This is a genomic window from Cupriavidus sp. U2 (assembly GCF_009663685.2).
Lineage (GTDB): Bacteria > Pseudomonadota > Gammaproteobacteria > Burkholderiales > Burkholderiaceae > Cupriavidus > Cupriavidus necator_C.
Map to the genome: position 1 here is coordinate 454,614 of NZ_RCOG02000027.1, position 190,567 is coordinate 645,180.

Annotated in this window: 175 protein-coding genes and 7 pseudogenes (1 of these 182 running past the window's edge); 89 read left to right on the forward strand and 93 right to left on the reverse strand. The window is 65.2% G+C overall.

Features of this window, described 5'->3' with window-relative positions; genetic code table 11:
• The 3 genes in view from D9X30_RS21660 to D9X30_RS21670 are tightly spaced (at most 59 nt apart) and all read right to left on the reverse strand, a layout consistent with a single transcriptional unit that may run on beyond the window.
• Positions 1-367, reverse strand: partial view of a long-chain-fatty-acid--CoA ligase gene (locus D9X30_RS21660; RefSeq protein ID WP_153946086.1) — the 5' end (the start) only. It extends 1,283 nt beyond the left edge of the window; 367 of the gene's 1,650 nt are visible here — the first part of the coding sequence; the start codon lies at positions 365-367; its stop codon lies beyond the left edge, outside the window.
• A 59-nt stretch (positions 368-426) separates the two neighbouring features.
• Positions 427-1,275 (reverse strand): TauD/TfdA dioxygenase family protein, encoded by an 849-nt coding sequence (locus D9X30_RS21665; protein WP_153945833.1) that lies wholly within the window; start codon positions 1,273-1,275, stop codon positions 427-429.
• A gap of 19 nt (positions 1,276-1,294) precedes the next feature.
• Complete coding sequence (locus D9X30_RS21670; protein WP_153945832.1) at positions 1,295-2,275, reverse strand: quinone oxidoreductase family protein; 981 nt, start codon at positions 2,273-2,275, stop codon at positions 1,295-1,297.
• 192 nt (positions 2,276-2,467) lie between these two features.
• On the opposite strand from D9X30_RS21670, the gene D9X30_RS21675 reads away from it, so the two are divergent.
• Together D9X30_RS21675 and D9X30_RS21680 are read left to right on the forward strand one after the other, a co-directional pair.
• Positions 2,468-3,469, forward strand: a complete 1,002-nt coding sequence (locus D9X30_RS21675; protein ID WP_249641043.1) for an AraC family transcriptional regulator — start codon at positions 2,468-2,470, stop codon at positions 3,467-3,469.
• A gap of 151 nt (positions 3,470-3,620) precedes the next feature.
• Positions 3,621-3,986, forward strand: a complete 366-nt coding sequence (locus D9X30_RS21680; RefSeq protein ID WP_228770747.1) for a hypothetical protein — start codon at positions 3,621-3,623, stop codon at positions 3,984-3,986.
• Between the two features lie 28 nt (positions 3,987-4,014).
• Here the strand turns inward: D9X30_RS21680 and D9X30_RS21685 are convergent, their stop codons facing one another.
• The 6 genes from D9X30_RS21685 to D9X30_RS21710 are packed head-to-tail and all read right to left on the reverse strand — an operon-like array spanning position 4,015 to position 9,673.
• On the reverse strand, positions 4,015-4,464 hold the full coding sequence (locus D9X30_RS21685) for an ion channel (RefSeq protein WP_153945831.1): 450 nt from the start codon (positions 4,462-4,464) through the stop codon (positions 4,015-4,017).
• Between the two features lie 16 nt (positions 4,465-4,480).
• Complete coding sequence (locus tag D9X30_RS21690; RefSeq protein ID WP_153945830.1) at positions 4,481-5,515, reverse strand: DUF2955 domain-containing protein; 1,035 nt, start codon at positions 5,513-5,515, stop codon at positions 4,481-4,483.
• The gene (locus tag D9X30_RS21695; RefSeq protein ID WP_153945829.1) at positions 5,505-6,665 is read right to left on the reverse strand and encodes an HlyD family secretion protein; all 1,161 of its coding nucleotides are present in this window, start codon (positions 6,663-6,665) and stop codon (positions 5,505-5,507) included. Before D9X30_RS21695 ends, D9X30_RS21690 begins: the two co-directional genes overlap by 11 nt.
• Entirely contained in the window at positions 6,662-8,203 is a 1,542-nt protein-coding gene (locus D9X30_RS21700) for an efflux transporter outer membrane subunit (RefSeq protein ID WP_249641044.1), read from the reverse strand. The genes D9X30_RS21695 and D9X30_RS21700 overlap by 4 nt, the downstream gene beginning before the upstream one ends.
• A 3-nt stretch (positions 8,204-8,206) precedes the next feature.
• Entirely contained in the window at positions 8,207-9,349 is a 1,143-nt protein-coding gene (locus D9X30_RS21705) for an AI-2E family transporter (protein WP_153945828.1), read from the reverse strand.
• Between the two features lie 51 nt (positions 9,350-9,400).
• Positions 9,401-9,673 (reverse strand): hypothetical protein, encoded by a 273-nt coding sequence (locus tag D9X30_RS21710; RefSeq protein WP_228770746.1) that lies wholly within the window; start codon positions 9,671-9,673, stop codon positions 9,401-9,403.
• A 163-nt stretch (positions 9,674-9,836) separates the two neighbouring features.
• Here D9X30_RS21710 and ppk2 point away from each other — a divergent pair, with 163 nt between their 5' ends.
• Positions 9,837-10,655: a polyphosphate kinase 2 gene (gene ppk2, locus D9X30_RS21715; RefSeq protein WP_153945827.1), complete on the forward strand. Its 819-nt coding sequence runs from the start codon at positions 9,837-9,839 to the stop codon at positions 10,653-10,655.
• Between the two features lie 48 nt (positions 10,656-10,703).
• Here the strand turns inward: ppk2 and D9X30_RS21720 are convergent, their stop codons facing one another.
• The 13 genes from D9X30_RS21720 to D9X30_RS21780 all read right to left on the reverse strand — a co-directional run bounded on the left by D9X30_RS21720 (position 10,704) and on the right by D9X30_RS21780 (position 24,170).
• A complete protein-coding gene (locus D9X30_RS21720) occupies positions 10,704-11,099 on the reverse strand; it encodes a hypothetical protein (protein ID WP_153945826.1) in 396 nt (131 codons plus the stop codon).
• A 46-nt stretch (positions 11,100-11,145) separates the two neighbouring features.
• Entirely contained in the window at positions 11,146-11,733 is a 588-nt protein-coding gene (locus tag D9X30_RS21725) for a hypothetical protein (protein WP_153945825.1), read from the reverse strand.
• A gap of 16 nt (positions 11,734-11,749) precedes the next feature.
• Positions 11,750-12,187, reverse strand: a complete 438-nt coding sequence (locus D9X30_RS21730; protein ID WP_502799667.1) for a glycine zipper domain-containing protein — start codon at positions 12,185-12,187, stop codon at positions 11,750-11,752.
• Between the two features lie 48 nt (positions 12,188-12,235).
• Positions 12,236-13,702 (reverse strand): efflux transporter outer membrane subunit, encoded by a 1,467-nt coding sequence (locus D9X30_RS21735; protein ID WP_228770745.1) that lies wholly within the window; start codon positions 13,700-13,702, stop codon positions 12,236-12,238.
• The gene (locus D9X30_RS21740; protein WP_153945823.1) at positions 13,699-16,872 is read right to left on the reverse strand and encodes an efflux RND transporter permease subunit; all 3,174 of its coding nucleotides are present in this window, start codon (positions 16,870-16,872) and stop codon (positions 13,699-13,701) included. The genes D9X30_RS21735 and D9X30_RS21740 overlap by 4 nt, the downstream gene beginning before the upstream one ends.
• Positions 16,869-18,119: an efflux RND transporter periplasmic adaptor subunit gene (locus D9X30_RS21745; RefSeq protein ID WP_153945822.1), complete on the reverse strand. Its 1,251-nt coding sequence runs from the start codon at positions 18,117-18,119 to the stop codon at positions 16,869-16,871. Before D9X30_RS21745 ends, D9X30_RS21740 begins: the two co-directional genes overlap by 4 nt.
• Before the next feature lie 50 nt (positions 18,120-18,169).
• A complete protein-coding gene (locus D9X30_RS21750) occupies positions 18,170-18,424 on the reverse strand; it encodes an RNA recognition motif domain-containing protein (RefSeq protein ID WP_153945821.1) in 255 nt (84 codons plus the stop codon).
• 122 nt (positions 18,425-18,546) lie between these two features.
• Entirely contained in the window at positions 18,547-18,918 is a 372-nt protein-coding gene (locus D9X30_RS21755) for a response regulator transcription factor (protein WP_153945820.1), read from the reverse strand.
• A gap of 129 nt (positions 18,919-19,047) precedes the next feature.
• Complete coding sequence (locus D9X30_RS21760; protein WP_153945819.1) at positions 19,048-19,671, reverse strand: response regulator transcription factor; 624 nt, start codon at positions 19,669-19,671, stop codon at positions 19,048-19,050.
• 6 nt (positions 19,672-19,677) lie between these two features.
• Positions 19,678-20,574, reverse strand: coding sequence for a sensor histidine kinase (locus D9X30_RS21765; protein WP_153945818.1), 897 nt, complete (start codon positions 20,572-20,574; stop codon positions 19,678-19,680).
• Positions 20,575-20,590: 16 nt separating this feature from the next.
• Positions 20,591-21,157: a BPSL1445 family SYLF domain-containing lipoprotein gene (locus D9X30_RS21770; protein ID WP_153945817.1), complete on the reverse strand. Its 567-nt coding sequence runs from the start codon at positions 21,155-21,157 to the stop codon at positions 20,591-20,593.
• 533 nt (positions 21,158-21,690) lie between these two features.
• Positions 21,691-22,638, reverse strand: coding sequence for a DUF2950 domain-containing protein (locus tag D9X30_RS21775; RefSeq protein ID WP_153945816.1), 948 nt, complete (start codon positions 22,636-22,638; stop codon positions 21,691-21,693).
• A 35-nt stretch (positions 22,639-22,673) separates the two neighbouring features.
• Positions 22,674-24,170, reverse strand: coding sequence for a DUF3300 domain-containing protein (locus tag D9X30_RS21780; RefSeq protein ID WP_153945815.1), 1,497 nt, complete (start codon positions 24,168-24,170; stop codon positions 22,674-22,676).
• A 258-nt stretch (positions 24,171-24,428) separates the two neighbouring features.
• On the opposite strand from D9X30_RS21780, the gene D9X30_RS21785 reads away from it, so the two are divergent.
• From D9X30_RS21785 to D9X30_RS21805, 5 genes and pseudogenes are all read left to right on the forward strand, one after another.
• Positions 24,429-25,427 (forward strand): hypothetical protein, encoded by a 999-nt coding sequence (locus D9X30_RS21785; RefSeq protein ID WP_228770744.1) that lies wholly within the window; start codon positions 24,429-24,431, stop codon positions 25,425-25,427.
• 368 nt (positions 25,428-25,795) lie between these two features.
• Entirely contained in the window at positions 25,796-28,033 is a 2,238-nt protein-coding gene (locus D9X30_RS21790; protein ID WP_249641045.1) for a TonB-dependent receptor, read from the forward strand.
• A 69-nt stretch (positions 28,034-28,102) separates the two neighbouring features.
• A complete protein-coding gene (locus D9X30_RS21795; protein WP_153945813.1) occupies positions 28,103-28,789 on the forward strand; it encodes a Fe2+-dependent dioxygenase in 687 nt (228 codons plus the stop codon).
• A 2-nt stretch (positions 28,790-28,791) separates the two neighbouring features.
• The gene (locus tag D9X30_RS21800) at positions 28,792-29,868 is read left to right on the forward strand and encodes an alpha-hydroxy acid oxidase (protein WP_153945812.1); all 1,077 of its coding nucleotides are present in this window, start codon (positions 28,792-28,794) and stop codon (positions 29,866-29,868) included.
• Between the two features lie 24 nt (positions 29,869-29,892).
• Positions 29,893-29,979 (forward strand): annotated as a pseudogene (locus tag D9X30_RS21805) (VOC family protein); the annotation flags it as partial.
• Between the two features lie 99 nt (positions 29,980-30,078).
• Here D9X30_RS21805 and D9X30_RS21810 read toward each other — a convergent pair.
• Positions 30,079-30,960: a sensor histidine kinase gene (locus D9X30_RS21810; RefSeq protein WP_153945811.1), complete on the reverse strand. Its 882-nt coding sequence runs from the start codon at positions 30,958-30,960 to the stop codon at positions 30,079-30,081.
• Between the two features lie 236 nt (positions 30,961-31,196).
• Positions 31,197-32,111, reverse strand: a complete 915-nt coding sequence (locus D9X30_RS21815; protein ID WP_153945810.1) for an AraC family transcriptional regulator — start codon at positions 32,109-32,111, stop codon at positions 31,197-31,199.
• A 241-nt stretch (positions 32,112-32,352) separates the two neighbouring features.
• Between D9X30_RS21815 and mnmH the strand changes: the two genes are divergently transcribed.
• Positions 32,353-33,414: a tRNA 2-selenouridine(34) synthase MnmH gene (gene mnmH / locus D9X30_RS21820; protein WP_153946080.1), complete on the forward strand. Its 1,062-nt coding sequence runs from the start codon at positions 32,353-32,355 to the stop codon at positions 33,412-33,414.
• Positions 33,415-33,426: 12 nt separating this feature from the next.
• On the opposite strand, the gene D9X30_RS21825 is transcribed toward mnmH, so the two are convergent.
• The gene (locus tag D9X30_RS21825; RefSeq protein WP_153945809.1) at positions 33,427-33,801 is read right to left on the reverse strand and encodes a hypothetical protein; all 375 of its coding nucleotides are present in this window, start codon (positions 33,799-33,801) and stop codon (positions 33,427-33,429) included.
• A gap of 149 nt (positions 33,802-33,950) precedes the next feature.
• On the opposite strand from D9X30_RS21825, the gene D9X30_RS21830 reads away from it, so the two are divergent.
• Genes D9X30_RS21830 through D9X30_RS21840 form a run of 3 tightly spaced genes read left to right on the forward strand, consistent with a single transcriptional unit; the run spans position 33,951 to position 36,306 of the window.
• Positions 33,951-35,024 carry an acyl-CoA dehydrogenase family protein gene (locus tag D9X30_RS21830; protein ID WP_194946442.1) on the forward strand — a complete coding sequence of 358 codons (1,074 nt, stop codon included), beginning with the start codon at positions 33,951-33,953 and terminating at the stop codon, positions 35,022-35,024.
• Positions 35,021-35,623, forward strand: coding sequence for an SAM-dependent methyltransferase (locus tag D9X30_RS21835; protein WP_153945808.1), 603 nt, complete (start codon positions 35,021-35,023; stop codon positions 35,621-35,623). Before D9X30_RS21830 ends, D9X30_RS21835 begins: the two co-directional genes overlap by 4 nt.
• Positions 35,620-36,306, forward strand: a complete 687-nt coding sequence (locus tag D9X30_RS21840) for a glycosyltransferase family 2 protein (RefSeq protein ID WP_153945807.1) — start codon at positions 35,620-35,622, stop codon at positions 36,304-36,306. Before D9X30_RS21835 ends, D9X30_RS21840 begins: the two co-directional genes overlap by 4 nt.
• Here the strand turns inward: D9X30_RS21840 and D9X30_RS21845 are convergent.
• The 8 genes from D9X30_RS21845 to D9X30_RS21880 form a co-directional block, all read right to left on the reverse strand.
• Entirely contained in the window at positions 36,296-37,243 is a 948-nt protein-coding gene (locus D9X30_RS21845) for a glycosyltransferase (protein ID WP_153945806.1), read from the reverse strand. The two genes, D9X30_RS21840 and D9X30_RS21845, sit on opposite strands and share 11 nt — an antisense overlap.
• On the reverse strand, positions 37,236-38,291 hold the full coding sequence (locus D9X30_RS21850; protein WP_153945805.1) for a glycosyltransferase family 9 protein: 1,056 nt from the start codon (positions 38,289-38,291) through the stop codon (positions 37,236-37,238). Before D9X30_RS21850 ends, D9X30_RS21845 begins: the two co-directional genes overlap by 8 nt.
• The gene (locus D9X30_RS21855) at positions 38,291-39,277 is read right to left on the reverse strand and encodes a glycosyltransferase family 2 protein (protein WP_153945804.1); all 987 of its coding nucleotides are present in this window, start codon (positions 39,275-39,277) and stop codon (positions 38,291-38,293) included. Before D9X30_RS21855 ends, D9X30_RS21850 begins: the two co-directional genes overlap by 1 nt.
• Positions 39,264-41,051: a carbamoyltransferase family protein gene (locus D9X30_RS21860; RefSeq protein ID WP_153945803.1), complete on the reverse strand. Its 1,788-nt coding sequence runs from the start codon at positions 41,049-41,051 to the stop codon at positions 39,264-39,266. The genes D9X30_RS21855 and D9X30_RS21860 overlap by 14 nt, the downstream gene beginning before the upstream one ends.
• Positions 41,032-42,252: a glycosyltransferase family 9 protein gene (locus tag D9X30_RS21865; protein ID WP_153945802.1), complete on the reverse strand. Its 1,221-nt coding sequence runs from the start codon at positions 42,250-42,252 to the stop codon at positions 41,032-41,034. Before D9X30_RS21865 ends, D9X30_RS21860 begins: the two co-directional genes overlap by 20 nt.
• Positions 42,246-42,860: a D-glycero-alpha-D-manno-heptose-1,7-bisphosphate 7-phosphatase gene (locus tag D9X30_RS21870; RefSeq protein WP_153945801.1), complete on the reverse strand. Its 615-nt coding sequence runs from the start codon at positions 42,858-42,860 to the stop codon at positions 42,246-42,248. Before D9X30_RS21870 ends, D9X30_RS21865 begins: the two co-directional genes overlap by 7 nt.
• The gene (locus D9X30_RS21875; RefSeq protein WP_153945800.1) at positions 42,851-43,600 is read right to left on the reverse strand and encodes an SDR family oxidoreductase; all 750 of its coding nucleotides are present in this window, start codon (positions 43,598-43,600) and stop codon (positions 42,851-42,853) included. Before D9X30_RS21875 ends, D9X30_RS21870 begins: the two co-directional genes overlap by 10 nt.
• A 75-nt stretch (positions 43,601-43,675) precedes the next feature.
• A complete protein-coding gene (locus tag D9X30_RS21880) occupies positions 43,676-44,164 on the reverse strand; it encodes a hypothetical protein (RefSeq protein WP_153945799.1) in 489 nt (162 codons plus the stop codon).
• A 317-nt stretch (positions 44,165-44,481) separates the two neighbouring features.
• On the opposite strand from D9X30_RS21880, the gene D9X30_RS21885 reads away from it, so the two are divergent.
• The 4 genes from D9X30_RS21885 to D9X30_RS21900 are packed head-to-tail and all read left to right on the forward strand — an operon-like array spanning position 44,482 to position 48,493.
• The gene (locus D9X30_RS21885) at positions 44,482-45,741 is read left to right on the forward strand and encodes a glycosyltransferase family 4 protein (protein ID WP_153945798.1); all 1,260 of its coding nucleotides are present in this window, start codon (positions 44,482-44,484) and stop codon (positions 45,739-45,741) included.
• A gap of 10 nt (positions 45,742-45,751) precedes the next feature.
• Positions 45,752-46,801, forward strand: coding sequence for a UDP-glucuronic acid decarboxylase family protein (locus D9X30_RS21890; RefSeq protein ID WP_153945797.1), 1,050 nt, complete (start codon positions 45,752-45,754; stop codon positions 46,799-46,801).
• Positions 46,802-46,825: 24 nt separating this feature from the next.
• Complete coding sequence (locus D9X30_RS21895) at positions 46,826-47,566, forward strand: PIG-L deacetylase family protein (RefSeq protein ID WP_153945796.1); 741 nt, start codon at positions 46,826-46,828, stop codon at positions 47,564-47,566.
• A gap of 42 nt (positions 47,567-47,608) precedes the next feature.
• Positions 47,609-48,493: a glycosyltransferase family 2 protein gene (locus tag D9X30_RS21900; RefSeq protein ID WP_153945795.1), complete on the forward strand. Its 885-nt coding sequence runs from the start codon at positions 47,609-47,611 to the stop codon at positions 48,491-48,493.
• 11 nt (positions 48,494-48,504) lie between these two features.
• Here D9X30_RS21900 and D9X30_RS29880 read toward each other — a convergent pair whose 3' ends face one another.
• The 4 genes and pseudogenes from D9X30_RS29880 to D9X30_RS21910 all read right to left on the reverse strand — a co-directional run bounded on the left by D9X30_RS29880 (position 48,505) and on the right by D9X30_RS21910 (position 52,192).
• Positions 48,505-49,509 (reverse strand): response regulator, encoded by a 1,005-nt coding sequence (locus D9X30_RS29880; protein ID WP_502799668.1) that lies wholly within the window; start codon positions 49,507-49,509, stop codon positions 48,505-48,507.
• Positions 49,492-49,689 (reverse strand): annotated as a pseudogene (locus D9X30_RS29885) (hypothetical protein); the annotation flags it as partial. The pseudogene D9X30_RS29885 and the gene D9X30_RS29880, both read right to left, overlap by 18 nt.
• Before the next feature lie 75 nt (positions 49,690-49,764).
• Positions 49,765-51,297, reverse strand: a pseudogene (locus D9X30_RS29890) (ABC transporter transmembrane domain-containing protein); the annotation flags it as partial.
• A gap of 157 nt (positions 51,298-51,454) precedes the next feature.
• Positions 51,455-52,192, reverse strand: a complete 738-nt coding sequence (locus D9X30_RS21910) for a recombinase family protein (RefSeq protein WP_153945793.1) — start codon at positions 52,190-52,192, stop codon at positions 51,455-51,457.
• Between D9X30_RS21910 and D9X30_RS21915 the strand changes: the two genes are divergently transcribed.
• Together D9X30_RS21915 and D9X30_RS21920 are read left to right on the forward strand one after the other, a co-directional pair.
• A complete protein-coding gene (locus D9X30_RS21915; protein WP_153945792.1) occupies positions 52,191-52,454 on the forward strand; it encodes a DUF6566 family protein in 264 nt (87 codons plus the stop codon). The genes D9X30_RS21910 and D9X30_RS21915 overlap by 2 nt on opposite strands.
• On the forward strand, positions 52,447-52,752 hold the full coding sequence (locus tag D9X30_RS21920) for a hypothetical protein (protein WP_153945791.1): 306 nt from the start codon (positions 52,447-52,449) through the stop codon (positions 52,750-52,752). Before D9X30_RS21915 ends, D9X30_RS21920 begins: the two co-directional genes overlap by 8 nt.
• On the opposite strand, the gene D9X30_RS21925 is transcribed toward D9X30_RS21920, so the two are convergent.
• Positions 52,730-56,791 carry a CheR family methyltransferase gene (locus D9X30_RS21925; RefSeq protein ID WP_153945790.1) on the reverse strand — a complete coding sequence of 1,354 codons (4,062 nt, stop codon included), beginning with the start codon at positions 56,789-56,791 and terminating at the stop codon, positions 52,730-52,732. The two genes, D9X30_RS21920 and D9X30_RS21925, sit on opposite strands and share 23 nt — an antisense overlap.
• Positions 56,792-57,118: 327 nt before the next feature.
• Between D9X30_RS21925 and D9X30_RS21930 the strand changes: the two genes are divergently transcribed.
• Positions 57,119-57,328 (forward strand): hypothetical protein, encoded by a 210-nt coding sequence (locus tag D9X30_RS21930; RefSeq protein ID WP_153945789.1) that lies wholly within the window; start codon positions 57,119-57,121, stop codon positions 57,326-57,328.
• 50 nt (positions 57,329-57,378) lie between these two features.
• Here D9X30_RS21930 and D9X30_RS21935 read toward each other — a convergent pair whose 3' ends face one another.
• Together D9X30_RS21935 and D9X30_RS21940 are read right to left on the reverse strand one after the other, a co-directional pair.
• A complete protein-coding gene (locus D9X30_RS21935; protein WP_153945788.1) occupies positions 57,379-57,912 on the reverse strand; it encodes a cytochrome P460 family protein in 534 nt (177 codons plus the stop codon).
• 178 nt (positions 57,913-58,090) lie between these two features.
• Positions 58,091-58,474 (reverse strand): EF-hand domain-containing protein, encoded by a 384-nt coding sequence (locus tag D9X30_RS21940; RefSeq protein WP_153945787.1) that lies wholly within the window; start codon positions 58,472-58,474, stop codon positions 58,091-58,093.
• 335 nt (positions 58,475-58,809) lie between these two features.
• On the opposite strand from D9X30_RS21940, the gene D9X30_RS21945 reads away from it, so the two are divergent.
• The 6 genes from D9X30_RS21945 to D9X30_RS21970 all read left to right on the forward strand — a co-directional run bounded on the left by D9X30_RS21945 (position 58,810) and on the right by D9X30_RS21970 (position 62,937).
• Positions 58,810-59,295 (forward strand): hypothetical protein, encoded by a 486-nt coding sequence (locus tag D9X30_RS21945; RefSeq protein ID WP_153945786.1) that lies wholly within the window; start codon positions 58,810-58,812, stop codon positions 59,293-59,295.
• A 197-nt stretch (positions 59,296-59,492) separates the two neighbouring features.
• Positions 59,493-59,591: a LysR family transcriptional regulator gene (locus D9X30_RS21950; RefSeq protein ID WP_249641054.1), complete on the forward strand. Its 99-nt coding sequence runs from the start codon at positions 59,493-59,495 to the stop codon at positions 59,589-59,591.
• Positions 59,592-59,925: 334 nt separating this feature from the next.
• On the forward strand, positions 59,926-61,107 hold the full coding sequence (locus tag D9X30_RS21955) for a porin (protein WP_153945785.1): 1,182 nt from the start codon (positions 59,926-59,928) through the stop codon (positions 61,105-61,107).
• Between the two features lie 103 nt (positions 61,108-61,210).
• A complete protein-coding gene (locus D9X30_RS21960; RefSeq protein WP_194946441.1) occupies positions 61,211-61,591 on the forward strand; it encodes a hypothetical protein in 381 nt (126 codons plus the stop codon).
• Positions 61,592-61,600: 9 nt separating this feature from the next.
• Positions 61,601-61,831 (forward strand): YMGG-like glycine zipper-containing protein, encoded by a 231-nt coding sequence (locus D9X30_RS21965; RefSeq protein WP_153945784.1) that lies wholly within the window; start codon positions 61,601-61,603, stop codon positions 61,829-61,831.
• Between the two features lie 224 nt (positions 61,832-62,055).
• Positions 62,056-62,937 (forward strand): hypothetical protein, encoded by an 882-nt coding sequence (locus D9X30_RS21970; protein WP_153945783.1) that lies wholly within the window; start codon positions 62,056-62,058, stop codon positions 62,935-62,937.
• Between the two features lie 29 nt (positions 62,938-62,966).
• On the opposite strand, the gene D9X30_RS21975 is transcribed toward D9X30_RS21970, so the two are convergent.
• The gene (locus tag D9X30_RS21975; protein ID WP_153945782.1) at positions 62,967-64,472 is read right to left on the reverse strand and encodes an aminotransferase class V-fold PLP-dependent enzyme; all 1,506 of its coding nucleotides are present in this window, start codon (positions 64,470-64,472) and stop codon (positions 62,967-62,969) included.
• 379 nt (positions 64,473-64,851) lie between these two features.
• Between D9X30_RS21975 and D9X30_RS21980 the strand changes: the two genes are divergently transcribed.
• The 3 genes from D9X30_RS21980 to D9X30_RS21990 all read left to right on the forward strand — a co-directional run bounded on the left by D9X30_RS21980 (position 64,852) and on the right by D9X30_RS21990 (position 67,467).
• Positions 64,852-65,517 carry a response regulator transcription factor gene (locus D9X30_RS21980; RefSeq protein WP_153945781.1) on the forward strand — a complete coding sequence of 222 codons (666 nt, stop codon included), beginning with the start codon at positions 64,852-64,854 and terminating at the stop codon, positions 65,515-65,517.
• A 129-nt stretch (positions 65,518-65,646) separates the two neighbouring features.
• The gene (locus D9X30_RS21985) at positions 65,647-66,030 is read left to right on the forward strand and encodes a hypothetical protein (RefSeq protein ID WP_153945780.1); all 384 of its coding nucleotides are present in this window, start codon (positions 65,647-65,649) and stop codon (positions 66,028-66,030) included.
• Between the two features lie 180 nt (positions 66,031-66,210).
• Positions 66,211-67,467, forward strand: coding sequence for an acyl-CoA dehydrogenase family protein (locus tag D9X30_RS21990; RefSeq protein WP_153945779.1), 1,257 nt, complete (start codon positions 66,211-66,213; stop codon positions 67,465-67,467).
• Between the two features lie 38 nt (positions 67,468-67,505).
• Here D9X30_RS21990 and D9X30_RS21995 read toward each other — a convergent pair whose 3' ends face one another.
• The 4 genes and pseudogenes from D9X30_RS21995 to D9X30_RS22010 all read right to left on the reverse strand — a co-directional run bounded on the left by D9X30_RS21995 (position 67,506) and on the right by D9X30_RS22010 (position 71,245).
• Positions 67,506-68,150 carry a methionine ABC transporter permease gene (locus D9X30_RS21995; RefSeq protein ID WP_153946078.1) on the reverse strand — a complete coding sequence of 215 codons (645 nt, stop codon included), beginning with the start codon at positions 68,148-68,150 and terminating at the stop codon, positions 67,506-67,508.
• Positions 68,151-68,181: 31 nt separating this feature from the next.
• Positions 68,182-68,967: pseudogene (locus D9X30_RS22000) on the reverse strand (methionine ABC transporter ATP-binding protein); the annotation flags it as partial.
• Between the two features lie 25 nt (positions 68,968-68,992).
• Positions 68,993-69,817: a MetQ/NlpA family ABC transporter substrate-binding protein gene (locus tag D9X30_RS22005; protein ID WP_153945777.1), complete on the reverse strand. Its 825-nt coding sequence runs from the start codon at positions 69,815-69,817 to the stop codon at positions 68,993-68,995.
• 87 nt (positions 69,818-69,904) lie between these two features.
• A complete protein-coding gene (locus D9X30_RS22010; protein WP_153945776.1) occupies positions 69,905-71,245 on the reverse strand; it encodes an LLM class flavin-dependent oxidoreductase in 1,341 nt (446 codons plus the stop codon).
• A 216-nt stretch (positions 71,246-71,461) separates the two neighbouring features.
• Here D9X30_RS22010 and tauA point away from each other — a divergent pair, with 216 nt between their 5' ends.
• The 15 genes from tauA to D9X30_RS22085 all read left to right on the forward strand — a co-directional run bounded on the left by tauA (position 71,462) and on the right by D9X30_RS22085 (position 85,824).
• Complete coding sequence (gene tauA, locus D9X30_RS22015) at positions 71,462-72,457, forward strand: taurine ABC transporter substrate-binding protein (protein WP_153945775.1); 996 nt, start codon at positions 71,462-71,464, stop codon at positions 72,455-72,457.
• Entirely contained in the window at positions 72,433-73,260 is an 828-nt protein-coding gene (locus tag D9X30_RS22020) for a taurine ABC transporter ATP-binding protein (protein WP_153945774.1), read from the forward strand. The genes tauA and D9X30_RS22020 overlap by 25 nt, the downstream gene beginning before the upstream one ends.
• Positions 73,257-74,141, forward strand: coding sequence for an ABC transporter permease subunit (locus D9X30_RS22025; RefSeq protein WP_153945773.1), 885 nt, complete (start codon positions 73,257-73,259; stop codon positions 74,139-74,141). The genes D9X30_RS22020 and D9X30_RS22025 overlap by 4 nt, the downstream gene beginning before the upstream one ends.
• A 100-nt stretch (positions 74,142-74,241) precedes the next feature.
• Positions 74,242-75,075 carry a class II aldolase/adducin family protein gene (locus tag D9X30_RS22030; RefSeq protein WP_153945772.1) on the forward strand — a complete coding sequence of 278 codons (834 nt, stop codon included), beginning with the start codon at positions 74,242-74,244 and terminating at the stop codon, positions 75,073-75,075.
• 319 nt (positions 75,076-75,394) lie between these two features.
• A complete protein-coding gene (locus D9X30_RS22035) occupies positions 75,395-76,120 on the forward strand; it encodes a GntR family transcriptional regulator (protein ID WP_153945771.1) in 726 nt (241 codons plus the stop codon).
• A complete protein-coding gene (locus D9X30_RS22040) occupies positions 76,117-76,857 on the forward strand; it encodes an ABC transporter ATP-binding protein (RefSeq protein WP_153945770.1) in 741 nt (246 codons plus the stop codon). Before D9X30_RS22035 ends, D9X30_RS22040 begins: the two co-directional genes overlap by 4 nt.
• A gap of 11 nt (positions 76,858-76,868) precedes the next feature.
• Positions 76,869-77,678, forward strand: coding sequence for an ABC transporter permease (locus D9X30_RS22045; protein WP_249641046.1), 810 nt, complete (start codon positions 76,869-76,871; stop codon positions 77,676-77,678).
• A 10-nt stretch (positions 77,679-77,688) separates the two neighbouring features.
• A complete protein-coding gene (locus D9X30_RS22050) occupies positions 77,689-78,708 on the forward strand; it encodes an ABC transporter substrate-binding protein (protein WP_249641047.1) in 1,020 nt (339 codons plus the stop codon).
• Positions 78,709-78,780: 72 nt separating this feature from the next.
• Positions 78,781-79,788 carry a zinc-binding dehydrogenase gene (locus D9X30_RS22055; protein ID WP_153946076.1) on the forward strand — a complete coding sequence of 336 codons (1,008 nt, stop codon included), beginning with the start codon at positions 78,781-78,783 and terminating at the stop codon, positions 79,786-79,788.
• A gap of 65 nt (positions 79,789-79,853) precedes the next feature.
• Positions 79,854-80,276 carry a PaaI family thioesterase gene (locus D9X30_RS22060; RefSeq protein ID WP_153945768.1) on the forward strand — a complete coding sequence of 141 codons (423 nt, stop codon included), beginning with the start codon at positions 79,854-79,856 and terminating at the stop codon, positions 80,274-80,276.
• Between the two features lie 6 nt (positions 80,277-80,282).
• Positions 80,283-81,821 (forward strand): class I adenylate-forming enzyme family protein, encoded by a 1,539-nt coding sequence (locus D9X30_RS22065; protein ID WP_153945767.1) that lies wholly within the window; start codon positions 80,283-80,285, stop codon positions 81,819-81,821.
• A gap of 44 nt (positions 81,822-81,865) precedes the next feature.
• Complete coding sequence (locus tag D9X30_RS22070) at positions 81,866-82,954, forward strand: ABC transporter substrate-binding protein (RefSeq protein WP_153945766.1); 1,089 nt, start codon at positions 81,866-81,868, stop codon at positions 82,952-82,954.
• 8 nt (positions 82,955-82,962) lie between these two features.
• Complete coding sequence (locus tag D9X30_RS22075) at positions 82,963-84,294, forward strand: acyl-CoA thioester hydrolase/BAAT C-terminal domain-containing protein (RefSeq protein WP_228770742.1); 1,332 nt, start codon at positions 82,963-82,965, stop codon at positions 84,292-84,294.
• On the forward strand, positions 84,291-85,049 hold the full coding sequence (locus D9X30_RS22080; protein ID WP_153945764.1) for an ABC transporter ATP-binding protein: 759 nt from the start codon (positions 84,291-84,293) through the stop codon (positions 85,047-85,049). Before D9X30_RS22075 ends, D9X30_RS22080 begins: the two co-directional genes overlap by 4 nt.
• Positions 85,039-85,824: an ABC transporter permease gene (locus D9X30_RS22085; RefSeq protein ID WP_153945763.1), complete on the forward strand. Its 786-nt coding sequence runs from the start codon at positions 85,039-85,041 to the stop codon at positions 85,822-85,824. Before D9X30_RS22080 ends, D9X30_RS22085 begins: the two co-directional genes overlap by 11 nt.
• A 37-nt stretch (positions 85,825-85,861) precedes the next feature.
• On the opposite strand, the gene D9X30_RS22090 is transcribed toward D9X30_RS22085, so the two are convergent.
• Together D9X30_RS22090 and D9X30_RS22095 are read right to left on the reverse strand one after the other, a co-directional pair.
• Positions 85,862-86,653, reverse strand: a complete 792-nt coding sequence (locus D9X30_RS22090) for a phosphate/phosphite/phosphonate ABC transporter substrate-binding protein (protein ID WP_153945762.1) — start codon at positions 86,651-86,653, stop codon at positions 85,862-85,864.
• 22 nt (positions 86,654-86,675) lie between these two features.
• Positions 86,676-87,665 (reverse strand): fatty acid desaturase, encoded by a 990-nt coding sequence (locus D9X30_RS22095; protein WP_153945761.1) that lies wholly within the window; start codon positions 87,663-87,665, stop codon positions 86,676-86,678.
• Positions 87,666-87,889: 224 nt separating this feature from the next.
• On the opposite strand from D9X30_RS22095, the gene D9X30_RS29730 reads away from it, so the two are divergent.
• The 10 genes from D9X30_RS29730 (at position 87,890) to D9X30_RS22140 (ending at position 97,256) form a co-directional block, all read left to right on the forward strand.
• Positions 87,890-88,015 carry a hypothetical protein gene (locus D9X30_RS29730; protein ID WP_283780866.1) on the forward strand — a complete coding sequence of 42 codons (126 nt, stop codon included), beginning with the start codon at positions 87,890-87,892 and terminating at the stop codon, positions 88,013-88,015.
• Between the two features lie 147 nt (positions 88,016-88,162).
• Positions 88,163-89,158 carry a tripartite tricarboxylate transporter substrate binding protein gene (locus D9X30_RS22100; RefSeq protein ID WP_153945760.1) on the forward strand — a complete coding sequence of 332 codons (996 nt, stop codon included), beginning with the start codon at positions 88,163-88,165 and terminating at the stop codon, positions 89,156-89,158.
• Positions 89,159-89,261: 103 nt separating this feature from the next.
• Positions 89,262-90,086, forward strand: coding sequence for a transporter substrate-binding domain-containing protein (locus tag D9X30_RS22105; protein ID WP_153945759.1), 825 nt, complete (start codon positions 89,262-89,264; stop codon positions 90,084-90,086).
• A gap of 13 nt (positions 90,087-90,099) precedes the next feature.
• Positions 90,100-90,978, forward strand: coding sequence for a transporter substrate-binding domain-containing protein (locus D9X30_RS22110; protein WP_153945758.1), 879 nt, complete (start codon positions 90,100-90,102; stop codon positions 90,976-90,978).
• On the forward strand, positions 90,975-92,213 hold the full coding sequence (locus tag D9X30_RS22115) for an aminotransferase class I/II-fold pyridoxal phosphate-dependent enzyme (RefSeq protein WP_153945757.1): 1,239 nt from the start codon (positions 90,975-90,977) through the stop codon (positions 92,211-92,213). The genes D9X30_RS22110 and D9X30_RS22115 overlap by 4 nt, the downstream gene beginning before the upstream one ends.
• On the forward strand, positions 92,210-92,956 hold the full coding sequence (locus tag D9X30_RS22120; protein ID WP_153945756.1) for an amino acid ABC transporter permease: 747 nt from the start codon (positions 92,210-92,212) through the stop codon (positions 92,954-92,956). Before D9X30_RS22115 ends, D9X30_RS22120 begins: the two co-directional genes overlap by 4 nt.
• Positions 92,946-93,758 (forward strand): amino acid ABC transporter permease, encoded by an 813-nt coding sequence (locus D9X30_RS22125; protein ID WP_153945755.1) that lies wholly within the window; start codon positions 92,946-92,948, stop codon positions 93,756-93,758. The genes D9X30_RS22120 and D9X30_RS22125 overlap by 11 nt, the downstream gene beginning before the upstream one ends.
• Complete coding sequence (locus tag D9X30_RS22130) at positions 93,745-94,611, forward strand: amino acid ABC transporter ATP-binding protein (RefSeq protein ID WP_153945754.1); 867 nt, start codon at positions 93,745-93,747, stop codon at positions 94,609-94,611. Before D9X30_RS22125 ends, D9X30_RS22130 begins: the two co-directional genes overlap by 14 nt.
• A gap of 13 nt (positions 94,612-94,624) precedes the next feature.
• The gene (metC, locus tag D9X30_RS22135) at positions 94,625-95,830 is read left to right on the forward strand and encodes a cystathionine beta-lyase (RefSeq protein ID WP_153945753.1); all 1,206 of its coding nucleotides are present in this window, start codon (positions 94,625-94,627) and stop codon (positions 95,828-95,830) included.
• A 1-nt stretch (position 95,831) separates the two neighbouring features.
• Positions 95,832-97,256, forward strand: coding sequence for an FAD-dependent oxidoreductase (locus D9X30_RS22140; protein ID WP_153945752.1), 1,425 nt, complete (start codon positions 95,832-95,834; stop codon positions 97,254-97,256).
• A gap of 55 nt (positions 97,257-97,311) precedes the next feature.
• On the opposite strand, the gene D9X30_RS22145 is transcribed toward D9X30_RS22140, so the two are convergent.
• Complete coding sequence (locus tag D9X30_RS22145; protein WP_153945751.1) at positions 97,312-99,549, reverse strand: rhodanese-like domain-containing protein; 2,238 nt, start codon at positions 99,547-99,549, stop codon at positions 97,312-97,314.
• A gap of 214 nt (positions 99,550-99,763) precedes the next feature.
• On the reverse strand, positions 99,764-101,542 hold the full coding sequence (locus D9X30_RS22150) for a tannase/feruloyl esterase family alpha/beta hydrolase (RefSeq protein ID WP_153945750.1): 1,779 nt from the start codon (positions 101,540-101,542) through the stop codon (positions 99,764-99,766).
• 343 nt (positions 101,543-101,885) lie between these two features.
• Between D9X30_RS22150 and D9X30_RS22155 the strand changes: the two genes are divergently transcribed.
• A complete protein-coding gene (locus D9X30_RS22155; protein WP_153945749.1) occupies positions 101,886-102,398 on the forward strand; it encodes a MarR family winged helix-turn-helix transcriptional regulator in 513 nt (170 codons plus the stop codon).
• A gap of 152 nt (positions 102,399-102,550) precedes the next feature.
• Here the strand turns inward: D9X30_RS22155 and D9X30_RS22160 are convergent, their stop codons facing one another.
• Entirely contained in the window at positions 102,551-102,775 is a 225-nt protein-coding gene (locus tag D9X30_RS22160) for a DUF2188 domain-containing protein (protein WP_153945748.1), read from the reverse strand.
• Between the two features lie 1,085 nt (positions 102,776-103,860).
• Here D9X30_RS22160 and wecB point away from each other — a divergent pair.
• The 8 genes from wecB (at position 103,861) to D9X30_RS22200 (ending at position 112,933) form a co-directional block, all read left to right on the forward strand.
• Complete coding sequence (gene wecB, locus D9X30_RS22165; RefSeq protein WP_228770741.1) at positions 103,861-105,168, forward strand: non-hydrolyzing UDP-N-acetylglucosamine 2-epimerase; 1,308 nt, start codon at positions 103,861-103,863, stop codon at positions 105,166-105,168.
• On the forward strand, positions 105,165-105,509 hold the full coding sequence (locus D9X30_RS22170) for a hypothetical protein (protein WP_153945747.1): 345 nt from the start codon (positions 105,165-105,167) through the stop codon (positions 105,507-105,509). The genes wecB and D9X30_RS22170 overlap by 4 nt, the downstream gene beginning before the upstream one ends.
• A gap of 165 nt (positions 105,510-105,674) precedes the next feature.
• Positions 105,675-107,450, forward strand: a complete 1,776-nt coding sequence (locus tag D9X30_RS22175) for a polysaccharide deacetylase family protein (protein WP_194946440.1) — start codon at positions 105,675-105,677, stop codon at positions 107,448-107,450.
• 453 nt (positions 107,451-107,903) lie between these two features.
• On the forward strand, positions 107,904-109,133 hold the full coding sequence (locus tag D9X30_RS22180; RefSeq protein WP_502799669.1) for a glycosyltransferase family 2 protein: 1,230 nt from the start codon (positions 107,904-107,906) through the stop codon (positions 109,131-109,133).
• 2 nt (positions 109,134-109,135) lie between these two features.
• Complete coding sequence (locus D9X30_RS22185) at positions 109,136-110,233, forward strand: bactofilin family protein (protein ID WP_153945745.1); 1,098 nt, start codon at positions 109,136-109,138, stop codon at positions 110,231-110,233.
• Positions 110,234-110,248: 15 nt separating this feature from the next.
• A complete protein-coding gene (locus D9X30_RS22190) occupies positions 110,249-111,253 on the forward strand; it encodes a hypothetical protein (RefSeq protein ID WP_228770740.1) in 1,005 nt (334 codons plus the stop codon).
• A 21-nt stretch (positions 111,254-111,274) separates the two neighbouring features.
• Positions 111,275-112,123 (forward strand): YaiO family outer membrane beta-barrel protein, encoded by an 849-nt coding sequence (locus D9X30_RS22195; RefSeq protein ID WP_153945744.1) that lies wholly within the window; start codon positions 111,275-111,277, stop codon positions 112,121-112,123.
• 3 nt (positions 112,124-112,126) lie between these two features.
• Complete coding sequence (locus D9X30_RS22200) at positions 112,127-112,933, forward strand: hypothetical protein (protein ID WP_153945743.1); 807 nt, start codon at positions 112,127-112,129, stop codon at positions 112,931-112,933.
• 20 nt (positions 112,934-112,953) lie between these two features.
• Here D9X30_RS22200 and D9X30_RS22205 read toward each other — a convergent pair whose 3' ends face one another.
• From D9X30_RS22205 to D9X30_RS22215, 3 genes are read right to left on the reverse strand one after another with little or no spacing between them, the layout of a single operon-like run.
• Positions 112,954-114,309 (reverse strand): TolC family outer membrane protein, encoded by a 1,356-nt coding sequence (locus tag D9X30_RS22205; RefSeq protein ID WP_228770739.1) that lies wholly within the window; start codon positions 114,307-114,309, stop codon positions 112,954-112,956.
• A gap of 29 nt (positions 114,310-114,338) precedes the next feature.
• Positions 114,339-117,392 carry an efflux RND transporter permease subunit gene (locus D9X30_RS22210; protein WP_283780868.1) on the reverse strand — a complete coding sequence of 1,018 codons (3,054 nt, stop codon included), beginning with the start codon at positions 117,390-117,392 and terminating at the stop codon, positions 114,339-114,341.
• Positions 117,389-118,486, reverse strand: coding sequence for an efflux RND transporter periplasmic adaptor subunit (locus D9X30_RS22215; RefSeq protein ID WP_228770738.1), 1,098 nt, complete (start codon positions 118,484-118,486; stop codon positions 117,389-117,391). The genes D9X30_RS22210 and D9X30_RS22215 overlap by 4 nt, the downstream gene beginning before the upstream one ends.
• Before the next feature lie 304 nt (positions 118,487-118,790).
• Between D9X30_RS22215 and D9X30_RS22220 the strand changes: the two genes are divergently transcribed.
• A complete protein-coding gene (locus D9X30_RS22220; protein ID WP_153945740.1) occupies positions 118,791-119,519 on the forward strand; it encodes a TetR/AcrR family transcriptional regulator in 729 nt (242 codons plus the stop codon).
• Here the strand turns inward: D9X30_RS22220 and D9X30_RS22225 are convergent.
• A complete protein-coding gene (locus D9X30_RS22225; RefSeq protein ID WP_249641048.1) occupies positions 119,516-120,286 on the reverse strand; it encodes a TetR/AcrR family transcriptional regulator in 771 nt (256 codons plus the stop codon). The genes D9X30_RS22220 and D9X30_RS22225 overlap by 4 nt on opposite strands.
• Positions 120,287-120,357: 71 nt before the next feature.
• Between D9X30_RS22225 and D9X30_RS22230 the strand changes: the two genes are divergently transcribed.
• Genes D9X30_RS22230 through D9X30_RS22245 form a run of 4 tightly spaced genes read left to right on the forward strand, consistent with a single transcriptional unit; the run spans position 120,358 to position 123,965 of the window.
• Positions 120,358-121,074: a paraquat-inducible protein A gene (locus D9X30_RS22230; protein WP_153945739.1), complete on the forward strand. Its 717-nt coding sequence runs from the start codon at positions 120,358-120,360 to the stop codon at positions 121,072-121,074.
• The gene (locus D9X30_RS22235; protein ID WP_153945738.1) at positions 121,071-121,745 is read left to right on the forward strand and encodes a paraquat-inducible protein A; all 675 of its coding nucleotides are present in this window, start codon (positions 121,071-121,073) and stop codon (positions 121,743-121,745) included. The genes D9X30_RS22230 and D9X30_RS22235 overlap by 4 nt, the downstream gene beginning before the upstream one ends.
• Complete coding sequence (locus D9X30_RS22240; protein ID WP_153945737.1) at positions 121,729-123,363, forward strand: PqiB family protein; 1,635 nt, start codon at positions 121,729-121,731, stop codon at positions 123,361-123,363. Before D9X30_RS22235 ends, D9X30_RS22240 begins: the two co-directional genes overlap by 17 nt.
• Entirely contained in the window at positions 123,360-123,965 is a 606-nt protein-coding gene (locus D9X30_RS22245; protein WP_153945736.1) for a PqiC family protein, read from the forward strand. The genes D9X30_RS22240 and D9X30_RS22245 overlap by 4 nt, the downstream gene beginning before the upstream one ends.
• A 204-nt stretch (positions 123,966-124,169) precedes the next feature.
• On the opposite strand, the gene D9X30_RS22250 is transcribed toward D9X30_RS22245, so the two are convergent.
• Both D9X30_RS22250 and D9X30_RS22255 read right to left on the reverse strand, forming a co-directional pair.
• Complete coding sequence (locus D9X30_RS22250; RefSeq protein ID WP_153945735.1) at positions 124,170-126,086, reverse strand: hybrid sensor histidine kinase/response regulator; 1,917 nt, start codon at positions 126,084-126,086, stop codon at positions 124,170-124,172.
• Positions 126,087-126,590: 504 nt separating this feature from the next.
• On the reverse strand, positions 126,591-126,875 hold the full coding sequence (locus tag D9X30_RS22255) for a hypothetical protein (RefSeq protein ID WP_153945734.1): 285 nt from the start codon (positions 126,873-126,875) through the stop codon (positions 126,591-126,593).
• A gap of 402 nt (positions 126,876-127,277) precedes the next feature.
• Here D9X30_RS22255 and D9X30_RS22260 point away from each other — a divergent pair, with 402 nt between their 5' ends.
• Positions 127,278-127,661 (forward strand): VOC family protein, encoded by a 384-nt coding sequence (locus D9X30_RS22260; protein ID WP_153945733.1) that lies wholly within the window; start codon positions 127,278-127,280, stop codon positions 127,659-127,661.
• Between the two features lie 143 nt (positions 127,662-127,804).
• On the opposite strand, the gene D9X30_RS22265 is transcribed toward D9X30_RS22260, so the two are convergent.
• Positions 127,805-129,505, reverse strand: coding sequence for an arylsulfatase (locus D9X30_RS22265; RefSeq protein WP_153945732.1), 1,701 nt, complete (start codon positions 129,503-129,505; stop codon positions 127,805-127,807).
• Between the two features lie 449 nt (positions 129,506-129,954).
• A complete protein-coding gene (locus D9X30_RS22270; protein ID WP_153945731.1) occupies positions 129,955-130,248 on the reverse strand; it encodes a 3-phosphoglycerate dehydrogenase in 294 nt (97 codons plus the stop codon).
• Between the two features lie 886 nt (positions 130,249-131,134).
• On the opposite strand from D9X30_RS22270, the gene D9X30_RS22280 reads away from it, so the two are divergent.
• Complete coding sequence (locus D9X30_RS22280) at positions 131,135-132,805, forward strand: MASE1 domain-containing protein (RefSeq protein ID WP_153945730.1); 1,671 nt, start codon at positions 131,135-131,137, stop codon at positions 132,803-132,805.
• Positions 132,806-132,833: 28 nt separating this feature from the next.
• On the forward strand, positions 132,834-133,451 hold the full coding sequence (locus tag D9X30_RS22285) for a response regulator (RefSeq protein WP_249641049.1): 618 nt from the start codon (positions 132,834-132,836) through the stop codon (positions 133,449-133,451).
• Here the strand turns inward: D9X30_RS22285 and D9X30_RS22290 are convergent.
• The gene (locus D9X30_RS22290) at positions 133,430-134,446 is read right to left on the reverse strand and encodes an NAD-dependent epimerase/dehydratase family protein (protein WP_153945728.1); all 1,017 of its coding nucleotides are present in this window, start codon (positions 134,444-134,446) and stop codon (positions 133,430-133,432) included. The genes D9X30_RS22285 and D9X30_RS22290 overlap by 22 nt on opposite strands.
• A gap of 92 nt (positions 134,447-134,538) precedes the next feature.
• Here D9X30_RS22290 and D9X30_RS22295 point away from each other — a divergent pair, with 92 nt between their 5' ends.
• On the forward strand, positions 134,539-135,423 hold the full coding sequence (locus tag D9X30_RS22295) for a LysR family transcriptional regulator (RefSeq protein ID WP_153946071.1): 885 nt from the start codon (positions 134,539-134,541) through the stop codon (positions 135,421-135,423).
• A 51-nt stretch (positions 135,424-135,474) separates the two neighbouring features.
• On the opposite strand, the gene D9X30_RS22300 is transcribed toward D9X30_RS22295, so the two are convergent.
• The gene (locus D9X30_RS22300) at positions 135,475-136,401 is read right to left on the reverse strand and encodes a LysR family transcriptional regulator (RefSeq protein ID WP_153945727.1); all 927 of its coding nucleotides are present in this window, start codon (positions 136,399-136,401) and stop codon (positions 135,475-135,477) included.
• Between the two features lie 117 nt (positions 136,402-136,518).
• Here D9X30_RS22300 and D9X30_RS22305 point away from each other — a divergent pair, with 117 nt between their 5' ends.
• Positions 136,519-137,187 (forward strand): HAD family hydrolase, encoded by a 669-nt coding sequence (locus tag D9X30_RS22305; RefSeq protein WP_153945726.1) that lies wholly within the window; start codon positions 136,519-136,521, stop codon positions 137,185-137,187.
• Between the two features lie 122 nt (positions 137,188-137,309).
• Positions 137,310-138,455 (forward strand): DSD1 family PLP-dependent enzyme, encoded by a 1,146-nt coding sequence (locus tag D9X30_RS22310; protein WP_153946070.1) that lies wholly within the window; start codon positions 137,310-137,312, stop codon positions 138,453-138,455.
• Between the two features lie 50 nt (positions 138,456-138,505).
• Here D9X30_RS22310 and D9X30_RS22315 read toward each other — a convergent pair whose 3' ends face one another.
• The 4 genes and pseudogenes from D9X30_RS22315 to D9X30_RS22330 form a co-directional block, all read right to left on the reverse strand.
• Complete coding sequence (locus D9X30_RS22315; RefSeq protein ID WP_153945725.1) at positions 138,506-139,477, reverse strand: tripartite tricarboxylate transporter substrate binding protein; 972 nt, start codon at positions 139,475-139,477, stop codon at positions 138,506-138,508.
• A gap of 54 nt (positions 139,478-139,531) precedes the next feature.
• Positions 139,532-140,557: pseudogene (locus tag D9X30_RS22320) on the reverse strand (CaiB/BaiF CoA transferase family protein); the annotation flags it as partial.
• A 28-nt stretch (positions 140,558-140,585) separates the two neighbouring features.
• Positions 140,586-141,164 (reverse strand): annotated as a pseudogene (locus tag D9X30_RS22325) (CaiB/BaiF CoA transferase family protein); the annotation flags it as partial.
• Between the two features lie 20 nt (positions 141,165-141,184).
• Positions 141,185-142,156, reverse strand: a complete 972-nt coding sequence (locus D9X30_RS22330) for a hydroxymethylglutaryl-CoA lyase (RefSeq protein ID WP_153950110.1) — start codon at positions 142,154-142,156, stop codon at positions 141,185-141,187.
• A gap of 129 nt (positions 142,157-142,285) precedes the next feature.
• Here D9X30_RS22330 and D9X30_RS22335 point away from each other — a divergent pair, with 129 nt between their 5' ends.
• Positions 142,286-143,218, forward strand: a complete 933-nt coding sequence (locus D9X30_RS22335) for a LysR family transcriptional regulator (protein ID WP_153950109.1) — start codon at positions 142,286-142,288, stop codon at positions 143,216-143,218.
• Positions 143,219-143,413: 195 nt separating this feature from the next.
• Here the strand turns inward: D9X30_RS22335 and mqo are convergent, their stop codons facing one another.
• From mqo to flgB, 12 genes are all read right to left on the reverse strand, one after another.
• Positions 143,414-145,129 (reverse strand): malate dehydrogenase (quinone), encoded by a 1,716-nt coding sequence (gene mqo, locus D9X30_RS22340; RefSeq protein ID WP_153950108.1) that lies wholly within the window; start codon positions 145,127-145,129, stop codon positions 143,414-143,416.
• Between the two features lie 432 nt (positions 145,130-145,561).
• Positions 145,562-146,794 (reverse strand): flagellar hook-associated protein FlgL, encoded by a 1,233-nt coding sequence (flgL, locus tag D9X30_RS22345; protein WP_153950107.1) that lies wholly within the window; start codon positions 146,792-146,794, stop codon positions 145,562-145,564.
• A 43-nt stretch (positions 146,795-146,837) separates the two neighbouring features.
• A complete protein-coding gene (gene flgK, locus D9X30_RS22350) occupies positions 146,838-148,748 on the reverse strand; it encodes a flagellar hook-associated protein FlgK (RefSeq protein WP_153950106.1) in 1,911 nt (636 codons plus the stop codon).
• 243 nt (positions 148,749-148,991) lie between these two features.
• Entirely contained in the window at positions 148,992-150,014 is a 1,023-nt protein-coding gene (gene flgJ, locus D9X30_RS22355; protein WP_153950105.1) for a flagellar assembly peptidoglycan hydrolase FlgJ, read from the reverse strand.
• Positions 150,014-151,198, reverse strand: a complete 1,185-nt coding sequence (locus tag D9X30_RS22360; RefSeq protein WP_153950104.1) for a flagellar basal body P-ring protein FlgI — start codon at positions 151,196-151,198, stop codon at positions 150,014-150,016. The genes flgJ and D9X30_RS22360 overlap by 1 nt, the downstream gene beginning before the upstream one ends.
• 7 nt (positions 151,199-151,205) lie before the next feature.
• Positions 151,206-151,910: a flagellar basal body L-ring protein FlgH gene (gene flgH / locus D9X30_RS22365; protein WP_153950103.1), complete on the reverse strand. Its 705-nt coding sequence runs from the start codon at positions 151,908-151,910 to the stop codon at positions 151,206-151,208.
• A 9-nt stretch (positions 151,911-151,919) separates the two neighbouring features.
• Positions 151,920-152,705 carry a flagellar basal-body rod protein FlgG gene (flgG, locus tag D9X30_RS22370; RefSeq protein WP_092598974.1) on the reverse strand — a complete coding sequence of 262 codons (786 nt, stop codon included), beginning with the start codon at positions 152,703-152,705 and terminating at the stop codon, positions 151,920-151,922.
• 55 nt (positions 152,706-152,760) lie between these two features.
• The gene (gene flgF, locus D9X30_RS22375) at positions 152,761-153,504 is read right to left on the reverse strand and encodes a flagellar basal-body rod protein FlgF (RefSeq protein ID WP_153950102.1); all 744 of its coding nucleotides are present in this window, start codon (positions 153,502-153,504) and stop codon (positions 152,761-152,763) included.
• 26 nt (positions 153,505-153,530) lie between these two features.
• Positions 153,531-154,778, reverse strand: a complete 1,248-nt coding sequence (flgE, locus tag D9X30_RS22380) for a flagellar hook protein FlgE (RefSeq protein ID WP_153950101.1) — start codon at positions 154,776-154,778, stop codon at positions 153,531-153,533.
• Positions 154,779-154,847: 69 nt separating this feature from the next.
• A complete protein-coding gene (locus D9X30_RS22385) occupies positions 154,848-155,516 on the reverse strand; it encodes a flagellar hook assembly protein FlgD (RefSeq protein WP_153950100.1) in 669 nt (222 codons plus the stop codon).
• A gap of 48 nt (positions 155,517-155,564) precedes the next feature.
• Complete coding sequence (gene flgC, locus D9X30_RS22390) at positions 155,565-155,972, reverse strand: flagellar basal body rod protein FlgC (protein WP_092598962.1); 408 nt, start codon at positions 155,970-155,972, stop codon at positions 155,565-155,567.
• 13 nt (positions 155,973-155,985) lie between these two features.
• Positions 155,986-156,402: a flagellar basal body rod protein FlgB gene (gene flgB / locus D9X30_RS22395; protein ID WP_066742590.1), complete on the reverse strand. Its 417-nt coding sequence runs from the start codon at positions 156,400-156,402 to the stop codon at positions 155,986-155,988.
• A 408-nt stretch (positions 156,403-156,810) separates the two neighbouring features.
• Between flgB and flgA the strand changes: the two genes are divergently transcribed.
• From flgA to D9X30_RS22430, 7 genes are all read left to right on the forward strand, one after another.
• The gene (flgA, locus tag D9X30_RS22400; protein WP_153950098.1) at positions 156,811-157,566 is read left to right on the forward strand and encodes a flagellar basal body P-ring formation chaperone FlgA; all 756 of its coding nucleotides are present in this window, start codon (positions 156,811-156,813) and stop codon (positions 157,564-157,566) included.
• Between the two features lie 248 nt (positions 157,567-157,814).
• On the forward strand, positions 157,815-158,132 hold the full coding sequence (gene flgM / locus D9X30_RS22405) for a flagellar biosynthesis anti-sigma factor FlgM (protein WP_180862899.1): 318 nt from the start codon (positions 157,815-157,817) through the stop codon (positions 158,130-158,132).
• Positions 158,133-158,139: 7 nt separating this feature from the next.
• A complete protein-coding gene (locus D9X30_RS22410) occupies positions 158,140-158,604 on the forward strand; it encodes a flagellar protein FlgN (protein WP_153950096.1) in 465 nt (154 codons plus the stop codon).
• Positions 158,605-158,775: 171 nt separating this feature from the next.
• Positions 158,776-158,946, forward strand: coding sequence for a hypothetical protein (locus D9X30_RS22415; RefSeq protein ID WP_194946611.1), 171 nt, complete (start codon positions 158,776-158,778; stop codon positions 158,944-158,946).
• 150 nt (positions 158,947-159,096) lie between these two features.
• Entirely contained in the window at positions 159,097-160,125 is a 1,029-nt protein-coding gene (locus tag D9X30_RS22420; RefSeq protein ID WP_153950095.1) for an FUSC family protein, read from the forward strand.
• A 101-nt stretch (positions 160,126-160,226) separates the two neighbouring features.
• The gene (locus tag D9X30_RS22425) at positions 160,227-161,126 is read left to right on the forward strand and encodes a YihY/virulence factor BrkB family protein (protein ID WP_153950094.1); all 900 of its coding nucleotides are present in this window, start codon (positions 160,227-160,229) and stop codon (positions 161,124-161,126) included.
• 318 nt (positions 161,127-161,444) lie between these two features.
• Positions 161,445-163,688, forward strand: a complete 2,244-nt coding sequence (locus D9X30_RS22430; RefSeq protein WP_153950093.1) for an NADP-dependent isocitrate dehydrogenase — start codon at positions 161,445-161,447, stop codon at positions 163,686-163,688.
• A 129-nt stretch (positions 163,689-163,817) separates the two neighbouring features.
• Here the strand turns inward: D9X30_RS22430 and D9X30_RS22435 are convergent, their stop codons facing one another.
• A complete protein-coding gene (locus tag D9X30_RS22435) occupies positions 163,818-164,390 on the reverse strand; it encodes a GNAT family N-acetyltransferase (protein WP_153950092.1) in 573 nt (190 codons plus the stop codon).
• A gap of 153 nt (positions 164,391-164,543) precedes the next feature.
• On the opposite strand from D9X30_RS22435, the gene D9X30_RS22440 reads away from it, so the two are divergent.
• The 3 genes from D9X30_RS22440 to D9X30_RS22450 all read left to right on the forward strand — a co-directional run bounded on the left by D9X30_RS22440 (position 164,544) and on the right by D9X30_RS22450 (position 166,991).
• Entirely contained in the window at positions 164,544-164,852 is a 309-nt protein-coding gene (locus D9X30_RS22440; protein WP_153950091.1) for a DUF1272 domain-containing protein, read from the forward strand.
• A 221-nt stretch (positions 164,853-165,073) separates the two neighbouring features.
• Complete coding sequence (locus tag D9X30_RS22445) at positions 165,074-166,054, forward strand: Bug family tripartite tricarboxylate transporter substrate binding protein (protein WP_228771116.1); 981 nt, start codon at positions 165,074-165,076, stop codon at positions 166,052-166,054.
• Between the two features lie 7 nt (positions 166,055-166,061).
• Entirely contained in the window at positions 166,062-166,991 is a 930-nt protein-coding gene (locus D9X30_RS22450; RefSeq protein ID WP_153950090.1) for an SMP-30/gluconolactonase/LRE family protein, read from the forward strand.
• A 51-nt stretch (positions 166,992-167,042) separates the two neighbouring features.
• Here the strand turns inward: D9X30_RS22450 and D9X30_RS29735 are convergent, their stop codons facing one another.
• The 4 genes from D9X30_RS29735 to D9X30_RS22470 all read right to left on the reverse strand — a co-directional run bounded on the left by D9X30_RS29735 (position 167,043) and on the right by D9X30_RS22470 (position 170,000).
• Complete coding sequence (locus D9X30_RS29735) at positions 167,043-167,465, reverse strand: rubredoxin (RefSeq protein WP_153950089.1); 423 nt, start codon at positions 167,463-167,465, stop codon at positions 167,043-167,045.
• A 103-nt stretch (positions 167,466-167,568) separates the two neighbouring features.
• Positions 167,569-167,991 (reverse strand): VOC family protein, encoded by a 423-nt coding sequence (locus D9X30_RS22460; RefSeq protein ID WP_153950088.1) that lies wholly within the window; start codon positions 167,989-167,991, stop codon positions 167,569-167,571.
• Positions 167,988-168,950 (reverse strand): isopenicillin N synthase family dioxygenase, encoded by a 963-nt coding sequence (locus D9X30_RS22465; RefSeq protein WP_153950086.1) that lies wholly within the window; start codon positions 168,948-168,950, stop codon positions 167,988-167,990. Before D9X30_RS22465 ends, D9X30_RS22460 begins: the two co-directional genes overlap by 4 nt.
• 12 nt (positions 168,951-168,962) lie before the next feature.
• A complete protein-coding gene (locus D9X30_RS22470) occupies positions 168,963-170,000 on the reverse strand; it encodes an ABC transporter substrate-binding protein (protein WP_153950085.1) in 1,038 nt (345 codons plus the stop codon).
• A 229-nt stretch (positions 170,001-170,229) separates the two neighbouring features.
• On the opposite strand from D9X30_RS22470, the gene D9X30_RS22475 reads away from it, so the two are divergent.
• The 5 genes from D9X30_RS22475 to D9X30_RS22495 all read left to right on the forward strand — a co-directional run bounded on the left by D9X30_RS22475 (position 170,230) and on the right by D9X30_RS22495 (position 174,967).
• Complete coding sequence (locus D9X30_RS22475) at positions 170,230-171,465, forward strand: NAD(P)/FAD-dependent oxidoreductase (protein ID WP_153950084.1); 1,236 nt, start codon at positions 170,230-170,232, stop codon at positions 171,463-171,465.
• 64 nt (positions 171,466-171,529) lie between these two features.
• Positions 171,530-172,789 carry a flavin-dependent oxidoreductase gene (locus D9X30_RS22480; protein ID WP_153950083.1) on the forward strand — a complete coding sequence of 420 codons (1,260 nt, stop codon included), beginning with the start codon at positions 171,530-171,532 and terminating at the stop codon, positions 172,787-172,789.
• A gap of 35 nt (positions 172,790-172,824) precedes the next feature.
• Positions 172,825-173,976 carry an ABC transporter substrate-binding protein gene (locus D9X30_RS22485; protein ID WP_228771115.1) on the forward strand — a complete coding sequence of 384 codons (1,152 nt, stop codon included), beginning with the start codon at positions 172,825-172,827 and terminating at the stop codon, positions 173,974-173,976.
• The gene (locus tag D9X30_RS22490) at positions 173,973-174,467 is read left to right on the forward strand and encodes a DUF3237 domain-containing protein (protein ID WP_153950082.1); all 495 of its coding nucleotides are present in this window, start codon (positions 173,973-173,975) and stop codon (positions 174,465-174,467) included. The genes D9X30_RS22485 and D9X30_RS22490 overlap by 4 nt, the downstream gene beginning before the upstream one ends.
• A gap of 2 nt (positions 174,468-174,469) precedes the next feature.
• Positions 174,470-174,967: a MarR family winged helix-turn-helix transcriptional regulator gene (locus D9X30_RS22495; protein ID WP_153950081.1), complete on the forward strand. Its 498-nt coding sequence runs from the start codon at positions 174,470-174,472 to the stop codon at positions 174,965-174,967.
• A 19-nt stretch (positions 174,968-174,986) separates the two neighbouring features.
• Here D9X30_RS22495 and paoC read toward each other — a convergent pair whose 3' ends face one another.
• From paoC to D9X30_RS22555, 12 genes and pseudogenes are all read right to left on the reverse strand, one after another.
• Complete coding sequence (gene paoC, locus D9X30_RS22500) at positions 174,987-177,179, reverse strand: aldehyde oxidoreductase molybdenum-binding subunit PaoC (RefSeq protein WP_153950079.1); 2,193 nt, start codon at positions 177,177-177,179, stop codon at positions 174,987-174,989.
• Positions 177,176-178,135, reverse strand: coding sequence for an FAD binding domain-containing protein (locus D9X30_RS22505; RefSeq protein WP_153950078.1), 960 nt, complete (start codon positions 178,133-178,135; stop codon positions 177,176-177,178). The genes paoC and D9X30_RS22505 overlap by 4 nt, the downstream gene beginning before the upstream one ends.
• Complete coding sequence (gene paoA / locus D9X30_RS22510; protein ID WP_153950077.1) at positions 178,132-178,782, reverse strand: aldehyde dehydrogenase iron-sulfur subunit PaoA; 651 nt, start codon at positions 178,780-178,782, stop codon at positions 178,132-178,134. Before paoA ends, D9X30_RS22505 begins: the two co-directional genes overlap by 4 nt.
• A gap of 257 nt (positions 178,783-179,039) precedes the next feature.
• Entirely contained in the window at positions 179,040-179,498 is a 459-nt protein-coding gene (locus D9X30_RS22515) for a flagellar protein FlhE (protein ID WP_153950075.1), read from the reverse strand.
• Positions 179,498-180,214: an RNA polymerase sigma factor FliA gene (locus D9X30_RS22520; RefSeq protein ID WP_092598868.1), complete on the reverse strand. Its 717-nt coding sequence runs from the start codon at positions 180,212-180,214 to the stop codon at positions 179,498-179,500. The genes D9X30_RS22515 and D9X30_RS22520 overlap by 1 nt, the downstream gene beginning before the upstream one ends.
• Before the next feature lie 110 nt (positions 180,215-180,324).
• Positions 180,325-181,134, reverse strand: coding sequence for a MinD/ParA family ATP-binding protein (locus tag D9X30_RS22525; RefSeq protein ID WP_153950074.1), 810 nt, complete (start codon positions 181,132-181,134; stop codon positions 180,325-180,327).
• A 12-nt stretch (positions 181,135-181,146) separates the two neighbouring features.
• The gene (gene flhF / locus D9X30_RS22530) at positions 181,147-183,720 is read right to left on the reverse strand and encodes a flagellar biosynthesis GTPase FlhF (protein WP_153950072.1); all 2,574 of its coding nucleotides are present in this window, start codon (positions 183,718-183,720) and stop codon (positions 181,147-181,149) included.
• A gap of 10 nt (positions 183,721-183,730) precedes the next feature.
• Positions 183,731-185,818, reverse strand: a complete 2,088-nt coding sequence (flhA, locus tag D9X30_RS22535) for a flagellar biosynthesis protein FlhA (protein ID WP_153950071.1) — start codon at positions 185,816-185,818, stop codon at positions 183,731-183,733.
• Positions 185,815-186,960 (reverse strand): flagellar biosynthesis protein FlhB, encoded by a 1,146-nt coding sequence (gene flhB, locus D9X30_RS22540; RefSeq protein WP_153950070.1) that lies wholly within the window; start codon positions 186,958-186,960, stop codon positions 185,815-185,817. Before flhB ends, flhA begins: the two co-directional genes overlap by 4 nt.
• A gap of 400 nt (positions 186,961-187,360) precedes the next feature.
• Positions 187,361-188,557 (reverse strand): hypothetical protein, encoded by a 1,197-nt coding sequence (locus D9X30_RS22545; protein ID WP_153950068.1) that lies wholly within the window; start codon positions 188,555-188,557, stop codon positions 187,361-187,363.
• A 131-nt stretch (positions 188,558-188,688) separates the two neighbouring features.
• A pseudogene (locus tag D9X30_RS22550) lies at positions 188,689-188,967 on the reverse strand (IS3 family transposase); the annotation flags it as partial.
• Between the two features lie 30 nt (positions 188,968-188,997).
• Positions 188,998-190,527 carry an IS3 family transposase gene (locus D9X30_RS22555; RefSeq protein WP_153950436.1) on the reverse strand — a complete coding sequence of 510 codons (1,530 nt, stop codon included), beginning with the start codon at positions 190,525-190,527 and terminating at the stop codon, positions 188,998-189,000.
• Positions 190,528-190,567 lie beyond the last annotated feature (40 nt).

Genomic DNA, 190,567 nt, shown 5'->3' on the forward strand with positions numbered 1-190,567 from the left:
CCGGATGCACCAGCACCACGTCGGCGCCGGCATCGTTCAGCGTGTAGAGAATCTGCTGCGGCGACAGGCGCACGTTCACCGTGAACAGCGTGGCGCCCATCATCGGCACACCAAAGTAGCACTCCAGGTAGCGATGGCTGTCCCAGTCCATCACGGCCACGGTGCTGCCGTGACGCACGCCCAGGGCCCCCAGCGCGTTGGCGAGCTTGCCCAGACGCTGGTGGAAATCCCGATACGTGTAGCGCATCTCGCCGCGATAGCTGATTTCCTGATCGCCATACAGGCTCATCGCGTTGGTCAGCAGCTGCTTGACCAGCAGCGGGTAGGCGTATGCCGAGGGGGTGGTAACGACGAGGTTGTCCTTCATGCCTGCTCTGTCCTTCATGTCCATCATGTCTTGCGGGTTCTGCCCGATCCGCATGCGGATCAGTACGGCACGCTGCCGACGATGCCGGCGCGTTCCATCTTGCGGTGGCACGGCGCGTAGTCCATGACCGCGTAGTGCTGGGTGGCCGTGTTGTCCCAGATCGCCACGCTGTTCGGCTCCCAGCGCCAGCGCACCTGGAATTCCGGGATGTACGCCTGCGACACCAGATAGCGCAGCAGGTCGGCGGCGCCCGGGTTGGCATCCTGGCCGTAGCGCACGCGCGCCGGGGTGTGGAAGTTGGTGAAGTGCGTGGTGAAGCCGTTCACGTACAGCACCTTCTCGCCGGTATCGGGATGCGTGCGCACCACCGGATGCTCCGCGTCGGGGAACTGGGCCTTGAGCGCCAGCCGCTTTTCGATCGGCATGGCCGCGCCGAAGCTGGCCTCGATGCTGTGGCGGGCGCGCAGGTCGGCAATCTGTGCCTTGACCGTGTCGGGCAGTCGCTCATAGGCCAGCGCCATGTTGGCCCACATCGTGTCGCCGCCCACGGGCGGGCATTCGATGCAGCGCAGCACCGCGCCGAACTGCGGCGCCTCGCGCCAGGTGGTGTCCGAGTGCCAGCAGTTCTCGTAGCGGTCGTTGGGCTGGTCCGGGCGCTTGTAGATGCGCACCAGGCCCGGATGCTCCGGATCGCTGCCCGCCACCGGGTGGTCTTCCAGCGCGCCGAAGCGGCTGGCAAAGGCCACGTGCTCGGCCCGGCTGAACTGCTGGTTGCGCAGGAACAGCACGCGATGCTTCAGCAGTTGCGCACGGATCTCGCCAAACAGGTCGTCGTTGCGCACGGCTTCGCCCAGATCCACGCCCACCAGCTCGGCGCCCAGCGCACAGCTCAGTTGTTGTACTTTCATGACTGTCTCCTCAAGCGCTTCAAACGACGAAGATCGACGAACCCGTGGTCTTGCGCGACTCCAGGTCGCGATGGGCCTGCACCGCGTCTTCCAGCGCATAACGCTGGTTGATCTCGATGCGGATACGGCCCGACCCCACGTGGTCGAACAGCTCGCCTGCCAGTTCGGCCTTCTCGGCCGGGTCGGCAATGTAGTCGGCCAGCGCCGGGCGCGTCACGTAGACCGAGCCCTTCATCGCCAGCAGCACCGGATCGAACGGCGGGATCGGGCCCGAGGCCGTCCCCACGCACACCAGCAGGCCACGGCGCTTGAGCGAATCCAGCGATGCCATGAAGGTGCTCTTGCCCACGCTGTCGAACACCACGTTGGCGCCCACGCCGTCGGTCAGTTCGCGTACGCGCGCCGCCACGTCCTCATGGCTGTAGTTGATGATGTGCTGGCAGCCATGGGCCCGCGCGATCTCGCCCTTCTCCTCGGTCGATACCGTGCCGATCACGTTCAGCCCCAGCAGGCGGGCCCACTGCGAGACGATCAGCCCCACGCCGCCGGCCGCCGCATGCAACAGGATCGTGTCGCCCTTGCGGAAGGTGTGGATGCGGCGCATCAGGTAGGCCGACGTCAGGCCGCGCATGGTCATGGCGGCGGCCGTCTCGAAGCCGATGCTTTCCGGCAGGCGGATCAGCGGCGCGGCCGGCACCAGGCGCTCGGTGCTGTAGGCACCCAGCGTGTTCACGAAGCCGGTGTACGTCACGCGGTCGCCCACGGCCACATTGGCCACGCCGGCACCCACGGCCTGCACCACGCCCGACGCTTCCACGCCCATGCCCGCGGGCAGCGGCACCGGGTAGGTGCCATTGCGGAAGTACGTGTCGGCATAGTTGAGGCCCACCGCCACGTGGCGGATGCGGACCTGACCCGGACCCGGGTCGCCCACCTCGGCGTCTTCGTAGCGAAGCACCTCGGGTCCGCCGGTTTCATACATACGCACTGCCTTGGCCATGGAAATCGTCTCCTGATTGGGGGCGGCACCACTTGCGCCGCCATGACCTCAATGTAGGAGCCGCAGGCCTGCGCTGCTTTGCAGCGCAATCCGGACACTTTGCATTTCATGCCATCGCCGCCTATCATCGCGCCAACGACGCGTCATGGCCCCATGCATGTGACGCGCGAAAAACAACATCGGGAGACTCGCGTGAAAACCCTGGTACGCGCTGCGGTGATGACCAACTTCTTCGACGTCGCGAATGGCCTGGGCGCCAATCCGCTGCCCCTGCTGCGCACGGCTCGCCTGAGCCAGGCGCTGCTGGCCGATCCCGAGCAGCGCATTCCGGTCCAGGCCTGCGCCACGCTGCTCGAAGCCGCTGCGCAAGCCACCGGCTGCCCCACGTTCGGCCTGCGCATGGCGGAGTCTCGGCAGCTGTCTGACTTCGGGCTGATGAGCCTGCTGATCAGCCAGCAACCCACCTTGCGCGACGCGCTGGAAACCATCATCCGCTACCGGCATCTGGTCAACGAATCGGTGGCCATCCTGCTGGAAGCGTCCGACAAGATCGTGCTGATCCGGCAGGAAGTGGTGCTTGATACGCCCTCGCGCCAGGCCACGGAACTGGCGCTGGGCGTGGTGTTCCGGTTGTGCCGCGCACTGCTGGGACCGCAATGGCATCCGCAAAGCGTGAATTTCACGCACGCGGCGCCGCCGGACCTCGACGTGCATCGGCGCCTGTTCGGCTGCCGGCTGGAGTTCGGCAGCGAGTTCAACGGCATCGTCTGCCTGGCCGCTGACCTGGACACGCCGAACCCGACCGGCAATCCCGCCATGGCGCGCCACGCCGAGCGGGTGGTGGAAGCGCTGCCGCGCGTGAATGACGCGTCGGTCGGGCGCGAGGTACGCAATGCCGTCTACCTGATGTTGCCGATGGGACGCGCCACCAGCGAGGCCGTGGCGCAGGGGCTGGGCATGAGTCTGCGCACCATGCAACGCCAGCTTGACGCCTCCGGCGAGACCTTCTCGGACATCGTCAATGGCGTGCGGCGCGACCTGGCGCAACGATACGTCGCCAATCCCGACTATTCCCTGCTGCGGGTGTCGGAACTGCTGGGCTACGGGTCGGCCGCAGCGTTCACGCGCTGGTTCTCCGCACAGTTCGGCGAGGCGCCGATCGTCTGGCGGCGACGGCACACCAGCCCGCGCTGACCGGCCCGCAAGGTCGCTCCGGCTGCCCTTGCGGCACGGGACGGCTGCGTCTAGTCTAGGAAAACGTATTACGCGTCACTACGCATCCCGACGCGCCCCGACGCATCAGCTACGTTTGCCACACCACCCTGAACCCGAACGCGGAGCCCGCATGCCGAACGCCATGAAGCCGTTGCAGTGCCTGATCGTCGCCACCGGCGCGCTGAGCCTCTGTCTGGGCGCGATGCCCGCGCAGGCGCAGCAAATGCCGAGTTCGGGTGCCGCGGCCATCTCCGATGCGGTCCGTGAAGGCGGCAACCCCTACCGCGCCCCTTCGGCACCGTCCGCAAGCCCGGCCGACGCCAAACGCGAACGCTGCGACGCGCTGTTGCAGGAGCTGAGCGGTACGTCGAAGCAGCGCGCCTACACGTCGCCCGGCACCGCCACGCAAAGTGCGCAGGGCCGTGCCGTTCCCAAGCTGGAGCGCGACAATTCGCGCAAGCAGCTGGAAGAGACCTACCGCGCCAACTGCACCTGACCACAGACCACGGGTGATGGTCCGTGCGTCATGACGGCCCGGCCTCCCGCAGCCGGGCCATCTGGCTCTTGACCACGTCAAGGACCGCAGCCGTCATCAGCGCCGTGGACAGGCCGAACATCAGGATGCCCAGCGCCGATTCGATCGGCCCGAGCATGCGCCAGCGGGGCGACATCACGATATCGCCGTAGCCCAGCGTGGCGAAGTTCACCGCCGAGTGATACAGCGCCGCGCCAAGCGTGTCGAATTCGCCCAGCACCATGAACAGCCCCGCCCACACCACCATCTGCGCGAAGTTGCAGAACAGCGTCAGCAGCATCACGGACGTCAGCAGCACGGCGTCCATCCACAGCGGTTCAAGCCCCTGCCACTTGTTCTGGAACCGCGCATAGCGCCGCAGGCACAGCGCCACGGCCCCGCATTGCAGCAGCAGGCACAGCAGCATCACGGGGGCGGCAACCAGCAGGTGCAATTGCATGACGGTCTCCCTCAACTTACGCCGCCACCGGCGCGGCACGCCGGTCCAGCAGCGCCATCATCAGCCACGCGTACAGCGACACGCCGACAAACAGCCCCATGCGCACCATGAACGCCTGGTAAACGTCCTTGCCCGCCGCGCTGTCCGCCACGGACTGCCCCAGCAGGATGATCATCGTCACGAGGCTGTTCAGCCAGAACCCGGGCGACATGCGTCCCGGCCGCAGCCGGAATAGCCGGCGCGCCACCCAGAGCCCGAACAGCAGCATCCAGAGGAAGAACATCCAGATGTGGACGAACAGCCCCAGCGCCAGCCAGCACAGGATGGCCAGCACCCCGCCCATCAGCGTGGAGCCCACCAGTTCCAGCGCCGCACCCCGCGCCGTCGTGCTGCAGCTCTGCCGCCCCAGGCTGACCGCCTTCATGATGATGGGCAGGTACGCGGCCGGGTCCGCCATTGCCAGCAGGAACGGCGGCATCACCACCAGCGTGGCGCGCAGCGCCATGACATCCGCATCGCCAGGGGCGGCGCTGGGCTTCTGCGGCATGCGCAGGCCGCCCGGTTCGGGAATCAGCTGGTAGCAGATGCCCAGCATCAGCACCGCGCACAGCAGCCCGCGCACCAGCGCGCCAATCACGGTCAGCGCCAGCGCGCTGTTGGCGGTGCCCGCCGCCGAAATCAGCGTGACACCCGCTACCAGGAACGTCGACACGAGGTTGTTGCCGCCGCGCAGCCCATGGCGGAACGCCAGAAACAGGCACAGGCCCGCCATCAGCACGCCGGTCAGCGGCGCATGGCGCAGGAACGGCACCAGCAGCATGCCGCTGCCGGTCGTCAGCATGACTACCAACGCCAGGCCCACGCCCGCCTTGAACGGCAACGGCCGGTCCAACGTCGCAAACAGGAAGACGGCCAGCACCGGCGCCATCACGGGCACCGCCCACTGCATGCCGAAACTCAGGGCCAGGCAGGCCGCCGTGCCCAGCGCCAGCCGCAAGGCACGGCGCGCCAGCATCGCGCGCATGGCCAACGCGGCGGCGTCAGTAGACATACGACACCCAGCTCATGACGCGCAGGAACGCGCGGCCCAGCAGGTTCAGCGGGTTGCCTTCGGTCGGAAATGCCATCACCTCGGCCTGCCCGCCCACACGCACGCCCCGCAACGTGGGCAGCTGCCCCGGGTCGATGTCAACGATCACCGGGAATCGCTGCGCGGGACGCAGCCAGTCGCGGCTGTTCTGGATCGTCGGCAGCGTGCCGGGCGGCGTACTCTGGCCCGCGCTGACGCCATAGCCGATGCTGCGCACCTTGCCCGTTAGCACGGTGCCCGGCAAGGCGTCCAGCACGATCCGCACCGGCGAGCCGGGCACCAGATGGCCAAGGTTGTTCTCGGTCATGTCGGCGCTGATCCAGACATCGTGGATGGCAATCAACGTCATCAATGGTGCGCCCGCCGCCGCGTACTGGCCCGTTTCGGTGCGCAGGTCCGTAATCAGGCCGGCCGTACGCGCCCGTACCTGCGCGTTGGCCAGGTCCAGCTCGGCCTTGTCCACGGCAGCGGCGGCACTGCGCAGCTTGGCATTGTCGTCGTCGCTGCCGCCCTGTTGCTCGCGCGCACGCTCCACCTCGGCCCGCGCCGCGGCTACCTGGCTGATGGCCTGCGTGTGCGTGGCCCGTGCCACCTCCAGGCGGCGGACCGACACGGTGCCCGGGTCCTCGCGATACAGCCGCTCCAGCCGCTCGCTGTCCTGCTGCGCCTTCAGTTCATTGGCCTGCGCGGCCCGCAGCGACGCCCGGGCCGAATCGATACCGGCGGTGTTGGCGCCGATGCCGCGCCGCGTGGTTTCCAGATCGGCCCGTGCGCGGTCCAGCGCGATCCTGTAGTGCTGCGGATCGACATCGAACAGCACGGTACCGGCCGTCACGTTCTGGTTGTTATGCACGTAGACGCGCGTCACGCGGCCCGGCACCTCGGAGGCCACCGGAATCACGAACGCCTGCACGCGTGCCTGCTGCGTGTAAGGCGTGAACCGGTCGGCCAGCAGATACCACGCCAGGCTCAGCACGATGAGCAGCACCACCCAGCGCAGCGCCTTGTGCGACGGATCGGCCGCGGCCTCCTTGCCGGACGGCGCGGGGGTGCCGCCGCCCGTGGCCGGCTTGTCGTCGATGGCGGCGTCGCCAGTACGCGTATCGTTCATGGGCGTGTGCTCCCCGTCTGGGCCGGAAGGCTGGCCGCCGGCGGCGGCGACACTTCGTCGATCAGCCCGCCCCAGTTGGTGCGCTGCTGCATCTGGGTCCGCGTGCCGGCGTCGAGCAGCGGCGCCGTGGTATCCCAGCCGCCCCCAAGTGCCTTGTACAGCCCGATCAGGTAGTTCACGGCGTTGCCTCGATTGACCAGATACGCATCCTGCTGCGCGAACAGCGCCCGCTGTGCGTCAAGCACACGCTGGAAATCCGAATACCCTTCGCGGAATACCGTGTTCGCCAGCGACAGCGACCGCTCCGCCGACTGGGCCGCCTGGCCCAGGATGCGCTCGCGCTGCAGCGCCTTGTCCAGCCCGCTGGCCGCATCGTCGGCTTCGCGCGCGGCCTGCCGCACGGCCGCCTGGTAGTCGACGATCAGCTGCTGCAGCCGCGCGTCCTGCACGCGCACGTTGTTGACGATGCGCCCGTAGTCAAAGATGTTCCAGCGCACGCTGGGCCCGCCAACCAGCAGCAGGCCGTTCTGGGTGCCGGGCAGCGATGCCGCCGTCCAGCCGATGCTGCCCATCAGCGTGACGGCCGGATACAGGTCGGCCTTGGCCACGCCGATCAGCGCGGACTGGGCCGCGATGCGGAATTCGGCCGCACGGATGTCGGCGCGGCGCAACAGCAGGTTGGCCGGTACATCCTGCAGCACGGCGCGATCGATCAATGGCAGCACGCCCTCGCGGTCGGCAGCGTCCGCCAGTTCAGGCAGCGGACCCGGCGGCCGGCCCAGCAGCACCAGCAGCGCGTTGCGCGCCTGCCCGATCTGGTTTTCCAGTTCCGGAATGCTGCTCAACGTGCCAAGGTACTGGGTACGCGCCTGCTGGAAGTCGAGTTCGTCGCTTTCTCCGCCCTTGAACAGCCGTTCCGTGATCTCGAAGCTGCGCTTCTGCAGCCGTGCATTGTCGCGCGCGATGCGCAGCCGGGCCTCGGCCGTGCGTACGGCGAAGTAAGTCGTGGCCAGCTGGGCATGCAGCAGCACCAGCACAGACTCGCGATTGGCCTGGGCGGCAAAGTAAGCGGCATCGGCCGATTCGATGGCGCGCGCAAAGCGACCCCAGAAATCAAGCTCCCAGCCGACGTCCACGCCCGCGCTGTATTCCCAGAGACGCGCGCTCTGCGCGGTAGGACCGGACTGGCGGCTATGGACATACATGGCCGAGGCGCTGGCCTGCTGCATCTGCGGATAGCGGCCCGCGAGCGCAATGCCCAGCTGGGCGCGCGCTTCCATCACGCGCAAGCCGGCAATCCGCACGTCGGCATTGCCGGCGTCGGCTGCCGTCATCAGCGCTTCGAGCACCGGGTCGCCAAACACCTGCCACCATTGGCGCAGGTCTGGCGTCGCCTGCTGGACGCTGGCCTGCTCGACGGCATCGCTGCGCCACGTGCCGGTCCACGGCTCGGGCTGCGGCTGGAAATCGGGCCCCACCCGTGCGCATCCGCCAAGCACGGCGGCCAGGGCCAGCCAGGCGCGGGCGGATGCGGCCACGGTTTATCCCCTGGTGATGTCTGCCCCGGTGATGTCGGGCACACCGTGCGGCGCTTCGGTTTCCACCTCGATACGCGGCGGCGGATCTTCCACCCATTGCCAGAACAGCTGATAGCCCACCGCCAGCACGATCGGGCCGATGAACAGGCCGATCACGCCCCCGGTGACCATGCCGCCCAGCGCGCCGATCAGGATGACCGGCATGGGCACGTCCACGCCGCGCCCGAGCAGCAGCGGCTTGAGCACATTGTCCGACAGGCCCGCGATGAACACGTAGATCGCAAACACGACGTTGGCGCCGGAAGCGCCCTCGGCCGCGAACACCAGCACGATCACCGGCACCGTGATCAGCGTGGCAGGCAGCTGCATGATGCCCAGCAGCAGCACCGCCAGCGCCAGCAGCCCCGCACCCGGCACGCCCTTGATGATGAAGGCGACGCCGATCAGCAGCATCTGGATGAAGGCGATGCCCACCACGCCCTGGGCCACCGCGCGCACGGTCGCCGTGCACAGCGCCGTGATACGCGGCCCGCGTTCCGGGCTGGTGAGACGCGACGCAATCCGCTCCGCGCTGCGCGTGCCCAGTTCGCCATAGGCCATGATGATGCCGGCGATGATCAGCGCACCGACGAAGACCAGCAGCCCGACACCCACGCCACCGATTGCTCCCAGCAAGCCAAGGCTGGCCGTCTTGATCTGCGGGCCTAGCTTCTGGATCAGGCCGCCGGCATCGGTGGAGGCCATCAGCCAGGCGTCATGGAGCCGCCGTCCGATGACAGGCCAGCCGGCCACCGCCTCGGGCGGCGGCGGGATCGTGAATTCGCCGGTCTTGGCAATCGCCATGGCATGCTCGACCGATTCGATCAGCGCAATGCCCAGCAGGTAGGTCGGAACCATCACCACGGCAATCACCACCACGATGATCAGCGTGGCGGTGCGGCCTTCGCCGTCAAAGACCTTGCCACGCAGCCACACCTGCAGCGGATACATCGTGATGGCCAGGATCACCGACCACAGCAGCAGGTTCATGAACGGCTTGAAGATCTGGAAACAGAAGACCGACAGCAGCGCGATCAGGCCGAAGCGGATCAGCGAATCGATCAGCGTGCGCGACGCGGTCGCGCTGGAATACGGGGCTTGCAGCATGGGATGACCTCCCTTGTGCGGCGGATTGCGCGCGGGGCAGCGGGCACGCCATCAGGCGACCTGGCGCCGGCGCGCGATGAGGAACACGACGGCGCCGGCGGCGAACAGCACCACGCAACCGATCAGCCAGTCGCGGGCGAGCACATTTACCAGATAGCGCGGCGGGTCGCTGCCGGTCCGGAACATCTGCACCTCCAGGCCGCGCAGTGCCAGCCTGAACAGGTTCAGCTTGTCCGGCATCTGCCCGCTAGGATCGCTGAAGAAGATGCCCAGCACGGCCAGCCACAGCGCCCCCGCCATCATCACGACACCGCATTTATGCATGATGGCAAACTCGAACAGGTTCTCCAGTTAGAGTCAGCCAAGCCCAGGCGCAAAGCAATTGGTCCTTGGGCCAAGCATTGGACCAAGGTCCATTGCCAAAGCCCGACCCAGTGTCCAGATTGATACTCGGGGAAAGTGTCCCATCCACACTCTGGGAGCTGACATGGCAAAACAGGCACGGCGCGCCGAAAGCGAGGCGGAGGCCGGCACCGCATTGGGCCGCAAGGACTATGAGGAGGCGCTGGCCGGGCTGCATGTGCAACTGGTGCACATGCAGAACTGGATCAAGGCCAGCGGCACCAAGGTGTGCATCGTCTTCGAGGGGCGGGACGGCGCCGGCAAGGGCGGCACCATCAAGGCCATCACCGAACGGGTCAGCCCGCGCGTGTTCCGTGTGGTGGCGTTGCCCGCACCCACCGAGCGCGAGAAGAGCCAGATGTACATGCAACGGTACATCCCCCATCTGCCCGCCGCGGGCGAAGTGGTGATCTTCGACCGCAGCTGGTACAACCGGGCCGGCGTGGAACGCGTGATGGGCTTTGCCAGCGAAGAGCAGGTGGACGTGTTCCTGCGTGCCGTGCCGCTGATGGAACGCGCCATCGTCGGGTCCAACGTGCTGCTGCTGAAATACTGGCTCGAAGTCACGCCGGAAGAGCAGACGCGCCGGCTGCAGTCGCGCATCGAGGACGGACGCAAGACCTGGAAGCTGACGGACATGGACCTGAAGTCGTACAGCCGCTGGTACGACTACTCGCGCGCCCGCGACGCGATGTTCGAAGCCTCGGATACCGACTTTGCCCCGTGGCACGTGGTGCGCTCCGACAACAAGCGGCGCGCCCGGCTGAACATCATCAGCCACCTGCTCGACTCCGTGCCGTACGAACGCATCAAGAGCAAGAAGGTCACGTTGCCGGCGCGCCAGAAGGCGGGCAACTACAAGGCGCCCGACTATCCGTACCGCTACATCCCCGAGAAGTTCTGAATCCGCCGCCCGGCGGCCGCGGCAAGGCGCCCCGCCGCCGGGCGCCGGTCAGTCCTTGATCATCGTCTTCTTCCAGTCGCCGTCCGATTGCTGGCAATACCAGCCTGTCCAGCGTTCCGGCTGCCGGCCCGGCTGACGCAGTTCGCTGCGCACCTTGCGGCAACGCTGGCCACTTTCCGTGCGCGTCTTGAGCGGCGTGAACGTGCCATCCGTGGCCTTGCTCTTGGCGTTGCTGGTGCTGGCGTCCAGGTGGAACGGCACGCTGGCACCGTCATCGGCGTCCGTCAGCGTCTTCCCGAATGCGGTGCGCAGCGCCGCCACCTGGTCCTTGTCCAGCGTGCCGATGATGGTGCCGCTGAGGAAGTGATCGTAATACGCATGCGCTGGCCAGGCCAGGCCCAGCAGCGCGGCCGCGCACAGGCCATGCCATTTTGCACTGAACATCAAGGCTGCCTCCTTCTCTCCTGGCCAGACTGGATCGGGAACGCCGTTACTTCGCCGTACCCGGTGTGACAGACACCGCGACCGCTTCAGTATAGACAGCCTGCACGCGGTCACCCTTCTTCACGGCCTTCATCTGCTCGGGGTCCTCCACCAGCAGGTCCACCGTGCGGCCACGCGGGCCCTTGACCGTGACGATGTTCTTTTCCTTGTCGACCTTGACGACCTGTGCCACCACGGTCACCTCGCGCCCCAGCCGTCCACCCGGCTTGGCGCCCGGTTCGGAACGCTCGGAAATCTCGCGTTCCTGCATGGTCGCTGCCCCGCTGCCCTTCTTCAGGCTCACGGTCAGGGCCTCCGTGTACTCGACGGCAACCTTGTCACCCACGCGCAGCTGGTCGAAGTTGCGCGCCTCTTCGCCCACCGTCATGTCCACGACCTTGCCGGCCTGGGTCTTGAGCGTGACCTTGCGCGACGCGGGGTCGATGGCGGTGATGGTGGCGTTGACCTTGGCCGTGCCGGTGGCCGTGGTCTGCCCGGGCGACCGTTGCACGTCCGTCTTCACGTCCGGCTGGGCGTATGACGCTGCCGACAGGCTCAGCAGCACTGCAGCGGTAATGGCGACTCGCTTGAACATATGACGTCCTCCCTGGTTACTGGATCGTGTAGCCGCGCCCCTGCATGCAGGCCGAATACGCGCGGTAATAGGTATTCATGGCGCCGGACTGCTGCGATTGCGCGTTGGCCTGCGCATTGCGCTGGTTCTGCCGTGCCCGATGGCCACCCGCCATCGTGCCCACGGCCGCGCCGGCTGCGGCGCCCTTGCCGGCATCGCCCGCAATGGCGCCAACGACCGCACCGCCCGCCGCGCCGCGCGCCGCACCGCCAACCCGCTCGCCGCCGCCCACGGCCGGCCCGCTGGGCGCCGGCGGCGGCGCGGCGGCAACCTGCGCCGGATCGATGCCGGTGTTCGACTTGGCCCACGAGTAGCAGTAGCCGTCATCCTCCTGCTGCGTGGCCTGGCTTTGTCCCTTGGCCGGATAGGCGATGGGTTTCGACTGCGCGAGGGCGCCGGCGCTCAGGCCAACCATAACGGTGGCGGCGAGCAACGCGGCCGGAATGCTGGATCTGGACATGAATCACTCCTTGGCGGGGCTGGCCGGCTGGTTCACGCTGGCCTGAGGTGCGCTGTCGACGGGCCACCCGCCGCCCAGCGCCTTGTAGAGCTGGACCAACTGGCCAAACTCCGTGCCACGCAACGTCGACTGTTCGAGTTGCGCGGAAAACAGTGAACGTTCGGAATCCAGCACCTCCAGGTAGCTGGTGTAGCCGCCTTCGTATCGGTCGCGCGCCAGCAGCGCGTAGCGCGACAGCGCATCCACCTGGTCGTTCTTGGCCAGCAGCTGGCTGCGCGTGTACTGCACGCCGGCCAGCGCGTCGGCCACCTCGCGGAACGCGGTCTGCACCGCCTGCTGGTAGCCGTAGAGCGCCTGCTTCTGGCGTGCCTCGGCCTGCTTCACGTCACCGGCGATCGCACCGGCAGTGAAGATCGGCACGCTGATCAGGCCACCGTACGACCACGCCCTGGACGAACCCACCCACAGTCCGGACAGCGCGGTGCTGGCTGCGCCGAACATGCCGGTCAGCGAAATCGTCGGGAAATACTGCGCGCGGGCGGCGCCGATCTGCGCGTTGGCCGCCACCAGCGATTGTTCGGCCTGCAGCAGGTCCGGGCGCTGCTCCAGCAGCGAGGACGGCAGGCCGACCGGCACCACCGGGAGAATCAGTTCGTCGATCGACTTGCCACGCGGCATGGCGCGCGGGTTGTCGCCAACCAGCACGGCCAGCAGGTCTTCCTGCTGCGCCACCAGTTGCCGGAACTGCTCGACCGACGCCTGGGCCGACGCATACTCGGAGCGCGACTGCGCATACTCGACCTCCGACACCACACCGCCCTGGAACCGTTCGCGGAACACCTGCAGCGCGCCCTCGCGGCTGGTCAGCGTGTCCTGCGCGATGCGCAGGCGGTTGTCGAGGTCGCGCAGCGTGATGTAGCCGCTGGCCACCGCCGCCACCACGCTGATCTCCGTGCTGCGGCGCGCCTGTTCGGAAGCCGCCCATTCCGCCCGGGCCGCTTCGGTCATGCGCCGGATGCGCCCGAACAGGTCGAGCTCCCACGACGCGTAGACGTCGGCCTTGACCGAGTTGAACGGGTTGTCGATGGGCAGCAAGGTGCCGCTGCTGGTGCTGATGCGTTGCCGGCTGCCGCCTGCCTCTGCTCCCACCTGCGGGAACAGCCCGGCCCGCGTGGTCATCACGCGTCCGTAGTACTCCTCCACGCGCGCCGTGGCAATCAGCACATCGAAGTTGTGTGCGCGCGCCGCGGCGATCAGGTCGTCGAGCACCGGATCACCGATCTGCGACCACCAGTATTGCGTGGTGACCACGTCGGCCGCCTGCGGCGTTTCGGGTGCGAAGCGGTAGGTCTCCGGCACCGCCACTTCCGGCCGCACGTAGTCCGGTCCCACCGTGCAGCCGCCGGCCAGCAGCGTCATCGCCGCCAGCCCCGGCATCAGGGCTCGGGCCCGCAAGCCGCGCTGGCTCATAGCGTGCCTCCGGAGGGTGCCGCGGGATCGGTGCCAGGCCCGGCATCCTTCCCGGCCTGCCTGGCGAGCTTCTTCTTGCTCTCGCGCTCCAGCCCCCAGAAGAACATCGGGATAAAGAAGATGGCGATCACCGTGGCGCCAAGCATTCCGCCGATCACGCCCGTGCCCAGCGACTGGCGGCTGGCCGCCGACGCGCCGCTTGCGATGGCCAGCGGGATACAGCCGAGGATGAACGCCAGTGACGTCATGATGATCGGGCGCAGCCGCAACTTGGACGCCTTGACCGCCGCGTCATACGGGCTCAGCCCCTCCTTGACGCGCATCTCCACCGCGAATTCGAAGATCAGGATGGCATTCTTGGCGGCCAGGGCGATCAGCACCGTCAGCCCGATCTGGAAGTACACGTCATTCTCCATGCCCCGCACCAGGATGCCCACCAGCGCACCGAACAGCGCGAACGGCACGGCCAGCAGCACCCCGATCGGCAGCGACCATTTCTCGTACTGCGCCGCCAGGATCAGGAACACCATCAGCAAGGCGAACGCGAACACCATTGCCGCCGTGGACCCGGCCTTCTTTTCCTCATAGGCCTGCCCGCTCCACGCATAGCTGTAGCCCGGGCCCAGTACCTCGGCCGCCACTTCCTCCATGGCCTGCAGCGCCTGGCCCGAGCTGTACCCCGGCGCGGCGTCGCCGGTGATCTTGGCCGCCGGGAAGTTGTTGAAACGCGTCACCAGATCGGCGCCGGCCACATAACGCGCCGTGGTCACGGCCTTGATCGGCACCATCTCGTTGCGCGAATTGCGCACGTAAACCTTGTCGATATCCTCGGGCTTCGACCGGTACTCCGGCTCGGCCTGCAGGATCACCTGGAACAGCCGGCTGTTCTTCGGGAACTGGCTCACGTACAACGACCCGAACATCGTCTGCAGCGCCGAGTACACCTGCTCCACGGGTACGCCCTGCGTCTCGGCCCGCTCGCGGTCGAGGTCAACCAGCAGCTGCCGCGACCGCGTGTTGATCGTCGTGCTCACGCCGCGCAGCTCCGGGCGTTGCCGGGCCTTGGCGATGAACGCGCGCGTGCGTTCCTCCAGCTGCTGGTAGGTGCCGTCGCCGGTGCTCTGCAGCCAGAATTCGAAGCCGCCCGTGGTGCCCAGCCCCGGGATCGACGGCGGATTCACCGGAATCACCAGACCTTCGCGATAGGTCGAGAACTCCTTGTTGGCCTGCGCGATCAGGTCGGCCGCGCTTTCGCCCTTGCCGCGCTCGTGGAAGCCCTTCAGCGTGATGAACAGCGTGCCGGCGTTCGACTTGTTCTGCGAATCGATCAGGCTGTAGCCGTCCGGCACCGCCACCGATTTCACGGCCGGCTGCTTCTCGAACCATTCGGCGGCCCGTTTCGATACCGCGCCGGTGCGGTCCAGGCTGGCCGCGTCGGGCATGATGACCGCGCCCAGCAGATAGCCCTGGTCCTCCACCGGCAGGAACGATGACGGAATGCGCATGAACATCAGCACGGCGGCCACGATCAGCGCGATGACGATGCCCACCGAGATCGCCGTGCGCCGGATCACGGCCTGCACCGTCGAGCCATAGCCTTCCACCAGCCGGTCGAAACTGCGGTTGAACCAGCGGAAGAAGCGGTTCTTCTCGTGGCTGCCCGGCTTGAGCAGGATGGCCGCCAGCGCCGGCGACAGCGTCAGAGCCACCACCCCGGACAGCAGCACCGATACCGCCAGCGTGATGGCGAACTGCTTGTATAGCTGGCCCGTGATGCCCGACAGGAACGCCACCGGGATGAACACCGCCAGCAGCACCAGCACGATGGCGATCACCGGGCCGCCCACTTCGTCCATGGCGGCCTTGGCGGCCTCCTTGGGCGGCATGTGGAACTCCATCATGTTGCGCTCGACGTTCTCGATCACCACGATGGCGTCGTCCACCACGATGCCGATGGCCAGCACCATCCCGAACAGCGTAAGCATGTTCACCGAGAAGCCGAACGCGGCCATGGCGGTGAACGTGCCGATGATCGACACCGGCACCGCCAGGATCGGCACCAGCGTGGCGCGGAAGCTCTGCAGGAACAGGTACACCACCAGAATCACCAGGATCACCGCGTCGCGCAAGGTGTGGACCACCTCGTTGATCGACTCATGCACGAACTCGGTGGTGTCGAGCGCGATTTCGTATTCCAGGCCCGGCGGGAACGTCTTCTTGGCTTCCTCCAGCGCCTTGCGCACCTGGCCGGCCACGGCCAGCGCATTGGCGCCGGGCTGCTGGTACACGGCCAGCAGCGTGGCCGTCTTGCCCTTGTAGCGGCTGCGCAGCGAGTAGTCCTTCGAACCCAGTTCGGCGCGGCCGATATCCTTGAGCCGCACCAGCGCGGCGTCGCCCGATGCCGCACGCAGGATGATGTTCTCGAACTCGGCCGGCTCGGTCATGCGGCCCTTGGTGGTCACCGGGAACGTCTGCTTGACCGGCTCCGACGTGGGCGAACTGCCGATGCGCCCCGCCGAGAACTGCTCGTTCTGGTTGGCCACCGCGTTCTTGACGTCCTCGGCCGTGATGCCGAGCTGCGCCATGCGGTCCGGCTTGAGCCAGATGCGCATGGCGTAGTCCGGCGTGCCGAAGATGGACGACTGGTTGGCACCCGGGATGCGCTTGAGCGAATCGAGGATGTAGATGCTGGTGTAGTTGTCGACGAAGGTCTGCGGGTAGCTGTTATCGGGCGAATAGACGGCAATCACCATCATGAACGCCTGCGACCGCTTTTCGACGGTCACGCCCTGCTTGGTCACGGCGTCGGGCAGGGTCGGCAGGGCCAGGTTGACGCGGTTCTGTACATCGACCTGCGCCAGTGCCGGGTCGGTGCCGATCTCGAAGTACGTGGTCAGCGTGATATTGCCCGTGGACGAACTGGTGGACGACATGTACAGCATGTTGTCCGCACCGTTCACCTGCTGCTCGATCGGGGCCGCCACGTTCTGCGCCACCACTTCCGAGCTGGCGCCCGGATACGTGGTCGACACCGTGATGCTGGGCGGCGTGATGTCCGGAAACTGGGCGATCGGCAGGTTGAACAGCGCCACCATCCCACCCACCACGATGATGATCGACAGCACCGACGCAAAGATCGGGCGGTCGATGAAGAAGTGGGACAGTTTCATGACGCCGCACCCTTGCCGGCTTCTGCCGCACCGGGGGCGCCCGGCGGCGCTGGCCGCGCGGGCGGCGCCGACGGCGGCACGGGCGATGGCCCGTCGCTGGCCTGGCGCGGCGCCGCCGCCACCGGCTTGACCGGCGCGCCCGGCGCGAGGCGAATCGCACCATCGACGATCACGGTATCGCCCTCACGCAGGCCCGAACGCACCACCCAGTTGCCCTGCGACCATTCGCCCACGTCGATCACGCGCGACTCGGCCTTGTTCTCCTTGCCCACCAGCCAGACGGACTGGCCGCGCTGGCCCTGCACCACGGCTTCCTGCGGCACGGTGATGGCCTTGGTACGCACCGCGCCGATCAGCCGCACGCGCACGAACTGGCCGGGGCGCAGCATGCCCTTGTTGTTCGGCATTTCGGCGCGGATCAGGTAGGTGCCGGTCTCGGAGTTGAACGACGCATCGGCGAAGGCGATACGCCCGCGCTGCGGATACGTGGTGCCGTCGGCCAGTACGATCTCCACCTCCATCGCGCCGCGCTCGGGCATGCGGATCGTGCCGGACGCGGTCTGCGACTGGTATTGCAGCACCTCGTTCTCGGACAGGCTGAAGTTGATCCAGATGGGATCGAGCTTGGCCACATAGGTGAGCAGGCTGTTGGTGGCGTCGATATATGACCCCACCTGCTTCTTGGCGTAGCTGGACAGGCCATCCACCGGCGACGTGATCGTCGTGTAGCCGAGATTCAGCTTTGCGTTGGTGACGTTAGCCCTGGCCGCTTCCACGGCGGCGGCGGCGCCCTGTTCCTGGCCGGTGGCTTCATCGAGGTCCTTCTGGCTCAATGCGTTCTTGGCCGCCAGCGGCTTGACGCGTGCCAGATTGGATCGCGCGGTGGTCAACCGGGCCTGCTGCTGGGCCAGTTCGGCCTGCGCGGCATCGAGCGCGGCCTGGAACGGCTTCTGGTCCATGCGGAACATGACCTGGCCGGCCTTGACCATCGCGCCTTCGGTGTAGAGGCGCTGCTCCAGGAAGCCGCTCACGCGGGCCCGGATCTCCACCTGCTGGGAACTCTGCGTTTCGCCCACGAACTCGTAGGTCAGCGGCACGTCGTGCAGCGTCACCTTGACCACACCCACTTCGGCCACCGGGGGTGCGGCCGGCGCCTTGGCCTCCTGCTTGTGGCAGCCGGTCACCGCCAGTGCGGCCAGGACCGGCAATGCCCACCGACCGCGCTTGGATACCAGACCGCTTGCCATCGTCGTATCTCCTGCCCGCGCCGGCCGAGGGCCACGCGAGACTTGTGCGATTACCTGAAGTGTTCGCGCAGGATCAGCGCATTGATCTTGTGGCCATTCCAGAACACGCCGTGGACGCGCGGGACAAGCTGCTGCAGCGCGCCGATGTCCACCGACCGGAACGTCAGCGTCATCGACGGCCGCGTGCCGTCGCCCTCCTGCCGCTCGATCTCGTCGGGCGCCGGAAAACCGTAGCGGCCAAGGAATTCCCTGACCTGCTCCTCCGTGGTGTCCGGGTGGAGGTTGGAAATCATCAGTAGCGACATTTGCCGGTCCTCCTGTTCGACCCGCGATACACGCGTATGGCAGGGTGACTGCCGCGCGCCTTGATAAGAGTGTGCCTGCTGCGGCCTGAATGACAATTGGACCAAGGACCAAAGGCATGGGGCTAAGGCATCACGCTACGTACCAGATCCACCAGCTGTGCAGCGTCGAAAGGCTTGCGCAGATAGCCGACGGCGCCCGCCGCCAAGGCCTTGTCGCGTGCCTCGGGCACCTCGTGGGCGGTGATGAAGATCAGCGGCAAGGCCAGGCCGGCCAGTCGCTGCTGCACTTCCAGCCCGTCGATCCCCGGCATGCAGACATCGAGAATCACGCAGAACGGCCGATAGACCGGCCTGCCGTGGATGCGGGAAAGGAAATCGGCGCCGCTGGTAAAGGTGTCGACCGTGATGCCCGCGGCACGCAATAGCCGCGACGTGGAGCGCGCCACTGACGCGTCGTCGTCGACAACCACCACGAAGTTTCCCGTAGCACCCATTTGCACGTTGCGCAGCCGATCGTAAGCACGTACTGATTAGGCTACGAGACAGGCGCGGCGGGCGATATTGGCCCATGGTCCAGCGGGCGCGCGGGATCTTGCGCCAAACTGGCGCGGAAAGGGCCGCGCTCAGGCCGCCGGATCGGCCACCATGCCCATGCGGTCGGCAATGCGGACGAGTGCCGGCAGGGAATCCACTTCGAGCTTCTGCATCACGTGGGCGCGATGCACCTTGATGGTTTTCTCCACCGTGCCCAGCCGGTTGGCCACCTGCTTGTTCCGGAATCCCGTCACGATCCACGCCAGCACCTCGCGCTCGCGCGGCGTCAGGCGGTCGATCTTCTTTTTCAGGTCGCGCAATTCGCTGGCCTGCGCAAACAGGCGCGCGGCGCAGTCGCAGCCCTTGCTGACCGCAGCCAGCAGTTGCACGTCGGATACCGGCTTTTGCAGGAAGTCGATGGCGCCCGCCTGCATCGTCAGCACCGCGCTGGCCACGTCGGCATGCCCGGTCAGGATGATGACCGGAATCCGGCTGCACAGCGCCTGCTGGAGGTCGATGCCGCTGATGTCGGGCAATTGCAGGTCCAGCAACATGCAGCCGGGTGCGTTGTCCAGATCGGCCTCTTCCAGGAACTGGCTGGCTGACGCAAACCCGGCGCTCAGGTAACCATGCGCGCCCAGCACACGGCCCAGCGCGCGCCGTACGCTATCGTCATCGTCAACGATGTAGATGGTGGTCCTGGTTGCGAGCATGGCGTCCTACCTCCGGGAAAATGCGGTCCTGAACCGGGCCGCAACGACCGCATGTCCGCGACGATGCGCCGTGGCCGAGGCGGGAAGCTCCGTGCGCAACAGGCATTCGAACGTCATGCCCCTGTCGCTGTTCCGGATGGCGCGCAACCGGCCGCCATTGCGTTCCATGAGCGCGCGGCTGAACGACAGGCCCAGCCCCATGCCCTTGGGCTTCGAGGAAAAGAACGGGCGGAAGATCTTGTCGAGATCGCCCTCGGCCACGCCGCAGCCGTTGTCGCGCACGGTCAGCTTCAGCACGCCGTCCTGCGCGCACGCGCCGACCGATACCTTGCGCGCACCACGTGCGTGCGCTGCCTCCACGGCATCGAGCGCATTGACCAGCAGGTTCAACAGCACCAGCTGGATTTCCATCGGGTCGCCCACGGCGCGCGGCAACGCTCGATCCGCCGTGCCGTCCACGGTCACCTCGCGCGTGCGCGCTTCGTCGCGCACCAGGTCCAGCGCACGCGCGATCACGTCGCCAATCTGGAACGGCACCAGGTGAGGGGCCTCGCCACGGATCAGCGCCCGCACGCCCTTGACGATGTCGCTGGCGCGCGAGGCGTCGCTGACGATGTCGTCGAGGATGTCCCGGATCTCGCCCTGATCTGGCGTGCCCGACATCAGGTACTCGCGCGCGGCCTGGGCGTTGCTGGTGATGGCAGTCAGCGGCTGATTCAGTTCATGCGCCAGCGAGCCGGCCAGTTCGACCATGCCGGGGCGGCTGGCGATGTCTGAGAAGGGACTGGTATCGATCACGCGCAGGGTATCGCCCCGCCGCCGCGGTGCGGCGCGCGGTCGCGGCAGCACGCCCGTCGCCAGCGCGACGGACGCCCCCAGCAGCAAGATCGTGACCCATCTCATGGTCGGACACGCACGCTCAGATATCGAGCTTGCTGATCTTGGTGCCTTCCAGCGACAGATTGGCCATCAGCCCCGCGTTGGTCAGCACGAATCCGACGATGGGCGCCCGGGCCGTGTTGGTGTCGACCTGCCCGTTTGCGCCGATGGTCGCCAGCGCCACCGATCCGTCCACGCCGGCCGTCCAGCCCTTGCTGGCCTGGAACGCCTGCAGCGCGTCGTCGGTCATGAACATCAGGATGAGCGCCTTGGACTGTGCGCCGGCCAGGAAGCCGAACGATGCGGTCGTGGTGCGGTAATAGCCCACCGGCGCATTGTTCACCCGCAGCGACCCTTCGCCATACTCGGCACCAACGATGAACCCCGCGGCCAGGATCTTGGGAAAGACGAGTATGCCCTTGGCCTGCTGCGACAGCGCCTGCGCCGAACTGGCAGACGAGAACAGCTTGCTCATGGTGCCGTCCACCCCAGCATCGATCTCGCGCCGCTTGGCCGCCGCATCGCTGCCGGACATGTTGGTGGTACAGGCAAACAAAGCCGGCGCCAATGCCAGTGAAGGCAGGCTCATGAACAACCGTCGATTCATTGTGGTCTCCCAAACAGAACGGGGAGCAAGCCAGGGCGAGCGGGCCCTACGACGGGCAGCGGCCAACTGCGGACCGCTGCGCCCAGATCCATGGAACGTCCCTGTGCGTGACTACCCCACGCCAAACACGATTGATGCTTATTGCTTTTTCTGGATATTCCGTTAGTGCCCTATCAAAGTAGGTCGATGGCTTCACGATTGCAATCTTTACTTCTCTTGATCCGTAAAGATGAAACACGGCCGAAAAAAATATCAGCACACGCCGTAGCTGACATTAATCTGGCGTTCATGTTGAAGCGCCCGCTGCGGTACCCGATACTGCCCGGCAGGACGCTCACTCCATACTTTTCGCGGCATCTCGCCCGAATTTAAAAGCCTGCTTAGCATCCGCCTGCACGCCAAAGAAAACGGGCACGCCCCGATGCGCGCCAATAGCCAAATAAGGAAAGCCGAAGAAAAAATGCCCTGGCCCGGTGTTCCCGCCGGCCAGGGCATTGTGCGGTTCGGACGCGTAGCCGGCGCGGGCCGCCTGCCTAGTCCGCGTTGCCCGTTGTCACGGGCTGCAGCAGTTCGGGCGCCACCTTGCTCCATCCCGAGCCGGGATCGAAAGTATCGATGGCGGCAGCCCGCTTGCCGGTGTCACGTCCAAGGTCGCGCTCGTAGACCTGGCCGTCGTGGCTGACCATGAAGCTCTTGATGCCGGTATCGCCATAGCGGGCGGGCCATGCCAGCACCGCAAACCCGCCGAACAGCTTGCCGTTGACCAGATACGTGTACTTGCCGCCGGGGGCGGTCGGGCCCTGCCCGTTGAGCAGCTTGAAGCGATAGCCGTTATAGCCGTCCGATGCACTGCGATGGCTCGACACGGCATCGATGAACGCCGGCCCCAGCGGGCTCTCCGGTTCGCCCGCGCGGGTGGGCCAGTAGAGCCCGTCCTTCTTGCCGGGCGAACTGACCAGCTTGCGCGCATAGACCGTCAGGCCATTGCCCTCATGGTTGCCCAGCGCGTAGTCGTGCTGGGCGTCGTAGATCGCCAGCATGGTCTGGATGGTAGACAGTTCATTCCGACCGATGCGCCGCAGGCGGATCTCGTCGATGCCCTGCTTCGCATCGAAATGCCAGCGCCCGTTGGCGGCCTTGACCAGCGGTATCGGCAGCGTCCAGCCATTGTTGCCCACCACCACGCGCGCAGTGCCGTCTTCGCCACCCTCGATGCGGTGCGACTGGCTCCACGCCGACAGGAAGCGATATCGCTGCTCCGCGCCCACCGGCGGGATCAGGCGGCGGGACGCCGGGCCCAGCAGCGCCGTCATGGCCGCGTCATTGCTCGTGGCCACGGCGTCACCAAACGCATTCATGGCGGCCTCGGGCGTATCGAACGGTTTCTGGGCCTGCGCAGCCGACATCAGCGCCGCGCCCAGCACCAGCGGCAGGACGTTACGCGCGATGCGCGACGGCAGGATTGCTTTCATTGCACGCATGCCTGACACCTCGTGGTTGTCATCGCCATTTCCGGCTACCGACGGCCGCCGCCGCGCCCACCGCCGCCGCCAAATCCGCCGCCTCCACCGCCCCGGCCGCCTCCGCCACCCTGGAAGCCACCGCCACCACCACGGCTGGCACCGCCGCCCTGGAAGCCGCCACCTCCGGCACTGCGCTGGGCTGCACCCTGTCCGCCGCCGTAGCCACCGCCCGAGCTGGCACGTCCGCGATCGAAGTCGCGCTGCGATGTTGCGCCGCTGCCGCCCACGCCCTGGAACGCGCTGTCCCGGCCGCCGCCACTGTAGCTGGTGCGATTCGCGCCAGCGCCGCCGCGATCGCCGGCGCCCCCGCGATCGGTGGACATCCTGTCGCCAGTACTGGCGCGGTCGCCGCCCACACCCTGACCCCGGTCGCCCGCGCGGTCGCCGCCACGGTTGCCGCCCCGGTCAGCCGAGCGGTCGCCGGCCCGGTCACCAGCGCGATCGCCCGCGCGATCCGCACTGCGGTCGCCGGCCCGGTTGCCGGAGCGATCTCCAGCGCGATCGCCGCCACGGTCTCCCTCGCGGCCCCGGAAGTCGTTGCGCCGGTCCGCGCCCCCGACGTTGTTGCCGAATTTCTCGCGCGTGGCGTTGTCGCGATAGGCCACGCCCTTGCGGTGGCTGGCATCGTGCTTCCACTTGCCGCCTTCGACACTGTTGCGGTTGAAGTTGCGGTCGATGTTGGTGGCACGGTTCACGTTGATGTTCACGTCGCCACCGCCCCAGTTGCAGTTGCCGAAGATCGCGCCGGCGGCCGCCAGGCCCACGCCCCAGGCAAACCCGGTGGCCAGCGCGGCGCCCGGATAGTAGGCGGGGTACGGCGGCCAGTAGTAGGGCGGATAACTCGGATAGCCCCAGCTGCCGTAGGCCGTCGCCGGGTTGTACGCCGGCACGTAGATGACCTGCGGATTGGCGGGCTCGATGACGATCGTCTGCTGCGAGCCGCTGCTTTGCGTGGCCGGCTGGACCGTCACGTTCTGCTGCTCGTTCGACTTCAGGTTGCCGGACTGCTGGGCCTTGTTGCGCAGCCGCTGCACGGCCGCAAGCACGTCCCTTTCCTGGGCCAGGAAGGCATCGCCAAGCTTCTGCGTCCAGTCGAGCTTGTCGTTCATCGGCTCCAGCACCTGCGGAAACGCCACCAGCGACTTCACGCTGACGTCCCACGGCTGGTCCTGCACGGCCTTCACGGCGGCGTCGCCCTTCAGGCTCGAGTTCGATTTCTGCCAGCGCGCGGCCTGCACGATTTCCAGCGGATAGGTCGAAGCCATCAGCACCTGCGACAGCACCGAATCCGGGTATAGCGCGATGGGCGCCACCAGGGCCTCGATTTCCTCGGGCTTGAAGGTCTGCTGCCCCGCCGTCGCCTGCGCGCCCTGCGCGGGCGCCTGTGCCGGCGCCGGCTGCTGCCCGGGCGCTGGCTGCGCCAGGGCGCTGCCCGTGGAGACCAACAGGCCGGCAAGCATCCAGTGGCCGATGCATCGCATGCGCCGCATTTGTTGCCCGCTGCCACCCCTCATGGCATCCCTCCGCAAAATGGTGCCGACGTCCCCTTCCCCGGCTGTCAGCACAACATATAGATGGCCGCCAGACGCGCCGCAATGGAACCTTGGGCCAATAGGCCGCTTGCCGGACCCGGTATCGCGTTGTCCATACGGCTTTGGTCCAATTCGCAAGGCGCCCCGCGCTGGCGTACGCTTTGCAGCATTGCCGAACGCCGCCGGGCCTATCCGGCCGACCCCCCAATGGGCCGCATGACGCTTCCAGGATCCGGTTTCGTCCGTCGGCGCTGCCTGACTGCGCTGGTGGTCGTCGTGCTCGCCGTGCTGCTGTGGGGCGGCGCGGGGCCCGCGTATGCGCAGCAATCTCCCGACTTCCAGGTGGTGTTCGGCCCGGCCGTGCAGCGGCAGGCCAACGCGGTGCTGACCCTGATGAGCTTTTCGGTGGTGCCCGACCTGGCGTCGAGCTCGCTGTCGATCTCCAACGGGCAGACCGCCAACCCCGGCATCATCATGTCGCAGCTGGGCGGCGGCTTCACCCTCAGCAAGTCCACGCCGATCTATATGGAAGGGTCGATCGCCTACAGCCGCTACGACCCCACGTTCGTGGCCTCGAACGGCACGGAGTCGCGCGAACTGCCCACCCGGTGGAACACGGTAGCCGGCACCGTCGGTATCGGCTGGGACTTCCCGTTGACCGAGAGCAAGGAACTGGTGTTCCGTCCGATCTTCAATGCCTCCCTGGGCAATGTGTCCAGCGACCTGCGGCTGGCGCAAGGCTTCGTGAACCGCAAGACCGATCGCACCATCAACTTCCTCGACGGCGGATCGCTCAATGCCTATGGGCTGGGCGGCTCGGTGATGATCGACTGGGAACACTACCGGCCCGAGCACGACATTGACGTGGAACTGCGCTACACCAATATCCACCTGAAGAGCTTCGGCGGCTCGTCCGATGCGGTGCAAGGCTCGGCCATTGCCCAGACCGCCAACCTGTACGCGCGCTGGCGCGCCCCGACCGGCTATTTCGCAATGGATCGGCCCGTGCGCTACGTGATGGAGCTGTCGCACTCCCACTACCTCGGCGCGCAGGCCGGGGCGCTGGGATTCAACTACCTGACCACGCTCGGCCTGGGCCTGGAACTGGACACCACGGCGCACGAAGTCTTCGTCACGCGCGTGCGGGCCGTGGTGCGCTACGTGTTTGGCAACAACGTGTCCGGGGTGTCGCTGGGCCTGGCCGCCAGCTTCTGAGCCCTCCCACCGCTCACGTCGCCCGACACCGTCTGACAGGCTCGGAAACCTCCGAGTCAGTCATTCTTTGTGAGATTTTCGAAGTTCTCCGAAATATCTCCTCCCGCCCGATCTTCGGTTGACCCACCGTAGCCGAATGGCTTACGTTGGCGCCCGTTGTTGAAGAAACACAGGCGCCGGGTCGGGTCATGTCGATGCCGAACACGCATCCGCCCGCCCATAGCCAGCCATCGCCCCCAGCGACCAGCAAGCCTCCGCGTCACACCTACTCCGCCCCCCTTCGACCGCGCCCGCGCGCCTGTCGCCTGACAGGTGCAATGGATGCCCGCATCCGCCCCGATTGTTGTCGTCAACGCTGGAGTTCAGTTGTGCAGCAGAAAATCCTTTCGTCTTCGATCCGCGTACTGGTGTCCGGCGCGGCAAGCACCGGCACTGTCCTTACGATCACGGCGCTCCCACAGATCGCCCATGCCCAGCCCGCCGCGGTGCTGCCGGCTGTCACCGTGACCGGCAAGGGTATCGAGAACACCAACGAAGCGCCCACCGGCATCGCGCGGCTGCCCGATACCGTGAAGGAAACGCCCAAGACCATCTTTGTCCTCCCGCGCGACGTGCTGGAGCAGCAGCAGGTCACCTCGCTGGAACAGGCGCTGAAGAACGTGCCCGGCATCACGGTTTCCACCGGCGAAGGCAACGGCGGCCAGAATGGCGACCAGTTCCGCATTCGCGGCCTGTCGGCCAAGGGCGATGTCTATATCGACGGCCTGCGCGACTTTGGCGCCTACCGGCGCGACATCTTCAACACCGAAAGCGTCGAAGTCATCAAGGGCCCTGCGGGCGAGAGCTTCGGCGTGGGCAATCTGGGCGGCCTGATCAACCAGACCTCGAAGAAGGCCGGCAAGGGCACGCGCACCAGCATCGACCAGAACTTCGGCTCCGGCCCCACGTACCGCACCATGCTGGATGGCAACTACCAGCTCGGCACGACCACGGCCGTGCGCGTCAACGCCATGTTCCAGGACGGCAGGACACCTGACCGCGACCATGTGGACGACGACCGGCGCGGCCTGGCCGTGGACTTCGGCACCGGCCTGGGCACGCCAACCGAATGGCACCTGAACTACGCCTATCTGCACCGCAGCGGACCGCCCGACTACGGCGTGCCGATGGCACAGGGCACCGACGGCGTGTACCGGCCGATCACCGAGTACGACGTGCCGGGCCTGTCGCGGTCCACTTCGTACGTGCGCAATACCGATCGTGACACCAGCGATGCCCATGTGGTGACTTCCCTCTTGCAGACGACATTCGGAAACGGCATCACGCTGAACAACGACACGCGCTTCAGCTACTACGACCGCGACTTCTCGGGCACCAACCCCGCCGGGGTCAACCAGGCCACCCTGCAGAAGCTGCTGGCTGGCGGCAACGCGCGGCTGCGGTACGGTGCACGCGGCGGCATGACCTACATGCAGCGCGGCTGGGGCCTGCAGAACGTGCTGAGCGCCAAGGGCGAGTTCCATACCGGCAGCATCCGCCACCGCGCCATGGCCGGGCTCGACGCGAATTACCAGCGCGATCATCGCGACATCGGCAGCTGGACCGGCCGCCTGAACAACCAGACCATCGTCGATCCGGTCTTCGACGCCAGCAAGAATGCCAGCGTCAACTACGTGGCCACGCGCGACGCCAATTCCACCAACGTCGGCGTGTTCGTGAACGACCGCGTCTGGCTGACGGAGCAGGTCTCGCTGCTCGGCAGTCTGCGCTGGGACTACTTCCGCAGCGAATACGAGACCAGCGCCTCGGCGGCGGGTGGCACGGCGGATTCGAAAAAGCTCAGTCCGGCCATCAGCGCGATCTGGGAACCGACGAAGAACGCCATGTTCTACGCGATGTTTTCGCGCTCGTACCGGCCGGTGGGCACCGACATCGCACTGGCCGTGGGAGGCGTGCAGACCGAGGTGCCCAAAGCCGGCGTGGCCAGCGAACCGGAGCGGTCCGACACCGTGGAAGTGGGGACCAAGCTTGACTTCCTCGACAAGCGCCTGGGCGTGACGGGGTCGCTGTTCCAGATCCGCAAGTCCAACGCCTACACGGTGGACCCGGTGACGGGCGCAGTCGCCAACGGCTTCTCCGACAGCGGCGAAGGCCGCCGCATACGCGGCGCGGAGGTGGGGCTGACCGGCAGGATCACCACGAACTGGTCGGCCAACTTCGCCTATGCCTATCTGGATGGCGAGGTGACATCGGCCTCCCGGCCGGCGCTGGTCGGCAACGTAGCACCCGGCGTGCCGCACCACAACCTGACGCTGTGGACGGCGTATGACATTCCGCACGCACTCGTGCCATTGCCGGGCAAGCTGACGGTCGGCGGTGGGGTGCAATACGCGTCCGGCTACTGGGCGGATTCGGAAAATACGGGCCGCGTGCCCGACACCTTCTCGCTCGACGCCATGCTGGCCTACCGGCAGGGCAAGTTCCGGGCATCGCTCAACGGCTACAACCTGACCAACACCCTGAACTATGCGTCGGCATTCAACGCGACGCGGGCCGTGCCGGCTTCCGGCCGTACCGTGCTGCTCAACGTGGGCGTGACATTCTGATCCCGCCGACACCGGGCCGGCTCCTTCACTGTTGGTGGGGCCGGCCGTCCTCCCTGAGGAATCGCCACCATGCTGATCCGTATCCCCGATGTCCTGACCCCTGACGAAGTGCGCACGCTCAGGCGACGCCTGGAGGCGTCGTCGTGGGTAGATGGCCGCGTCACGGCCGGCGACCTGGCCGCGCAGTCCAAGGCCACCCTGCAGCTGCCAACGCACACCGCCGAAGCCCCGGAACTGGCCGACTTCGTCCTGCAGGCGCTGGGCCGCAGCGCGGCCTACCATTCGGCCGCGCTGCCGCTGCGCGTGCTGCCGCCGATGTTCAACCGCTACGAAGCCGGCATGACGTTCGGCACGCACGTCGACAACGCCATCCGCACCATGCCAGGTACCGGCGGCCTGCGCATGCGCGCCGACGTGTCCAGCACGCTTTTCCTGTCCGATCCCGACGAGTACGACGGCGGCGAACTGGTCATCGAAGACCTGTTCGGCACCCATGCCGTCAAGCTGCCGGCCGGACATATGGTGGTGTATCCTGCCTCGTCGCTGCATCGCGTCACGCCCGTCACGCGCGGATGCCGCTGGGCCTCGTTCTTCTGGGCCCAGTCGATGGTCAAGGACGACGGCATGCGCACGACGCTGCACGAACTCGACATGACGATCATCGGCATCCGCACGCGGCTGGGCGACGGCGACGACGCGGTGCTGTCACTGGTGAACCACTACCACAACCTGCTGCGGCGCTGGGCCGAGCTTTGACGATGATTCCTGCCGATACCGTTTCCGCGCGCGACTATGAACGCCGCTTCCACGAACGCGTGCATCCGGCCATTGCCGCGTATATCGCCGGTTACTCGGCCGACGGTATCACCCAGCGCGACAACCTGGCAGCCTTCGAGCGCATCCGCCTGATGCCGCGCGCCCTGGTCGACATGTCCCAGGCGTCGGCGCGCTCGGAACTGTTCGGCCGGCCGCTCGACTATCCGGTGCTGATCGCCCCCACCGCCTATCACAAGCTCGCGCATCCCGATGGCGAGCTGGCCACGGTGCATGCTGCGTCGCTGACGCGCACCTGGATGACGGTCAGCACGCAGGCCAGCGTCACGCTCGAAGACATCGCCCGCACCGCCACCACCACGTTGTGGTTCCAGCTTTACCTGCAGCCGCGCCGGGAAGACACGCTGACGCTGGTGCGCCGCGCCGAACAGGCCGGCTACCAGGCCATCGTGCTGACCATCGATGCGGTGGTCAATGGCATCCGCAATGTCGAGCAGCGCGCGGGGTTCCGCCTGCCCGACGGCATCGGCGCAGTCAACCTGGCTGACTTTCCGCCGCAGGAGGCCCACGATGCCAGCCACGGGAGCCCCGTGTTCCGCAGCATGCTGCGCCATGCGCCGACCTGGCAGGACGTGGCATGGCTGTGCCGCCAGACGACGCTGCCCGTCCTGGTCAAGGGACTGCTCAATCCGGCCGATGTCGGGCCCGCCCTCGATGCCGGCGTCGCAGGCATCATCGTCTCGAACCATGGCGGCCGCACGCTGGACACGGTGCCGGCCACCATCGACGCGCTGCCGGCCGTGGCGCAGGCCGTGAACGGTGCGGTGCCGATCCTGCTCGACGGCGGCATCCGGCGCGGCACCGATATCGCCAAGGCGCTCGCGTTGGGCGCCAGGGCCGTGCTGGTCGGCCAGCCCATGCTGCATGCGCTGGCCGTGGGCGGCATGCCCGGCGTGGCACACCTGCTGACAATGCTGCAGACCGAGCTGGAAGTGGCGATGGCGCAGTTGGGCTGTCCGCGCCTGGAGGCGCTGGACGGTGCCGCCATTCAGCCGCGATAGATCAGGTTGCCACCCCCCAATCTCTTCTGCCGCGCACCGCGTGGCGTGATGTTCGAGCTTAATACGCGCCGGGACGCCGCCCCCGAGTATCGGGGGACGTTCGACGACTGAGCCGGATGCGCCCCGAGACACCGCAGCCAGCCGACGACACGGCAGCCGCCGGCGCGGCCTTAGCGGTGTGAAAGCGCCCCGGCCGGCCCAGGCGGCGGCCTAGGCGGTAGCGTATAGCGGCAGGGCGACCGTCACCGTGGTCTGTCCATCGCCCGAGGCAGCGGCAATGGTGCCGCCGTGCAGTTCCACGATCGAGCGGCAGATGGCCAGCCCGATGCCCATGCCGTCGTCCTTCGTGCTGAAGAACGGTTCGAAGATCCGGGCCAGTTGCTCCGGCTCGATGCCGCGGCCATTGTCGATGACCTCGACCACGGCCATGCCGGCGGCACCGTGCCGCGTGCGCAGCGTCACCCGGGCAGTGCCCGGCGAGCCATCGCGCCTGGCCTCCACCGCATTGAGCAACAGATTGAGCATGACCTGCTGGATCTGCACGCGGTCGCCATGTACCGGCGGCAAGGTCGTATCGAGTTCGAGCCGCAGATCGACGCAGGCGACGCTGATCCGGCAATCGGCCAGCGGCAGCACCTCGCGCAGCGCATCGTCCAGCCGGAAGGGCTGGGGCGGCAACGGTTCGCGGCGCATCAACGCGCGCAGGCTGCGGATCACGCGCTCGGCACGTTCGGATTGCTCCTGGATGCGGCGGATTCCTTCGCTCACTTCCCCAGCCATCGGGGCGTCACGCTTCATCCAGCGTTCGATGGTGCCGGCTTCGATGCGGATGGCGGTCAGCGGCTGGCGGATTTCGTGCGCGATGGACGCCGCCAGCGTGCCCAGCGTGGCCACGCGCGACAGATGCACCATCTGCTCCTGCAGGCACTGGATGATGGCCGTGTCGCTGCGGCATGTACCCGCGTCCGCGCCGGCACCGCTCAGGTTTTCCTGGATACGCCGCTCGATGGCCTGTGCGACGTCACGGACCATGCGGATGGCGTCCAACTGGAATGCGGCGGCCTCCGAGGGCGGGTCGCTTTGCGGTGTCACGGCGGCATCTCCAGTTGGCAACAATCCAGCGCCGGCGGCGGCCGGGGCAGAAAGCTCGTGGCTTCTGGCGGCTCGCCATGCGGCAGTCAGACGCAATCTACGACACGCCTCAGGAATTGACTTGTCGATTTGTGCCGCGCCTTGTACGTCTGTGCCGCATTGCCGCGCTATACGCGGCTGACATGCCACCGAGGCGACCCCGCTGCTTCGGCGCCCCTGGGCGGCCCCGGCTTCTGTCAGCCGAGATAGCGGCGACGCCAGAGGCCGGGCGCCATGCCCGTGTGCCGCGTAAAGACGCGCGTGAAATGGCTCTGGTCGGAAAAGCCGCAGGCCACGGCGACCTCGGCCAGTGGCACGGCGGCGTCCCGCAGCAGCGCGCAAGCGTGTTCCAGCCGCTGGGACTGCAGCCACTGATAAGGCGTCTGCCCGGTGGTATCGCGAAAGGCGCGCGTGAAATGGCTGCGTGACAGCTGGCAGGCGTCGGCCACCTCGGCAATCGACAGGTCGCCGTCGAGCTTGGCGGCCAGCAGTTCCTTGGCGCGGGCCACGCTGCGCGGCGACAGCAGTCGGTTGACCCTGCGCGATGCCACCGGCTCGTCGCCATACTGGCTGACCAGATGCACGCCGATGGTCAGGCTCAACTGGTCGATGAACAGCCGGCAGGCATGTTCGGGATGGCTCAGCGCAGGCACCATCGCCTGGGCAAGGTGCGCCAGCACGGGGTCGGGCTGACCGGCGGTCTCGCGCAGGGCGCGTTGACGCACACGACCCATCTCGCTGCTGGTGCGCTCGATGAAGCTGCGCGGCAGCTCCATCAGGATGAAGTCGAAACGGGTCTGGTAATCGGCCTTGTAGTCCTCGGACAGGCTGCGGACGTAGATGTCGCCGGCCGCGAAATCGTGCGTGCGCGCGTGGCGCCCGGCAATGATGCGGCGGCGGTGGCCGGCCGCGAGGGCGATGCCCGCCACAAAGCCGCGCTCGGCCGCCGGCATGGCGATCTGGCCCGACTGCAGGCGCGCGCTCTTGCGATAGAACTGGATGTCGCCGCCCGCAAGGGCCTGGTCGGCGCCGAGCTTGTCCGCGGAGCAGCCGAACGTATCGACCGGACCCGGCGGGACCATCGGGACGGAGGTGGTTTGGGTTGTCGACATGGCGAAAGTCCGCGATGAATCACGATGATGCCGCCTGATTCTTACCAGATCCTTGCAGAAGCAGGCCGGCGCAGCATAGCACGCAGGCTGCGGCCACTGCCTGGCGCCCCCGCCGGATACCGCACCATTCCGGGGCGGCGCCCGGCAGCCAGATCTTCTGATCTTCTGTCATCCCGGGCGGCCCCGGTTGGAGTAGGCTTCATGCTTGAGCCATTTCCCCAGCCCGCTCTGCCCGTCCTTCATGAAGCCCTTTGTGCGCGTGGAAGACCGCCACGCCTTCGACACCATCATCGACGCGCGCTCGCCGGCCGAATTCGAGATCGACCATATGCCGGGCGCGATCAACTGCCCCGTGCTCGACAACGAGGAGCGGCGCATCGTCGGTACGCTGTACAAGCAGGCCGGCGCCTTCGAGGCCCGCCGGCTGGGCGGCGCCCTGGTGGCCGCCAACCTGGCCCGCCACCTGCGCGGCCAGTTTGCCGAGCGCCCGCCTGACTGGCGGCCGCTGGTCTACTGCTGGCGCGGCGGGCTACGCAGCGGTGCGATGACCACCTGGATGCGCATGGTCGGCTGGGACGCCCAGCAGCTCGGCGGCGGTTACAAGTCGTGGCGGCGGCATGTCATCGCCACCCTGGACACCCTGGCGCCGCAACTGCCGCTGGTGGTGATCTGTGGCGCCACGGGAAGCGGCAAGACCCGCGTGTTACAGGCCCTCGCGGCCCACGGCCAACAAGTGGTCGATATCGAAGGGCTGGCGCGGCACAAGGGATCGCTGCTGGGCGCGCTGCCGGGCGTGCCGCAGCCCTCGCAGACCCGTTTCGAGACGACACTGGCCGACGCCATCGAACACATTGACCTGTCCCGTCCGCTGTTTGTGGAAGGCGAAGGCGCGCGCATCGGCCAGCTCAACCTGCCTGTGCCGCTGGTGGCGCGCATGCGCGACAGCCTGTGCCTGGAGATCGACGTGCCGTTGCCCGCCCGGCTGGCCTTCCTGCTGCGTGACTACGCCTACCTGGGCGACCGTCCCGAATGGCTGGCCGGGCAGCTCGGACGGCTCAAGGCGCTGCACGGCAAGACCACCGTCGATGCCTGGCAGGCCATGGCGCGGGCCGGCAATCTCCCGGATCTGTTCGCCGAACTGGCCACCCGGCACTACGACCCGTCGTACGCGCGTTCGCAGCGCAGGCACTTTCATCGCTGGGACGATCGCATGACCATCGCGGCGGACACCCTGTCGGCCGACGGCATCGACGCGCTGGCGGCCGGCATTGCCGAGCAGGTCGGCGCGCGCTGGCCGGGGTAGATACCTACTGCATCACACCGCGCCGCCGCCCGCGCCCGGAACGAAAGATGCGAGACCTCGCGCATACGGATCAACCGGAAGGCTGCAATGGATCGCATGCGGTATAGCGATGACGACCTGGAGGCGCAACGGCAACAGGCCCTGATCGAACGAGACATATTCCCGGTGGACCACCGGATACAACGCCTGCGCCGCGAGATTCGCGCACGGCTGCGACATTTGCGCATCCTGAAGCGGAAAGGGTATCCGGTGGCGCATTCCGAGCGGCTGCTTGGACTGATGTGCCGGACGCTGGCCGTTGACCGCGCCTATCGGCGCGCGATGTTGAAGGCGATCCGGGGCCGCCTCCGATAATTCACGGTCGCCCCGGCCACGCGGCGCTTCCATGTAAGGCCTACAATCGACCGGCAAATATGGGGGCCGGCGCCACGCCGGCCCGGCGGGCTGCCTGCCCGGTCGCCTCTGCGAATCCCGTGCCAAGACGGCTGGCAGAGCCCCCGGGTGCTTTGGCAGGAATCTTGCGGCGCGCCGTGCATGTGAACGCACCGCCCGCCGCCATGGTCCCCGACGACACGCTCGGATCGCTGATCGCCCGTTATGACACGCCAGACGGCATGCCGCCGCCCGGCCACGGACAGACGCTTGCCCGCTGGCGATGCTTTTCGGACGTTGCCGCCACGCACGGCGCCGTCGCCATCAAGCTGTTCGAGGCACATGCCGATGCGCTGGCCATTCTGCTGGAGGTCGCGCAAGCGCGCCCCCCACGCGATACGCGCTGGGCGGTGTGGGCCGCCGAGCCCCCCGATGCCCGCGTGCACGCGCGGGCCGCCATGGACACCGACATCCGCCCGCTGGCGGCGCGTACCGGCCTGGCTGGTGGCAGGCCGCTCCGGCTCGATGGCCGCAAGGCATGGTGCTCCGGCGCGCAAGCCGTATCGCATGCACTGGTCACCTGCCACGACGGCAACGGCGGTGCGCTGATGGCGGCCATCGACCTGCACGGCGCCGGGGTGCGCATCACCAGCGAAGGCTGGCATGCCGTGGGCATGCGCGACACAGGCAGTGGCGACGTCATGCTGGATAACTGCCCCGCGCTGCAAATCGGCCCGGCAGGCGCCTATCTGGACCGCCCCGGCTTCTGGCATGGCGGCGCGGGCATTGCCGCCTGCTGGTACGGCGCCGTGCTGCCGTTCGAGCAGGCCGTGCGGCGCGCGGTATGCCGCCATGGCGACCCCCATGCTGCCGCCCACCTGGGCGCCATCGACAGCGACCTGCGTGCGACAGCCGCGTTGCTGCGCGAAACCGCTGGCTGGATCGACGCACACCCCAAGGACGACGCCTACGTGCCGGCCATGCGTGTGCGCGCCACGGTCGAGGCCACCGTCCAGCGCGTGATGCAGCGCGCCGGCAACGTGCTGGGCGCAGGCCCACTGTGTCGCGACGCGCGGCTGGCCGCCCTGTTCGCGGACCTGCCCGTACTGCTGCGGCAAAGCCACGCGGAACGCGATCTGGCGTTGCTGGGAGACAGGCTGAGTCAGCGCACAGGCGGCGGCAAAGGCGGCGATGCCAGCGGCGCCACCGATGCCGGCGAGCGGGGCCACCGGCTATGACGCCCCCGGACGCCACCACCGACTTCCATGCCATCTTCGAGCAGGACGACCCCTGGGGTCTGGCTTCGCTCTGGTACGAGGCGCGCAAGCGCGATCTGCTGATGGCTGCGCTGCCTGAGCCGCGCTATGCCCGGGCGCTGGAAGCGGGCTGCGCCACGGGCCTGCTGACCGAGCGGCTGGCCGCGCGCTGCGACGCGCTGCTTGCCATCGACATGATGCCACGCGCCATCGAACGAACCCGTGCGCGCGTGGCAGGCCTGCCGCAGGTCGAGACGCGCGTGGCAGCCCTGCCCGGTGGGTGGCCGGCCGGCCGCTTCGACCTGATCGTGCTGAGCGAGCTTGGCTACTACTTCGATCGCGAGCCGTGGCTGCAGACGGTGGCGCACGCCGCCCAGGCACTCACGCCTGCCGGCACCATCGTGGCCTGCCACTGGCTGCGCCCGTTCGCGGAGCGCGTCCAATCCACCCGTCACGTGCACGCCGCGATTGCGCGCCGGCCGGGCCTGCATCGGCATGTTCGGCATATCGAGCCGGACTTCCTGCTTGATGTCTGGTCGCGCAACCCCGAGCCGCTGCGCAGCCGGGAGCCCATGCGATGATCGGCGTCGTAGTGCCCGTCCACAACGAGGAAGCCAGTCTGGAGGCGTGCCTGCTCGCGCTGCGCGCCGCCGCGGTGCACCCTGGCCTTGAGGGCGAACCGGTGATGCTGGTCGTGGTACTGGACGACTGCAGCGACCGTTCGCTTGCCATCGCCAGCCGCCATGGGCCGGCCCACGTTACCTGCCTGACCATCGCCGCGCGCAATGTCGGCATCGCGCGCCACACCGGCGCCGAACTGCTGCTGGCGCTGGGCGCCCGCTGGCTGGCCTTCACCGATGCCGACAGCCGCGTGGCACCGGACTGGCTGGTGGCACAACTGGCGCTCGCCGCCGATGCCGTTTGCGGGCTGGTCGCCGTCGATGACTGGAGCGAGCATCCCCCGCATGTCCCCGTGCGGTTTTCCAAACGGTACCAGCGCGCCGACGATCATCGCCATGTTCACGGCGCCAATCTGGGCGTCTGCTCGCGGGCCTACCGCCGTGCGGGCGGATTTCCGCCCCATGCCAGCAGCGAGGATGTCGCGCTGGTGCAGCGCCTGATCGCGCTGAACGCGCAGATCGCCTGGAGCGCGCTGCCGCGCGTGGTGACGAGCGCCCGGATCAAGGGCCGCGCACCGGGCGGATTCGCCCATCACCTGGCGATGCTGGCCGGCCTTTGCAACGACACCACCCCTAGCGCGTGACGTCGCGAAGGGCGGCCTGCCAGTCGGCCACAAAGCGTTCGATGCCAAAACGCTCGCGCGCCGTCCGGGCGGCCGCCTCGCCCCAGCGCGCCGCCATCCCGGGGTCTTCCAGCAATGCGCGCATGACATCGACCAGCCCTTCGACGCGCGTATCGACATGGCCGTTGACGCCGTTGCGGATCACCGTCGCCAGTTCGGTCGTGGCCAGGCCGACCACGGGCATGCCGATGGTCATGGCTTCCACCAACGCGAGCCCCAGGCTCGTATAGCGGATCGGGTGAAAGAAGAAGCGATAGCGCGCCATGAAGCCGGCAAGCTCGGTGTTGGCAACTTCGCCGATGCCGCCCGCCGCCTGTGCGTCCATCCCCACCAGGTCCACCGGCACGCGCCGGCTGACGTCGGCAAAGATATCCGCGCCCAGCCGCCGGCCGCGCCTGGCCAGGTGATTGACCACGCTGATGCCGCGCGCGCGATGGCCGGTGTAGCGTACCGCGGGATCGACCACCACGCCGTGGTCGATGACACGCGTCGGCGTGATACCACTGTCCCACATCAGCGCATTGAACGGCGTGACATGCACCAGCAGCATCTTCGGGTCCTGCACCGGGTGCCGCGTGTTGGTGGGATGCGCCTGCGGCGGGTCGTGCTCGAGATAGATGGCCGGCAGCCCACGCTGGGTGGCGGTCAGCAGGGTTTCCCTGTCGTGGGCGTAGTGGTCGCTGTGCTGGTAGAGCACGCAGTCGAACGCCGTGCGTGGCACCGCGTCATACGGCACTTCGCTCACGTTCCCGCCCCATGGCAGCTGACCGCCCACGCCAGCGTAGCCGGGTGGGTAGCCGGGCCGGGTCACCAGCAGGAAGTCGTGCGGCACCTGCGACAGGTAGTACAGGTAGTTGCCATGGACGTGCCACGTCAGGATGCGCAATCGCCTAGACATATACGGTCTCCCGATCCGCGAGGCGCCGTGCCGCGGCGGCCACGCTGTCCACGTCGATGTGCAACGCACATTCATGCCCATACGGGCACGCCTGCCAGGCGCAGGGGCGGCATGGCGGATAGTCGGCCAGCACGTGGTGCAGCGTGCGGTCCAGCGGCGCCCATCGCTCGCTGTCACTGCCGCACGACACCACCACGCTGGGCGTGTCCATGGCCGCGGCGATATGCGATGCCCCGGTGTCATTGCAGACCAGCAACCTGGCGTGGGCGATCAACGCTGCCATCGCGCCCAACGACGTCTGGCCGCACAGGTTCACCACCGGCACCCCGGTCAAGGTGCAAAGCCGGGCAGCCAGTGCGCGCTCGTCGGGCGCACCCGTTACCACGATCCGCCATGGATTGCCCAGGCGTTGCGCCACCTCGGCAAAGCGTTCCACCGGCCAGCGCCGCGACAGCATGCGCGCGCCGGGGTGAATGCAGACATAGCCGCCCGGCTCCAGCCCATGGGCATCGGCCAGCTTGCGCCAGTCGCGCAGGTCGTCCGCGTGGAGCGGAAAGGAAAGATGCGTGTCCACGTGCGGATAGCCCAGTGCATGCATCAGGCCGAGCAGTCGTTCGATCTCGTTGCCGTCAGGCCAGGCGATCCAGAACTCGCCCGGCGCGGCGGGCCGTGCGCCGTCGGAGCCTTCGCAAAACCCGGCCACGCGTCGCGCGCCAAGCTGGCGGACCAGCGGATTGGTGATCGCCCCGCTTCCATGCAGCTGAATGGCGAGATCGAATCGCCGGCGCCGCGCGTCGGCGAGGAAGCGATCCAGCGCCTGCGCATCGGCGCCCTGCTCGGGCATGCCTGGCGCGCCCGGGAAGGCCATGAAGTCGTCGATCAGTGCGCAGTATCGCGCGGCGAAATCGCGTGCCCACGGCAAGCCGACAAGCGTGATGTGCGCGTCGGGCTCCGCCGCGCGCAATGCCCTGAGCGCGGGCACGGCGCAGAGCATGTCGCCCAGTTGCAGCGCGCGAAAGACGGCGACCTTGCGCGTGTCGGCCGGCATCACAGGAAACCCGTACGGAATGCCAGCGCCCCGCGCAGGCGCCAATAGAGCGACAGTGGCGGGATGACGATCGACGTCACCACCATCTCGCAGACATGGCGCGGCCGCCACGACGCACCGCGCAGCCGGCGCGCACAGAATGCCGCCGTCAGCAACACCCAGCCGGCTGCCGCGACCGCTGCCACCTGCGCGGCGCCGGCAAGCGCGCCGGCCAGCGCCACACCGGCACACGCCACGATCACGTAGTAGTCCCAGGGCGGCACACGCCGGATACGCTGGCGATACAGCCGCGGATGCTTCTTGTACAGCAGGGCATCAAAGAAGACCTTGGCCTGTGCCCGCGCGCTGGCACCCCATTCGGCGGGACGCACGGGATGCTCGACCACCGCATCGGTCGCGCGGCCCACCGGGCCGACCTGTCCTTCCAGACGGAACTGCAGGTCGGAGTCTTCCCGCCATGCGCGCGTGAAGCGTTCGTCAAAGCCACCGACCCGTTCGAATGCCGTGCGTCGCACAAAACAATTGGCGGTAACGAATTCCGCGCTGGCCAGCCCGGCCGTATCGCGCTCGTGGTCGGTTGGCCGTGCCGGCGTGGGCACCACGACCCGGCCCGCCGCCGCGCACCATCCGGGCGTGCCGGCCAGGGCCAGATAGCCGTTGCAGACCCAGTCCGGGGACGGGATCGTATCGTCGTCGGTGAAGGCCAGGATCTCCCCCCGCGCCAGACGCGCGCCAGCATTGCGGGCCCCGGCCGGCCCCTGCGTGGCCGGCACCGCCGTGTAACGGAACGTCACGGCACGATACCGGGCCGCCAGCGCCGCCACCAATGCCGCGATGGCCGGCTCGCAACCATCATCGGCCACGATGATCTCGAACGCGCGCGTATCCATCTGCTGATGGCACAGCGCCAGCAGACAGCGTTTGAGCAGCGCCTCGCGCCGATAGGTGGCAATGACAACCGAGACCAGCGGTTCAGACGCTTGCATCGGCGGTCTCCTTGTGGCCGGCCTTCATCGCCGGCGCGGCGCCTGGCTTCTCCACCAGGAACGAACCGATCACCAGCGCGTCCAGCGGAGACGTCCAGAAGCACTCCACGGCATCGCGCGGCGTGCAGACAATCGGCTCGCCACGCGTGTTGAACGACGTGTTGACCAGCACCGGCACGCCGGTCAGCCGCTCGAAGGCCGCCAGCACATCGTAGTAGATGGCGTTCTGGTCGCGACGGATCGTCTGCACCCGTGCCGTGCCGTCCACGTGCGTCACCGCCGGAATGCGCTTCGCCTGCTCGGGAATCACGTCATAGACGAACAGCATGAACGGGGCGGCACCGTCGCCAGGCTTCTTCGCGCGGAACCATTCACCCAGACGCTCCTGCATCACGACCGGCGCCACCGGCCGGAAGTCCTCCCGATCCTTGATGTCGTTAAGCCGCTGCTGCATGCCCGGATCGATCGGCGACGCCAGAATCGAACGCGCTCCGAGCGCACGCGGGCCGAATTCCATGCGTCCCTGGAACCAGCCGATGATGCGGTTCTGCGCCAGCAGCTCTGCGGCGCGTCCCGCCACGTCATCGAGCCGGCGATAGGGCAGCTTGGCCCAGTCCAGGAACGCCGCGATCTCGTCGTCGCCGAACGCCGGCCCCAGGTAGGCGTGCTCCATCGTCCAGTGCCGCGATGGCCGCCCGCGTTCCGTGAAGTCCACCCACAAGGCCGCCCCCAGCGCCGTGCCGGCGTCGCCGGCGGCCGGCTGCACCCATACCGCGTCGAACGGCGCCTGGTCGCGCACCCGCGCATTCATCACGCAGTTGAGCGCGACACCGCCGGCCATCGCCAGATTGGCTTCGCCGGTGGTTTCCGCGAGCCAGGCCGCCATGCCGACCACGGTCTCTTCGAGCACCTGCTGCAGGGAGCGCGCGATATCGAAGTGCCGCGCGTCGAAGGTATCGCCGCGCAGGCGCGCGGGGCCCAGCACCGTTTCGAGATCGACATCGGCCACGCGGTAGCCGCCTTCGCCATCGCTGGTCACCATCCGGCGGAACACATCGAGATGGGTTGGCTTGCCGAACGACGCCAGCGCCATGACCTTGTACTCGTCCGACGAATGCAGGAAGCCCAGATGACGGGTGACCTTCTCGTACAGCAGCCCCAGCGAATCGGGCAGGTCGATCTGCTTGATCCGCCGGTACTCGCGCCCATCGAACATGCCGTAGCTGGTGGTGGCCGATTCGCCGCGGCCGTCCATCGTCAGTACGGCGCATCGCTCGAACGGCGCCGCCAGGAACGCGCTGGCCTCATGCGCCATATGGTGCTCGATGAAATGCCAGCGAAACGGCCCGTCGTGACTGATCTCGCGGAAGCGGGCCGACAGGTGATGCGGGGCGCCCGAAGCCAGCTGCCGCGGCGCATTGACCACGTACGACAGGAACAGCGGGTCCCATGGCGATGTGCGAGCATCGGGCTGCCGGTCGCGCGACGGCTCCAGCGGCAGCACCACCGATTCCTGGCCATGCAGCGCGCCAAGCAGCAGCGCCGGATCATAGGAATACGCCACATGGTCGACGTCCGCCAGCGTGATACCGGCTTCGCGCAGGCAGTATTCGATGGCATGCCACGGCAGTTCCCACGCGCTGAACGGCACCGGCCGCTTGCCGTGCTTGATATGCGTAAAGCGTTCGTCTTCCGCGGCCGCCACCACCACCCCGTCATGCACCAGACAAGCGGCGGAGTCGTGATAGGCGGCGTTAATGCCGAGCGTGTACATGGACATCCTCCTTGGCGATGGCTTGCACGGGCATGTCCTGCCCGATGGAAACGTGCTGCGGCATCGGCGCGTGCCGGGCGTGGCAAGCCCACGGCATCGTCGTCCGTGCGCCGGCCTCGCCGCCGAGCAGCGCCATGGACGCCTCCACCACCTGCAGCACCGACACTTCGCGCAAGCAGCGATGATGGCCTTGCGGGCACGCACTCTTGTAGCAATAGCGGCACGGCACGTCCTGGAACAGCACACGGTGCGGCACCATCCATGGCGTGTGCTGCGGATTGGTCAGCGCGTACAGATCCACGACCGGCGTACCGAGCGCGGCCGCCATATGCACCGGGCCGCTGTTGTTCGACACCAGCAGATCGCTCGCCGACAGCAGTGCACCCATTTCGCCGATGGACAACCGGTCGGCCATCGGCACCACCGACGGATGGCCTGCCAGCTTGCAGACTTCCTCCACCAGGCAGCTTTCGCCACCATTGCCCGTGACGACGACAAGCGCGCCGACACCGACGGCCAGTTCCCGCGCCACATCGGCGAAGCGTTCCGCGGGCCAGCGCCGGGATGCGGCCGTGGCACCGGGATGCACTACCACGCGCACGGCGGCGCGATGCATGCCAGCCAGGTCTGTCAGCAGACCGTCCGCCATCGCGCGGTCCGCATCGGTCAGCGCAAAGCGCAGGCGCGGGTCGCCAGTGACGGCGCCTACGTGCGCCACAAGATCCAGCTGGCGCTGCGCTTCATGCCTTGGCGGCGCATCGCTCTTCGTGTCGGGCTCGGTGTCGGGCACCCAGTCGGTCAGCAAGGCATAAGGGTTCTCGAGGCAATGGGCCAGCCGCAGCGGAATGCCCGCCATGCCGCAGAGCATGGCCGCTGGCAGCGCGCTCTGGCTGTAAACGGTGAAGATCACCGCCGCGTCGAAAGACTGCGCCCCCAGCTGCGCGACCCCGTCGCCGATGGCGGCAGCCATGCCGCCGGCATCGTGCGCATGCCGGACCCACGGCGCATCCCATGCAATCACGTCGTCGATCATCGGAAGATGCGGCGCCAGCATGGCCGACGCGCGCGACGTCAGCAGCGTCAGGCTGCGCCCCGGTACGCTTTCCGCAAGCGCCTGCATCGCCGGCGTGGTCATCAGCACATCGCCCATGTTGTCCAGCCGGACGCACAGCACGCGCCGCGCTTGCTGCCATGTCAGCATGGCCGCTCCGTCATCATCGGGGGCGATGGTGAAATCGGCAGGCCGGCCGCAATGACCTGGGCCGCGCGGTCGAGCGTCGGGACGATAAAGTCCGGCGTACGCAGGGCACCGCCAATCCATTCGGTTTCGTTGCCGCAATCGACAAGCACCGTGCCGCAGCCGGCACGGCGTCCAGCTTCCACGTCGTCGAGGATGTCGCCCACCATCCATGATTTGCCCGGATCGCAGCCCAGCGCCGTGCAGGCCTGCCGCAGCAGGCCGGGCGCGGGCTTGCGGCACAGGCAATGCACGGCGTAGGGCCTGACCTGGCCGTCCGGATGATGCGGGCAATAGAAGAAGCCCGAGAGCCTGGCGCCATGCAGGGCAAACAGATCGCTCAGGCGCTGGCGGACGGCGTCGAGCGCTTCCTCGTCGAAGCGGCCCAGCGCGATGCCCGGCTGGTTGCTGACCACGGCAAGCGGCAACCCCAGCCGCGAGAGCCGGCGCAGCGCGTCGCCAACCGTATCGGCCAGGCGAATTTTCGCGGGGTCCACGTTGTAGGGCACGTTCTCGAGCAGCGTGCCGTCCTTGTCCAGCAGCACCGCGCCGCCACGCTCGACTATGGCCATGAGGTCTCCTTCATCGGCAGCACCATGACTTCCGGGATCACGGTTTCTTCGGGCTGCGTCAGCACGAAGCGGACGGCGCGCGCCACGTTTGCGGGGTCCTGCAGGTTCGAGGTGTCGATATCGGGAAACCTGTCGAGCAGGAAGGGGGTGCGCATGCCGCCTGCCACCACGGCCGATACCTTGACGCGATGCGCGCGCAGTTCGGCGTGCAGCGCATGCGACAGGCCCAGCAGGCCCCACTTTGTCGCGTGGTACGCCGACGCGTTCGGCCAGGCCCGCTTGGACGCCGTGGAGGCGATGTTGACGATATGCCCGCCGCCCTGGGCCTTCATCAGCGGCACGGCGGCATGCGTCAGCAGATACGGACCATACAGGTTGACCATCAGCACGCGCCGCCACTGCTCGGTATCCACTTCTTCGACGGGCAGCGTGATGTCGATGGCCGCGTTGTTGATCAGCCCGTCAAGCCGCCCCCCGCCATCCGCAATGTCGGCGAACAGCCGCTGTACGGCGGCCGGATCGGAGACATCGGCGCAACACACCGTGGCGTGGGCGCCCGCCTCGCGCAATGATGCCGCGCACCGTTCGCCAAGCGCCTCGTTGACATCGGCAACGATCACATGCGCGCCGGCTTGTGCGAGCATGCGGCAAATCTCGGCGCCCAGACCGCCCCCTCCGCCAGTCACCAGATACCGTTTGCCTTCCAGCAACGGATGCCTGTCTTGCTCGAAGTCCCGCATGTTGTCCTCCCCCTCGCGTCGTCAATGAATGGAGCCCTCCAGCGAATTGCATGCCATGCCCGTCGTTGCCGGGTATCAGCCCTGCATGTTGCCGTGCAGCCGTTCTCGCACCACGGCACGCAGCAGGCTGGCAATACAGCGCGAAAATGCCTCGTCATACCATCCGTTTGCACCGCTTGCGGCCACGACGATGCCGTCCAGCGCGATGGCGCCGGCCAGCACCGTATCGCCCGTGCAAAGCAGGTGTGGCGCGCGATCCATCAGCTGGCCGCTGTCGATGGCCGTGCGCCACGTGATGCGCGCCTTCTCGCGGGCGTAATACGCATAGTCGGCATCCCAGCGGTCGCGCGACGGCAGCGAGTGCTCGTACAGGATCGCCTGCTCGAACGCGCAGGCACCGTAGGGCTTGCCCGGATCCATGATGACGATGTGCAGGCAGTGGCTCTCGCCGACGCCCTTGTCGTCGAGACTGGCCTCGAGCATGGGCAACGCGAGCGCGATGGCGCGGCGCGCGGCCTCTGTATCGGCCAGCGGCAGGCGGCCGGCTTCGGTATGGGCTGACATGGGGTTTCCCGACAGGTATGGGTGCGTCTGCCATGCAAGCTTTGCGCCGAGCCGTGCCCCCGCCGCCGCCGCAGCCATGTCCGTGGCAATCGCCTTCCGTACACCGGCTGCGGACCAACGCTTCTACACGGCGGCAGTAGAAACGGCTCTCGCGAACTGCAAATGCGGCGCGCCCGCCCCCCGGCTTGCCGGGCGGCACGGCGTGACGCGGAGAACCGTTATAACGGTTCTCCGTACGGGCGACGTCTCCTTTCCACCAATTGGCATGCAAGCTGCAGACGGCCGGTCTGAACAACGACCACAACGCGGAGTCCGCCATGCGAAGAATTGCCCTCATCAGCGAACATGCCTCGCCGCTTGCCAGCATCGGCAGCGTCGACAGCGGTGGACAGAACGTCTATGTGGCTCACCTGGCCCGGCAGCTCGGCAAGAGCGGCTATCCGGTGGACGTCTTTACGCGGCGTGACAAGGCGCTGCTGCCGGACGTCGTGGCCTTCGCGCCGAACGTACGGGTGATCCATGTGCCGGCGGGGCCCGCCGTCCAGGTGCCTAAGGAATCGCTGCTGCCACATATGCCGGCGTTTGGCGACTACATGGTGGAGTTCATGCGCCATGACGCCATCGGCTACGACATCCTGCACGCCAACTTCTTCATGTCGGGCGTGGCGGCGCTACGCGCCCGGCAGGCGCTGGGCATCCCGCTGGTCATGACGTTCCACGCGCTGGGCAAGGTACGGCGGCTGCACCAGGGCAGCGCGGACGGCTTTCCTGACGCGCGCTTCGATATCGAGGACACGCTGGCACGCGAGTCCGATTGCGTGATCGCCGAATGCCCGCAGGATGCCGAAGACCTCGTTACCCTGTGCGGGGCGCAGCGGTCACGCATCGAAACAGTACCGTGCGGCTTCGACGACGAGGAGTTCGCGCCGGTGGAACGCGCGCAGGCCCGCGCCGCGCTGGGGTGGGACGGCAGCGAGTTCACGGTGTTGCAGCTGGGCCGCCTGGTGCCGCGCAAGGGCATCGACAACGTGATTCGGGCCATCGGGTATCTGCGCCACACGCTGGGCATACGTGCCCGGCTGTACGTGGTCGGCGGCAACGCGGAATCGCCGAGTGTCGCGGCCACACCCGAGATCGGACACCTGCAACAGGTGGCCGACGCGGCCGGCGTGGCCGACAGCGTCACCTTCGTCGGCCGGCGGGGCCGGGAACAGTTGCGCCAGTTCTATGGCGCATCGGACGTCTTCGTCACCACGCCGTGGTACGAGCCATTCGGCATCACGCCGGTGGAAGCCATGGCCTGCGGGGTGCCGGTGGTGGGCGCCAACGTCGGCGGTATCCGCTCGACGGTGCTCGACGGCGAAACGGGCTTTCTGGTGCCGCCCAATGCACCGGAACCGCTTGCCGAGCGGCTTGCGCAGCTTTGCGCCGACCCGGCCCTGATGCAACGCATGGGCGAGGCCGGCCGGCAGCGGGCCCAGGCGCTGTTCACGTGGGCGGGCGTGGCGCGGCAGATGGAACAGGTCTACGCCCGGCTGGCGCATGGCGCCGCTGGCGCCGGCCGCGTGGCGGCATAGGGGACACACCATGAAGGATCCTCATCAGAAGCGCATCCTGGTAACGGGCGGCGCCGGCTTCCTCGGCTCGCACCTGTGCGACCGCCTGGTCGAAGCGGGCCATGATGTACTTTGCGTCGATAACTTCTACACGGGCGGCAAGGAAAATATCGCTCACCTGCTGCCACGGCCCAATTTCGAATTGCTGCGTCACGACGTGACGTTCCCGCTCTACGTGGAGGTCGACGAGATCTACAACCTGGCCTGCCCGGCGTCGCCCGTGCATTACCAGAGCGATCCGGTGCAGACGACCAAGACCAGCGTGCATGGCGCCATCAACCTGCTGGGCCTGGCCAAGCGTGTCAAGGCGCGCATCCTGCAGGCTTCCACCAGCGAAGTCTACGGCGACCCCGACCACCATCCGCAACAGGAAAGCTACTGGGGGCACGTGAATCCAGTCGGAAGGCGGGCGTGCTACGACGAAGGCAAGCGGTGCGCGGAAACGCTGTTCATGGACTACCACCGCCAGCACGGCGTGGACGTGCGGATCGCCCGGATTTTCAATACCTACGGGCCTCGCATGCATCCGGCCGACGGCCGCGTGGTGTCCAATTTCATCTCCCAGGCGCTGGCCGGCGAGCCGCTTACGCTCTATGGCGACGGGTCGCAGACGCGTTCGTTCTGCTACGTGGACGATCTGGTCGAAGGGCTGATCCGCCTGATGGCATCGGATGCGGCCGGCACGCCGGTCAATCTGGGCAACCCGTGCGAAACCACGATGCGCGACATCGCCACCGAGATCCTCCACGCCACCGGCTCGGCCTCGACGCTCGAGCATCGGCCGCTGCCGGAGGACGATCCGCGCCAGCGGTGCCCCGACATCACGCTGGCCCGCACGCTGCTGCAGTGGCAGCCGGCCGTGCCGCTGGCACAGGGATTGCGATTGACCGTGGCTGCGTTCGTATCCCGCCGGGCGGCGCAGCAACGCGCGCGCGCCTGCGCGACACTGTGGCAGCCGCCCGTGGGCGAGGCACGCGACGAGGCGCCCGCGCCCGACTGGCACCCGACCGACTTCCGCTGACTCCGCTGACTTCCGCAGATATCGATGCCTTTTCTTGAGATTCCCAAGCCGCTGACCGTCATCTCTCCCCACCTGGACGACGCCGTCTTCAGTTGCGGCGCGCTGCTTGCCGCCGCGCAGGATGCCGTGGTCGTCACCGTGCTCGCCGGTGTGCCCGACGCCCGCACCGAGGTGCCGGACTGGGATCGGGCCGCAGGCTTCGGCAGCGTGACGCAGGCCGTTTCGCAACGGCGCCGCGAGGACGCACGCGGCCTGAACATGCTCGGCGCGCGACCCGAGTGGCTCGGCTTTCTCGATGGGCAATACGGCCGGCAGTACAGCGCGGAAGACATCATGGCCGGGTTGGCCGCTTCGCCGTCGATACAGCGCGGTGGCACCGTGATTGCGCCAATGGGGCTGTTCCATAGCGATCACATCCTGGTCAGCCGCGCCTGCATGCTGCTGCGTGCCACGGTATCGAGCATGCAGACCGCCGATACGGCGGAAGGCGGCACGCCAACGCCGCCGGTGCAATGGCTGTTCTATGAAGACGCGATCTACCGGCGGCTGCCCGGCATGGTGCAATGCCGCCTGATGGGCTGGTGGCAGGCCGGGCTGATCGCCGCGCCGGTGCATTTTCCCCTCACACCCTGGCAAAACATGAAGATGGCAGCCGTGGAGGCCTACGAGAGTCAGCTGCCGCTGTTCAACGCGGGCCAGCTCGCGGACCTTGGCGCGCCGGAGCGGTACTGGGCGCTCGACATCGTGCCGGCAGAAGGCACGTAATCCGGCGCACGAGCCGGCACACTGACGGTCGCGCAAACGACAATGGATGCTATCCCCTGGCACGCCGGCATCAGCGTGGTCGTGCTGACCTACAACCGCCGCGACACCCTGTGCTGGACGCTGCGCCATCTGCAGGGCTTGCCCGAACGGCCCCGTATCGCAGTGGTGGACAATGGGTCCACCGACGGCACCGCGGCCATGGTGCGCGATGTCTTTCCGCAGGTCGTCTGCCTGCGTAGCGACACCAACCTGGGCGCGGCGGGCCGGAATCTTGGGGCGCAATGGGCGGCCCAGGTGGCCGGCACCCCGTACGTGGCGTTCTGCGATGACGACTGCTGGTGGCAGCCCGGATCGCTCGCCCGGGCCTGCGCACTGCTCGACGCGTATCCCGCCGTGGCCTCGTTGACTGCGCGCATCCTGGTAGGTGCTTCCGGCAAGGAAGACCCCACCAGCACGCTGATGTCGCGCAGCCCCCTGCCCTCGGCGGACCTGCCGGGTCGCGCCATTCTGGGCTTCATGGCTGGCGCGACGGCATTCCGCGCGGAGGCCTTCCTGGCCGCCGGCGGTTACGACGAACGGTTTTTCATCGGTGGAGAAGAAACCGTGCTCGCCTGGAAGCTCGCCGCGCACGGCTGGCGGATGGTCTACGCCCCCGAACTGGTGGTTCATCATCATCCCAGCCCGTTGCGCGACAGCCGCGCCCGCCGCGCGCTGCTGGCACGCAACGCCGTGTGGGCGGCGTGGCTGCACCTGCCAGCCACCATGGCGATTGGCGATACCGTGCGCGCCATGCCGTCCCTCGCCATGCATCTTGGCGTGGCGGGGTGGCGCGAACTGGCGCACGGGATGCAGTGGGTGCTGCGTGAGCGGGCCGTGGTGGGCGACCATGTGGTGGCGGCGCTGCGGCTCACGCGCCGGCAACGCTGACGCCCGTCCAGTCAGGACGACTCATTGCGCGAGCCACGCAGCACGCCGGAAGACCCTGCCGAAAGCGGGTCGCCCGATGGGGCCGACGGTCCGGCCGCGGCATGCCGGTAGTGGGCCGATATCGCCGCGATCAGCTCCGCCATCTGCACTGGCTTCGACAGATGCAGCTGGAAGCCCGCCATCATCGCGCGGATGCGGTCCTGCGGCTGCGCGTGACCGGACAGCGCAATGGCGGTGACGCGGCGCACCAGCGACACTTCGCGCTCGGATTCCAGCCGCCGCACGTCGCGCAGTACGGTGTAGCCATCCTCTTCGTCCAGCGCGATATCGCAGAGCAGCACCTGGGGCCACTGGGCCGGCGCAGTTTCCGACAGGTGCTGCAACAGGTCGCGCCCGTGCGCGAATGCCAGCGCCTCGGCACCCAGGTCTTCAAGCGCATCGACCAGCACGTCGCGCGTGGGCGCATCGTCGTCCAGCACCAGCACGCAGCAGCCGCGCAGCGTCTGCGGACCGAGCGCAAGCGGCGGCGCGTCTGTCAGCGACAACTGGGGCGTCGCCAGCGGCTCGCCCAACGGGCGCATCGGCATGCGCAGCTGCCACATCTGCTGGGCCGTATCGGCCTTAAACGTGATGCCCGCCTCGGCCAGCTCCGCCTGCAGCCGCTGGATCTCGGCGGCCGACACCGGATGCCCCTGCGCCGACGCCGTGGCCGACAGGGTCAGCGCCGCGTCGCCGTTGCTGCGCTCCAGGCGCAGCTCGATGCGGCCACCCGCTTCCACCGCCTCGACGATGCGCTCGCAAAGCTCCCATATCACCTTCTGCAGCAACCCCGGATCGCCGGTCACGCGCAGCTCGGCCTCGCCCACGACCGTGAACAGGTGGATATGGCGGGACGCGATGCGCTCGCGCAGGCCGTCCACCACGCCGGCGACAATCGTTTCGAGCCGGATGGGCTGCAGCGCCAGCCGCTCTTCGGTGCGCTCCAGTTCGCGCTGCTGCTGCTGCAGCCGCCACATCTGCGCGTAGACGCCGCCGCGCGCCAGCAGCGCCTGGTGCGTGCCGGCTTCCACTACCCGGCCATGTTCCATGACCAGGATATGGTCCGCATCGGTAATGGTCGACAGCCGGTGCGCGATGATGAATGCGGTACGGCCCTTTGCCACACGCGTCAGTTCCAGCTGGATGGCGCGCTCGGTACGGGTGTCGAGCGCCGACGTGGCTTCGTCGAACACCACGATCGGCGGCCGCTTGAGCATGGCGCGCGCGATGGCCACGCGCTGGCGCTCGCCGCCGGACAGGCGCACCCCGCGCTCGCCGACCATGGTCTCGTAGCCGTCCGGCAGGCGATCGACGAACGTATCGAGCTGGGCTGCGCGCGCGGCTTCCACCACATCGGACCGCGACGCACCCTCCAGGCCATAGGCGATGTTGTAGGCGATCGTGTCGTTAAAGAGAATGGTGTCCTGCGGCACGATACCCACCGCCTCGCGCAGGCTGCGCTGGGTGACCAGCCGCAGGTCCTGCCCGTCGATCAGCACGCGACCCGAGTCCGGTTGATAAAGCCGGAACAGCAGGCGCGCCAGTGTCGACTTGCCGGAGCCGCTGCCGCCCACCACCGCCACGGTCTGTCCCGCACCCACGCGGAAGCTCACGTCCCACAGGGTCTGGCGGCTGGGGTCGTAGCTGAAATTCACGTGCTCGAACGCAATCTCGCCCTGCCCGACCACCAGCGGCCGCGCGCCGGGCGCATCGTCGTCCTCGCCGGCGCGGCCCTTCGCGTCTAGCAGCGCGAACAGGCGTTCCACATTGGTCATTGCGTCGTTCGACTCGCGAAATATGAAACCGAGCGTATTCAGCGGCAACACCACCTGGATGATGTACGCGTTGATCAGCACGAGGTCCCCGACCGTCAGCGTGCCCTGCGCCACGCGCTGCACGCCCAGCAGCATGACGCTGGCCACCCCGATGGCAATGCACCCGCTCTGCGCGATATGCAGCGCCGACAGCGCGTGCTGGTTTTCCACGCTGGCCTCGACCCAGCGGTCCAGCAGGCGGCCAAGGCGGCGCGCCTCGAACGATTCGCGGGCGAAGTACTTGACGGTGTCGTAGTTCAGCAGGCTGTCCACCACCTTGCTGTTGGTCTGCGCCTCCACGGCGTTGACGCGGCGCTGCACCCGCACGCGGCGGCGGGTCAGCAGCGCCGTACAGGCCGAATAGAGCACGAAGACGACCAGAATGATCGCCGCGAACTGCCCGCCGTAGCCCGCCACCATGATCACCAGCACGGCCGTGATCTCCAGCAGCGTGGGCACGATGGTGAAGACGGCAACACCAAGCAGAAAGCCGATGGCGGCCGTGCCCTTGTCCATGTCACGAATGATGCCGCCGGTCTCGCGCTGCGAATGGAATCGCGCACCCAGGCCGTGCAGGTGCGAAAACGCGCGGGCCGTGAAGGTGGCCACGGTGCTCTGCGCCACTTGCGCGAACACCACGTCACGCAGTTCGTTGAACGCGTTGCCGAGCAGCCGCAGGACGGCGTAGGCCAGCACCAGGAAGACCGGGATCGTGACGATCAGGCGCACCAGCGGCCCCATGCTGGCGGCGCCGGCGGGGTTGGCCAGCGTCTGCGCGGACGCCGCCTCGTCCACGATCAGCTTCAGGATCAGCGGAACCGATACCGTGGCGGCCTTGGCCAGGAGCAGCAGGACGATGGCCACCACGACACGGACGCGATGGCGCCAGATGGCCGTCCAGAGTTCGCCGGCAATGCGCCGGCGCGATACTGGCATCGCAGTTTGTGGCATGCGCTTGGCCTCCGCAACCGAGAAAGTTCGGGAACGGTATCGCCAGGCGCAAGGAGTATGCCCATCGCCACGTCAGCGTTCGCGCACGGTCAGCGGCGGCGCGCGGGCAAGAATTGCATCGCGCCACGCCGATCGTACATGGTGCGGGGGCGCCGCGTCACTCCGGGTGGACGTCCCGGATCCGCATGATGGTCTGCCGTGACACCTTGAAAGTGCGGGCCAGTTCGCTGACCGACGTGCCCCGGCGCAGCGCCGCCCGGATTTCATCATGCATGTTGGTGGCCAGCGCTGGGCGCCTGCCCAGGCGGCTGCCGCGCTCGACGGCCTGCTCGGCGCTGGCCTTCATCCGGGCGCTGCGCGTGTCGCGTTCCAGGCCCTCCACTGCCTGCAGTGTCCGGAATGCCGTGGATGCGGCGTCGGTCAGCATCCCTTCGCCGGTTTCGAGGCAGTGAAGTTTCACGCCAAGCGCCCGGAACCGCTCCACCGTGGCGACCACGTCGCGCACGGAACTGCCAAGACTGCACAGGCGCAGCGTGGCCACCACATCCCCGGCGCGCAGACGCCGCAGAAGTTGCTGCATGCGCGGGCGCTCGAGCGCAGCGATTGACGTCGGGGTGCATTCCCACCAGGCCTGTCCGAAATCCACGACATAACCGGCGGCGTCAAAGCTGACGCATTCCTTTTCGAACTCGCGAAGGGTGGAAGCCTGATTGGTGTAGACGTGGATCGAGGGCATGGGGCGGTGCGTGACCGATAGTGAGTGCAAGCATATCAGGATGTCCTGAACCTGGACATTCCGGACAAGGCTGCCATGTATCGCCGCGGGGGTGACCTTCTTACAATTTTTCCACAGGCAATCGATATGCCTGGTATCTGGAAGCAAGGAGACCGCCATGGCAATGCAACAGTATTATGGGCATACCGTCGAAGGCGCCGCGCTGTTTCTGGGCGAAAACAACTGGCAGGCATCGGGGCGCGTGGCACAAGGCGGCGCGGTCCTGGTGCAGTCGTGCGACATTGGCGTTTTCCGGACATGCGAACGGGCCATGGCCGAAGGGCTGGCCTGGGCCAAGGACTGGATCGACCGCAACCAGTGTCCTGGCTACGTCCAGCCGCTGCCTCCTGCGGCGGGAAATCCCGAGCCGCTCCATGCATGATCCGTCCCGTACCGGGCAGCGTCGGTGCTTCGACCCTGCAGCGGCGCTGGCCCAGGTAGACCGACACATCGCCGAAGGCCGGACGATTATCCGCGGCCAGATTGCCGTGCTGCGCCAGATGCAGCAGGACGGCCTGCCCACCCGCAATGGGCTGGAACTGCTGGCCGCGCTGCGCGCTACCGTCGAGGCATTACGCCGGCATCGCCGCTTCGTGCTCGAAGCCATGCCGCCCGGGCCGGCGGACCATGCGCCGCGCCCGGATTGTTCGCCGGCTGTCAGGCAAGCCGAAGGCGCATGAGCGTGGAAAGCAGGTCATCCAGCATGACCGGCTTGGGCAGATGCGCATCGAATCCCGCCTGCAGCGCCGCGTCGACGTCACTGTGGCGGCCATAGCCGCTGAGCGCGATAGCGGGCACTTCCTTCAGCGCGTCCTGCCCGCGTACCCGGTGGACCAGCTGATAGCCGTCCATGCCGGGCATCCCGATATCCGACAGTAGCAGGTCGGGCTTGCGCAACTGCATGGAAGCCAGCGCCGACTCGCCATCGCTGGCCACGTCGACCAGGGCGCCCTCGGCCTCGAGCAGCATGCGGAAGGTTTCCACGGTCTGCTGATCATCGTCGACCAGCATCACATGCATACCGCGCAGCAACGATGCCGGCAGCACACCGGCGTCGTCTTCGGCCATCGCCGGCGTGCCGACCGGCAGCGTCACGGTGAAGGTACTGCCCTGACCGGGGCCGGCCGATGCGGCCTCCGCGGTGCCGCCGTGCAGTGTCGTGATTTCCTTGACCAGATTCAGCCCGATGCCCAGGCCGCGCGAGCGCGCCCGCATGGCGCCGCCCTGTCGGAACATGTCGAAGATATGGGGCAGCGTCTGCGCATCGATGCCCATGCCGGTATCTTCCACGGTCAATCGCGCAACGCTGGCATCGCTTTCCAGCACCACCTTGATGCGGTCGCCTGACTCCGTGAATTTCAGCGCATTGCTGAGCAGGTTCCAGATCACCTGCTCGATGCGCGTCACGTCGGCATGAATCCACACGGGCTGGTCCGGCAATGCCGCCTCGAGCGTCGTCCCCCGCTGGCCCGCCTCTTCGCGCACCGCATCGCTGACGTGCCGCACAACCTCTGCGAAATCGATCGTGGTGCGCGCGACCGACAGCTTGCCGGTGCGCACGCGGGACATGTCCAGCAGGTCGTCGATGATCTGTGCCTGGCCAAGCACCGTGCGCCGGATCGTTTCCGTGGCACGGGCGATCATGGGATTGCGGCGCGCCTCCGCGGAACGCGCGATCAGTTCGCTGCTGGCACTGATCAGGTTCAGCGGATGCTTCAGTTCGTGCGACGCCACGGCCAGGAACTCGTCACGATGATCCTGGACGGGCGTGGCGCGGAACCCGCCATCAAGACGCAGCGCGCCTGCCGGCACCGCCTCGTTCATGTCGCGGCAGATCTTGGCATAGCCGCTGACGCCGGACTGTTCCAGCCGGGACAGCACGCCCGTGGAGCGGAAGCGCGTGCCGTCCTTGCGCAGGTGCCAGCGGTCTTCCTCCACCCGCCCGAACTTGCGTGCCTGCGCTCTTTCCTCCGCCGGCACACCGCGGTCGCGGTCCTGCGGCAGATAAAGCACATCGGCCGGCTCGCCCAGCAGTTCCGCTTCGGTGTAGCCGAAAATGCGTTGGGCGCCCATGTTCCAGCTGGTAATGCGGCCGTCGTCGTCGAAGGTGATGATCGCGTAGTCGCGTGTGCTTTCGGCCACGATGCGCATGCGCCGTTCGCCCTCGCGCAACTGGGCCTCCGCCGCCTTGCGCGACGTGATGTCGATAAACGACAGCACGGCGCCGTCGATGCGGTCTTCGGTCGTGCGATAGGGCAGAAAGCGCGCCAGATACCAGCGGCCATCGCTGCTTTGCACCTCGCGCTCGATCAGCCGCAGCGAATCGAAGGCCTCGGCCGCATCGTCGGACAGCTTGTCGTAATCGAGCCGGTGCGTGATGTCCAGCAGCGAGCGGCCAATGTCGGACGGGATGATGCTGAACACGTCGGTGGCACGCGGCGTGTAACGCTTGATACGGATGTTTCGGTCGACGAAGATCGTGCCAATGTCGTTGGCCATGATCAGGTTCTGCAGATCGTCGTTGATCTTGCTGGTTTCCTCGACCTTCGACTTCAGTTCGGCATTGACCGTGGTGAGTTCCTCGTTGATCGACTGCAGCTCTTCCTTGCTGGTCTCGAGTTCCTCGGTGGCCGAGCGCAGTTCCTCGTTGATGGCCTGCAGTTCCTCGTTGGACGCCTTCAGTTCCTCGGTGGACGTCTCCGACTGCTCGATCGTGGCCTGCAGTTGTTCCTTGGTGCGATGCAGTTCGCGTTCGAGCTGGCTGACGATCGGGTCGGGCTGGCGCTTCTGCGGGGCGTCGGACGACTCGCTCATGCTGTCCTCCACCTCATGGAACAGGATCAGGACAAAGTCCGCATTGGCCTCGGCGTCATGCACGGGCCGCGCAATCATGTTGACGAAGTAGTTGCGCCCGTCGCGCGTCAGCTGCACGCGTCGCGCCTCCACGCTATGGTTGGTCTGCAGGGCCTGGAAGATGGCCGTGCGCAGTTCCAGGCGCAACTCGGGCCGTACGGCCGCGATCACGTTGTGGGACGGCTCGCCGCCTGCATATTCGAGGAAGCGCCCCGCGCGATCCGACAGGTGAACGATGTCCGACTCGCGGCTGACCAGCACGCTGGGCGGAGCATGCTGCTCCACCAGACGCTGGTGCAGGTCACCGAACGAGAACTTGCGCCGTCCAGGCGGCTGCATGATCGCAATCGGCATGCGCATGTTCTGCATGGCCGCCGACATCGGCACGGGTGCATCGCCGCGTACCGCGACATTGGCCCGGTAGATGCGCGCCTTCTTGTCCACCACCGAGAACAGCGAGCTGACGCTGTCCGCCGCCTCGGAACTCCCGAGGAACAGATAGCCGCCGGGACGCAGCGCAAAGTGGAACGTGCGCAGGACGTCGAGCTGCGCCTCGCGATCCAGGTAGATCAGCAGGTTGCGGCAGCAGATCATGTCCAGCCGCGAGAACGGCGGGTCGCGCAGCACGTTGTGCAGGGCAAACAGCACGTGTTCGCGCAGTTCCTTCTTGACGCGGTAGTGCGCGGCGTCCTTCACCAGGAACTGGCGCACTCGGCCAGCATCCACATCGGCCAGGATCGATTCCGGATACAGCCCGGTGCGCGCATAGGAGATGGCCCGCTCGTCGATATCGGTGGCAAACACCTGGAACGGCACGGCTTCCGCGTTCCGCGACGAGGCCTCCGCCAGCAGCATTGCCAGCGAGTAGGCCTCCTCGCCCGTGGCACAGCCGGCAGACCAGACGCGAATCGGCTCGTTTTCGATGCGATGTTCCAGCAGCTGCGGCACGACATCGTTCTGCAACAGGTCGTAGGCGTCCTTGTCGCGGAAGAAGTTGGTCACGCTGATCAGCATGTCCTGCAGCAGGTGCGGCGTCTCGTCGGGGTGGTCGTGCAGGAAGTCGCGATACTCCTGCAGTTCCGACAGCCCGCTGACCTGCATGCGGCGCTCGATGCGGCGCAGCACCGTAGCGCGCTTGTACTGGCGGAAGTCATGGCCGGTGCGCGTACGCAGGATGACCATGATCTCGCGCAGAATCCGCTCGTTGTCCGTGGCCACGACGTCGTCCGCATCCGACTCGGCCTCCACGGTGGCGCGAATGCGGCGCTTGTTGGACCACATCTCCAGCAGACGCTGGGGCATGTCCGCCACGGGCAGCACGAAATCGACCTGACCCGTACCGATGGCGGCGCGCGGCATGCTGGAGAATGCAGCGTCATCGGGTTGCTGTGCCACCACGATGCCGCCCAGTTCCTTCACCCGTGTGATCCCGACGGCGCCATCAGCACCAGCGCCCGACAGTACGATCCCAACCGCCCGGTCACGGTGGGCTTCCGCCAGCGAGCGCAGGAACAGGTCGATGGCCATGCGCCGGTCATCATGTGACGCAGCCGCCTGTACCCGCAGGTATCCATCCACCATCGTCAGCACCATCGACGGGGCAATCAGATAGACGTGATTGGGCTCGATGGCGGTGGCTTCATTGACCTGTTGCACCGGCATCGAAGTGACCCCGGACAGGATGCCCGGCAGCGACGTGGCGTGATCCGGCGACAGGTGCAGGACAATGACGTATGCAGCACCCGTGCGCGCCGGAATGGCTTCGAAGAATGACCGCAGGGCCTCGATCCCGCCCGCGGATGCGCCAATTCCCACCACAGGAAAGTGAAGTTGACTGGGAATCGATTTCACCTTGGACGGAGCCATGAACGTAGACGCGCCGATGCTGGATAGAGAGCGCAATCATACTACGCAGCAAGTCTGCCACCTCTGGTGTCCGGCTCCCCGGCATTGCTTGCCGAACCCCCAAAAAAAAGCCGCTCTCAAGGAGCGGCCCGAATACGAACTGACTCTCTTGCGTGGCGCGAATCGTGCAAGAGCCTCCCGAATATATGTCCAGTCGTGATGCATCGTAAGTACGAAATGCATGCTATACGGACAGTCGATAAAGGGGATTTTGCGCCGAGTTTGGCGACATGTGCGGCGGTCGGACCGATATATTGAAGTGAGTCATTCCTCAATCCCTTGACAGCCATGCAAAAAGGAAAAGCACTGCGGGATCTGGTGATTCTTGACCGCTATATCGCCGAGCGGGAGGCGGAATTGCGGCGTGCGGAAGTTGCAGCCCGGCTGGCCTCCGCCAGCGGCGAGGCCCAATCTGCAGGAACGCTCGCCGTCCTGCGCCAATCGATCCACGTCCTGCGGGCGCGCCGCGAGGTCCTCGGCGGCAACGGGCGCGGGTAACACCCGAACGGTGCGCGCCCGCTGGGCGGTGACGGGCGGTCAGGTTGCCATCACGGCGCAAGTCGCGTGAATACGTAGTCGCGGTTCTTCACGAGCGCGTTGTGGCACGCAAAACACGTCTGATGCTGTGCCAGGTCGGCGGGCTTGCCGTCGATAAAGCGCCCGTAGCCCCAACCGCCCGACGCGGCGTACTTTTTCGAATCCTTGACCATCACCTGCACGGTGGTGGCGTGTCCGGGCACCAGGGCCGACTTGAACTCGGGCGATTGCGTGTACTTCCAGGCCAGTTTGACCAGTACCGCGCCATCCGGGAACGGTAGCTCGCCGCGCTTGTACGCATCGATGGCGATCTTGTTGCCTACGACGGTGCGCAGTTCGTTCAGCGGTTCGCCCTCGAGGGCAGGCGCCACCAACTGCCAGTTGCGGTAGCCCTCTGGCAGGGTCACGCCGTAGATGGGCGATGCGTGGGGATTGCCAGTGGGGCCGGCATTGGAAGGTGCGGCGGACTGTGCGGTGGCGACAGTGGCGCCAGTGAGCACGACAGCGGCGACCGCGGTCAGGGCTACGACAGACATCAGCTTCATGGTGGCTCCGCGAAATCGGTAATCGGGATTCCATTAGGCGGCGAGGACGTACCACGGATGTTTCACCGGACCCCGTCCTCGTATCAGCGTGTGTCAGTCGTCTGGCTCGATACGTAGTGATACAAAACCCCGCGCCTTGTCGCGGGGCCCTGACCGGCAAAAAGCCGGGATCTCGCCTTCAGTTGATGATCGGATTCTTCTTCTGCATATCGTCCTGGATCATCTTTGACCAGGCGGCCCCCACTTGCCGCTCGGTCACGTAGCCGTGCTTCCGGGTATCGATCTTGTCGAATCGCTTGTAAACCTCGGGCATGCCAGCGCGTGCTTCTTCACGGGTCAGCTTGCCGTCGTGATCGGTGTCGGCCGCCTTGAACCGTTCCATGAACCACTTCTTGCGCTCGGCCGGCGTCATGCCTTGCGGAGGCTGCGGGACTTCGTTGACATCGGTGGTGGCGGGCGGCGCCGCCGGTGCCGCAGGTTGCGAGGCCTGCGCGTTCGCGACGCCGCTCGCGATGCTGATCGACAAGGCCAGGGCAGCCGCAAGGCAGTGGATACGGTCCATTTTTTCTCCTCGATTCTCGTTGTGTGGCGATGCCCGGGCCGGGAGACGCCGCCATTCCCGGAATGGCGGCATTCCACGCGGGAATCCGTCCCAGTATTGGCGAAATTTCAGCCGAGCATTTGACATTTTGGGACCGTCGTTTGATGCCCCGGGACATCGTTCCGGAATCTCGAGGCATTCAAGGCCTTGTTGCGCTGCAGCGTCCCGTCCGCGACATATGATGGAACAAACCCGATCGCTCCCAGGTTTGGAAGGCCGTGGCGCGCCATCCGCCGGCCGGGTGCGGCGGATCGCCCCGCCAGCGTCGGGCACAGCCAGCCAAGCGAGGACACATCATGAACGGGCGCAGGTACTGCAAGGTCGCCCTGGCACTGGCGGCGGGCGTAGCAATGGCCGTCGGCGGCACGTCGCTGGCCGGTGGTCGAGGCGCCGTCGGGGGCGGCGGCATGCGCGGCGGGATCATGCAAGGCGGCGGCTTTCATGGGGGCGGCTTTCATGGCGGCGGGTTTCAAGGTCACGGCGGCTTTCGGCATGGCGGGTTTCGCCGCAGTCATGGGCACGTGGTCTACTTCGCGGTAGGCACGGCCTGGCCCGGCTGGCGGGAATATTCATACGACGGCGGGCCGTACTATCAGGCGGACTACACCGGGCCAGGCTACGACACGCCTTCGGCGCCGCCTGCCAGCCGGAATTCCGCCAGGACCGACCGTGCGTCAGAAAGCGGCTGGTCGTATTACTGCGACCAGCCCGGCGGCTATTACCCGCAGGTCAAACACTGCCCGGGCGGCTGGCAAATGGAGCCCGCCCGGCCGCGCCCCTAGCAACAAGGGCCTGACAGCGCAACCACCGACCGTCGCCTGCGCAGCGGGATCACCGGGACGCCTTGACGATCCAGCCCCCTTCCTTTCATTATCGGCATCCCCTGCCTGATAACCGATCGGAATGCCATGCGTCTTGAGGACCTGAACTACTTGTGGCCGTGGCGCAGGCCGGTCAGATCGCACGGGCGGCAGAACAGGTGGGACAAAGCCAGCCCGCATTGACCAAGGCCATTCAGCGCCTGGAACAACAGTTGGGGATCCAGCTGGGCTTGCGGCCCGCCGGCAAACGGCCTTGATGTCGCCTTCGCCCGCCGCCCGCCGCCATTCACCGCAGTCAATCGCCATAGACGCCGACGCGCCGGACCAGTTGTCTCCAGGGCGCGGCCTCGCTTTGCATCTGGCGCGCGATATCGTCTGGTGCCATCGGGCGCCAGCTTGACCACACTTCGGCGCGCTTGCGGCGCCATGCGTCGCTCGTGCTTGTCTCGGCAGCGGCCCTCGATGCGCTGCACGTGCGTGCGCCAGCAGACAGATCGAACCGCCACGGTGGCATTCCATGCAAGCGACAAGCGTGAGCCCGCAACGCCAGCAGCCATGACCCACCATAACAACATCGAGGAGGCGGCAGACATGAGACTGAGACTTCTTGCACTTGTGGCGTTGCAGGCCCTTGCCTGGCAGGCGCACGCGCAATCGAACGTGACGCTCTACGGCGTCGTCGACGTCAACGTCGAATATGCCAATCACCTTGGCGCGGTACCCACGTCCGCAAATGGCTTCAACCCAGGCCCCTCGCACAGTGTGGTGCGGATGGATTCCGGCGGCGTATCCGGGTCGCGCTGGGGGCTGCGCGGCACGGAGGCCCTGGGCATGGGCCTCAAGGCGGTCTTCGTGCTGGAAAGCGGCTTCAATGCCGACAGTGGCACCTCGCAGCAAGGCGGCCGGCTGTTCGGCCGGCAAGCGTTCGTCGGGCTGCAAAGCCAGTATGGCCAGTTGTCGCTCGGCCGCCAGTACACGTCGATGTTCGAGGCGCTGGCGAACTTCGTCCCGGCTGCCTATGCCACGCAGTACGAGCCTGCCGTGGTGCTGGCCGGCGCCAATTTCCGCGAGGACAACACCATCAAGTACACCGGCAGTTTCGGTCCCGTCACGACACTGGCCCACTTTTCGTTCGGCACCGGCCTCGCGCTACCGCCGACGGTCGGCGCACCGTTCATTCTTGGCGGCAACGGCGAAGTACCGGGCCAGTTCCGGCGCGATACCGCCTATGGTGCGTCGGTGGTCTATACCGCCGGGCCGGTGGGTCTGGTCGTGACCTATGACCAGTTCAATCCGACCATCGCACCCGCCGCCAACCCGGCCAATGCGGGCAGCGGCACGTTCAAGAAGGCTGGCGCAGGCGCCAGCTATGCATTCGGTGCCGCCAAGATCATGGGCGGCTATCGCTGGGGCCAGAACAAGAATCAGGTAGGTGCCGAGTTCTTTCGCGACCATTTCTACTGGATCGGCGGGACTTATCAGCTGACGCCCTCGGTTGGCCTGACGCTCGAGTACAACTACGACGACGTCAGGAACCAGTTCGGCAATGCCAGCCAGCCCAATCCCTGGCAGATCGCCTTTATTTCCAACTACGCATTCTCCAAGCGCACCGATGTCTATATCAGTGCTGCCTATGCCAAAAATGCCGGCCTTGGTCTGGAATCCGCCGCCATCTTCTATGCCAACAGCCTGTCGCTTGGCAACAGCTATGCCCTGGCGAACGGGCAGAGCTCCATGCTGGGCATCGCCCTTGGGCTGCGCCACAAGTTCTGAGCGGCAGCGTGCGGGTTTAGCCGCCGGCCGGACGCTGGAATAGCGACTAATATGAACGAGCGCATGGCTGCGTGGAGTAATGGCAACACTGAGGGAGACCGCAATGGCGAATAGACTAAGCCGGCTCGCAGTGACGGCTGGGGCACTCGTGACACTGGTATTGGCGACCGGCGCCCGGGCCGACGAAATTCCCCTGGTGACCGGCAAGCAATGGACAGCTTCCACCGAGCAGACCAAGAAGGCCTACCTGGTAGGCATCGCCAATATGGTCCAGGTGGATATCGCCTATCACGAAGGCAAGCCGCCGCCCGACGCGCAGAGTATTCTTCCGCGCTTTGCCAAAGGGCTCAAAAGCCATTCGCTCGATTCGGTGAGCCAGGGACTGGATCGCTGGTACGCGGCCCATCCCGACCGATTACAACGGCCGGTCATTGAAACCATCTGGTTCGAAATGGTTCTTCCTGGCCTGAATGCCGGCAAATGAGGTGACGCCATGAAACGACTCCATCTGGCTGGCGCGATCCTGATCGTCGCCGGCGTCGCGGGATGCACGAACATGACCCCGCAGCAGCAAGGCACCGTGACCGGCGCCGGCCTCGGTGCCGCGGCCGGTGCTGGCATCGCCGCCATCGCCGGCGGCAGTGGCTGGACTGGCGCGGCGATTGGCGCCGTGGCTGGCGGCGTGGCGGGCAACATCAAGGGCAAGCAACAGCAGCAGTGGTAGCCCCCCGTGCGCCGTGCCGGAAAGCCTCTCGGAAACTGACAGGGAGCCCCAGCGAAACGCCTGGCAAGTCATTGCCGAAGACCCAGCGGAAGACCGCGCGCGCAACACAAAGACCTCGTTTTCATTAGCCCTTTGGGCCAATTGAGCGGCCCGGCAAGACCGGCTAGCGTGGCAACTCAACGTGGCGTGATCGACAACCGCACGGCAGAGCGAAGGCGCGAACAATGACGGCGATGCAAGAAGGTAGTCGCTCTGATGGGGGCGATCTCGAGCTGCTACTTCCAAGGCTTGGCAGGATGCGGCTCGGCATTGCGCTTTGCCTGGCCATGGCCGCGGGGGCCGGACATGCCGAATCGCCGCAAGCAAACGGCTGGACGTTCGCGGTCGCGCCGTACCTCTGGCTGCCGAATGTGAGCGGGGCGTTCAGCTTCTCCGGGAATTCATCCACCGGCGGCGGCAGGCTCGACCTGGGCACCGGTCCGGACAGCTATCTCTCGAACCTGAAGTTCCTCTTCATGATGCAGGCCGAAGCCAGCAAGGGGGACTGGACGGTCATCGCCGACGCGGCCTACCTTGACTTCAGCAACCACCAGACCACGCTCAATACCGTCGGCTCGGTTGTCATCCCGCGGGAACTGGCGACCAACACGGGCAGCAGCCTCAGCGGCGGACTGCTCGGGCTTTACGCCGCCTACACGGCAGTGCGCGCGCCATGGGGAACCGTCGAGCCGCTCGGCGGGCTTCGTTACCTGAACCTGAGCGCCAGTGCCAACTGGACGCTATCCACCACGTTCACGCAACAGGGCGCCACGCTTGCGACGCAGGGAAGCGTGTCGCAGACCGAGAACATTGTCGATGCGATCATTGGCGTGCGCGGGCGAATCCGTCTTGGCAACAGCGACAGATGGTATCTGCCGTACTACCTCGACGTCGGCACCGGCGCTTCCAGATACACGGTGCAAGCGTCCGGGGGCGCCGCCTATGCGGCCAGGTGGGGCGACATTCAACTGACCTATCGCTACCTGACCTACCAGTTGGGCAGCGGCGAACTGGTTCAAAGGCTGACGCTGAAGGGCCCCATGGTCAGCGTGATGTTCCGCTTCTGAGCGCAATGCTGCCGAGGCCTCGCCCGCAGTCAGCCTGAACTGGTTGCCGCCAGACGCCATAGCGTCGCCGAGCGGGTACCCGTACGGCAGTACGCGAGCACGGGCTTCGGCAGTTCTGCCACCAGCGCACCGAAGGCTGCGGCGTCCTCGGCGGTGACACCGTCCGATTTCACCGGCAGGTAGCGTGCGGCCATGCCAAGCGAATCCGCCACCTCAGCGATATTTGCAAACCGGGCCTGACCGTCAGCCTCGCCATCGTGCCGGTTGCAGACGATGGCGCGGAACCCAAGTGCATGCGCCGTCCGCACGCCGGCATCGCTCAACTGCGCCGCAACGCTGACGTCGTCCGAAAGATGCTGGATCTGCATTTCCTGTCGCCCCGCTCGCACTTGCTGGCACCGGGCAATGACGTTCTGGAAGCAGTCGACCGCAAAGTCGACATCTGCCTCCGTTGTGAACCGTCCAAGGCTCAGCCGCACCGTGCGTTGCGCGGCATCTTCATCGAGCCCGATGCATGTCAGCACGTGAGAGGCCTTGCCAGCCGCCGAATTGCATGCCGACGTGGAGGACACGGCCAGGCCATCGGCCAGCATAAGCGGCAAGAACCCGGGCAGATTCACCGTCAGACTGAGTGTGTGTGGGATGCGGGTCGCGTTGGAGACGTTCTGCGTGACAACACCCGATGCGCGCACACCATTCAGCAGGCGTTCGCTCAGTTGCGCGATACGCTGATTGTCAGATGCCATTTGCAGGCGCGCCAGTTCGCAAGCGGTGCCCATGCCCACGATCTGATGCGTAGCAAGCGTTCCAGATCGTAGTCCTTGTTCGTGCCCTCCGCCGTGCATCTGACAGGCAATACGAGGCGCCACCTCGCGGCTGACATAGAGCGCACCGATGCCTTTCGGCCCATAGAGCTTATGTGCCGACATCGACAGCAGGTCGATGCCCATCGCCTTGACGTCTATTTCAGTCTTGCCCGCAGCCTGTGCTGCATCCACGTGAAGCAGCGCGCCAGCAGCATGAACGACCCGTGAGATCTCGGCGATGTTGGTCAGGGTGCCAATTTCGTTGTTCACCATCATCAACGACACGAGGCCCGTACGATGGCCGCAAGCCGCTTCCACCGCGGCCACCGAAATTCCTCCCGACGCATCCGGCGCAAGGTAGGTGACCGATACATCAAGCCGCTCCAGATGCGCCGCCGTATCCAGAATGGCCTTGTGCTCCAGCCTGCTGGTAATCAGATGGCGCCGCCCCTGCTCGTAGTCGAAGAAACCCTTGAGAGCCAGGTTGTTCGACTCCGTTGCCCCGGACGTCCACACGATCTCGCACGGCTCGGCGCCAATGAGAGCGGCAACCTGCGCGCGAGCCTGCTCGACCAGGTTCTTTGCCACGAGTCCCGCAGCGTGGGAATTTGACGCAGGGTTTCCGAAGACGCCGTCGGCCCCGAGACAGCCGAACATCGCCTCCATCACGCGAGGGTCCGCTGGTGTCGTTGCAGCGTAATCGAAGTACCGCAGGGTGTCCGCACTCATTTCCAGTCATCCTTGAATCGGAAGACCATGCTACGACGAACCCCCTAAAAAGTACTTCCAAAATCCCGCTTCGACTGCCGTGTGCTTGGCATTCCATGCTACAGAAACCCGATTCTTCGAAAAAATTTTCTTCCCGGCCCTGCAAACCGGTGTGGACATCCACAGCTTCGCGCTTCGTGTGGAACCGCCCCGCTTCGCTGGCGAGACCGACGGCGGTTGTAAAAAGTCGCATCGCATCCTTCCCTGACGTCTGCACGTTGAAAGTCATTTCAGAAGTCGGTATGAAACTTTTCGCTCAACCCGAAGAGCGGTTGTGGACGGCCGCGACGGTCGGTAATGTGGCCGGGAGTCAACCCCATTTCTAAAGAGGGTACGCGCGATGACCGGGACCGTGATTGTTGTGGACGACGATGAAAGCATTCGCAAGGCCTTAGGACGGCTGCTGCTTGCAAAAGGATTCTCATCGAGGACGTTCGGTTCGGCCGAAGAGTGTCGGGTTGCCCTTGACGGCATCCGCGGCCCTGCCTGCGTGGTGGCGGAGTTGATCCTGCCTGGCATCAGTGGTCACGAACTGCTGAAGCTGTTGCCGTCGCATGTGCCCTTCATCATGTTGACAGGCTGTGCGGATGTGAAGCAAACCGTTGAGACGATGACGGCCGGCGCCATCGATCTTCTTGAGAAACCGGTGGCCGAGGACCGTCTGGTCACGGCGGTGAGTCGTGCGCTGGCGTTGGCCACGCAACGCGGTATGGAGCGCACCATCAAGGCGGCCCTCGATGCAAAGATGCAGCGGCTGACAAATCGCGAGCGAGAGGTCATGGCGATGGTCACGACCGGACTCCGGAACAAGGAGGTCGCCAACTTCCTCGGCATCGTCGAGAAAACCGTGAAGGTCCACCGCGCCCACATCATGGACAAGCTGGAGATCGACTCGCTCGCAGAGCTCGTGCGCTGCGCCGACAAGCTGGGAATGACATACGTTCCACCCGCGACAAGTCGGCATGCGAGTGCACGGAGCAACCTGGAGGTTGGCTCCGTCAATTGACGGGCGGGTCCGCACGGCTTTCCAAACACGGCGGGTGTCATCGACGCTTCGACCACTCATGCCACCGAAGCTGCCGACTTCCCCGAATTTCTCATCGTACCGACCAGTCATACCTGCCAAGGAGCCGCTTTGAGGTCCACCAAATCCGATCAGGAGTGCGCGGAATCGTTGTATGCCTTGCTTAGAGGCGGAGAGTGTCTCACCCGCAAGGAAATCGTTGAACGCAACCTGCTGTCCAACCACGATTTCGGACGAGCCCGCAAGGTTCTGGCAGGGGCGGGAGTGCTTCAGCATGTCCATAAATCGGGATACACCTTGTCCATCCATGTATTGGGCGGTCCGCCTGAAGCGTTCCTGCGTGGCGTGTCGCCTGTGGAGGACGAGTTCGACGCGTTGTTGTCTGTATGGAAAATCGAGCCAACCAAAGCCGCTGTCGGGACGAGCAGCCGCGTCAATAGAAGATTCGCGCGGGACGAGCAGGCAGATGCCTGCGAACCGCTATCCGCGGCCTGAACCCGGGTCCTGGCCAGAAGGCGAGCAAAGTCTTCGGCTAGCCGCCGGGTCCGCGCAGGAAATGGGGGGGCGCCACGCAAAGGTCGCATAAGGGCATGCGGAATCGGTCGTTACCCGTCGAGAAAATTGCTGCACGATGTCTTTCGTGCTCATTCGACGAGAAACCCGAAGGACAACAGCATGCCATTTCAAGAATCCCTTGCCCCTGCAAATGCGATCGACACGACCACCGCATCGCCTACATCCACACCGCAACCGCTGCCTCCGGCCGCCGATGTCGCGGTACTTCGCCAGCGCGCCCAGGCCCTGCTGCCCGAGATCGCGCGGGATGCCGCAAAGCGGGAGAGCCGCCGCGAACTGCCCTTTGATTTTGTACGCCAGGTGGCCAATGCCGGCCTGCTGACGTTCCGCATCCCGAAGGCGTATGGCGGTCCCGGGGGCAGCGTGCGCGATGCCATCCGCTTCGTTCAGGAACTGGCCGCCGTCGATGCCAACCTCGCCCAGGCATTGCGACCCAACTTCGGACTCATCGAAGGCCTGCTCGCGGGCCAAGACAATGAAGCCGATCGCAGGCGCTGGTTCGACCGGCTGCTGGGCGGCCAGATCGTCGGCAATGGCGGTGTGGAGCGCGGCGGCAAGCATGGCGCCATCCAGGCCACCATCGTCCGAGAGGCCGATCACTATATCGTCAACGGCACCAAGTACTACAGCACCGGCGCGCTCTACGCCGACTGGATCAGCTCCATCGCCGTCGACGAGGCTGGCAAGGAAACACACTTCACGGTGCCGCGCGAGCGAGCCGGCATGACGCTGGTCGATGACTTCGACACCATCGGCCAGCGGTTGACCGCAAGCGGCACCACGCGATTTACGAACATGCGCGTCGCGCCGGATGAATTGCGCGCCAGCCACCTGCCACGTGACCGCCGCAATCCGGTCTCGCCGGTCTTCCAGCTCTTTCTGGCCGCCACCGAAGCCGGCATCGCCCGCAACGCGCTGGACGACGCGGTCTGGTTCGCGCGCCACAAGGCCCGGCCGATCAAGCACAGTTCGGCCGAGCGATCGGTGGACGATCCCTATGTGCAGGAGACGATTGGCCAGATTGCCGCACAAGTGTTTGCGGCCGAAGCCGCCACGCTGCGCGCCGCCGACGCCATTGACGCCGCCTGGGCGGACAACCTCAGCAATGCGTCACTGACGCAGGCGTCGATCGACGTCGCCCAGGCGCAACACTTCGCCGTGGCGGCCGCGCTGAAGAGTGCGGAGCTGGCGTTCGATGTCGGCGGGGCATCCGCCTGCGACCGCCAGTACAACCTGGATCGCCACTGGCGCAATGCGCGCACCGTGGCCAATCACAACCCCCGCCAATGGAAGGCGGCCGCCGTGGGCGCATGGCTGCTGAAGGACGAACCGCCGCCCACGACCGGCCTGTTCTGACAAGACGCCGCCACTCCGAAAAGGAGACGGCGGCGGTGCTATCGCCGGTGATCGAAACGGCGAGCCAGTCGCTCGCCCGTGAATTGCACCACCGTTACCAGAACCACCAGGATGGCGATCACATTGAACATGACGGCCGTTTCATAGCGTTCGTAGCCATAGCGGATCGCCAGGTCACCGAGCCCACCCGCTCCCACGGCACCTGCCATGGCCGACGAACCGATCATCGCAATCACGGTGACGGTGGCCCCGCCGATCAGCGCCGGCAGCGCCTCCGGCAACAACACGTGCCGCACAATGTGCCAGCGTCGGCAGCCCATGGCCCGCGCCGCCTCGATCAGCCCCGCATCGGTTTCATTGAGCGCCACCTGCGACACCCGCGCAAAGAACGGAATCAGATGCGCGCTTAGCGGCACCACGGCAGCCCATGTGCCCATCGTCGTGCCGACGATCAGCCGCGTAACGGGCAGCATGGCCACCAGCAGGATGATGAAAGGGATCGAACGAAACATGTTGACCAGCACCGACAGCACGCGGTTCGTTCGCGGCCTCGGGGCCAGGCCGCCAGGCGCGGTCACGGTCAGCACGATGGCCAGCGCCATGCCGACGACAAACACCACCAGGCAGGCGCTGCCGGTCATCAGCAGCGTTTCACCGAACGCCTTCAGGTACTTCTCAGCCATTGGCAACACGATGGCATTCCTCCGCGGGATGTACGTTCGCAGGCAGACGCTTGCGCAGCGGGCGCAGCAGCGACAGCGTGGCTTCCGCCTGCGGGTCGGCAAATATGCGCCATACCGGACCCTGCTCTTTCACCTGGCCGTGATCCAGCACCAGCACCCGGTCGCAAGCCTCCTCGATCACAGCAATGTCGTGCGTGATCAGCACCACCGTTAGGCCGAACTGCTTGTTGATGTCCCGCAGCAACGCCAGTATCTGCTCGGTTGTTTCCGGATCGAGCGCCGAAGTCGCTTCGTCGCACAACAGGATCTCCGGGCGGTGTACCAGCGCGCGCGCAATACCCACGCGCTGCTTCTGACCGCCCGACAGCATCGCCGGGTAGGCCTGGGCCTTGTCCGCGAGCCCCACTGTCGCAAGCAGGTCGTTGACACGGGTTTCGATCTCCGCGCGCCGCACGCCCGCCACGCGCAGCGGCAGCGCCACGTTGTCGAAGACGTTCTTCGCCGACATCAGGTTGAAGTGCTGGAAGATCATGCCGATGCGCCTGCGTAGCGTGACCAGACCATCCTCGTGGAGCTTGCCGATGTCGGTGTCGTCTATCCATACGTGACCACGGTCAGGCCGCTCCAGCATGTTGATGCTCCGCAGCAGCGTCGACTTTCCCGCGCCACTGCGGCCGATGATGCCGAATACCTCGCCGCGTTCGATCGTGAACGAGACGTCCGCCAGCGCAGGCGCGGCGGCGCCCGCATAGGTCTTGCCGACCTGCTCGAACACGATGTGCGGGTCGCGCGCCGGCAATTGCGAAATCGTGCGCATGCAATAGTCCCTTTTCTTCGGCGCCTCAGAACGCCGGAATGACCGACCCCTGATACTTGGTCAGGATGAACTTGCGCACCGCCTCGGACTGGTAGGACTTGACCAGTTGCTGCACCCACGGTGCGGCCCGGTCCTTCTCACGCACGGCAATGACATTGACGTAGGGATTGTTCTCCCGCTTTTCCACCGCGATGCCATCGCGCGTGGCAATCAGGCCGGCCTGGTAGGCGAACGTGTTGACGATGGCGGCGGCATCCACGTCGGGCAGCGCACGCGGCAGCACCACCGACGCACTTTCGATGAACTCGAGCTTGCGCGGATTGGCCGTGATATCGGCCAGCGAGACGGTGCCCGTGTACGGATCGAAGCCGTCCTTCAGCTTGATCAGGCCGTGGTCGCGCAGGATGACCAACGCCCGGGTCTGGTTGCTGGGATCGTTGGGAATACCGATGCGGGCGCCATTCGGCAGCGACTCCAGCGACTTCACCTTGCGCGAATAGAACGCGATCGGCGAGATCAGCGTGTCGCCCACGTTGGTGATCTTGTAGCCGCGCTGCTTGATCTGGTCACGCAGGAATGGAATGTGCTGGAACGAATTGGCGTCAAGGTCACCGTTGTTCAGCGCCTCGTTCGGGCTCGCGGTGCCGGTGATGATCACTGTCTCGACCTTCAGGCCGTTCCTGGCCGCCTCCCGGGTAACAACCTCCCAGATCTCCTCGTCCACGCCGCCGCGCACGCCAACCTTCAGCGGCTTGCCGCCCGATGACTGGGCGTAGGCCGATGCAATCGGCAAGGCGGCCAGCACCAGAGCCAGCGTAGCGATGACACCAAGGGCGGAGCGTCGTTTCATGATGAGAGGTGCGAGAGTTTGGGAAGCACCAGTCTATGAAACCCTCCCGCCCGGGTCCACGAAGTAATCCGATATAGCAAATGCGGACTACGCCGCCGCGCGCGAGGCCGTCCTGCCCGCCGGGCGGGCCAGCCCCATGTGCTCGCGCAAGGTGCTGCCCTCGTAGTCCTTGCGGAAAAGGCCGCGGCGCTGCAGGATCGGCACCACCCCTTCCACAAAATCCTGTACCCCATCGGGCAACGCATCGGGCATCAGGTTGAACCCATCGGCCGCGCCGCTGCGGAACCAGTGCTCGATGTCATCGGCGATCTGTTCGGGGGTGCCGACGATGACGCGATGCCCACCGCCGCCCGCAAGCTCGCGGATCAGCTCGCGTACCGTCAGGTTCTGGCGCTGCGCAAGCGCAATCGTCGCGCGAAAGAACGTGTGATTGCCATTGGCCGGCAGCGCGAGCCCATCCGGCAACGGCGCATCAAGTGACAGCCGGTCGGCGGTAATGCCAAGCGTGCCGGCCAGCCGGTTCAGGCTGTAGTCCCACGGAATCAGGTCGACCAGCGCATCGCGTCGTTGGCGCGCCTGCGCCTCGGTTGCACCGACGATCGTCGTCAGCCCCGGCAGGACCTTGATCGCGCCAGGCCCGCGACCCAGGGCTTCGGCACGCTGATTCAGCGCCAGGCGGTATTCGCGCGACTCCTCCAGCGATTGGGAGGCCGAAAACACGGCTTCCGCATGACGGGCCGCCAGTTCGCGGCCATCGTCCGACCCACCGGCCTGGAACAGCACCGGATGCCCTTGGGGCGGCCGTGGCAGGTTCAGCGGCCCTTGCACATCAAAGAACAGGCCATGGTGCGCAATGGGCTGCAGGCGGGCCGTGTCCACGAAGCTGCCCGACTGACGATCCCCGACGAACGCGCTGTCTTCCCAGCTATCCCATAGCGCCTTGACCACGCTCGTGAACTCGTCGGCGCGCGCGTAGCGTTGTGCATGATCGGGCGGCCCCGCCCGACCGAAGTTGCGCGCGGACCCGGCATCGGCCGTCGTCACGACATTCCATCCCGCGCGCCCGCCACTGACGTGATCCAGCGTGGCAAAGCGCCGCGCGATGTTGTACGGCTCGTTGTAGCTCGTCGAGGCAGTTGCCACCAGCCCGATATGACGCGTGGCCGCTGCGACGCAGGCAAGCAGCACGGTGGGCTCCAGCGCGGTAATGGGCCGAAAGTTGATCTGATCGGCGATGGACGCGTTATCGGCCAGAAAGATGGCATCGAACTTGCCCGCTTCGGCGATCTGCGCCAGCCGGACATAGTGCTGCACATCGACAAAGGCACGCGGATCGCTGCCTGGCAGGCGCCAGGCCGACGGCACGAAGCCTGAATGCAGCGCGTTGAGATTGAGGTGAAGCTGGGGGGAAGGCGAGGCAGCGGGCATGCGGGGAACGGGCGAGCGTTTGCAATGGTGTCTGGCACACGAGCATAAGGAAGCCCTTCACGGACGGGAACGAACGAAAGCCGATATCGATATGCCGTGCGTCGTCGGCGGTAGGGCGCGTATCGCGAAAACCGGATAAGCATTGGCCGAAAACTTCCTTCTCGCCGCCGGCGCCGCTTCCTATACTGGCCGTCTTTCCTGCCATGACCAACGCCCATGAAAATCTTGCTGAAGACGATGATGGCCTGCGCCGCGCTGCTGATTGCCGGCACCGCCATCGCCCAATCGAAGGAAGTCGTGATCGCGTACCAGGACATGGTGGTGCCATGGCGCTATGCGCAGGATGCCCAGACCATCGAGAAGCAAACCGGCTACAAGGTTACGTTCCGCAAGCTGGCCAGCGGCGCGGATGTCATTCGCGCGCTAGCGTCGGGTTCGGTGCAAATTGGCGAAGCGGGCTCCGCGCCGATTGCCGCGGGCCTGTCGCAGGGCCTGGGTATCGAACTGTTCTGGATTCTCGACAATATCAACGACGCCGAAGCGTTGGTCACGCGCCACGGCAGCGATGTGAAGTCGCTGGCCGATCTCAAGGGCAAGCGCCTGGCAGTGCCGTTCGTCTCCACATCGCACTTCCACACGTTACTGGCACTGGAAACGGCCAAGGTCGATCCGCGCAGCGTGAAGATCGTTAATATGCGCCCGCCCGAGATTGCCGCCGCGTGGGAACGGGGCGACATCGACGCGACGTTCATCTGGGACCCCGTGCTGGCAAAGGCCAAGAAGAGCGGCCATGTCCTGACCACTTCAGGCAGGATCGCACAGGAAACCGGCAAGGCGACCTTTGACGGTATCGTCGTCAACAAGGCGTTCGCCCGGGACAATGACGCGTTCCTGACGACTTTCGTCAGGATTCTGGCCGATACCGATGCGGCGTACCGGGCCAACAAGGCAGCGTGGACGCCGGAATCGCCGCAGGTCAAGGCAGTGGCGAAGTGGTCGGGCGCAGAGGCTGCCGACGTGCCGGCCAGCCTGGCCCTGTATGACTTCCCCACGCCCCAGCAGCAGGCCTCGGCGGCCTGGCTTGGCGGGGGCGCGGCGAAGTCGCTGGCGGCTACCGCGGCATTCCTGAAGAGCCAGGGCACCATCCAGACTGTCTTGCCCGACTATGCCACCGGCGTCAACGCGACATGGGTACGCAAGCTCGCGCAATAACGGACGAGGCCAGCCCAGGGACGCGCGGCCGCATCGAAGCGCACCGCGTGGCAGTGCGCTTTGCTTCGTCTGGCGATCATGCCTCGCTGGCGCTGTCCGGCGTTGACCTGACCATCGCGCCGGGCGAGTTCGTGGTGGCTCTCGGGCCGTCCGGTTGTGGCAAGACCACACTGCTGAACTGCCTGGCCGGATTTGTCCGGCCGTCCTCCGGACGCATCCTGCTGGATGGCGAACCTGTCACTGGCCCCGGTCCGGGGCTGGGCGTCGTCTTCCAGAAGCATGCGCTGATGCCATGGCTCAATGTGCAGGACAATGTCGCGCTCGGGCTGAGGTTTCGGGGTATCGCCCGCGCCGAACGCCTCGCGCTCGCGCAGCATCAACTCCGTCTGGTGGGCCTTGAGCGTCACGGCACCGCGCCCGTCTACCAATTGTCTGGCGGAATGCAGCAGCGCGTTGGCATTGCACGCGCGCTGGCGAACGACCCCCGCGTGCTGTTGATGGACGAACCGATGGGCGCGCTCGATGCGTTATCGCGCGAATCGGTCCAGGAGGTGCTGGCCAGGGTCTGGGCAGCAACCGGAAAGACTGTGTTCTTCATCACCCACAGCGTGGAAGAAGCCCTGTTTCTGGGCACCCGGGTCGTTGTGATGTCGGCCGGCCCAGGCCGCATCGCACACGAATTTCCGCTGCCATTCGTTCAGCGATATATCGAGACCGGCGATGCCCGGGCCGTGAAAGCGTCGCCCGAATTCATTGCCTGGCGCGAGCGCCTTCTCCACCTGATACACGGGCAACCCGCATGAGCCACGCTGACGAGACCGTCGCCGCCGTGCCGCTGCAGGGTGCGACCGTTGCGTCACCCAACGCCGACGCCCAAGCGATCATCCCCGTGGCCCAGGTGCTGCCACGTCTGGGCAGCGGCCGGACCGGCACCATCACGGCCGCCACCATCCTCGCGTTGCTTGGCCTCTGGCTGGCAATCACCAGTGCGGGCTGGATTCCACCTTTGTTCCTGCCGCCGCCCTCGGCCGTCTGGCATGCTGCCGTTCAAGCCTGGGACGGCAACGTGCAAGGCGGTCTGCTGTTGTGGCAGCACGTGGCATGGAGCCTGGCCCGTGTGTTCGGCGCTTTCCTGTTAGCGGCCGTCACGGCAGTGCCGGTGGGGTTGTTGATGGGCACGAGCCGTGTAGCACGGGGCATCGCCGACCCCATGCTCGAGTTCTACCGGCCGCTGCCGCCGCTGGCGTATCTGCCCCTGATCGTGATCTGGTTCGGCATCGACGAGACGGCCAAGCTGCTGCTCATCTACCTGGCGTGCTTTGCGCCGATCGCGCTCGCCACACGCGCCGGGGTGGCCGGCGTACCGACCGAGCAGTTGCACGCCGCCCAATCGATGGGCGCCACGCGATGGCAACTGGTCCGCCACGTGGTGCTGCCAGCGGCCTTGCCGGAGATCCTGACCGGCCTGCGCATTGCCATCGGCTTCGGCTGGACAACACTGGTGGCCGCCGAGATGGTGGCTGCCACCGCCGGCCTGGGTCAGCTTGTGCTCAATGCGTCGAACTTTCTGCGGACCGATGTGGTGGTGATGGGCATCGTGCTGATCGGCGCCATTGCGTGGCTGTTCGATCTCGCCATGCGCCGGCTCGCGCAATGGCTGGTGCCCTGGCACACGCATCGGTAGCTACATGGCATTCGTGTCATATCCTCGTGCCGAATGCTTCGTTCCATTTCGCGGCAGGCCGGCGTAGGTTCATGCGGTGTTCCCTACCGAAAGGCCCGACATGAGCAGCGTATTGCCGATCGAACGCCGTGGCGCGTTCGTTCCCAACCCCAAACCACAGCAGAAGTTCTGGTTTGATCCGGTCCCCACACGGCCAACGATCGAGGCGGAGCGACGCCATCGGCAGGAACGGCTGGCTGGCGCGTTCCGGATCTTCGCGCGCCAGGGATTCGCACTCGGCCTGGCGGGCCATATCACCGCGCGCGATCCCGAGTTTCCCGACCACTTCTGGGTCAACCCGCTGGGGGTCCATTTCTCGCGTATCCGGGTTTCCGACCTGCTGCTTGTCAATGCGCAAGGCGAGACGGTGGTCGGCGACCGACCGCTGAACAAGGCAGCGTTCGCGATCCACGCGGCGATTCATGAAGCACATCCCCATATCGTCGCGGCCGCGCACACCCATTCCACTTACGGCAAGGCGTGGTCCACGCTCGGACGCCAGCTCGATCCGCTGACGCAGGACGCATGCTCGTTCTTCGAGGATCATGTGCTGTTCGACGACTTCACGGGGATGGTGGTCGACACCTCCGAAGGCCACCGGATCGCCCAGGCGCTGGACAAGGGCAATGGCCAGACCCACAAGGGCGCGATCCTGAAGAACCACGGCATCCTCACCGCCGGCCCGACCGTCGAAGCCACCGCCTGGTTGTACATCGCACTGGACAACGCCGCCCATACGCAGTTGCTGGCCGAGGCCGCTGGCACGCCGCAGCCCATCGACGAAGCGACGGCCCGGCATACGCATGGACAGGTCGGTGGCAACGAAGGCTCGCTGCACGCATTCGAAAGCCTCTACGCCGGACTGGTGAAAGCCGAGCCCGACCTGCTGGACTGACCGCACTTCCCCCCTCTCTCTCGCCCCCCGCCGGACCTGGCCGGGGGCGCAGTCTCCCCCCTTCCGTTGCACCGATCCCTGAGCACTGCCGGCATTGGCGTGTATCGACCACGTCTTCTTGCATGGTTCTGTTCGCGCTGCGGTGCCCACGGCGTTCCTGTGAGCAGCTCACAGTGCTGGGCTGCCCAGTCACAGCAGCGTCTTCATATGCTTCCGTAAAACCGTTCGTTTGCTTCCCAATGCCTCGGCTCTAAGCTACGCCCATGTATTTCAAGGCGGACATGCGTACCGCCCGACAATCGCGAAGGAGCAAGGGACAATGATCGTGCAGGCCGGCATTGCAGAGGACGCCCAGGACACCAGTCTGGGCCTGGCCGCATACGCGGCGCTGCGCCGCGACATCCTGTCCTGCAAGCTGGTGCCGGGCGCACTGGTCACCGAAGGCGAGTTGATGACCGCCTACGGCTTCGGCAAGAACAGCTGCCGTATCGCGCTCACGCGATTGGCGCACGACCGGCTGATCTTTGCGCGTCCGCGCCGTGGATATCAGGTGGCGCCCATCACGCTCAAGGACGTCGAGGAAGTCTTCGCGCTGCGCGTGCAGCTGGAGCCCATGGCTGCCCGGCTGGCCGTCGGCCGCGTCGACACGGCGCTGCTGCACGGGCTGGAGGCAGCGTGCCGCGATGAATACGCGATTCCGGCGCCGCGCCGCATCGACAAGTTCATGGACGCGAACAAGCAGTTCCACCTTGCCATCGTCCACGCCACCGGCAACGAGCGCCTGACGCGCACGCTGTCGGCGCTGATGGACGAAATGTCGCGCCTTGTCGCGCTCGGCTTCAACGTTCAGCGCGTGCGTCCCGAAATCCGCCACGACCACAACTCGCTGATCAAGGCCTTCGAGGATCACGACGAGAAGGCTGCCGAAACGATCGCGCGCCGCCACATCGAGGCATTCCGCACGCAGACCATGGAAAAGGTGTATGCCAGCCTGTCGCAGGCCGGCACCTACCTGCCGATGCGCGTGGCCGGAGGTGCGGCATGAGCCCACCCGTTCTGTCTGCGCAAGGCATCGTCAAGCGATTTGGTGCCGCCACGATTCTCGCCGGGGTCGACGTCAGCGTGCGCCGTGGCGAGGTACTGGCGCTGGTTGGTCCGTCCGGTTGCGGCAAGAGCACCTTGCTGAACATCCTTTCCGGGCTTGTGCTCCCGGACGCCGGGCAGCTTGCGGTGGACGGCGTGCCCGCCCCACAGGTGTCCGACTGGCGCCGTATCGCCTATATGTTCCAGGAAGACCGCTTGCTGCCGTGGCGTACCGTGCGCGATAACGTCGCGTTCGGCCTCGAAGCCAGCAACCTGTCGCGCGCCGATCGTCGCCGCCGCGCCGACGACATGCTGGAACTCGTAGGCCTGCACGCACACGGCGACGCCTGGCCGCACGCGTTATCGGGCGGCATGCGCAGCCGCGTGGCGCTGGCCCGCAGCCTGGCCGTGCAGCCCGAAGTCCTGCTGATGGACGAGCCGTTTTCGAAGCTCGATCCCCAGACGCGCAGCCAGATGCACGACGAATTGCTGCGCATTCAGGCCGGCAATGGCATGACCGTGGTGTTCGTGACGCACGATATGGAGGAAGCAGTGGTGCTGGCAGACCGTGTGGTCCGGCTGGCGGCCCGGCCGGGGCGTGTGGCCGACGTGGTCAACCTGGCGGATCTGGTGCGACCGCGCGTGCCCACCGAGCCCATCGTTGCAGAACAGGTGCGCGTACTGCGCGCCGCGGCATGAGGAGCGCCACCGTGACAGTGACTGCTGCTCGCCCATTCGCCACGCTGGTGCTGCAACGCCTGCTGCTGGTTGCCCTGCTGCTGGGGCTCTGGTGGTGGGGCGCCGCACGCGTGCCATCGTTCGTGCTGCCCGGCCCCGAAAAGGTGGGCCTGGCCCTGATCTCGCTGTGGCACAGCGACACCTTTACCGCCGACGTGGCGGCCACGTGCCAGCGGGTGCTGTCAGGCTTCGTGCTGGCCACGATCGTGGGCAGCGGCCTGGGACTGACGCTGGGTGCAAGCCGCGTGCTGGCCCGCTTCTTCGAGCCGGTCCTGACGGTCTTGAACACCGTGTCCTCGGCCATCTGGGCCATCTTCGCGATCATCTGGTTCGGCATATCCGATGCCACGACGGTCTTTGTCGTGTTCATGACGGCCATGCCGTTGATCCTGACCAATGTCTGGGAAGGCACCAAGACCGTCGATCCGCACTATGTCGACCTGGCACGCAGCTTTCGCATGTCCCGCGTGCAGGTGCTGCGCAAGATCTATGTGCCGACCATCCTGCCGCATTTCTTTGCCGGCGCACGACTGGCCTTCGGTTTCGGCTGGCGGGTGTCACTGGTGGCGGAGACCATTGGGTCCTCCAGCGGCATCGGCTATCGCCTGCGGCAGGCCGCCGACCTCGTCCAGACCGACCAGGTCTTCGCATGGACCGTGCTGCTGGTCGGCCTGATGCTGCTGCTTGAAGGCGGCTTGCTCAAGCCCGCCGAGCGCCGGCTGTTCCGCTGGAAAGCGGCCGCGCAGCAACCGTCCACCCCATCCGTTTCCTTCCAAGCCTGAGGATCTCATCGTGCGCAAGCTACTGTCGGCGGCCGCCGCCGCGTTTTCCGCCTATTCCGCATTTATCGCGCTGTCCTACGCGGCGATCACCCCGGCCAATGCCGCCGAGCCAGCTCCCGTTGTCAAGATCGGCTACTGGACCAGCGGCGTGAGCCTGGGCTACGGCTCGGTCCTGGAAACCAGGGATTTCCTCGCCAAGCGTGGTGTACGCGCCGAATTCGTTCACTTTCCCGACGTCAACGCGCCGCTGCGGGCGCTGGCTTCCGGCTCGATCGATCTCGCGTTCGGCGCACCTGTAGCCGGCGTGTTCGGTACCGCGGCGTCGGGCGTGCCCATCCGCATCTTTGCCGCGACGCAACCCGCCGATGTGCAGTTCGTCGTGCCGAAGGACTCACCGATCCAGTCCATCCGTGGCCTCAAGGGCAAGAAGGTAGGCATGTCGCCCGCCGGTTCCTCGGTCGCGGTCATTGCGGGCGCCGTGCTGGCCGGCAACTACCAGATCAAGAGCGGCGATTTCGCGCTGATTGGCGGCAACGAATCGCGCCTGGCGCAGTTCCTGGTGCAGAAGCAGGTGGATGCGGCGGCGCTGCGCTCGGTCACCGTGGAGCAACTTGGCGACGAACTGCCGGTGCGCAAGCTTGGCACGTTCGCCAGCGAGTGGAAAACGCTGACCCAGTCCGACGCCGTGCCCTATATCGGCGTGGGCGCCGCGCGGTCCGACCTGGTCGACAACCATCCCGAGGTCGTGGCGCGCGTGATTGCCGCATTGCGCGACACCCTGGCCTGGGGCAACGCCAATCGCGACGAAGTCGTCCAGATCCTGCAGAAGAAGGCCAACCTGCCGGCCGACGATGCCAGGGTCTATGTCAGCCACTGGAACGACATGAACCGCGTGGCGTTCGAGCCGGCGGACATCGCCACGCTGCGCCGCCAGCACGCCGTGTTCGTCGAATCCGGCCTGGTCAAGGGCGAACTCAAGGACGATCTGTTTGCCCGCAAGCCCTATGAGCAGGCCAAGGCGCTCAAGTAGGCCCGCTCGCCTTATTTCCCGCCTGATTGCTTTCCGTTTCCCTCCCCCAAGGAACCCATCGTGACTCAATCCATGCAAGCGTTGGTGCTCGACGCACACGGCACCCTCGAAGAACAGCTGCGCGTCGTCGCTGACAAACCCGTACCGAAGGCCGACGAAGGCCACGTCGTGATCCGGGTGGGCGCGTCGTCCTTCAACTACCACGACGTCTTCACCGTGCACGGCATGCCCGGCATCAAGGTGCCGTTCCCCGTCGTGATCGGCCTGGACCTGGCCGGCACCATCACCGAACTCGGTGCCGGCGTGACGGGCTGGAAGATCGGCGACCGCGTACTGGTGAACCCGCTCAAGCCCGGCGTGGGCCTGATGGGCGAAATGACCGATGGCGGCATGGCCGAATTCGCGCGGGTGGATGCGCGCCAGCTGATTGCCCTTCCCGACAACGTCACGTTTGCGCAGGCTGCCGCGCTGCCGGTGGCCTATGGCACGGCACACCGGATGTTGATCACCCACCAGACCGTCAAGCCCGGTGACAAGGTGCTGGTGCTCGGCGCCAGCGGCGGCGTGGGAACCGCCACGGTACTGCTGGCAAAAATGCTGGGCGCCGAAGTCATTGCCGCGGCGGGCTCCGACGAGAAGGGCGAACGGCTCAAGGCGCTCGGTGCTGACCACATCATCAACTATCGCGAAGTCGACTTCGGCAAGTGGGTGATCGAGCGTTACGGCAAGCCGCAGCGCCGCACGCACGAGGGCGGCGTGGACGTCATCGTCAACTTTACGGGCGGCGATACGTGGCTGCCCTCCATCAAGAGCCTGAAGCGCGGCGGCACGCTGCTGGTGTGCGGTGCCACGGCCGGCCATGACCCCAAGGAAGACCTGCGCTACGTCTGGAGTTTCGAGCTCAACATCAAGGGCTCGAACAGCTTCTACGACGACAACCTCAAGGCCCTGCTGGCCCTGGTTGCCGAAGGCAAGCTCGATCCGGTCATCGATAGCGTGTTGCCGCTCGACCAGGCCGCCAAAGGCCTGGCGCTGATCCGGGATCGCGCCGTCCTGGGCAAGGTGGTGGTGACGCCGTAAGCCATCGCCCCTTTGCCAGAACCTGCACCCCGGACCTCGCTCCATACCGACACCGAAGACCCAACATGACCCAGACCACGACACTGCCTTCCGCCGCCGACGTACAGGCACGACTGCTGCGCGGCCCCTATCACCAATGGCTCGGCCTCCAGGTCGAATCCGTCGCCGAAGGCGAGATCACGCTGACCGCGAAGTTCCGCGACGAATGGATCGTCAACCCCGACGGCGGCTATATCCACGGCGGTATTCTGGCCGCGCTGGTGGACCTTGGCGCCGACTGGGCGCTGGTATCGCACACCGGCAAGGGTGTGCCGACGGTGGACCTGCGCGTGGACTACCATCGCCCGGCGCGCGGCGATCTGCGGGTCGTGGGCACCGTCATCAAGACCGGGCGCCTGGTGAGCGTGGCCCAGGCCAACGTGTATGACGCCGAAGACCGCCTCGTAGCCAGCGGCCGCGGCGTCTACGCCACCCCCGCGCAGGCCTGACGCATCATGGCAGCGGAAGCACACGCAGCAAGTGGCCACAGTCCGGGCCGCAACCTCGGTAGCGTCATTGCGCGCGACGCCGATCCCTCCGCGCTGGCCATCGTTGGCGTCGGTGCCAACGGCGAGGCGCTCCGGCGTACGTTTGGCGACATCGACATCGCCGCCGACGCCGTTGCACGGGGCCTGCTCGGGCGCGGTCTGGCGCAAGGCGACCGCATCGCCCTGCTTGGTGTGAATTCGGTCGACTACGTGGTGTCGCTGCTTGGCATCATGCGCGCCGGGCTGGTCGCAGTGCCAGTGAACTTCAAGCTGCCACAGCCACTGGTCGACTACATCATCGCCGATAGCGGCGCACGGCTTGTGCTGTGCGATAGGGCTCACCGGGCGGCGGTGCCGGCGGCCACGCCGGCCATCGTATTCGGGTCGCCCGAACATGCGGCCCTGAGTACGCCGGACGGCGATCCCGCCGCCTTCACGGCATACGCACCCGCCGACGAGGATCTGGCGCTGCTGCTTTACACCTCCGGCTCCACGGGGCGGCCCAAGGGTGTACGCCTGAGCCATGCCAGCCATCTCTGGGTGGTGCACGCTCGCCGGGCCGGCACACCGCTGGCCGGCGAGCGCGTGCTGATTGCCGCGCCGCTGTACCACATGAACGCGCTGGCGCTGATCCTGCTGGCACTGGCCTGCCACGCGCCATCGGTGCTGCTTCCCCAGTTCCAGGCCGCCGCCTATATCAATGCCATTGGGCGGTACCAGTGCACTTGGCTGACGGCCGTGCCGCCGATGATCGCCATGATGCTGCGCGAGCGCGCATTGCTGGATCGCACCGACCTGGGCAGCGTCCGGGCGGTGCGCATGGGGTCCGCTCCGGTCAGCCCGGCGCTGAAGGCGCAGATCCATCAGCTATTGCCCAATGCACGCGTCATCAACGCCTACGGTACCACCGAAGGCGGGCCCGTCGTGTTTGGCCCGCATCCGGACGGACTGCCCACGCCAGCGCAATCGGTCGGCTATCCGCACCCCGCCGTGGCGGTGCGGCTGATCGATGAGCAGGGTCAGGCTGCCGACGAAGGCGTGCTCGAGCTGCGCAGCCCCGGGCTCATGCTCGGTTACCACAACCGCCCGGAACTACAGCCATTCACCGAAGACGGCTACTACATCACCGGTGACGTGTTCCGCCGAGATGCGGACGGCTTCTACACCTTCGTGGGCCGGCGCGACGACATGTTCGTCAGCGGCGGCGAAAACCTCTACCCCGGCGAGATCGAAAAGGCGCTGGAGCGGCACGAGGCCGTGCAGCAGGCCAGCGTCGTACCGGTGCCTGACGAGATCAAGGGCACCAAGCCGGTGGCCTTCGTGGTGCTGCGCCCGGGCATCGCCCCGCCCACCGAACACGCGTTGCGCGAATGGTCGCTGACGCAGTTGGCCGCCTACCAGCATCCGCGCCGGATCTGGTACGTCGATGCGCTGCCACTGGCCGCCACACAGAAGATCGATCGCCGCGCGCTGGCCGATCAGGCCGTGCGCCTGCTGGTTCCGTGAAAGCGCAGCCTGACCCATCCGATTGCAATCCGCAGGAGTCAATGATGTTGTTCCGCAAGCCGCCGCGCGCCGGCGCCACCCTTGCCGCGCTAGGCACCGCCGCGCTATTCGCCACCTCGGCCCACGCGGCCGATGAAGTCACTATCGCGCTGGCCATTCCGCCCGCCGTCCACGACGGCGCGCCTTATGCGGCCGCCGAGGCGCTGGGCCTGTTCAAGGAAGCCAACCTCAGCGTCAAGACCATCGTCTTTCAGGGCGCTGGCGCCCTGCTGCCGCAGGTGGCGGGCAAGCGCGTGACGTTTGGCTATCCCACATCGGAGCCCGTCATCGCGAGCCACTTTTCGGGCAAGGACCCGCTGCCGCTGCGCTATTTCTATAACGGTGTGCCTGGCAACACGATGGAGTTCGCCGTGCTGGCCGACTCGCCGATCCGCTCGCTGGCGGATCTCAAGGGCAAGCAGATTGGCGTGGGTGCCTTGACCTGGGGGACGATCCCCGGAGGGCGTGCCGCGCTGCGCCTCGCGGGGCTGGAACCGGGCAAGAACGTCGAGTACGTCGCGGTCGGGGCGTTGGGCGCGGGGTTCCAGGCGCTGCGCACCCATCGCGTCGATGCGCTGAACTTCAACAGCAGCTGGGACGACCAGCTCGAATTGTCCGGCACCCGGATCCGGCGCATTGCCTATCCGGCTGTGTTCCAGGAGACGGCAGGCAACGGCTTCATCGCCCATGTCGACACCCTGCGCGACCAGCCCGACCTGGTGCGCCGCTTCGGCCGCGCCTACACCCAGGCCCAGATCGTCTGCGAGGCGAACCCGGCATTCTGCGTCAAGGCATTCTGGCGACAGCACCCGGAATCCCGGCCGGCGGGCGACGAAGCCAGGCAACTCGCCGAGGCGTCCGAACTGCTGACGCGCCGTCTGAAGCGCGTGCTGTACACCCCGTCTGGCGCGCCGCGCGTACCGGGGCAGTATGATCTGTCCGCCATCCAGCGCGGCATCGAAGCCATGGCCCAGGCCGGGGAGTATCCCAGCGCCGACGTGCCGCTGCAGAAGATCTTCTCGAACGACTTCGTCCCGTCCTTCAGTGACTTCGACCGCGCCGCACTGGTGCGACGCGCAAAGGCGGCCCAATGAGCCGGACATTGCACGCACGAATCGATATCGACCCGGCCGACGCGCTGGTCGATGTCCCGCGCGACATCACCCTGCGCGGATTCAATGGCGAGGAACACGTAACCCTCACCGCGACCCTGAACCATCCGGACGGCAGCCTGTGGGAAAGCCATGCGGTGCTGACTGCCGATGCCGAAGGCACGGTCACCGTCGGCGATACCGCACCGGTCAGCGGCGGCTGGATCGTTGCCGACGCTACCGCACCGGTCTGGGCCATGCGGAGGGTGCGCGCCCCGACGCGCCCGGCATGGAGCGAAGGCGTCGCGCCGCTCGACATCATGCTGACGGCAACCGGCCAATACGGCGCACAGGCAAGAGCGCAGTACACCCTGCGATTCCTGGCGCCTGGCGTCACGCATCGCCCGGTACGCGAGGCTGGCCTCAGCGGCACGCTCTACACCCCGGCGGGTCCCGGCCCCCACCCGGCCGCGCTGGTGCTCGCAGGCTCCGGCGGCGGCACGCACGATCAACGTGCCGCGCTATACGCCGCGCATGGCTATGCGGCGCTGGCCCTGGGCTATTTCAAGGCGCCGGGCCGACCCGACCATATTGACGATACGCCGCTCGAATACTTCGAAACCGCGCTGCGCTGGATGCACGAACGTCTGGCACCCCAGCACGGCTTCGTCGCGGTGTCGGGCGTGTCGCGCGGCGGCGAACTTGTCTTGTTGCTGGCGTCGCACTTTCCGGCGCTCGTGTCTGCCGTCGTGGCGTACGTGCCCAGCGCCGTGGTCCATGGGACCCTCCGCGCGGGCCGCCCGGACAAGCCGCGCGATGCCACCGCATGGACCTGGCGTGGCCAGCCGCTGCCCAATGTCTGGCGCGACAATCCGGACGCCGACTGGCACGCGTTCGACCATCCCCCCGAGCCGGGCCAGCCAATACGCCAGGCGCCCGCGTTTCATACACCGCTGCGCAATGCCCAGGCCGTGGCGCTCGCCCGCATCCCGGTGGAGCGGATCCAGGCGCCGGTGCTGCTGATTTCCGGCACCAACGACGGCTTCTGGCCATCGACGCTCTACAGCGACCAGGTGGCGGCCACACTACGCGACCGTGGCGACGGCGCGATCGTCGAGCACTTTCGCGGCGAAGGCGCCGGCCACGCGATCGGCTTGCCGCAGTTGCCAGCGACACTGATCGCCAAGCCGCACCCCGTCGCCGGGCAGCTGCTCGATGGCGGGGGCACCGCGCTGGCCAATGCCCGGGCCAGCGCCGCCTCGTGGGCGCGCGTGGTCGATTTCCTTGGCGGTGCCGTGCAGCGATCCGCTGGCCACAATGCCGGGCGGCCTACCGCATCATGAGCGCCGCCCTGTCGATACGCGGGGTGGGCCTGACTTATCCCACGCGCTCCGGGCAGACCGAGGCATTGGCCGACGTCGATGTGGACATTGGCGAAGGCGAGTTCGTCGCGCTGCTCGGCCCTTCGGGCTGCGGGAAATCCACCCTGTTGCGTCTTGCCGCCGGCCTGCTCTCGCCGACGCGTGGGCGGATCACGCTGAATGGGCACCCGGTCGACGGGCCCAGCCGCGGCACGGGCGTGGTGTTCCAGAAGCCAAGCCTGCTGCCGTGGAAGACCGTGCGCGAAAACGTGCTGCTGCCGGCGCGTACCCAGGGCCTGGACCTGTGCCGCGCGAAGGCCCGTGCCGATCAGTTGCTGGAATTGGTGGGTCTGACGACATTTGCGGGCAACTATCCGTTCGAGCTATCGGGCGGCATGCAGCAACGGGTCGGCATCGCCCGCATGCTGCTGCCGGACCCGGCCCTGCTGCTGATGGACGAACCCTTTGCGGCACTGGATGCGTTGTCGCGCGAGACCCTGACCTTCGCCCTGCAGGACATCTGGAGCGTCCAGCGCAAATCCGTGCTGTTCATCACGCACAGCATTCCGGAGGCCGTGTTCCTGGCGGACCGGATTCTGGTCATGTCGCCGCGCCCTGGCCGCATCGTGGAGTCGCTGCAAAACCCACTGGCGCGCCCGCGCAGCGTCGACACATTCGACCATCCGGACTTCACCGCCCTGACCCAGCACTTGCGGAGACACTTCAATGCCCACTGACAACGTCTTCCGGCGCCTGCCAGCACCGGTCTATCCCGCTATCAGCATCGGCCTGCTGTTGCTCGCCTGGGACCAGGCGGTGCGGTGGCTGCAGATTCCCGACTACCTGCTGCCGCCGCCAGAAGCGGTCTTCCAGTCGCTGGCGGAGGGATTTGTCACCGGCACGCTGTGGCCGCATATCGGCGCCACGCTGCTCAACACCGTTGCCGGCTTTGCGGTGGGCAGCGTCCTGGCCGTGGCGCTCGGCGCCTTGCTGGCGGAATCCGAAACCTTCGAACGCTTTGTCTACCCGCTTCTGGTGGGACTGCAGGCCACGCCCAAGGTGGCGCTGGGGCCCATCCTGCTGGTCTGGTTTGGCTTTGGTGCGGCATCGAAGATCGTGCTGGTAGCCCTGGTCTGCTTCTTTCCGCTGTTCGTCAACACGATCAACGGCATCCGGCGCACCGACCCCGAACTGCTGGAAGCATGCCGCGCGTTCAGTGCATCGCGTGGCTTCCTGCTGTGGCACGTCAAGCTGCCGGCCGCGCTGGTCGACATCTTCTCGGGCCTGCAGATCGGCGTATCGCTGGCCCTGATCGGCGCCGTGGTGGGCGAATTCCTGTCGGCGCAGCGCGGGCTCGGCTACCTGATCGCCTCGTCGTCGGTCAGCATGAGTCTTGCCACGATGTTTGCAGGCGTGCTGCTGCTCGCGGTGACTGGCCTGATTGGCGTGGAAGCCGTGCGTGGCATCCATCGGCGCGTCGTCTTCTGGCATCCCACTGCGCGCGGCCGTTAAGTGACTGCGCCGGTATCGATGGCTTGACGTTCCGACGCTATCCCAGCTGGCCGTACCCCAGCCGCTGCGCGTCCAGCGCCATGGCGGCGATTGGCAGGTACGCCGCCGCGGTCGTCCGCACGACGTCGTCCATATGAAGCCGCGTCCGCAGGTCAGCGTCATCGCGCAGCGCCTCCCGCAAGGCGACGCGCACCTGCCTGACAAGGGAAGTGCGGGCGCGCCGCGAGGCAATGAAGGGCAGCCCGGGCACCGCTCGGGTCACGCCGATCTGCCGGAGACCCGCCACCAGCGCCGGATGATGCTCCGACGCAAATGCCAGGGTCACGCAGTCGATCGCCGCGACATCGGCCCGGCCCTCTCCGACCGCGGCCAGCGATGCGAGATGCGAGCCCGTGTGCACCACGTCGCCGAAGAATCGCCCATCCCTGGCCAGCGGCGCAACGACGTGACGCAGCGCGTTCATGCCGCTGTGCGAGTCGGGGCCGTTGCACGCGGCGCGTGCGCCCCGGCAGGCTTCGATCGTCGCGGGCCCGCCGTCCGCACGCACTACGATCACACTGCGGTAGGCCTGCCGATGGCAGCCGGATACCGCAAAGCGCGGCGTGCCGATCAGCCGGACATAAGGGGCCAGCCCGTGGACCAGCGGATAGCCGCAGGTCTGCGACAGCAGCAGGTCGTCGCGGCGCCAGAAGGCGTGCAGCGCATCGGCGCCTTCGCCAGGGTCTACCGCCGCGAGCGTCACCGGCGCCCGCGCGCGCGCCAGAAACTGGCCGACGCGGTCGATCAGCAGCAGCCAATCGTCGCGCAACGGTGCAGCGACGTTGTACATGGGCAGCGCCGCCACCCAGCGTTCAGGCCTTGCCATGATCGCCCGATGTCTCGATACGAAGCGCCAGCATCCCGTCGAACCGTGGATGCACGACAGGCGCCACCGCGCGCCATGCATAACGCACCAGCCACTCGCGGTAGCCCTGGACGAAGAAGCCATCGTCGCGCGCCAGGTAGTCATGCGCCCGTCGTCGATAAACCCAGGCCAGCGCAAACCACGGTACCCCTGGCAGATCGTGATGCACAAGGTGAAAGTTGTTGTTCAGGAACAGCAGGCGCCAGCCCAGGCCGGCTTCGTTGATGACACTGCGCGACGCATCGGCTTCGGTGGCGCGATGTTCCTGAAAGGACCGGATCGCCGCCAGGGACAGCGCGGGATACGCGACGCCCGCCAGCATCAGCCAGGCCGGCATGCCGCATTCGCGCTGCAGCCACGCCAGCAGAACCGTCAGGGCGGCAAGATGCGCCGCCCACACGGGAAGATCGCGCCAGTCTCCGGACCGCACCCGGCCGATCGCGTCGCCGACGATCGACGCGATGGAGAACGCCGGCTGCAGCACGATGCGTCCGGCCATCGTGTTGCGCGCCGCATAGAGGCGACGCAAGACTCGCGGCGCGGACTGCCATGCGCCAACGTCGAGGAAGTAGCTTTCCGGATCGGCATGCGGATGCGTGAGTTCGGCCTCATGGTGCTGCAGATGCGCCCGACGGTACAGCGCATAAGGCAGGCACACCGCCAGCGGCGCCGCGCCAAGCAGCGCATTCAGCCATGGCAGACGCGTCGGATGCCCGTGCAGCAACTCGTGCTGCAGCGACAGGTACCACGTGGTGCACAACGTCAGCAAAGCACAGGCCAGCGGCAGTCCGAGCTGCCTGGCATGGGTGGCCACGCCAAACCAGGCGCCATACACGGCCAGGACCAGCAACCAGGTGGGCAGCTCGGTGCGCCACAGCCAATGCCGCGCCGCCTGCGCGAGTTCCATGCGCTGCTGATCGTCGAGGTAAGTGGTCATCGGCGCGGGTCTATGAAAGAGAGAAACGACACCGCAGCATACGGGCGCCAGTGCACGCTCAGGAACGAACGATTGCCGATAACGATATGTGCCGCGCCCGCTTCGCGTCACATGCGCTGGGCGCCGGCGACATTCACCGGATTTGCATAGTCGGATTACTTCGTTGACGTACCGGACGTCTGCCTCCACAACATGGTTGGTCGACCATCACGGAGACCCTTGCCATGACCGATCTGCTCGACTGGTTCACGGCCATCTGCGCGGTGGTGCTGGTCTACGCCGCGCTGCGCCATCCGCTGTACCCGCCCCACAAGGACAGCGAACCCTCGAAGCGTCAGCCGCGCCGTTGACCGCGCAAGTCCGTCGCGCATATCGAAGTACGAAAAGATTTGTTCGTATCGGGCGATGCACTCCATAAGCTGACTGATCCGCGACATTGCGCGATTCCTGCCGACATCGTGTCGGCAGGCGTGTCCGGACTCATACCTGCATCCATCATGCTGCGCCGCAGACTGCTCGACTCGTTGAAACTCGCCCTGGCCGCCTTTGCCTACGCCGCCTGCGCCACGCCGTCCATCGCTAACACGCCGGTCGATGGATTCCCGAACCGGACCGTGCGCATCATCGTGCCGGTGGCCGCCGGCGGCAGCGCGGACAAGCTGGCCCGCACGCTGGCGCAGAAGCTCAGCGAGCGGTGGCACCAAAGCGTGGTCGTCGAGAACGTGTCGGGCGCCAGCGGCACGATTGGCGCAGGCCAGGTGGCCCGCGCCACGCCGGATGGCTATACGCTGCTGCTCGGCGGCGAAGGCGTGACGCTGAATGCGTCGCTGTTCAAGCGACTGCCCTACGATACGCGCCATGCATTCCGTGGGGTAACCAAGGCCGTGGTCAGTCCACAGGTGCTGGTGGTCCGGCCCGATCTGGGCGTGAAGACCTTTGGCGAATACCTGGCCCTCGCAAAGCGCAAGCCAGGCGAGATTGCGCTGGGACTGCCGGGCAATGGCGGTATCGCCCATGTCGCGCATGAAATGCTGTCGCGCCAGCTCGGCATCGAGGTCAACTACATTCCCTATCCCGGCGGTGGTCCCGCGACGCTCGACCTGCTGGGCGGCCATATCGATGGCACGCTGATCACGCTGGCCGCCGTCACCGACTATGTGCGCAACGGCCGCCTGACCGCACTCGCCGTCACCACCCCCTATCGTTCGAAGGCGCTGCCGCAAGTGCCCACCATGGCCGAGGCCGGCGCGTCCGGCTTCGCCGTAGAAAGCTGGCAGGGCCTGCTGGCCCCGGCCGGTACGCCAACCGACGTGGTGGAGCGTATCAATCGCGATGCCACGGCCGTGCTGGCGCAGCCGGGCACCCGACAGCAACTCGAAGACGCCGGCTTCGTCGTGGTGGCGTCATCGGCGCAGGCACTCGACGACACGCTATCGAAAGACCTGCCGCGTTACGCGGCGGTCATCGCCTCGGCGGGTATCAAACTGAACTAGCTGCAGCGCGACGCCCCCCACTCTTTCCACGGCAAAACTGCCCTTGCCGTGCAGCGATGCCTTTTCAGGGCATCGCCTGCCTGGCGCCAACTTCATCTGCCCCATGACATCCGCCTACACCCTGCGCGCCATTGCCGCGCTCGCACTCACACTCATCGCCACCCAGCCGGCACGCGCCGACGCCACGCTCGACAAGATCAAGCAGCGCGGCAAGGTTGCCATCGGCGTGCTGGTCAACGGCGGCCCATTTGGATCGATCGATCCGGCCACCCAGCAACTGGTCGGCTGGAACCCCGAACTCGCCCGTGACCTGGCCAAACGCCTCGGGGTGGAAGCCGAACTCGTGCAGGTCAACCCGTCCAACCGCGTGCAGTTCCTGCAAGCTGGCAAGGTGGACCTGCTGATTGCCTCGATGGAATACAACCCCGATCGCGGCGAACTGCTGTCCTACGCACCCACGCCGTTCTACCGCGTCGGCGGCACCGCGGCAGTGCTCAAGACCAGCGGCATCCATCAGTGGGAAGACCTGCGCGGCAAGACCGTATGCGCGTCGCAGGGCAGCAGCTTCGTGAAGCCCCTGCAGGAGCAGTATGGCGCGCAGGTGCGTGGCTTCAAGACGGCATCCGAATCCCTGCTGGCATTGCGCGGCGGCCAATGCGTGGCGGCCGTGCATGACGCCACGTTGATCCATCCGCTGCTGCGCTCCAATGCCGAGTGGGCCAGCTATGCCGCTCCGATCGCAACCGAGATCCTGCCAGCGCCGTCGGTGGTCTGGGCCCGCAAGGGTGAAACGGATACGGTGGCCGCCGTAGACAAGGTCGTGCAGGAATGGCATCGCAGCGGGTGGTTGATCGGCACCGAAAAGCGGCTGGGCATCACGCCGCCACAGCCGCTGCTGCCCGAGCTGCAGGCGAAATTCAAGAGCTGAGGGCAGGCGCGCGATGAACAGGTACCTCGTATCGGCCGCCCTGCTGCTGGCCGGGTTCGCCACGGCCCATACCGCCTGGGCCGACGCCACGCTCGAAAAGATTCGCCAGCGCGGCAAGCTGTCGGTTGGCATCGACGGCCCCAGCCCGCCGTTCGGCATCCTCGATACCGCTACCGGAAAGACTGGCGGCTACCAGACGGAACTCGCGGCCGACCTGGCGCGCCGCCTTGGCGTGCAACTGGAAACCGTGCCGGTGACGGCTTCCACGCGTGTGCAGTTCCTGCAGGCGGGCAAGGTCGACCTGCTGGTGGCAAACATTCAATGGACGCAGGAGCGCAGCGAGATCCTGAGCTTCGCCCCGACGCCTTACGACCTGGTCGGCGGCGCGGCCATGGTGTCCAGGCAAAGCGGCATCCAACGCTGGGAAGACCTGCGCGGCAAGGTGGCCTGCGTCTCCCAGGGCAGCAACTTCGCCAAGCCGCTGGCCGAGCGGTACGGCGCCATCGTCAAGGGCCTGCGTGGCATCCCGGAATCGTTGCTGGCGCTCAAGGGCGGCACGTGCGCGGCATCGGTGCATATCCAGCCGGCGCTGTACCAGACGCTGAACGGACCGAACAAGGCGGAATGGACCGCGTTCACGCTGGCCACCGAAGACCAGCTGATCCCGTCGCCAACCGTCGTATGGACGCGTCGCGGCGAGCAGGACACGGTGGCATTCGTCGACAAGGCGATCCGCGACTGGCACCGCACGGGCTTCCTGCTCAGCCAGGCCAGCAAGTTTGGCGTGCCGGACGGGGCCTACATCCGGCCCGCACGCGATCGCGCCAAACAGGGCAAGTTCGACGTGGCACCACAGGACTTCGCCGTCTTCACGGAGAGCCGGAAGCCATGACCACACCATCCATCACGCTGTCCCAGCGTGCCCGCCGCGTGCGCCTGTCGCCGATTGCCGCCGCCGGGCAGCGTGCCGCCGCGCTGATCCGCCAAGGTCGCGACGTGCTGACGCTCACCGCCGGCGAACCCGAATTCGACACGCCGCCTGCCATCCAGCAGGCGGCCATCGCGGCCATGGCACGCGGGGAAACACGCTATACACCGACGCCGGGCACCGAAGTGCTGCGTCGCGCGGTAGCCGAACGCTTCAACGCGGACCATGCCATCGGCGTCGCGCCGGCCGAAGTGTTTATCGGCAGCGGCGGCAAGCAGGTCATCTTCAACGCATTCGCGGCCACGCTCGATGGCGGTGACGAAGTCATCGTGCCTGCACCTTACTGGTCTTCGTTTCCGGACATCGTGCGCGTCAACGACGGCAGTCCCGTCATCGTGCCGTGCGACCAGCAGAGCGGATTCAAACTGACGGCCGGCGCACTGGCGTCCGCCATCACGCCGCGTACGCGCTGGGTCATCCTCAACTCGCCGTCCAATCCCACCGGCGCGGTGTACACGGAGGACGAACTGCTGTCGCTGGCCAAGGTACTGCGCGCGCATCCGCAGGTACTGGTCCTGCTCGACGAGATCTACGACCAGATCCGCTTCGTCCCGCCTGCGCGGCACTGGCTGGCGCTGGCACCAGACCTGCGCGCCAGATCGCTGATCCTCAACGGCGCATCGAAGACCTATGCGATGACCGGCTGGCGCATCGGCTGGGGCATCGCACCGGCCGAACTGGTGCAGGCGATGACAGCGATCCAGTCGCAGGTCTCTTCGGGTGCCAATTCGATCGGGCAGGCCGCCGCCGCGGCGGCGCTGCTGGCCAACGACCGGGCTTTCGTCGAGCAGGCCCGCGACGCCTATGCGCGCCGGGCCACGTTGACCGTCGCGGCGATCAACCGCGTTCCCGGGCTACGCCTGTTGCCGCCCGACGGGGCCTTCTTCGCCTACATCCATTGCGGCGGACTGATCGGACAGGTACGGCCCGACGGCCAGGTGCTGGCCACCGACAGCGATGTGGTGGACTGGCTGCTGGACAGCGCGGGCGTTGCGGTGGTGGAAGGCGCCGCCTATGGGTTGTCGCCGTACTTCCGCCTGTCGTTCGCCGCTGCGGACAACGTGCTTGAAGCGGCGTTGCAGCGCATTGCGCAGGCCGTCGCCACACTCAGCCCCGCGTCGGCCGAGGCGCAGCCATGATCGACGCCTGGATCGTTTCCGGAATCGCCGCGCTGAAGCCGCTGGGCCTGAACTACGCCTTCGTTCTGGACACTACCGAGCGCACTGCGTTCCTGCATGGACTGGTCGTCACGCTGCAACTGTGCGTGCTGACGATTTCGTGCAGCCTGCTGGCGGGCGCCGCGCTGGCGGCCATGCTCACCTCCGGCAACAAGGCGCTGGCTACGCCAGCACGCGCATTCGTCGAGCTGACCCGCAACACGCCCACGCTGGTGCAGCTCTATTGCGGATTTCTCGTGCTGAACATGCTGATCACCCAGCATCTGAGCAGCCTGGGCAGCAGCAACCCGCTGACGCCGTTCTTCTGGGTGGTGGCCGTCGTGTCGCTGCACAAGGCGGTGTTTCATGCCGAGGCCCTGCGCGCCGGCATCGAGGCCGTCCCGCACGTCACGCTGGAGGCCGCACGCTCGCTGGGATTCTCGCGGCGGCAACTGCTGCTGCAGGTAGAACTGCCGCTGGCCGTCCGTTTCGCGCTGCCGGCGCTGGTCAACAACCTCGTCGACCTGGTCAAGATGACGGCCGTCGCGTCGGCCATCGCCGTGGGCGATGTCACGTATGAATCGATCATGATCTGGACCCAGCGCGACAACGTGCTGGAATTGCTCTTGTTGATCCTGGCGTTCTTCGGCGTCCTGACCTGGCTGGTCAGCCGCACGGGCCGCTGGCTGGAACTGCGTTTGAGGATGCCCGGCTATGGCCAGTAACCCGCTTGCCCTGCCCTCGCGCCCCGCGCCGCCCTCCGTCAGGCATGCCCTTGCCAGCCCCTGGGTGCTGGCGGCGTTGTGCGTGCTGGCCGTCGTCGGCTTCTGGAACGCCACAGGCAGCACGCCTGCCGCGTTCCGCAACCTGTGGACGTGGTCGCCGGCGCTGCTGCGTGGCATGTGGGCAAACATCGAAATCAGCGTCCTGGCGATGGCGCTCGGCACACTCGCCGGCCTGGTGATCGGCGCGCTGTCCCTGTCCACCCATCGCGGGATACGCTACCTGGCACGACTATGGGTGCAGGCGTTCCGCAACGCCCCGATCCTGGTGCTTGTGTACTTCACCACCTATGTGTTTCCGTTCGAGCTTCACATTGGCCAGTGGACGGTGCCGTTTCCCGACTGGATCAAGGTCGTGCTGGGGCTTGCCCTGCCTGCCAGCGCCAACGTGGCCGAGATATTCCGGGGCGCGATCCAGTCGATTCCGAGCGCGCAATGGGAGGCTGCCCAGTCGCTGGCGTTCCGGCGCAGCCAGATTTTCCGGCTGATCGTGCTCCCGCAGTGTCTGCGGCGCATGTTGCCACCGTGGATGAACCTTTACGCCAGCATCACCATGAGCACGTCGCTGGCCTCGCTGGTTGGCGTGCACGACGTGGTCGATACCGCCCAGGTGGCCAGCAATACCGTGGCCCGCACCGACTTCACGGTGCTGGTCTATTTCACGCTGCTGGCCCTGTTCTTTGCCTATTGCTATCCGATCGCGCGCGCCACGCGTGCGCTGGAGCGTCGCCATGACCGCCACTGATTCCTTTCTGCGCAACCGCCAGCCGCAGGCGTCCGCCGACTCGCCCGCCAGACCGCTGGTCGCACTGCACGACGTGCACCTGACCTTCGGCGACAACACCGTGCTCAAGGGTATCGATGTCGAGGTGCGGCGCGGCGAGGCCGTGACCATCATCGGGCCATCCGGTTCTGGCAAGAGCACGATCCTGCGGTGCATCACCGGGCTGCTCCGCCCGCAACAGGGGCAGATCCGCGTTGGCGACACCGCCGTGGAAACGCTCCGCACCGAAGACGAACTGATTGCCCTGCGCAAGCGCGTGGGCTTTGTCTTCCAGCAATACAACCTGTTTCCGCACCTGACCGTACTGGAGAACCTGGTGATCGCCCCCACCCGGGTAATCGGCCGCAGCCGGCGTGAGGCCGAGCAGGAAGCGCGTGCGCTGCTGGGCAAAGTGCGGCTGGCCGACAAGGCGCACGCGTATCCGGGCGAACTGTCGGGCGGTCAGCAGCAACGCGTGGCGATTGCCCGGGCGCTGGCGATGCGGCCCGAGCTGATCCTGTTCGACGAGGTGACGTCGGCGCTCGACCCCGAAACGGTCGGCGAAGTGCTGACCGTGATCCGCGAACTCGTGGAAGACGGCATGACGTGCGTGCTGGTCACCCACGAGATGCGATTTGCCGCCGAGATCAGCGATCACATCTACTTCACCGAAGCAGGCCGAATCGTCGAGCATGGGCCGCCCGAGCAGATCTTCGGCAACCCCAGCCACGAGCGCACGCGAGCCTTCCTGCGCCGGGCGCTGGGCGCCATTCCGCGGCTGCCTGCCGAATTCAACGCCGCGTTCGCACCGGCACCCGCACCCACCGAAGGCTGACCAGGACCATTCCATGAGCGAGAATCCCACGGACGGCATCCACACACGGCTGCTGCATGCTGGCGCGCCACGACTGCAGGATGGCGCCGGCCCCGTCAACGTTCCCGTGGTGCGCACCAGCACCGTCCGCTTCGAGGCCGTCGAGACGCTGGCCGACCGCCATCACCGCCGCTCGCATGGCGAGCGGATTGCCACCTATGGGCGTCACGGCCTCGACACCCATGAGGCGCTGGAAGACGCGTTATGCACCCTGGAAGGCGGGCATCGTGCCTTCCTGGCGCCCTCCGGGCTGTCGGCCATCACACTGGTGCTGCTGGCGCTGCTCGGCCCCGGCGACCATGCGCTGGTTTCCGACACGGTCTATGCGCCGCTTCGCCGGGTCGACCAGACGCTGTTGCAGCGGCTTGGCGTGGAAGTCCAGTATTTCTCGCCCGCACATGACGACCTCGATACGCTGATTCGCTCCACCACACGGCTCTTGTATCTGGAGTCGCCAGGCTCCCTGCTGTTCGATGTTCTCGACTTGCCCGCGCTGACGGCCATTGCACGCGCCAAAGGCGTGCCGGTCGCCATCGACAACACGTGGAGCGGCGGCTGGTTCCTGCAGCCTTTGCGCCTGGGCGCCAATCTTTCGATCCAGGCGGCGACCAAGTACATCGCAGGCCACTCCGACGTCATGCAGGGCGCCGTCGTGGTGGACAGCCCGGCGCTGGCCGAGCGCATCGCGACCACACACGAGGCGCTGGGCCTTACCGTCGGCGCAGACGACGCCTATCTGGCGCTGCGCGGGCTCCGCACGCTGCCCGTACGGCTGGCACAGCACCAGCGCAACGCGACAGAGGTGGCGCAATGGCTGCAGCAGCAGCCGCTGGTGTCCCGCACCTTCTATCCCGCGCTGCCCGACGACCCCGGTCACACGCTGTGGAAGCGCGATTTCACGGGTGCCAGCGGGCTGGTGTCATTTGCCCTGCGCACCAGCGACCACGCCGCAGCCGGCCGGTTCGTCAACGCCCTGCGGCTGTTTTCGATCGGCGCCTCGTGGGGCGGCTACGAGAGCCTGGCGCTGGTGGCGCCCCCCGAACGGCTCAACGCGTCGCGTAGCTGGCAGGAACATGGGAACAACGCGCCGGTCATCCGCCTGCATGTCGGCCTGGAGGACCCACGCGACCTGATTGCGGATCTGCACCAAGCCTTCCAACGCACCATCGCCCAGGACTGACATGAGCGACATCGACCAATTCGCGCGGGACACGCTGCGGCTGCTGGGCCCGGCTCCCGACAACTGGGTGCCTCAACGCGACGGCATCGACCATAACGTCGTGATCGTCGGGGGCGGCCAGGGCGGCACTGCCATCGCCCATGCACTGCGGCGGGCGGGCATCGGCGAGGTTTCCGTGATCGACGCTGCGGCAGACCCTTCCGGCACCGGCGTCTGGCTAACCCGCGCACGCATGCACAAGCTGCGCACGCTGAAATCGCTGGTAGGACCGGAACTTGGCATCACCGCGCTGGGCTTCCAGCAATGGTTCGAGGCCCGCCACGGCCGCGAGGCCTTCGCGGCACTAGACCGCATTGCGCGCGCCGACTGGGCCGCCTATATCGACTGGTTCCGCGACTTCCTCGATATCGAGGTCCGCCATGGCACGCGCCTCGTCGATATCGCGCCGTACGAGGACGCCGGCGTACAGGCGCTGCGGCTGACGCTGGAAGTCGGCGGTGCGAGGCACGTCGAGACGACGCGCAAGCTTGTCCTGGCCAACGGCGTAGCCGGCAACGGTGCGCCATCCGTGCCCGCCTATCTGCAGGCAGCGGTTCAGGCGGGGCTCGCCGCGCATACGGCCGATGCTATCGACTTTGCGGCGCTACGCGGCAAGACGGTGGCCGTGATCGGTGCGGCCGCTTCGGCCTTCGACGCGGCGGCAGTGGCGCTGGAAGCTGGTGCGCAGGCGGTGCGGCTGTTCTCCCGGCGCGATCACATCGCGGCCCGGGCCGTGGCCAAGCCACGCATGTACCCCGGCTTCTTCGAGAACTACGCCAGCCTGTCCGATGCGCAGCGCTGGCAGCACGCGGTACGCTACCGCCGCGCGGGCTCGACGCCTCCGGCAGATGCCGTCAAGCGCGCCACTGCCCATGCGAACTTCCACCTGCATCTATCCTCGCCGTGGCAGGCTGCCACGCTGCGCGACGGCAGCGTCGAAGCCCATGTGGCAGACCGGACATTCGTGTTCGACTTCGTGATCGCCGGCACGGGATACACCACCGACCCTGCGGACCGCGCCGAACTGGCCAGCATCGCCCCATGGATTGCTCGCTGGCGCGACCGGTACGAGCCGCTGCCGGGCGAGCGCGATGACGCGCTTGGCGCTTCGCCCTATCTGGGCTCTGGCCTGGAATACACCGAAAAGCACCGCGGTGCCGCGCCATGGCTCGGTGCGATCCACGTGTTCAATCCAGCCGGCTATGTCAGCACTGGCGTTCCGTTGGGCGATATCCCGAGCATGCGGCGTGATATCCCGCGGATCGTATCGCGCGTGAGCCAGGATCTGTTCACCGCCGACCTTGCATTGCACCAGGCCCGCGCGCTTGCCGAGGTGTCGCCTGATTTCGGGCCGGACTTGTACGCACATGCCGTCTGGCACGGCTGAACGAAACGGGGGGCCGTGACGCCCCCTGTCGTGCCGGTTGTTGCGACCGTTCCGCTTAGCCTGCCGCCCCGGCGGCCCCGATCAACCGGAAGCCGATATCGCCCTCGCGCCCGAGCTGTTCCACCAGATTGACCTCCCAGTCGAGATACGCCTGAAAGCCGGCATTGCGCTGGGCCACGTCGGCATGCTGATACGGGCTGAACCAGTAGTCGTCGTCACCGGTCAGCACCCGCTCGGCACCCGTGCCCACCGGTAGACCCGCAGCCGCCCAGACCTGCGTGCCGCCAGTCACGTAGCGGACATCGCGGCCCGTACGCGCGGCCAGTTCCGAAGCCACCACGCGTGCGAGCACCCCATCCGAAGAGGTGATCAGAATGGCGTGCTCGGCCGGAATGTCGGCGATCAGCCCTTCGAGCCGGTCAGGGACGGCGAAGTATGCTCCCGCCGCATGACGCTTCTCGTAAGCTGACCTTCGCTCCACGTCGAACAGCCTTGCCGTGCCGGAGGCCAGCTGCTGCGCGGCCTGCTGTGATGACACCGACGCAGCGGCCGGACGCGATGCCAGCACATGGACGGGCTCCGGGCCCGTCACGAGCGCCGCATCGGCGGACGGTGCGTAGACGAACACCTCATGCCCGCCAAGCTGCGCCAGCCAGGCAGCCGTCGTCAGCGCGCGCACGCCGTCGAAGTCCGCCAGCACGATGCGGGCACGACGCGTGGCCAGATACTCGTCGGTGGCCTGCACCAGTTGGCCGCCGGGCGCCCAGCGCCAGCCGGGCAGATGGCCCGACTCATACTCGCTGCGCGTGCGCACGTCGAAACGGTACAGGGTATGCGTCTGCGATGCGGCTTCCAATTGCTGCAGGCCAGCGGCATCGATCCGGCGCGCCCCCGCCTGCGCTGCCACATTCTCCGCGCGGTTTCGTACCACATCGAGCGTGGCAGCCGACGGTTCCGGCAACGGTGTCACGCGCCCGTGCGCCAGCGTTCGGCCTGACAGCAGCCAGGCCATGGTGCCGTCCTTGAGCGACGCCACCGGGTTGGGAATGCCCGCATCGATCAGCGTCTGCGCGCCCACGATGCTGCGGGTGCGGCCTGCGCAATTGACCACCACGAGCGTGCCAGGGTTCGGCGCCAGTTCACCAATCCGGTAGACCAGTTCGGCGCCCGGCAAGCTGTGCGCGAACGGCAGGCTGAAATCTGCAAACTCTTCCGGGGTGCGGCTATCCACCACGACAATGTCTTCGCCCTTTTCAATACGGCGATGCAGTTCGTCGGCATCGATCCACGGCGTGTGTTTCTCGTGCTCGATGATCTCGCCAAAGGCCTTGCTCGGTACGTTACTGCCGGTGAACAGTTCGTTGCCCGTTGCCACCCAGGCCGCCACACCACCCTGCAACACCGACACATTGCCCCAGCCAAGCCGCACCAGCTTTGCCGCGGCCTGGTGCGCGAGCGCATCGGCATCGTCGCCGCTGTCGAGCAGGACGATGCGCGTATCGCGTCTCGGTACCAGCCGATGGATCAGCAGTTCCAGCCGCCACAGTGGCGCGGAAGCTGCCAGCAACGGATGGCCCTTGGCATGGACACCCGTCTCGCGCACGTCGAGCAGCGCGATTTCCTGTCCGTCCGCCAGCGCAGCCTTCAGCGTGGCGACGTCGGTTACCGGCGCCGCCAGCCGGCGCGGCGGCCCGAAGTGGCGATAGCTGCCGCCGGCCTTGCTCTCGAACACCACGCGGGCCGCTAGCCGATCCAGTGCGAGGCCATAAAAATGCAGATGCAGCCCGTTTTCCTCACCGAGGAGCTCGATGGTATGCACATCGTCGGGCAACAGCGTGACCGAGGAGCCCGCCACGACATCGGATTCCCCGATTTCGACCAGCTTGTCGCGCGCCGGGTCGTCCGTCGCCTCCCGCACATAGAAGTTGTTGCGCTCGCGGCCGGTGATACCGGCGATGATCGCCCATGTGGTGTGGTCGTGCGGCGGCTGTGCCTTGCCTGGGAGGCCAGCCGAGACATACAGCGCAAACCGGCCGTCGAGATCCTCGGCCAGCCTGTATACCTGCGCGGGGTTCGTGGCCGACACCGGAAAGTGAGCGTCAGGAAACAATTCCCGTTGCTGGCCCAGCCCTTCCAGCGCCCTCGCCACCGGCTCAAGCACGGACTTGTCCGTCACGTCGGCATTGCCGAGCAATTGGCGCGTCTCGGCGATAAACTGGGCCACCGCCCGGTGGCGGCGGCTGGCGATGTCGGTTCCTGAGGCGGCAGCGTGAAGTAACTCGGATGCGGTCATAGCGAAGGCCCAATGGGTCATGAGTCGGATGGGAACAAGCTACCGACTCTAGGGGCTACCGCTCATCCCAGGAACTAACAAACTCGCACATTGTTATGCGCGAATGGCGTATATCCGCGACGGATTCGACCGGCGCTCGCGAAACAGGCAGATGGCGCCGTGGCGCGTATGGCAGGAGAGGTCTGCATGATGGCACCCTGCCATACGCGGCCGTTCAACTGCAGCGGAAGCTGGCGGCGTCGTTGATGTCGCCCGTGCCGTTGTATCGTGCCGTCTTCGGATACGGGCAGAGCGGGCGCGTCCGGTCAACGGTGCCAGTGGTCCAAGCTGCCGGAACATCGCCGTTAGGTGCCGCGTTCGAACTGCCACGCGCCGTGGCAATGACACTCTCCGGTGCCTTGCCTTGCTCTACCCAGGTCACAAGCGGCGTCAGGATGTCAAACTGATCGGCAGTAGGACCGCCGGAGCAGTGGTTCATTCCGGCAATTGGGAAATAGCGTGCGAAATCGCCCGCGTCACCGCTGTTGGCTGCCATCAGCCTCTCATACCAGTCAGTGGTGTCATTCGAAGAAAACACCGGGTCGCTGGTGCCGTGGTACACGATCAGCTTCGCGCCGCGATTCTTCAGCACTGACAAGTTGGTCTCATCGGGTGGCGTCATGAATGACCAGGCCGACTCCGTGTACGTACCGTCGCTGGCAAAGATCTTCGGTGCGTCGGTGTCCATGCTGAAGTTCAGCGCAAACGCCTTGAGCGCGCTGGCGGTCGACGCCGGCTGCGGCGGCGTCGTGAAAACGAACGCCAAGGTGGCTGGGTCGAGCGAAATCGATGCGCTTTGCTTCCACTGGGCCCAGCCTGCGCTGCTGATACCCGCATCAAACGGGAAGCTGGCGTACAGCGCCTGGCCCGCGCTGTTGCGTGCGCCGGCGAACAGGTTGCTCAGTGCCGTCTTCTGCGAGGCGGTCAGGCAGGTTCCATCACGGGTCGTACCCGCGCAGGTCGGCACGTCGTTGCTCAGGCTGAACTGGGACTGGCATGCCTTGAGGTTCTGCACCATACCGTCTGTCGCACCGTCCAGCGCATCGCACTTCGCCAGCACGCGACTGGAGATCAACGCGCGCTCCGCGGCCGACAGCGCAGTGGTGATATCGGGAAGGCCATCCGTGCCCGTCGTGGAAACCGTCGCCAATTGCTGCGCGCCGTAGACCTCGCCAATTGCGGCCTTCGGCAGATGGAAGCCGGGGTCGCCCGCCACGATGCCGTCGTACTCCTTGGCCATGCGTGCCGCGGCGACCATCGCATGGCGTCCGCCATTGGAGCATCCACCAAAGTAGCTGCGATCGGGATCCTTGCCGTAGGACTGGGAGATCAACGCCTTGGCCATCGGTGTCAGTGTTGCGACGGTGTTATAGCCATAATCAAGCCGGGCTTGCGGATCGATCCCAAACAGGGGATTCTGGCTACCGGTGTGCCCGGCATCGGAGCTGATGACGGCAAAGCCCATCGCAAGTGCGCCGGTCTGGGGCCCGCCGCCCAGTACACCTTGCGCCTGGTTGACGCTGCCATCCAGACCACCGTTGGCCTGGTAGTAGAACCTGCCGTTCCAGACCTTGGGCAGACGCATCTCGAAGCCCATGGCGTAGGCTTTACCATCGACAGGACTGGTGCGCGCCTTCATATTGCCCACAATCAGGCAATGCTCTGCCACGCTAGTGGCCCCTGTCTTGATCGCGCCAGCGGCAACTGTAGTGACCGCTGTAATGGACGTGTCCTGGAATGCCAGCTTGCTGGCAAGGCTTTCACATGTGGCGGACAACGTCGTGCCCACTGCCGGACCTAGCACCGGTAATCCCGATGCCGGTGCCGGGGTCGAAGCGGTGGGTGGCGCCGATGCGGTGCGGGTGCCGGCGTCGTCGCTGCCACCGCATCCCGCCAAAGGGACGAGCGCGATCGCGGTGGCCAGCAAGGCGCCACCGGTAAGTTGTTGAGGCATGGTGTCTCCCGTTTAGTTTTATGTCATGGCCCAGGGGGCCAGGTGCTGGCAACGACGGCCTGGCCGTCGTCGCTGTAAAGTGCTTCCACTACTGCAAGGAGATGAGCAAGCGCCGTTCGTACGGCCGGTGCGCCCAGGACCGCGCGATCACGCGACTCTGCGGCCGGTCCGGCTAATCGCCTGCGTTCGGCTTCGATCCCTCCCTGTTCATGCTGCGCCAGCCCTACGGAAATCGTCTAATCAATATAATTTCAGGTAGCCTGATATAGCAAGTAGATTATCATTGGTGCGCGTAAACCCCTAACAAGCAACATTCACTTTGCCAAGACCCCCGGGCAGGACGATGGCTACCAAGACAAAAGAGATAACGAAAACCAGGTCGGCGAGACAAGCCGCTGCGGCATCGGCGCAAACTCTTGAGCCGGCAGCGGCACCGCCATTGGCGCCCACGCGGTTGCCTTATCTGATCGGGCGCACGGACCGCATCGTCAAACGCCGTCTCACCGAAGCGTTGGCACCGCACGGCATCACGCTTCCGCTGTTCACTGCCATGTCCGTGCTACAGGCGAGGGGCAGCCTTTCGAATGCGCAGCTGGCTGAGCGATCGTTTATGTCGCCGCAGTCCGCCAACGAGATCGTGAAAACGATGGAGGCAAAAGGGTGGGTGGTGCGCGAGCCCGATCCCGCGCATGGACGTATCGTGAACTTGAGCCTCACGGCAAGCGCACAAAAGCTCCTGATCCGCTGCGACGATTCAGTGAAGAAGCTGGAAGCCGAGATGCTGGAAGGTATCGACGCGGAAAACGTCGCCCTGCTGCAGACCTTGCTGGTGACTTGCGCACGAAACTTGCGCTAGACAAAACGCCTCGCCGGTGGCGTTCAGCCTGCCGTTCCTGCGGCAGATGCCACTGCTTGACGGCGGTGTCCGCCCGAATGCGAGCACTCGATCAGCAGCATCGGGGAAAGCTGGACCTGCGTCGGCGCGGGCGCCGGGCGCAGCATGGCTGCTTAGCCTTTGATGTTGCGCGGATCGTTGCCGAAGGAATTTCGCTCACGGATCTGGCCGTCGCGGCCGTGGATCAGCAACTCGACCTTGTCCCGCCTTGCACGCTCAGTGCCCACCTTGATGGCTTCCTCCTGGGTTTCAAAGAGCTCCGCCGGGCCAGCCGAACCTTCGACTTCGACTGCCCAGCCGTCCGCCTGTGTGGGCACCACATGAATGTCCGCGGCCATGGTGGTCTCCTAAATAGTTTGGTGACAGTCTGAATACGGCAATCCGCGGCGGGTACGCGGCCCATCGTGCGGAAAAGCTGGATCTGTTCTGTGATTCGCCGGCGGGTGTCAACGATGGCGACGCGCGACGGAGGAATTAACCGGGTCAAACGCGCGTCACCATTCTCTTCAGCGTAGGGGATTGTGTCGCCCCTACCCTGGGATGGAAATATCTTAACTGGAAATTAGTTTCAACATGGCGTTATACCGGGCTCACTTTCCGAAAAGTGCACCGCTTAGCCGCATATTGTCATTCATCGCATATTCACCAACGTGATGCGCAATCAAAGTTGATGATTATTGAAAATCGATATCGTTTTCGACATTAATGGGGGCGAGGGAAAAGGCTGGAATATGAAATTGCAATAGATTCCGATATCAATATTGAAACATATTTGGGCCGATGTTTCCGTCTCAGCCAGATGGTGGAGAGCCTCATCCAAAATAATGGCTGACTGAAAAAATAACTGTCTGGTCAGATACACAAGTGAGATTGCAGTATCAATCTGTTGAATACAGGCGGCAACTAATTTTCTGGCGCCTAACGTAGATTGTGCAACGGGTGCTAGTGGCCCGACATTTTGGGGTGAAGGGGCCAGCGTCTTCGGTACATTTCCGCATTTAAAGGGCCCCGAACCGACATATCGATTTGATTGTCACGGTCCGGTCACATTTAGATGCCTTACCGCGCACATTAACGAGGCAAAGTGCACACTGGCCGCGTGGCTTTTGTCACTTTTCGAGAATCGCGCGCCGACCCCATTCGCCGGTGTTTCAAGGTTGCAACCATTCGAGGGGGCGGCTTACGCCGTGTGGCGGGGTTGTTTGCTGGAATCCCAAATAATCTCTGCGATGATCGGTGGCTGGCATAACCATCGCTCTGTCTTTAATTCCAAATCGCTACCGCCGCCAAAAGACGAACCGTGCGAGAAGAAAAGCGACATGCAGCGTGGAAAGCGGTCGTAGACGGTCCTAAAAGCAAGTCGTCGTAGGGGCGTCCCGCCTCCCCAATGGGAACGCCCGCTTTGCACTCAGGAGAGACCGGCATGGCTCAGAAAGTGCTCGCCGTTTTCGGTACGAGGCCGGAAGCCATCAAGATGGCGCCATTAATTCATCGGCTGCGGGAGGCGGCGAACATCGACTTGCGCGTGTGCGTCACAGGCCAACATCGCCAGATGCTCGACCAGGTATTGCGACTTTTCGAGATCGTTCCGGACTTCGACCTGAACATCATTAGCCAGGGCCAGACGCTGTCCGACATCACGACGCGTGTGCTGACAGGCGTGCATGCGGTATTGGATCGCTTTGTACCTGACGCGATGCTCGTGCATGGTGACACCACCACCACGCTTGCCGCCACCCTGGCGGCGTTCTACCGCAATGTCGCGGTGGGACACGTTGAAGCGGGCCTGCGCACCGGCAATCTCAGCGCGCCGTGGCCAGAAGAAATGAACCGGCGCGTGACCGATGTGATGGCCTGTTGGCTGTTCGCACCCACGCTGCAGGCGCAGGAAACGCTGCTGCGCGAAGGCGTCGATCGCGATCGGATCAGCCTCACCGGCAACACGGGCATTGACGCCCTGTTGCAAATCAAGAAACGCCTCGATAGCGATGACGGTATGCGCAACCGGCTGGCCGCGCAATATAGCTTCCTGGATAAATCGCGGCGGCTGATTCTGGTCACCGGCCATCGGCGCGAGAACTTCGGTACGCCGTTCGAGCGCCTGTTCGTCGCACTGCGCACGCTCGCAGATCGCAATCCCGATATCCAGATCGTTTATCCGGTGCATCTCAACCCGCGCGTGCAGGCGCCTGTCAAGGCAATCCTTAGCGGGCACCCGAACATCCACCTGATCGAGCCCCAGGAATACCTGCCGTTTGTCTTCCTGATGTCTTCCGCGCATCTGATCATCACTGACTCGGGCGGCATTCAGGAAGAGGCACCCGCGCTGGGCAAGCCGGTGCTCGTGACGCGTGATTCCACGGAGCGCCCTGAAGCCGTAGCCGCCGGCACAGCGCGGCTGGTGGGCACGGATCCGGAGCGCCTGATCACCGTTACGGAGCAATTGCTTAACGATACCGAGGAATATGCGCGCATGGCACGCGCCCATAACCCATTCGGTGATGGCCGCGCCAGCGAGCGCATCGTCGTTGCGTTACAGGCGCCGCTCCAGGGCCCCGACCGGAACTGTGGCAACACCCCGGCCCACGCAGTTCTTGGCGGCTTGAATGGCCGCGGGCCAGCCATGTACGCGGCGACATCCATGACATCGATCACATCGGCGACATCGACCACATTGGCGAATGAGTCGTCCAGGGGCCAACGGCCCGCGCCAGAAGGAGCCATTCCATGAAGCGCTCACGCATGACCCGGTTTGTTGCGTGGGGGACAGCAGTCCTATTTGCCAGTTCCCTGGTCTCGATGCCCGCCCACGCCGCACTGACTGAAGAGGCTGCTGCGGTGGCGGCACAGCCACCGCTATATCTGCCGGCAAGTCCGGCGGACCCCGGCGGATTGAAGGGGTATGACCATAGCGTTCAGATCGACTTTGCCTATGAAGCCGATGCCGTTGGCACGAACAAGGACAAGAAGGACAAGATCAAGGCGAAAAAGCCCAAAAAGCTCAAGGCCGGGCCAAAGGTGAAGGCAGGCACCTACACACTCGCGCCGGCTCCCGAAGCGGAGCCGGATTAAGGTGCGATCCGGCACCGACCACTCTGGAGCATGCCTGGCGGCGGGCTGGCGCTTTTCGCGTCTCCGCCAAGGCGAGGCACATTGACATCGCGCTGGGAGAAGATCGTGCTTAACAACTCTCACTCATTCATGCTGAGATGCGGCCGCCTGGTGCTGCAGGCAGTCATGGCGCTGCTTGCCCTCGGCGTGATCGTGCCGGCAATCACGCATGCGGCCACCAATCAAATTGCGCTGCTGGTGCCAGATGGCTTTGCGCTACCGGACGCGCGCGTCTCCTCGTGGCTCGACGCCGCCCAGGAAGAAGGTCTGAAGATCACGGTCATCAATGACAGCCAGTTCCAGCAAGGCACGACGCCGGCGCAGTTCTCCGGCGTCATCCTGCCGGACCAGGTACACGCGAACGCGAGCGATGCGCTGATCTCGTCGCTCGAGACGTACGCAAATCAGGGTGGACAGTTGATGCTCGTCTACGACTTCGGCGCGCTGACGACCACAGGATTCTATGCACCGCAGAAAAGCCGTCTGAGCAACCTGGCGGGCGTCGACTACGTGCTCTATGACCAGTTGCTCGGCAATATGATCGGCGTGGGACCGGTCACGGGCCTGGGTACTACCCTCAGGACCCTGCAAGTGGCACCCGGCAAGTCGATGGTATGGGACGCCACCGCCACCAATCCCGTGGAAGGTATCTCTGGCTACGTCTATGGCTTCCTGATTTACCCGAGCTTCGTGACCCAAGGCACCTACAGTGGGTCCGCTCTGCTGACGTCGCCCAATTTCGGGCTCGTCGCGGGGCTGCGCAATTTCGGAAACGGGCGCGTGTTGTTCGTCAACATGCCGCTGTCTTACTTGAAGGGCCAAACCGACGGCATGCTGATGCACGGAATGCTGCGCTACTTCGGCACCAACATGATGAAGATGCCGCGACTGTCCGCGCAACCCAAGGCGCTTGGCGGATTGGTACTGAACTGGCACTTCTGTGCCGGTGACCAGATTGCGCCGGCAAACAAGCTCAAGGGCTGGGGCATCTTCCAGAAGGGAACCTTCTCGATGTCCATCACGGCCGGGCCAGACCAGATCAATGTGGGAGACGGCAAGGGCATCAACCTGTCGCAGAACACCACCGCTCAACAACTGGTGGCATACCTGCTGAGCCAGGGCCACAACATCGGTAGCCACGGCGGATGGATTCACGATTTTTGGGGCGCGAACGCCAGCGAGACGAATCAATCGACCTTTGAGCAGTACCTTGTGCTGAACAAGCAAAGCGTGGAGGGCGTAACGGGTCGCCCGGCAATCGAGTATGCGGCGCCGGAGGGCAACACGCCACAATGGTCGGTCAACTGGCTCGAAGCCAACGGCAACAGCGCCTATTACTTCCTGGGGCACACCGGTATGGCGCCGACCCGGAGCTACCGCAACGGCGCCCTGACCAACGAAACGATCCGCGCGTTCCCTGTCATGCCGTTCGGGCAGTACGCGACCTTCGAGGAGTTCGAGGAGTTCAACGTTCCGGCGGCCAGCATTACGGCCTGGTACAAGCAGCTTATCGATTTTGTGGCGAAGAACCGCACCAGCCGGTTGATCTACATGCATCCGCTGGGAGCGGTCGACTACCAGTCGGTGCTCAACAGCCTTTTCAACAAGGCGGCGACCGTCAAGACGAGCGGGCAGTTCAACTGGTTCACGATGGATACGCTGGCGAAGTTCGGCCAACGGCGCCAGCAAGTCAGCTGGCAGGCGACTGACGGCGGGAATTCCTGGACCTTTCAGGCTACCCACCCCAGCGACCTGACCGACATGGCATGGGTGCTGCCAAAGTCGGCTTACAACCAGCCGGTTGTGACACAGGGACTCGGGCTCGTGACCTGGGATGGCACCAACTGGATCGTGACGGCACTAGGAGGCACCACGCTGGCCTTTGTCAGCAGCAAGCGGTAAAGGACAAGCGCCCGTCCTCGCGCGCTCGCAATGGAAGCGGGGACGCGGCGCTGCAGAAGAACAGCACTACATGGGCCTTCGAGCATGCACCCTGGATATCGCCTCTTTTTGTCGATTGGCGTGATGCTGGTCATCACTGTTCCCATCCCCGGGGCGTTCGCAGCCGCCCCCAACAGCTACATCACAACGTTATCCATCCCCCCTGGGACTGCCGAGGGCGGCGTCCACGGCGTCAGCGATTCACCTGCGCAACCTGCCGCTCGGGCCGCGTCAGCAGACGCCGCGCTGAATCTCGCAGTGGTGCTGCCGGACACGCTCGACAACGATGACATGAACGGCTTGACCAAACGCACGTGGGCAAGCCCGCTGCCGGCAAGCCCCGCGCGCGAGGCCCCCGCAACAGCTGAAAGGCCGCGCGCGCAGGCGATTGTGCCGCCGCTGACGGTGCTGCTGATGGCGGTCATTGGCCTGGTGCTGTTCTATGCCGTAAGACACTACCTCTTCACCCTGAACCGGCTCTTCGGCTTTCAGCGACACCCGTACCTCGACATCGATATTGCGCAGTGGCCTACGTTGACCGTCATGGTCGCCGCGCACAATGAAGAGGCCGTGATAGCCGGTTCGCTGGCCTGCCTGCTGCATGCGGACTATCCCGCTGACAGGCTCGTCATCATGCCGGTCAACGATCGGTCCACCGATGGCACGCGCGAGATCATCGATGATCTGGCGGCGAAGCACCCCGGGCGCATCACACCGTTTCACCGCGCCGCCGGAAAGCCGGGCAAGGCTGCCGCGCTCAAGGATGCCAGCGAGGCGGTGACGAGCGATATCGTCGTGGTCTTCGATGCCGACTATCTACCGCCGGTCGGGCTGCTAAAGCAGCTGGTGGCCCCTTTCTTCGATCCAGAGGTGGGTGCCACCATGGGCCGCGTGGTGCCGTTGAATGTGGGCGTGAACCTGCTGACGCGCCTGCTCGATCTGGAACGCTCGGGTGGCTATCAGGTTGACCAGCAAGCCCGCATGAACCTGCAGTTGGTCCCCCAGTACGGCGGCACCGTGGGCGGCGTGAGGATGCGGGCATTGCGCGCTGTCGGTGGCTGGCATGACGATGTACTGGCGGAAGACACCGACATCACCTATCGCCTGCTGCTGGCCAACTGGAAGACGGTCTACCAGAACTGGTCGGAGTGTTATGAGGAGGTGCCGGAGACCTGGCCGGTCCGCGTGCGGCAAATCCGGCGCTGGACCAAGGGCCACAATCAAGCGCTGTACCGCCACGGCGTCAGGATGGCGGCTTGCCGGCATCACGGCCTGTTCGAGAGAATCGATGGCGTCGCGCTGCTCGGCATCTATATGATGGCGCCGATCATGCTGTTTGGCTGGTTGCTGGCGATCCTGTTGTTCTATGCTGGCGGCTTGCCACTATTCGGCGAAGCGTTGATCCTGTTCGCGCTGATGTCCTATGGCACCTTGGGCAATTTTGCAGCGTTTTTCGAGATCGCCGCCGCGGTGCACCTGGACGGCACGCGCGAACGCATCCGGCTGTTGCCTCTGAACTACTTCGGCTTCCTCGTCAGCATGCTCGCCGTGTCGCAAGCGATTCTGGGTCAAATCGTCTTCGATCAGCTGTTACGTCGGGAACTGCGGTGGGACAAGACGTCCCGTTATCGCCCGAGGAACTGAATATGTGGCCATTGCTGCTCGGTACGCTCACCATGTTCGTGTTCGCCCTGCCGCTCGTCCCGGCGGCGCTGGAATGGCGGCGGGCGCGCGACGTCCGGCCGCTAATGATTGACGGCGAACACACCCTCGATGTGACGAAAGTGGCGGCGGATTTTCGCGCACTGGTGGCGCGGCATGAAGCGGGTGACCGGCTGCACAGGCTCACGCGCACGGCCATGGCGCTACGGCCGGTCGTTCATGTCACCGGTAGTTTCGTTCCGACACGGGCGGAGACGAATCTGGGCGTCTGCACGCGCACTGTCGTGACTGGCGGAACGCTGACGCTGCCTGACGGTTTCACGTTCTCGCGCGATATCTATGGGCGACGCGGCGTATATACGGGCCGGGAGAACCATCTTCAGGTTCTGCTTTCCGAGGGCGAGCTCGTGATACGCGATGGCAGCGAACTCCAGCGCTGGGCCCACGCGCGCAACATCCACGTCGAGCCGAACTGCCGGCTGCGCGGACCTGTGTCGGCGCACTATGCCATCCGCCTCGAAGAAGCATGTGAGTTCACGTCAGTGAGCGCGGCGGTGGTCAGCTTCGGGCAGCGGCGTGCCGGGACGCCGCCCGATATCGACGATCGGACTGACAATGCCAATGCTGGGGCGGCGCCCTCCCTCGAGGCCATTCCTGATGCCGATGCCTCGGAGCATCCGGATGGTCGCTGGCTGGTACCCCATGCCCTGACGCTTTCTGCAAACACTGTGCATCGTGGTGACCTGATCGTACACGGCGAGCTTTGGATCGGCGCCGGCTCCTGCATCATGGGCAGCGTCAAGTCGACCGGTGGCATCTGGCTTGGACCAGGCGTGCGCATCCATGGCGCGCTAATCGCCGCCGGCGCGATCTTGTTGGAGCGCGAGTGTGTCATCGCCGGGCCGTTGGTCTCAGAGCAGGAAATCGATGTGGGCAGGCGCTGTGTGATTGGCGCCGCCGGCCGGCGCACGACGGTCGTCGCGCCGTTATTGCACATGCACGCGGGCACGGTGGTCTATGGCGCGGCATCTGCGTTGGAGGAAGGCCGCGTCGTGCCAGAAGCCTCGGCTGGCGACGCGTGAACCGACTGCAAAATCATGAAGACATTGATGGCTTTCATGTTGTTGATCGCCACGCTTGCGCATGCGCCAGCGGATGCGGGCGAACTCTCGCTCCAGGGGTACCAGCGTCCCGACGGCGCTATTACTACCTACTTTGGCGGCGACTCGATCGATCCCTATTTCGCGGCCAAGGCGCTGCTCGCCGCACAGGACGCGGGGGGGACGATGTCGGCCGCCGCCAAACGCTGGATCGCCTGGCAGTTGCCGCGCCAGCACGCTGACGGCCGCTTCGACCGCTACTGCCTGAAGGCCGAGCGCTTTGTCGCATGCCAGCCAGCCGATGCGGACGATGCCCTGATGGCAGTCTGGATGGAACTACTGGTCCGTCAAGCGCCATCCGACGGCATGCCGCCAGCGTGGCAGGCCAGCTTCGACAAGGCTAGCGCACATATCGACACCCTGCGGGATGCGCAGTCCGGGGTGTACTACATTTCGTCCAGCCTGCATGTCGCCTTGCTGATGGACAACGCGGAGATCTCCAGCGCCTTCAAGGCGGCCAGCGCCTATCGGCGGCGCCTGGGTGACACTGCGGGCGCCACGGAGTGGATGCGCAAGGCCGAGCAACTCGACAAGGACATCCTGCGTGTGTTCTGGCGGCCTGGGCAGGGTTATCTGGTGAGCACCCAGCCACGCGAACAGTATGAGTTTTATCCGGACGCTGTCGCACAGATCTTTCCTATTCTTTCTGATATTCGTCCGCCTAATCGACCGGATGCCTTGACGTACCGCCTCTGGATGAAAGAGCACCGGATGACCTGGCTGCAGATGTCCGAAGCGGATTTCCCCTGGGGGCTGGTGGCACTGGTCGCCGACAAGATGGAGGACAAGGAAGCGATTTCGTGCTGGCGCATCCGTTCCATCCAGTTCCGTCATGGAAAACACTGGAATGTGCTGGAAGAGGCGTTGTACCTGGCGTTCGTGGCGCGCTTGACCCCCGAACAGGCGCTGGCACCGCCTCCAGCCGGGTTGCGCTGTCGTTGAGGCAAGATCGAAAGGATACGCATGGCAAAGCTCTCGCATACCCGAATCCGGTTCTACGGCACGCTTGTCCTGTCATGCCTGCTCGGCATGGCGATGCTGGTCGCCACCACGGAATCGCGCGCCCAGGCGGAAGCCAGCCCGCCCCGAACGTTCGTGCCGTTACTCACGGGGTTCATAGAAGGCGGACTAGGCCATGCCAACCTGACCAACAACAATTCGAGCTGGAACGACCAGTACGTGCGCGGCGGCGTCCACCTGACCCCGAAGGACTATGTGACCGGCGAAATCAGTCACCAGAACCATTTCGGCGACGCTGGCACGTTCTTCGGACTGGGCTATACGCGAATTTTCGATGACAACTGGTACGGCTTCTTGAGTGCCGGCACGAGTTCGGGCGGCTTTTTCCTGCCCGAGGTCCGTGTCGATGGCATCCTGTTCCGCAAGCTGCTGGAAAAGAAGAACCTGGTGGCCAGTGCAGGCTTTACCTACTACCGCGCCAAGGAGGTCTATAACGACAAGACCTTGCTTCTGGGGCTGACCTACTACTTCGACGCCCCGTGGATCATCCAGCTCGGGGGGCGGCTGAACCGAAGCGATCCCGGCAACGTCCGCTCCAACCGGGGATCGATCGCTGTCACCTATGGCCGCGACAAAGACCAGTACATCACTTTGCGATACGACGGCGGGACCGAGGCCTACCAGATCACCGGCGCGCAGCAACTGCTCAGTGATTTCACGAGCCATGAAGTTTCCCTGAACTGGCGCAAATGGATCACCAAACGCTACGGCATCAACTTGCGGGCGGTCTATTACGAGAATCCGTCCTACAAACGCAAACAAGCAGAGATAGGTGTTTTCGCGGAGTTCTAGACCATGGCCCATCCTGCTGGACACACTCCCGCTACCCGCGATGCAAGCGACGCACTTGGCCTGACGATCCTGAGCCTGGCCAGGCATCGGTCACTGGACCGGCTAAGTCTGTCGGCTTCGACGATGATCGGCATTTTCCTGTTGCCGGTGCTGTTCAATTCTGCCGAGTGGCTGCTGCGCGGCAAGATCAGCATGACATGGACCGCAGTGCTCGCGTTCTGGATCGACAAGCTTGGCATGGACGGCGTCGTGATCGAACGCTTGACACGGGTGGCCTGGTTCGACTTCGACTTGCCCTATCTGAATGTCACGGCGACACCGCCCGACGTGCCCATGTGGTCCGCAAACTTGCTGGCCACGCTCATCGTGTGCATATTCGCGCTTCGCATGCATGACCGGTTCCTGCCGCTGCGCTACTTCCTTCTGTTTGCCGTCTTCATTCAATGCACGGCGCTGCTGTTCTTCGCCGTGGCACCGACGGATTTCCCCTACACGGTCAGCGAGTATGCAAACAACATGCTGAAGACCTCTGCCAGCTTCCTGTTCCTGCTGCCATGGGGGCATGCGCTCGTCTATTACATCTTCGACTTTTCCTGGCCGAAGAAGATACTCCTGACGCTGCTTACGCTGGTGTTTGTCATCGTGGCTGTGCCGATGCAGCTGGCACTGCATGTCTATGTGATGAAAACCGGGTCGCTGCTAATGATGCCGCTACTGTCGTTCGTGTTCGGGCCGACGATGATCGTCCTTGGATGCATGGCGTTGTATGGATGGGCAATGAGTTGGGATCGGCAAACGCCCCGGGCATAGACGGGGCGTGGAGGCCCCTGTCACGAAGCGAGCCAGCCGTTGAGCGAACGCAGGGTATCCTCGCTCAATTCTCCCGTCGCGGCGGCAAGGCGGAGGCGACCCAGCAGGTAGTCCAGCCGAGCCTGCACCACGTCCAACTCCGCGGCGAACACGCGCTGCTGCGCGTCGAGCACGTCGGGTTCGGTGCGGGTGCCGACGTCCCGGCCAAGGATCGTCGCCGCCAGCGCACTACGCGCCGACGTCAACGACTGCTCGAGGGCGGCGATACGTGACACGCCAGTCTTCACGGACAGGAACCCGTCCTGCACGTTCAGGCGCACATCGCGCCGGGCCGCGGCAAGCTCCTGTTCCGCCTGGCTCCTCTTTGCAACGGACTCCCGCTCGCGCGAGTCCAGGCTCCCACCCGCGTACAGCGGAATGTTTACCTGCAACCCCACGGTCGCGGAACGCGTATTGGCAGCAACCCAAGGCGCCAGATTACCGGTCTGCCCTTGCGTGTTGTAGCCCGCCACGAGCGAGACGGTCGGGCGGCTGGCAAGCCGGTACTTGTCGATCTCCGCGCCGGCAATGTCAAGTTCCGACTGCCGGGTCTTGACCAGGAAGCTCTGTTCTTCGCCCTTGGCCTGCCACGCCGCTAGATTGTCCGGCTCCGGCGGCCTGGGCGCAAACCGGGCGGCAAGCCCGCTCAGTTGATCGGGCGACGTGCCAACGATCTCCTGGAAGCGCGTGCGACGCTGCTCCAGTGCGGATTGCGCCGTCACTTCGCGGCTCTCCACACCGTCCAGGCGCGCCTGGGCTTCTTGTAGATCGGTGATCTTGTCCTGCCCGATGTCGAAGCGCGCCTTGGCGCGATCGCGCTGCTGCCGCAGGGCCGCCTTCTCGGCCTGTACCACGCGCAGCGTCTCCTCGCCCAGGACGACGCCGAAGTACGCTTCTGCTACCCGCAGGGCAAGATCCTGGCGCGACTGGCTGAACTGTGTTTGCGCCAGGTTCGTCTGTTCCCGCAATTGCTTCTTCGTCGCCACCGCACCCCGGTCGTAGATCGGCTGCACCAACACCACGCCGGCCTGCCGCACAGTGCCCGACGTATTGGAAGGGATCAGGGACGCACCATCGTCGGTGGCCGAAGAATGGACGACAGTACGGCCCACGCCGCCTTGCAGCCTCAGGCTGGGCAGCAGCAGCGCGCGGCCCTGCACGGCCTTCTCTTGCCCCGCCGTGAGCGCATCGTTCGCGGCAAGGGTAGACGGATCATGCGCCAATGCCTGCTCGTAGGCGCCCACGAGGTCGATCGCGCCCGACTCCCCGGCGCTCAGGAACAGCATGCAGCCCAGCGCCACCTGCCCGGCCCGCAGGGCCATATTCAATCGCTTCATCACAATCACTCTCAACGTCAGATTCGCGATCAGACGGTCGCGGGGCGCTTTGCCCGGTACCACGTCGCGTACAGGGCAGGCAGGAACACGAGCGTCAGCACCGTGGCCACGGCGAGGCCGCCCATGATTGCCCACGCCATGGGGCCCCAGAACACCGAATGGGTGAGCGGCACCATCGCCAGGATGGCCGCCAGTGCCGTCAGCACGATCGGACGCAACCGCCGCACCGCCGACTCGACAATGGCCGTCCACAACGGCACGCCTGCACGCACGTCCTCGTCGATCTGCACGACGAGGATCACCGAGTTGCGGATGATCATGCCGGCCAGCGCGATGACACCGAGCATCGCAACGAAGCCGAACGGAATCCGGAAGGTGGCCAGCACCACGCTCACACCGATCAGGCCGAGCGGCGCGGTCATCAGGACAATTGCCATCTTCTTCATGTCCTGCAGTTGGATCATCAGCAGCACCAGCACGGCGATGATGGTCAACGGCATCACCGCAAACACCGAACGCTGGGCTTTCGCGCTCGATTCCGATGCACCGCCGATGTCGATGCCATAGCCGAGCGGGAGGTCCTTTTCGAGCGCTTCGATCCGGGGCAGCAGCGCGCCGGTGACGTCGGGTGCCTGCGCGCCCGCGATATCAGCACGGACAGTCATCGTCGGCACGCGATTGCGTCGCCACAGTTCCCCATCTTCACTGGCAAGGGTGAGACGGGCCACCTGCGATACCGGCACGAACTTCCCGTCGCGTACATAGATCCTGGCGTCCTTCAGGTTGTTCAGGTCCGTACGCTCCGCCGCAACGAGGCGCGACACAATGTCGATACCCTGGTCTTCTTCCCGGAACTGTGTGATCGGCGTCCCGGAGATAGACGCCTCGAGCGCCTGCTTGATCTGGGCGGACGTAATGCCAAGTGCACGCGCCTTGTCCTGATCGACGTCGACCTGGACGCGCTTGATGCGCTCGCTCCAGTCCTGGTTCACCTGACGCACATGCGGCTCCTCGCGCATGATCGCTGCCACCTTGTCGCCGATAGCCCGGACCTTGTCGTTGTCCTGGCCATAGACCCGGAATTGCACCGGATAACCAACGGGCGGACCATTCTCCAGGCGGTTGACCCGCCCACGTACGTTGGGGAACTTTTCCGCGAACAACTTCTCGAGCTTTTCCTTCGCGCGCTCACGCGCCTCGCCGCCCTTGGTCATCACCATCATTTCGCCAAGGTTCAGGTTCGGGGTCTGGGCATCGAGCGGCAGGTAGAAGCGCGGCGCGCCATTGCCCACGAAGCTCGTCACCGCGGCAATGTCCGGATCGCCCTTGAGCATCGCTTCGAGCTTCTGCACCTCGCGCTGGCTCGCTTCGAACGTCGAAGCCTCCGGCATCCACATGTCCACGATCAGCTCGGCACGGTCCGACGCCGGAAAGAACTGCTGCGGCACTGCCTTGAAGAGCATGAGCGCGCCGACGAACGCCGCAAGCGTGATGCCGAGCACCCAGACGCGTTGCCGCAAGCAGAAATCCATGAAGCGGCGGAATTTGACATAGAAGCCGCGCTGGTAGACCGCCTCCTCGTCATGCGAAGCATGCGCATGCTCCTTCAACAGCTTGAAACCGATGTAAGGCGTAAACAGCACGGCCACCAGCCAGGACAACAGCAGCGAGATTCCGACCACCTGAAACAGCGAATACACATACTCGCCGGTGCCGGACTTTGCAAAGCCGACCGGAAGGAAGCCCGCCGCCGTGATCAGCGTGCCGGTGAGCATCGGGAACGCAGTCGCCGTGTAGGCGTAGGTGGCCGCGCGAAACTTGTCCCAGCCCTGCTCAAGCTTCAGCGCCATCATTTCGACGGCAATGATGGCGTCGTCCACCAGCAGGCCGAGCGCGATGATCAGTGCACCGAGCGAGATGCGCTGCAGGTCGATCCCCATCACATACATCGCCAGGAACGTCATGGCCAGCACGAGCGGTATGCTCAGCGCTACCACCAGCCCGGTCCGCAGACCCAGCGAGAGGAAACTCACGACGAGCACGATGACCACTGCCTCTGCGAGGCTCTTCTTGAATTCGAAAACGGAATGCTCGACGATGCGTGGCTGATCGCTGACTGCATGAATCTGCACGCCGACAGGCAGGGTGGCCTCGATGCGCTTGACCGTTTCATCGAGCTTCGCCCCAAGTCGGATCACGTCACCGCCCTTGCGCATGCTCACAGCAAGGCCGATAGCCTCGTTGCCGTTGAAGCGCATCCGCGAAGTGGCCGGCTCGACAAAACCACGACGGACATCGGCGATATCACCCAGCCGGAAGGTACGCTGCCCGGCACGGATACCGATGGCGCGAATGCCCTCTACGGAATCGAACTCGCCGCTCACGTCCAGCCGCACCCGTTCGGCACCGGTTTCCACCGTACCGCCCGACGACACGACATTGGTCTGCGCGAGCGTCTGGGCGATCAGGGCCGGATCGATCCCCAGAGACGCAAGCTTGGCGGTGGAGATTTCCACATAGATCTTCTGCTCCTGCTTGCCCACGAGATCGACCTTGTTGACGTCGTCAACACGAAGGAACTCGTTGCGCGCCGCATCGGCGATCCGCCTCAGGTCGTCATAGCTGAATCCGTCGCCAGTGATGGCATACAGGTTGCCGAACGTGTCTCCGAACTCGTCATTGAAGAACGGCCCTTGCGTGCCCTGCGGCAGGGTATGGCGGATGTCACCAAGCTTCTTGCGAACCTGATACCACACATCCGGCACGGCGGATCGGGGAACGTCTTCGCGCAGGTTGACCTTGATCTGCGCCTCACCCGGCTTGACGTAGGTGGACGTATAGTCGATCTCCGCGACCTCCTGCAACTTGCGCTCGAGCTTGTCGGCCACCTGGTCGGCCATCTGCTGCGCGGAGCTTCCCGGCCAGTAGGCCTGCACCACCATGGTCTTGATCGTAAATTCTGGGTCTTCCTTCTGGCCAAGGCTGCCGTATGCCAGCACGCCGGCCACGGACAACAGCAACAGCAGGAACGCGATCATCTGCGGGTGTTTAAGCGCCCATTCGGACAGATTGACACCTTTCACTTCGAACCTCCCGCCTGGGCGACGGTCGTCGCCTCCGTCACCTTCACCTGCTGGCCGGGCTGCAGCATGTGCACGCCGGCGGTCACTACCGTCTCGCCGCCCGCGAGGCCCGCCGCCACAATGACGCTGTCGTTCTGAGCCGCACCGAGCTTCACTTCGCGCGCGACCACGCGGGACGTCTTGGGGTCCACCACCCACACCTGCCGGCTACGCTCGTGGTCGACGATGGCCGTCAGCGGCACGCGAATCGCGCCACTGCCGTCCACATCGGGAACCATGACGGATGCGGTCATGCCCAGACGCAGGAGGCTGGGATCGGCGTCTGCGTCCAGGATCGAAATGCGCGCGGAGTACGTGCGCGTGACGCTGTCAGCGTCCGGCGCGAGCTCGCGCAGCTTGCCGCTCCAGGACTTTTCCGGATGCGCCCACACCGTGATCGCGAGCTTCTGGGCCTTGCGTAGTTCGTCGACGCGCGACTCGGGAATGCTGATCGACACTTCGCGTTCGCCGTCGGCCGCAACGGTGACGATCGACTGGCCGGCCGACACGACCTGGCCGGCTTCGGCGTTGATGGCGCTGACCACCCCATCGCGGTCGGCCACGAGTGTCGTGAACCCGCGCATGTTGGCGTTCAATTGCTGGCGCGCCTGCGCCGAGCGAAGCTGGGCTTCGGCCTGGCTCAACGCCAGGCGCTGCTGGTCCAGTTCGGCCTGCGAAGCAAAGTTCTGTGCCAGCAGTTGTTCGGTGCGCTTTACGTCCACCCGGGCCTGGGCTACCCGGCTTCTCGCAGCGTCCGCATCCGCGCCGGCCGCGGCAACCTGCAAGGCTTCCTGGGTGGGATCGAGCTGCAGCAACGGCTTCCCGCGCTTGACATGGCTGCCCACTTCCACCATCCGGGCAACGATCTTGCCCGCCGTCCGGAAGCCCAACTGGCTTTCGTAACGCGCACGGATTTCTCCCGAATAGTTGGCGCCGATGGTGCCGCTGCTACGCCCTACGACGACGGTCCGCACCGGCCGCACGTCCGACTGTTCGGACGCAGGTTTCTCTGTGCACGCCGCCAGCAGGCTCGCCGCCGCGATGATGGTGAGCATTGCTGCTCGATGCTTCCTGTTCAATTTCTACGCTCCAGTAGGTCCGTCACTCGCCTGCGAGTCATCAGCGTTTTGCGCCACCGAGCCGATACAACGGACTCGTTCGGGGCGTCGGTGTCAGCAGGCCTGGGCATCCGCCCTTCCCAAGAGCCCGAAATATACATCATAATGACGCTGTCGTCAGATTGACGTTTAATTTATTTTGTATGTGTGGCCAGAGCAACCTCGCGGGGCACAAGCCTATGCGGCGAAGACGGCGCATGGCCATGCGTATCCGATTCCCCTGAAAGGAGAGAACCGATTCATGAGTGCGATAGAGCAGGGATTTGCCGCAGCGGGCGAGATGTGGGAGGCGACCGATCATCGTCAGCGTGTTGCGGCCAAACGGAGGCAGCGCATGCGCGCGCTGCTATTGAGCAGTACGTTGCGCTTGCTGGTGGAGAACCGCGACCCTTCGCCTTCGATCGACGACATCATCTGCTCGGCGCAGGTGTCGCGTGGAACGTTCTACAAGTACTTTCCGTCGTCCGAAGCGATCATGCGTGAACTGATAGGGAGGGTGGCCGAGCAGTGGGTACGAGAGGCAGACCCCATCGTCAGGAGCCATGACGATCCTGCCGAACACATCTCCCGCGGCATACGGCTGGCATCGATGCTGGCAGTACACCAGCCGGGTGTGGCAAGCATCCTGGGACGCTTTGGATGGTCGGGTTACCAGGCGCCAAGCATGCTGGAATTCGTGCGCCGGGACTTGGAGGATGGCGTGCGCCGCAATCGTTTCACGCCCATGCCGATCACGCTGGCGTTCAATATCGTTACCGGCGCCGCAATGAGCGCGATGCACCGCATGCTGGAGAGCGGGTGCAAGGATGATTTTTCCGAACTGGCTGCTGCCGTGGCTTTGCGTGCCCTGGGCGTGGAGAGTACTACGGCCGACGCCATATCCAGTTCGCCGCTCAACGCCAACATCGTGCTCTTCGAGGACATGCTCGAAGCCGCGATCCTCGACGCGTCACAGGCGCGGCATGGCTAGCTGGAGGATTCGGCGAGGGCGGCGAGCTTCTGCTGCGCCGTCTTGAGGAGCGATTCCGGCGGCGCCACGAGCTTGGGCAGGGGCGCCGCGATCAACTTCGCGGCGCCGGCCGCCGTTACACCGAGCGATCTCAACACCGCACGAACGATCCGTTCCGGGTAGTCCTTGGCCGTTCTGCCATTCGCAATACGCTGGACGGCGATGAGCGCCGCGCCCGTCGCCATGTCCACCCCAACGTCGGCGGCGTCCTCGTCGAACGTGCCGCGCTTCACGCCCTCCTTGATATCGGCTGGCAGATGTTCGTATATCGCGCTCTTCTTTCCGACGAGACTGAAACCCGTAGCGGCAAGGAAGCGGGCGACAACGGGATAGGCTCGCACCAGGTGCAGATACAGCCGGCCGGCGGTGGCGAAACGCAGCGCCGGATCGTCGACGTCCGCCAAGACGCCCTCGATCATTTGCACCATGTCGTGACTGAGTGCATCACTGACGGCCGCAAGCAGATCATCATTGGTGCGGAAGTAGTTATAGAAGGAACCCTGCGAGACCCCGGCCGCCGCGATCACCTCCGGGATCACGCTGGAGCCCATGCCCCGCTGCGCGAAGACGATCATCGCGCTTTCGATGAGCCGCCTGCGCATGCGCGCACGCCGTTCAGCGGCAACACGTGGACGGTGGTCTTGGAATTCGGGATCGGCGGGCATCTTCAACAAGAGAAGCTTATGTGACGGGCGATTATGGCACAGCGCAAGACGGGCTTCCTGCACGCCAACCGCTCGCCACCATGATTTGTAAAATAATGAACGTCATCATGACATTTTAGTCATTCTGTAGCAGAATGCCGGACTTCATCACCTGTTCCGGGGCTCCTGCCGTGCGTCACCCTCATTCGTTTCCGCTGCCTCCGCGTCAGGATCGGGATCGGCTGATCGCTTGCGAGCATTGCGACGCACTTCATGTCCGCACGGCACTGTGCGACGCTGAACGGGCCGTTTGCCTGCGCTGCGGTGCGGAGCTGTACCGCAACAGCACGGGGGCCTACCGCCGCCTGTTGCCGCTCGTCGTGACCGCGGTGATTCTGCTTCTCATCTCAAACATGTACCCGATCGTCGCCATGGACCTCAAGGGCACGCGCATGGAGACCACGCTATGGGGCGCGATACAGGCCCTCTACGCCGACGATATGACGCTGGTGGCCGTGCTCGTGTTCGTCACGACGCTCCTGGTGCCGCTGGGCGAGCTGCTCATGATGGGCTTTGTGCTCCTGCCGATGGCCCGGCGTCGCATGCCTCGTGCGTTCCACCACATCGCACGCGCCATTCTGCTGACTCGCCCATGGGGCATGATCGAGGTGTTCATGATCGGCGTGCTGGTCACGCTGGTGAAACTATCGACCGTCGCACAGGTAATGCCGGGCGTTTCGCTCTGGTCGTTCGGCGCGCTGGTGGTAGTGCTTGCCGCCATCCTGTCGTTCCCTCCGCGCGACCTCTGGCACCAGCTCGATGCGCGAAGCACGAATGGCGTGCGGGCCGTCCCCCCGGATACCGCGTCATGAGCGCAGACCGCTTGTGTTACCCCACGGCGACCGGGCAGGGCCTGCTGGCTTGTCATGCCTGCGACCTCGTCAGCCCGCTGACGCTGGAAGGTGCGCCCTGCCCGCGCTGCGGCGCCACGCTGCATCGTTGCAAGCCAGCCAGCATGGCGCGCGCCTGGGCCTTCCTGCTCTCCGCCTACCTGCTCTATATCCCGGCCAATCTGCTACCGATCATGGTGACGCAGTCGATCTTTGGCACCCAGCACGACACGATCCTCTCGGGCGTGATCTACCTGTGGCTTTCGGGATCACACATGCTCTCTTTGGTCGTGCTGATCGCCAGCGTTGTCGTGCCGCTGCTAAAGATGATGATCCTGACGCTGCTGTTGCTGACGGTGCGCCGCCGCTCGACCTGGCGCCTTCGTGAGCAGACCCGTCTCTACACGGTGGTCGAAGTCATTGGCCGATGGTCCATGCTCGATGTCTTCGTCGTCGCATTGCTCGCCTCGCTGGTGCGGGCCGGGTCGCTGGCCACCATCACACCAGGTGCCGGAGCCCTGGCGTTTGCCTCGGTCGTCGTGCTCACCATGCTCGCATCACTATGCTTCGATCCCCGGCTGCTGTGGGACAGCCTGTATGCGCCGCCCCGCCCACTCGATTTCTCGGTAGTCAATCATGACGGAACACTTTGATCCCGCCGCGCCATCAGCCATACCGGAGCCCGTCCGCAAGCCGCCCGCGCGCTGGCTGCCTTCGCTGGTCTGGCTGATACCCATCGTGGCCGCGGTGGTCGGCCTTTCGCTGCTCATCAGCACACTTGCATCGCGCGGGCCGGAGATCACGGTCACTTTCCGCACCGCAGAAGGCCTGACGCCCGGCAAAACCCCCGTTCGATACAAGGACGTCGATATCGGCCTGGTCAAAACGGCCCGGCTGGCGGCGGACCGCTCTCACGTGATCGCGACGATTGCCCTGACAAAGGATGCAAGGAGCTTCGCCGTGGCCGATTCGCGTTTCTGGGTGGTACGGCCGCGATTTGCCCTCAGCGGCGTGTCGGGGCTGGAGACACTGCTATCGGGTGCATATATCGGGGTCGATGCAGGCAAATCTGCCGACACCATGCACAGCTTCACGGGACTCGAAGTGCCGCCCGTGATCACCACCGATGCCTCGGGCAAGCAGTTCGTGTTGCACGCACAAGACCTCGGCTCGCTCGACGTTGGGTCTCCTGTCTACTACCGTCGCGTCCCGGTCGGCCATGTCGTGTCCTACCAGCTTGACCCGAACGGTCACGACATCACATTGCGAGTATTTGTCGACAAGCCCTACGACCGGCTTGTCTCCGCCGATACGCGCTTCTGGCACGCCAGCGGCGTTGACCTCAAGCTCGACGCGAACGGGTTGAAGCTGTCCACGCAGTCCCTTGTCACCGTGATGCTCGGCGGCGTGGCCTTCCAGGCGCCGGAGCACTCCACTGCACACTCGGCCGCCGCGGAGAACACCGAATTCCTGCTGGCTGCTGACCAGTCCGAAGCCATGAAGGAGCCAGAGGAGCTTGCTCCCGCGCTGGCAGTCCTCAATTTCGACCAGTCGGTGCGTGGCCTGTCGCCGGGAGCGCCCATCGATTTCCGAGGCGTGACTGTCGGACAGGTGCGTTCGATTGGCATCGAATACCAGCGCGACAAGAAGGCCTTCCGGATGCCCGTGGTCGTGGAGCTCTATCCTTCCCGCATGGGTCTGCGCGAGAAGGATGTGGCCGACGATACGCGCAAGCTCGCCATCGTGCATAGCCTGGTACAGCGCGGCATGCGTGCGCAGTTGCGCACCGGAAACCTGCTGACCGGACAGCTATACGTGGCCCTCGACTTCTTTCCGAAGGCGCCTCTGCCGGACGAGCTGGACCTGAACGCGTCGCCGCCGCAACTCCCCACCACGCCAGGAACGTTCGACGAACTGCAAGCGAAGCTTGGTGACATCGTGACCAAGATCGGCAAAGTCCCGTTCGATCAGATCGGACAGGACGCGCGCACGGCGATGGTGTCGATGAACAAGATGCTCGTCAACGCAGACAAGCTCGTGGCGCAGGTCAATGGCGACGTGGCCCCGCAGGTGGTTGCGGCGCTGCAGGATGCGCGCCGCACGCTAGACACGGCCAATGGCGCGCTGGCGCCCGACGCGTCACTGCAGCAGGACACACGCCGGATGATGCAGGAACTCACGCGGGCCGCCGCTTCGCTGCGCACGCTCACAGACTATCTCGAGCGGCATCCGGAAGCGCTCTTGCAGGGAAAGAGGGAAGAGAAACCATGACACGTTCCAGCATACTGATTCCGCTGGTCGTCGCGGCTACAGTCATGATCATCGGCTGCGCGTCGCCCGAGCCGCGCTATTTCACATTGGCAGCACGTTCATCCGACACAGCAAGGGCCGCACCGGGAAGCGCAGGCCGTACAGCCGAGCCGCGATGGATCGAGGTCAGGCCAGTGCGTGTCCCCGAGCGCCTGAATCGCGCTCAGTTGGTGGTGAGCGACGGCGCTGACGGTGGTGTGAAGTTGCTCGACACATCTCGCTGGATGTCGCCATTGCCGGACGAGCTTCGCGATGCACTGTCGCAGCGTTTGCAGTCTAGTCTTGATGCGGTCGATATCTACCAGCACGGCCTGCCGGCCACCCAGCCAGCCGTGCGCGTGACGGCCGAGGTAGTCATCCTCGACGCCGACTTGGGAGAGCGGGCCGCAGCAACCATCGCCTGGACCGTGAAGCGTCTGCCAGACGGCAAGACCCTGAGTGGCCGTACCGAAGCCGAGGTGCCTGCGCCCGGGCAAGTGGATGGCGTGGTGAATGCTTATCGGCAAATCCTGGCCGCAACGGCGGCCGACATAGCAACCAGCGTGCTGGCCCTTGAGCGATAGAGAAGAAGCACCGGGTACGTTGGATAAGATGAAGTAACCGGACGCCTCGGCTGGTTGCGTCACAGGTCCCTGCCCGCTTCCGGCGTTGGTCGCCGTGGGGATCGCCACCGCAGGCCCTTGTATGAGGCAGTACGTCCCCCCAACTTGCCGAAGCGTATGGGAAGTCTCGGGTTCGACGCGAACCTGATGGACAAAGGAATGGGGCTACGGATTACCAGAACCGACGGGAAAGATCGTCTTCTTTAGCGCAGCCGGATTGATTGGTTTCACAATGTGACCATTGAATCCCGCCTCAGCGACACGGTCCCGTACGGCTGTCTCACTGAATCCGGTTAATGCGTAGAAGCGCGTGTGGTTCAACTTTGCAAACTCGCGGAGTTCTTCGATCAACTCGTATCCGTCCATATCGGGCATTGCCAGATCGATCAGCGCGACATCGGGAACAAAGGTGGAAACCTTGTGGATGGCAGACACCCCATCGTAGGCAACTTCTATGGCGTGCCCTTCCATTTGTAGAAACATGCCAAGGCTGTCTGCAGCATCGTGGTTATCGTCGACAATCAGTATTTTCATGCCGGATACGGAAGGCTCTGTCATATGGGGTTCTTCTGGTGCAGACGTTTGCGTCGCAATAGGCAACTGTATGGTGAACGTGCTTCCTTGTCCGGGTCCAGTGCTGGTGGCGCTAATTGATCCAGCATGTTTTTCGATGATCGATTTGCACAGAGACAGGCCGATCCCCAGGCCACCGGTTGCGCTATAACCGGGTTCGTCGACTTGAACAAATAGATTGAAGATGTCCGAGAGCATATCGCGCGGAATGCCGCGGCCCTGATCGGCAATGGAAATGGTGCCAATCTTGTCCCAGGCTTTGCACTCCACGACTATCGTCGTTCCTTCAGCAGAGAATTTCGACGCGTTGTTCAGGACGTTTTGCAGGACCTGACTAAGACGCGTAAGGTCGCCGAACACATGGAAGTTCTCGTCGCACAGTTGCAACTCAATTCGCTGTTGCTTTGCGGCCAAGAGCGGCAAGCAAGCCTCCAACCCTGTCTCAATCACCGTTTGAATCGGGAGGACTGTGCTTCGCAACTCCAGCTTCCCTACAGCCATCCGCCCGACATCCAGGAGGTCGTCGACCAGCCGGCTGAGGTGACGCAGTTGACGGAGGACAACGCTGAGATTTGCTCTGACAAGGCCGCCATCGTCCGGATGTTTTTCAATGATCGCGGTTGCGTTAAACATCGGGGCGAGAGGGTTCCTGAGCTCATGAGCTAACGTAGCCAGGAACTCATTCATTCTCCGCGCAGACGCTTCGACTTCCTCCAGGTGTCTGCGCTCGCTCATGTCGCGGGTTATCTTCGCGAAGCCCACTAACTGATGATGCTCGTCATAGACGGCCGTCAGCGTGACGCTCGCCCAAAACTGGGTGCCGTCCTTTCGCACCCGCCACCCTTCATCTTGCACACGGCCCTGATCCCTGGCGATGGAGAGAAGGCGTTCCGGCTTGCCGGAGGTTCGATCCTCTGGCGAATAGAAAACTGAGAAGTGCTGGCCGACAATTTCGCGGCTCGCGTAGCCCTTTATGCGGTTGGCTCCAACGTTCCAACTTGCGACGCGGCCTTCCGTGTCGAGCATAAAGATCGCATAGTCGTACACGTTCTGCACGAGAAGTCGGAAAGTCGACTCGCTTTCCCGCAGGCGCTCGGAGGACTCCATCTGTTGCGTGACGTCCCGAATCACCATTCCCATGCCCATCAGCACATCGTCACTGTTGTGGACGGCCGTGATACTGTTGCTGCACCAAAAGCGGCTACCGTCCTTACGCATCAGCCAGCCGCCATCTTCGAGTTTGCGATGACGTTGGGTCAGAAGGAGTGCCTTCTGCGGCCAACCTCGCGCGATCGCGTCTTCTGTGTATAGCCGCGAGAAGTGCAAGCCAATAGCCTCAGATCCGTCGTATCCCAACATGCGTTGCGCCCCCCGATTCCAGCTTGTAATGACACCATTTATATCGAGAAGAACGATTGCATAGTCGGCCACCGTATCCACGAACGTAAGGAACAGATCCTGTTGATCTGGGGGAATATTTGACGCGGGGTTGTGGGTGGGGGCAGACATAGAGACTCGTTGATTGGTCTACTATAGTCCTCCAATGCGTCAACATCTGATGTCGGCCTCTGTCCTACGCGGAATACCATGGGGGCGCTAGGCGCCTCGCCATTCGAGCAAATGCATTCCTGGAATGCTGAAGGTGCAAGAAGGCTCGGTGGGGGAGGTATTCCGTCGATCATTTTCCTTTCGCGGCACCAAAGCTCACCGATTCGCCGCGCCACGCCGAGACCCGGACCCGTCCGTCTCCACCTGCCGCCTCGGCGGGTATGACCTCCACGGAGCTCCCCCAATCGCCGATTCTAGCCACGCCGCAACGTACCGCTACCCGACCGGAAAGGGGGTTTTCGGGGTGCGTCACCGCACAGACACGCGGCACCGCCTTGGCCCGTGCCGCGCCACGAACGCACCGCTCGAGGCAGTCCAGCGGAATGGCTCCCTCTGTTCCAGGGCGGGCTATGACGTTGCAACGCAAACGCCACGCCTGAAACGGTCACAAAAGGCACACGCCAATTAACGATAGGGCTCGTGCTGCGAGCACAGAGCGCCTGGCGCGCTTTGGACGTTGCTCCCCTCCTCGCTGTCGTCGTGAGCCATCATCAGGGCCACCGGCGTTTCAGCGTCTCCCCAACCGGGCACCACATCGACACCGCAGATGGGGCCAGTATGGTCGCCCATCAGGGCATGAGCTGGCAGGTTGCCATGTCCCTTTCCGGAAACCGATTGCAGGGCAATAATCAACTCATCGACCGTCAGGCCGATCTGCTCGATAGTATTCGCGTTCATCGTCAGTTCCATTGCCTCGATACAGCTTGTATTTTTTAGCCAGCCTTCTCCACGAAACCGCTGGAGCCGCGGCTCCAGACAGGACCGACGCGATCTGGCTAGCATATGTGCTCGGGGCCTCTTCATAACTGGCCGCGGCGTATGCTCCAGCGGGAGCTAGCCAGTATTAGCGCGGGTGTAGCCCGGCATTTGACATTCCGGGACTACTGTTTGACGCATTGGGACACCTCGGGGAAAACCTGGTGGAGGACAGCCATTTGCAGCCGTTTCCCCTGCACATTCCCCCGTAAGTTGAAACGACCGCTCCATCGTGCGCCGTACGCCAGCCAGGGACGGTCGGTGCCGTTGTGTTTCAAAACGGGCGAGAGAGGGCGTAAACTGGGCCGTAACAAGCATATCGGCCGGGGGTGCACCATGAGCGTACAGCTTAATCACACTATCGTCTGGTGCGGCGACAAACAGAAGTCGACTCAGTTTCTAGTGGACATTCTGGGTCTGCCAAGCCCTGTAGAGTTCGGGCATATGCTGGTAGTTCAACTGGACAACGGTGTTTCGCTTGACTTCTTCGAACGCGAAGGTGCGATTTCCATGCAGCATTACGCGTTTCTAATCAGCGAGAGCGAGTTCGATCAGGTCTTCTCACGTATTCGAGACCGAGGGCTCCCCTATTGGGCCGATCCTGGTAAGCAACGTGCCAGCGAAACCTATCTGCACAACGGTGGCCGCGGACTTTATTTCGATGACCCTGACGGTCATTTGCTCGAGGTCATGACTCGCCCTTACGCGCTGGGCGCCTGAGCGCGAGCGAGCTCGCAGCCATGTTTCGCATCTTCATCGGATGCTATGGCGCCTGGATGCCTCAGACGAGCACCTGCCTCATCGTGCCATTCAGGTGATGTGGTTGCCCGGAGGGTGTCCGGCCAACCACACCACGGCAACTATTACCTGGCTCCTGCCTTGTTGATGGACTGCATCACCGCTTCGGTCATCTGGTCGATCGTGAAGCTGGCTGGCCTCTGGCTTGGGGGATAGTCCTTGAACGTTTGGAGGAATGGACCCACGCGCGACGATGCATAACTGATCATGTACGCGTTCTTTGCCGTCCAGTCGTAATATTGGTCGGAAACGATGTCCGCCCGCTCGTAGGGGTCCATGCGCAGGTTGAACGCCTTCGGCACGCGCAAGCACGTGAACGGGTTGGCCCACACTTCGAAGCCGCCCGGATGCCGCTGCTCACAGAAAACGAACTTCCAGTCGTTGTGCCGCATCGCCACTAATACGCCATCGTCGTTGAAGTAGAAGAAATCCTGGCGAGGGCCGGTGTTCGTCTGTCCGGTCAAGTATGGCAGGAAGTTATAGCCGTCCAGATGCACCTTGAAGGTCTTTCCACCAATGCTCGCACCCTTTAGCAAGCGGTCCTTGATGTCGGTATCGCCGGCTGCTGCAAGCAAGGTCGGGAACCAGTCGAGCCCGGAGATCATGGTCGTCGACACGGTGCCGGGCTTGATGCGGCCCGGCCACCGGATCATTGCCGGAACGCGGAACGCACCCTCCCAGTTGGTATCCTTCTCGCTTCTGAACGGCGTGGTCGCGGCGTCCGGCCACGACCACTGATTGGGGCCATTGTCGGTTGTGTAGATCACGATCGTATTGTCCGCAACCTTCAGATCGTCGAGCGATTTCAGAAGCTTACCGACATCTCCATCGTGCTCAAGCATGCCATCGGCGTATTCATTACCGGGCATGCCACTCTGGCCTTGCATGGACTCGCGGACATGCGTGAAGGCATGCATGCGTGTCGTGTTCATCCACACGAAAAACGGTTTATCAGCCTTGACCTGCTTTTCCATAAAGCCGATCGCAGCCGCGGTGGTTTCGTCGTCGATCGTCTCCATCCGCTTGCGGTTCAGGGGGCCGGTGTCCTCAATCTTGCCGTCCGCGAAGGAATGGAGAACGCCGCGCGGGGCGTTTGCCTTGACCCAGGCCGTGTCGTTCTTCGGGTAGTAGGGGCGCTCAGGCTCCTCTTCCGCGTTCAGGTGGTAGAGGTTGCCAAAGAACTCGTCGAAGCCGTGTGCGGTAGGCAAGTACTCGTTCCTGTCGCCCAGGTGGTTCTTGCCGAATTGACCCGTTGCATAGCCAAGCGGCTTCAGCGCCTGGGCGATGGTCACGTTCTGCGCCTGCAAGCCGATCGGCGAGCCGGGGATGCCCACCTTTAGCAAGCCCGTGCGCAAGCCACTTTCACCAGTAATGAAAGTAGAGCGCCCCGCTGTACAGCTGTTCTCGCCGTAGTAGTCCGTGAGCATCATCCCTTCGGCGGCAATGCGGTCGATATTGGGCGTTCGGTAGCCAACCACGCCGTGGCTGTAGGCGCTGATGTTGGCTTGACCGATGTCATCCCCGAAAATGACCAATATGTTTGGCTTCTTGCCAGACGGCGAGGTGGCTGCCAACGCGGGCGCGGAAGCGGCAGGCACCGGCACGTTGGCCGCCACGGGCGGATTCTCCCTGGCCGGCACAGGCGCAGCCGCGCTGGAATCCGGCGCCGGAGCGGGCGCTTGTGCCGCCGGCTGCTGTGTCTTTGGGGACTCGTCCTTCTTGCCACACCCCGTGATCGCGAGGACCGCTGTCAGCGTGGCCAGCATCAACAAGCTGCAGCCCGTCTGTCTCGCCCTCCCTTCCTTGCCTCGATGCATTTCCCGCCTCCCTTCATTGTCCACCGTCGGTTTGTTACTGCTCTCATCGCCTTTTGCACAACAGCATTGCGGTCATTGCGCCGCACACGAATGCGGCGCAGGCAAAGCACAGTGAAAGTGCCCTCGCAGGCCACGTCGAGGACTGAAAGCCGGTGGCCCGCGCGTGACTCTCCCTCCGCAATGCAAGAATCTCGCGCGGAATGCACCTTGAGGCTATCGTTGCAGAAGACAACGCCAAGCGGAATTCAGAATTTTCTGACCGAGATCTTAGTGATCTTTGAATGCGACACGTGCCGCGGGCGAAGCGATGGGCACAGCGCGAACGGCCGCACCCATCATCGGCGAGGAATATCGCGGGTTGGCGGCGAGGAATTTTCCGCCATCTTGCGCAATGCCATTCAAGCAGCTGCCTGCGGACTCCCCGTTGGCCTGCCCCGACTGGTTCGCAAATAGGCGGCACCCGCCTCGCTGACTTTCACTTCAGCGCCGCCGGGTGAATGGATGCGTGTCAGATAACCGCGCGCATTGGCTTCCTCCCAAACCGGCAGGCGGGGGCATGAGGTGCGCCAGGCTTCGATGACCTCGATGTAAGGTCGTGCATCGGGTCCGATCCATTCAAGAAGATCAAGGACCAGAGACTCGACGGCATCGGGTAAGTCCGTTTCGGCGTGGCGGAATGGAAGATCGGTCATGGCAGCGCTCCGGTTCCAACTCAGGCGCTACCAGTATAGGTTTAGGAAGAGGGCATCCCGATTCGGCGCTATCACCCCATTATCTGGGTCGTCCGCAGATGTCGGGGCGTCCGCCTAAATCAAGTGTTGGCACGGGGTGCCTTTTGTGCCGAGGGCGCGGCTTGAGCCGCGCCGGTAGCAGCACGAACCCCGGAGCGACATGCTGAACGATGGCCTGAGACGGCCATCTGGGGATTCACCATGCTCGTACGTCATGCTCCATCGGTGAACGCATCTCTCCTGTCCGTGACGCGCGCGCCATCGGAGAACACGTCGAACTTTGACGTCAGCCCGCCATCGCTATAGGGATCCCGCGGGCCCACCGTGTTGGCGCCGTCGGTGTAGACATCCCGCGACCCCACCCCCGCATAGGCCACACCAGCGGTGAGTGCCGCGCTCGCCGCTGCGAGCAAGAAGATTGTTCTTACCATTTTTCACCCCCATTAACGTGGTTGGAAGAACGACCGAAGCTCAGTTTGTGCCGCTCAACTTCGTACCCGTCAATGTAGGCGTCGACCGCGCGTACGCGTATGGGGAACTTGTCCGAAAAGCTCCTAGGGGAACGCCCTATTCGTGGAATTCCGCGCCACATCCGTGCGAACAGGAATCGAATCGGCGGGCAGCACGGGAAAATCCGCCATGAGTATCCAGGTTTGCCGCCAAATCTGCATGACACGTTGAATCGATCCTTACCCCCATTGGGAATCTGGCATAAATTCTAAGGAGTTTTATGCTGCGCCCGTGCCAGCGTGCTTGGCAAAGGCGTAATACCGCGCACAAGCGCCGTCATTGTGGCCGAGAAGAAGCCTGAAGTTCCGAAGGTCTGCCCCATGATTGGAAGCAAGCCATGCAGAACATCACGCAATCCGCGCGGTCCCATCCCTTTTTTAGTACTGCTCTCGTCGCCCTGGCGTACTTCGCCGGTGCAAAGGTCGGACTTTCCTATGCGATGGTGGGAGGCGCCGTGTCTCTCGTCTGGCCCTCCAGCGGGATCGCTCTGGCGGCCCTGCTTGTTCTGGGTATCCAGGGTGCTCCCGGAATCGCGATCGGCTCGGTTGCAGCCAACATGTCGGTGGGCGTGCCGACTCGGGTAGCGCTGGTCATCGGGCTTGGCGCGATGACCGCGTCCCTGCTGGGGTGGCTATCATTGACGCGTTTTGTGCGATTCCGGTGCACCATGGATCGCAGCAAGGACGTCATCGCCTTTATCGTCCTCGGTGCGACGACCAGTACGACAGTGAGCGCGCTCATCGGCGCCAGTGCGCTCGTAGCAGCGGGGCTCGCGCATCCCGGCGAATTCGCCCCTGCCCTTCTGCAATGGTGGCTCGGGGACATGATGGGCGTTCTGGTCGTGGCTCCTGCGCTCCTGACATCGATCTCGTATCCAAACCCCATCCACTCTGCCAAACTGGCCTCGGAAGCGTGTGCACTTGCCCTTGCGACGGCGTGGATCAGCTATCTCATCTTCGGCGCCGGCGAACTCGCAGGGCATGGGTACTATCCTGCTGCACTGGCAGTGTTCCCGTTCACCATCTGGGCGGCATTGCGCTTTGACCACTGGGGCACATGCCTCTCGACATTGCTTGTTTCGATCATCGCCATCTGGGGCACCACACACGGCACCGGTCCCTTTGCAGGCGCAACGTCGGTGGACAGTCTGGTCAGATGGTGCGCATTTACCAACGTCGTGGCCCTTGCCGGGCCGCTGCTCGTAGCGGCACATGCCCAGGAAAAGCGAATCCAGTGGCTCCTGCTCGCCTCCCACGTCATGCTGGAGACGCGCGTACAAGAACGAACCCAGGAACTCGAGCGCGCGAACCAGGAGTTGAGGAAGGAGATCGCGCGACGCCGCCTGCTCGAAGCCGAACTGATCCGGAGCGGCGATCTGCAGCAGAGGCTCATCGGCCAGGAATTGCACGATGGCCTTGGCCAGCACCTCACCAGCCTGGACTTCTACTGTGTGGCGCTGAGCGAGGAATTGCAGAAGCATCGCCATCCGGCAGCCCCCAGCGCCGAGAAGATCGTCGAACTGGTCAAGCAGGCCGCTCTGATGACACGCAAGGTCGCGCACGGGCTGGATCCTGTCGCCATGGAGGCAGGTGGCTTGACCGCTGCCCTGCAAGCCCTGGTCACGACGACGCGTTCGGTGAACGGCATCGACTGCGCGCTCCAGGTCAAGTCACCGGCGGACTTCCTGGCGCCGCCGATGCAAAACCATCTCTTCCGCGCGGCACAGGAAGCAGTCAACAATGCGCTCAAATACAGCCACGGCAGCCACATATGGATCGAGCTGGATCGCGACAGCGGTTTTCAGCAGCTCTCTATCAGTGATGATGGCGTCGGTCTCGCCGAAGACCAGCTGGCACATGGCACAGGGCTGGGACTGCACAACCTGCGCCATCGGGCGAGTCTGCTTGGGGGATCGTGCACGGTCTCCTGCAATAGCTGGGGCGGTACCACGGTCGCAATCCGCTTCCCGATACCGGAGAGCCCGGACGATGCAAGGAACATCATATAGCCCGCCCCGTGCGGTCCAGATCCTTATCGTGGATGACCATCCTATTATCCGGGAAGGGCTGACCCACTTGCTGCATGCACATGAGAACCTGCACGTTTGCTGCGTGGCCGGCAGTGCCGAAGAAGCATTGACGGCTGTCGCCTGCAAGCCCGACCTGGCCATCGTGGATCTCAGCCTGCAGTCGAACTCCGGCCTGGACCTCGTCAGGCATTTCAGGCAGCACCATCCGACGCTGGCGATCCTCGTTCTCAGCATGCACGACGAAGCCCTGTTCGCCGAGCGTGCATTGCGGGCCGGCGCCAACGGGTATCTTATGAAGCTCGGGGCCACGGAACACATCCTGAACGCCATCCGAGAGGTACTCGCCGGAAACGTCTACTTGAGCGCAGCGATGCATGAGAAGCTCGCGCGCACGCTGACAACGCCGACCAAAGCGCCCACAAGCGCCATCGCAAACCTGTCAGAGCGGGAATTCGAGGTCCTGCACCTGATCGGACTTGGCTTCAGTACACGTGAAATCGCCGAGAAAATGAGTCGCAGTATCAAGACCATCGAAGCTCACCAAGCCAACATCAAGCAGAAGCTGGGCATCCGAAGTGGCAAGGAACTGATGCGCTTCGCAATTCAGTGGCTCGAGGGCCAGTAGGCCGAGGCGGTCCGGACGACTACGCTCGACGGATCGAGGCACCCCATGCCGTGCAACGTCGCCTCAATGGCACGATCGAGCGGCGTGTGTGGTTCCTCTCCGAGCACGGATAGCAGCTTGTCGTTGGTCATGCGCACCGGCTTCTGCCATAGGTAACGCATCTCGCGCATCTCGCGGAAAGTGGTGACGAAGGGCGAGACGACACTGAGCAGCCACCACGGGAACGGGCGCAGTGTTGGCACGCGGCCGCCACGACGAACCACGACGCGGCGAATGGCTTCGGCCATCTGCATGCCGTCCTCATCCCAATGCCCTGCCATGTGGAACGCCGCAAACGGTTCCAGCGATTCCCGCCGCGCGAGCAGTTCCACCATCGTGCGCGCCACGTCGGGCAGATACGACCACTGATGCCCAATGCCCTTTCGGCCAGGAAGATTGATGACGGTAACGGCCCGGCCCGGTTTGACCATTGCCTGGGAGAACCAGCTATTGCCAGGTTTCGGGCCAAAGAAGTCACCCGCACGAACCACTATCGTACGTACGCCGCTGGCCGTGGCCAAACGCAGACGCCGTTCCAGTTCGACCCGGATGCCTCCCTTGCGCGTGAGCGGCTGCTGTGGCGAGCCTTCATGCGGTTCCGGGAAGGCGTCCGGACCGAAGTTATAGACGGTACCGGGCAGCAAGATGGTGGCGCCTTGTGTTGTCGCCGCGGCGATCGTATTGTCGATCATGGGCAGCACCAGTTCTGCCCAGCGGCGGTAACCCTGCGGATTCACCGCATGCACGATCACCGAGCACCCCTGCGCGGCCGCCATGACATCCTCTCGGCGCATTGCATCACCGGCGATCCAGGTGATGCCATCATCAGTCGACGGGGCGTATTGGCTGCGCGCGAGCCCGCGCACGCTCCAGCCCGCGTCCCGAAGCTGCCGGGCGACCTCACAACCGATGCCGCCTGTAGCGCCAAGAACCAATGCTGCCTTGTCGGTTTGCATATCGAATCTCCCCTTGAACATGGGAAGCATTTTCAATGCACCGTGTTTCCAATAAAATTGGCAAACATCGTATAGCTGATATACATTTTTGCATGGCCACGGAACCTAGCTGGGAACTCTATCGCTCTTACCTCAGTGTGCTTCAGGAAGGCTCGCTGTCTGGCGCCGCACGCGCTCTGGGGCTCGCCCAACCGACAGTAGGTCGCCATGTCGAAGCACTGGAGAAGTCCCTGGGGCTCACCCTCTTCACCCGCTCGCAGACGGGGCTGCTCCCAACTCCGGCCGCGCTCGAACTCAAGCCCTACGCCGAGGCCATGAGCACTTCCGCAGCGGCCCTGATGCGCGCCGCGGAAAGCCAGGGCGACGTCAAGGGCACCGTGCGCATCAGCGCGAGCGAAGTCATAGGCGCCGAGGTTCTGCCCCCTATCGTGGCGCAACTACAGGCGGCGCACCCGGGACTCAAGGTCGAACTCGCGCTGACGAACCGTGTCCAGGACCTGCTGCTGCGCGAAGCCGACATTGCCGTCCGCATGACGCGCCCCAACCAGGACGCCTTGCTGGCCCGGCGCATTGGTGTCGTCCAACTGGGCCTGCATGCGCATCGACACTATTTGAGCAAACGGGGAAGCCCCGAGAAGCCCGCCGAGCTGGCGATGCATGCGTTGATCGGTTTCGACGAGGAGACGCCGTTCCTGCGAGCGGGAAGCAAGACGCTCCCGGGCTGGCGCCGGGATGCCTTTACGGTGCGCACGGACAGCGACCTCGCTCAATTCGCATTGATCCGCGCAGGCGCAGGCATTGGCGTCTGTCAGGTTGCACTGGCTCGGCGCTATCCTGACCTTGTGCGCGTGCTGGCCGACGACTTCACCTTTCCACTCGAAATGTGGGTCGCGATGCATGAGGACCTGCGCCACAGCGCGCGCTGCAAGGTTCCGTTCGACGCACTGTGTGCGGGCCTGGAACACCACGCGGCCTGAAGGCGTTGTATCGATATTTGCGTGGGTAACCAAGTCGGCTCCGCGCGCACCTCACTGCATTTCCTGCCTGTCGCCGCCCAAGGCCTCTTCCAGGAATTGCATCACCGCTTGTACACGGGCCGTACGTCCGCGACGCGTCGGCACCAGCAATGTCACCGGCGCGCTGTCGAACTCCCAGTCAGCCAGCACCCGCACCAGTCTGCCGCGCGCGACAGCGTCGGCCACGTCCCATTCCGAACGGAGCACCAGTCCCAGGCCCTGCTCTGCCCACTGGCGCGCAATACTGCCGTCATTGCTGGTGTAGGCGGCCACGACACGCACGGTCTCTCGTGCCCGGGATCGCCGCCCTGCGCTGCCGCCCGGCCAACGGAAGCGCCACAGCGTCGCGTCCTCGTCGTTCTCGCGGATGCAGATGCAGGCGTGCGAGAGCAAGTCGCGGGGCTCCGCGGGCGTGCCGTGCTGGCTCAAGTAGGCCGGGCTGGCGCACAGCCACCGCGCATTGGGGGCCAGTGTGCGGGCGATCCAGGATGAATCGCGTACCGCGCCGATGTGGACCACGGCATCCGAGTCGTGGCGGTCCGGCCAGGGGGTCTCATGCAAATCAAGCTGCAAGCGCAAGCCCGGATGGGCCAGCGCAAAACGCCCCAGAAGTGGGGCGATATGGTGCCGTCCGTAGCCAAAGGGGGCGGCAATACGGAGCGTGCCCGTGAGTCGGCTGTCCTCCCGCCTGAAAGACTCGGGAAGCGCATTGAGCTGAGCCAGCAGCGCCGCGCTCTCACGGGCGAAGCGTTCGCCTTCGGGCGTCAGGCTCAACCGCCTGGCAGTGCGGGTGGCAAGCGCAAGGCCCAGGATGGACTCCAGCTTGCGCAGGCGCGCGGACAATGCCGGTGGCGTCACGTTAAGCGCGCGCGCCGCTGCGCTAAGCGAGGGCGACTGTGCCAGCGCCTCGACCAGGCGCAAGTCCTCGATCTGGATCATTCACTTCAGCTTAACGATTGATGTTCCGGGATTTAACCACGAGCCACACTATCGTTTCTACACTGGGAACCTCTGACGACAGTGCGCCGCTGCGCAAACCTCTCGTAAAAGGATCTCATGGACAAAGTCGCTCCCCGCCTTTCGCCCGCCTGGCCGAGTGCCGTGCTTTTCGACCTGCTCACCGCATTGCTGGACTCCTGGACCCTCTGGAATTCGGCCGCCGGGTCCGAGGCCGCGGGCCGCGCCTGGCGGGCCGAGTATCTGCGGAGGACCTACGGCTGCGGCGCCTACGTGAGCTATGAACAACTGGTGCGGGAAGCGGCCGAACACGTCGGCTTGCCCCCGACGGCCCCGCAGGCGCTGGAAGCGCGCTGGGACGAATTACCACTGTGGGACGGCACCCGCGAGTTGCTGCAGGCACTGCGGCCGCATTGCAAACTGGCGGTCGTGACGAACTGCTCCGAGCGCCTGGGGCAGCGCGCTGCCGCCCTGTTGGGAGTCGACTGGGATGTCGTGGTCACTTCCGAGGCAGCCGGCTACTACAAGCCCGATCCGCGCCCGTACCAGCTCGCCCTGGAGGCACTCCGCGTGCAGGCACCCGATGCGGCCTTCGTGGCCGGTTCCGGCTATGACATGTTCGGTACCTCAGCAGTGGGATTGCGCACGTATTGGCATAACCGCATCGGCCTCGTGCTGCCTGCCGGTGCGCCCGCGCCAGAAGTCGAGTATTCGACGCTGCCCCCGGCACTGCCGTGGTTGCGGTCCTTTCGTGCTGCCAGCCGCTAAGAGGATCCGCTATGGCCCTTCGCCCAGCGCGGTGTCGGGCCTCATCTCGCGTGGCCTGCGCAAAGACGTACCCGCCCTGAAGGCCAAAAGCCAATACATGGACTGACAAGATCATGGACGACATGAACACTTCCTCCACGTCGCTAATGAAGTTGGAAACTCCCGCAGCAGTCATCGACACCTCGCGCATGCATCGGAACATACAACGGATGCAGACACGCATGGACGCGCTTGGCGTGCGCTTCCGCCCGCACGCCAAGACCAGCAAGTGCTCGCAGGTCGTACGCGCGCAGATCGCAGCCGGGGCCAGCGGCATCACCGTCTCCACACTGAAGGAAGCGGCCCATTTCTTTGACGACGGCATCACCGACATCCTCTACGGCGTGGGCATGGTGGCCAACAAGCTGCCCCAAGCGTTGGCGCTCCGCCGCCGTGGCTGCGACCTGAAGATCGTGACCGACAGCGTGGATTCTGCGCGCGCTATCGTTGCCTTCGGCGCGGAAAACGGCGAGGTCTTCGAAGTCTGGATCGAGATCGATACCGACGGCCACCGTTCCGGCATCCGCCCGGATGAACCAGCACTCATCGATGTCGCGACCGTGCTGCACGAAGGTGGCGCGCGTCTTGGTGGCGTGATGACGCACGCGGGTTCCAGCTATGAATTCGATACGCCGGAAACACTTGCCGCGATGGCCGAGCAGGAGCGGTCCGGCTGCGTTCGCGCTGCCGATCGGCTGCGTGAAGCCGGCCTGCCCTGCCCGGTGGTCAGCGTTGGCTCCACGCCGACAGCGCTCTCCGCGAACCACCTGCAAGGCGTGACAGAAGTACGCGCCGGCGTCTACGTCTTCTTCGACCTCGTCATGCACAACGTGGGCGTTTGTTCGACCGAAGACATCGCACTGAGTGTGATCACCACCGTGATCGGACACCAAGCCGACAAAGGCTGGGCCATCGTCGATGCGGGCTGGATGGCCATGAGCCGCGACCGCGGCACGCAGAACCAGAAACGCGACTTCGGCTATGGCCAGGTGTGCGGAGTCGATGGTGCAGTCATTCCGGGCTACATCCTCCGTGGCGCAAATCAGGAACACGGCATCCTGTCGCGCGCGGATGCCACGGATACCGACATCGCCAGGCGTTTCCCGATCGGCACACGGCTGCGTATCCTGCCAAACCACGCGTGTGCCACCGGCGCGCAGTTTCCCTCCTACCAGGCTCTCGCCGAAGAGGGCGAGATCACTGAATGGCGCCGCTTGCATGGCTCGTAATCAAACCAGGCACGAAAGCCGCTAGATGGACATGTTCTCGGTGGGATGGACTATTCGACCTTGACGTTGGCCTTCTTCACCAGGCCGGCGTAACGGTCGGCTTCGGTACGGAAGAACTGGGCGGCCGCCTCGGGAGATCCGGGCTTGATGGCGGTGGCCTGCTTCTTCAGGGCTTCGACCACCTCGGGGCTGGAGAACGCCGTGGCAAAGGCGTCATGTATCCGCTTCACATCGGCGGGCTTCATGTTGGCGGGGCCCACGACGGCAAACCAGCCTTCGACGTGGTAATCGGGCAGGCCCTGCTCCGCGATGGTCGGAACATCGGGAGCCACGGGCGAACGCGCATCGCCACACACGCCAATGGCACGCAAGGTGCCGGCCTTCAGGTAAGGCAACGCGGCATTGAGTGCCACCACCCCCATGTCCACCTGCCCGCCAAGCAGGTCGGTCACCATCGGGCCGGTGCCCTTGTAGGGGATGTGATTGGCCTTGACGCCGGCTTCGCTCAGGAACATCTCCCCCGCGAGGTGGATGATCGTGCCGTTCCCCGACGATGCATAGTTGTAGGCATCGGGCTTCGCCTTGAGAAGCGCCACCAGTTCCTTGACGTTCTTCGCAGGGACTTTCGGATTGACCACCAGCACGAGCTGGGTGGCGCCGATTACGCTGATCGGCGTCACGTCCTTGATCGGGTCGAAGGGCATCGACTTGAATACGCTCGGGTTGATCACATGATTGTTCGACACCAGTCCCAGCGTCAGGCCGTCAGGTTGCGCCTTGACCACGGCGGCCGCACCGGTGATGCCACCTGCTCCAGGCAGGTTCTCGATCACCACGGGTTGCCCCATGGCCTTGCCCAGCGCGGGGCCAGCGGTACGGGCGATGGCATCGACGCCGGAACCCGCGCTGATCGGCAGGATCAGCCGCACCGGCTTGCCGACTTGAGCCAGCGCGGGCAACGCGGTGCATAGCAGAAAGCCCGTGGCAGCGGCCACGGCCCTCCAGCAGGGGCGTGAAATCATGGTTGTCTCCGTCTTTGTTATGGGAACAGCGGTAAGGCAATTTCGGGGCCTGGCTCAGTCACCTGGCCTTGTCATGCGCCCGAGCACTTCGTCGTTGTGCTCGCCGGGCCTGGGCAACGGATGCCTGACTCCCGGTCGCCTGCCGCCCATCAATAGCGGCAACAGGACCGTGGGCGCGATCGAACCGTCGTCCACCTGCATCGGCACCAGCCCGCCGCTTTCCTTCAGGTGTGGATCGTCGAGCAACTGGTCCGGGCGGACGATCGGCGCATAAGGAATGCCGGCGGCCTCGAGTTGGGGCATCAATGCTTCGGGGCGATGGTGCTGAAGAATGGTGCCCAGTTCTTCCAGCAACTGGGGCCGCACTGCCACACGGGACGCGTTATCGCGGTACTCGGGCCGGTGGACCAGTTCTGCATGCCCGAGCACGTTGCAGAGCGTAACGAACTGCTTGTCGCTGACCGCACCGATGAAGAGCTGCTCGCCGTCGGCCAGCGTGAAGACGTCATAGACGCTCCACGCCGACACGCGCGACGGCATCGGCGGCGGCGCCTCGCCCGTCATCGCAAACTGCTGCATATGCTGCGACGCCAGGAACACGCAGTTTTCGAACAGCGCGCTCTGGATCTCCTGACCACGGCCGGTACGATCACGTTCGCGCAGCGCGGCCAGCACGCCGATGGCGCCGAACATGCCGCCCATGATGTCGTTGACCGAAGTGCCCGCGCGCAGCGGCCGTCCTTTCGGCCCTGTCATGTAGGACAGGCCGCCCATCATCTGCACGACTTCATCGAGCGCCAGGCGTTTTTCGTACGGTCCGGGCAGGAAGCCCTTGTGGGAAACGTAGATCAGGTGCGGGTACCTTGCCGACAACGTTGCGTAGTCGAGACCGAGCTTTTCCATCAGGCCGGGCCGGAAGTTTTCCAGCAACACATCGCTCTGCCCGGCCAGTTCGGCGGCGGCCGCGCGCCCTTCTTCGGTCGTGATGTCCAGCACCACGCTCTTCTTGTTGCGGTTGAAGGCGCGGAAAAAGCCGATGCCCAGCCCGGGCAGATTGCGGGTCTTGTCGCCACCGGAACACGCAGTTTTCGAACAGCGCGCTCTGGATCTCCTGACCACGGCCGGTACGATCACGTTCGCGCAGCGCGGCCAGCACGCCGATGGCGCCGAACATGCCGCCCATGATGTCGTTGACCGAAGTGCCCGCGCGCAGCGGCCGTCCTTTCGGCCCTGTCATGTAGGACAGGCCGCCCATCATCTGCACGACTTCATCGAGCGCCAGGCGTTTTTCGTACGGTCCGGGCAGGAAGCCCTTGTGGGAAACGTAGATCAGGTGCGGGTACCTTGCCGACAACGTTGCGTAGTCGAGACCGAGCTTTTCCATCAGGCCGGGCCGGAAGTTTTCCAGCAACACATCGCTCTGCCCGGCCAGTTCGGCGGCGGCCGCGCGCCCTTCTTCGGTCGTGATGTCCAGCACCACGCTCTTCTTGTTGCGGTTGAAGGCGCGGAAAAAGCCGATGCCCAGCCCGGGCAGATTGCGGGTCTTGTCGCCACCGGGCGGTTCCACCTTGATGACCTCGGCGCCCAGGTCGGCCAGGATCATGCCGCAGGTGGGCCCCATCACCATGTGGGTAAATTCGACGACGCGGATGCCGGCCAACGGCAGCGATGGGTTCTCTTGTTGCATGGTACGGTCCAGGATGTCGATCAAGCCACCGCGCGATGGGCGCCGGCAGCAAAGGTTTTGGGCAATCCAGCGCGCCAGAGCGTGCCGTGCAGCGTTTCTCCGGCAAGCCAGCCTTTCACCTGCTGTCGCAATGCCAGCAGTGCATCGATATCGACGCCAGTCTCGATGCCCATGCTACCGAGCATGTACGCCAGGTCTTCGGTCGTCACGTTGCCGCTGGCGCCGGGCGCGTGCGGGCAGCCGCCGATGCCGGCCAGGCAGGCATCGAAGCGCGTGACGCCGGTTTGCATGGCCGCCAGCACATTGGCCAGGCCCAGTCCGCGTGTATCGTGGAAATGGCCGCACCAGAAGCGGTCGCCGGCAATCGCCACGGCGCGCTCGAACAGCTCATGCACCATGCGCGGATCGGCGTAGCCCACCGTGTCGGCCAGGCTCACGCGATCGGCGCCCGCGTCGAGCAGCGCCTGCATCAGCCGCAGTACTTCATCGGGCTGCACGCGACCCTGTAGCGTGCAGCCAAAGGCCGTGCCCACGCCACCTTCGATCAGCGTCCTGGACCCCGCGGCGTCGCGCGCCGCGCGGATACGTGCCACCTCGGCCACCACGTCGTCGGGAGTCTTGCGCAGATTGGCAAGGCTATGCGCATGGCTGGCGGACAACGGCACGATCATCAGGTCAGCACCGCTGGCGATGGCATCCTGGGCGCCGCGCAGGTTGGGCACGAGCACCGAGACGAACGACCCCGGCAGCGTGCGGGCGAACGCCACCAGCTCGGCCGTATCGGCCAGTTGCGGCAACAGCCGTGCGGGAACGAACGAGCCCACCTCCATCTCGCGCTGGCCTGCCGCGTGGGCAGCACGAATCCAGCGCTTCTTGTGTTCGGTGGGGACGATGGTCTGAATACTCTGCAGCCCGTCACGCAATCCGACTTCCCGGATGACGGCGCGCGGCGGCCAGGCGGCCGGTTTCTGGTGATGCGATGCAGGGGTCATGGCTTGCGGCGGGACGCCGGGGAGAGACACGCGATACCTGTCACTCTATGCCGTTCCAAAAACAATCGAAAGCGATCTTCCGCCATCGCTATCGTTCCATATCGGAATGTCTGGGCCTACAATCCACGCATGCGAGATCTCGACCTGACCACCCTCCGGCTATTCGTCGCCGTGTGCGAAACCCAGAACATCGCGCGCGCCGGCGAGCAGCAACATATCGTGGCGTCCGCAATCAGCAAGCGGCTGGCGCAGCTTGAGGAGACGGTCGGCGCAAGCCTGCTGGACCGTCGCCGCCGTGGCGTGGTGCCTACCGCCGCCGGCGAAATTGTGCTGACTCACGCACGAGCAATGCTGGCCGCAGCCGACCGCGTGTCGCGCGACATGGCTGACTTTGGCTCTGGCATTCGGGGTCAGGTGCGCCTGCTGGCGACGGTATCGTCGATGGCGGAATCGCTGCCGGACGACATCGCTGCCTTCCTGCAGATCCCGGGTCATCAGGATGTGGGTGTCACGATCGAGGAAAGCCTGAGCATCGACGTTGTGCGGTCGCTGCGCGAAGGCTCGGCACCACTAGCGATTTGCTGGGATGCGGCCGATCTGGAAGGATTTCAGACCCGCCCGTATCGGGCAGACCATCTGGCAGCGATCGTGCATGGTTCGCATCCGCTCGCCCGGGCTGACAATTGCGTGTTCGCGCAGACGCTGGATCATCGGCATATCGGCATGCCGGCGCAAACAGCCGTCCAGACCATGCTGAATCGACATGCCGCAATTCTCGGCCGACGTATCGACTACCGGGCAGTCGTATCCACATTCGATGCCGCCCTGCGCTGCGTTCGCGCAAATCTGGGATTGGCCATCATCCCGCAGGAGATTGCGGAGCCCGTTGCACAGGCACTTGGTATTCGCGCAATCCCCTTGCGCGACGATTGGGCCCGCCGCCGGTTTGCCATTTGCTCGCGCGACTTCGATACGCTGTCGCCGGTCGGAAAGATGCTGGTGGATTTTCTGGAGGCTCGGGCAAATCCACAGACCGGCGTTATGCGACCCGGAGATTCGTGAAGCGTCGTTCTCGGCATTGATCCAGTCGAAGGCCTGCGATCGCCCAGTTGGGCCAACCACCGCTACGACTGGCAATGCCCGCAAGGTCAATCGCCATCACCGTCGTAAGCGCCTGGACCCCGCTCGCCCCTGCCCGGATATCGGAACGATGGTTCACCATGCCAATCTGCGCTACTGTCTTCCGGTGCCCGTGCCTTACAGGGCCATATCGGGCACCTTCTTCACCACGCCCGGGTTCGCCATCGGGCCGGTGGACGGAACAAAGCCGTCGAGGCTGGGCGGCGCGATGGCGAGTTGCAGCGTCTCGGCCGTGGTCGCCCATTCCTTTGCCAGAAGCTGCGGATTGTCATTGAGCTTCTTGCCGTAGCTCGGCACGATCTCGCGAATCTTCTGCTGCCAGGCCGGCGATTTCATCTGCTCGGGGAACACGCGCTCCAGCAACGACAGCATGATCGCCGGCGACGTCGAGCCTCCGGGTGAAGCGCCCAACAGCGCAGATACCGAACGGTCGCCAGACACCACAACCTCCGTGCCGAGCTTCAGTACGCCGCCCTTCTCCGGGTCGTTCTTGATGATCTGCACGCGTTGTCCAGCCTCCCACAGACGCCAGTCCTCGTCCTTCGCCTCGGGCATGTAGTGACGCAGCGCCGCCATCTTTTCTTCGCGGGACAGCGCCAATTGCTGCGCAAGGTACTTCACGAGTGCAAACTCGTGAGCGCCGACCTGCAACTGAGGAATGACGTTCGACGGGGTCGTCGCCTTGACCAGGTCGAAATACGAGCCGTTTTTGAGGAATTTGCTCGACCACGTGGCAAACGGCCCGAAGAGGATCACCTTCTTGCCATCGAGCACGCGGGTATCCAGATGTGGCACCGACATGGGGGGCGAGCCGGTATCCGCAAGGCCATAGACCTTTGCCAGATGGCGCGAGGCAATCTCGGGCTTGTCCGTAACGAGGAACTCGCCGCCCACCGGGAAGCCGCCGTATTGCTTCGCCTCGGGAATGCCGGACAGTTGCAGCAGCGGCAATGCAGCGCCGCCCGCGCCAATGAACACGTTTCGAGCATCTACCGTCTGAATCCGGGAGCCGTCCTTCGTGTCGAAGGCCGAGACCCGCCAGGTGCCGTCCTCGTTGCGGGTAATGGAACGCACCTCGTAGCCGGTGGAGAGCTTCACGCCTGCATGGGCGGTCAGGTGCTTGTAGAACTGCCGCGTGATTTCACCCAGATTCACGTCCGTACCGAGTGGCGAACGCGTGGCGGTGACCACCTCATCGGCCTTGCGGCCTTCCATCATGATGGGAATCCACTCCGCAATCTTCGCCGGGTCGGTGGTCATTTCCATGCCGGCGAACAGCGGCGAAGCCTTGAGCGCCTCGACGCGCTTGCGCATGAACTCCCGGTTCTCCTGTCCGAAGACCAGATTCATGTGCGGCGTCGAGTTGATGAACTCCCGCGGGTTGCCCAAAACGCCCTTGCGCACCTGATGCGCCCAGAACTGGCGCGAGATCTGGAAGTTCTCGTTGATGTCGATGGCCTTGTCGATATGGACATTGCCCTTGTCGTCCATCGGCGTGTAGTTCAGCTCGCAGAGTGCCGAGTGTCCGGTGCCGGCGTTGTTCCAGCCGTTCGAGCTTTCTTCCGCGACCTTGTCCAGGCGCTCGAACACCTCGCACGTCCAGTCCGGCTGCAGCTCTTTCAGATAAACGCCGAGCGTGGCGCTCATGATGCCGCCGCCAATCAGCAGCACATCGACCTTGCGATCGGCCCTGGCAGCGCGGTACTGACTGCCGAAAAAGTACGAATAGCCACCCCATGCGGCTGCGGCGCCGACAGCGGTTGCAATGAACTTACGACGGGTGAAAGGCTTGCCGCCGCGGCGTGCGGCGGTCTTCTTGTCCGATTGAGTCATGGGAGTCACTTCAAATTAGCGTGCAGCGTCGACAGACTGATCAAGCCGAGGCAATACCAACGTTGATTCAGACTGCGGGGGGCGCTGTCGTTTTCTGCGCGGCGGATTGGAAGTGAATCCACATGCCGGCGATACAAGCGGCGATTCTAACGCACGTCGCGCGCCTATGTAGGGGAAAACCCTGATATATCAAGCAGGATCGCTCGGCTGATATGCCGAATGAGGCTCCTGCGGATCAGAGTTGCCGTATCTGGACCGGGCACATTGGCCTTGACGCATGCCTTGCCAGACGGCCCAAAAAAAAACCCGCCACATGTAGAGGCGGGTCTTTCTATAACGGCTACGAAGCGAGTTCGCCAAACGCACAAGCAGCGATTTGCCACTCGCATGCCCTCGGAACGGTCACAGGTGGCACAAGGCCACCTCACCGCATTACCCCAGGAACCTGAACAGGTTCATCTGCTGGATCTGCATGAAGGATTGCTGCGCGCCCTGCAGTGCCGTCTGGCGCTGGTAATACTCTGTAATGGCCGATGCGTAATCCAGTTCGGTCAGGTCCGAGAGCGTCTTGGAATTGCTCAAGTCGCGGTTCGAGCCGATGGTGTCCAGCGCATCGAGTTCGTTCATGCGCGAGCCCACCGACGCACGCACCGTCAGCACGTTGTCCAGCGAGTTGTTGTTCTGGCGCAGGCCGGTCGAGATCGCGTTCTGCAGGTTGGCCGCGGCCACGTCCTGGGCAGTGCCGGAGTCGATCGGCGTGCGCAGGGCGGTAATCACATCCTTCAGGTTGGCGAACATGTCGGCGCCTGCCTGCTGGGCCGGCTGCACCAGGAACGTGTCGTTATTGGCGGGCGTGCCCTTGATCGAGAACGACACGCCGGCCACGTTGATGGAGCCGCCATCGACGTAGTTCGTTGCCGGGCCAACGGGGTTGCCCGTGGTCAGGTCGTTGACCGTGTATTGCGTGACGCCGGCAGCGACCGAGAACGTCACGCTCAGATTGTGGCCGTACAGGGCGTTGCTCGGATCTGTCACCGAAATCGCGCTGAAGGTGCCTGTGCCGGCGTTGGTGCTGCTGCCCTTGATGACGTAGCCAGCATTGGCCGTGACGGTCTGGAAGATCTCCGCGCCGTTGTTGCCGGCTTCCATCTGGCGCGCCACGTCAACCTGCAGCAATTGGTGGCCGGTGTCGCCCTGGTACGTGAGGTTGCCGGCGGCATCGGTCGCGAAGGGGGCGGTGCCGGTCTTCAGGCCCGCGAACAGGTAGTTGCCATTGCCGTCATCGGCGTTGGCCAAGCCCACCAGTTGATCGTACTGGCCTTGCAGCGCCGTTGCCAGCGATGCGCGATCGTTGTCGCTCAGCGTGCCGTTACCGGCGTTCACCAGCAGCGACTTGATGTTCTGCAGCACGGTGGTTACCGTCGACAGCGTGTTCTCTTCCAGGCCCAGCGACGCATTGGCCTGCTTGCGCGAAGCGGTGTACTGGCCGTTCACGGCGACCGATTGCGACACGCCCAGCGCGCGCGTGGCCGCGACGGGGTCGTCCGACGGCGTCAACACGCGGCGGCCGGTGGCCAGCTGCTGTTGCACGTGCAGCAGGTTGGACTGCTGGCTGTTCATCGAGGACAGGCCCTGGTGATACAGGGTGGAGGTTGCGACGCGCATGGCGTGATTCCTTCTTTTCCGATGTTGTCAGGGATGTCCGCGATCAGCCGATGCTGACCAGCGTGTCGAAGATCGTGCTGGCCGCCTGGATGACCTTGGCGTTGGCCTGGTACAGCTGCTGGAACTTCAGCAGGTTCACGGTTTCCTCGTCCATGTTCACGCCCGACACCGACTGCTGGGCCGTGTAGATCTGGTCCGTGATGCTGTCCTGCGATGCCGACGCGATGTCGGTCGACTTGGCCTTGCTGCCCACGTCGTTGACCAGCTGGGCATACGCGTCGTTGAAGCTCGACGTGCCATTGATGGTCTTGGCGGTCTGCAGCTTGGCCAGCTTGAGCATGTTGCCGTTGTCGGCCACCGCGCCCGTGTTGTTCGACAGCGTGAACTGGTCGCCATTCTTGGGCGTGCCGTTCAGGCTGAACGTCATGTTGTTGATCGTGATATCCGTACCCGTGGCCGTGGTGGTAACGGTGGGCGCAGGGGCCAGCGGATTGCCGGTGACGGAATCCACGATCACGTAGGCGCCACCGGTGTACGTAACCTTGACCGGATTGGTCAGCAGCGAGTAACCCGGGGTCACGTTGGACAGCGACGCCTTCACCGTGCCGGTATTCTGCGTGCTGGCATCCACGCGTGCCGGCGATGCCGCGGCAATCTTGGCCGGATCGGTGATCAGCGCGTTGAAGCTCGACGCAACGTTGCGCGTCGGCTGGATCTCGAACGAGTCGTTCGGATTCATCGGCGCGCTCAGCGTGATGTTCATGCCGTCCGCGGTGAAGGTCGGCAGCGCCGGCCCGGGGAAGCTCTGCACCACCACGTTGTCGGTCTTGCGCGTGAGCGAGTACTGGCCGCCCACGAAGCTCAGCGTGTAGTCGCTGGTGGTCAGGTTGCCGGCGTTGGTGATCGTCGCCGTCACTATCGAAGTGGACGTGTTGTTGTTGTTCGCGTACACCACCGGCGAACCCATGGCGAACATGTCAGTGCCGATGGCGCCGTTCAGGTCGATACCGAGCTTGTGCTGGGCATTGAACGTCTGCCCGATGGCCAGCGAAATGCGGCCGATGGCGCTTTGCGCCGTGTCCAGCGTCTCGCTGCGGAAGCGCATCAGGCCGCCGATGGAGCCGCCGGTGACCGCGCCCGGTTCGGCCTCGATCGAATTCGACGTGCCCGGAATCGTGTAGGCGATGACCGTGCGGCTGGGGTCGGCTGCCGAAGCCACGGCCTTGATGTCGTACGAGTCGCTGCCCATCACCAGCGGCTGGCCATTGCCCACGAACACGTTGTACGTGCCACCGTCCTGCACCACCACCTTGGCGCCCACCAGTTCGGTCAGCTTGGCCACGGCCTGGTCGCGCTGGTCGAGCAGGTCGTTGGGAGGCTGGCCGCCGGCGGAGGCGGTCATGCGCGTGATTTCCTTGTTCAGGCTGGCGATCTGCTTGGTGTAGTCATTGACCTGCGTGACCGACGACTGCAGCTGGGTATTGATGCCGTCCTGCAACTGCTTGAAGTAATCGCTCGACGACTTGATCTGGCCGGCCAGTGCCTGGGCCGACGAGATCAGGCCCTGGCGCGTGGCCGGGTCCGACGGCGTGTCCGACACGGCCTGCACGGCCGCGAAGAACTTTTGCATCAGCGGCGCCAGGCCACCCTTTTCGTCTGCCAGCAGGTTGTCGATCTGGCGGATCTGGTCCGAGTACGTCGACAGGTCGTGACTGGCCGACGTGGCGCCACGCAACTGGCCGGTCAGGAAGCTGTCGTACACGCGCTGCACGGTGACCGTGTTCGCGCCCATGCCGTAGAAGCCCGAACCAGTGGCCTGGCCGCCGGCCGACGCAATGATCGTGTTCTGGCGCGTATAGCCCGCGGTGGCCGCGTTGCTGAAGTTGTGGCCGACCGTGGTAAGCCCGTTCTGGGCGACGTTCAGGCCCGACAGACCGATATTAAACAGAGACATGTTTGTCTGACTCCGGATCGAATGGCTAGCCAGCGGCAAACGGCCGACGGCGGTGGATGTGTTGGTTATCGGCGGAAATGCGGCGCGACTTTAGCGGCGCAATGCGTTGGAGTACCCGGCATTTGTGAGCGATCACTCTCATCGAAATGCAATGCAGAAGCGCAAACAGCGTGGCCGCTACCCGGTCACGCTGGATGGGGAACAGGGCGGCGACGTATGCTGCTGTCATCACCGCCGGCGGCGTCAGGTCGAGACTTTCTTCATGATCCGCACGAGCTTCTCGCCGTAGGCCGGATCGGTGGCGTACCCCGCGCGCTGCAGGCCATGGGCGGCTTCCTCGGCGTTCGAGGCGGTCACCACGCCCGCATAGCGCGGGTTGTTGCTGATCAGCTTCGCGTAGTCGTTGCAGGCTTCCTCATACGAGCCGTAGGCGCGGAACTTCGCGCGCACCTTCTGCGGCTGGCCGTCCACATATTCGGTGGTCAGGATCTCGGTGGTCGGCCCCTTCCAGTTGGCGCCTGCCTTGATGCCGAACACGTTGAAGGTGCTCGAACCATCGGGATTGCGGATTTCCCGGCGGCCCCAGCCCGACTCCAGCGCGGCCTGGCCCACGATCAGCTTGGCGGGCACGCCCGAGGCGCGCGACGCCGCCATGGCCGGCTCGGCCATGCGGTTGACGAAGTTGCTGATGTGCTCCGGCGAATCGTCCGGCAACTGGCCCAGCTGCGTCTGGCCATTGCCTTGCCAGTCGGCCTGGTTCTGGTATTGGCGCAAGCCGGCGGTCGGGTTCCATGCCGCGCCCGGCAGCGTGGTACCGACTGGCGGCGGACCATCGGCGTCGGTGGCGCCGCGGCTGTCGAGCATCTGCGCCATTTGCGCGTCGCGCACGCTCGCGCCCGTGATCCCGCCGGCGCCGTTCATGCCGGCCGGCAGTTGCGTGCCCGTGGCGCGGGCCAGCTGGCGAATCATGACGTCGGCCAGGCCGATGCCGCGCGACGACAACTGCTGCGACATCTGCTGGTCCATCATCGACATGTAGAGCTTGGTCTGCTCGTTGTCGAAAAGGCCATCGGACGGCGTGGCGTCGCGCATGCTCTTGAGCACCATCTGCGTGAACACCGCCTCGAACTGCTTGGCAGCGGCCTGCAGCGTCGTCGCGTTGTTGCCGGCGCGGGCCTGGTTCTTGAGCGACTCGAATCCCTGCGTATCCAGGGCGAACCGCTGCGAGATATCGGCCTGGCCGCCAAGCGTGTTACCCGCCGACATCAGATGATCTCCAGTTCGGCGCGCAGCGCGCCGGCGGAGCGCATGGCCTCCAGGATGGTCTGCAGGTCGGCCGGCGTGGCGCCCAGCGCGTTCAGGCCCTTGACCACGGCGGCCAGCGAAGCGCCCGCCTTGACGATCTGCAGCGAACCGCCATCACGCTTGAGGTCGATCTGCGACACCGGCGCCACCACGGTCTGGCCCTGGCTGAACGGTGCCGGCTGGCTGATCACCGGCTGCGTATTGATGACCACCGACAGGTTGCCGTGCGCAATCGCGCAGTCTTCCACGGTGACCGCCTGGTTCATCACAATAGAGCCGGTCCGCGCGTTCAGGATGACCTTGGCGGCGGCCTTGGCCGGCGTCACATCGATGCTCTCGATACGGGCCATGAAGCCCACGCGTGCGGTCGGCGTCTGCGGCATGCGAACCTGTACCACGCGGCCGTCCATCGCGGCGGCGGTGCCCGGGCCCATGTTGCGGTTGATCGCCTCGACCACGCGTTCGGCCGTGCCGAAGTCGGTGTCCTTCAGCTCCAGGTTCGTGAAGCCGTTTTCGGGCTGGAACGACGCCACGGCGCGTTCGACGATCGCGCCGTTGGCGATGCGGCCAACGGCCAACTGGTTGATCTGCACCTTGCTGCCGTTGGCCGACGCGCCCGCGCCGCCCACCAGCATGTTGCCCTGGGCGATGGCGTAGACCTGGCCGTCGGCGCCCTTGAGCGGCGTCATCAGCAGCGTGCCGCCGCGCAGGCTCTTGGCGTTACCCATCGACGACACCACCACGTCCATCTGGCTGCCCGGCTGGGCATAGGCCGGCAACGTGGCGGTGACCATCACGGCAGCCACGTTCTTGAGCTGCATGTTCTTGCCGGCGGGCAGCGTAATGCCCAGCTGCGACAGCATGTTGCTCAAGCTCTGCGTGGTGAACGGCGTCTGCATGGTCTGGTCGCCGGTATTGTCCAGACCCACGACCAGGCCGTAGCCCACCAGCGGGTTGTCGCGCACGCCCTGGAACGTCGCCAGGTTCTTCAGGCGTTCCGCATGCGCGGCGCCGGCGCCCAGACCCAGTACGAGCAGGAGCAGCAGGCAGGCAAAAGATACCGCGCGACCTGAGCGGGAAAGACGGCCGGGCGGGTTGCCAAAATACGAGCCTGGCTTGTGGAAAGGCATCGGAGGCAGAAACATGGCGGGATCAGTACGGTAAGACATTGAGGAAGAAACGCTGCAGCCAGCCCATGTTCTGCGCCTCGTCGATATACCCCTTCGCGGTGTATTCGATGCGCGCATCCGCCACCTGGGTGGACGGTACTGCGTTGTCGCCGGTAATCGTGCGCGGATTGACCACGCCCGAGAAACGAATGAACTCCGCGCCCTGGTTGATCGCCATCTGCTTCTCGCCGGACACCACCAGGTTGCTGTTGGGCAGCACCTCGATCACCGTCACGGTGATCGTACCGTTGAAGGTGTTGGCGGCACTGGCGCCGCCCCCGGCCTTCAGCGAGTTGGCACCGTTGATGTCGGCGTTCTGGCTGGTGCTGAACAGGCCGCTCAGGGCACGCGGCACCGCATTGAACGCCAGCGCGGTGCTGCCGGTGCGGTTGGCGTTGGTGGCAGAGTTCTTGCTCGCGTTGACGTTCTCGCTGATCACGATGGTAAGAATGTCGCCAACATTACGCGGCCGCCGATCCTCGAACAGCGGATTTCCCGCGTACGAGGATGCGTAGATCGAGCCCGTGGCAGGGGCCATCGCGCGCGGCTCGGCGCGTGCGGTGGTGGGCATCTGCACAAGCGGCTCCCTGGGCATCATCGCGCAGCCGCCGCTTGCCAGCGCGGCCAGGCCGACGATGGCACGAACGACGAGTGGGCTGATGCGATACTGCGTGGCGGCCATGATCATTCCCGTTCTTTAGCCCATCTGGCTCAGACGCTGCAGCATCTGGTCCGAGGTCTGTACCGCCTTGCTGTTGATTTCGTAAGCGCGCTGGGTCTGGATCATGCTGACCAGCTCTTCCACCACGTTCACGTTCGAAGCTTCGACGTAGTTGTTCTGCAGCGTGCCGGCGCCATTCAGGCCAGGCACCGACGTGTTCGGCGCACCGGAGGCATCGGTCTGCACGTACAGGTTTTCACCCAGGCTTTCCAGGCCGGCGGGGTTCGGGAACGTGGCGACCTGGATCTGGCCCACCGTCGCAGCGTTGGTCGAGCCCGGCTGCATCACGGTCACCGTGCCGTCGCGTGCGATGTTCACCGACGTGTAGTTGGCCGGCAGCGTGATGGCCGGGTTCAGCACGAAGCCGCTGGACGTCACCAGCTGGCCGTTCGGATCCACCTGGAACGAGCCGTCGCGCGTGTACGAGGTGGTGCCGTCCGGCATCGTCACCTGGAAGAAGCCCTGGCCGATGATGGCCACGTCGCGCGAATTGCCCGTTTGCGTCGGGTTGCCTTGCGTGTGGATACGTTCCGTGGCCACGGGGCGCACGCCGGTACCCAGCTGCATGCCCGACGGCAGTACGGTCTGGTCCGACGACAGCGCGCCCGGCTGGCGGATCGTCTGGTACATCAGTTCCTCGAAGACCGCGCGGCTGCGCTTGAAGCCCGTGGTCGACACGTTGGCCAGGTTGTTCGAGATCACGTCCATCTGCGTCTGCTGCGCATCGAGGCCGGTCTTGGCGATCCAGAGAGAGCGAATCATGGAGTTGTCCTGGTTCGAGAGTTCGTTATGCGTGCGACGGCTGCCGCGCGCGTCATCAGTTGTTCGACAGCAGCGAATTGGCCCGCTGGTCGTTGGTATCGGTGCCCGAGATCATCTTCATCTGCATCTCGAAGCGGCGCGCGTTGGCGATCATGTCCACCATGGCCTCCACCGGGTTCACGTTGCTGCCTTCGATCGCGCCGGCAATCACGCGCACGTTGGGGTCCTGCTGCAGCGCATCCACGCCGGGACGCAGGCGGAAGTAGCCGTCGTCGCCGCGCGCCAGCCCTTCGGGCGGCGGCGTGACCACGCGCAGCTTGCCCACCTGGGCCAGGCCGTTGGCAGCCTCGCCGGGCCCGCGCGCCACGATGCTGCCATCGGTGCCGATCGACACCGTCGAGCCCGGCGGCACGGCAATCGGGCCGCCGTCGCCCAGCACGGGCCGGCCGGCCGACGTCTGGAGCTGGCCGTCGGCCGACACCTGCAGCGAACCCGCGCGGGTGTAGGCCTCGGAACCGTCAGGCATCTGCACCGCCAGCCAGCCGTTGCCCTGCAGCGCCACGTCGAGATTGCGGCCGGTGTAGGTCAGCGGGCCGGCCCTCATGTCGGCGCCGGGCGTGGACGCAAGCGTGAACGCCCGCGTCTGCATTTCCTGGCCCTGCACCGGTACGGCCCGGTACAGGTTCACCTGCGCCTTGAACGCGGGCGTCGAGGCGTTGGCCAGGTTGTTCGATACCGCGGCCTGCTGGTCGAGTATCTGCTTGGCGCCCGACAGGGCGGTGTAGAGCATGCGGTCCATGGCGAGGGCTTCTGGCTAGGCGTCGATCAGATGTTCACCAGGGTCTGCAGGACGGTGTCCTGCGCCTTGATGGTCTGCGCGTTGGCCTGGTAGTTGCGTTGCGCCACGATCAGGTTCACCAGCTGGCCGGACAGGTCGACGTTCGACTCTTCCACGGCGTTCGACTTCAGCGTACCCATCGCACCGCCCGCCGTCCCCAGCAGTTCCTGGCCCGACGCGCCGGTGGCCGACCACACGTTGTCGCCTTCCGGCTTCAGGCCTTCGACGTTGCCGAACGATGCCATGGCGATCTGGCCCAGCGACTGGGTCTTCTCGTTCGAGTACGAGCCCAGGATCGTGCCGTCTTCCTGCACCGAAAAGCCCAGCAGCGCGCCGGACGCATAACCGTCCTGCACGATCTTCTTCGGGTCGTTGTCCGAACCGAACTGCGTCGAGCCGGTCAGGTCCAGCGTCGCCGACATCGCGGCGGCGCCGTTCTTGGGCGGCAGGGCAACCGTCGCCAGCGCGGCCGGCGTGACCATCTTGCCGTTGTTGTCGAATTCGACGGGAATGGCCGCTGGCGCGGCAGGCGTGGGGTTGCCCACGGGCGTGCCATCCGGCAACGTCAGGTACATGTTCCAGATCGTGCCCTGGGTGTTCGGGGCGGCCGGCGTCGTGTTCGTCTTGGCGAAATACGCGGTCAGCTGCTGCTTGTTGCCCAGCGAGTCGTACACCGTGATCGACGTGCTGTAGTTGAACATCGACGAGGTCGGCGGGTTGCCCGCGCTCGACGTAAACGCCGGGTTGGTCGGCAGCGTGCTGCGCGAATCGAGCTGGAACTGGGCCTGGATCTTGGTCGTCGGCTGCGGGTTCATCTGGGCGTTGCTGATGACGATCGGTTGCGGTGCCACGCCGCCGGCGGTGGTGCCTGCCGGGTAGCCCGTCACCTGCAGGCCCGTGGCGTTCACCAGGCGGCCGTCGTCCAGGCGGTTCAGCTGGCCGTTACGCGAGTAGAACACCGAGCCGTCGGTGTTCGTCAGGCGGAAGAAGCCATTGCCGTTGCTGATGGCCACGTCGAGGTTACGGCCCGACGTCGAGATGTTGCCGTTGGTGAACGACTGCACGACGGCGTTCACACGCGTGCCCAGGCCGATCTTCGAGCCTGCGTACACGTCGGCGAACTGTGCCGTCGATTGCTTGAAACCAACGGTGTTCGCGTTGGCGATGTTGTTACCGATCACGTCCAGGTTGGACGCCGCGGCGTTGAGGCCGCTTACCCCTTGACCAAAACCCATGATGTTTCCCCTAAGTAGGCTGTCGTTCGTGAAATGCCCGCGCGTATGCCCGGACCGGGTGAATCGTTATCAGGAAATGCGGCGCACGTCGTCGACGTTGGCCTTCTTGCCGTCGCCCAGTTCCACCAGCACGCCCGAGCTGTCGCCGCTGATGGCCTGCACCTTGCCGTAGACCAGCGCGACCGGCGCCACGTCCTTGCCGTTGGCGGTGGCGGCCACCTTGAAGGTGTAGTCGCCGTTTTCCACGGCGTTGCCCTGGTCGTTCTTGCCGTCCCAGGCGATGTCGTGCACGCCGGCGGTCTGGCCCTTCATGTCGATGTTGCGCACCACGTTGCCGTTCTTGTCCAGCACCTGCACGGTGACGGCATCGGCCGTCGACGGAATGTCCACGCCGATCTTGCCGACGGCGCCGTCGGCCACGCTCACGGTGGAGCCCGGCACCATCACGGTCTTGCCGATCAGGCTGGCGGAATCCATGGCGCGGCTGGCGGCGGTCTGCGTCAGCAGCTGCGTCATGGTTTCGTTCATGGTCTGCAGGCCGCTCACCGTGCTGATCTGCGCCAGTTGCGACGTCAGCTGCGCGTTGTCCATCGGATTGAGCGGATCCTGGTTGTTCATCTGCGTGACCAGCATCTTCAGGAAGTTGCTTTGCAGGTCGGCGGCGCTGGCGCTGCCGCTTTGCAGGGCCTGGTTCACGCCCGAGTTGGAGGTGCTGTTGCCTACGGTGGAAGTTGCCATGGTTGTGCGGTTGATTGCGGAAGAGATTTCGATCGGGACTTGCTGCCGTTACTGACCGATGGTCAGCGTCTTGAGCATCATGTTCTTGGCGGTGTTGAGCACCTCCACGTTGGCCTGGTAAGAACGCGACGCCGAGATCATGTTGACCATCTCTTCCACCGGGTTCACGTTGGGCATCGTCACGTAGCCGTTGGCGTCAGCCAGCGGATGCGTGGGGTTGTGGATCATCCGCGCGGGCGCGGAATCCTCCATCACGCCGGCCACCTGCACCCCGCCCACGTCGGACTGGCCGGGCGTGGGCGCCATCTCGAAGATGACCTGCTTGGCGCGGTACGGCTGGCCGTTCGGCGCCACGGCGCTGTCGGCGTTGGCCAGGTTCGACGCCGTCACGTTCATGCGCTGCGACTGCGCGGCCATGGCCGAGCCGGCCACGTCGAAAATGTTCATGGAAGCCATGGTGTCTCCTTCCTTACTGCTGGATCGCGGACAGCATCGTCTTGATCTTCGAGCTCATCACGGTAAGGCCCGCTTCGTAGTGCACCGTGTTGTCGGCAAACGCCACGCGCTCGGTGTCCATTTCCACGGTGTTGCCGTCGATGCTCGACTGCAGCGGAATGCGGTACTGCAGGTCGCGGTCGCTCGTGCTCATGGCCGGCGCCTGGGCGGGCAGATGACGCGCGGACGTGGTCGACAGCGACACGCCGTCGCGCTGCTGGTTGCCGCGCTCCACCGACTGGGCCAGCGTGCTGGCGAAGTCGAAATCGCGCGCCTTGTAGCCCGGCGTATCCGCGTGGGCGATGTTGGAGGCAATGACCCCTTGCCGTTGGGTCCGCAGGCTCAGTGCTTCCTGCTGGAAGCGGAACGCCGCATCGAGTCTGTCCATGATGTCTGCCTTTCCTGCAATGGCTTCATTTCGGGGAGAGAGCTGCCGTAGACCTCGGTATACCTGCTGGTTACCGCCGGCCGGGCTTCTTCAGGGTTGCCATCTTAGGGGCCGGGTTGTCACGCCAATCGTCTGAATAGGGCCGAGAAACCTGTGCATTTCCGGTTCGGCTTCTCGCGCGAGGCTGCCTACAATGGGTCCCACTGACTGGCATGGCCGGACGCCGCATCGCGGTGCCAGGCGGCGCCACGCAAGGCGCCCCGGTCGGCGCGCGGCACGGCTTTCATTCACGGTGGGCAGGCGGCGCGCGACGTTTACAGATGTTCAACTGTTGTGCGACGGCATCGCACGCCTGACGGGTATACGACGCCCCGGCCATCGCTGCCGTCTCCATCCTTGCTGGGATGCCCTATGAATTTCCATCGACAGGCCGTCACGCTGATGGCACTGGCCGGCATTGCGCTGGCGGGCCCGGTACTGGCCGCCGCACAGGCCACGCCGGTCGCGCCGCCGGGCGCCGCCCAGGCGCAGGCCGCGCGCAATCCTTTTGCCAACGACGACCCGGCCCGGGTTGCCGTCGAACAGTTCCTGCTGCGCCAGTCCGCCGGGCTGCCGGGCAAGGTCAGCGTGCAGGTGGTGCCGCCCTCGGGCGGCCGCGCGCCAGAATGCGTGGACCCCGAACCGTTCCTCCCCGCCGGTGCCGCGCCGTATGGGCGCGTCAATGTGGGGCTGCGCTGCGGCGGCGAACGCCCCTGGACGCGCTATATGCAGGCCCGTGTGTCAGTGCTGACTGACTACTACGTGGCCGCGCGCGCCATGGGCCCGGGCGAAACCGTGACCGTGGCGGACCTCGAGTTGCGTCAGGGCGACCTGGGCGCACTGCCGCGTGCGGTGGTGACCGATGCGTCGCAACTGGAAGGGTCGGTCGTGGCCAACCGCATCGCGGCCGGCTCGCCGATGCGCACGGACCTGATCCGGAAGCCGATCGCCGTGAAGTCCGGACAGACCGTCAACGTGACCGTGATGGGCGATTCGTTCCAGCTGTCGAGCGAAGGCAAGGTGCTGACCGACGCCGCCACGGGTAATCCCGTGCAGGTGCGTCTGCGCAACGGCCAGGTGGTCAGCGGCGTGGTTCGCAGCGGCGACACGGTCGTGCTGCAGCAGTAGATCCGAAAAGCATCAAATACGTCACTTTTTTAGGTTTTCGCAGTAACGGGAAGTTAGTCATCACACTGGCTGGGATCCCCGGAACAGCACGAAGCAGACAGCCGTATCCACTGGGGCAGGCGGACCGTGCGAGAATGCGGGCCACCGGCTCCGAGGTCGACCCGAAAACCGGCGAATCCGCCGGCAGACAGCCTAAAGTTTCCGGTGGCCAGGTCGATAACTCAGAGGAACCCAGCAAGGATTTCACCGTGAAGATCAACAACTCCACTCCGTCCCGGCCCGCCGACACTGCGGCTACCGAAGGCAACGCCCGTGCGGGCGCCAACGGTGCCACGTCTACGGATCCCTCCGCCCTGACCGGCGTGCGCGTCAGCCCCCTGGCCGCACAGGTGCGCGACATCGGTGCGCGCCTGATGCAGGACAGCGATAGCGACATCGACGCTGCCAAGGTTGCGGAAGTCCGTCAGGCCATTGCGGAAGGCCGGATCAAGATCGATCCAAGCAAGATCGCCGATGGCCTGCTCGCCTCTTTGCATGAGCTGAGCCAGGGCGGTAGCCAATCCTGAACCTGACATGAGCCAAGCTGCACTGATCCAGTCCCTTTCGGTTGAAGCCAACGCCATCGCCGCTTTCGGGCGCGCCCTCTCTGAAGAGCGCGACGCCATCAAGCGGCAGGATTTCCAGGCACTGAGCGAACTGCTCGACAAGAAGGTGGAACTGGCTCAGGCGCTGACCCGCGCCTCGGCCTCCCGCGAGGCGCAGATGATCGCGCTTGGCCTGCGTGTCGGCGACGGCGGCCTGCTGGTGGGGCGCGAAGTCGAACCGGCCGTCACCGAGGCATGGCGCAAGGTGGTGTTCTTCGCCCACAAGGCCAACGACGCCAACGAGCTGAATGGCGCCATCGTCAACGCCCACCTGGAATTCACGCAGGAAGCCATCCAGGTGCTGCGCCAGGGCGGCATGGGACCGAACGAGATGTACGGCCGCGATGGCAAGGCACAGGCGGCCGCCAGCGGCGTGAGCCTGGCGGCGGGCTGAAGCGCCACCTCGCGCCGTCGGCGCGTCAGAGCCTGCCTACGTCAGGCTCGGCCATTGCCTGATCGCAAACGACAGGCATCCTCCCTACATTGGCATTGAGCCACCCGCTGTTGCCTGCCCGGCGCAGCGGCGTGACGTCCGGTAACCAAAAGAATCTCCGGAGGTACAGCCATGTCATTCCTGCTCTATGTAATCGGTCTCGTGGTGCTGGTGGGCGGCATCGCCTGGGGGCTATCCGTGGCCGGCGTCGCGCATGTCTATATCGGCATCGCCTGCGTAATCGTGCTGGGCATCGGCATCATGATGGCGGTGTCGCGTACCCGCACCAAAGATCCGTCATGATTTCGGCGGCTGGCTGACACCGCCGTGGATCTCGAACGCACAACGCCGGGTCTGGCCCGGCCCGCCCACCCGCAGAATGTAAACATTGCGGAACATGGGCCTCGCTCTATACACTCGAAGCGTTCAGATCTCCGCACGGTGATCGCCGCCATGTTCGAGGCACTGCGAAAAACAACCAGCGCGCTACTAGACCCCGACCGACGATTCCGGCAGGCCCGCATCTTCCACGCCACGCGTGTGGCGCTGGCCCTGCTGGTTTCAATTGCGCTCACCACCGGCATCAACATCCCCCACGGCGAATGGGCCACCATTACCGTGCTGGTGGTCATCGGCGGGCTGCAGCACCACGGCAATATCCGCCGCCGGGCCGCCGAGCGCGGCGCCGGCACCCTGATCGGCGCACTGATCGGGCTATTCCTGATCATCCAGGAAACCTACTTCGGCATCCCGACATTGACCTGGGGCCTGATGGCAGTCATCTGCGGCTACTGCGCCTACCACGCCGTAGGCAAGGGCGGATACATCGCCCTGCTGACGGCGGTGACAGTGGTCATCACGGCAGGCCACGGCAACCAGGATGTTTATGACGCGCTGTGGCGCACCGTGGATGTCCTGATCGGCACCGCCATCGCGCTAGTCTTCTCGTTCGCATTTCCGGCGTATGCGTCATATTCCTGGCGATTCAAGCTGGCCAGTCTGCTGCGCGCCTGTGCGGCCGTGCATGCCAAGATCGAGCGCGGCGAGCGCGACGAGAAGGAACGTCAGCAGGACATGATGAAGCTGTCTGGCCTCCTGGTGCAGATGCGCAGCCTGATTCCATCGGTGTCGAAGGAAACCCGGGTGCCGACGGCCGACCTGGAAGAGGTTCAGCACAGCGCCCGGGTCTGCATCAGCGCCCTGGAGATGCTGGCCGCCATCGATCCCGACGCCACCGAAGAAACCAGCGGCGAGCGCAATATCCGCGACCTGCTGCTGGAAATGGCGGCCGCGCTGGAAGCTTCGGACGAGACGATGGTGCACCAGCACGCCTCGCTGCCGTCGCCGCACCCCGACGATCCTTCGATCGGGCACAGCTCCCATGCCTTCCTGACGCTGCAGCTTTCGGCCGAACTGGCTCACCTGCGCGATCACCTGTCGAAAATGGCCGCGCAAACCCGGTTTCCGTACGGGCGCCGCTGAACGGCCGCCGCCTCCCGCGGTGGCGCCGTGTCAGACAACATCCCCTTGCCTTGCGCGCCGCCCTCGGCCACATTGAGGGCACCCCGTCCCGGTGTGCCGCCATGCAACTCCTCGACGCCCGCATCCGCCTGGTGCTTCGGCAGCCCTGCCGTTTCCTGCTCGATGCACTAGGCCACTTTCGCGCCAACCAGGGCCTGCTGCTGGCTGGCGCCGTGGCTTACTACGCGTTGCTGTCCATCGTGCCGCTGCTGATCCTGATGCTGATCGGGCTGTCGCAGCTGGTTGACCCCGTCGAACTGCTGGAGACGGTGGAGCGCTATCTCGAATGGCTGTTGCCCGGGCAATCGCACGCGCTGGTCACGGAACTGGCCCGGTTTCTTAACAATCGCGGCGTTATTGGGTGGGTGCTGGCAATCACGATGGTTTTCTTCAGTTCGCTGGCATTCACGGTGCTGGAGAACGCAATGTCGGTGATCTTCATCCATCGCGTGGCCATCCGGCGGCGCCATTTCCTGGTGTCCGCGATCCTGCCCTACTGCTACATCCTCGTGCTCAGCGTGGGCCTGCTGATCGTGACCGTGGTGGCGGGGGGCCTGCAGACCATCGGGGAACGGCATCTGGAGGTGCTGGGTCACGACTGGTCGCTGGGCCGTCTGTCCGGCTGGCTGCTATATGGGCTGGGCTTCGTGGGCGAGATCCTGCTGCTGACGTCGATCTACCTGGTGATGCCGGTCGGTCGGTTATCGGTCCGGCATGCGCTGGTCGGCGCGGTCTTTGCCGCCGTCCTCTGGGAAATCTCGCGCCATGTGCTGGTCTGGTACTTTTCGACACTTTCCCAGGTCGGCAAGGTCTATGGATCGTTGACCACGGCCATCGTGGTGCTGCTCAGCCTGGAGATTGCCGCCACGCTGCTGCTGTTCGGCGCGCAGATCATCGCCGACTTCGAGCGCGGCGGCGAGGCACCCCGGGTGGCAAGCGATGGCGAAACCTTTCGCACGTGACGCCACGCGCGAAAGTTGCTAAACGAGCACACGACCCTGCGAAATACCCGAGCACCTTACTCGAACTCTTCTATAAGACATAAGAATCAGGAATTTTGCAGGTTCCGGATTCCGACCTAAATTGATGAACTTGCGTGCCGATGCATGCCGAAGCCGGACAGATGCGCAAATCGACGATGAATGCCGCTGCATACAGCACACAAATTTCACATGAAGGAGCGTACCTCCGCCATGCAAAATCAGGCAAAATTCGAATCTTGCCCCGCACCGCGACCCGGGCGTGGCATTTCCCAACCCGAATTTGATGCGAGATAAGCGATGAGTAACCAGCAGCCCACCATCATCTACACCCTAACCGACGAAGCTCCGCTGCTGGCGACCAGTGCCTTCCTGCCTATCATTCGCACGTTCACCGGCCCGGCCGGCGTCAACGTGGTAACCAGCGACATCTCGGTGGCTGGCCGTATCCTGGGCGAATTCCCCGAATACCTGACCGAGGAACAGCGCGTGCCGGACAACCTGGCCGAGCTGGGCCGTCTGACGCAGGACCCGGACACCAACATCATCAAGCTGCCGAACATCAGTGCGTCGGTGTTCCAGCTGGTCAGCGCGATCAAGGAACTGCAGTCCAAGGGTTACAAGATTCCCGACTTCCCGGAAGATCCGAAGACCGACGAAGAGAAGGCCATCCAGAAACGCTACTCGAAATGCCTGGGCAGCGCCGTGAACCCGGTGCTGCGCGAAGGCAATTCCGATCGCCGCGCCCCGGCCGCCGTCAAGAATTACGCCCGCAAGCACCCGCACAGCATGGGTGAGTGGAGCATGGCCTCGCGCACGCACGTGGCCCACATGAAGCATGGCGACTTCTACCACGGCGAAAAGTCGATCACGCTCGACCGCGCGCGTGAAGTCCGCATGGAACTGGTGACCAAGAGCGGCAAGACCGTGGTCCTGAAGCCGAAGGTCGCGCTGCAGGACGGCGAGGTCGTCGACAGCATGTTCATGAGCAAGAAGGCCCTGCTGGCCTTCTACGAAGACCAGATGGAAGACGCGCGCAAGACCGGCGTCATGCTGAGCCTGCACGTCAAGGCCACCATGATGAAGGTGTCGCACCCGATCGTGTTCGGCCACGCCGTCAAGGTCTTCTACAAGGACGCCTTCGCCAAGCACCAGAAACTGTTCGACGAACTGGGCGTGAACGTCAACAACGGCCTGGTGGACCTGTACACCAAGATCGAGGCGCTGCCCGAGTCGAAGAAGGAAGAAGTCATCCGCGACATGCACGCCTGCCACGAGCATCGTCCGGAGCTGGCGATGGTGGATTCGGCCAAGGGCATCTCGAACCTGCACGCGCCGAACGACGTGATCGTCGACGCGTCGATGCCCGCCATGATCCGTATCGGCGGCAAGATGTGGGGCGCCGACGGCCGCACCAAGGACACCAAGTGCCTGATCCCGGAATCGACGTTCGCCCGCATCTATCAGGAAATCATCAACTTCTGCAAGACCAACGGCGCATTCGACCCGGTGACCATGGGTACGGTGCCGAACGTCGGCCTGATGGCGCAGAAGGCTGAAGAGTACGGTTCGCACGACAAGACGTTCGAGATTCCCGAAGACGGCGAAGCCCGCATCGTCGACAACGCCACCGGCGAAGTGCTGACGGCGCTGACGCAGCAGGTCGAGCAGGGCGACATCTGGCGCATGTGCCAGGTCAAGGATGCGCCGATCCGCGACTGGGTGAAGCTGGCCGTCACGCGCGCCCGCAACTCGGGCATGCCGGCCGTGTTCTGGCTGGACCCGTACCGTCCGCACGAGGCCGAGCTGATCAAGAAGGTGGAAACCTACCTGAAGGATTACGACACCAAGGGCCTGGACATCCAGATCATGTCGCAGGTGCGCGCCATGCGTTACACGCTGGAACGCGTGATCCGCGGCCTGGACACCATCTCGGTGACCGGCAACATCCTGCGCGACTACCTGACCGACCTGTTCCCGATCATGGAACTGGGCACCAGCGCCAAGATGCTGTCGATCGTGCCGCTGATGGCCGGTGGCGGCATGTACGAAACGGGTGCGGGCGGTTCGGCACCGAAGCACGTGCAGCAGCTGGTGGAAGAAAACCATCTGCGCTGGGATTCGCTCGGCGAGTTCCTGGCCCTGGCCGTATCGCTGGAAGAGCTCGGCATCAAGTCGGGCAACAACCGCGCCAAGCTGCTGGCCAAGACGCTGGACGCCGCGACCGGCAAGCTGCTGGACAACGCCAAGAGCCCGTCGCCGAAGACCGGCCAGCTCGACAACCGCGGCAGCCAGTTCTACCTGGCCATGTACTGGGCCCAGGAACTGGCCGCGCAAACGGAAGACGCCGACCTGGCGAAGACGTTCGCGCCGCTGGCCAAGACGCTGACGGAAAACGAGAAGACCATCATCGGCGAACTGGGCGACGTACAGGGCAAGCCGGTGGATATCGGCGGCTACTACAAGCCGGACGAAGCCAAGCTCGAAGCCGTCATGCGCCCGAGCAAGACGCTGAACGCAGCACTGGAAGCGGTCAAGGGCTAAACGCCTGATGCGACCCACCGTCGTGCGGGCTGCCCGGCAGACCGCACGACGGGGAAGCCCCCAATGAAACGCCCCGCGGCAGAAATGCCCGGGGCGTTTTTTCTGGCTTGACCGCGCCGCCGAGCGGCATCACGGCTGCATGGCCCAGGTTGCGCGCGTCAGCCGGTAGAGCACATGCCGTTCGAGCCGATGGCCGGTCGGCAGCGCGGGATGATCGAAATCGCCGGCGGCGTCATGGTGCATGCCCAGCCGCTGCATCACGCGTTCGGACCGCCGGTTGATCGCCGCCGTGAACGATACGATCTCGTCGAGATGCAGGACATCGAATCCATAGGCCAGCGATGCCCGGGCCGCCTCCTGGGCATAGCCTTGCCCCCAATTGTCATGGCTCAGACGCCAGCCAATCTCCACGCAGGGGCCGAAGGGCGTCTGCCATGCCGGGATGCTGAGTCCCGTAAAGCCGATGAACGTGGCGGCCCCCGACGCTTCCTTCCGCGCCACCGCCCACAGGCCAAAGCCATGCTGCGCGTGATGGGCCACGATGCGGTCGAACAGCGCATCGCTCTGCACATCGGTCAACGTGGATGGAAAGCATGCCATGACGCGTGGATCGGCATTCATGGCGCGAAACGGCGCACGGTCTGCCTCGCACCAGGCCCGCAGCTGCAGCCGCGCCGTCGGCGCGGGCGAATGCACGGTCATCGGGAATGTACCTTGAAGGCGTCGTCCTGCGGGGTCATGGCTTGATCGGGTGACAGAGGAAAGACTGGAGGCGGCTATGATGGCACGAACACCAACACGAACACCAACACCAACACCAACACCAACACCAACACGAAAGGAAAGGAGATACCCATGCTGGAACTGCGCCCCACGTGCGAACACTGCAACACCGCCCTGCCGCCTGCCTCCACGCTGGCCCGCATCTGCAGTTTCGAATGCACGTTCTGCGCCGATTGCGTGGACAACGTGCTCGACAACGTCTGCCCTAACTGCGGCGGCGGCTTCACGGCGCGACCCATCCGCCCCTCGCGCGACTGGAAGAACGGCAACACCGTGGGCAAATACCCGCCGTCCGCCACCGTCAAGCACCGCCCGGTGGACGCTGCCACCCATGAAACGTTCGCGGCCGCCATCCGCGGCGTCGCGCCGCAGGATCGTTAGCATCGGCGCCGGGATTCCGCGACCGAAGAAGATCGCCAAGGCCGCCCATATCGAGGCGGACTGACGCCCCGCCCGGCGGGCGCCGCCGCGCTGTCCCTCCCGCTCCCGCAGATCGCGGCATCCGGCACGCAGCTTGACAAGTCCCAACCTTTCGGCGCAGCATAAACGGAACAACGTTCTAAACAACAGAACGACAAATTTCAGATGCTGCAGGAGACTCCATGACACGCCGCGCCTTCCTGGGTGCCGTTGCGCTGGCCGCCGCCAGTGCAATGGCCGCCCCTGTCCACGCCATTGCCGCCGATGCCTTCCCGTCCAGGCCGATCACCGTGATCGTGCCGTACGCCGTGGGCGGCTCGGCCGACCTGATTACCCGCCTGGTGACCACGGGCATGAGCGCCAACGGCACCAGCACGGTGGTGGACAATCGCACCGGCGGGGGCGGCGTGATCGGCTGGAGCACCGCGGCGCGCGCCAACCCGGACGGCTACACGCTGCTGACCACGGAGATGTCCTACGCCATTGCGGCCACGCTGCAGCCCAAGCTGCTGCCGTTCGATCCGAAGACCGCGTTCCGCCATATTTCCGTCGTCGCATCGGTGCCGCACGTGCTGGTGGTCAATCCCAACGTGCCCGCCAAGACCGTGCAGGAGTTCGTCGCACTGGCCAAGGCCAACCCGGGCAAGTACTACTATGGTTCGGGCGGCAACGGCACCAATACCCATCTGGGCGGCGCGCTGTTCAACAGCGTGGCGGGCGTCAACCTGGTTCACGTGCCGTATCGCGGCGCCGGTGCCGCGCTGCAGGACGTGATGGGCGGCCAGATTCAGGCGCTGATCACCTCGCTGCCGACAGCACTGCAATACATCAAGAGCGGCAAGCTGCGTGCGCTGATGCTGGCCAACGATGTGCGCTCGCCCGTGCTGCCAGACGTGCCGGCCGCGCCTGAAGTGGGCATGCCAAAGATGGTGATGAAATACTGGGTGGCGTTTTCGGCCCCGGCCGGCACGCCGCAGCCCGTGATCGACCGCCTGAACAAGGACATCGTGGCCGCCGTCAACACGCCCGAGGTCAGGAAGCAGTTGCAATCGCAAGGCCTGGACCCGGAAGGCAGCACCCCCGCGCAGGCCACCAAACTGGTCGACGACGAGATCAAACGCTGGGCCGCCGTGATCAAGGCCGCCAACATCAAGGCAGACTGACATCGCCATGTGGAACATCAACTTCACGCCGCCACAGATCATTGAAGCGCGCGTGCTCACGCGCATGCCGGACCCGCTGCGGCTGCCCCAGCGCAGCGCCTGGGCCGATGCGAACAAGCCCGGACAGATCGCCGACTGCTTCCTGGAAGGCCCGACCTTCGACCGCGACGGCAACCTGTACCTGACCGATATCCCGCACGGCCGGCTGTTCCGCATCACACCGGACCTGCAATGGCAACTTGTCGGCGATACAGGCGGCTGGCCGAACGGCATCGCGCTGCATCGGGACGGCAGCCTGTGGATTGCCGACTATCGTCGCGGCATCCTCCGAATGACCCCGGGCCAGGGCGATGTGGAAGTAGCGCTGGGCCATCGCAATTCGGAAAGCTTCAAGGGGGTCAACGACCTGACGTTCGATGCGCAGGGCAACCTGTATTTCACCGATCAGGGCCAGACCGGCCTGCACGACCCGTCCGGGCGCGTCTACCGGCTGCGCCCATCCGGCCAGCTCGACCTGCTGCTGTCCAACGTGCCGAGCCCCAACGGCATCGTCATCGATCCGTCAGGCCGCTTCCTGTTCGTCGCCGCCACGCGCGGCAACGCGGTATGGCGCATGCCGCTGCTGCCGGACGGTTCGGTGTCGAAGGCCGGCGCCTTCCAGACCTTCTTCGGCACCAGCGGCCCGGATGGTCTGGCGATGGACGCCGACGGCCGGCTGGTCGTGGCGCATGCCAGCCTGGGCGGCGCGTTCGTCATCGACGCGCACGGCTGGTGTACCCATTTCGTGCGCAGCCCGCTGGGCGGCACGGTGACCAACGTGGCATTCCGGCCCGGCACGAACCACCTGGTCATGACCGAATCGGCCAGCGGCTCCGTCCTGGAAGCGGAGTTGCCAGGGGTGGGGGCGACGTTGTTTGGGGATGGCGCAAAGGCTTAGTGCTGCCGCCCGAGCGCCTGGCCCACAGAAAAGGCCGGGCGCCGCGAAGGCTCAGAACTCCACCATCGCAAAGTCTTCCTTGCCTACATCGCATTCCGGGCAACGCCAATCGTCCGGAATGTCTTCCCAGCGCGTACCGGGTGCGATGCCGTCTTCGGGCAGGCCAGCGGCCTCGTCGTAGACCCAACCGCAGATGATGCAGACCCATTGCTTGAACTCGGCCTCCGCTGCGGCCGGCGCCGGCTGCTTGTCCGATATGGGGGCTGCCTTGGATTCCGCCGCCGCCGGCCCTTCGAGACTGAACACCAGCGGTGCAGCGGTGCCTTGGGTGGCCTGCGCCAGATGCGCCTGCAGGCGTTCGAGCAGCGCCTGCGCCTCATCGATCGACAAATCCAGCCAATAGGGGTCGCCGGCGGCGTCGTTCAGGCGTTGCGGGGGAAACTGGATTTCGACGGAAGTGCCTTTCTGGTACATGCGGGGGCTGTGGAAACTTGAGGGCGTGAGAAAGCAAACAGGCCCCATCTGGGGCCTGATCGCCAAACTTCAAGACGTCGGTGGACGCCGTGCCGTGTCCGGCTCACAGCCTTGCTGGCGTGGCCCCCACTGGCAACGCCGCACAAGCCACCCGAAACACATTGCCCTCAGGGTCTTGCAGCACCACTTGCCATTGTCCATAGTACGTGGCGAACGCCGGCTTGATCACGGTGCCGCCCAAGGCTTCAACGGACCTGCCGGCAGCGTCCACGCGTGCCGGTGTTTCCACCATGAAGGTCGCATAGGCAATAACCGGGGAGACACATTCCGGCGTTGGACGCCGATCCGCCATTCCCAGCAGCTCATACGCGGCCGCAGCATTGAACCCCAGCTGAAACGTTGGCGTTTCGAGCGCGCGGTAGATAGCCGACCGGCTCTGCACGGCCTCGGGGAGGTCGAGCATCTGCCGGTAGAACGCAAATTGCGCGTCGATATCGCGGCAGAGCAGGTTGAACCACAGCTTCATGCGGGCACCTCTGGTACATAAGTCTTCCGGTACATCTCGGTCAGATGTTCTCCGGCTGTGCACGGTGCAAAGCGCGGCGTCTCGCCGTCCTGCAGGGTGCCAGGCACCGGCTCGATGCGGGCCAGGTAGTCAGGCTCGTAGAAGAACGGAATGGAATAGCGTGGCGCGCCGCCGGAGTGGACGTTACGCACGCGGTGGGGATTCGAGTGGTACCGGCCGTTAGTCCAGCGGGGCACCATGTCGCCGAGGTTGACGACAAAGCAGCCCGGAATCGGCGTGGCCGGTACCCAGTCGCCATTCGGCATCTGGACTTCGAGCCCGCCATGCGCGTCCTGCGCCAGGATCGTGACGGCGCCCCAATCCGTATGCGCCCCCGCGCCAAAGGTACGCGCGTCGGCATCGGCCGGATGCGCGGGATAGCGAATCATGCGCAGCGTCACCATCGGGCTTTCGCTGGTATGGTCGAAATAGTGTTCCGGCAGATCGAGCGAGAGGGCCATCAACTGCATGAGCCTGCGCGACAGCACGAGCATCGCGTCGATATAGGCCTGGCATTGCGCCGGCGCTTGCGGCAGTTCCCGGGGCCACTGGTTATGGCCGTAGGTCTGGTATCCCGCCTTCACGTAAGGATGATCGTCCGGATAGGCCATGCCGCAGTAGAAGCTCTCCTTCAGATCGGGCCTGGCTGCGGCATCGAGCCGTTGGTCGCCGAGGTTTTCGAAGCCGCGCATGGTGGGCGAATTGGCCATGGCCAACGCTTGCCGCGTAGCAACCGGAAGGTCAAGCAGCGCCTGGGCCAGCGAGAATTGCCGGGCGACCATCTCCGCCGCCACGCCGTGATTGCGGACATAGAAGAAGCCAGACGACATGGCTGCGGCACGGAATGCCCGCGCCACCTCGGCGCTGCGCGCTCCACCGGGAAGCAGCGCATCGGTGAGATCGATGACAGGAATCGACATGGGCGCTCCGCGTCAGGCCTTGAGCTTGCGATCCGCCGCCGACGGCAGGAACTGATCGGTCCAGATGTCGGAGACGGTCATGCCCGGCTTGATGCCGAACGCGCCCACCGTCTCGTCCACCGTGGCTTGCAGCCGCGACTGCGTGGCCGCGCCCCATCCGTCGCGCAGCGTATCGGGGGTCCGCATTGCACCATCGACGATCAGCTTCAGCCGCTCGAACTCCAGCGTCTGGTCGGCCAGCGGTTCACGGGCCTTGACGGCCGCCGCGCCGGCCTTCGGGTCCGCCATGGCTTCGATCCACCCGCGCGTCGACGCCTTCACGAATGCCTTCATGGCCTCGGGCTGTTCGGCCATGCTCTTGCGATTGGCCACCAGACCGTTGCCATACGATTTCATGCCGTAGTCCGAAAAGCGGAACACCGTCAGCTTCTCGGGCCCCATGCCACGCGCCTTCAGGTTGAGCAGGCCCGTAAAGTAGAAGTAGGCGGCAGCGTCGAAATCACCCTTCACAAAGCGCGTGTCGCCAATATCCGGGGTGACGCTTTCCCACTTGACCGTGGACGGATCGAAGCCCTGCGCCTTGGCGAACACCGGAAACAGCTTGCGCGACGCATTGAACGGCTGGCCAAGAATGGACTTTCCGGCCAGGTCGCCCGGCTTGACGATGCCGCCGCCCTTGCGAACGATCACCGCGTTCGGGTTCAGGTCGTACTGGATGGCCACCGCCTTCAGGGCCGAGGCCGGGTTGGCCGCGTTGAATTCGATCATCGCCGCCAGGTCGGCCGACGCACAGTCGTAGGCACCGCCGGCCACCAGGCTGATGGCCGAAGCCGATCCGTTGCCGGTATCGATCACGACATCCAGCCCGGCGTCCTTGTAGTAGCCCCGCTGCAGCGCCAGCAGAAAGCCCGCGCCAGAGGCTTCCACCTTCCAGCCAAGGTTGAACTTGAACTTCTGCAGCGACCTGGTGGCGCGCACGATGGCAGGCGCGGCGAACAGCGACGAAATGGCGGTGGCGCCAGTGGCGCGCAGGAAGGAACGACGGCGCATGGAGAGCTCCGGAAACAGATGTGTGGGCACATTGGCGAGCAATTTCCGGGCGGCGCACGGCCGCTGAACGCTTCTACTCTCCGTTGTCCTGTCCAGCACGTTCCGTGCCATCCGTATTCACGCATTTGGCGCGCGGATTGCACCGGGATGCGCCAATGCGTATGCCGGCATGCGCCGGGACGGCGCAGCCGCTTGCCCTGTGGCGCATTAGGCAGTAACTTGTGGCGCCATGACTACCTCCGCCCCCACCCCTTCCTCCCCGCGCATCGCGATCATTGGCGCCGGCATCGTCGGCAGTTGCATCGCGCTGACCCTGCGCAAGCGTGGCGCCACGGTGACGCTGATTGACCGGGAGGGGCCGGCCAGTGGTTGCAGCTTTGGCAACTCTGGGGCGATCAGCGTCAGTTCCATCGCGCCGCTGGCCATGCCCGGCGTGCTGGCGTCGGTGCCCAAGATGCTCGCCGATCCGGACAGCCCGCTGCGTCTGCCGCTCAGCTATCTGCCTGCCGCCATGCCATGGCTCACCCGCTTCGTACTGTCTGCCACCCCGCAGCGGGTCGAACGCGCCGCCGGCGCGCTGGCGGCGCTGCATGCGGGGGCTGTGGACAAGCACGAGGCGCTGGCACGCGACATCGGCGTGCCCGAGCTGTTCATGCGCCGCGGCCACTTGCATCTGTATCCCAGCGCCGCGGCGCTGCAGGCCGATGGCGCGGCATGGCAATTGCGGCAGCGGTTCGGCTTCCGCTTCGAGACGCTCGATCGCGCCGGCATCGACGCGCTGGAACCCGGCGTCGCGGCGCGCTATCAGGCGGCGATCTACCTGCCCGATCACGGCACGATCCTGAATCCGGCACGCTATACCCGTGCGATTGCCGATGCGTTCGTGTCGCGCGGCGGCCAGCTGGTGCGTGACGATATCCAGCGGATGACCTCGGGCGCCGGTGGCTGGACGCTGCACGGGGCCAACGGCACGCATGTCGCCGACCACGTGGTGGTGGCGGCCGGCGCCTGGTCGCGTCGCCTGCTCGATCCGCTCGGCGTGCGGCTGCAACTCGAAAGTCAGCGCGGCTACCACGTGCAGTTCAGCGGCATGCGCGACGTGGTGACGCGCACCGTTGTGCTGACTGATCACAAGATCTTCGTCACGCCAATGGAAGACGGGCTTCGGGTCGGCGGCACCGTCGAGATCGCGGGCTTGAAGCGGCCGCCCGATCCGCGCCGCGCCGCCATCCTCGAGCGGATCGCACGAGAGACCTTCCAGGGTCTGGCGGACAGCCCGGTGACCACCTGGATGGGGCATCGCCCCTGCATGCCCGACTCGGTGCCAGTGGTGGGCGAGGCCGCCGGCCACCGGGGCTTGTGGCTTGCCGTCGGCCACGGCCATCTGGGGCTGACCGATTCCCTCCCCACGGCCGAACGCATTGCCGACGCATTGCTGCCGTGTGAAGCTCAGGGAAATCGCTAGATTCGGCCGCCGCCAACTGGTTATACAGTAGAACAATCTGGCGGCGGCGCCGGGGAGGAAACACATGAAGATCGCGATCGCCGGCGGTGGTATCGGCGGGCTCACGCTTGCCCTGCTCTGTCATCAGCAGGGGTTCGATGTCGAAGTCTGGGAGGCCAGCGAACAACTGCGGCCGCTGGGTGTCGGCATCAATCTGCTGCCGCATGCGGTGCGCGAGCTATCGGCCGTGGGCTTGCAGGATGATCTGGCGCGCATCGCCATCGAGACCTCTTCACTGTCCTACTACAACAAGCTCGGCCAGCCGATCTGGCATGAGCCGCGCGGGCGCGCCGCCGGCTACGACTGGCCACAGTTTTCCGTACATCGCGGCGAGTTCCAGATGCTGCTGTACCAGACCGCGCTGGCCCGTCTTGGCGCCGATCGCGTCCACACCGGCCACGCGCTGGAATCGATTGCCAGCCCTGGCGGCAATGGCGAGCCGGCACGCTTTACGCTCCGGCGCCGCAGCGACGATGCCCTGGTCGAAGCCAGCGCCGACGTGCTGGTGGGCGCCGATGGCATCCATTCCGCCGTGCGCCGCCATTTCTACCCGACCGGCGATGCCCCACGGTTCTCGCGCCGTCTGCTGTGGCGTGCCACCACCGACGCCGCTCCTTATCTCGACGGCCGCTCGATGTTCATGGCAGGCCACCAGGACCAGAAGTTCGTGGCCTATCCGATCTCCGAGCCGCTACGCGCCCAGGGCCGGTCACGCATCAACTGGATTGCAGAACTGCGCGTACCCGACGACTATCCGGACACCCCACCGCGCAGCGACTGGAACCGCCAGGTTGACAAGTCGGTCTTCCGGGCGGCGTTCGAGCATTGGCGCTGGGACTGGATCGACATCCCCGCGCTGATCGACGGCGCCCAAGCCATCTATGAATTTCCGATGGTCGACAAGGACCCCTTGCCGCGCTGGACGTTCGGCCGCGTCACGCTGCTGGGCGACGCGGCGCACCCGATGTATCCGATCGGTTCGAACGGCAGCGCGCAAGCCATTGTGGATGCGCGCTACCTGACCGACTGCCTGCTGGCGGAGCCCGACCTCGACTACGCGCTGCGCGAGTACGAGGCCGAGCGGCTGCCCCGTACGGCCGGCATCGTGTTGCGCAACCGCATGAACGGGCCCGAGCAGGTCATGCAGCTGGCCGAAGTCCGTGCGCCGCAAGGCTTCGCGCGCATCGACGACGTGATTCCGCGCAGCAAACTCGAAGCCATTTCCCAACGCTACAAGACACTGGCCGGCTTCGGGCAGCAGCAGCTGCAGGCCCGAAAGCCATAAGACTTCAACAGGACAAGACCGCAGGAGACCCCGCCATGCCCCAGTTCCGTATGCCTCGCACCGGCCTTGCGCTGGGCGCCCTTGCCCTCGTCCTGGCCACCGGGGCCGCGCAGGCCGACGTGACCGTTGGCGTCAGTATCGCGTCCACAGGGCCGTCGGCGTCTCTCGGCATTCCGCAGAAGAACACCATGCCGTTCCTGCCAACGTCGATTGCCGGCGAGACCATCCACTACATCGTCATGGACGACGGGTCGGACCCGACACAGGGCACCAAGATCGCCCGTCGCTTTGTCACGGAAGACAAGGTCGACATCATTCTCGGGTCGTCCGCCGTGGCGCCTTCGATTGCGATCTCCGAAGTGGCCGATGAAAGCCAGACCGTGCAGCTGGCGTTCTCCCCGATCGAACTGAAGCCGGGCCGGGGTGCATGGACGTATCGACTGGCACAGCCGGTGCGGCTCATGGCTGATGCGGTGGCTGGCGCCGCCAAGGCGAACGGCGTGAAGACGGTCGCATTCATCGGCTTTGCCGATGCCTACGGCGAGACCTGGCTCAAGGAGTTCACCTCGGCCGCGCAGGCCAACGGCATTCGTGTGATCGCCACCGAACGCTATGCCCGTTCCGATACCAGCGTCACGGCCCAGGCGCTGAAGCTGATGGCCGCCCGTGCCGACGCCATGCTGATTGCCGGGGCCGGCACCGGCGCCGCGCTGCCGCACACCACCTTGCGCGAGCGCGGCTATACCGGGCCGATCTACCAGACCCACGGAGCGGCCACACGCGACCTGATCCGGATCGGCGGCAAGGCCGTGAATGGCGCGATCCTGCCGGCCGGCCCGGTCATCGTGGCCGAGCAGTTGCCGGCGTCCAGCCCCGTCAAGAAGCCCGCCATGGATTACGTGACGCGCTACGAAAAGCAGTATGGCCCCGACACCCGCACGCAGTTCGGCGCGCATCCCTACGATGCCGGCCTGGTTCTGCAGCGCATCGTGCCGGTCGCGCTGAAGAAGGCCAAGCCCGGCACGCCGGCATTTCGCAAGGCGCTCAAGGATGCGCTGGAAAGCGAGCGCGACATCGTGGTATCCCACGGCGTGCTGAACTACACCGCCGACGACCATTTCGGATTCGACCAGCGCGGCCGCGTGCTGCTGACCATCGACAACGGCAACTGGAAACTCGTCAAATGATTTCCGCGTCCCCGGCCATTGCACTGCCCACACTGGAACCCATTGCGGACTTCAGCCTGCAGGTGGCGGCTCCCACCGAGGTTGGCGTCACGGCGCTGGGCCAGCGGCGCGTGATCCCGATCGTGACGGGCACGGTGCGCGGGCCGCGCCTGAACGGGCGCATCCTGCCCGGTGGTGCCGACTTCCAGCTGATCCGTCATGACGACGGCAGCGACGTCACCACCGCCGACATCGAAGCGCGATACGTGCTGGAAACCGATGACGGCGCACGCATCTACATCGTCAATGCCGGCGTGCGCACCGGTAGTGCCCACGTGATCGCCCGGCTCAACCGGGGGGAGCAGGTGGACCCATCCGAGATCTACTTCCGCACCGCGCCGCGCTTCGAAACGGCCGCGCCGCAGTATCGCTGGCTGATGCAGCACCTGTTCGTCGCGGCCGGCGCGCGCTACCCGGATCGCGTCGATCTGCGTTATTTCCTGGTCAACTAGGCATGGCGCCACCCCGCAAACCGCGCGACACGCTCGCGCCCGACCCCAACGGCAGCCACTTCGAACCGCACCTGCCAAATGTCGACTATGGCGTGCTCGACTCGCTGATCGGATACGCGATTCGTCGGGCGCAGATTCGCGTGTACGAAGACTTCGTGGCATCGCTGGCCGCGTGGAACATCACGCCACCGCGTTTTTCGGCGCTGCAGATCATCGCGCGCAATCCCGACCTGAAGCTCACCGAGCTGGCCCGGATCCTGGGCATTGCGCGTTCCGGTGCAGTGTTGCTGGTGGACACGCTCGAGTCGATGGAACTGGTGAAGCGGTTGCCATCGCCCACCGACCGGCGCGCGTTCGGTCTGGTGCTGACCGAGGCCGGCCGCAACACGCTGAAGGAGGCCACCGCCGCCGTATGCGCGCACGATGCGCGCATGGCGGTGGGGTTATCCGATGCAGAACAGACCGTGCTGAAGCGGTTGCTGGAGAAGCTCGGACGGTAGCCGCCTGAGGTGGCTACCCTCAGGCCACCACCGGCATGCCCGCGAGCAGCTTGTCCAGCGTCGCCGGATAGTCGCGCACGCGCACGCCGGTGGCGTGATACACGGCATTCAGCACCGCAGCCGCCACGCCGCAGATCCCCAGCTCGCCCACGCCCTTGGCCTTCATCGGCGACGAGATCGGATCGGTCTCTTCGAGGAAGATCACTTCCTGGTGCGGGATGTCGGCATGTACCGGCACCTCGTAGCCAGCCAGGTCGTGGTTGGCGAAGAAGCCCACGCGCTTGTCGACGTGCAGGGCCTCCATCAGCGCCGCGCCCACGCCCATCGTCATCGCCCCGATCACCTGGCTGCGCGCCGACTTCGGATTCAGGATCCGCCCAGCCGAGCACACGGCCAGCATCCGCCGGACGCGCACTTCCGCCGTGGCCAGGTCCACGGCCACTTCCACGAAGTGACCGCCGAACGTGGACTGCTGGTATTTCTTGTCGAGTTCGCCGAACTCGATCGAGTCCTCGACCGACACGCCCGCGAACTGCGCCAGCGGCACGCTGCGTCCACCAGCGCGCACCTGGCCCGCCTCGAATACCGCGTCTTCCGCCTTCAGGCCTGCGCGTTCGGCAATGGTCTGGCGCAGCTTCGCGCAGGCCGCATAGACGCCGGAAGTGGAACTGTTGCCGCCCCACTGGCCGCCCGAGCCGGACGACACCGGGAAGGCCGAATCGCCCAGCCGCACCACCACGCGGTCGAGCGGCACGCCCATCATTTCCGCTGCGGTCTGCGCGATGATCGTGTAGCTGCCGGTGCCGATATCGGTCATGTCGGTTTCCACCACGACCATCCCGCTCGAATCGATGCCGACCCGCGCGCCCGACTTGGTCACCAGGTTGTTCCGGAACGCGGATGCCATCCCCATGCCGATCAGCCATTGGCCTTCGCGCATCGACCCCGGCCGCGGGTTTCGACGGCTCCAGCCAAAGCGTTCCGCCCCCAGGCGCAGGCATTCCACGAAGTGGCGCTGCGAGAACGGTCGCTCAGGCTTCTCCGGGTCCACCTGCGTGTCGTTGAGGATGCGGAACTGCACCGGATCCATGCCCAGTTTCACAGCCATTTCGTCGATGGCGATTTCCAGCGCCATCAGGCCCGGTGCCTCGCCAGGTGCGCGCATGGCATTGCCTTCGGGCAGGTCCAGCGTTGCGAGCTGCATCGATGTCATGCGGTTGGCGCCGGCATAGAGCAGGCGCGTCTGCATCACGGCGGTCTCGGGCTGGCCGCCTTCGAGATCGCCAGACCAGCTCTCGTGGCCAATGGCCGTGATCCTGCCGTCGCGGTTCGCACCGATGCGGATGCGCTGGATCGTCGCGGGCCGATGCGTGGTGTTGTTCGGTATCTGCGGCCGCGTCAGCGCCACCTTGACCGGCCGGTGTACAGCGCGCGCGCCCAGCACGGCCAGCAGCGATTCGGCGCGCAGAAACAGCTTGCCGCCGAAGCCGCCGCCGATGAACGGCGAGACGATGCGCACCTTTTCCTTCGGGATGCCCAGCGTGGTCGCCATATCCTCGCGGGCCCACGCCACCATCTGGTTTGATGTCCACACCGTGACCTCGTCGCCGGACCAGGCCGCCATCGACGCATGCGGCTCCATCATGCAGTGCGACTGATCGGGCGTGGTGTAGCGGGCATCCAGCTGCACGGGGGCCGCGGCAAAGGCGCCAGCGAAATCGCCCACGGACGTATCGGGAATCGCGTCCTTCTTCGGCTTGCTGTCAAAGCAGCATGCGGCCTCCAGGTCGAAGCGGCCCTTCTCCGGCGCGTAGTCCACGCGAATCAACTGCGCGGCGGCGCGGGCCTGCTCGAACGTGTCGGCCACCACCAGCGCAATGGCCTGGTGATAGTGCTGGATCTCGGGGCCGCCCAGCAGTTTGGCGGTATTGCGCTTGGCCTTGCCGAGCTTGCCGGCGTTCTGCGCGGTTACGATGGCCAGCACGCCCGGCGCGCGGCGCGCATCGTCCAGATGCATGGCCCGGATGCGGCCCTTGCCGATGCCGGCGCCCACGACGTAGCCATAGGCGGGGCTCGGCGCCACATCATGCCATTCGTAGGCATAGGTGGCCGTGCCGGTGGTCTTGCGCGCGCCGTCGATACGGTCAACCGCCTGGCCGACCACGCGGCCCGTGTCGATGGGATTGGTAGTGGCGGGTGTGTCGAATTTCATGGCTTCGCCCCGTTTGCCTGCGTGATCACGGCGGCCAGCGTGCGCCGCACCAGTTGCACCTTGAACGCGTTATCGGGCTGCGGCGACGCACCGTCCAGCAGCCGCTGCGTCACGGCCGTGGGCCCGTGCGGCAATTCCGCATCGGCGGCATCCGTGCGCCACGGCTTGTGGGCCACGCCGCCGAGCGCCACGCGCCCGGTGCCGTCCGGCTGCAGGATGGCGGCCACCGAGACCAGCGCGAACGCGTACGAGGCCCGGTCGCGCACCTTGCGATAAAGCTGCGCGCCGCCGACCGGCGGCGGCAGTGTCACCGCGGTAATCAGCTCGCCCGGTTCCAGCGCCGTTTCGATGTGCGGCGTATTGCCCGGCAGACGATGGAAATCGGCGATCGGGATCACACGCCGCTGCCCGCTGGGGCGTACCGTCTCCACGCTGGCATCGAGCACGCGCATGGCCACTGCCATATCGCTGGGATGCGTGGCGATGCACGCGTTGCTGCCGCCGATCACGGCCAGCTGACGGCTGAATCCGCCAATCGCGGCGCAGCCGCTGCCCGGCTGGCGCTTGTTGCACGGCTGGGCCGTGTCGTAGAAGTAGGGACAACGCGTGCGCTGCAGCAGGTTGCCCGCCGTGGTGGCGCGGTTGCGCAACTGGCCCGACGCGCCCGCCAGCAGCGCGCGCGACAGTACGCCGTAATCGCGCCGCACGCGCGGATCGGCGGCCAGGTCGGTATTGCGCACCAGCGCGCCGATACGCAGGCCGCCTTGCTGCGAGGGCTCTATCTTGTCCAGCGCCAGGCCGTTCACGTCGATCAGATGGGTTGGCGATTCGATGCCAAGCTTCATCAGGTCGAGCAGGTTGGTGCCACCGGCGATAAAGCGGGCACCGGGTGTCTTCATGGCAGCCGCCGCCGCGTCCGCGGGCGTGGCCGCGCGCTCGTACGTGAACGGGTTCATGTCTGGCTCCCCGCGACCTCGGTGATGGCGTCGAGGATATTCGAGTACGCACCGCAGCGGCAGATATTGCCGCTCATCCGCTCACGGATCTCGCCGGGCGAAAGCTGCGGCCGCGTGTTCAGGTCCGGCGTGACGTGGCTCGGGATGCCGGCGCGCACCTCGTCGAGCACAGCAACGGCCGAACAGATCTGGCCCGGCGTGCAATAGCCGCACTGGTAGCCGTCATGCTTGACGAAGGCGACCTGCATCGGATGCATGTTGTTAGGCGTGCCGAGTCCTTCCACGGTGGTGATTCTGGCACCCTCGTGCATGACGGCGAGGGTCAGGCAGGAATTGAGGCGCCGGCCGTCGACGATCACCGTGCAGGCGCCGCACTGGCCGTGGTCGCAGCCCTTCTTGGTGCCGGACAGGTGCAGATGCTCGCGCAGCGCGTCGAGCAGCGTGGTGCGCGTGTCCAGCGTCAGCGAGCGCGGTTGCCCGTTGACGATAAATGATACGTTCGAAGCCACCGGCTTGAGGGCGCCGGGGCTGACCCGCGATGGCGGCGCGGTGGCGGCACCGGCAGGCAAGGCCGCGGCGCTCACCGACGCCGCGCCTGCCATCACGAATTCCCGCCGCGAAAGCTTGATGTCGCTGAAATCTTCCATGTCGTTGGATCCTTTCTGGCTGACAGATGACGGACAGAGGACGGCAACGTGGCGAGACTTGCACGTAGGAATTACATGGCGCCAGCGGGCATGGCAGACACAATGCCGCCAGGGATATGCACGGGAATACCGGGCAGGGGACGAATGTAGCGCTTGCCGCACGTTGCTTGGGCGGAAAGGCGCAGGAAGCGTGCCACCGGCCGCGCGGGGACAGCGGCGGAGGTGGGAATGCCGGGGATTCGCCGGAATTAACTGGCTCAGCGGTAGCTGACGGTCACCTCGTTGCTGCGGCCCTGGAGCATTGGCGTGAGTCCGCCCTGGCCCGGTACGCGATAGGCAAAGACAAAGCCCTTGGTGGCATCGTCGCCGACGAAGGCGTCGGTCTTGCCCTCGGCGCCCGTCAGCAGCACGCAACGGTCGGCATTGCACAGGTATGCCTGCAGGTCGACGGGCGGGGTGCGCGTGAAGCTGTAGCGCCAGCGCACCGATGTGATGCGGCCCATGGCCTGCGGCATCGTGGCCAGCGGCACCACGGGCGAGGACAGCGCACGCTGGCCCTTGTTCGTGATCTGCGGCCCCACTGACGATGCCGTCCACGCAAAGCGCGAGCCCGTCAGTTCATAGGTGGCCTTCGTAAAGACCGGCGCATGGGTCTGCGCGTGGGCTGCCGCCGGACCCATCGCGCACACCACGGCCAGGACCAGGGCGCGCCGCATCACAGCATCCCGCGCAGCTGGGTGCGCAGGCGTCCGATGGCCTGGCTGCGGATCTGGCACACGCGGGATTCGGTCACTTCCAGCACCGCGCCGATCTCGCGCAGGTTCAGTTCCTGGTCGTAGCACAGCGACAGCACCAGCTTTTCGCGCTCGGGCAGCTTGTCGATGGCGCGGATCAGCGCCTCGCGCATGCCCGATTCCATCAGCACGGTCAGCGGGTTGCCGTCGTCGGTGACACCCAGATGGCGATCGAGGAAGTCTTCCTCGCCCGAACGTTCGAAGTCTTCATAGTGCAGCAGCTGGCAGCCATAGACCTCGTTCAGCAGCTCCTGGTATTCCTCGAGCGGCATCTCCAGTTCCTTGGCCACCTCGGAATCGATCGGCGTGCGGCCAAGCTTCTGTTCCAGCTGGCGCTGCGTGCGCTCGATCTTGCGCGTGAACTGGCGCAAGCTGCGCGATTGCCAGTCGTTGGCACGCACCTCGTCGAGCATGGCGCCGCGAATGCGCTGGCTTGCGTAGGTCTCGAACCGGGCGCCATGGTTGTCTTCATAACGTTTGGCGGCGTCGAGAAGGCCGATCATGCCGGCCTGTATCAGGTCGTCGATCTGTACGCTGGCGGGCAGCTTGGCCGCCAGCTGCAGCGCGATGCGCCGCACCAGTGGCGCGTGTGACTTGACCACGTCGGCCTGCTCGAGCTTTCCCTGAATCGTATACATGGTGGAACTCTCGTTAAATGCTTACTGTTTGTGCCAGCGCCGGAGAGGCTGAAAATCGGCGGCTGGCAGGCTGAGTTTCCGGTCTTGTCGAGACTTCTTGTTCTTCGCGTTCATGCGGCAACGGCCGAGGCCATTCCCAGGGGCGATGCTTCGTGACGCAACGGCCATGCGCCGATACCGCTGGCGATGTGCCGCAATGCACCGGTGGCCGCAGCGGCGGGATACGCCTCCACCACGCACCGCCCAAGCTGGAGCGCACGCGCCACCAGCGGATCCATCGGCAGGTACCCTGCCAGGCTGGCCTCCACGCCCAGGTACTGGCTCGCCGTGCGGGCCAGGTTGCGCGCGAGCGCCGTGACCGTCCCCTCGGCGGCCGCCAGATTGACGACCAGCTTGAAGTGACGGCATGCGTATTCGTGATGCAGCCGCTTGATGCATGCATAGGCCGCGGTGATCGACGTGGCCTCCGGGCGCATGACGATCACGAAGTTGTGTGCCATGCCCGCCAGCGGCGACAGTGCGCCGGTGATGTCGCGGCGGGTGTCGATCAGCATCGAGCGCACGTCAGGCAGTCGCGCCGCCAGCGCGCGCTCGTCGGGACGAACGGTCATCGCGCCTGCCTGCAGCACGGCAATGCCGCTGGCCCCGCGCGTGCCGGCCGCGGCGGCCAGCGGCGCGCGGCCATCGAGCACATCGGCCAGCGTGGCCGCCGGCGCGGCGCCGGCAAGCCGCATCGCCCGGGCGCCGTACATGTCTTCGTCCACCAGCAGCACGCGCTCGCCCTGCATCGATAGCGCGTTGGCCAGGCCCAGCGCCACCGTGGTGGTGCCGACGCCCTGTTCGGCCCCTACCACGGCGATCCGCCGCGTCACGCGCGGTGCCAGCAGGCGGCGCAGGCTTTCGGCCTGATCGGTGGCCATCGTGTTCAATCCTTACTCCCCGGCGGCCGCAAGCTGCGGCGTGGCGTCGATGGCATCCAGCGCGTCCATGGCTGCCATGGCGTGCACGGCCGACGCGGCCGGCTCCGGCGCGTCGGCCATCGGCGGTACGGGCGCCGCCATGCCACGGCCCGGATAGTTTTCAAGCACGTCGAGCAGTGCCAGCAAACGGCCCATGCCTTCGTTGAGCACGGCACCAGGCACCGGCGCATTGACGCGTGCCGAAGCCCGGCCGGCCAGGCGGGAAAGAAATGCCGGTGCCGTAGGCGTGGGGGTGTGTTGCAGGCGCAGCGCGGTCAGGCCCAGTTGCACCGCCACCATGCCGGCGCACAGCGACGCGTCGGCATCGCCTTCCTGTGCAAAGTGCTCGATGGCGTGGCGCAGCGTGCGGAACTGTTCTTCGGCGGCAACCGTCCAGTGGGACCAGCGTGCGACTTGCGCGGCATCGTCGGCCAGCGCGGGATCGCACAGCACATATTCGACGGACAGCGTGTCGCCGGTTTCGTGGTCGATCATGCGCGACACCACCAGGCAGGCCTCGATGCCGGCCTCGGCGGCATTGCCACGGCCACGCGCGGCGGTGCGCACCTGGCCTTCGGGAATGCGGACCGGGCAGTGTGCCAGCCAGTGCGCGGCGGCGCGGTCGCGGCAGGTCACATCGCCCACGGCATGGAACGTCAGCGTGTCGGCAACGGTGTCGAGCTTGTTGGCCAGGCCGTCTGCGATCACCCGCGTGGTCTTGCGCGTGCCGGCGATCCAGCGTTCGCCCAGCTGCTGCCAGCGTGCCAGCGTGGCCGGGCTCGGCAGTGACATATTCAGGTTGACCACGGTCCGGGCGGCAGCCAGCGTGGCACGCACGGTGGCGGCTTCGGCATCGGCCTCGGCTTCGGCCAGCGACTGGCGGGCGCGGCCCGCCGGCACTACGGTGCTGGCCAGCGGCATGCCGTCACGGTCGGCCAGCCACAGCGTGTGCTGCATCATCTGCGGCGCGCGGCGGCCCTGCACGGTCTGCGCCACACTCTGCGTGACGGCCAGCACATAGCGATCGCACGCACGGCTGGCGTCGCGGCACATGGCCAGGCGCACTTGCTGCACCATCGGGCGCAGCGCCGACACACCGGCCGAGCGATGCTGCCACAGCTGGCGGGCCACGTCGAAGCCGTACCGTGCCGCATTGAGTTCGTCGACGCACACGCCCACCGCGTTGGCGCTGTCGGTCAGCGAGCGGAGCATGTCGTCCGCGCCACTACGTTCTGCCTTGACGGGCGCGGCGACTTCGGCGCTGCCCGCCTGGCGGCGCGCCACGTCCGCGTCATTGAACAGCGAGCCACGGCGCGGCGTCAGGAATGCGCGCTCGACCAGCGCGCCGGCCTGTGCCAGTTCCAGGTGTTCGGGCACGCGCTGGCCGGTGGACGCATAGAACACGGGCAGGCGATGGCGGATCACCACGTCCAGCACCGATCCCAGGTGCGTGGCTTCGTCGAGCTTGCTGATGATGCAGCCGTCGATGCCGCCGGCGGCGCCCGCGGCGTCGTTGCGATAGGCGTGCACCACTTCGTTCAGCGTGTCGCCGTGGGCCGCGCCGTTGAGCAGCAGCACGCGCTGCATCGGCGCCTGCACGCCAGCCAGCATGCCGATCTGGTCCGACAGGCTGCGGTCGCGCTGGCTCATGCCGACGGTGTCGATGATGACCAGGTGCTTGTCCTTCATGGCCGACAGCGCAAAGCGCAGATCGGCGGCGTCCTTCACCGCGTGCACGGGCACGCCCAGGATGTCACCGTAGATGCGTAGCTGCTCATGGGCGCCGATCCGGAAACGGTCGGTCGTCAGCAGCGCCAGGCTTTGCGGGCCGTGGCGCAGCACGAAGCGCGCGGCCAGCTTGGCGGTGGTGGTGGTCTTGCCCACACCGGTCGGGCCGATCAGCGCCAGCACGCCGCCCTGGGCGAACAGCGCATCCTCGTCGGTCAGCACCGGCACCTTGCTGGCCAGCTCCTGGCGGATCCAGGCCATGGCCGCCGGGCGATCGGTGCCGACCGGCAGGCGCGACAGCAACGTGCGCGACAGCTGGCCCGAAAAGCCAGCATTGACCATCCATTCGAACAGCGATTCACGCAGCGGGTCGCCGGCTGCCACGCCGTTGGTACCTTGCGACAGCCCGGCGAACTGGCGTTCCAGCATCGACCGCATCGACGCCAGCTCACCGCGCAGGTCGCCCAGCATCGCCTGTTCCTGGCCGATGCCGGCCGGCACGGCCGATGGCGCGGACGGTGCCGGGATCGCGCCCAGCGGCAGCAAGGGCTCGGGGCTGGCCGGATGCAGGTCATGCAGCGACTGGAGCATCGGCAGCGGGGACGGCGACGACAGCGAAGGCGGCAGCGACGGCGCGGACGGCTGGTACATCTGCGCGCCAGCACTCACGGCGCCCAGGTCCGCGTCGCGCATCGCCACGATCTCCACGCCGCCCTCGATGGAGCGGTTGGAGAGCACCACGGCGTCGGGCCCCATGGCCTCGCGCACCTTGCGCATCGCTTCGCGGCCGTTGGCCGCCACAAACTTTGCCACGCTCATTGTTCAATCCTCACGCTGCGCCGCCGATCATGGCGGTGATGCGAATGTTGCGGTTGTCCGGTACTTCGGCGTGCGACAGCACCTTCAGCTGCGGCAGCGTGCGGCGCAGGAAGCGCGCCATCAGCGGCCGCATCGGAGGCGGCACCAGCAGCACCGGGTCCAGACCCAGCTGTTCCTGGCGTACCACGGCGCCCTGTGCCTGCTGCAGCAGCGCATCGGCCAGGCCCGGCTCGATACCGCCGCCATTGGCCAGCGCCTGCGTCAGCACGCGCTCCAGGCCGGCGTCCAGGCCGATCACCTGCATGTCGGCGTTGTTGGGGAACAGCTGCTGCGTGATCGCGCGACCCAGCGACACGCGCACCAGCGTGGTCAGCTCGGCCGGATCGTTGATCTTCGGGGCGTTATCGGCCACCACATCCAGGATGGTGCGCATGTCGCGGATGGCGACACCTTCGTCCAGCAGGTTCTGCAGCACCTTCTGCAGGCCGGTCAGCGAGATGGTCTTCGGCACCAGGTCCTCGGTCAGCTTCGGGGCTTCCTTGGTGATGCGGTCCAGCAGCGCCTGCACTTCCTGGCGTCCCAGCAGTTCCGATGCATGCATCTGGATCAGGTGGTTCAGGTGCGTGGCCACCACGGTGCTGGCATCCACCACCGTGTAACCGTAGGCCTGCGCCTGTTCCTTGAGCGCGGCATCGATCCACACGGCCGGCAGGCCGAAGGCGGGGTCGCGCGTGGCGGCGCCCGGCAGCGTGCCGCTGACCTGGCCCGGGTTGATGGCCATCCACTGACCCGGATTGGCCTCGCCGCTGCCGATCTCCACGCCCTTGAGCGTGATGCGGTACGCGTTCGGCTTCAGTTCGAGGTTGTCCCGGATATGCACCACCGGCACCAGGAAGCCGATGTCCTGCGCCATCTTCTTGCGGATGCTCTTGATGCGGCCCAGCAGTTCGCCGTTCTGCGCGCGATCCACCAGCGTGATCAGGCGGTAACCCACTTCCATGCCCAGCGGATCGACCATCGTCACGTCTTCCCACGTGGCTTCAGCCACTTCGGCCTGCACGGCCGGGCTGCGCTCTTCCTGGGCCTTGGTCTCGGTGGCCTTGACCGCGCGGCGCATCTGATAACGGCCGAACCAGATCAGGCCGCCGGCGAGCAGCAGGAAGGCAAAGTGCGGCATGCCCGGGATCAGGCCCATCGTGCCGATGATGGCGGCGGTGATGAACATCACGCGCGGGTTCGAGAACAGCTGGCCGGTCAGCTGCTGGCCGACGTCCTGCTCGTTCGACACGCGCGACACGATCACACCGGCGGCCGTGGAGATGACCAGCGCCGGGATCTGCGCCACCAGGCCGTCACCGATCGTCAGCAGCGTGTAGTTGTGAACCGCCGTGCCGAAGTCCAGGTCGTGCTGCACCATGCCCACCACCATGCCGGCCGCCACGTTGATGAACATGATCAGCAGGCCGGCGATGGCATCGCCACGCACGAACTTCGACGCACCGTCCATGGCACCGTAGAAGTCGGATTCCTGGGCCACTTCGGCGCGGCGCTTGCGGGCGCCTTCCTCGTTGATCAGGCCGGCATTCAGGTCGGCGTCGATGGCCATCTGCTTGCCGGGCATGGCATCGAGCATGAAGCGCGCGCCAACTTCGGCGATACGGCCCGCACCCTTGGTAATCACCATGAAGTTGATCACGACCAGGATCGCGAACACCACGATACCGACCGCAAAGTTGCCACCCACCAGGAAGTGGCCGAAGGCCTCGATCACCTTGCCGGCGGCATCGGGGCCGGTATGGCCTTCGAGCAGCACCACGCGGGTGGACGCCACGTTCAGCGACAGGCGCAGCAGCGTGGAGAACAGCAGCACGGCCGGGAAGGCGGCAAAGTCCAGCGGGCGCTGGGTGTACATGCCCACCAGCAGCACCATGATCGACAGCGCGATGTTGAAGGTGAACAGCAGGTCCAGGATGAACGCCGGCAGCGGCAGGATCATCATGCCGAGGATCATGACGATCAGCAGCGGGCCAGCCAGTGCCTTCATCTGGGCGCCACCCCGCAGTGCGGGCATGTTGAAAAGGTTGGTCAGTGCGTTCATGCGCGGCTTTCCGGTACGGCAAGTTCATCCGGCACGAGCAGTTCGGTCGGCGAATCGGGCTGCGGACCGTAGCTGTAGTGCCAGTTCTTCAATTGATAAACCCAGGCCAGGACCTCGGCCACGGCGGTATACAGGCCCGCAGGGATTTCGTGGCCCAGTTCCACGTGCCGGTGCAGCGCCCGCGCCAGCGGCGGGGCGGACAGCACCGGCACGCGATGCTCGTTGGCCAGCTCGCGAATGCGAGCAGCCACTTCGTCGGCGCCCTTTGCCACGACGCGCGGCGCGTTCCAGCGCGCGCCTTCGTCGTATTTCAGTGCCACGGCAAAGTGAGTAGGGTTGGTCACCACCACGTCGGCCTTGGGCACCTCGGACATCATCCGGCGCCGCGCAATGGCTCGCTGCTGCTGGCGGATGCGGGCCTTGATGTGCGGATCGCCATCGGTTTCCTTCATCTCCTGCTTGACCTCTTCCTTGGTCATGCGGAGCTTCTTGTAAAACGTCCAGAGTTGCCACGGCGTGTCGAGAGCCGCCACCAGCAGCAGCGACCCGGCCACCATGCCGCACACGTACAGCACCATCTCCATCATGTGCAGCAGCGCCTCGTGGACCGGCGCATTCATCAGCGCGATGGCTTCAGGCAGCATGTGCCAGACCATCCATGCGCCCACGCAGCCCACCAGCAGCGACTTGGCGATGGCCTTGATCAGTTCCACGAGCGTGTGCGACGAGAACATGCGGCCCAGGCCCTGCAACGGCGACAGGCGCGAAAAATCGGGCGAGAACGACTTGGTCGAAAAGCTCCATCCGCCGAGCGCCAGCGGAGCGATCAGGGCCGCCACGCCAAACATCAGCAGCAGCGGAAAAAACGCCAGCAGGCTGTCCCAGATCGCCATGCCGAACTGCGACAGCATGCGATTGGTGTCGAAGGCCGTGGCCGGCTCGAAGGCCAGCGTGGACTGCATGACCGAATTCAGCTTGCGGCCCAGCGTGCCGCCCATGACGTACAGGCCCAGCACGCCCGTCATCAGCATCACGAACGTGCCGAGCTCGCGCGAACGCACCACCTGCCCCTCCTCGCGCGCCTTTTCAAGGCGCCGGGGTGAGGCGGGTTCGGTTTTCTCGAGATCGCTTTCCTCGGACATGAATGCTCCAGTGCAAAGCGCGCGGGCGGCACTTCGTCACCGAGGATTATCAAATCCCGGGGGGCAATGCATTGGGGGGAAAAGGCGGGGAAACAGGTGCCTGTTTCAGGAATGAGGGGGGCAGCGGAAATAACGGCCCGAGCGATGGCGATCTTTAGGGCCGGAACGCCAAATTGTGCCGATCTCGCCCGGTTCGGACGGGATCGGCCCCGATGATGTCACAGATCGGGCGTGGCATCCATGCCTGGGGGCGTTGCCGACGGCAATGTGTCTGTATACATACAGCTCTCGTCTTCCAACCCAGCCCGGCAATCGCTTAGCCGACCTTGTTGCCGGGGTACGCAGGCCGTCATTCCTAAACATTGGGGATGTGACGTGCTTTAATAGCAACATGTGGTGGCTAATTACTTGGGGTATTCAACGCAGCCCAGAAGGTCTCGGGCAAATACTCGGCATAGCGGTGTCGCAGCCAGGCCAGTCCCTCGTCGCGCGTAACCGTATGGTTCAGTTTGGCGCGAAAAGCCTCAAGCCGAACCCGAGAGGCGTTCAGAATGCCCGCCCAGGTAGCCAGCCCGATTCGCAAGGTTGGATCTTCGTGAAAGCAGCCGAACGCGCCGGTCGGGTGTCGCAAGGTCCGCGCGGCGGCGGGAGTCAGTTCATTTGACACTGCCAGGAAAGTCCAGTGGGTATGCCGGGTGTCGAATCGCTCGTCGGATGCCACGGCCATGGCGTAGCTTTCAATCTGCGCTTTCGCCGCGAGATCTATCTTCTTCATCGGACGCTTGAGCTCGACAACCAGAAACTCTCGGCTCGCGCTTGCATACGACGGTATTTCGCGGCCGAGCACGAAATCGATAAAGCCCTTCCGTCCATCGTCCCGGACCACGGTCTGCTGATACCAGCCCTTGCCCATGTCCAGCTTCTTGACATGCTTGCGTAGTACCGTGCTCAGGCTCTCGCCGTCACTCGTGAGCCGGAACTCTTCCCCGAACACCCAGGTTTCGTTGGCCAGCATGCGATGGAGTTCGCCGCGCTCCTTGAAGCTGCGTTTGCTCCCGATATCGAATAACAGTTCCTCCAGCCCTGTGAGAAAGCGAAGGCGCTCCGTCACCATCGTGCTGCACTCGATTACCGACGTCAGCGACGTCAGCTCAAGCAGCCCCTGCAGTTCCTCCGCCTTGTCCGCCGGCAGCCTCAGAACTTCCGTCAGCAGATACCGCAGGGTCGAGGGGCTGTCTTCGAGCGTGGCCTTGAGCATGCCAAGGGTAAAGCGGCGGTCTTGCTGACTGCCCGAGCGAAAAACTTCCAGATGCTCGTGGATGCCCAGTGCACAGATGTCGAACCGCTCGCGGCGCGCCACCTCGATGGCGTCCTCGGCAATGCCCTCGAACGGATAGACGCCCTCGCTCTTCCAGAGCTGGATCAGTGCGCCGGCATCTTCCGCCCGCTGGCGACGGTGCCGCGCCTGCAGCGATTCCCGTGCCGACCGGACCACGCGCTGCAGGGCCGGGTCGATGCGTTCATCCAGTGTCTGCGCAGTGTCGATACCCGCGATCGGCATCGGGACTGTCGTGGAACCGAGATTCCGCATTTCCATCGTGACCTCCTTCGCTTGAACACGCGAAGAAGGCTAACACCGCATCACCCCCGGCGGCGCCTTTGGACACACGTTGTGACACCGTTTCAGATTCGTCTCAATCGGGGGTGCGGACGATTTCTTGGACTGAGTTAAGTGGCGATTCCAAGGTGGCGCCGGTATTCGACCGGGCTCATTGCACGCAGCGACAACTTGATGCGCCGCTCGTTGTACCACTGGATATAAGAGTTTAGCTCGTGCGTGAATCCTTCTACCGTCGTGCCAGCCCAGTTGCGACAGTAGTACATCTCATTCTTCAGGCGACCGAAGAAGCCTTCACAGGCAGCGTTGTCAGGTGAGCAGCCTTTTCGCGACATGGAACGAATGAGACCAGCCGCCTTGACGCGTTGCAGCCATCCCGGCCAACTATAGCGGGGGTGCGGACGATTTCTTGGACTGAGTTAAGTGGCGATTCCAAGGTGGCGCCGGTATTCGACCGGGCTCATTGCACGCAGCGACAACTTGATGCGCCGCTCGTTGTACCACTGGATATAAGAGTTTAGCTCGTGCGTGAATCCTTCTACCGTCGTGCCAGCCCAGTTGCGACAGTAGTACATCTCATTCTTCAGGCGACCGAAGAAGCCTTCACAGGCAGCGTTGTCAGGTGAGCAGCCTTTTCGCGACATGGAACGAATGAGACCAGCCGCCTTGACGCGTTGCAGCCATCCCGGCCAACTATAGTGCGAGCCCCTGTCACTGTGTACTACGGGGCTGTCGCCATCGGCGAGCGTAGTGATGGCACCATCGAGCATGCTGTTGACCAATTGCGCGTCAGGCCTCGTGCCAATAGACCAACTCACAACCTTGCCGTCAAAGCAATCGATCATGGGCGATAGGTACACCTTGCCAGCTGGTAGCTGGAATTCGGTGATGTCCGTCAGCCATTTTTGATTTGGCGCCTGCGAATGGAAATCCCTGGCAATCAGGTTTTCGGGGGCAGCGCCAATCTCCCCGCTGTAGGAGCTGTACCGGCGACGAGGTCGATGGACAGCAAGCTGTTCCTCCGCCATCAATCTGCGCACAACTTTCTCGGAGATCCGTATGTCTTGCTGACGCAGCATCGCGTGGATACGACGATACCCATAGCAGCGATGGTTGCTGTCAAAGATCTCGACCATCGCGTTACGTACATCGCCGTATTTATCGCACAGACGCAATCTTGTCTTGTGATAGAAGTAGCTACTGCGCGCAAGCCCAACGATGCGAAGAAGTTCGGACAGCGGGTACGTAGCTTTCAAGGCATCAACCACCTGTGTCTTCTCCCTGTTTGTCAGGGTCAGGGAGTTGATGCCCTGGTCTTTTTTTATTAGATCGCCCGCCTGCGCCAAGACGTCGCGCTCAAGTTGCAGCTGGCGTACCTGTTGTTCGAGCTGCGCGATTCGTTCCAGCAACGCCGCATGCTCGTCTTCAGGCGAGGCCAATTTACGTTTTCGCATAGATCGATATGCCTCGTCTCCGAGCAGTTGATCTTTCCACTTGTACAGCATCGGTCGGCTTACTCCAACCTTTTTCGCTACATCCTCCGCTGAGCCCTGGCGGGCGCAAAGGTCAGTGACGGCCTGACGTTTCTCGTCGGGCGCGAAAGGTGCACTGGCGTTCGTGTTCGTGACTATGCGGCGCGAACCAGGGCGCAGCTCCTCAATCCAGCAGCGAAGCATTTCGGTGCTCGGATATCCGAGGGCTCTCCGGCTGCCAGCCAGAGAGCAGCCATGAGTGAAGTAGTGATCCACTGCCACGCGCTTTTGCTCGAGCGTGTATCTAGGTTTTGGACGGTAACGCTTTGGTAAGTCGCCGGCAGCCTCGTAGATGTCGACCCACCGCTTCAGGTTCTTACCTGACGGATAGCCCAGCTCACGAACGACAGTTGCCGTCTTTCCCCCGTACTTGAAATAGAGCCTGACCGCCCGGATCCGATCCTCGTACGAATACATGAACTACCTCCAAGTAGTCCAAGTTTTCGTCCGCACCCCC

What these genes read in the sequence shown, in the direction of transcription:
- D9X30_RS21665 (WP_153945833.1), bottom strand. Translation starts at nt 1,275, where the DNA reads ATGAAAGTACAACAACTGAGCTGTGCGCTGGGCGCCGAGCTGGTGGGC.
- D9X30_RS21670 (WP_153945832.1), bottom strand. Translation starts at nt 2,275, where the DNA reads ATGGCCAAGGCAGTGCGTATGTATGAAACCGGCGGACCCGAGGTGCTT.
- D9X30_RS21680 (WP_228770747.1), top strand. Translation starts at nt 3,621, where the DNA reads ATGCCGAACGCCATGAAGCCGTTGCAGTGCCTGATCGTCGCCACCGGC.
- D9X30_RS21685 (WP_153945831.1), bottom strand. Translation starts at nt 4,464, where the DNA reads ATGCAATTGCACCTGCTGGTTGCCGCCCCCGTGATGCTGCTGTGCCTG.
- D9X30_RS21690 (WP_153945830.1), bottom strand. Translation starts at nt 5,515, where the DNA reads ATGTCTACTGACGCCGCCGCGTTGGCCATGCGCGCGATGCTGGCGCGC.
- D9X30_RS21695 (WP_153945829.1), bottom strand. Translation starts at nt 6,665, where the DNA reads ATGAACGATACGCGTACTGGCGACGCCGCCATCGACGACAAGCCGGCC.
- D9X30_RS21705 (WP_153945828.1), bottom strand. Translation starts at nt 9,349, where the DNA reads ATGCTGCAAGCCCCGTATTCCAGCGCGACCGCGTCGCGCACGCTGATC.
- D9X30_RS21710 (WP_228770746.1), bottom strand. Translation starts at nt 9,673, where the DNA reads ATGCATAAATGCGGTGTCGTGATGATGGCGGGGGCGCTGTGGCTGGCC.
- ppk2 (WP_153945827.1), top strand. Translation starts at nt 9,837, where the DNA reads ATGGCAAAACAGGCACGGCGCGCCGAAAGCGAGGCGGAGGCCGGCACC.
- D9X30_RS21720 (WP_153945826.1), bottom strand. Translation starts at nt 11,099, where the DNA reads ATGTTCAGTGCAAAATGGCATGGCCTGTGCGCGGCCGCGCTGCTGGGC.
- D9X30_RS21725 (WP_153945825.1), bottom strand. Translation starts at nt 11,733, where the DNA reads ATGTTCAAGCGAGTCGCCATTACCGCTGCAGTGCTGCTGAGCCTGTCG.
- D9X30_RS21730 (WP_502799667.1), bottom strand. Translation starts at nt 12,187, where the DNA reads ATGGTTGGCCTGAGCGCCGGCGCCCTCGCGCAGTCGAAACCCATCGCC.
- D9X30_RS21735 (WP_228770745.1), bottom strand. Translation starts at nt 13,702, where the DNA reads ATGAGCCAGCGCGGCTTGCGGGCCCGAGCCCTGATGCCGGGGCTGGCG.
- D9X30_RS21740 (WP_153945823.1), bottom strand. Translation starts at nt 16,872, where the DNA reads ATGAAACTGTCCCACTTCTTCATCGACCGCCCGATCTTTGCGTCGGTG.
- D9X30_RS21745 (WP_153945822.1), bottom strand. Translation starts at nt 18,119, where the DNA reads ATGGCAAGCGGTCTGGTATCCAAGCGCGGTCGGTGGGCATTGCCGGTC.
- D9X30_RS21750 (WP_153945821.1), bottom strand. Translation starts at nt 18,424, where the DNA reads ATGTCGCTACTGATGATTTCCAACCTCCACCCGGACACCACGGAGGAG.
- D9X30_RS21755 (WP_153945820.1), bottom strand. Translation starts at nt 18,918, where the DNA reads ATGGGTGCTACGGGAAACTTCGTGGTGGTTGTCGACGACGACGCGTCA.
- D9X30_RS21760 (WP_153945819.1), bottom strand. Translation starts at nt 19,671, where the DNA reads ATGCTCGCAACCAGGACCACCATCTACATCGTTGACGATGACGATAGC.
- D9X30_RS21765 (WP_153945818.1), bottom strand. Translation starts at nt 20,574, where the DNA reads ATGAGATGGGTCACGATCTTGCTGCTGGGGGCGTCCGTCGCGCTGGCG.
- D9X30_RS21770 (WP_153945817.1), bottom strand. Translation starts at nt 21,157, where the DNA reads ATGAATCGACGGTTGTTCATGAGCCTGCCTTCACTGGCATTGGCGCCG.
- D9X30_RS21775 (WP_153945816.1), bottom strand. Translation starts at nt 22,638, where the DNA reads ATGCGTGCAATGAAAGCAATCCTGCCGTCGCGCATCGCGCGTAACGTC.
- D9X30_RS21780 (WP_153945815.1), bottom strand. Translation starts at nt 24,170, where the DNA reads ATGCGGCGCATGCGATGCATCGGCCACTGGATGCTTGCCGGCCTGTTG.
- D9X30_RS21785 (WP_228770744.1), top strand. Translation starts at nt 24,429, where the DNA reads ATGACGCTTCCAGGATCCGGTTTCGTCCGTCGGCGCTGCCTGACTGCG.
- D9X30_RS21795 (WP_153945813.1), top strand. Translation starts at nt 28,103, where the DNA reads ATGCTGATCCGTATCCCCGATGTCCTGACCCCTGACGAAGTGCGCACG.
- D9X30_RS21800 (WP_153945812.1), top strand. Translation starts at nt 28,792, where the DNA reads ATGATTCCTGCCGATACCGTTTCCGCGCGCGACTATGAACGCCGCTTC.
- D9X30_RS21815 (WP_153945810.1), bottom strand. Translation starts at nt 32,111, where the DNA reads ATGTCGACAACCCAAACCACCTCCGTCCCGATGGTCCCGCCGGGTCCG.
- mnmH (WP_153946080.1), top strand. Translation starts at nt 32,353, where the DNA reads ATGAAGCCCTTTGTGCGCGTGGAAGACCGCCACGCCTTCGACACCATC.
- D9X30_RS21825 (WP_153945809.1), bottom strand. Translation starts at nt 33,801, where the DNA reads ATGGAAGCGCCGCGTGGCCGGGGCGACCGTGAATTATCGGAGGCGGCC.
- D9X30_RS21835 (WP_153945808.1), top strand. Translation starts at nt 35,021, where the DNA reads ATGACGCCCCCGGACGCCACCACCGACTTCCATGCCATCTTCGAGCAG.
- D9X30_RS21840 (WP_153945807.1), top strand. Translation starts at nt 35,620, where the DNA reads ATGATCGGCGTCGTAGTGCCCGTCCACAACGAGGAAGCCAGTCTGGAG.
- D9X30_RS21845 (WP_153945806.1), bottom strand. Translation starts at nt 37,243, where the DNA reads ATGTCTAGGCGATTGCGCATCCTGACGTGGCACGTCCATGGCAACTAC.
- D9X30_RS21850 (WP_153945805.1), bottom strand. Translation starts at nt 38,291, where the DNA reads ATGCCGGCCGACACGCGCAAGGTCGCCGTCTTTCGCGCGCTGCAACTG.
- D9X30_RS21855 (WP_153945804.1), bottom strand. Translation starts at nt 39,277, where the DNA reads ATGCAAGCGTCTGAACCGCTGGTCTCGGTTGTCATTGCCACCTATCGG.
- D9X30_RS21860 (WP_153945803.1), bottom strand. Translation starts at nt 41,051, where the DNA reads ATGTACACGCTCGGCATTAACGCCGCCTATCACGACTCCGCCGCTTGT.
- D9X30_RS21865 (WP_153945802.1), bottom strand. Translation starts at nt 42,252, where the DNA reads ATGCTGACATGGCAGCAAGCGCGGCGCGTGCTGTGCGTCCGGCTGGAC.
- D9X30_RS21870 (WP_153945801.1), bottom strand. Translation starts at nt 42,860, where the DNA reads ATGGCCATAGTCGAGCGTGGCGGCGCGGTGCTGCTGGACAAGGACGGC.
- D9X30_RS21875 (WP_153945800.1), bottom strand. Translation starts at nt 43,600, where the DNA reads ATGCGGGACTTCGAGCAAGACAGGCATCCGTTGCTGGAAGGCAAACGG.
- D9X30_RS21880 (WP_153945799.1), bottom strand. Translation starts at nt 44,164, where the DNA reads ATGTCAGCCCATACCGAAGCCGGCCGCCTGCCGCTGGCCGATACAGAG.
- D9X30_RS21885 (WP_153945798.1), top strand. Translation starts at nt 44,482, where the DNA reads ATGCGAAGAATTGCCCTCATCAGCGAACATGCCTCGCCGCTTGCCAGC.
- D9X30_RS21890 (WP_153945797.1), top strand. Translation starts at nt 45,752, where the DNA reads ATGAAGGATCCTCATCAGAAGCGCATCCTGGTAACGGGCGGCGCCGGC.
- D9X30_RS21895 (WP_153945796.1), top strand. Translation starts at nt 46,826, where the DNA reads ATGCCTTTTCTTGAGATTCCCAAGCCGCTGACCGTCATCTCTCCCCAC.
- D9X30_RS21900 (WP_153945795.1), top strand. Translation starts at nt 47,609, where the DNA reads ATGGATGCTATCCCCTGGCACGCCGGCATCAGCGTGGTCGTGCTGACC.
- D9X30_RS29880 (WP_502799668.1), bottom strand. Translation starts at nt 49,509, where the DNA reads ATGTGGCGGCTGCAGCAGCAGCAGCGCGAACTGGAGCGCACCGAAGAG.
- D9X30_RS21915 (WP_153945792.1), top strand. Translation starts at nt 52,191, where the DNA reads ATGGCAATGCAACAGTATTATGGGCATACCGTCGAAGGCGCCGCGCTG.
- D9X30_RS21910 (WP_153945793.1), bottom strand. Translation starts at nt 52,192, where the DNA reads ATGGCGGTCTCCTTGCTTCCAGATACCAGGCATATCGATTGCCTGTGG.
- D9X30_RS21920 (WP_153945791.1), top strand. Translation starts at nt 52,447, where the DNA reads ATGCATGATCCGTCCCGTACCGGGCAGCGTCGGTGCTTCGACCCTGCA.
- D9X30_RS21925 (WP_153945790.1), bottom strand. Translation starts at nt 56,791, where the DNA reads ATGGCTCCGTCCAAGGTGAAATCGATTCCCAGTCAACTTCACTTTCCT.
- D9X30_RS21930 (WP_153945789.1), top strand. Translation starts at nt 57,119, where the DNA reads ATGCAAAAAGGAAAAGCACTGCGGGATCTGGTGATTCTTGACCGCTAT.
- D9X30_RS21935 (WP_153945788.1), bottom strand. Translation starts at nt 57,912, where the DNA reads ATGAAGCTGATGTCTGTCGTAGCCCTGACCGCGGTCGCCGCTGTCGTG.
- D9X30_RS21940 (WP_153945787.1), bottom strand. Translation starts at nt 58,474, where the DNA reads ATGGACCGTATCCACTGCCTTGCGGCTGCCCTGGCCTTGTCGATCAGC.
- D9X30_RS21945 (WP_153945786.1), top strand. Translation starts at nt 58,810, where the DNA reads ATGAACGGGCGCAGGTACTGCAAGGTCGCCCTGGCACTGGCGGCGGGC.
- D9X30_RS21955 (WP_153945785.1), top strand. Translation starts at nt 59,926, where the DNA reads ATGAGACTGAGACTTCTTGCACTTGTGGCGTTGCAGGCCCTTGCCTGG.
- D9X30_RS21960 (WP_194946441.1), top strand. Translation starts at nt 61,211, where the DNA reads ATGGCGAATAGACTAAGCCGGCTCGCAGTGACGGCTGGGGCACTCGTG.
- D9X30_RS21965 (WP_153945784.1), top strand. Translation starts at nt 61,601, where the DNA reads ATGAAACGACTCCATCTGGCTGGCGCGATCCTGATCGTCGCCGGCGTC.
- D9X30_RS21970 (WP_153945783.1), top strand. Translation starts at nt 62,056, where the DNA reads ATGACGGCGATGCAAGAAGGTAGTCGCTCTGATGGGGGCGATCTCGAG.
- D9X30_RS21975 (WP_153945782.1), bottom strand. Translation starts at nt 64,472, where the DNA reads ATGAGTGCGGACACCCTGCGGTACTTCGATTACGCTGCAACGACACCA.
- D9X30_RS21980 (WP_153945781.1), top strand. Translation starts at nt 64,852, where the DNA reads ATGACCGGGACCGTGATTGTTGTGGACGACGATGAAAGCATTCGCAAG.
- D9X30_RS21990 (WP_153945779.1), top strand. Translation starts at nt 66,211, where the DNA reads ATGCCATTTCAAGAATCCCTTGCCCCTGCAAATGCGATCGACACGACC.
- D9X30_RS21995 (WP_153946078.1), bottom strand. Translation starts at nt 68,150, where the DNA reads ATGGCTGAGAAGTACCTGAAGGCGTTCGGTGAAACGCTGCTGATGACC.
- D9X30_RS22005 (WP_153945777.1), bottom strand. Translation starts at nt 69,817, where the DNA reads ATGAAACGACGCTCCGCCCTTGGTGTCATCGCTACGCTGGCTCTGGTG.
- D9X30_RS22010 (WP_153945776.1), bottom strand. Translation starts at nt 71,245, where the DNA reads ATGCCCGCTGCCTCGCCTTCCCCCCAGCTTCACCTCAATCTCAACGCG.
- tauA (WP_153945775.1), top strand. Translation starts at nt 71,462, where the DNA reads ATGAAAATCTTGCTGAAGACGATGATGGCCTGCGCCGCGCTGCTGATT.
- D9X30_RS22020 (WP_153945774.1), top strand. Translation starts at nt 72,433, where the DNA reads ATGGGTACGCAAGCTCGCGCAATAACGGACGAGGCCAGCCCAGGGACG.
- D9X30_RS22025 (WP_153945773.1), top strand. Translation starts at nt 73,257, where the DNA reads ATGAGCCACGCTGACGAGACCGTCGCCGCCGTGCCGCTGCAGGGTGCG.
- D9X30_RS22030 (WP_153945772.1), top strand. Translation starts at nt 74,242, where the DNA reads ATGAGCAGCGTATTGCCGATCGAACGCCGTGGCGCGTTCGTTCCCAAC.
- D9X30_RS22035 (WP_153945771.1), top strand. Translation starts at nt 75,395, where the DNA reads ATGATCGTGCAGGCCGGCATTGCAGAGGACGCCCAGGACACCAGTCTG.
- D9X30_RS22040 (WP_153945770.1), top strand. Translation starts at nt 76,117, where the DNA reads ATGAGCCCACCCGTTCTGTCTGCGCAAGGCATCGTCAAGCGATTTGGT.
- D9X30_RS22055 (WP_153946076.1), top strand. Translation starts at nt 78,781, where the DNA reads ATGCAAGCGTTGGTGCTCGACGCACACGGCACCCTCGAAGAACAGCTG.
- D9X30_RS22060 (WP_153945768.1), top strand. Translation starts at nt 79,854, where the DNA reads ATGACCCAGACCACGACACTGCCTTCCGCCGCCGACGTACAGGCACGA.
- D9X30_RS22065 (WP_153945767.1), top strand. Translation starts at nt 80,283, where the DNA reads ATGGCAGCGGAAGCACACGCAGCAAGTGGCCACAGTCCGGGCCGCAAC.
- D9X30_RS22070 (WP_153945766.1), top strand. Translation starts at nt 81,866, where the DNA reads ATGTTGTTCCGCAAGCCGCCGCGCGCCGGCGCCACCCTTGCCGCGCTA.
- D9X30_RS22080 (WP_153945764.1), top strand. Translation starts at nt 84,291, where the DNA reads ATGAGCGCCGCCCTGTCGATACGCGGGGTGGGCCTGACTTATCCCACG.
- D9X30_RS22085 (WP_153945763.1), top strand. Translation starts at nt 85,039, where the DNA reads ATGCCCACTGACAACGTCTTCCGGCGCCTGCCAGCACCGGTCTATCCC.
- D9X30_RS22090 (WP_153945762.1), bottom strand. Translation starts at nt 86,653, where the DNA reads ATGTACAACGTCGCTGCACCGTTGCGCGACGATTGGCTGCTGCTGATC.
- D9X30_RS22095 (WP_153945761.1), bottom strand. Translation starts at nt 87,665, where the DNA reads ATGACCACTTACCTCGACGATCAGCAGCGCATGGAACTCGCGCAGGCG.
- D9X30_RS29730 (WP_283780866.1), top strand. Translation starts at nt 87,890, where the DNA reads ATGACCGATCTGCTCGACTGGTTCACGGCCATCTGCGCGGTGGTGCTG.
- D9X30_RS22100 (WP_153945760.1), top strand. Translation starts at nt 88,163, where the DNA reads ATGCTGCGCCGCAGACTGCTCGACTCGTTGAAACTCGCCCTGGCCGCC.
- D9X30_RS22105 (WP_153945759.1), top strand. Translation starts at nt 89,262, where the DNA reads ATGACATCCGCCTACACCCTGCGCGCCATTGCCGCGCTCGCACTCACA.
- D9X30_RS22110 (WP_153945758.1), top strand. Translation starts at nt 90,100, where the DNA reads ATGAACAGGTACCTCGTATCGGCCGCCCTGCTGCTGGCCGGGTTCGCC.
- D9X30_RS22115 (WP_153945757.1), top strand. Translation starts at nt 90,975, where the DNA reads ATGACCACACCATCCATCACGCTGTCCCAGCGTGCCCGCCGCGTGCGC.
- D9X30_RS22120 (WP_153945756.1), top strand. Translation starts at nt 92,210, where the DNA reads ATGATCGACGCCTGGATCGTTTCCGGAATCGCCGCGCTGAAGCCGCTG.
- D9X30_RS22125 (WP_153945755.1), top strand. Translation starts at nt 92,946, where the DNA reads ATGGCCAGTAACCCGCTTGCCCTGCCCTCGCGCCCCGCGCCGCCCTCC.
- D9X30_RS22130 (WP_153945754.1), top strand. Translation starts at nt 93,745, where the DNA reads ATGACCGCCACTGATTCCTTTCTGCGCAACCGCCAGCCGCAGGCGTCC.
- metC (WP_153945753.1), top strand. Translation starts at nt 94,625, where the DNA reads ATGAGCGAGAATCCCACGGACGGCATCCACACACGGCTGCTGCATGCT.
- D9X30_RS22140 (WP_153945752.1), top strand. Translation starts at nt 95,832, where the DNA reads ATGAGCGACATCGACCAATTCGCGCGGGACACGCTGCGGCTGCTGGGC.
- D9X30_RS22145 (WP_153945751.1), bottom strand. Translation starts at nt 99,549, where the DNA reads ATGACCGCATCCGAGTTACTTCACGCTGCCGCCTCAGGAACCGACATC.
- D9X30_RS22150 (WP_153945750.1), bottom strand. Translation starts at nt 101,542, where the DNA reads ATGCCTCAACAACTTACCGGTGGCGCCTTGCTGGCCACCGCGATCGCG.
- D9X30_RS22155 (WP_153945749.1), top strand. Translation starts at nt 101,886, where the DNA reads ATGGCTACCAAGACAAAAGAGATAACGAAAACCAGGTCGGCGAGACAA.
- D9X30_RS22160 (WP_153945748.1), bottom strand. Translation starts at nt 102,775, where the DNA reads ATGGCCGCGGACATTCATGTGGTGCCCACACAGGCGGACGGCTGGGCA.
- wecB (WP_228770741.1), top strand. Translation starts at nt 103,861, where the DNA reads ATGGCTCAGAAAGTGCTCGCCGTTTTCGGTACGAGGCCGGAAGCCATC.
- D9X30_RS22170 (WP_153945747.1), top strand. Translation starts at nt 105,165, where the DNA reads ATGAAGCGCTCACGCATGACCCGGTTTGTTGCGTGGGGGACAGCAGTC.
- D9X30_RS22175 (WP_194946440.1), top strand. Translation starts at nt 105,675, where the DNA reads ATGGCGCTGCTTGCCCTCGGCGTGATCGTGCCGGCAATCACGCATGCG.
- D9X30_RS22180 (WP_502799669.1), top strand. Translation starts at nt 107,904, where the DNA reads ATGGCGGTCATTGGCCTGGTGCTGTTCTATGCCGTAAGACACTACCTC.
- D9X30_RS22185 (WP_153945745.1), top strand. Translation starts at nt 109,136, where the DNA reads ATGTGGCCATTGCTGCTCGGTACGCTCACCATGTTCGTGTTCGCCCTG.
- D9X30_RS22190 (WP_228770740.1), top strand. Translation starts at nt 110,249, where the DNA reads ATGAAGACATTGATGGCTTTCATGTTGTTGATCGCCACGCTTGCGCAT.
- D9X30_RS22195 (WP_153945744.1), top strand. Translation starts at nt 111,275, where the DNA reads ATGGCAAAGCTCTCGCATACCCGAATCCGGTTCTACGGCACGCTTGTC.
- D9X30_RS22200 (WP_153945743.1), top strand. Translation starts at nt 112,127, where the DNA reads ATGGCCCATCCTGCTGGACACACTCCCGCTACCCGCGATGCAAGCGAC.
- D9X30_RS22205 (WP_228770739.1), bottom strand. Translation starts at nt 114,309, where the DNA reads ATGAAGCGATTGAATATGGCCCTGCGGGCCGGGCAGGTGGCGCTGGGC.
- D9X30_RS22215 (WP_228770738.1), bottom strand. Translation starts at nt 118,486, where the DNA reads ATGCTCACCATCATCGCGGCGGCGAGCCTGCTGGCGGCGTGCACAGAG.
- D9X30_RS22220 (WP_153945740.1), top strand. Translation starts at nt 118,791, where the DNA reads ATGAGTGCGATAGAGCAGGGATTTGCCGCAGCGGGCGAGATGTGGGAG.
- D9X30_RS22230 (WP_153945739.1), top strand. Translation starts at nt 120,358, where the DNA reads ATGCCGGACTTCATCACCTGTTCCGGGGCTCCTGCCGTGCGTCACCCT.
- D9X30_RS22235 (WP_153945738.1), top strand. Translation starts at nt 121,071, where the DNA reads ATGAGCGCAGACCGCTTGTGTTACCCCACGGCGACCGGGCAGGGCCTG.
- D9X30_RS22240 (WP_153945737.1), top strand. Translation starts at nt 121,729, where the DNA reads ATGACGGAACACTTTGATCCCGCCGCGCCATCAGCCATACCGGAGCCC.
- D9X30_RS22245 (WP_153945736.1), top strand. Translation starts at nt 123,360, where the DNA reads ATGACACGTTCCAGCATACTGATTCCGCTGGTCGTCGCGGCTACAGTC.
- D9X30_RS22250 (WP_153945735.1), bottom strand. Translation starts at nt 126,086, where the DNA reads ATGTCTGCCCCCACCCACAACCCCGCGTCAAATATTCCCCCAGATCAA.
- D9X30_RS22255 (WP_153945734.1), bottom strand. Translation starts at nt 126,875, where the DNA reads ATGGAACTGACGATGAACGCGAATACTATCGAGCAGATCGGCCTGACG.
- D9X30_RS22260 (WP_153945733.1), top strand. Translation starts at nt 127,278, where the DNA reads ATGAGCGTACAGCTTAATCACACTATCGTCTGGTGCGGCGACAAACAG.
- D9X30_RS22265 (WP_153945732.1), bottom strand. Translation starts at nt 129,505, where the DNA reads ATGCTGGCCACGCTGACAGCGGTCCTCGCGATCACGGGGTGTGGCAAG.
- D9X30_RS22270 (WP_153945731.1), bottom strand. Translation starts at nt 130,248, where the DNA reads ATGACCGATCTTCCATTCCGCCACGCCGAAACGGACTTACCCGATGCC.
- D9X30_RS22280 (WP_153945730.1), top strand. Translation starts at nt 131,135, where the DNA reads ATGCAGAACATCACGCAATCCGCGCGGTCCCATCCCTTTTTTAGTACT.
- D9X30_RS22290 (WP_153945728.1), bottom strand. Translation starts at nt 134,446, where the DNA reads ATGCAAACCGACAAGGCAGCATTGGTTCTTGGCGCTACAGGCGGCATC.
- D9X30_RS22295 (WP_153946071.1), top strand. Translation starts at nt 134,539, where the DNA reads ATGGCCACGGAACCTAGCTGGGAACTCTATCGCTCTTACCTCAGTGTG.
- D9X30_RS22300 (WP_153945727.1), bottom strand. Translation starts at nt 136,401, where the DNA reads ATGATCCAGATCGAGGACTTGCGCCTGGTCGAGGCGCTGGCACAGTCG.
- D9X30_RS22305 (WP_153945726.1), top strand. Translation starts at nt 136,519, where the DNA reads ATGGACAAAGTCGCTCCCCGCCTTTCGCCCGCCTGGCCGAGTGCCGTG.
- D9X30_RS22310 (WP_153946070.1), top strand. Translation starts at nt 137,310, where the DNA reads ATGAACACTTCCTCCACGTCGCTAATGAAGTTGGAAACTCCCGCAGCA.
- D9X30_RS22315 (WP_153945725.1), bottom strand. Translation starts at nt 139,477, where the DNA reads ATGATTTCACGCCCCTGCTGGAGGGCCGTGGCCGCTGCCACGGGCTTT.
- D9X30_RS22330 (WP_153950110.1), bottom strand. Translation starts at nt 142,156, where the DNA reads ATGACCCCTGCATCGCATCACCAGAAACCGGCCGCCTGGCCGCCGCGC.
- D9X30_RS22335 (WP_153950109.1), top strand. Translation starts at nt 142,286, where the DNA reads ATGCGAGATCTCGACCTGACCACCCTCCGGCTATTCGTCGCCGTGTGC.
- mqo (WP_153950108.1), bottom strand. Translation starts at nt 145,129, where the DNA reads ATGACTCAATCGGACAAGAAGACCGCCGCACGCCGCGGCGGCAAGCCT.
- flgL (WP_153950107.1), bottom strand. Translation starts at nt 146,794, where the DNA reads ATGCGCGTCGCAACCTCCACCCTGTATCACCAGGGCCTGTCCTCGATG.
- flgK (WP_153950106.1), bottom strand. Translation starts at nt 148,748, where the DNA reads ATGTCTCTGTTTAATATCGGTCTGTCGGGCCTGAACGTCGCCCAGAAC.
- flgJ (WP_153950105.1), bottom strand. Translation starts at nt 150,014, where the DNA reads ATGTCGGCGGGTAACACGCTTGGCGGCCAGGCCGATATCTCGCAGCGG.
- D9X30_RS22360 (WP_153950104.1), bottom strand. Translation starts at nt 151,198, where the DNA reads ATGTTTCTGCCTCCGATGCCTTTCCACAAGCCAGGCTCGTATTTTGGC.
- flgH (WP_153950103.1), bottom strand. Translation starts at nt 151,910, where the DNA reads ATGATCATGGCCGCCACGCAGTATCGCATCAGCCCACTCGTCGTTCGT.
- flgG (WP_092598974.1), bottom strand. Translation starts at nt 152,705, where the DNA reads ATGATTCGCTCTCTCTGGATCGCCAAGACCGGCCTCGATGCGCAGCAG.
- flgF (WP_153950102.1), bottom strand. Translation starts at nt 153,504, where the DNA reads ATGGACCGCATGCTCTACACCGCCCTGTCGGGCGCCAAGCAGATACTC.
- flgE (WP_153950101.1), bottom strand. Translation starts at nt 154,778, where the DNA reads ATGGGTTTTGGTCAAGGGGTAAGCGGCCTCAACGCCGCGGCGTCCAAC.
- D9X30_RS22385 (WP_153950100.1), bottom strand. Translation starts at nt 155,516, where the DNA reads ATGGCAACTTCCACCGTAGGCAACAGCACCTCCAACTCGGGCGTGAAC.
- flgC (WP_092598962.1), bottom strand. Translation starts at nt 155,972, where the DNA reads ATGGCTTCCATGAACATTTTCGACGTGGCCGGCTCGGCCATGGCCGCG.
- flgA (WP_153950098.1), top strand. Translation starts at nt 156,811, where the DNA reads ATGAATTTCCATCGACAGGCCGTCACGCTGATGGCACTGGCCGGCATT.
- D9X30_RS22410 (WP_153950096.1), top strand. Translation starts at nt 158,140, where the DNA reads ATGAGCCAAGCTGCACTGATCCAGTCCCTTTCGGTTGAAGCCAACGCC.
- D9X30_RS22415 (WP_194946611.1), top strand. Translation starts at nt 158,776, where the DNA reads ATGTCATTCCTGCTCTATGTAATCGGTCTCGTGGTGCTGGTGGGCGGC.
- D9X30_RS22420 (WP_153950095.1), top strand. Translation starts at nt 159,097, where the DNA reads ATGTTCGAGGCACTGCGAAAAACAACCAGCGCGCTACTAGACCCCGAC.
- D9X30_RS22425 (WP_153950094.1), top strand. Translation starts at nt 160,227, where the DNA reads ATGCAACTCCTCGACGCCCGCATCCGCCTGGTGCTTCGGCAGCCCTGC.
- D9X30_RS22430 (WP_153950093.1), top strand. Translation starts at nt 161,445, where the DNA reads ATGAGTAACCAGCAGCCCACCATCATCTACACCCTAACCGACGAAGCT.
- D9X30_RS22435 (WP_153950092.1), bottom strand. Translation starts at nt 164,390, where the DNA reads ATGACCGTGCATTCGCCCGCGCCGACGGCGCGGCTGCAGCTGCGGGCC.
- D9X30_RS22440 (WP_153950091.1), top strand. Translation starts at nt 164,544, where the DNA reads ATGCTGGAACTGCGCCCCACGTGCGAACACTGCAACACCGCCCTGCCG.
- D9X30_RS22445 (WP_228771116.1), top strand. Translation starts at nt 165,074, where the DNA reads ATGACACGCCGCGCCTTCCTGGGTGCCGTTGCGCTGGCCGCCGCCAGT.
- D9X30_RS22450 (WP_153950090.1), top strand. Translation starts at nt 166,062, where the DNA reads ATGTGGAACATCAACTTCACGCCGCCACAGATCATTGAAGCGCGCGTG.
- D9X30_RS29735 (WP_153950089.1), bottom strand. Translation starts at nt 167,465, where the DNA reads ATGTACCAGAAAGGCACTTCCGTCGAAATCCAGTTTCCCCCGCAACGC.
- D9X30_RS22460 (WP_153950088.1), bottom strand. Translation starts at nt 167,991, where the DNA reads ATGAAGCTGTGGTTCAACCTGCTCTGCCGCGATATCGACGCGCAATTT.
- D9X30_RS22465 (WP_153950086.1), bottom strand. Translation starts at nt 168,950, where the DNA reads ATGTCGATTCCTGTCATCGATCTCACCGATGCGCTGCTTCCCGGTGGA.
- D9X30_RS22470 (WP_153950085.1), bottom strand. Translation starts at nt 170,000, where the DNA reads ATGCGCCGTCGTTCCTTCCTGCGCGCCACTGGCGCCACCGCCATTTCG.
- D9X30_RS22475 (WP_153950084.1), top strand. Translation starts at nt 170,230, where the DNA reads ATGACTACCTCCGCCCCCACCCCTTCCTCCCCGCGCATCGCGATCATT.
- D9X30_RS22480 (WP_153950083.1), top strand. Translation starts at nt 171,530, where the DNA reads ATGAAGATCGCGATCGCCGGCGGTGGTATCGGCGGGCTCACGCTTGCC.
- D9X30_RS22485 (WP_228771115.1), top strand. Translation starts at nt 172,825, where the DNA reads ATGCCCCAGTTCCGTATGCCTCGCACCGGCCTTGCGCTGGGCGCCCTT.
- D9X30_RS22490 (WP_153950082.1), top strand. Translation starts at nt 173,973, where the DNA reads ATGATTTCCGCGTCCCCGGCCATTGCACTGCCCACACTGGAACCCATT.
- D9X30_RS22495 (WP_153950081.1), top strand. Translation starts at nt 174,470, where the DNA reads ATGGCGCCACCCCGCAAACCGCGCGACACGCTCGCGCCCGACCCCAAC.
- paoC (WP_153950079.1), bottom strand. Translation starts at nt 177,179, where the DNA reads ATGAAATTCGACACACCCGCCACTACCAATCCCATCGACACGGGCCGC.
- D9X30_RS22505 (WP_153950078.1), bottom strand. Translation starts at nt 178,135, where the DNA reads ATGAACCCGTTCACGTACGAGCGCGCGGCCACGCCCGCGGACGCGGCG.
- paoA (WP_153950077.1), bottom strand. Translation starts at nt 178,782, where the DNA reads ATGGAAGATTTCAGCGACATCAAGCTTTCGCGGCGGGAATTCGTGATG.
- D9X30_RS22515 (WP_153950075.1), bottom strand. Translation starts at nt 179,498, where the DNA reads ATGCGGCGCGCCCTGGTCCTGGCCGTGGTGTGCGCGATGGGTCCGGCG.
- D9X30_RS22520 (WP_092598868.1), bottom strand. Translation starts at nt 180,214, where the DNA reads ATGTATACGATTCAGGGAAAGCTCGAGCAGGCCGACGTGGTCAAGTCA.
- D9X30_RS22525 (WP_153950074.1), bottom strand. Translation starts at nt 181,134, where the DNA reads ATGGCCACCGATCAGGCCGAAAGCCTGCGCCGCCTGCTGGCACCGCGC.
- flhF (WP_153950072.1), bottom strand. Translation starts at nt 183,720, where the DNA reads ATGAGCGTGGCAAAGTTTGTGGCGGCCAACGGCCGCGAAGCGATGCGC.
- flhA (WP_153950071.1), bottom strand. Translation starts at nt 185,818, where the DNA reads ATGAACGCACTGACCAACCTTTTCAACATGCCCGCACTGCGGGGTGGC.
- flhB (WP_153950070.1), bottom strand. Translation starts at nt 186,960, where the DNA reads ATGTCCGAGGAAAGCGATCTCGAGAAAACCGAACCCGCCTCACCCCGG.
- D9X30_RS22545 (WP_153950068.1), bottom strand. Translation starts at nt 188,557, where the DNA reads ATGGAAATGCGGAATCTCGGTTCCACGACAGTCCCGATGCCGATCGCG.
- D9X30_RS22555 (WP_153950436.1), bottom strand. Translation starts at nt 190,527, where the DNA reads ATGTATTCGTACGAGGATCGGATCCGGGCGGTCAGGCTCTATTTCAAG.